Source organism: Melaminivora jejuensis, assembly GCF_017811175.1.
GTDB lineage: Bacteria > Pseudomonadota > Gammaproteobacteria > Burkholderiales > Burkholderiaceae_C > Melaminivora > Melaminivora jejuensis.
Genome location: NZ_JACWIJ010000002.1, coordinates 673033 through 903718, shown reverse-complemented (window position 1 = coordinate 903718; position 230686 = coordinate 673033). Strand labels below are relative to the sequence as shown.

180 protein-coding genes, 11 tRNA genes and 15 pseudogenes (1 of these 206 cut by a window edge) are annotated in these 230686 nt (G+C 67.8%); 99 read left to right on the top strand and 107 right to left on the bottom strand.

Annotated features, from left to right (window positions below; all coding sequences use genetic code 11):
- Positions 1-146: 146 nt before the first annotated feature.
- Together IDM45_RS04500 and sul1 are read right to left on the bottom strand one after the other, a co-directional pair.
- Positions 147-647: a GNAT family N-acetyltransferase gene (locus tag IDM45_RS04500; protein WP_000376623.1), complete on the bottom strand. Its 501-nt coding sequence runs from the start codon at positions 645-647 to the stop codon at positions 147-149.
- Between the two features lie 127 nt (positions 648-774).
- Positions 775-1626 (bottom strand): sulfonamide-resistant dihydropteroate synthase Sul1, encoded by an 852-nt coding sequence (gene sul1, locus IDM45_RS04495; protein ID WP_000946487.1) that lies wholly within the window; start codon positions 1624-1626, stop codon positions 775-777.
- 101 nt (positions 1627-1727) lie between these two features.
- Here sul1 and intI1 point away from each other — a divergent pair.
- The 3 genes and pseudogenes from intI1 to IDM45_RS04485 all read left to right on the top strand — a co-directional run.
- A pseudogene (gene intI1 / locus IDM45_RS17530) lies at positions 1728-2027 on the top strand (class 1 integron integrase IntI1); the annotation flags it as partial.
- A pseudogene (locus IDM45_RS04490) lies at positions 2028-2381 on the top strand (TCP-1/cpn60 chaperonin family protein); the annotation flags it as partial.
- Positions 2382-2607: 226 nt separating this feature from the next.
- The gene (locus IDM45_RS04485) at positions 2608-4140 is read left to right on the top strand and encodes an IS91-like element ISCR3 family transposase (protein ID WP_001747814.1); all 1533 of its coding nucleotides are present in this window, start codon (positions 2608-2610) and stop codon (positions 4138-4140) included.
- A gap of 91 nt (positions 4141-4231) precedes the next feature.
- On the opposite strand, the gene IDM45_RS04480 is transcribed toward IDM45_RS04485, so the two are convergent.
- Entirely contained in the window at positions 4232-4951 is a 720-nt protein-coding gene (locus IDM45_RS04480) for a LysR family transcriptional regulator (RefSeq protein WP_023139374.1), read from the bottom strand.
- Between the two features lie 92 nt (positions 4952-5043).
- A complete protein-coding gene (gene tet(G) / locus IDM45_RS04475; protein ID WP_001257840.1) occupies positions 5044-6219 on the bottom strand; it encodes a tetracycline efflux MFS transporter Tet(G) in 1176 nt (391 codons plus the stop codon).
- 103 nt (positions 6220-6322) lie between these two features.
- On the opposite strand from tet(G), the gene tetR(G) reads away from it, so the two are divergent.
- A complete protein-coding gene (gene tetR(G) / locus IDM45_RS04470; RefSeq protein WP_000163574.1) occupies positions 6323-6949 on the top strand; it encodes a tetracycline resistance transcriptional repressor TetR(G) in 627 nt (208 codons plus the stop codon).
- On the opposite strand, the pseudogene IDM45_RS04465 reads toward tetR(G), so the two are convergent.
- The 7 genes and pseudogenes from IDM45_RS04465 to IDM45_RS04435 all read right to left on the bottom strand — a co-directional run.
- A pseudogene (locus IDM45_RS04465) lies at positions 6946-7062 on the bottom strand (DUF3363 domain-containing protein); the annotation flags it as partial. The gene tetR(G) and the pseudogene IDM45_RS04465 sit on opposite strands and share 4 nt — an antisense overlap.
- Positions 7063-7155: 93 nt before the next feature.
- A pseudogene (gene floR, locus IDM45_RS04460) lies at positions 7156-8369 on the bottom strand (chloramphenicol/florfenicol efflux MFS transporter FloR).
- A 216-nt stretch (positions 8370-8585) separates the two neighbouring features.
- Entirely contained in the window at positions 8586-9557 is a 972-nt protein-coding gene (folP, locus tag IDM45_RS04455) for a dihydropteroate synthase (protein ID WP_000259026.1), read from the bottom strand.
- The gene (locus IDM45_RS04450) at positions 9551-9898 is read right to left on the bottom strand and encodes a quaternary ammonium compound efflux SMR transporter QacE delta 1 (protein ID WP_000679427.1); all 348 of its coding nucleotides are present in this window, start codon (positions 9896-9898) and stop codon (positions 9551-9553) included. The genes folP and IDM45_RS04450 overlap by 7 nt, the downstream gene beginning before the upstream one ends.
- 163 nt (positions 9899-10061) lie before the next feature.
- Positions 10062-10853 (bottom strand): ANT(3'')-Ia family aminoglycoside nucleotidyltransferase AadA1, encoded by a 792-nt coding sequence (aadA1, locus tag IDM45_RS04445; RefSeq protein ID WP_001206316.1) that lies wholly within the window; start codon positions 10851-10853, stop codon positions 10062-10064.
- Positions 10854-10945: 92 nt separating this feature from the next.
- Positions 10946-12205, bottom strand: a complete 1260-nt coding sequence (locus IDM45_RS04440; RefSeq protein ID WP_001256774.1) for a CmlA family chloramphenicol efflux MFS transporter — start codon at positions 12203-12205, stop codon at positions 10946-10948.
- Between the two features lie 254 nt (positions 12206-12459).
- Positions 12460-12942, bottom strand: a complete 483-nt coding sequence (locus IDM45_RS04435) for a hypothetical protein (protein ID WP_209421808.1) — start codon at positions 12940-12942, stop codon at positions 12460-12462.
- A 145-nt stretch (positions 12943-13087) separates the two neighbouring features.
- Here IDM45_RS04435 and IDM45_RS04430 point away from each other — a divergent pair.
- The 3 genes and pseudogenes from IDM45_RS04430 to IDM45_RS04420 all read left to right on the top strand — a co-directional run bounded on the left by IDM45_RS04430 (position 13088) and on the right by IDM45_RS04420 (position 17770).
- Positions 13088-13934 (top strand): annotated as a pseudogene (locus IDM45_RS04430) (integron integrase).
- A gap of 306 nt (positions 13935-14240) precedes the next feature.
- A complete protein-coding gene (locus tag IDM45_RS04425; RefSeq protein WP_003124096.1) occupies positions 14241-14801 on the top strand; it encodes a recombinase family protein in 561 nt (186 codons plus the stop codon).
- A gap of 2 nt (positions 14802-14803) precedes the next feature.
- The gene (locus tag IDM45_RS04420) at positions 14804-17770 is read left to right on the top strand and encodes a Tn3 family transposase (RefSeq protein ID WP_209421807.1); all 2967 of its coding nucleotides are present in this window, start codon (positions 14804-14806) and stop codon (positions 17768-17770) included.
- Positions 17771-17884: 114 nt separating this feature from the next.
- Here IDM45_RS04420 and IDM45_RS04415 read toward each other — a convergent pair whose 3' ends face one another.
- A complete protein-coding gene (locus IDM45_RS04415; protein WP_209421806.1) occupies positions 17885-20077 on the bottom strand; it encodes a PhoX family protein in 2193 nt (730 codons plus the stop codon).
- Between the two features lie 102 nt (positions 20078-20179).
- Positions 20180-21044 (bottom strand): IS5 family transposase gene (locus tag IDM45_RS04410; protein ID WP_209421805.1). Its coding sequence is split into 2 segments (ribosomal slippage): positions 20180-20627 and positions 20626-21044, totalling 867 coding nucleotides; the frame shifts between segments, so codons are not numbered across the junction.
- Between the two features lie 179 nt (positions 21045-21223).
- Between IDM45_RS04410 and IDM45_RS17525 the strand changes: the two genes are divergently transcribed.
- The 3 genes and pseudogenes from IDM45_RS17525 to IDM45_RS17515 all read left to right on the top strand — a co-directional run bounded on the left by IDM45_RS17525 (position 21224) and on the right by IDM45_RS17515 (position 22300).
- Positions 21224-21391: a hypothetical protein gene (locus IDM45_RS17525; protein WP_408631643.1), complete on the top strand. Its 168-nt coding sequence runs from the start codon at positions 21224-21226 to the stop codon at positions 21389-21391.
- A gap of 38 nt (positions 21392-21429) precedes the next feature.
- A pseudogene (locus IDM45_RS17520) lies at positions 21430-21570 on the top strand (DUF1513 domain-containing protein); the annotation flags it as partial.
- 199 nt (positions 21571-21769) lie between these two features.
- Positions 21770-22300 (top strand): hypothetical protein, encoded by a 531-nt coding sequence (locus IDM45_RS17515; protein WP_232654429.1) that lies wholly within the window; start codon positions 21770-21772, stop codon positions 22298-22300.
- 201 nt (positions 22301-22501) lie between these two features.
- On the opposite strand, the gene IDM45_RS04395 is transcribed toward IDM45_RS17515, so the two are convergent.
- The 14 genes from IDM45_RS04395 to folC all read right to left on the bottom strand — a co-directional run bounded on the left by IDM45_RS04395 (position 22502) and on the right by folC (position 31382).
- Positions 22502-22744 (bottom strand): hypothetical protein, encoded by a 243-nt coding sequence (locus tag IDM45_RS04395; RefSeq protein WP_209421803.1) that lies wholly within the window; start codon positions 22742-22744, stop codon positions 22502-22504.
- Complete coding sequence (locus IDM45_RS04390) at positions 22741-23223, bottom strand: transposase domain-containing protein (RefSeq protein ID WP_209421802.1); 483 nt, start codon at positions 23221-23223, stop codon at positions 22741-22743. Before IDM45_RS04390 ends, IDM45_RS04395 begins: the two co-directional genes overlap by 4 nt.
- A gap of 191 nt (positions 23224-23414) precedes the next feature.
- A tRNA-Asp gene (locus IDM45_RS04385) sits at positions 23415-23491 on the bottom strand.
- Positions 23492-23540: 49 nt separating this feature from the next.
- Positions 23541-23616: transfer RNA gene (locus tag IDM45_RS04380), tRNA-Glu, on the bottom strand.
- Between the two features lie 32 nt (positions 23617-23648).
- A tRNA-Ala gene (locus IDM45_RS04375) sits at positions 23649-23724 on the bottom strand.
- A 9-nt stretch (positions 23725-23733) separates the two neighbouring features.
- Positions 23734-23810 (bottom strand) — tRNA-Asp (locus tag IDM45_RS04370).
- 49 nt (positions 23811-23859) lie between these two features.
- Positions 23860-23935: transfer RNA gene (locus IDM45_RS04365), tRNA-Glu, on the bottom strand.
- A 32-nt stretch (positions 23936-23967) separates the two neighbouring features.
- Positions 23968-24043 (bottom strand) — tRNA-Ala (locus IDM45_RS04360).
- Positions 24044-24107: 64 nt separating this feature from the next.
- Positions 24108-25520, bottom strand: a complete 1413-nt coding sequence (gene gltX / locus IDM45_RS04355) for a glutamate--tRNA ligase (RefSeq protein ID WP_209421801.1) — start codon at positions 25518-25520, stop codon at positions 24108-24110.
- Between the two features lie 5 nt (positions 25521-25525).
- Positions 25526-26740 (bottom strand): O-succinylhomoserine sulfhydrylase, encoded by a 1215-nt coding sequence (locus IDM45_RS04350; protein ID WP_209421800.1) that lies wholly within the window; start codon positions 26738-26740, stop codon positions 25526-25528.
- Positions 26741-26882: 142 nt separating this feature from the next.
- Positions 26883-28391, bottom strand: a complete 1509-nt coding sequence (gene purF / locus IDM45_RS04345; protein ID WP_209421799.1) for an amidophosphoribosyltransferase — start codon at positions 28389-28391, stop codon at positions 26883-26885.
- Between the two features lie 90 nt (positions 28392-28481).
- Entirely contained in the window at positions 28482-28982 is a 501-nt protein-coding gene (locus tag IDM45_RS04340) for a CvpA family protein (RefSeq protein WP_209421798.1), read from the bottom strand.
- Between the two features lie 78 nt (positions 28983-29060).
- Positions 29061-30026, bottom strand: a complete 966-nt coding sequence (locus IDM45_RS04335; protein ID WP_209421797.1) for an SPOR domain-containing protein — start codon at positions 30024-30026, stop codon at positions 29061-29063.
- A gap of 18 nt (positions 30027-30044) precedes the next feature.
- Positions 30045-31382 (bottom strand): bifunctional tetrahydrofolate synthase/dihydrofolate synthase, encoded by a 1338-nt coding sequence (gene folC / locus IDM45_RS04330; RefSeq protein ID WP_209421796.1) that lies wholly within the window; start codon positions 31380-31382, stop codon positions 30045-30047.
- Positions 31383-31429: 47 nt separating this feature from the next.
- On the opposite strand from folC, the gene IDM45_RS04325 reads away from it, so the two are divergent.
- The 4 genes from IDM45_RS04325 (at position 31430) to argG (ending at position 34498) form a co-directional block, all read left to right on the top strand.
- Positions 31430-31813 (top strand): Spx/MgsR family RNA polymerase-binding regulatory protein, encoded by a 384-nt coding sequence (locus IDM45_RS04325; protein WP_209421795.1) that lies wholly within the window; start codon positions 31430-31432, stop codon positions 31811-31813.
- A gap of 150 nt (positions 31814-31963) precedes the next feature.
- The gene (locus tag IDM45_RS04320; protein WP_209421794.1) at positions 31964-32653 is read left to right on the top strand and encodes a glycine zipper 2TM domain-containing protein; all 690 of its coding nucleotides are present in this window, start codon (positions 31964-31966) and stop codon (positions 32651-32653) included.
- A 112-nt stretch (positions 32654-32765) separates the two neighbouring features.
- Positions 32766-33083: a pyrimidine/purine nucleoside phosphorylase gene (gene ppnP / locus IDM45_RS04315; RefSeq protein WP_209421793.1), complete on the top strand. Its 318-nt coding sequence runs from the start codon at positions 32766-32768 to the stop codon at positions 33081-33083.
- A 71-nt stretch (positions 33084-33154) separates the two neighbouring features.
- Positions 33155-34498, top strand: a complete 1344-nt coding sequence (argG, locus tag IDM45_RS04310; protein ID WP_209421792.1) for an argininosuccinate synthase — start codon at positions 33155-33157, stop codon at positions 34496-34498.
- Positions 34499-34596: 98 nt separating this feature from the next.
- Here argG and IDM45_RS04305 read toward each other — a convergent pair whose 3' ends face one another.
- The 3 genes and pseudogenes from IDM45_RS04305 to IDM45_RS04295 all read right to left on the bottom strand — a co-directional run bounded on the left by IDM45_RS04305 (position 34597) and on the right by IDM45_RS04295 (position 38708).
- Positions 34597-35274 (bottom strand): 7-cyano-7-deazaguanine/7-aminomethyl-7-deazaguanine transporter, encoded by a 678-nt coding sequence (locus IDM45_RS04305; protein ID WP_209421791.1) that lies wholly within the window; start codon positions 35272-35274, stop codon positions 34597-34599.
- Between the two features lie 80 nt (positions 35275-35354).
- Positions 35355-36169: pseudogene (locus tag IDM45_RS04300) on the bottom strand (HDOD domain-containing protein).
- Positions 36170-36305: 136 nt separating this feature from the next.
- Entirely contained in the window at positions 36306-38708 is a 2403-nt protein-coding gene (locus tag IDM45_RS04295; RefSeq protein WP_209421790.1) for a Tex family protein, read from the bottom strand.
- A gap of 113 nt (positions 38709-38821) precedes the next feature.
- On the opposite strand from IDM45_RS04295, the gene IDM45_RS04290 reads away from it, so the two are divergent.
- The 3 genes from IDM45_RS04290 to IDM45_RS04280 all read left to right on the top strand — a co-directional run bounded on the left by IDM45_RS04290 (position 38822) and on the right by IDM45_RS04280 (position 41176).
- Positions 38822-39256 (top strand): hypothetical protein, encoded by a 435-nt coding sequence (locus IDM45_RS04290; RefSeq protein ID WP_209421789.1) that lies wholly within the window; start codon positions 38822-38824, stop codon positions 39254-39256.
- A gap of 127 nt (positions 39257-39383) precedes the next feature.
- A complete protein-coding gene (locus IDM45_RS04285) occupies positions 39384-40451 on the top strand; it encodes a DUF72 domain-containing protein (protein ID WP_325168944.1) in 1068 nt (355 codons plus the stop codon).
- Positions 40448-41176: an Lcl C-terminal domain-containing protein gene (locus IDM45_RS04280; protein WP_232653439.1), complete on the top strand. Its 729-nt coding sequence runs from the start codon at positions 40448-40450 to the stop codon at positions 41174-41176. The genes IDM45_RS04285 and IDM45_RS04280 overlap by 4 nt, the downstream gene beginning before the upstream one ends.
- Before the next feature lie 5 nt (positions 41177-41181).
- Here the strand turns inward: IDM45_RS04280 and gshA are convergent, their stop codons facing one another.
- Both gshA and IDM45_RS04270 read right to left on the bottom strand, forming a co-directional pair.
- The gene (gshA, locus tag IDM45_RS04275; protein ID WP_209421788.1) at positions 41182-42768 is read right to left on the bottom strand and encodes a glutamate--cysteine ligase; all 1587 of its coding nucleotides are present in this window, start codon (positions 42766-42768) and stop codon (positions 41182-41184) included.
- Positions 42769-42871: 103 nt separating this feature from the next.
- The gene (locus IDM45_RS04270; RefSeq protein WP_209421787.1) at positions 42872-43780 is read right to left on the bottom strand and encodes an SDR family NAD(P)-dependent oxidoreductase; all 909 of its coding nucleotides are present in this window, start codon (positions 43778-43780) and stop codon (positions 42872-42874) included.
- Between the two features lie 461 nt (positions 43781-44241).
- Here IDM45_RS04270 and IDM45_RS04265 point away from each other — a divergent pair, with 461 nt between their 5' ends.
- From IDM45_RS04265 to tolA, 9 genes and pseudogenes are all read left to right on the top strand, one after another.
- A complete protein-coding gene (locus IDM45_RS04265; protein ID WP_209421786.1) occupies positions 44242-44535 on the top strand; it encodes a 2Fe-2S iron-sulfur cluster-binding protein in 294 nt (97 codons plus the stop codon).
- Positions 44536-44690: 155 nt separating this feature from the next.
- On the top strand, positions 44691-45842 hold the full coding sequence (ribBA, locus tag IDM45_RS04260; protein WP_209421785.1) for a bifunctional 3,4-dihydroxy-2-butanone-4-phosphate synthase/GTP cyclohydrolase II: 1152 nt from the start codon (positions 44691-44693) through the stop codon (positions 45840-45842).
- 53 nt (positions 45843-45895) lie between these two features.
- Complete coding sequence (ribH, locus tag IDM45_RS04255; RefSeq protein WP_209421784.1) at positions 45896-46378, top strand: 6,7-dimethyl-8-ribityllumazine synthase; 483 nt, start codon at positions 45896-45898, stop codon at positions 46376-46378.
- A complete protein-coding gene (gene nusB, locus IDM45_RS04250; protein ID WP_209421783.1) occupies positions 46375-46953 on the top strand; it encodes a transcription antitermination factor NusB in 579 nt (192 codons plus the stop codon). Before ribH ends, nusB begins: the two co-directional genes overlap by 4 nt.
- A gap of 67 nt (positions 46954-47020) precedes the next feature.
- Positions 47021-48205: a pyridoxal phosphate-dependent aminotransferase gene (locus IDM45_RS04245; protein ID WP_209421782.1), complete on the top strand. Its 1185-nt coding sequence runs from the start codon at positions 47021-47023 to the stop codon at positions 48203-48205.
- Between the two features lie 6 nt (positions 48206-48211).
- Positions 48212-48685 carry a YbgC/FadM family acyl-CoA thioesterase gene (locus IDM45_RS04240; protein ID WP_209421781.1) on the top strand — a complete coding sequence of 158 codons (474 nt, stop codon included), beginning with the start codon at positions 48212-48214 and terminating at the stop codon, positions 48683-48685.
- The gene (tolQ, locus tag IDM45_RS04235; RefSeq protein ID WP_209421780.1) at positions 48682-49416 is read left to right on the top strand and encodes a protein TolQ; all 735 of its coding nucleotides are present in this window, start codon (positions 48682-48684) and stop codon (positions 49414-49416) included. Before IDM45_RS04240 ends, tolQ begins: the two co-directional genes overlap by 4 nt.
- Positions 49417-49453: 37 nt before the next feature.
- A complete protein-coding gene (locus tag IDM45_RS04230; RefSeq protein WP_209421779.1) occupies positions 49454-49876 on the top strand; it encodes an ExbD/TolR family protein in 423 nt (140 codons plus the stop codon).
- 5 nt (positions 49877-49881) lie between these two features.
- Positions 49882-51040 (top strand): annotated as a pseudogene (gene tolA / locus IDM45_RS04225) (cell envelope integrity protein TolA).
- Positions 51041-51184: 144 nt separating this feature from the next.
- Here the strand turns inward: tolA and IDM45_RS04220 are convergent.
- Together IDM45_RS04220 and IDM45_RS04215 are read right to left on the bottom strand one after the other, a co-directional pair.
- Positions 51185-53035, bottom strand: coding sequence for a sensor histidine kinase (locus tag IDM45_RS04220; RefSeq protein WP_209421778.1), 1851 nt, complete (start codon positions 53033-53035; stop codon positions 51185-51187).
- A 50-nt stretch (positions 53036-53085) separates the two neighbouring features.
- Complete coding sequence (locus IDM45_RS04215; RefSeq protein ID WP_209421777.1) at positions 53086-54270, bottom strand: transposase; 1185 nt, start codon at positions 54268-54270, stop codon at positions 53086-53088.
- A gap of 254 nt (positions 54271-54524) precedes the next feature.
- On the opposite strand from IDM45_RS04215, the gene IDM45_RS04210 reads away from it, so the two are divergent.
- Positions 54525-55703: an RNA-guided endonuclease InsQ/TnpB family protein gene (locus IDM45_RS04210; protein WP_209421776.1), complete on the top strand. Its 1179-nt coding sequence runs from the start codon at positions 54525-54527 to the stop codon at positions 55701-55703.
- A gap of 47 nt (positions 55704-55750) precedes the next feature.
- Here the strand turns inward: IDM45_RS04210 and IDM45_RS04205 are convergent, their stop codons facing one another.
- Positions 55751-56449 carry a response regulator gene (locus tag IDM45_RS04205; protein WP_232653444.1) on the bottom strand — a complete coding sequence of 233 codons (699 nt, stop codon included), beginning with the start codon at positions 56447-56449 and terminating at the stop codon, positions 55751-55753.
- A 106-nt stretch (positions 56450-56555) separates the two neighbouring features.
- On the opposite strand from IDM45_RS04205, the gene IDM45_RS04200 reads away from it, so the two are divergent.
- The 3 genes from IDM45_RS04200 to IDM45_RS04190 are packed head-to-tail and all read left to right on the top strand — an operon-like array spanning position 56556 to position 62282.
- On the top strand, positions 56556-58919 hold the full coding sequence (locus IDM45_RS04200) for a sulfatase-like hydrolase/transferase (protein ID WP_209421775.1): 2364 nt from the start codon (positions 56556-56558) through the stop codon (positions 58917-58919).
- A 29-nt stretch (positions 58920-58948) separates the two neighbouring features.
- Complete coding sequence (locus IDM45_RS04195; RefSeq protein WP_209421774.1) at positions 58949-61159, top strand: sulfatase-like hydrolase/transferase; 2211 nt, start codon at positions 58949-58951, stop codon at positions 61157-61159.
- Positions 61146-62282 carry a formylglycine-generating enzyme family protein gene (locus IDM45_RS04190; RefSeq protein ID WP_209421773.1) on the top strand — a complete coding sequence of 379 codons (1137 nt, stop codon included), beginning with the start codon at positions 61146-61148 and terminating at the stop codon, positions 62280-62282. Before IDM45_RS04195 ends, IDM45_RS04190 begins: the two co-directional genes overlap by 14 nt.
- Before the next feature lie 82 nt (positions 62283-62364).
- On the opposite strand, the gene IDM45_RS04185 is transcribed toward IDM45_RS04190, so the two are convergent.
- A complete protein-coding gene (locus IDM45_RS04185) occupies positions 62365-63699 on the bottom strand; it encodes an MFS transporter (RefSeq protein ID WP_209421772.1) in 1335 nt (444 codons plus the stop codon).
- 306 nt (positions 63700-64005) lie between these two features.
- Here IDM45_RS04185 and cyoA point away from each other — a divergent pair, with 306 nt between their 5' ends.
- From cyoA to IDM45_RS04150, 7 genes are read left to right on the top strand one after another with little or no spacing between them, the layout of a single operon-like run.
- Positions 64006-65019 (top strand): ubiquinol oxidase subunit II, encoded by a 1014-nt coding sequence (cyoA, locus tag IDM45_RS04180; RefSeq protein WP_209421771.1) that lies wholly within the window; start codon positions 64006-64008, stop codon positions 65017-65019.
- A gap of 33 nt (positions 65020-65052) precedes the next feature.
- Positions 65053-67059 carry a cytochrome o ubiquinol oxidase subunit I gene (cyoB, locus tag IDM45_RS04175; RefSeq protein WP_209421770.1) on the top strand — a complete coding sequence of 669 codons (2007 nt, stop codon included), beginning with the start codon at positions 65053-65055 and terminating at the stop codon, positions 67057-67059.
- Positions 67052-67699 carry a cytochrome o ubiquinol oxidase subunit III gene (gene cyoC, locus IDM45_RS04170; RefSeq protein WP_209421769.1) on the top strand — a complete coding sequence of 216 codons (648 nt, stop codon included), beginning with the start codon at positions 67052-67054 and terminating at the stop codon, positions 67697-67699. Before cyoB ends, cyoC begins: the two co-directional genes overlap by 8 nt.
- Positions 67700-67702: 3 nt before the next feature.
- Positions 67703-68128: a cytochrome o ubiquinol oxidase subunit IV gene (cyoD, locus tag IDM45_RS04165; RefSeq protein WP_209421768.1), complete on the top strand. Its 426-nt coding sequence runs from the start codon at positions 67703-67705 to the stop codon at positions 68126-68128.
- A gap of 38 nt (positions 68129-68166) precedes the next feature.
- On the top strand, positions 68167-68949 hold the full coding sequence (locus IDM45_RS04160; protein ID WP_232653446.1) for an SURF1 family protein: 783 nt from the start codon (positions 68167-68169) through the stop codon (positions 68947-68949).
- The gene (locus tag IDM45_RS04155) at positions 68946-70268 is read left to right on the top strand and encodes an ATP-binding protein (protein WP_209421767.1); all 1323 of its coding nucleotides are present in this window, start codon (positions 68946-68948) and stop codon (positions 70266-70268) included. Before IDM45_RS04160 ends, IDM45_RS04155 begins: the two co-directional genes overlap by 4 nt.
- A 7-nt stretch (positions 70269-70275) precedes the next feature.
- The gene (locus IDM45_RS04150; RefSeq protein WP_209421766.1) at positions 70276-70827 is read left to right on the top strand and encodes a response regulator transcription factor; all 552 of its coding nucleotides are present in this window, start codon (positions 70276-70278) and stop codon (positions 70825-70827) included.
- Between the two features lie 37 nt (positions 70828-70864).
- Here the strand turns inward: IDM45_RS04150 and IDM45_RS04145 are convergent, their stop codons facing one another.
- Together IDM45_RS04145 and IDM45_RS04140 are read right to left on the bottom strand one after the other, a co-directional pair.
- Complete coding sequence (locus IDM45_RS04145; protein ID WP_209421765.1) at positions 70865-72034, bottom strand: CaiB/BaiF CoA transferase family protein; 1170 nt, start codon at positions 72032-72034, stop codon at positions 70865-70867.
- A gap of 101 nt (positions 72035-72135) precedes the next feature.
- Positions 72136-73845, bottom strand: a complete 1710-nt coding sequence (locus IDM45_RS04140; protein ID WP_209421764.1) for an acyl-CoA dehydrogenase family protein — start codon at positions 73843-73845, stop codon at positions 72136-72138.
- Between the two features lie 136 nt (positions 73846-73981).
- Here IDM45_RS04140 and IDM45_RS04135 point away from each other — a divergent pair.
- Positions 73982-74871, top strand: a pseudogene (locus IDM45_RS04135) (LysR family transcriptional regulator).
- A gap of 115 nt (positions 74872-74986) precedes the next feature.
- Here IDM45_RS04135 and aceA read toward each other — a convergent pair.
- Positions 74987-76318, bottom strand: coding sequence for an isocitrate lyase (aceA, locus tag IDM45_RS04130; RefSeq protein WP_209421763.1), 1332 nt, complete (start codon positions 76316-76318; stop codon positions 74987-74989).
- A 397-nt stretch (positions 76319-76715) separates the two neighbouring features.
- On the opposite strand from aceA, the gene IDM45_RS04125 reads away from it, so the two are divergent.
- Positions 76716-77627 carry a DMT family transporter gene (locus IDM45_RS04125; protein WP_232654363.1) on the top strand — a complete coding sequence of 304 codons (912 nt, stop codon included), beginning with the start codon at positions 76716-76718 and terminating at the stop codon, positions 77625-77627.
- A gap of 49 nt (positions 77628-77676) precedes the next feature.
- On the opposite strand, the gene rraA is transcribed toward IDM45_RS04125, so the two are convergent.
- Positions 77677-78210: a ribonuclease E activity regulator RraA gene (rraA, locus tag IDM45_RS04120; protein WP_209421762.1), complete on the bottom strand. Its 534-nt coding sequence runs from the start codon at positions 78208-78210 to the stop codon at positions 77677-77679.
- A gap of 250 nt (positions 78211-78460) precedes the next feature.
- Between rraA and IDM45_RS04115 the strand changes: the two genes are divergently transcribed.
- The 6 genes and pseudogenes from IDM45_RS04115 to hemP all read left to right on the top strand — a co-directional run bounded on the left by IDM45_RS04115 (position 78461) and on the right by hemP (position 81610).
- Positions 78461-78778, top strand: coding sequence for an SWIB/MDM2 domain-containing protein (locus tag IDM45_RS04115; RefSeq protein ID WP_209421761.1), 318 nt, complete (start codon positions 78461-78463; stop codon positions 78776-78778).
- A 173-nt stretch (positions 78779-78951) separates the two neighbouring features.
- Positions 78952-79227 (top strand): (2Fe-2S)-binding protein, encoded by a 276-nt coding sequence (locus tag IDM45_RS04110; protein WP_209421760.1) that lies wholly within the window; start codon positions 78952-78954, stop codon positions 79225-79227.
- Between the two features lie 117 nt (positions 79228-79344).
- Positions 79345-80093, top strand: a pseudogene (locus tag IDM45_RS04105) (energy transducer TonB).
- Positions 80094-80137: 44 nt separating this feature from the next.
- Positions 80138-80860 carry a MotA/TolQ/ExbB proton channel family protein gene (locus IDM45_RS04100; RefSeq protein ID WP_209421759.1) on the top strand — a complete coding sequence of 241 codons (723 nt, stop codon included), beginning with the start codon at positions 80138-80140 and terminating at the stop codon, positions 80858-80860.
- A 5-nt stretch (positions 80861-80865) separates the two neighbouring features.
- Entirely contained in the window at positions 80866-81276 is a 411-nt protein-coding gene (locus IDM45_RS04095) for an ExbD/TolR family protein (RefSeq protein WP_209421758.1), read from the top strand.
- Between the two features lie 133 nt (positions 81277-81409).
- Positions 81410-81610: a hemin uptake protein HemP gene (gene hemP, locus IDM45_RS04090; protein WP_209423990.1), complete on the top strand. Its 201-nt coding sequence runs from the start codon at positions 81410-81412 to the stop codon at positions 81608-81610.
- A gap of 160 nt (positions 81611-81770) precedes the next feature.
- Here hemP and IDM45_RS04085 read toward each other — a convergent pair whose 3' ends face one another.
- Positions 81771-82178, bottom strand: coding sequence for a GlcG/HbpS family heme-binding protein (locus tag IDM45_RS04085; protein ID WP_209421757.1), 408 nt, complete (start codon positions 82176-82178; stop codon positions 81771-81773).
- Between the two features lie 209 nt (positions 82179-82387).
- On the opposite strand from IDM45_RS04085, the gene IDM45_RS04080 reads away from it, so the two are divergent.
- Both IDM45_RS04080 and IDM45_RS04075 read left to right on the top strand, forming a co-directional pair.
- Positions 82388-83083 (top strand): Bax inhibitor-1 family protein, encoded by a 696-nt coding sequence (locus IDM45_RS04080; protein WP_209421756.1) that lies wholly within the window; start codon positions 82388-82390, stop codon positions 83081-83083.
- A 107-nt stretch (positions 83084-83190) separates the two neighbouring features.
- Positions 83191-83580: a hypothetical protein gene (locus IDM45_RS04075; RefSeq protein WP_408631644.1), complete on the top strand. Its 390-nt coding sequence runs from the start codon at positions 83191-83193 to the stop codon at positions 83578-83580.
- A 106-nt stretch (positions 83581-83686) separates the two neighbouring features.
- Here the strand turns inward: IDM45_RS04075 and rlmD are convergent, their stop codons facing one another.
- From rlmD to IDM45_RS04060, 3 genes are all read right to left on the bottom strand, one after another.
- The gene (gene rlmD / locus IDM45_RS04070; protein WP_233457564.1) at positions 83687-85135 is read right to left on the bottom strand and encodes a 23S rRNA (uracil(1939)-C(5))-methyltransferase RlmD; all 1449 of its coding nucleotides are present in this window, start codon (positions 85133-85135) and stop codon (positions 83687-83689) included.
- Positions 85136-85244: 109 nt separating this feature from the next.
- Positions 85245-85598: a hypothetical protein gene (locus IDM45_RS04065; protein ID WP_209421754.1), complete on the bottom strand. Its 354-nt coding sequence runs from the start codon at positions 85596-85598 to the stop codon at positions 85245-85247.
- 86 nt (positions 85599-85684) lie between these two features.
- The gene (locus tag IDM45_RS04060; protein WP_209421753.1) at positions 85685-86164 is read right to left on the bottom strand and encodes an Lrp/AsnC ligand binding domain-containing protein; all 480 of its coding nucleotides are present in this window, start codon (positions 86162-86164) and stop codon (positions 85685-85687) included.
- A 70-nt stretch (positions 86165-86234) separates the two neighbouring features.
- Between IDM45_RS04060 and putA the strand changes: the two genes are divergently transcribed.
- The 7 genes from putA (at position 86235) to IDM45_RS17505 (ending at position 98851) form a co-directional block, all read left to right on the top strand.
- A complete protein-coding gene (gene putA, locus IDM45_RS04055; protein ID WP_209421752.1) occupies positions 86235-90104 on the top strand; it encodes a trifunctional transcriptional regulator/proline dehydrogenase/L-glutamate gamma-semialdehyde dehydrogenase in 3870 nt (1289 codons plus the stop codon).
- Between the two features lie 383 nt (positions 90105-90487).
- Positions 90488-91321: a sulfate reduction electron transfer complex DsrMKJOP subunit DsrO gene (dsrO, locus tag IDM45_RS04050; protein WP_209421751.1), complete on the top strand. Its 834-nt coding sequence runs from the start codon at positions 90488-90490 to the stop codon at positions 91319-91321.
- Between the two features lie 21 nt (positions 91322-91342).
- The gene (gene nrfD, locus IDM45_RS04045) at positions 91343-92407 is read left to right on the top strand and encodes an NrfD/PsrC family molybdoenzyme membrane anchor subunit (protein ID WP_209421750.1); all 1065 of its coding nucleotides are present in this window, start codon (positions 91343-91345) and stop codon (positions 92405-92407) included.
- Between the two features lie 100 nt (positions 92408-92507).
- Positions 92508-95693, top strand: a complete 3186-nt coding sequence (locus IDM45_RS04040; protein ID WP_209421749.1) for a tetrathionate reductase subunit A — start codon at positions 92508-92510, stop codon at positions 95691-95693.
- 125 nt (positions 95694-95818) lie between these two features.
- Complete coding sequence (locus tag IDM45_RS04035) at positions 95819-96520, top strand: response regulator (RefSeq protein WP_209421748.1); 702 nt, start codon at positions 95819-95821, stop codon at positions 96518-96520.
- The gene (locus IDM45_RS04030) at positions 96517-97995 is read left to right on the top strand and encodes an ATP-binding protein (RefSeq protein ID WP_209421747.1); all 1479 of its coding nucleotides are present in this window, start codon (positions 96517-96519) and stop codon (positions 97993-97995) included. The genes IDM45_RS04035 and IDM45_RS04030 overlap by 4 nt, the downstream gene beginning before the upstream one ends.
- Positions 97996-98338: 343 nt before the next feature.
- The gene (locus IDM45_RS17505) at positions 98339-98851 is read left to right on the top strand and encodes a TlpA family protein disulfide reductase (RefSeq protein WP_325168943.1); all 513 of its coding nucleotides are present in this window, start codon (positions 98339-98341) and stop codon (positions 98849-98851) included.
- A gap of 136 nt (positions 98852-98987) precedes the next feature.
- On the opposite strand, the gene IDM45_RS04020 is transcribed toward IDM45_RS17505, so the two are convergent.
- The 8 genes from IDM45_RS04020 to mads1 form a co-directional block, all read right to left on the bottom strand.
- Positions 98988-99653, bottom strand: a complete 666-nt coding sequence (locus IDM45_RS04020; protein WP_209421746.1) for a hypothetical protein — start codon at positions 99651-99653, stop codon at positions 98988-98990.
- A 173-nt stretch (positions 99654-99826) separates the two neighbouring features.
- On the bottom strand, positions 99827-100027 hold the full coding sequence (locus tag IDM45_RS04015; RefSeq protein ID WP_209421745.1) for a hypothetical protein: 201 nt from the start codon (positions 100025-100027) through the stop codon (positions 99827-99829).
- Positions 100028-100076: 49 nt separating this feature from the next.
- The gene (locus IDM45_RS04010; RefSeq protein ID WP_209421744.1) at positions 100077-100745 is read right to left on the bottom strand and encodes a DUF2290 domain-containing protein; all 669 of its coding nucleotides are present in this window, start codon (positions 100743-100745) and stop codon (positions 100077-100079) included.
- Complete coding sequence (locus tag IDM45_RS04005; protein ID WP_209421743.1) at positions 100745-102904, bottom strand: DEAD/DEAH box helicase; 2160 nt, start codon at positions 102902-102904, stop codon at positions 100745-100747. Before IDM45_RS04005 ends, IDM45_RS04010 begins: the two co-directional genes overlap by 1 nt.
- Positions 102905-102963: 59 nt before the next feature.
- Positions 102964-104151: a GIY-YIG nuclease family protein gene (locus IDM45_RS04000; protein WP_209421742.1), complete on the bottom strand. Its 1188-nt coding sequence runs from the start codon at positions 104149-104151 to the stop codon at positions 102964-102966.
- Positions 104144-106198: a DEAD/DEAH box helicase gene (locus tag IDM45_RS03995; protein ID WP_209421741.1), complete on the bottom strand. Its 2055-nt coding sequence runs from the start codon at positions 106196-106198 to the stop codon at positions 104144-104146. The genes IDM45_RS04000 and IDM45_RS03995 overlap by 8 nt, the downstream gene beginning before the upstream one ends.
- Positions 106195-108957 carry a class I SAM-dependent DNA methyltransferase gene (locus IDM45_RS03990; protein WP_209421740.1) on the bottom strand — a complete coding sequence of 921 codons (2763 nt, stop codon included), beginning with the start codon at positions 108955-108957 and terminating at the stop codon, positions 106195-106197. The genes IDM45_RS03995 and IDM45_RS03990 overlap by 4 nt, the downstream gene beginning before the upstream one ends.
- 58 nt (positions 108958-109015) lie before the next feature.
- Positions 109016-109216, bottom strand: coding sequence for a methylation-associated defense system helix-turn-helix domain-containing protein MAD1 (gene mads1 / locus IDM45_RS03985; protein ID WP_010378957.1), 201 nt, complete (start codon positions 109214-109216; stop codon positions 109016-109018).
- Between the two features lie 235 nt (positions 109217-109451).
- On the opposite strand from mads1, the gene IDM45_RS03980 reads away from it, so the two are divergent.
- A protein-coding gene (locus tag IDM45_RS03980; RefSeq protein WP_209421554.1) for an IS5 family transposase occupies positions 109452-110316 on the top strand; the annotation gives its coding sequence in 2 pieces (ribosomal slippage) (positions 109452-109870 and positions 109869-110316; 867 coding nt in all).
- Between the two features lie 159 nt (positions 110317-110475).
- Here the strand turns inward: IDM45_RS03980 and guaA are convergent.
- The 3 genes from guaA to guaB form a co-directional block, all read right to left on the bottom strand.
- Positions 110476-112092, bottom strand: coding sequence for a glutamine-hydrolyzing GMP synthase (gene guaA / locus IDM45_RS03975; RefSeq protein ID WP_209421739.1), 1617 nt, complete (start codon positions 112090-112092; stop codon positions 110476-110478).
- A 342-nt stretch (positions 112093-112434) separates the two neighbouring features.
- Entirely contained in the window at positions 112435-112896 is a 462-nt protein-coding gene (locus tag IDM45_RS03970) for a DIP1984 family protein (protein ID WP_209421738.1), read from the bottom strand.
- 46 nt (positions 112897-112942) lie between these two features.
- Complete coding sequence (gene guaB, locus IDM45_RS03965; RefSeq protein ID WP_209421737.1) at positions 112943-114418, bottom strand: IMP dehydrogenase; 1476 nt, start codon at positions 114416-114418, stop codon at positions 112943-112945.
- An 83-nt stretch (positions 114419-114501) separates the two neighbouring features.
- Between guaB and IDM45_RS03960 the strand changes: the two genes are divergently transcribed.
- Positions 114502-115023 carry a DUF4124 domain-containing protein gene (locus tag IDM45_RS03960; RefSeq protein ID WP_209421736.1) on the top strand — a complete coding sequence of 174 codons (522 nt, stop codon included), beginning with the start codon at positions 114502-114504 and terminating at the stop codon, positions 115021-115023.
- 44 nt (positions 115024-115067) lie between these two features.
- Here IDM45_RS03960 and IDM45_RS03955 read toward each other — a convergent pair.
- Positions 115068-115388, bottom strand: a pseudogene (locus tag IDM45_RS03955) (RnfH family protein); the annotation flags it as partial.
- Positions 115381-115821 (bottom strand): type II toxin-antitoxin system RatA family toxin, encoded by a 441-nt coding sequence (locus tag IDM45_RS03950; RefSeq protein WP_209421735.1) that lies wholly within the window; start codon positions 115819-115821, stop codon positions 115381-115383. The gene IDM45_RS03950 and the pseudogene IDM45_RS03955, both read right to left, overlap by 8 nt.
- 107 nt (positions 115822-115928) lie before the next feature.
- On the opposite strand from IDM45_RS03950, the gene smpB reads away from it, so the two are divergent.
- Positions 115929-116402, top strand: coding sequence for an SsrA-binding protein SmpB (smpB, locus tag IDM45_RS03945; protein WP_209421734.1), 474 nt, complete (start codon positions 115929-115931; stop codon positions 116400-116402).
- A gap of 176 nt (positions 116403-116578) precedes the next feature.
- Here smpB and IDM45_RS03940 read toward each other — a convergent pair.
- The 11 genes from IDM45_RS03940 to uvrB all read right to left on the bottom strand — a co-directional run bounded on the left by IDM45_RS03940 (position 116579) and on the right by uvrB (position 125617).
- A tRNA-Val gene (locus IDM45_RS03940) sits at positions 116579-116653 on the bottom strand.
- Between the two features lie 38 nt (positions 116654-116691).
- Positions 116692-116766 (bottom strand) — tRNA-Val (locus tag IDM45_RS03935).
- Positions 116767-116836: 70 nt separating this feature from the next.
- Positions 116837-117553 (bottom strand): DNA polymerase III subunit epsilon, encoded by a 717-nt coding sequence (gene dnaQ / locus IDM45_RS03930; RefSeq protein WP_209421733.1) that lies wholly within the window; start codon positions 117551-117553, stop codon positions 116837-116839.
- 22 nt (positions 117554-117575) lie between these two features.
- Positions 117576-117914: an ISC system 2Fe-2S type ferredoxin gene (fdx, locus tag IDM45_RS03925; RefSeq protein WP_209421732.1), complete on the bottom strand. Its 339-nt coding sequence runs from the start codon at positions 117912-117914 to the stop codon at positions 117576-117578.
- A gap of 68 nt (positions 117915-117982) precedes the next feature.
- Positions 117983-119854 carry a Fe-S protein assembly chaperone HscA gene (hscA, locus tag IDM45_RS03920; RefSeq protein WP_209421731.1) on the bottom strand — a complete coding sequence of 624 codons (1872 nt, stop codon included), beginning with the start codon at positions 119852-119854 and terminating at the stop codon, positions 117983-117985.
- A 56-nt stretch (positions 119855-119910) separates the two neighbouring features.
- Complete coding sequence (hscB, locus tag IDM45_RS03915; protein ID WP_209423988.1) at positions 119911-120435, bottom strand: Fe-S protein assembly co-chaperone HscB; 525 nt, start codon at positions 120433-120435, stop codon at positions 119911-119913.
- A 183-nt stretch (positions 120436-120618) separates the two neighbouring features.
- Entirely contained in the window at positions 120619-120942 is a 324-nt protein-coding gene (gene iscA / locus IDM45_RS03910; RefSeq protein WP_209421730.1) for an iron-sulfur cluster assembly protein IscA, read from the bottom strand.
- A gap of 30 nt (positions 120943-120972) precedes the next feature.
- Entirely contained in the window at positions 120973-121377 is a 405-nt protein-coding gene (iscU, locus tag IDM45_RS03905; protein WP_209421729.1) for a Fe-S cluster assembly scaffold IscU, read from the bottom strand.
- A 36-nt stretch (positions 121378-121413) separates the two neighbouring features.
- The gene (locus IDM45_RS03900; protein WP_209421728.1) at positions 121414-122634 is read right to left on the bottom strand and encodes an IscS subfamily cysteine desulfurase; all 1221 of its coding nucleotides are present in this window, start codon (positions 122632-122634) and stop codon (positions 121414-121416) included.
- A gap of 119 nt (positions 122635-122753) precedes the next feature.
- The gene (gene iscR, locus IDM45_RS03895; protein WP_209421727.1) at positions 122754-123290 is read right to left on the bottom strand and encodes a Fe-S cluster assembly transcriptional regulator IscR; all 537 of its coding nucleotides are present in this window, start codon (positions 123288-123290) and stop codon (positions 122754-122756) included.
- A 239-nt stretch (positions 123291-123529) separates the two neighbouring features.
- The gene (gene uvrB, locus IDM45_RS03890; protein WP_209421726.1) at positions 123530-125617 is read right to left on the bottom strand and encodes an excinuclease ABC subunit UvrB; all 2088 of its coding nucleotides are present in this window, start codon (positions 125615-125617) and stop codon (positions 123530-123532) included.
- A 118-nt stretch (positions 125618-125735) separates the two neighbouring features.
- Between uvrB and IDM45_RS03885 the strand changes: the two genes are divergently transcribed.
- Together IDM45_RS03885 and IDM45_RS03880 are read left to right on the top strand one after the other, a co-directional pair.
- Positions 125736-126932, top strand: coding sequence for an amino acid aminotransferase (locus IDM45_RS03885; RefSeq protein WP_209421725.1), 1197 nt, complete (start codon positions 125736-125738; stop codon positions 126930-126932).
- 296 nt (positions 126933-127228) lie between these two features.
- On the top strand, positions 127229-127642 hold the full coding sequence (locus IDM45_RS03880) for a hypothetical protein (protein WP_209421724.1): 414 nt from the start codon (positions 127229-127231) through the stop codon (positions 127640-127642).
- 69 nt (positions 127643-127711) lie between these two features.
- Here the strand turns inward: IDM45_RS03880 and IDM45_RS03875 are convergent, their stop codons facing one another.
- On the bottom strand, positions 127712-130225 hold the full coding sequence (locus IDM45_RS03875; RefSeq protein WP_209421723.1) for a YgiQ family radical SAM protein: 2514 nt from the start codon (positions 130223-130225) through the stop codon (positions 127712-127714).
- Positions 130226-130428: 203 nt separating this feature from the next.
- On the opposite strand from IDM45_RS03875, the gene IDM45_RS03870 reads away from it, so the two are divergent.
- The 10 genes from IDM45_RS03870 (at position 130429) to IDM45_RS03825 (ending at position 146833) form a co-directional block, all read left to right on the top strand.
- Complete coding sequence (locus IDM45_RS03870; RefSeq protein ID WP_209421722.1) at positions 130429-131781, top strand: hypothetical protein; 1353 nt, start codon at positions 130429-130431, stop codon at positions 131779-131781.
- A gap of 24 nt (positions 131782-131805) precedes the next feature.
- Positions 131806-132396: an IMPACT family protein gene (locus IDM45_RS03865; protein WP_209421721.1), complete on the top strand. Its 591-nt coding sequence runs from the start codon at positions 131806-131808 to the stop codon at positions 132394-132396.
- A gap of 132 nt (positions 132397-132528) precedes the next feature.
- Positions 132529-133953, top strand: a complete 1425-nt coding sequence (locus tag IDM45_RS03860) for a dihydrolipoyl dehydrogenase (protein ID WP_209421720.1) — start codon at positions 132529-132531, stop codon at positions 133951-133953.
- Between the two features lie 161 nt (positions 133954-134114).
- Complete coding sequence (sufB, locus tag IDM45_RS03855) at positions 134115-135590, top strand: Fe-S cluster assembly protein SufB (protein WP_209421719.1); 1476 nt, start codon at positions 134115-134117, stop codon at positions 135588-135590.
- Between the two features lie 251 nt (positions 135591-135841).
- Positions 135842-136630 (top strand): Fe-S cluster assembly ATPase SufC, encoded by a 789-nt coding sequence (gene sufC / locus IDM45_RS03850; RefSeq protein ID WP_209421718.1) that lies wholly within the window; start codon positions 135842-135844, stop codon positions 136628-136630.
- A 4-nt stretch (positions 136631-136634) separates the two neighbouring features.
- A complete protein-coding gene (locus IDM45_RS03845; RefSeq protein ID WP_209421717.1) occupies positions 136635-137888 on the top strand; it encodes a SufD family Fe-S cluster assembly protein in 1254 nt (417 codons plus the stop codon).
- Positions 137889-138234: 346 nt separating this feature from the next.
- Positions 138235-139500: an aminotransferase class V-fold PLP-dependent enzyme gene (locus tag IDM45_RS03840; protein ID WP_209421716.1), complete on the top strand. Its 1266-nt coding sequence runs from the start codon at positions 138235-138237 to the stop codon at positions 139498-139500.
- Positions 139500-140009: a Fe-S cluster assembly sulfur transfer protein SufU gene (gene sufU, locus IDM45_RS03835; RefSeq protein ID WP_209423987.1), complete on the top strand. Its 510-nt coding sequence runs from the start codon at positions 139500-139502 to the stop codon at positions 140007-140009. Before IDM45_RS03840 ends, sufU begins: the two co-directional genes overlap by 1 nt.
- On the top strand, positions 140006-140560 hold the full coding sequence (gene sufT / locus IDM45_RS03830; RefSeq protein WP_209421715.1) for a putative Fe-S cluster assembly protein SufT: 555 nt from the start codon (positions 140006-140008) through the stop codon (positions 140558-140560). The genes sufU and sufT overlap by 4 nt, the downstream gene beginning before the upstream one ends.
- 66 nt (positions 140561-140626) lie before the next feature.
- A complete protein-coding gene (locus IDM45_RS03825; RefSeq protein WP_209421714.1) occupies positions 140627-146833 on the top strand; it encodes a DUF4011 domain-containing protein in 6207 nt (2068 codons plus the stop codon).
- A 17-nt stretch (positions 146834-146850) separates the two neighbouring features.
- On the opposite strand, the gene IDM45_RS03820 is transcribed toward IDM45_RS03825, so the two are convergent.
- From IDM45_RS03820 to rlmB, 6 genes are all read right to left on the bottom strand, one after another.
- Complete coding sequence (locus tag IDM45_RS03820; protein ID WP_233457562.1) at positions 146851-147054, bottom strand: DUF2249 domain-containing protein; 204 nt, start codon at positions 147052-147054, stop codon at positions 146851-146853.
- Between the two features lie 169 nt (positions 147055-147223).
- On the bottom strand, positions 147224-148435 hold the full coding sequence (locus IDM45_RS03815) for an NnrS family protein (protein WP_209421713.1): 1212 nt from the start codon (positions 148433-148435) through the stop codon (positions 147224-147226).
- A 104-nt stretch (positions 148436-148539) separates the two neighbouring features.
- Positions 148540-148872, bottom strand: a complete 333-nt coding sequence (locus tag IDM45_RS03810) for an SMR family transporter (RefSeq protein WP_209421712.1) — start codon at positions 148870-148872, stop codon at positions 148540-148542.
- 6 nt (positions 148873-148878) lie between these two features.
- A complete protein-coding gene (locus tag IDM45_RS03805; protein WP_209421711.1) occupies positions 148879-149724 on the bottom strand; it encodes a fumarylacetoacetate hydrolase family protein in 846 nt (281 codons plus the stop codon).
- On the bottom strand, positions 149721-150500 hold the full coding sequence (locus IDM45_RS03800; protein WP_209421710.1) for an SIR2 family NAD-dependent protein deacylase: 780 nt from the start codon (positions 150498-150500) through the stop codon (positions 149721-149723). The genes IDM45_RS03805 and IDM45_RS03800 overlap by 4 nt, the downstream gene beginning before the upstream one ends.
- Entirely contained in the window at positions 150497-151255 is a 759-nt protein-coding gene (gene rlmB, locus IDM45_RS03795) for a 23S rRNA (guanosine(2251)-2'-O)-methyltransferase RlmB (protein WP_209421709.1), read from the bottom strand. The genes IDM45_RS03800 and rlmB overlap by 4 nt, the downstream gene beginning before the upstream one ends.
- A gap of 162 nt (positions 151256-151417) precedes the next feature.
- Here rlmB and sstT point away from each other — a divergent pair, with 162 nt between their 5' ends.
- Positions 151418-152647 (top strand): serine/threonine transporter SstT, encoded by a 1230-nt coding sequence (gene sstT / locus IDM45_RS03790; RefSeq protein ID WP_209421708.1) that lies wholly within the window; start codon positions 151418-151420, stop codon positions 152645-152647.
- Between the two features lie 89 nt (positions 152648-152736).
- Here sstT and IDM45_RS03785 read toward each other — a convergent pair whose 3' ends face one another.
- Positions 152737-153441, bottom strand: a complete 705-nt coding sequence (locus IDM45_RS03785) for an ABC transporter ATP-binding protein (RefSeq protein ID WP_209421707.1) — start codon at positions 153439-153441, stop codon at positions 152737-152739.
- A 36-nt stretch (positions 153442-153477) separates the two neighbouring features.
- Between IDM45_RS03785 and IDM45_RS03780 the strand changes: the two genes are divergently transcribed.
- Positions 153478-154128: an arylesterase gene (locus tag IDM45_RS03780; RefSeq protein WP_209421706.1), complete on the top strand. Its 651-nt coding sequence runs from the start codon at positions 153478-153480 to the stop codon at positions 154126-154128.
- 52 nt (positions 154129-154180) lie between these two features.
- Here IDM45_RS03780 and IDM45_RS03775 read toward each other — a convergent pair whose 3' ends face one another.
- The 3 genes from IDM45_RS03775 to IDM45_RS03765 form a co-directional block, all read right to left on the bottom strand.
- Positions 154181-155002 (bottom strand): DUF2189 domain-containing protein, encoded by an 822-nt coding sequence (locus IDM45_RS03775; RefSeq protein WP_209421705.1) that lies wholly within the window; start codon positions 155000-155002, stop codon positions 154181-154183.
- 128 nt (positions 155003-155130) lie between these two features.
- Positions 155131-156369: a PLP-dependent transferase gene (locus IDM45_RS03770; protein WP_209421704.1), complete on the bottom strand. Its 1239-nt coding sequence runs from the start codon at positions 156367-156369 to the stop codon at positions 155131-155133.
- Positions 156370-156408: 39 nt separating this feature from the next.
- Positions 156409-156945 carry a BON domain-containing protein gene (locus IDM45_RS03765; protein ID WP_209421703.1) on the bottom strand — a complete coding sequence of 179 codons (537 nt, stop codon included), beginning with the start codon at positions 156943-156945 and terminating at the stop codon, positions 156409-156411.
- Positions 156946-157084: 139 nt separating this feature from the next.
- On the opposite strand from IDM45_RS03765, the gene IDM45_RS03760 reads away from it, so the two are divergent.
- From IDM45_RS03760 to IDM45_RS03750, 3 genes are all read left to right on the top strand, one after another.
- Positions 157085-158785: a SulP family inorganic anion transporter gene (locus IDM45_RS03760; RefSeq protein WP_209421702.1), complete on the top strand. Its 1701-nt coding sequence runs from the start codon at positions 157085-157087 to the stop codon at positions 158783-158785.
- Between the two features lie 38 nt (positions 158786-158823).
- A complete protein-coding gene (locus IDM45_RS03755; protein WP_209421701.1) occupies positions 158824-159597 on the top strand; it encodes a GGDEF domain-containing protein in 774 nt (257 codons plus the stop codon).
- A 99-nt stretch (positions 159598-159696) separates the two neighbouring features.
- Positions 159697-160515 carry a MinD/ParA family protein gene (locus IDM45_RS03750; protein ID WP_233457560.1) on the top strand — a complete coding sequence of 273 codons (819 nt, stop codon included), beginning with the start codon at positions 159697-159699 and terminating at the stop codon, positions 160513-160515.
- A 114-nt stretch (positions 160516-160629) separates the two neighbouring features.
- Here the strand turns inward: IDM45_RS03750 and IDM45_RS03745 are convergent, their stop codons facing one another.
- The 5 genes and pseudogenes from IDM45_RS03745 to gltS all read right to left on the bottom strand — a co-directional run bounded on the left by IDM45_RS03745 (position 160630) and on the right by gltS (position 165971).
- A complete protein-coding gene (locus IDM45_RS03745; protein WP_209421699.1) occupies positions 160630-160968 on the bottom strand; it encodes a hypothetical protein in 339 nt (112 codons plus the stop codon).
- Positions 160932-162437, bottom strand: coding sequence for a hypothetical protein (locus IDM45_RS03740; RefSeq protein WP_209421697.1), 1506 nt, complete (start codon positions 162435-162437; stop codon positions 160932-160934). Before IDM45_RS03740 ends, IDM45_RS03745 begins: the two co-directional genes overlap by 37 nt.
- A complete protein-coding gene (locus IDM45_RS03735; protein ID WP_209421696.1) occupies positions 162434-163444 on the bottom strand; it encodes an LD-carboxypeptidase in 1011 nt (336 codons plus the stop codon). Before IDM45_RS03735 ends, IDM45_RS03740 begins: the two co-directional genes overlap by 4 nt.
- Positions 163445-163452: 8 nt before the next feature.
- Positions 163453-164691 (bottom strand): tRNA adenosine(34) deaminase TadA, encoded by a 1239-nt coding sequence (gene tadA / locus IDM45_RS03730; protein WP_209421694.1) that lies wholly within the window; start codon positions 164689-164691, stop codon positions 163453-163455.
- A gap of 60 nt (positions 164692-164751) precedes the next feature.
- Positions 164752-165971, bottom strand: a pseudogene (gene gltS / locus IDM45_RS03725) (sodium/glutamate symporter).
- Positions 165972-166159: 188 nt separating this feature from the next.
- Here gltS and IDM45_RS03720 point away from each other — a divergent pair.
- The 3 genes from IDM45_RS03720 to IDM45_RS03710 all read left to right on the top strand — a co-directional run bounded on the left by IDM45_RS03720 (position 166160) and on the right by IDM45_RS03710 (position 170300).
- Positions 166160-168166 (top strand): peptidase U32 family protein, encoded by a 2007-nt coding sequence (locus tag IDM45_RS03720; RefSeq protein ID WP_209421692.1) that lies wholly within the window; start codon positions 166160-166162, stop codon positions 168164-168166.
- Between the two features lie 9 nt (positions 168167-168175).
- Complete coding sequence (locus tag IDM45_RS03715; protein WP_209421690.1) at positions 168176-168928, top strand: 3'-5' exonuclease; 753 nt, start codon at positions 168176-168178, stop codon at positions 168926-168928.
- An 85-nt stretch (positions 168929-169013) separates the two neighbouring features.
- Positions 169014-170300: an O-acetylhomoserine aminocarboxypropyltransferase/cysteine synthase family protein gene (locus tag IDM45_RS03710; protein WP_209421688.1), complete on the top strand. Its 1287-nt coding sequence runs from the start codon at positions 169014-169016 to the stop codon at positions 170298-170300.
- A gap of 129 nt (positions 170301-170429) precedes the next feature.
- Here IDM45_RS03710 and IDM45_RS03705 read toward each other — a convergent pair whose 3' ends face one another.
- The 9 genes and pseudogenes from IDM45_RS03705 to purL form a co-directional block, all read right to left on the bottom strand.
- Complete coding sequence (locus tag IDM45_RS03705; protein ID WP_209421686.1) at positions 170430-171905, bottom strand: efflux transporter outer membrane subunit; 1476 nt, start codon at positions 171903-171905, stop codon at positions 170430-170432.
- Between the two features lie 2 nt (positions 171906-171907).
- Complete coding sequence (locus IDM45_RS03700) at positions 171908-175243, bottom strand: efflux RND transporter permease subunit (protein ID WP_209421684.1); 3336 nt, start codon at positions 175241-175243, stop codon at positions 171908-171910.
- Positions 175240-178524 carry an efflux RND transporter permease subunit gene (locus IDM45_RS03695; RefSeq protein ID WP_209421683.1) on the bottom strand — a complete coding sequence of 1095 codons (3285 nt, stop codon included), beginning with the start codon at positions 178522-178524 and terminating at the stop codon, positions 175240-175242. Before IDM45_RS03695 ends, IDM45_RS03700 begins: the two co-directional genes overlap by 4 nt.
- An 18-nt stretch (positions 178525-178542) precedes the next feature.
- Positions 178543-179883 carry an efflux RND transporter periplasmic adaptor subunit gene (locus tag IDM45_RS03690; RefSeq protein WP_209421682.1) on the bottom strand — a complete coding sequence of 447 codons (1341 nt, stop codon included), beginning with the start codon at positions 179881-179883 and terminating at the stop codon, positions 178543-178545.
- Between the two features lie 207 nt (positions 179884-180090).
- Positions 180091-181485 (bottom strand): ergothioneine biosynthesis protein EgtB, encoded by a 1395-nt coding sequence (egtB, locus tag IDM45_RS03685; RefSeq protein WP_209421681.1) that lies wholly within the window; start codon positions 181483-181485, stop codon positions 180091-180093.
- 88 nt (positions 181486-181573) lie between these two features.
- Positions 181574-182515: an L-histidine N(alpha)-methyltransferase gene (egtD, locus tag IDM45_RS03680; RefSeq protein ID WP_233457558.1), complete on the bottom strand. Its 942-nt coding sequence runs from the start codon at positions 182513-182515 to the stop codon at positions 181574-181576.
- A 404-nt stretch (positions 182516-182919) separates the two neighbouring features.
- Positions 182920-183540 (bottom strand): OmpW/AlkL family protein, encoded by a 621-nt coding sequence (locus tag IDM45_RS03675; RefSeq protein WP_209421679.1) that lies wholly within the window; start codon positions 183538-183540, stop codon positions 182920-182922.
- A 129-nt stretch (positions 183541-183669) separates the two neighbouring features.
- On the bottom strand, positions 183670-184659 hold the full coding sequence (locus IDM45_RS03670; protein ID WP_209421678.1) for a DUF808 domain-containing protein: 990 nt from the start codon (positions 184657-184659) through the stop codon (positions 183670-183672).
- A 148-nt stretch (positions 184660-184807) separates the two neighbouring features.
- Positions 184808-188859 (bottom strand): annotated as a pseudogene (gene purL, locus IDM45_RS03665) (phosphoribosylformylglycinamidine synthase).
- Between the two features lie 147 nt (positions 188860-189006).
- Between purL and map the strand changes: the two are divergent.
- From map to IDM45_RS03640, 5 genes are all read left to right on the top strand, one after another.
- Positions 189007-189822, top strand: coding sequence for a type I methionyl aminopeptidase (gene map, locus IDM45_RS03660; protein ID WP_209421677.1), 816 nt, complete (start codon positions 189007-189009; stop codon positions 189820-189822).
- A gap of 56 nt (positions 189823-189878) precedes the next feature.
- Complete coding sequence (locus tag IDM45_RS03655; RefSeq protein WP_209421675.1) at positions 189879-192500, top strand: [protein-PII] uridylyltransferase; 2622 nt, start codon at positions 189879-189881, stop codon at positions 192498-192500.
- Between the two features lie 183 nt (positions 192501-192683).
- Positions 192684-193094, top strand: a complete 411-nt coding sequence (locus IDM45_RS03650; protein WP_233457470.1) for a YbaN family protein — start codon at positions 192684-192686, stop codon at positions 193092-193094.
- Positions 193095-193134: 40 nt separating this feature from the next.
- Positions 193135-193210: transfer RNA gene (locus tag IDM45_RS03645), tRNA-Asn, on the top strand.
- Between the two features lie 29 nt (positions 193211-193239).
- A tRNA-Asn gene (locus IDM45_RS03640) sits at positions 193240-193315 on the top strand.
- Between the two features lie 149 nt (positions 193316-193464).
- On the opposite strand, the gene icd is transcribed toward IDM45_RS03640, so the two are convergent.
- Positions 193465-194727 carry an NADP-dependent isocitrate dehydrogenase gene (icd, locus tag IDM45_RS03635; RefSeq protein WP_209421671.1) on the bottom strand — a complete coding sequence of 421 codons (1263 nt, stop codon included), beginning with the start codon at positions 194725-194727 and terminating at the stop codon, positions 193465-193467.
- Between the two features lie 288 nt (positions 194728-195015).
- Between icd and IDM45_RS03630 the strand changes: the two genes are divergently transcribed.
- A complete protein-coding gene (locus tag IDM45_RS03630) occupies positions 195016-195471 on the top strand; it encodes a DUF192 domain-containing protein (protein WP_232653477.1) in 456 nt (151 codons plus the stop codon).
- 189 nt (positions 195472-195660) lie between these two features.
- Here IDM45_RS03630 and IDM45_RS03625 read toward each other — a convergent pair whose 3' ends face one another.
- From IDM45_RS03625 to xseA, 3 genes are all read right to left on the bottom strand, one after another.
- Positions 195661-197901: an NADP-dependent isocitrate dehydrogenase gene (locus tag IDM45_RS03625; RefSeq protein WP_209421667.1), complete on the bottom strand. Its 2241-nt coding sequence runs from the start codon at positions 197899-197901 to the stop codon at positions 195661-195663.
- A gap of 263 nt (positions 197902-198164) precedes the next feature.
- Positions 198165-198746, bottom strand: coding sequence for a superoxide dismutase (locus IDM45_RS03620; RefSeq protein ID WP_209421666.1), 582 nt, complete (start codon positions 198744-198746; stop codon positions 198165-198167).
- Between the two features lie 148 nt (positions 198747-198894).
- A complete protein-coding gene (gene xseA, locus IDM45_RS03615) occupies positions 198895-200244 on the bottom strand; it encodes an exodeoxyribonuclease VII large subunit (RefSeq protein ID WP_209421664.1) in 1350 nt (449 codons plus the stop codon).
- 346 nt (positions 200245-200590) lie between these two features.
- On the opposite strand from xseA, the gene IDM45_RS03610 reads away from it, so the two are divergent.
- The 6 genes from IDM45_RS03610 (at position 200591) to adk (ending at position 204561) form a co-directional block, all read left to right on the top strand.
- Positions 200591-201226: a MotA/TolQ/ExbB proton channel family protein gene (locus IDM45_RS03610; RefSeq protein ID WP_209421663.1), complete on the top strand. Its 636-nt coding sequence runs from the start codon at positions 200591-200593 to the stop codon at positions 201224-201226.
- A 37-nt stretch (positions 201227-201263) separates the two neighbouring features.
- Positions 201264-201692, top strand: a complete 429-nt coding sequence (locus IDM45_RS03605; RefSeq protein ID WP_209421661.1) for an ExbD/TolR family protein — start codon at positions 201264-201266, stop codon at positions 201690-201692.
- Between the two features lie 9 nt (positions 201693-201701).
- Positions 201702-202706 carry a tetraacyldisaccharide 4'-kinase gene (lpxK, locus tag IDM45_RS03600; protein WP_209421659.1) on the top strand — a complete coding sequence of 335 codons (1005 nt, stop codon included), beginning with the start codon at positions 201702-201704 and terminating at the stop codon, positions 202704-202706.
- A gap of 63 nt (positions 202707-202769) precedes the next feature.
- Positions 202770-202952, top strand: coding sequence for a Trm112 family protein (locus IDM45_RS03595; RefSeq protein WP_209421658.1), 183 nt, complete (start codon positions 202770-202772; stop codon positions 202950-202952).
- Positions 202949-203740 (top strand): 3-deoxy-manno-octulosonate cytidylyltransferase, encoded by a 792-nt coding sequence (kdsB, locus tag IDM45_RS03590; RefSeq protein WP_209421657.1) that lies wholly within the window; start codon positions 202949-202951, stop codon positions 203738-203740. Before IDM45_RS03595 ends, kdsB begins: the two co-directional genes overlap by 4 nt.
- A gap of 164 nt (positions 203741-203904) precedes the next feature.
- Positions 203905-204561: an adenylate kinase gene (adk, locus tag IDM45_RS03585; RefSeq protein WP_209421655.1), complete on the top strand. Its 657-nt coding sequence runs from the start codon at positions 203905-203907 to the stop codon at positions 204559-204561.
- Between the two features lie 76 nt (positions 204562-204637).
- Here the strand turns inward: adk and IDM45_RS03580 are convergent, their stop codons facing one another.
- Positions 204638-205603 (bottom strand): asparaginase, encoded by a 966-nt coding sequence (locus tag IDM45_RS03580; protein WP_209421653.1) that lies wholly within the window; start codon positions 205601-205603, stop codon positions 204638-204640.
- A gap of 88 nt (positions 205604-205691) precedes the next feature.
- On the opposite strand from IDM45_RS03580, the gene lexA reads away from it, so the two are divergent.
- Both lexA and IDM45_RS03570 read left to right on the top strand, forming a co-directional pair.
- Positions 205692-206366: a transcriptional repressor LexA gene (gene lexA / locus IDM45_RS03575; RefSeq protein WP_209421651.1), complete on the top strand. Its 675-nt coding sequence runs from the start codon at positions 205692-205694 to the stop codon at positions 206364-206366.
- Positions 206367-206537: 171 nt separating this feature from the next.
- The gene (locus IDM45_RS03570; protein WP_209424194.1) at positions 206538-206969 is read left to right on the top strand and encodes a hypothetical protein; all 432 of its coding nucleotides are present in this window, start codon (positions 206538-206540) and stop codon (positions 206967-206969) included.
- Positions 206970-207004: 35 nt separating this feature from the next.
- On the opposite strand, the pseudogene hrpA reads toward IDM45_RS03570, so the two are convergent.
- A pseudogene (gene hrpA / locus IDM45_RS03565) lies at positions 207005-211116 on the bottom strand (ATP-dependent RNA helicase HrpA).
- Positions 211117-211195: 79 nt separating this feature from the next.
- Between hrpA and IDM45_RS03560 the strand changes: the two are divergent.
- Together IDM45_RS03560 and IDM45_RS03555 are read left to right on the top strand one after the other, a co-directional pair.
- The gene (locus IDM45_RS03560; RefSeq protein WP_209421649.1) at positions 211196-214888 is read left to right on the top strand and encodes a response regulator; all 3693 of its coding nucleotides are present in this window, start codon (positions 211196-211198) and stop codon (positions 214886-214888) included.
- Positions 214885-215880: a diguanylate cyclase domain-containing protein gene (locus IDM45_RS03555; protein WP_209421647.1), complete on the top strand. Its 996-nt coding sequence runs from the start codon at positions 214885-214887 to the stop codon at positions 215878-215880. Before IDM45_RS03560 ends, IDM45_RS03555 begins: the two co-directional genes overlap by 4 nt.
- Before the next feature lie 12 nt (positions 215881-215892).
- On the opposite strand, the gene IDM45_RS03550 is transcribed toward IDM45_RS03555, so the two are convergent.
- On the bottom strand, positions 215893-217629 hold the full coding sequence (locus IDM45_RS03550; RefSeq protein ID WP_209421644.1) for a long-chain fatty acid--CoA ligase: 1737 nt from the start codon (positions 217627-217629) through the stop codon (positions 215893-215895).
- A 333-nt stretch (positions 217630-217962) separates the two neighbouring features.
- Here IDM45_RS03550 and IDM45_RS03545 point away from each other — a divergent pair, with 333 nt between their 5' ends.
- The 3 genes from IDM45_RS03545 to IDM45_RS03535 all read left to right on the top strand — a co-directional run bounded on the left by IDM45_RS03545 (position 217963) and on the right by IDM45_RS03535 (position 221128).
- Complete coding sequence (locus tag IDM45_RS03545; RefSeq protein ID WP_209421642.1) at positions 217963-219141, top strand: metallophosphoesterase; 1179 nt, start codon at positions 217963-217965, stop codon at positions 219139-219141.
- A 21-nt stretch (positions 219142-219162) separates the two neighbouring features.
- Positions 219163-220377 (top strand): MFS transporter, encoded by a 1215-nt coding sequence (locus IDM45_RS03540; RefSeq protein ID WP_209421641.1) that lies wholly within the window; start codon positions 219163-219165, stop codon positions 220375-220377.
- Between the two features lie 145 nt (positions 220378-220522).
- The gene (locus tag IDM45_RS03535) at positions 220523-221128 is read left to right on the top strand and encodes a class I SAM-dependent methyltransferase (RefSeq protein WP_209421638.1); all 606 of its coding nucleotides are present in this window, start codon (positions 220523-220525) and stop codon (positions 221126-221128) included.
- Positions 221129-221155: 27 nt separating this feature from the next.
- On the opposite strand, the gene IDM45_RS03530 is transcribed toward IDM45_RS03535, so the two are convergent.
- Positions 221156-222163 (bottom strand): D-2-hydroxyacid dehydrogenase family protein, encoded by a 1008-nt coding sequence (locus tag IDM45_RS03530; RefSeq protein ID WP_209421636.1) that lies wholly within the window; start codon positions 222161-222163, stop codon positions 221156-221158.
- A gap of 260 nt (positions 222164-222423) precedes the next feature.
- On the opposite strand from IDM45_RS03530, the gene IDM45_RS03525 reads away from it, so the two are divergent.
- Positions 222424-223554: a YihY/virulence factor BrkB family protein gene (locus IDM45_RS03525; RefSeq protein WP_209421635.1), complete on the top strand. Its 1131-nt coding sequence runs from the start codon at positions 222424-222426 to the stop codon at positions 223552-223554.
- 71 nt (positions 223555-223625) lie between these two features.
- Here the strand turns inward: IDM45_RS03525 and IDM45_RS03520 are convergent.
- From IDM45_RS03520 to cysS, 6 genes and pseudogenes are all read right to left on the bottom strand, one after another.
- Positions 223626-223718 (bottom strand) — tRNA-Ser (locus IDM45_RS03520).
- A gap of 43 nt (positions 223719-223761) precedes the next feature.
- Positions 223762-225030 (bottom strand): aspartate kinase, encoded by a 1269-nt coding sequence (locus IDM45_RS03515; protein ID WP_209421633.1) that lies wholly within the window; start codon positions 225028-225030, stop codon positions 223762-223764.
- A 117-nt stretch (positions 225031-225147) separates the two neighbouring features.
- Entirely contained in the window at positions 225148-226104 is a 957-nt protein-coding gene (gene tilS, locus IDM45_RS03510) for a tRNA lysidine(34) synthetase TilS (protein ID WP_209421631.1), read from the bottom strand.
- A gap of 83 nt (positions 226105-226187) precedes the next feature.
- Complete coding sequence (locus tag IDM45_RS03505) at positions 226188-227162, bottom strand: acetyl-CoA carboxylase carboxyltransferase subunit alpha (RefSeq protein ID WP_209421630.1); 975 nt, start codon at positions 227160-227162, stop codon at positions 226188-226190.
- Positions 227163-227276: 114 nt separating this feature from the next.
- On the bottom strand, positions 227277-227933 hold the full coding sequence (locus tag IDM45_RS03500) for a DNA-3-methyladenine glycosylase family protein (protein WP_408631645.1): 657 nt from the start codon (positions 227931-227933) through the stop codon (positions 227277-227279).
- A gap of 56 nt (positions 227934-227989) precedes the next feature.
- Positions 227990-229365: pseudogene (gene cysS, locus IDM45_RS03495) on the bottom strand (cysteine--tRNA ligase).
- Positions 229366-229569: 204 nt separating this feature from the next.
- On the opposite strand from cysS, the gene IDM45_RS03490 reads away from it, so the two are divergent.
- Both IDM45_RS03490 and IDM45_RS03485 read left to right on the top strand, forming a co-directional pair.
- Positions 229570-230118, top strand: a complete 549-nt coding sequence (locus tag IDM45_RS03490) for a tetratricopeptide repeat protein (RefSeq protein ID WP_209421628.1) — start codon at positions 229570-229572, stop codon at positions 230116-230118.
- Positions 230119-230263: 145 nt separating this feature from the next.
- Positions 230264-230686, top strand: the 5' portion of a protein-coding gene (locus IDM45_RS03485; RefSeq protein ID WP_232653485.1) for a peptidylprolyl isomerase. 114 nt of this gene lie beyond the right edge of the window; only the first 423 of its 537 coding nucleotides appear in the window; its start codon is at positions 230264-230266; its stop codon lies off the right edge, out of view.

The following is a 230686-nucleotide window of genomic DNA, read 5'->3' as shown; positions in this document are numbered from 1 at the left end:
GGCGGCGGCATTATCCAGGGTTGATGATGGAAGTGGAGGATATCGACAACCTCTCGCGCAACCAAGACATCGCGGTCGGACTGCAAGTGATCTTGAAGCCACGGGCCCGTCCCACCCCGACATGGACCTCGATGCCCGAACGGACGTTAGATTTCGAGTTCTAGGCGTTCTGCGATGAAGGTTGGATCCCAGCCGGGATTGAAAGTGTCGACGTGGGTGAATCCGAGCCGCTCGTATAGGCCACGCAGGTTCGGGTGGCAGTCGAGCCGCAGCTTGGCGCACCCCTGCGTTCGCGCGGCATGGCGGCAAGCCTCGATCAGCGCGGAGCTGACACCCCGGCCCGCATGTGTCCGTCGCACCGCGAGCTTGTGCAGATATGCGGCCTCCCCCTTGAGGGCGTCGGGCCAGAACTCGGGATCCTCGGCCGACAAGGTGCAACAGCCGACGATGCCGTCGCTGCAACTCGCGACTAGGAGCTCGGATCTCAGGACGAAGGTCTCCGCGAATGTCCGGTCGATCCGCGCGACGTCCCAGGCGGGCGTTCCCTTGGCGGACATCCACGCCGCAGCGTCGTGCATCAGCCGCACAACCTCGTCGATATCACCCGAGCAGGCGACCCGAACGTTCGGAGGCTCCTCGCTGTCCATTCGCTCCCCTGGCGCGGTATGAACCGCCGCCTCATAGTGCAGTTTGATCCTGACGAGCCCAGCATGTCTGCGCCCACCTTCGCGGAACCTGACCAGGGTCCGCTAGCGGGCGGCCGGAAGGTGAATGCTAGGCATGATCTAACCCTCGGTCTCTGGCGTCGCGACTGCGAAATTTCGCGAGGGTTTCCGAGAAGGTGATTGCGCTTCGCAGATCTCCAGGCGCGTGGGTGCGGACGTAGTCAGCGCCATTGCCGATCGCGTGAAGTTCCGCCGCAAGGCTCGCTGGACCCAGATCCTTTACAGGAAGGCCAACGGTGGCGCCCAAGAAGGATTTCCGCGACACCGAGACCAATAGCGGAAGCCCCAACGCCGACTTCAGCTTTTGAAGGTTCGACAGCACGTGCAGCGATGTTTCCGGTGCGGGGCTCAAGAAAAATCCCATCCCCGGATCGAGGATGAGCCGGTCGGCAGCGACCCCGCTCCGTCGCAAGGCGGAAACCCGCGCCTCGAAGAACCGCACAATCTCGTCGAGCGCGTCTTCGGGTCGAAGGTGACCGGTGCGGGTGGCGATGCCATCCCGCTGCGCTGAGTGCATAACCACCAGCCTGCAGTCCGCCTCAGCAATATCGGGATAGAGCGCAGGGTCAGGAAATCCTTGGATATCGTTCAGGTAGCCCACGCCGCGCTTGAGCGCATAGCGCTGGGTTTCCGGTTGGAAGCTGTCGATTGAAACACGGTGCATCTGATCGGACAGGGCGTCTAAGAGCGGCGCAATACGTCTGATCTCATCGGCCGGCGATACAGGCCTCGCGTCCGGATGGCTGGCGGCCGGTCCGACATCCACGACGTCTGATCCGACTCGCAGCATTTCGATCGCCGCGGTGACAGCGCCGGCGGGGTCTAGCCGCCGGCTCTCATCGAAGAAGGAGTCCTCGGTGAGATTCAGAATGCCGAACACCGTCACCCTGCTGCGTAACATCGTTGCTGCTCCATAACATCAAACATCGACCCACGGCGTAACGCGCTTGCTGCTTGGATGCCCGAGGCATAGACTGTACAAAAAAACAGTCATAACAAGCCATGAAAACCGCCACTGCGCCGTTACCACCGCTGCGTTCGGTCAAGGTTCTGGACCAGTTGCGTGAGCGCATACGCTACTTGCATTACAGCTTACCAACCGAACAGGCTTATGTCCACTGGGTTCGTGCCTTCATCCGTTTCCACGGTGTGCGTCACCCGGCAACCTTGGGCAGCAGCGAAGTCGAGGCATTTCTGTCCTGGCTGGCGAACGAGCGCAAGGTTTCGGTCTCCACGCATCGTCAGGCATTGGCGGCCTTGCTGTTCTTCTACGGCAAGGTGCTGTGCACGGATCTGCCCTGGCAGGGCATCAACGAAGACCAGAACCTGGGCATCGCCATCACCCGCCGTGCGCTGGAAGCCCCGCTGCGCGCCATCGTGGCCAACGCCGGTGAAGAACCGAGCGTGATCGTGGCCAACGTCAAGGCCGGCGAAGGCAGCTACGGCTACAACGCCGCCACCGGCGAGTTCGGCGACATGATCGCCATGGGCATCCTGGACCCGACCAAGGTGACCCGCTCGGCCCTGCAGCACGCCGCTTCCGTCGCCGGCCTTGCGATCACGACCGAAGTGGTCGTGGCCGAAGTGCCGAAGAAGGAAGAGCCGGCCATGCCGGGTGCTGGCGGTATGGGCGGCATGGGCGGCATGGATTTCTGATCCGGTTGGCCCGGTCGTCAGGGAACCGGACCGCGCCAGCGCGGTCCGATCCCGGCAACGACCCGACATCAAGGCCCCAAGGACGGGGCCGGAGCCCGGCAGCGATGCCGGGCTTTTTGTTGTGCCCGCGCCGCGGCAATGTCTGACGCGAAGATCAGAACGCACCGATACGAACGTGCGAACACAGGCGCAACACTGAGCAGCCGTCCCCGCACCGGAGCGCTGCGTGCCGCGCCTCGCCACATCCCGGCGGCAAGCCGCGGGATGCGCGCCACTGCCGTCCGCCCACACCGGTTCGCGGTACGCGCGCCACGCGCCCGAGCGCACGCTGCTGTACGCGTTGGTAGAGGCGCACTACCCGGACTTCATTGCACGGATCGAAGCGGAGGGCCGCTCGCTGCCCGGGTATGTCCGCGAGGCGTTCGATGCCTACCTGCGTTGCGGCGTACTCGAGCACGGCTTCCTGCGGGTGGTGTGCGAGCACTGCCGTGCAGAGAGGCTGGTGGCCTTCTCCTGCAAGAAGCGCGGGTTCTGCCCGAGTTGCGGCGCGCGACGCATGGCCGAGAGTGCGCGGCACCTGGTCGAGGAGGTGTTCGGCCCGCGGCCTGTGCGGCAATGGGTGCTGAGCTTTCCGTACCCCTTGCGTTTCCTGTTCGCCAGCAAGCCAGAAGCCATTGGCCCGGTGCTGGGCATCGTGCAGCGCGTGATCGCCGGCTGGTTGGCCGATCAAGCCGGCATCGACCGCGCCAGCGCCCAGTGCGGCGCGGTGACGCTGATCCAGCGTTTCGGCAGCGCGCTGAACCTGAACATCCACTTCCACATGCTGTGGCTCGACGGCGTGTACGTGGAAGCCACCGAGCTGCCGCGGCGCGAACTGCGCCTGCACCGCGCCCGTGCGCCCACCACCGCGCAGTTGACCCAGCTGGCAGCTACCATCGCGCACCGGGTGTGTCGGCACCTGACGCGCAAAGGCTGGCTCGAAGGGGAGGGCGAATCGGCCTTCCTGGCAGACAGCGCTGCAGGCGACGACAGCATGGATGGGCTGCGGATGAGTTCGATCACCTACCGCATCGCCACCGGCCGCGACGCTGGCTGCAAGGTCGTCACGCTGCAAACGCTGCCCGGTGACGCCGGTTCGCTGGAGGGCGAAGCCGGCAAGGTCGGCGGCTTCTCACTGCATGCCGGCGTGGCGGCCGAAGCACACGAAAGCCACAAGCTGGAAAAGCTGTGCCGCTACATCACGCGCCCGGCGATCAGCGAGAAGCGGCTGTCGATAGCGCTCCAGGGCAGGGTGCGTTACCAGCTCAAGACCCCGTGGCGCAATGGCACCACGCATGTGGAATGGGATCCGGTGGATTTCATCGCCAAGCTGGCGGCGCTGGTCCCGCCACCTCGCGCGCATCTCACCCGCTTCCACGGCGTATTCGCCCCGAATGCAAACCTGCGTGCGCAGCTGACGCCCTCGGGGCGCGGCAAGCGGCCTGCGGGCGATGCGGCGCCAGTGGACGTCAGCGCCCACGACGCGCCGCGCAGCCCCGAGGAGAAGCGCCGTGCGATGAGCTGGGCGCAACGGCTCAAGCGGGTCTTTTCCATCGACGTCACCGCCTGCGTCCACTGCGGTGGCACCGTGCGGATCGTCGCCAGCATCGAGGAACCCACCGCCATCCGCGCCATCCTCGCCCACTTCGAGAAGCACGGCGCGCGGGAAGAAGCGCACTACAGGCCCGCAGCGCGCGCGCCGCCAGTGCAAGCCGCGTGACGATCTGCCGGCTGCACAGCCGACGGCGAAACCGGAATCCGAGCCGATGCGGCCACGATCCGCAGGGCGGCGCTCGGCCCGCTGTCGGGAATCAGCGAAGCATGGCTGCTGACAACGCCGCTGCGTGGCCCCGCGATGCCGAAATCCCACTCACAGACGTCCGATCCGTGCCCAAAACGGGGCTTGCGCGACCGCCGCCTACCCAGCAGACTGCCCGAAAAGGGCGTTTGAACTTCCTATACGCAAGGAACGTCTCGCCTGCCAAATCGGGCCATGTGACGGCTGACCGCTTGGCGAGCGGATGCCGTTCCGGTAGCACCGCCAAGAGCGGTTCGGTCCATGTGCGACGGGAATGGCAGTCGGGTGGTTGGGGCGTGCCCGCGACGAACGCCACGTCCAACCTGCCGGCGCGAAGCTGCACCACCGCTTCACGGGCCGGGCCTTCGGCGATCTCGACTTCAACATCGGGGTAATCCTTGCGGTATTGGCCGATCAGCTTTGCGAGGAAGCTATGCGGAATCAGGGCATGGATACCGATACGAAGCCGGCCGCTTTCTCCGGCTGCCGCCATGCCGGCGGTTTTCACCGCATGGTCGAGTTGGTCAATACCTACGGCTATCCGCTCGACGAAATGGCGTCCGGCCTCGGTCAGCCGAACGCCGCGCGCATGACGCTCGAACAAGAGGATGCCGAGGTCTTCTTCCAGTGCCTTCACGCGGGCGCTGACGCTGGACTGTGCAACGCCGAGCGCGTTGGCGGCGTGACGGAAGTTGAGATATTCGGCGACAGCGAGAGTGTGAACTAAGGTCATCATTGGCACTCGCCCCGAAAGGAGATGATTGCTCAACAGATTTAATCCGTCATTTCTCCTAAGTCTACGCATGCCAAATCGCCATGACTAAATCACAATGAAGTTGCGAATGGTCTGCGTAGTATTGGCAGACATATTAAATAGAGGATCGCGCCGACAATCCAAACCCAACCGTTCCATGCCCCGGCGGTGGCAGAATAGAGTGCTGTGAAGCCAAGCGGTCCTGCGATAGAGCTTAGATTGGTGAGGCTCGTTAGCGTTCCTTGCAAAGCCCCTTGCTTGTTACTGCTGACATTGTTTGAGAGCATTGCCTGCAAGGCCGGCATGCCAACACCCCCGGCGGCAAGCAGCAACAGAATCGGGAACACCATCCATCCCTGCGTGGCAAAAGCCAGAAGAACGAAGCCAGTCGCATCCGCAGCCATGCCAAACAGCAGCGTGCGCCGCTCTCCAAGCCGGCTTGAAAGCGGGCCGGTAACAAACGCTTGGAAGATCGCATGTGTTGCCCCAAACGCCGCGAGCGACAAACCAACGGTCGCGGTGTTCCACTGAAAACGGTCCTCGCCATATATGACCCATAGGGCTGCAGGCACTTGGCCGATCAGTTGAATAATGAAGAAAACTGCGAAAAGCGCACCTAGCCCGCGCAATGCATCATCCAGCCGTAACAGAACGAATGGTTTGATGCGAACCGGCTTTCCGGTCCCGCCATGGCTGTGATGAGTCTCCTTGAGGAAAATGCAGGCAAGCAGGAACGCGAACCCGTTGAGAAGGGCGGCGGCGATAAACGGGGCATGAGCAGAGATACCACCGAGCATGCCACCAAGTGCTGGCCCGGCAATCATGCCCGCCCCATAACAGGCCCCCATGTAGCCGAACCAGCGTGCGCGAGAACCTTCCCCCGTCGAATCGGCAATGGTTGAGGCTGCTACAGCTCCGGTTGCGCCCGTGACGCCGGACACGAGTCGGCCGATATAGAGCACCCATAAGACCGGCGCTGATGCCATAATCGTGTAATCGACTGCGGCTCCTGCAAGAGAAGCCAGAAGTACCGGACGCCGACCGTAAGAATCCGAAAGCTGTCCAAGCATGGGCGCGAAGACGACCTGCATCAATGCATAGAGCGACAGCAAGGCACCATAGTGTCCAGCGACCTGCTCTGCTGGCACAAGCTCACGCAGAAGCGTCGGAAGGACGGGCATGATGAGGCCGAGACCCATGGCGTCAAGACCCACGATCAGCAGGGCAATGATGGCAGAGCTGCGCACCTGAAACTCCAGCGCCGCTCAATGGAGCGACTTTATCAACGATAAGGAGATGGAAATATAACTTATCGGTGATAAATTGTCAAGCACTGGCGAAGGAACGTGAATGACCAAACTGGACAAGGGCACCGTGATCGCGGCGGCGCTAGAGCTGTTGAACGAGGTTGGCATGGACAGCCTGACGACGCGGAAGCTCGCTGAACGCCTCAAGGTTCAGCAGCCTGCGCTTTACTGGCATTTCCAGAACAAGCGAGCGCTGCTTGATGCGCTCGCCGAGGCGATGCTGGCGGAACGCCATACCCGCTCGCTACCCGAAGAGAATGAGGACTGGCGGGTGTTCCTGAAAGAGAATGCCCTGAGCTTCAGAACGGCGTTGCTCTCTTATCGGGACGGCGCGCGTATCCATGCCGGCACTCGACCGACAGAACCGAATTTTGGCACCGCCGAGACGCAAATACGCTTTCTCTGCGCGGAGGGCTTTTGTCCGAAGCGCGCCGTTTGGGCGCTCCGGGCGGTCAGTCACTATGTGGTCGGTTCCGTTCTCGAGCAGCAGGCATCTGATGCCGATGAGAGAGTTCCGGACAGGCCAGATGTGTCCGAGCAAGCACCGTCGTCCTTCCTGCACGATCTGTTTCACGAGTTGGAAACAGACGGCATGGATGCTGCGTTCAACTTCGGACTCGACAGCCTCATCGCTGGTTTCGAGCGGCTGCGTTCATCTACAACAGATTAGAGGCTTATGCCCCTTTGCCGCCCCAACTGCCACGACACCGATCCGCTTTGCACGATGCCCATGACCTCACGGCCGAGCTGGCGGTCGATGACCGGCCGCCACGGGACAAGGGAAATGAGCGGTATCTTGCCAGACAGGATACCGCCATTCACGAGGTTTCGAAGATTATTGCGCCGCATCGGAGCGGGCTTGCTTCCAGTCGTCGGCTAGACGACTGGCGACTTCTCGGTGGCAGCATCACGGGATCGAAGGAGCGCCAGCCCCAACGACACCAGCACTGCCATTGCCGTGGCGTAACAAATCACGGGCCACGCTGTATCGCCGTTTAACAGCGTCACCGCCAATGTCCCGACGATACTGACTATCAGGCTTTGGATGCAGAAGTAGAACGCAACCGCTGATCCAGCGATGTCGTCGAACTGCGCAAGTGCGCCGTTGGCGGTAACGGACACCGTGAAGACAATGCCGACCGCGACAACCCACATCGGCAGGATGAAGCTGAAAAATGACGGCGATCCGAAAAGTTGGCCGATCCCCAACAGGATCGCGCCGGAAACGAGCAACGCCATCCCGCGCGCTACGCATCCCGCGATACCCCATTTGGCAACGAAGGACTTTGCGAAGCGGGTTGTCGTGACCATGACCAGCGCGACAGTCGCGAAGGCCAAGCTAAATCCGATCTCGGAATAGCCGGCTTGGCCTATGAGAACACGGGGGCTGTCGAGAAGAAAACGAAGAATGTGCCCATGCCGGCACTAAATCCGACCGTGTAAACCCAAAAGGCCGGACTCGCGAAGATCGGCAAAACAGATCGTTGCGTTCTGGCCTGATCCAACGGTCGGGTTTCATGCCACCTGAAACTGGCGTTTAAGAGTGCGAGCGAAGCCAGTGCAGCCAGTGTGATGAAGATCGCCTGCCATCCCCAAAACTCGCCGATCAGCGCACCGGCTATAGGGCCGAGCGCAGGCACGAACGCCAGCATCGAACTGAAAAGGCCGTAGATGACGGCACCTTCGGGACGATTGGCATATACGTCGCGCACGGTCGCGAAGGTGGCCACCAGCATGGCCGATGCTCCAACAGCCTGAACCAGACGAAACGCAACAAAGGCTAATGCAGTTGAAGAACAAGCCGCTCCCAGAGACGCAGCAACGAAAGCCGTTGCGCCTACAAGCAGGATCGGCCGTCGCCCGACGCGATCGGAGAGTGGCCCAAAGATCACTTGGCCCACACCGAGCATCACCATGTAGAGGCTCAACGTGAGTTGGATTATGGATGGAGTCGTGTTCAGGACGCCCGGCATCGCCGGAACGACTGGAAGATAAATATCCATCGCCAGCGAGGCGAGGATGTCGAAGGGAGCCATAAGCAGCAAGGCTGCCGGCAGCGTATAGGCCCACGCGGGGCGTGTGGTGGTCATGACGAATCAACCGCTCGATTAAGGATACCGGGCAGCGTCTGCTCGTCAGCAATCAGATGGGATTGGTCTTACAGAGCGCCGCAACAACAATTCTGATGTTGCGGCTTACTTGTCTGCTGACTTGGAATTTCCCATGCTGATGGCTCCACGATTACGAAATTGAATAGCAGCTCTTATCGAATTAGTTGTTGCGTTGCAATGCGGTATCGTTGGCTCCTATAGCCCCAACCCCCGCTGCCGCCCTAACTGCCACGACACCGAACCGCCCTGCATGATACCCGCGACCTCGCGGCCGAGCTGGCGGTCGATGATCGGCCGCCACGGGACAAGGGTGAACTCGTGGCTCTTTTCCACGATGGCGAACTTGCCGCTCGTTAGCTGGACAGTCCCGGTGAACTTGCCGCTGACACTCTCACCATCCTTGGCGGCGCGGAACGGCAGCGCCTTGCCCTCGGCCATCTCCGCACCGGCGCGCGCAACTTCCCGCTCGCGCAGGGTGGCGAGAAGATTGCGCCGGTAGAAGATTCGGCCGTCCCTGTTGCGCGTGGCGTCGCGCTGTTCGATATGATGCTCGCGGCGCTGGTCCATGGCTTCGCGGACCTGTTGCCCGAAGCCGGTCGGCGCAAGGTCGGCCGTTTCGCCATGGACCAATCGCCGGTCCATCCCCGGATCGAGGATGAGCCGGTCGGCAGCGACCCCGCTCCGTCGCAAGGCGGAAACCCGCGCCTCGAAGAACCGCACAATCTCGTCGAGCGCGTCTTCGGGTCGAAGGTGACCGGTGCGGGTGGCGATGCCATCCCGCTGCGCTGAGTGCATAACCACCAGCCTGCAGTCCGCCTCAGCAATATCGGGATAGAGCGCAGGGTCAGGAAATCCTTGGATATCGTTCAGGTAGCCCACGCCGCGCTTGAGCGCATAGCGCTGGGTTTCCGGTTGGAAGCTGTCGATTGAAACACGGTGCATCTGATCGGACAGGGCGTCTAAGAGCGGCGCAATACGTCTGATCTCATCGGCCGGCGATACAGGCCTCGCGTCCGGATGGCTGGCGGCCGGTCCGACATCCACGACGTCTGATCCGACTCGCAGCATTTCGATCGCCGCGGTGACAGCGCCGGCGGGGTCTAGCCGCCGGCTCTCATCGAAGAAGGAGTCCTCGGTGAGATTCAGAATGCCGAACACCGTCACCATGGCGTCGGCCTCCGCAGCGACTTCCACGATGGGGATCGGGCGAGCAAAAAGGCAGCAATTATGAGCCCCATACCTACAAAGCCCCACGCATCAAGCTTTTGCCCATGAAGCAACCAGGCAATGGCTGTAATTATGACGACGCCGAGTCCCGACCAGACTGCATAAGCAACACCGACAGGGATGGATTTCAGAACCAGAGAAAGAAAATAAAATGCGATGCCATAACCGATTATGACAACGGCGGAAGGGGCAAGCTTAGTAAAGCCCTCGCTAGATTTTAATGCGGATGTTGCGATTACTTCGCCAACTATTGCGATAACAAGAAAAAGCCAGCCTTTCATGATATATCTCCCAATTTGTGTAGGGCTTATTATGCACGCTTAAAAATAATAAAAGCAGACTTGACCTGATAGTTTGGCTGTGAGCAATTATGTGCTTAGTGCATCTAACGCTTGAGTTAAGCCGCGCCGCGAAGCGGCGTCGGCTTGAACGAATTGTTAGACATTATTTGCCGACTACCTTGGTGATCTCGCCTTTCACGTAGTGAACAAATTCTTCCAACTGATCTGCGCGGGAGGCCAAGCGATCTTCTTCTTGTCCAAGATAAGCCTGTCTAGCTTCAAGTATGACGGGCTGATACTGGGCCGGCAGGCGCTCCATTGCCCAGTCGGCAGCGACATCCTTCGGCGCGATTTTGCCGGTTACTGCGCTGTACCAAATGCGGGACAACGTAAGCACTACATTTCGCTCATCGCCAGCCCAGTCGGGCGGCGAGTTCCATAGCGTTAAGGTTTCATTTAGCGCCTCAAATAGATCCTGTTCAGGAACCGGATCAAAGAGTTCCTCCGCCGCTGGACCTACCAAGGCAACGCTATGTTCTCTTGCTTTTGTCAGCAAGATAGCCAGATCAATGTCGATCGTGGCTGGCTCGAAGATACCTGCAAGAATGTCATTGCGCTGCCATTCTCCAAATTGCAGTTCGCGCTTAGCTGGATAACGCCACGGAATGATGTCGTCGTGCACAACAATGGTGACTTCTACAGCGCGGAGAATCTCGCTCTCTCCAGGGGAAGCCGAAGTTTCCAAAAGGTCGTTGATCAAAGCTCGCCGCGTTGTTTCATCAAGCCTTACGGTCACCGTAACCAGCAAATCAATATCACTGTGTGGCTTCAGGCCGCCATCCACTGCGGAGCCGTACAAATGTACGGCCAGCAACGTCGGTTCGAGATGGCGCTCGATGACGCCAACTACCTCTGATAGTTGAGTCGATACTTCGGCGATCACCGCTTCCCTCATGATGTTTAACGCCTGAGCTCAGCCGACCGAAACCGCGTAGCGGTTTTGGGTCGGCTGCAGCGATTTGTTGGGCGATAGCTTGCCACATTCTCTCAACGATTGGGATTTGATGTACTTTCCGCACTTTGTAGCGCGACCACATCATGCTCCCCCTGGCCGCGAGAGCCCTTCACTCGGGAAACACAAGACAGACCGAGCACGACTGTTGCAAGGGTCAAACAGTACACGACAACCGGCCAAGCCGTGTTGCGCGGCAACAGCGAAATGATCAACGTTCCGATGCTTCCTAGCAGTACACCGCCCAAGCAGAAGTAGACTGCCGTGACCGTTCCAGCAACATGGTCGAATCCTCGAAGAGCGCCATTGGGCGCCACAGATACCGCTGTGGCGACACCAATACCCACTAGCCACATTGGAGCAATAAAGCCTAACACGGACTGCAAAGCCCATATTTCGGTGATGGCAAGCAATACTGCTCCAGCTATCAGGCATCCCATTCCCATTCGCAAGACACTTGGGCTGCCCCACTTGGGTATCACACGCCCCATAAAACGAGCCGTAAACACCATGGCAATTGCCACTGTGGCGAACAGCAGGCTGAAGCCAAGCTGAGACACACCTTGCCTGCCCATCATTAGTCCGGGCGCAATGGAGAAAAAGACGAAGAAGCTACCCATTCCAGCGGCGTAACACAACGTGTACAACCAGAAGTTCAGGCACTTAACGGGGAGTAGCAGCTGCGACCATTGCAAGCCCGCAACTCGTTGCACCCGGGTTTCAGGCCAGAATCGCCACGCTGCTGCAGATGCAGCGATCATGCCCAAACCTAGAAACGCAAAGATAGCCCGCCACCCAAGCCACATGTCGACGAGCGCTCCGAGCAATGGGCCTACCGCCGGGACCATGGCCAGCATGGATCCGAGTATGCCGTAAATGACATTACTTTCCTCGCGACCTGCGTAAATGTCACGTACTGTTGCAAATGTGGAAACAAGGCACGCCGAGGCACCACAAGCCTGAAGAATCCGAAGCCCCAGAAAGACTTCAGCCGATGACGTAAGAGCGAGGCCCATTGACGCCACAACGTAGGCGAGGCCACCTCCCAGTAGAACGGGGCGGCGCCCCAGTCGGTCCGATAGCGGTCCAAACAAGAGCTGACCGGCACCAATCATGACCAAGTACGTTGTCAGCGTAAGCTGAATTGTGCTCGCTGTCGTACCAAGCGCGTTTGGCATAAACGGCACTGCTGGCAAGTACATGTCCATGCCGAGTGATGCCAATAAATCGAACGGTGATAACAACAACACCGTGGCGGCAAGGGAGTACCGCCAACTAAAGTTTTTTGAGCGCACGAAACCATCTCCTTGAACAAAGGATTTGGCGGCGCTCCCGTAGAGCAAAAGGATTCATGAGAACGCCGCAACAACCGAAAAATGAAGGTTGCTGCGGCTTACTTGTCTGCGTTCTTGGAAGTGCTCATCTGCTGACTATCTCATGATTGAATTTGAATCGTAACAACTTTCAAGCAACTCTGCAAGGAGCCTTATTGTGCGCCCAACGCCTGAGTTAAGCCGACCTGCGTAGCGTAGCCGACGACATGGCAAGCTTAACCTGCCATGTCGTTGGTGTAGCGAAGCAGGTTCGGCTTGAACGAATTGTTAGGCCTCATGCCGAGCCTGTTACACATTTTGTATTCACGATCCGGCTTGAACGCTGGATCATGTTTCTTCTCTTGGTCCATCAGGTAGCAATACGGCCACATATCGACGACTTTGCCAGACGCATCAAACACTACGCCAGCGTGCCCCATGTACACGGTAACGCACTGTTGGAGCGTTGCCGCATAGCGCGCCGCGCGAAGCTTGACGAGCGTGTTGCCGTTAGAAAGTTTCCGTACCCTGAACTCGCAGGCATCTGTTGCGCACAAGTGGTCAGAATGGATGCGTAGGGTGGCCTGAATCGCGTCTTGGTCCGCCGGAGATAGGCTCGCAAGTGGAGGATTGTCCACACATGCGGAGTTCTCGGTGGTTCCAGCGATGGCTGGAGCTGTGCCGATGAGAAGAAACAGGGCTGCGATAAAGTATTTCATGAGGCCTAACTTTGTTTTAGGGCGACTGCCCTGCTGCGTAACATCGTTGCTGCTCCATAACATCAAACATCGACCCACGGCGTAACGCGCTTGCTGCTTGGATGCCCGAGGCATAGACTGTACAAAAAAACAGTCATAACAAGCCATGAAAACCGCCACTGCGCCGTTACCACCGCTGCGTTCGGTCAAGGTTCTGGACCAGTTGCGTGAGCGCATACGCTACTTGCATTACAGCTTACGAACCGAACAGGCTTATGTCCACTGGGTTCGTGCCTTCATCCGTTTCCACGGTGTGCGTCACCCGGCAACCTTGGGCAGCAGCGAAGTCGAGGCATTTCTGTCCTGGCTGGCGAACGAGCGCAAGGTTTCGGTCTCCACGCATCGTCAGGCATTGGCGGCCTTGCTGTTCTTCTACGGCAAGGTGCTGTGCACGGATCTGCCCTGGCTTCAGGAGATCGGAAGACCTCGGCCGTCGCGGCGCTTGCCGGTGGTGCTGACCCCGGATGAAGTGGTTCGCATCCTCGGTTTTCTGGAAGGCGAGCATCGTTTGTTCGCCCAGCTTCTGTATGGAACGGGCATGCGGATCAGTGAGGGTTTGCAACTGCGGGTCAAGGATCTGGATTTCGATCACGGCACGATCATCGTGCGGGAGGGCAAGGGCTCCAAGGATCGGGCCTTGATGTTACCCGAGAGCTTGGCACCCAGCCTGCGCGAGCAGCTGTCGCGTGCACGGGCATGGTGGCTGAAGGACCAGGCCGAGGGCCGCAGCGGCGTTGCGCTTCCCGACGCCCTTGAGCGGAAGTATCCGCGCGCCGGGCATTCCTGGCCGTGGTTCTGGGTTTTTGCGCAGCACACGCATTCGAACCGTGCAGGATCTGCTCGGCCATTCCGACGTCTCTACGACGATGATTTACACGCATGTGCTGAAAGTTGGCGGTGCCGGAGTGCGCTCACCGCTTGATGCGCTGCCGCCCCTCACTAGTGAGAGGTAGGGCAGCGCAAGTCAATCCTGGCGGATTCACTACCCCTGCGCGAAGGCCATCGGTGCCGCATCGAACGGCCGGTTGCGGAAAGTCCTCCCTGCGTCCGCTGATGGCCGGCAGCAGCCCGTCGTTGCCTGATGGATCCAACCCCTCCGCTGCTATAGTGCAGTCGGCTTCTGACGTTCAGTGCAGCCGTCTTCTGAAAACGACAATCCGGCGCTAAATCGTCAGAATAGAGTTGCCTTCCGAATTGATTGACATACGCCGTCAAGGGTCATAGATTTCTTCCTGACACATTTCCCTCAGGAGGATACCTTGCACGGTCAGCGCATCGGTTACGTCCGCGTCAGCAGCTTCGACCAGAACCCAGAACGGCAGCTCGAACAGATCCAGGTGGATAAAGTGTTCACCGACAAGGCGTCGGGCAAGGACACACGGCGGCCCGAACTGGAACGGCTGCTCGCCTTCGTGCGCGAAGGCGACACGGTCGTGGTGCACAGCATGGATCGTCTGGCGCGCAACCTCGACGACCTGCGCCGCCTGGTGCAGGGCCTCACCCAGCGCGGCGTACGCATCGAGTTCCTTAAGGAGCATTTGACCTTCACCGGCGAGGACTCGCCGATGGCGAACCTGATGCTGTCGGTAATGGGCGCGTTCGCCGAGTTCGAACGCGCCTTGATCCGCGAGCGGCAGCGCGAGGGCATCGCGCTCGCCAAGCAGCGCGGGGCCTACCGTGGCAGGAAGAAATCCCTGTCGTCTGAGCGTATTGCCGAACTGCGCCAACGTGTCGAGGCTGGCGAGCAAAAGACCAAGCTGGCTCGTGAATTCGGAATCAGTCGCGAAACCCTGTATCAATACTTGAGAACGGATCAGTAAATATGCCACGTCGTTCAATCCTGTCCGCCGCCGAGCGCGAAAGCCTGCTGGCGTTGCCGGACACCAAGGATGAGTTGATCCGTCACTACACGTTCAGCGAAACCGACCTCTCCATCATCCGGCAGCGGCGCGGCCCGGCCAACCGGCTGGGCTTCGCCGTGCAGCTCTGTTACCTGCGCTTTCCTGGTGTCATCCTGGGCGTCGATGAGCCGCCGTTTCCGCCCTTGTTGAAACTGGTCGCCGACCAGCTCAAGGTCAGCGTCGAAAGCTGGGACGAATACGGGCAGCGGGAGCAGACCCGGCGCGAGCACCTGGTCGAACTGAAAACGGTGTTCGGCTTCCAGCCCTTTACCATGGGCCACTACCGGCAGGCCGTCCAGTTGCTGACCGAGATGGCCTTGCAGACCGACAAGGGCATCGTGCTGGCCAGCACCTTGATCGAGCACCTGCGGCAGCAGTCGGTCATTCTGCCTGCCCTCAACGCCGTCGAGCGGGCGAGCGCCGAAGCAATCACCCGCGCCAACCGGCGCATCTACGATGCCTTGGCCGAACCGCTGTCGGACGCGCATCGCCGCCGCCTCGACGATCTGCTCAAGCGTCGGGACAACGGCAAAACGACCTGGCTGGCCTGGCTGCGCCAATCGCCCGTCAAACCGAATTCGCGGCACATGCTGGAACACATCGAACGCCTCAAAGCGTGGCAGGCGCTCGACCTGCCTTCTGGCATCGAGCGGTCGGTGCACCAGAACCGCCTGCTCAAGATCGCCCGTGAGGGTGGCCAGATGACGCCCGCCGACCTGGCCAAGTTCGAGGCGCAGCGACGCTATGCCACCCTGGTGGCGCTTGCCATCGAGGGCATGGCCACCGTCACCGACGAAATCATCGACCTGCACGACCGCATCCTGGGCAAGCTGTTCAACGCCGCCAAGAACAAGCATCAGCAGCAATTCCAGGCGTCCGGCAAGGCGATCAACGCCAAGGTGCGGCTGTTCGGCCGCATCGGCCAGGCGCTGATCGAGGCCAAGCAGGCGGGCCGCGATCCGTTCGCCGCCATCGAGGCCGTCATGTCCTGGGATGCCTTCGCCGAGAGCGTCACCGAAGCGCAGAAGCTTGCGCAGCCCGAGGACTTCGATTTCCTGCACCGCATCGGCGAAAGCTACGCCACGCTGCGCCGCTACGCGCCGGAATTCCTTGCCGTGCTCAAGCTGCGGGCCGCTCCCGCCGCGAAGGACGTGCTCGACGCCATCGAGGTGCTGCGCGGCATGAACAGCGACAACGCCCGCAAGGTGCCCGCCGACGCGCCGACCGAGTTCATCAAGCCGCGCTGGCAGAAGCTGGTCATGACCGACACCGGCATCGACCGGCGCTACTACGAACTGTGCGCGCTGTCGGAGATGAAGAACGCGTTGCGTTCCGGCGACATCTGGGTGCAGGGGTCGCGCCAGTTCAAGGACTTCGAGGACTACCTGGTGCCGCCCGCGAAATTCGCCAGCCTCAAGCAGGCCAGCGAATTGCCGCTGGCCGTGGCCACCGACTGCAACCGGTACCTGAACGACCGGCTGACGCTGCTGGAAACACAGCTTGCCACCGTCAACCGTATGGCGACGGCCAACGAGCTGCCGGACGCCATCATCACCGAGTCAGGCTTGAAGATCACGCCGCTCGACGCGGCGGTACCCGACACCGCCCAAGCGCTGATCGACCAGACGGCAATGATCCTGCCGCACGTCAAGATCACCGAACTGCTGCTGGAGGTGGACGAATGGACGGGCTTCACTCGGCATTTCGCGCATCTGAAATCGGGCGACCCGGCCAAAGACAAGAACCTGTTGCTGACCACGATCCTCGCCGACGCGATCAACCTGGGCCTGACCAAGATGGCGGAGTCTTGCCCCGGCACGACCTACGCCAAGCTGGCTTGGCTGCAAGCCTGGCACATCCGCGACGAAACCTACGGGGCGGCGCTGGCCGATCTGGTCAACGCACAGTTCCGCCATCCCTTCGCCGAGCACTGGGGCGACGGCACCACCTCATCGTCGGACGGCCAGAACTTCCGCACCGGCAGCAAGGCCGAGAGCACCGGCCACATCAACCCGAAATACGGGAGCAGCCCAGGGCGGACGTTCTACACCCACATTTCTGACCAGTACGCGCCATTTCACACCAAGGTCGTGAACGTCGGCGTGCGCGATTCGACCTACGTGCTCGACGGCCTGCTGTACCACGAGTCCGACTTGCGGATCGAGGAGCATTACACCGACACGGCGGGCTTCACCGATCACGTCTTCGCCCTGATGCACCTCCTGGGCTTCCGCTTCGCGCCGCGCATCCGCGACCTGGGCGACACCAAGCTCTACATCCCGAAGGGCGACGCCGCCTATGACGCGCTGAAACCCATGATCGGCGGCACGCTCAACATCAAGCACGTCCGCGCCCATTGGGACGAAATCCTGCGGCTGGCCACCTCGATCAAGCAGGGCACGGTGACGGCCTCCCTGATGCTCCGAAAGCTCGGCAGCTACCCACGCCAGAACGGCCTGGCCGTGGCGCTCCGCGAGCTGGGCCGCATCGAGCGCACGCTGTTCATCCTGGACTGGCTGCAAAGCGTGGAACTGCGCCGCCGCGTGCATGCCGGCCTGAACAAGGGCGAGGCGCGCAATGCGCTGGCCAGGGCAGTGTTTTTCAACCGCCTGGGTGAAATCCGCGACCGCAGTTTCGAGCAGCAGCGCTACCGGGCTAGCGGCCTCAATCTGGTAACGGCTGCCGTCGTGTTGTGGAACACGGTCTATCTGGAACGGGCTGCGCACGCGCTGCGTGGCAACGGCCATGCCGTTGATGACGCGCTGTTGCAGTACCTGTCGCCGCTCGGTTGGGAGCACATCAACCTCACCGGCGATTACCTCTGGCGCAGCAGCGCCAAGATCGGCGCGGGCAAGTTCAGGCCGCTACGACCGCTGCAACCGGCTTAGCGTGCTTTATTTTCCGTTTTCTGAGGCGACCCCTTTCAGAAAAACGTGCACACGCTGAACGCGTGTGCGATGGGCACGGCCCGGCCCCTGCACGAATGCACGAGGCCGGCTGCGTCAGACGCCTACGACGCCGCCGTCGATGCGGGTAATGACAATGGTGGCCGAGCGCGGGCGGGCACTGCCGCCGTCCGGCCAGTGGCTCTGGAACTTCGACGGGTCGCCGATGTCCGCGTCCTTGGTGTCCTCGCCCGGGTGCTGAATGTTCACGAAGATCGCACGGCCATCGCCCGACTCGGCGATGCCTGTGATCTCGCAACCCTTGGGGCCCACCAGGAAGCGCTTGAGCTGTGTGTCCTTCTCGCCGGGCCTGGCACCGACGATGGTGTCCTGGGTGCGCGTGGTGTCGCCGCTCTTGTTGGTCAGAGTCTTCTTGCCGCCATCGCCCACCTTGCCCGGCACGGCAGCCAGCATCATGCAGTTGGTCACGTCGGTGTAGGCGCCATCGTCGGTCTGCAGCCAGGCCAGACCAGCCGAGGCCTGGCTGAACCACAGGCCGTCGGGGCTGGAGAAATCGTTGTCGGCCGTCAGGCCGGAGACGTTGACGTCGGCGCCAGCCGTGGAGCGCGCGCCGAACAGGTATACGTCCCAGGTGAATGTGGTGCCGGCGTTGCCCGCACTTTCGGCGAAGCGCACGATGTGGCCGTTGGGATTGCCGGTCTGCGCCGTCTGCGCCGCACCCTTGGGGTCGTTGTAGAAGCGCGGGTTGGCGGCGTCGGTCTTGTCGATTGGGCGCGACGAGGCATTGGTGTTGGTCAGCGTCACGTAGACGTCGCCCGTTTTGGGATGGACAGCAGTCCACTCGGGGCGATCCATCTTGGTAGCGCCCGCCGCATCGGCGGCCAGCCGCGCGTGCAGCACCACGTCGGCCTGGTCGGTGAAGCCGTAAGCGGCGTTGGACGAGGTGATGCCATGCTTGCCCAGCGCCAGCTCCAGCCACTCGCCCGTTCCGTCGGCCTTGAACCGGGCCACGTAGAGCCGGCCATCGTCCATGTACTTGTCGCCGGCAGCCAGGCCGCCGGTGGCATCCTGCGGATCCCAGTTCTTGTTGGAGACGTATTTGTAGATGTACTCGTTGCGCGCGTCGTCGCCCATGTACCACACCAGAGGCTTGCCGGCCTGCACTAGGCCCAGGCACGCGCCTTCGTGGCCGAAGCGGCCCAGCGCGGTGCGCTTGCGTGGCGTGCTGTCCGGCGTGAAGGGATCGATCTCCACCACCCAGCCATAGGTGTTGTGGGCATTGCGATAGTCGGCGGTGGCGGCCTCGCCCTTCACGTCAAGGTTCCAGCGATCGAAAGTATCCTGCTGCTCGGCATCGGCAGCGCCTTGCGTGGTTCCCCACAGTCCGTAGAACTCCTGCGGGCCCACGCCGTAGCGCTTGATGGCGGCCAGCTCGCGCGCGGAGCGATGGGCATTGTCGCTGGCCGGAGTGCGGTAGAAGTAGCCGTACCAGTTTTCCTCGCAGGCCAGGTAGGTGCCCCAGGGCGTGGTGCCGTTGGCGCAGTTGTTCACCGTGCCGCGCGTGCGCGTGCCGTTGGCCGAGTAGCGGGTCTTGACCGCATCCACGCCGCGCGCAGGGCCCGACAGCTCCATGGGCGTCAGCGTATGGACACGGCGGTTGAACGCCGAGTCTTGCTTGTAGCGCCACTTGCCATCAGACCCCTTGGCAGTCTCGATCACGCTCACGCCGTGCAGGTAGAACTCGCGCACTACTTCGCTGGGCACGGTGCGCTGGCCCTTGACGACCGTACGCCCGGCAGGGTGCAGGAAAACGGGGGTCAGCGACTCGTGGTTCATCACCAGCAGACCGCGGTCGCTGGCCTTGGCATCCCACCTGCCGTTGGCGCCCACGCCGAACCAGGTCATGCCGTCATGATGGTCGCCCGCGCGGCGGTCGTAGGTCGCCGGATCGTCCGTGCCGTCGTTCTTGTAGGGTGCCACGCCGGCAGCGATCGGATCGCCCAGGCGGTAGAGCACGCTGGCGGTATAGCCCGCAGGTACGGTGACCGCATCGGCCAGGCTCTTGGCCACGGGATTGAAGCCCAGCTTCAGGCCTGCCGCCGGGGGAGCCGGATCATCGTCGCCACCGCCACCGCCACATGCGACCAGCGCCATGCTGCCCAGCATGGCGCCGCCCGCCGTGGCGAAGCTGCCGCGCAACAGGTTGCGGCGGCTCAGGCGCGCATCGACCACCGTGGCAAACGACGGGTTGTCGGTGGTGTTGTAGCCGATGTCATCGGGATCGATCATGAAGTTCCTCGTGTGGGTTGTGCAAACCCGCCCAGCGTAGGAAAGCCCCATGACAGTAGTGTGACCCCCTGAAGTCGATTCGCTATAGCCAATATTAAGGATTTATCCGTAAATAATATTAACGGGCAGGTGGATTTTCCGCAGCGCGATGATGGCGGCGGCGAGATGGTTGAGTGCGAGGAACGTGTGCTCCAGCTTCTCGTAGCGCACCAGTAATTTCCTGAACCGGTTGAACCAGCCATGGCAAGCCTGCACAACCCAACGGCGCGCTTTTTTCTTCGGATCACGCTTTTTGTGCTCTGCCTCGCTTTTGCGGCCCACCACATGCGGGATATAGCCGTGGGCCACAATGATCTTCATGGCGTTCTTGCCCCGGTAGCCCGCATCAGCACATAGGTGCTTGCTGCGCCGCTGCTTGGGCGTGGGGCGTTTGACCATGCAGCAAGACAACACGGCCTCAAGTTGCGTCACGTCGTGCGCGTTCGCCCCGGTCACGACGAGCGACAACGGGACGCCACGCCCGTCCACCAACAGGTGACGCTTGCTGCCTTTTTTTTCCCCGATCCGTCGGGTTGCGCCCCACAGCTTCCTGCGCCAAGGGCGCCTTGAACATGGCGCCGTCGATGCTCTGCCAGCGCCAGGCGATGCCTTCACAGTCGTCGTATTCGGCCAGCCCTGCCTTCCACAGGTTCTCGAAGAACCCGGCCTTGGACCACAGCATGAACTTGTGATGGATCGCGCTGGCGCTGCCAAAGCGTTCAGCCGGCAGCGCCTTCCACTGGCAGCCTGTGCGCAGCACATACATGATGGCCTCGAACACCAGCCGTGGCGGTTTTGCGGGGCGGCCCGCCCCGGCTGCGCGTTCGTAGTGCTTGCCTGGATCGCGCACTGGCTGTGGCACCAGCGGCTCTACCAGTTTCCAGAACTCGTCCGTTACCTCCCACGAATTGGCATGCGCCTTGGCCATTTATCGCTCCTTCGTCGCATCACGGGCGACTCGGGAGAATTTTAATTTACGGACAAATCCTAATGATTGTTCTCACTCTCGCAATGCTGCTTCTTCACTGCATCGCCCTGGAGTCACCCATATCCCGCCCGTCGATCCGCACTGCCGCCCATGCACAGGCACCGGCTGCGGCACCCGCCATGGCAGGCCTAGCCATGAGCGTCCAGGCCGTGGTGGTGCAGTACGCCGCCCTGGTGCATGCCAACTACGCCGGCACGCTGGCGGCGGCCCGGGCGATGCAGACGGCCATCGAGGCATTCACCGCCAAGCCTTCGGAGCAGACACTGGCCCAGGCGCGCAAGAGCTGATCCGGGACGGCGCCACGCTCATCGTCGCCAACGGCGGCGTGCCCAGCGCGCCCGAGACCAGCCGCGTCAAGCGCGACCTGCACACCATGAACTCATCCCTGGTGCGCCTCGATGGCGATACCGGCGCGCTGCTCGGCCGATGGCGCCTGCACGACCCGCGCCTGAGACTGCGACATCTGGCTGGGCACCCAGGCCGCAAAGTCCTCGGCATCGCGCTGCAGGCTAAGCACGATGACACATCCGCCCAGCACGCCGAACGCGGGCGAAACCGGCATCCGCGGCTATGGCGGCAGCATCGCCGCCACGCCCGATGGCCGGGCGGTGAGCCGTCCATAGGCCAACGGCATCGCCACGTTCACGCCGAATGGCAAATGGCAAATGGCAAATGGCGCGCCCTGGTGCCGCTGCCCGAGGTCTGCGCGCTGGCCGTGGACGGGCGCCAGCCTGCACGATGCGCTGGGGGCCAGCCTTGCCTACGCCCCCACGCCGCCGGCCTGCAAGGCGCACGGCTGGACAATCATTGCTTGGTTTACCAATGAAAAACGGCTCCACCCCTTGTGCAGCAAGCGCTGGCAGCTATCTTTTTTGAAATCATCCATTGCGCCAGTGTTTGTGCTGCATCACGTCGCCCGCTATGCGCGCAGCGACTTGAGCATCAGCCTGGAGTTCGGGCATGCCGAATTTCCGCAGGAACGCCACGTCCCCGCTGCCCAGTTCATGCAGCGCGACCAACTGGCAGCCACGAAGCAGCGCATCCCGCACGATTGCGTCGATGGGAGCCGTTATCTGCAGTCCAGGGCGCTTGCCGGAATGGCAGAGCTAATGGCGAGCTTTCAAAGACTTGCCAGAGCGCAGCATGGTGACCGCCCTGCACAAGCACACCCGTGCCACGCCAGCCCTACCGGGTGAAATGGCCGCCAGTCTGCTGCGAGATGCGATAGGCGCTCTGCGGCGGGTACGAAGCAGCCCTTTCCGCTGAATAGCCCTTCAAGGTGCTGACCACACAGTCGTTCAAGGCGCTGCTTCGTGCCCAGGAATTACATCTGCAGCCGGCAGCGGCGGCGCAAGTCGGAAATGGAAAAAAACCGTCCGCAGGCCAATGGCACCCAGTCAATGGCTGGGCAGTTGTGCGTACAGTTTCCTGGCGCGTGGCGACACGGGTATGCGGATCAGCCAATCGCCTTCGCCCAAGGTCTGCACCACCTCATAACGCAGATTGTCCTTGGCACGCATGAGCCAGTGGCGCTGCTCGCCCGCTTGGCTCCACTGCAGCAGGAAAGCGGCGCTGAAGTAGGCACGCCCGAACAAGGTAATCGAATGATCCAGACCGCGCAGTTCGGCTGACAGCGTCAACTGGCCACAGCCATACTCCCCGAGCCGGACATCGAGCAGTTCATGGCTGTCGGTATCCGGCAGGCACACGGCGCGCGCACTGGGCCAGGGCTGGGGGCCGTATTGCGTCTGGCGGTTACCGCCACTGTCCGGGGCCGACCAGACCACACCATCGCGACCGCCAGTACACGCAAATCCTCTGCGCGCACCACAGGAGAGCGGCCGCAGGCCTGGGTCAGCACAGCGCACAAATGCTCCATGGGCTCGGTCTCCAGCCGCTGGCACGCCGGCACGCTGGTGCTAGGTACGGGCAGTTCCTTGCCATCGAGCGTCAGCGCCATCTCCTGCACCACTTGCCACAGCGGCCTATGGCGAAGCAGCGCCAGCTCGATCACCAGCCATACGGCATGTTCGGCGGGCAGCTTGCATCGGCGCACCGATGCGTTGCCCATGGCATCCAGCGCTTGCTCTATCCAGGCCGGATCCAGCAATGCGCTCAACTCGGCTATCTATCCCACTGGCAGGAAGGGCCTCCCGCATCTCGTTCAGGGTGGTCTGCAGCAGGCCCAAAGCAAAAAGGGAACATGGTTAACATGTTCCCTTTTTAGACCAAGTCAGCCTCGCCCGGCTTAACTGACTGGCATTGACCCAAATGCGGCTTTTTCAAACCAGTGGCTTGAAAGGGTATTGATGGCGGAGTGGACGGGACTCGAACCCGCGACCCCCGGCGTGACAGGCCGGTATTCTAACCGACTGAACTACCACTCCGCGTCGGTAGCTGCTTTGCGACTGTTGCCAGTCCAAGTGCAGCCAAACTTGGCGACCCTACGGGGATTCGAACCCCGGTACCCACCGTGAAAGGGTGGTGTCCTAGGCCTCTAGACGATAGGGTCAAAACCTAAGAACTTCACGTTCAATTGTTCAGTGGTGGAGGTAAACGGGATCGAACCGATGACCTCTTGCATGCCATGCAAGCGCTCTCCCAGCTGAGCTATACCCCCAAAAACCTATGGCGGAGTGGACGGGACTCGAACCCGCGACCCCCGGCGTGACAGGCCGGTATTCTAACCGACTGAACTACCACTCCGCGTCGGTAGCTGCTTTGCGACTGTTGCCAGTCCAAGTGCAGCCAAACTTGGCGACCCTACGGGGATTCGAACCCCGGTACCCACCGTGAAAGGGTGGTGTCCTAGGCCTCTAGACGATAGGGTCAAAACCTAAGAACTTCACGTTCAATTGTTCAGTGGTGGAGGTAAACGGGATCGAACCGATGACCTCTTGCATGCCATGCAAGCGCTCTCCCAGCTGAGCTATACCCCCACTCAGATGCCAAAGCAATTGCTTGTCTTCGTCATCTGCTGAGCCTCGAATTATAGACAGGTTTTCAGCTGTTTTTCAAACGTGTGAGAATTTTTTCGCGCCCAAGCAATTCCAGCACCGCATCCACCGATGGCGTGTGCGCCGTGCCCAGGGTCAGCACGCGCACCGGCATGGCCAGCTGCGGCATCTTGGCGCCCTGCTCCTTGAGGACTTGCTTGATGGCAGCGGCAATCGCCTCCCGGCTCCACTCGACGGCGGCAATGGCGACGGCAAACGCCTCCAGCAGCGCAGCCGGCGCATCGGCCAGGTGTTTGGCGACATCCTCGGCATTGCGCTCGACAGTCTCCACATAGAACAGCCGTGCCCAGCGCGCCAGATCGACCAGCGTCTCGCAGCGATCCTTGAACAGCGCGCAAATGCGCGGCAGGCGATCGTCGGCGTCCAGCTGCGCCTCGCTCACGCCGGCCTGCAGCAGGAAGGGCCGCACCAATCCGGCCAGGCGTGCGTCATCCAGTGCCTTCAGGTGCTGGGCATTGACCCAGCGCAGCTTGGCCTCGTCGAACTGGCCGGCGCTCCTGCCCAGGTGATCCAGGTCGAACCATTCGAGGAATTGCGCGCGCGAGAAGATCTCGTCGTCGCCGTGGCTCCAGCCCAGGCGCGCCAGGTAGTTGACCATGGCGTCGGGCAGATAGCCCTCGGCGCGGTACTGCGTCACCGCCTTGGCGCCGTTTCTCTTGCTCATCTTCTCGCCCTGCTCGTTGAGCACCGTGGGCAGGTGGGCAAAGGTCGGCACCGCCGCGCCCAGCGCCTCGAAGATGTGGATCTGGCGCGGCGTGTTGTTCACATGGTCGTCGCCCCGGATGACATGGGTGATGCCCATGTCCATGTCGTCCACGCAGACGCAGAAGTTGTAGGTCGGCGTGCCGTCAGGCCGGGCGATGACCAAGTCATCGAGCTCGCTGTTCTGGAATTCGATGCGGCCCTTGCACTTGTCGTCCCAGGCGACGATGCCGTCCCTGGGCGTCCTGAAGCGCAGCACTGGCTGCACGCCCTCGGGCACGGGCGGCAAGGTCTTGCCCGCTTCTGGCCGCCAGGTGCCGTCGTAGCGCGGCTTTTCCTTGGCCGCCGTCTGGCGCTCGCGCAGGGCATCCAGCTCGGCCACACTCATGTAGCAGGGATAGACATGGCCGCTGGCGACCAGCTGCGCCAGCACTTCGCGGTAGCGCTCCATGCGCTGCATCTGGAAGAACGGCCCCTCGTCGATATCGAGTTCGAGCCACTCCATGCCTTCCAGGATGACATCCACGGCAGCCTGGCTGGAGCGCTCGACATCCGTGTCCTCGATGCGCAGGATGAAATCGCCCCCCTGCGCACGCGCAAAGGCCCAGGGATAGAGCGCCGAGCGGATGTTGCCCAGGTGGATGAAGCCCGTCGGCGACGGGGCGAAGCGGGTGCGGATGCGTTGCGGAGTCGTCATTGTCGTCATGCCAGTGTGTCCAGGCCGCGCAGCAGGTCGGCCTTGAGGTCGTCGAGGTGTTCCAGGCCCACGGAGACGCGGATCAGGCCCTGGCCGATGCCGGCAGCGCGCCGCTGCTCCTCGCTCAGGCGCCCGTGCGAGGTGCTGGCCGGATGGGTGATGGTGGTCTTGACATCGCCCAGGTTGGCGGTAATGGAGCACACGCGGGTGCTGTCGATGACGTGGAAGGCGTTGGCGCGCAGCTGCTCGCTGCCCTGCCCCGCCACGTCGAAGGCCAGCACCGGCCCGCCCAGGCCGCCCTGCTGGCGCATGGCAAGCTGGTGCTGCGGGTGGCTGGCCAGGCCCGAGTAATGCACATGGGCCACCTGGGGATGCTGCGCCAGCCACTGCGCCAGCTCCAGGGCTGCGGCGCTTTGCGCGCGCACGCGCAGGCCCAGTGTCTCCAGGCCCTTGAGCACCACCCAGGCGTTGAAGGGCGACAGGTTCAGCCCGGCGCTGCGCATGAAGGGGCCCATGATCTTGTCCACCAGCGCGGCGCTGCCGCACACGGCGCCGGCCATGACGCGGCCCTGGCCCTCCAGGATCTTGGTGCCCGAATAGACCACCAGATCGGCGCCCAGCTCGGCCGGGCGCTGCAGCACCGGCGAGCAAAAGCTGTTGTCCACGGCCAGCAGCAGGCCGTGCGCGTGGGCAATGCCCGCCAGCGCGGCGATGTCGCACAGGTCGCCCAGCGGGTTGGTCGGCGTCTCGGCAAACAGCAGCCGGGTGTTGGGGCGGATGGCCGCCTCCCAGGCCTGCGTGTCGGTCTGCGAGACGAAACTCGTCTCGATGCCAAAGCGAGCCATCTCGCTGCCCAGCAGCTTGAGCGTCGAGCCGAACATGGACTGCGAGGCCACGACGTGGTCGCCGCTCTTGAGCACGGTGAGCGCCATGAGCAGGATGGCCGACATGCCGGTGCTGGTGGCCACGGCGCACTCCGTGCCCTCCATGGCAGCCAGGCGGCGCTCGAAGCTGGCCACCGTCGGGTTGGCCGTGCGGGTGTAGGTGTAGCCCAGCTCGGCATTGGCAAAGCGCTGCGCCGCCGTCTCGCAATCGCTTTGCACGAAGCTGCTGGTCAGGTACAGGGCCTCGCTGTGCTCGCCCCACTGGCTGCGCGCGGTGGCCTCGCGCACGGCCAGGGTCTCGGGATGCAGGCCTTCAGGCAGGCTGGAAGAAGTCACGGGACAATCCTTGCTTCAAAAACAATAGCTATCAGCGCTTGCCTGGCAAGGATTTCAGCATCAAAACCATCTGAAACCCTTGTCTGACAAGCGGTGGCAGCTCCTTTTTCAGGAGTGCCATGCAAGCACGGCAGTGCTGCCCTCAGGCCCCATCGGCATTGGGCAGCGACAGGCGCGAGGTGTCCTCGCCCTCGTCGTCGGCGCTGTGGTTGCGCCCGGCGTTGAGCGCCATCACAGCCTCGTCCGAGATATCGCCCGTGACGTAGCAGCCGTCGAAGCACGAGGCCTCGAAGCCTTGCACCTGCGCATTGATGCTGCCCACCGTGTGCTTCATGGCCTGCACGTCCTGGTAGATCAGCGCATCGGCGCCGATCCACTGGCGGATCTCCTCGACGCTGCGGCCATGCGCGATCAGCTCCTCGCGCGTGGGCATGTCGATGCCATAGACGTTGGGGTGGCGCACCGGCGGCGCGGCGGAGGCCAGATAGACCTTGGTGGCGCCGGCGTCGCGCGCCATCTGCACGATCTCGCGCGAGGTGGTGCCGCGCACGATGGAGTCGTCCACCAGCAGCACGCGCCGGCCCTTGAACTCGCTGCCTATGGTGTTGAGCTTTTGACGCACGGATTTCTTGCGCGTGGCCTGGCCCGGCATGATGAAGGTGCGGCCCACGTAGCGGTTCTTGACGAAGCCCTCGCGGTAGGGCAGGCCCAGCTTTTGCGCCAGCTGCATGGCGCTGGGGCGGCTCGATTCGGGCACCGGGATGATGGCGTCGATCTCGCTGGGCGGCACGGTGGAGACCACGCGCTTGGCCAGCGTCTCGCCCATGTTCAGGCGCGCCTGATAGACCGAGATGCCGTCCATGACCGAGTCGGGCCGGGCGAGGTACACGTACTCGAACATGCACGGATACAGCTGGCTGGAGGCCGCGCATTGCCGGGCCTCGATGCGGCCATCGGGATGCACGAAGACCGCCTCGCCCGGCGCCACGTCGCGCTCGAGCTGGTGCAGCGTGCCCTCCAGCGCCACCGACTCGCTGGCCAGCATCACGCTGGCGTCGCTGCTGCGCCCCAGGCACAGCGGGCGGATGCCGAAGGGGTCACGAAACGCCAGCAGGCCATAGCCGGCGATCAGCGCAATCACCGCATACGAACCCCGGACGCGCTGATGCACGGCGCGCACGGCGGCGAACACGTCGTCGCTGGTGAGCGGCGCGCCCCGGCTGGCGCGGGCGATCTCGTGCGCCAGCACGTTGAGCAACACCTCGGAGTCGCTCTCGGTGTTGGTGTGGCGGTGGTCGGTGTCGGCCAGTTCGCGGCGCAGCTGGCGGGCGTTGGTCAGGTTGCCGTTGTGCACCATGACGATGCCAAACGGTGCATTGACGTAAAACGGCTGGGCCTCCTCCTCGCTGGAGGCGCTGCCTGCCGTCGGGTAGCGCACTTGGCCCAGCCCGCTGCTGCCCGGCAGCGCCCGCATGTTGCGCGTGCGAAACACGTCGCGCACCATGCCGCGGGCCTTGTGCATGAAGAACTTGCGCCCTTCCTGGGTGACGATGCCGGCGGCATCCTGGCCACGGTGCTGCAGCAGCAGCAGCGCGTCATAGATGAGCTGGTTGACGGGATGGGCGCTGACCACGCCGACGATTCCACACATAGGGAGTTTCTCGTGCTGTTTGGGTTGCAGTTGCAGTTGCCGCAGGGCTGCGCGCAGCAGCCCCGCAAGGGATTCATGCCGGCGCTGCCATCAAGGCCCTGACCACGTGGGCAGATTGCGGCCCAGCGCTTCGGGCAAGGCCGGCTGCAGGCTTTGCAGCGCCAGCTGCAGCAGCGGCGCGCCCTGGGACTGGCGCCACCACAGGGCATCGGCCATCTGCAGCCAGCCGACCACCAGCGCCAGCGCCAGCAGCGCCAGCAGCCCGCGCACGATGCCGAATAGCGCCCCCAGCGCGCGGTCTGCCGGGCGCAGGCCGACGGCATCGACCAGCTTGCGCACCAGGGCCGTCAGCAGGCCGAAGGCAAACACCGCCGCCACGAACACCAGTGCGAAGCCGGCGGCGTGGCGCCAGGCAGCGTCCCAGCCCTGCAGCGGCAGCCAGGCCCCGGCATCCGCCGCCAGCCACTGCGCCGCGACAAAGGCCACGGCCCAGCCGAGCAGCGACAGCAGCTCGAACACCAGGCCGCGCCAGGCGCCGATCAGCAGCGAGGCGGCCAGCACGGCCAGGAAAAGCCAGTCCAGCGCCGTCATACGCATCCTTGCCGTTTGCGGTGTCCATGGCCTGCCGGTTCCATCTGCACGTCCTGCACATCCTGCGCGCAAGGCCGTTCACTGCGGCAGCACCGAGCCGGCCAGGCCGATGGCCCGAGCGCGCTCGGCGGCGCGGTCGGCCTCGGCGCGGCTGGAGTACGGGCCCAGGCGCACCCGGGTGCGGCTGCCGTCGCGGGTCTGGACGGTCTGGGTATGCGCCCGCAGGCCCGAGCGCTCCAGCTTGCCCTGCACCTCGCGCGCCTTGTCGGCATCGGCAAAGGCGCCGACCTGGACGACGAAGCGGCTGGCCTGCGCCACCTCGCTGCGCGCCGGCGCGGCGGCGGGCGGGCTGCGGCCTTCCAGCAGGGCGCGGGCGCGGCTGGCCTCGTCGCTGTTGACGGGCCGGGGTGCAGGCGCAGGCGCAGGCGCAGGCTCAGGCCGGGGTGCAGGCTTGGGTGCCGGAGCCGGTGCCGGCTCCGGTCTCGGGGCCGGCTTTGGCTCTGGCCTGGGTGCAGGCACGGGCTCGGGCTTTGCAACCGGCTTTGGCTCGGGCCTGGGTTCTGTCTTGGGCGCGGGGGGAGGCGGCAGTGGCGGCACCGGCGCCATGGCCGCTGGAGGGGGCACCGGGATGGCCGGAATCGCTGGGGTGGCCGGGGTGGGCGCTGCCGGCTGGCTGCTGCGCTCGGGCGCGGCGAGCAGTTCCTCGCCGGGCGCCAGGCCGGCAGCCGCGCCGGCGTGCGGCTGCCCATCCTGGGGCAGCACCAGCGGCGCGACCTTGTTGCGGTCGGGAATGTCGATGGCTACGTTGACCGGCACCGGGCGCGGCTGCGAGTCGAACAGCAGCGGAAAGCCGACCACGCCGGCCAGCACCAGCACGGCAGCGCCAATCAGGCGGTGGCGCGCACGCCGGCGCATATCCTCCACGCTGGGAGCCTGGGCAGTGCGCGAAGCGGTGGCGGAAGAAGACGCGCGCCTGGAAGGCCTGACACCGTCTGCCTGGGGCGGCGGCTGCCTGCCGGGCCAGCGGAACTTGAAAAATGCCATGGACAGGGGGAAAGTCGGCTATGCGCCCAGATGCTTGGCCTGCAGCCGGGGCACCCCCTGCTGGAGCACGCCGCCCACCGTGTAGAACGAGCCAAAGACGACGATTCTATCAGTCGGCTGCGCCGCCTCCAGGGCGGCGTCCAGCGCCTGCTGCGGGCTGGCATGGGTGCTCGTGGGCACCTCGCGCCGGGCGCCGGCGGCCATCTGCAGCGCGTGCCACTTGTGCTGCAGCTGCTGCGCCGAAAGCGCCCGCGGCGTGGGCAGGTCGGTGAAATACCAGCGGTCGATGATGGGCGCGACCTTGGCCAGCATGGGCGCCAAGTCCTTGTCGGCCATGGCGCCGAACACCGCGTGCGTGGCCGGGAAAAAGCCCATGGCATCCAGATTGGCCGCCAGCGCCGCTGCCGAATGCGGGTTGTGCGCGACATCGAGCACCAGCGCCGGCTGGCCCGGCACGATCTGGAAGCGCCCGGGCAGCTCGACATGGGCCAGACCCAGGCGCACCGCCTGCGCCGTGACCGGCAGGCGCTGGCGCAGCGCTTCGAGCGCCGCCAGCGCGCCCGAGGCGTTGATGAGCTGGTTGGCGCCGCGCAGCGCCGGATAGGCCAGGCCGGCGTAGCGCCGCCCGCGCCCGGCCCAGGCCCACTGCTGCTTGTCGCCCGAGAAGTTGAAGTCCTGCCCGAAGCGCCACAGGTCGGCGCCGATGTCCTGTGCGTGCGCCAGCACGCTTGCGGGCGGCATGGGGTCGCTGACCACCACGGGCCGGCCGGCGCGCATGATGCCGGCTTTTTCGCGGCCAATGCTCTCGCGGTCGGCGCCCAGGTACTCGACGTGATCGACATCCACGCTGGTGATGACGGCGCAGTCGGCATCGACGATGTTGGTGGCATCGAGCCGCCCACCCAGGCCGACCTCCAGGATGGCCACGTCCAGCCCGGCCTGGCTCATCAGCCGCAGGATGGCCAGCGTCGTGAACTCGAAATAGGTCAGCGAGATGGACTCCCCGCCCTGGGTGCGCGCATCCTCCACGGCCTGGAAGTGCGCCACCAGATCGGCGCCCGCCACTGGCGCGCCCTGAATGCGGCAGCGCTCCTCGAAATGCACCAGGTGCGGCGAGGAATAGACCCCGGTGCGCCAGCCGGCCTCGCGGCAGATGGCGTCCAGCATGGCGCAGGTCGAACCCTTGCCGTTGGTGCCGGCCACGGTGATGACCGGGCAATCGAAGGCCAGCCGCAGCCGGCGCGCAACCTCGCCCACGCGCGCCAGGCCCATGTCGATGTTGGCGGGATGGAGCTGCTCGCAGTGCTGCAGCCAGTCGGTCAGGGTGTGGAGGTGGGCGGTGTGGGCGGTTTCCATGGCGGGCGCGATTGTCGCGCAGCAGCGCCTGGCCCATGATGGCGGCCATGAGTACCCCCACCATCACCCTGTACGGCATTGCCAACTGCGACACCGTCAAGAAGGCCCGCGCCTGGCTGGCCGCACGCGAGCTGCCCCACACCTTTCACGACTACAAAAAGCACGGCGTGCCGGCTGCGCAGCTGCAGCGCTGGCTGGCTGCGCTGGGGCCGCAGCGCCTGCTCAACCGCCGCGGCACGACCTGGCGGCGCCTGGATGCTGCCGCCCAGGCCCGGGCCGATGATCCGGCCCAGCTGGCCGCGCTGCTGTGCGAGCAGCCCTCGCTGATCCGCCGGCCCGTGGCCGAATGGGAGGGCGCGCAGGGCGATGCCGTGACCGTGGGCTTTGACGAGGCCGAGTGGAACCAACGCCTGGCTGCCCGTTCCCAATAGAGACAGAGAGACAGCACAACACGTGCCGGCGCATTTACGCATCTTTACCTGCGCCAGCAGCCAGCTTCACGCCGGGCGGCGAAACTTTTGCCACCCCTCGTGCGTTAGCTGCCGACCCCATCTGTGCCGACCGAAAGGAGCTTTTCCGCCATGCAAAAAATCATCCTTGCCTCCCTGCTGGCCACGGCTGCCCTGGCCGTGCAGGCCCAGGAGATGGGGCGCGTGCTGTCCTCGACACCCATCATCCAGCAGATTGCCGTGCCGCAGCAGGTCTGCGGCAACGAGACCATCTACAGCAGTGGCCGCGCGCCCAGCGGCGCCGGCGCCGTGCTGGGCGCCATCGCCGGCGGCGCGGCCGGCAATGCCATCGGCGGGGGCAGCGGGCGCGCTGCTGCCACGGCCATCGGCCTGATCGGCGGCGCGGTGCTGGGCAACAGCATCGAGGCTGGCCGGCCCGGCTACGAGAACGTGCAGCGCTGCACCACCGAAACCTATTACGACAACCGCACCATCGGCTACGACGTGGTCTATGAGTACGCCGGGCGCCAGTACACCACGCGCACCCAGACCGACCCGGGCAACTGGATCCCGCTGAACGTGCAGCCCGCCGTGGGCGGCCTGCCGCCGCCCTCTGCCGGCTACTACCCGCCGGCCTACAGCAGCAGCCCGGCCCGCTACCCGAACCGGGGCGCAGTGGTGGTAGCCACGCCGCCCAGCCCACCGGTCTATGTCACTCCGCCGGTCACGGTGATCGAGTACCAGGGCGGCTACCCCTACGGGCCGCGCAACCACCGCGACTATCGCGACCGCTACGACCATCGCGACCGGCCCTGGCGCTGAGCGGTCGCACCTGCGGCGGCACAGCCTGCTGCACACCCTGTCCGGGAGCCCACGCGGCTCCCTTTTTCGTGGCACCTAAAATCGCCGGTTTTGTCCACTTGCAACCCTCTCCATGAACCCACAACAGCTCAGCGGCGCCAGCGTCAACCCGCAGGCCAATGTCTATTTCGATGGCAAGTGCATCAGCCACAGCCTGAGCTGGCCGGACGGCAGCAAGAAATCCGTGGGCGTCATCCTGCCGGCCACGCTGACCTTCAACACCGCTGCGGCTGAAATCATGGAATGCGTGGCCGGCGCCTGCGAGTGGCGCCCGAGCGGCAGCGAGGCCTGGCAGCCCTGCGGCCCGGGCCAGCAGTTCAGCATCGCCGCCAACGCCAGCTTCGAGATCCGCGTCAGCGACACCTTCCACTACATCTGCCATTTCGGCTGATTTCAGAGTCTTTTCTGGCTTAAAGCCTTGCCAGTCAAGCGCTGAAAGCTATCTTTTTTGAAAGATTTCCCATGGCAACCATTTTGCAGAACCTGCCCGTCGGCGAGAAAGTCGGCATCGCTTTTTCCGGCGGCCTGGACACCAGCGCCGCCCTGCGCTGGATGAAGAACAAGGGCGCCTTGCCCTATGCCTACACCGCCAACCTGGGCCAGCCCGACGAGGATGACTACGACGCCATCCCGCGCAAGGCCATGGAATACGGCGCCGAGAAAGCCCGCCTGATCGACTGCCGCACGCAGCTCGCCCACGAGGGCATTGCCGCCATCCAGGCCGGCGCCTTCCACGTGAGCACTGGCGGCATCGCCTACTTCAACACCACGCCGCTGGGCCGCGCCGTCACGGGCACCATGCTGGTGGCCGCCATGCAGGAGGACGACGTCCACATCTGGGGCGACGGCTCGACCTACAAGGGCAACGACATCGAGCGCTTTTACCGCTACGGCCTGCTCACCAACCCGCAACTGCGTATCTACAAGCCCTGGCTGGATCAGGCCTTCATCGACGAGCTGGGCGGGCGCGCCGAGATGTCGGCCTTCATGACGCAGGAAGGCTTTGGCTACAAGATGAGCGCCGAAAAGGCCTATTCGACCGACAGCAACATGCTGGGCGCCACGCACGAGGCCAAGGATCTGGAGTTCCTGAACTCGGGCATCCGCATCGTCAACCCCATCATGGGCGTGGCCTTCTGGAAGCCCGAGGTCGAAGTCGCAGCCGAGGAAGTCTCGGTGACCTTCGAGGAAGGCCGCCCGGTGGCGCTCAATGGCCGCGCCATCGACGATCCGGTGGAGCTGTTCCTGGAGGCCAACCGCATCGGCGGGCGCCACGGCCTGGGCATGAGCGACCAGATCGAAAACCGCATCATCGAGGCCAAGAGCCGCGGCATCTACGAAGCCCCCGGCATGGCCCTGCTGCACATCGCCTACGAGCGCCTGGTCACCGGCATCCATAACGAGGACACCATCGAGCAGTACCGCGTCAACGGCCTGAAGCTCGGGCGCCTGCTGTACCAGGGCCGCTGGTTCGACCCGCAGGCCATCATGCTGCGCGAGTCGGCCCAGCGCTGGGTAGCGCGCGCCGTCACGGGCACCGTGGTGCTGGAGCTGCGCCGGGGCAACGACTACTCGCTGCTGGACACGCAAAGCCCCAACCTGACCTACGCGCCCGAGCGCCTGTCCATGGAAAAAGTGGAGGATGCGCCGTTCTCGCCGCTGGATCGCATCGGCCAGCTCACCATGCGCAACCTGGATATTTCGGATACACGCGAAAAACTGGGCGTCTATGCCCGCTCCGGCCTGCTGTCGCTGGGCGGCAATGCGGCGCTGGCGCAGCTGGAGGGCGACGGCAGCCATCAATAAAGCATGAAAACCCGCGCAAACCCTTACCAGGCAAGCGCGGGCAGCTATTAAATTTGCATTTCCTGTTGTCTGACCGCCCGCCATCAACGGGCGGTTTTTTATGCCGCCGCCGGCTCCGGCACCCGTCCCAGGGCGCGCACGATGGCGGCCAGCGCCATGCCGTAGGCCGGCACGAACAGCAGCAGGCTGACCGACAGTTTCACGGCGTAATCCACCCAGGCGATCTCCACCCAGTGGGCCGCCATGAAGGGGTCGGAGCTGCGCCAGAAGGCGATCGAGAAAAAGGCTGCCGTATCGAGCGCCTGGCCGACGATGGACGCCGCCGCCGGTGCCAGCCACCAGGCGCGGCCCCTCTGGCGGATGCGGTCGAAAACCTGGATGTCCAGCAACTGCCCCAGCACATAGGCGGCAAAGCTGGCCAGCGCAATGCGAAAGACAAAGGCATTGAAGCCGCCCAGCGCCGCCAGGCCGTTGAACTGGCCATCGCGGAACAGCACGCCGACGACATAGGACGCCACCAGCGCCGGCAGCATGGCGCGGGTGATGACGCGACGCGCCGGCGCCTTGCCGATCAGCCGCACCGTGAGGTCGGTGGCCAGGAAGATGAAGGGGAAGCTCAGCGCCCCCCAGGTGCTGTGAAAGCCCAGCAAGGTCACCGGGATCTGCACCAGGTAGTTGCTGGCGATGACGATAGCGATGTGCAGGGCCACCAGCAGGGGCAGCAGCGAGGCGGCAAGGGGCAGGCGCGCCGGGGCAGGCGCCAGGGAGGTCGGCATGACAGTCCTTTTTGGTGGATGGGGGCGAGGGAACCCATGGGCGCTGGCGCCGGCCAGCAGCGCAGCAAAAACCGGCGATTTTAACTGCCGTCCGCCGGCGCGCTCCAGTCGATGGGTCTTGCTGCAGCACGGCATCGATGTCCAGCCCCAGGGCCACGCCGACCTCGCCGGGGAAGCTCACCATCGCCGCACGCTCGCCCAACTCCAGCACCTGTACGCGCGCGCGCCATACGGCCAGGTGCAGCACGCCGGCCAGCGGCTCATAGACCTCGTTGTCGAACGGCGTGATGTGGTGCCGCAGGGCGTCCACCACGTCCTGCGGCAGCCCCCACTGGCGGGCCAGGCCGGCGCTGACCTGGGCATAGCTGAAGCCCAGCAGGTGCTGCTCCAGCAGGCCACGGCGCAAGTCCAGCGGCGCAGCCAGCGTGGCAATGGACAACATGCGCGCCGGGTCGGCCAGGTGCAGGGCCAGCTCGCCCAGGGCGTGCAGCAGGCCGGCGCTGTAGGCCGCCAGCGGGTTGTGGCGCACCAGGCCGGCCAGCGAGCGCGCCATCTTGGCCGCGTGCAGGCTGTAGCGCCAGAACTGCTGCAGGTTCACGCCCGGCACCGAGCGCGAGGTGGTGCCCACGGCAGCACTCTGGATCAGCCCGCGCAACTGCCCCGGCCCGACGATGGCCAGCGCCTCGGCAATGCCGTGGATCTGCCCCGGCACGCCGTGCTCGGGCGCATTGGCGCACTGCAGCAGGCGCGCGGCCAGGCTCGGGTCGGTGGCAAACAACTGGCTCAGGCGGCGCTGGCTGGGTTCGGGCCGGGCCAGCTCGCTCATGAGCAGCGCCACCGCGCGCGGCAGGCTGGGCAGCCGGGGCGGCTGGGCGAGCAGGGCTTGCAGCTCCATGGTCGTGGCGTGTGGGGCGGGTGGATGCAGGGCGACGGAAAGCCGCGATTATCAGCCCCTGCGCGCCGTATCGTTTCAAACTGTTTCGCAAGGTGAGCGCAAGCCCGGCCTTGCCCAGCGCCCGTTCAGTGCCTGCTCAGCGCTTGAGCTTGGCAAAGGCCGAGGCCATGGCCGACTGCGGCGGCGCTGCAGCGTCGCGCTCGCGGCGTGCCGGCTGGGCGTAGCGGCCATCGCGCCCCGCGCCCTCGAAGCGGTTGCTGCGCGGCTGGCCGGCGTCGCGCCGCGCGCCGCCGCCGCTGCCCTCGGGCTTCATGCTCAGGCTGATGCGCTTGCGGGCCACATCCACCTCCAGCACGCGCACGCGCACGATGTCGCCGGTCTTGACCACCTCGCGCGCGTCCTGCACGAACCTGGCACTGAGCTGGCTGACGTGGATCAGTCCGTCCTGATGGACGCCCAGATCGACGAAAGCGCCGAACTGCGCCACGTTGCTCACCGTGCCTTCCAGCACCATGCCTTCCTTGAGGTCGGCAATGTCCTCGACGCCCTCGTTGAAGCGCGCCACCTGGAAGTCGGGCCGGGGATCGCGCCCGGGCTTTTCCAGCTCGGCCAGGATGCCCTGCACGGTAATGGCGCCGAACTGCCCGCTGGCGAACTGCTCGGGCCTGAGGCCCTTGAGCACCTCGGGCCGGCCCATCAGCTCGGATACGCCCCGGCCCGTGGCCCGCATGATCTGCTCGACCAGCGGATAGGTCTCGGGATGTACGCCCGTCATGTCCAGCGGGTTGTCGCCGCCGCGGATGCGCAGAAAGCCCGCCGCCTGCTCGAAGGTTTTCGGCCCCAGGCCGGTCACGTCGAGCAGTTGGCGGCGATTGCTGAAGGCGCCGTGCGCCTCGCGCCAGCGCACCACGGCACGCGCCTGGCTGCCCGACAGGCCGGACACGCGCGAGAGCAGCGGCACGCTGGCAGTATTCAGATCGACGCCCACGCCGTTGACGCAATCCTCGACCACGGCGTCCAGCGTGCGCGCCAGCGCGCTCTGGTTCACGTCGTGCTGGTACTGGCCCACGCCGATGGCCTTGGGCTCGATCTTGACCAGCTCGGCCAGCGGATCCTGCAGCCGCCGGGCGATGCTGGCCGCGCCGCGCAGGCTGACATCGACGTCGGGCAGTTCCTGGCTGGCGTATTCGCTGGCGCTGTAGACGGAGGCGCCAGCTTCACTGACGACTATCTTTTGTATAGCTGGCAGCGCTTGTCCAGCAACGGTTTGCGCCGTTTTTTGGCATATTTTGATGAGTTCTGCGGCCAGTTTGTCGGTCTCGCGGCTGGCGGTGCCGTTGCCGATGGCGATCAGCTGCACGCCATGTTTGTGTACCAGGCGCGCCAAGGTGTGCAGGCTGCCGTCCCAGTCGCGGCGCGGCTCGTGCGGATAGACAGTGGCGGTCTCGACCAGCCGGCCCGTGGCATCGACCACCGCCACCTTGACGCCAGTGCGGATGCCCGGATCCAGCCCCATGACGGCGCGCGGCCCGGCGGGCGCGGCCAACAGCAGGTCGCGCAGGTTGTCGGCAAAGACCTTGATGGCCACGGCCTCGGCCTCCTCGCGCAGGCGTGCGAACAGGTCGCGCTCGGTGGACAGCGACAGCTTGACGCGCCACGTCCAGGCCACGCACTTGCGGATCAGATCGTCGCTGGCGCGGCCCTGGTGGCTCCAGCCCAGATGCAGGGCGATGCGGCCTTCGGCCAGCGTGGCCTGGCCCGGCTGCGGCTCGCCGGGCTGCACCAGTTTTACGTCCAGAATCTCCAGCGCCCGGCCCCGGAACACCGCCAGCGCCCGGTGCGAGGGCACGCGGGCGATCGGCTCGTCGTAGTCGTGGTAATCGCGGAACTTGGCCACTTCCGGGTCGTCGGCGTTCTTGCCGGGGGCCAGCCTGGCCACCAGCAGGCCCTCCTCCCACAGCCACTGGCGCAGCAGCTGCACCAGGGCGGCGTCCTCGGCCCAGCGCTCGGCCAGGAGGTCGCGCACGCCGTCGAGCACCGCCTGCGTGGTGGAAAAATCCGGCCCCGGCTTGCCGTCGTCGAGCAGCGTGGCCGGCTGCACGAAGGCCAGAGCCTCGTGGTGCGGATCGAGCGTGGGTTCGGCCAGCAGCCGCTCGGCCAACGGCTCGATGCCGAATTCGCGGGCGATCTGGCCCTTGGTGCGGCGCTTTTGCTTGAAGGGCAGGTAGATGTCCTCCAGCTCCTGCTTGGTGGCGGCAGCAGCGATCTGGCCGCGCAGCACGTCGGTCAGCTTGCCCTGCTCGTCGATGGCCTTCAGGACGCTGGCGCGGCGCTCGTCGAGCTCGCGTAGATAGGCCAGGCGGGCCTCCAGTTCACGCAACTGCACGTCATCCAGGCCGCCCGTGGCCTCCTTGCGGTAGCGGGCGATGAAGGGGACGGTGGCACCGCCGTCGAGCAGCTCCACGGCAGCATGTACCTGGGCTTCGGTGATGCGGATTTCTGCGGCCAACTGCCGGACGATGTGCTGCGGGTGCTGCATATGCTGGAAATAACAACAGTGAAAAAGCAGCGCGCGAGTGTGCCACAGGCCCTGTCCGGCCACGCCCGTCCCGTGGCCCGGGCGCCGGACGCTGCCCATAATGGCCGCCAGCCATGCCGCCGCTGTTTGCCGCCGCCCCCATCCGCACCGAATGCCCGCCCGGCGCGTGCATCTGCGAGCGCGCCGCCCTGCTGGAGGGCAGCGCCGGCGCTGCTGACGCGCCCGGCGCGCCCGACGCGCGCATCCTGCAACTCACGCGCGAGGAGGAGGGCCGCCTGCTGGCGCGCCTGGCGCGCATCGACAGTCTGGCCGATCTGCGCCACATGCAGCGGCGCCTGCACGAGCAGCTCGGCGTGCGCCTGACGGTGGCGCCGGCGGCGCAGGAGGTGCGCAGCCTGCGCGGCATCGCCATCGCCCTGCACGCCCAGCCCGGGCTGTGCCGCAAGACGCGCCAGGCCGTGCCCGCCGCCATCCGCCAGGCGCTGGAGCGACGCCCCGAGATTGCCTGGGCGCTGCTGGACGAAGGCGGCCTGTTCGCGCAGAGTTGACGGCCATGCAAGACGATCTCTTTGGCCCACTCCAATCACCCCAGTCACCCCAAGCTTCGCAGCCCCACGAGCCGCCTGCCGCACCCCCCCGGCCACAGGCCACAGGGCCGCCCGGGCCGGCAGCGCCGTGCAGCCGGCACACTTCGACGACACGCTGCGCGCCCTGGCGGCACAGTTGCCGGCCACGCTGCGCCTGGGCACTTCGTCGTGGAGCTACCCCGGCTGGGCCGATCTGGTCTGGGACGGCGTCTATAGCGCGCAGGTGCTGGCGCGCAACGGCCTGGGCGCCTACGCCCAGCACCCGCTGCTGCGCACCGTGGGCATAGACCGGGGCTTTTACCGGCCCCTGAGCGCCAGCCATTTCGCCCGCTATGCCGGGCAGGTGCCGCCGGACTTCCGCTTCGTCGTCAAGGCGCCCAGCATGGTGACCGACGCCTTGGTGCGCAGCCAGGACGGGCGCGGGCGCGAGGCCAATCCCACTTTTTTGAACGGCGAGCTGGCCGCGCGGCACTTCACGCTGCCGGCGCTGGAGGGTCTGGGTGCGCGCACCGGGGCATTGGTATTCCAGCTCAGCCCCCTGCCCTGGCAGCAGATCGAGCGCCTGCCGGACGTGCTGGAGCGCCTGCGCGCCATGCTGGCCGCGCAGCCGGCGCTGGGTGCTGCGCCCGACGCCGTGCTGGCCGTCGAAGTGCGCGACGGCGCCTGGCTGGCGCCCGAGCACCTCGAGCACTTCGCCGACGTGCTGGCCAGCACCCGGGCCACCTACTGCCTGGGCCTGCACGCGCGGATGCCGCCGCTGTCCGAGCAATTGCCGCTGCTGCGCCGCCTGTGGCCCGGGCCGCTGGTGGCACGCTGGAACCTGAACCCGGTGCATGGCCCGCACGGCTATGAGCAGGCCGAGCGCCTGTACGCCCCCTATGACCGGCTGCACGACCCGGCGCCCGAGGACATTGCCCTGCTGGCGCGCACCCTGGCCGGCGTGTGCGGGCGCGGCGTGCACAACGCCTTCGTCACCATCAGCAACCACGCCGAGGGCAGCGCTCCCCTGACCGCGCGCCGGCTGGCCGAGGCGGTGGCGGCGCAGGCAACGGCCCAGGTGGCGGCACAATCTGCACAGCATCCCCCCGGCGCCACGGTGCCGCCCGGATGCGCTGGCGCCCCTCACCCCCACTCTTCGCTGCAGGCCCCGCCATGACGACTGTTGCTGCCACCACCCTCCGCCCGTGCGCCGTCCATCCGCACGCTGCGTCGATGCCGCTGCCGGCCAGCCATCCCGCAGGCCGCGCACGCCGCCTCGCCACCGCCCTGGCCCTGCTGCTGGGCACGCTGGCCCTGCCCGCTCTTGCCGCCGACGAGCCTGACGCCGAGGCCCAGAAGACCGACCAGCCAGCGACCAGCCAATCCGTACCAACGACATCGGCAGCATCCGCAGCATCGACAGCGCTGACCATCTCCGAGGACGGCACCCTGGTGATCGACCCCCGCGCCCGTCTGGCCTGGCCGCGCTGCGTCGAGGGGATGCACTGGAGCGGGCACAGCTGCACCGGCGCGCCGCAGCTGTTCACCTACGGCGAAGCCCAGGCCCTGGCGCGCCGGCGCTGGCAGGACAGCGAAGTGCGCTGGCGCCTGCCGCGCGTCAACGAGCTGCGCCGCCTGATCAACCGCAACGCCCAGCCGCGCGTAGTCGATGCCGCGCTGTTTCCGAACGCGCCGCCCGAGTGGCACTGGACGGGCACGGCCAGCATCAACACCGCCGCCGTCAACCCCTATGCCTACGGCAACGTCATGCGTGGCGGCGAGGGCGAGAGCCAGCTCACCGTGCAGCAAGCCTGGGCCGTGGACATGGCCAGCGGCGAGGCACGCGGCGACATGGGCCGCAGCTCCAGGCTGGTGCTGCGGCTGGTGCGGCCAGCGCCCTGAGACTTTCAGGCGACCAGCTCCTGCACCGCCATGTAGCGCTCGCGCCACTGCTCGAAGGGCAGATCGTCGGCCCGCTCGATGGCCTGCTGGGCTGCCAGCGACTGCTCGGCCAGCTGCAGGTAGCGCTGCTGCTGCGCCTCCGTCCAGGGCAGGCCCAGCAGCACGTCGCGCGCCGACTGCGAGCGCGCACGGGCAAAGGCCGTGAAGTCGCCGTCGAACTGCTGCGTCAGCTCGGCCAGGACGTGGGCCGAGGGCGTGGTGTGCGGCGCGGCCAGGCTGGCCTGGGCATCCAGCACGGCCTGGGCGTAATCGGCCCCGCCAAGAGCCGCATCCAGCGCAGCAGCGATCGGCTGGCACTCGGCCAGGATCTCGGCGCCCCACTCGGTCAGCAAAACCTGCTCGCTGCCGCGCGCCAGGCGCAGGCCGGAATCGCGGCCGCGCTCGGCGGTCAGTTGCTGGTTGTGCTTGAGCGCGGCGATCTCCTCGGGCGTGTCCGGCGGGCTGTCCGACAGCAGGCAGTGCAGCAGGAATACGTCCAGCAGCCGCATGGTCTGTGCCGTGATGCCGGCGGGCACGAAGGGGTCGATATCCATCAGCCGCACCTCGACGTATTCGACGCCGCGCTCGCGCAGCGCGTGCAGCGGGCGCTCGCCGCTCCTGACCGTGCGCTTGGGCCGGATGGTGCCGTAGAACTCGTTTTCAATCTGCAGCAAGCTGGTGCCCAGCTGGTTGTAGTCGCCGCCCAGGCTGCGCAGGCCAATGGCCTCGTAGGCCGGGTAGGGCCGGGTCAGCGCCTCGTGCAGCGAGTCGGCATAGCCTTGCAGGCCGTTGTAGCTCACGCGCAGGCTGGCCTGGGCCTCGCTCTGGTAGCCCAGCCGGCCCATGCGTAGCGAGGTGGCGTGCGGCAGGTACAGCGCACGCCCGGCGTCGCCCAGCGGCTGCAGGCCGTGCTCGCGCCCCTGCACGAAGCACGGGCACAGCGCCGGCGAGGCGCCGAACAGATACAGCAGCACAAAGGCCTGGCGGCGGAAGTTGCGGATCAGCCCGAAATACTCGTCGCTGCCCACGCCCGGCAGCGACCAGTTGTAGTGAATGCCCGAGATGGTCTGCATCCGCCGGCCATAGCGGTGGCCCAGGCCCATGCGGTAGATGCTCTTGGCACGCCCGACGTTGGAGCTGCCGTAGCGCCCCAGCGGGATGGTCTCGTCGGGCGGCAGCTGGCCGGGCATGCTGGACGCCCACAGCAACTCGCCCGCAGGCTGCTGCTGCTGCAGCACGCGATGCACGAACTGGTGCAGTTCGGTCAGCTCGTCGAGGCACTGGCGCACCGAGGGGTGGGCGCCGGTGATCAGCTCCAGCTGCGACTCGCTGTAGTCGGTGGTGATGCTGGCGTGCGTGAGCGCCGAGCCCAGCACCTGCGGATGCGGGGTGAGCGCGAGCTGGCCGTTGGGCAGCACGCGCAGGCCCTCTTTTTCGATGCCGCGCCGGATGCCGGCAAGACGCTCGGCGGACACGGCGGCAAGGCGCTGGCTCAGACCGCCGCCCCGCAAGGCAAGCGGCTCGGAACCAGCGCGGTTCTTGGTTGGACTCATGGTGATGGGGCGCTCTTCTTGTGCTCCTGGCGATGGGGCCGGAACTTAGCACGGCCCGCAGGTGCCCGTCGGCGGCCTGGGGTCAGCGCCTCGCCGACAGCCCTCAGCCGAGCGCCGCCCGGGCCTTGGTCAATTCCAGCGTGCCCTGGGCCGAGCCGCTTTGCGGCACCTGCTCACCGTCCCGGGCCGTGACTTCGGCCAGGCGCGCCGCCAGCTGCTCGGGCGTGTCCGGCCCCGAGGGCAGGTGGATGCCCTGCGTCAGCGTGATGTGCGCGGCCTCGAAGCCGCCCGCGCCGGCGCACAGAATGGTGCGCGTGGGCGCGCTCTCGTGGGCCAGCACCAGCATGGCCGGCACCACCGACTCGGGCGTGAGCTGGGCCAGAACCTCCTCGGGCATCAGCCCTTCGGTCATGCGCGTGGCCGCCGTGGGCGCCAGGGCGTTGACGTGGATGCCGTGCTTGGCGCCCTCGATGGACAGGGTCTGCATCAGGCCGACCTGGGCCAGCTTGGCCGCGCCGTAGTTGGCCTGGCCGAAATTGCCGTACAGGCCGGTGGAGGAGGTAGTCATGACGATGCGCCCATAGTTCTGCGCCTGCATGTGCGGCCAGACGGCCTTGGCACAGTAGGCCGCGCCCATCAGGTGTACGTCCACCACCAGGCGGAAATCCTGCATGTCCATCTTGGCAAACGACTTGTCGCGCAGGATGCCGGCGTTGTTGACCAGGATGTCCACCCGGCCCCAGGCATCCACGGCCTGCTGCACCATGGCCAGCACGGCGTCGAAATCGGTCACCGAGGCAGCATTGGCCAGCGCCTGGCCGCCGGCGGCGCGGATCTCATCGACCACGGCCTGCGCAGCACCTGCTGCGGCGCCGCTGCCGTCCACGGCGCCGCCCAGATCGTTGACGAGCACCCGGGCGCCGCGCGCCGCCAGGGCCAGCGCATGTTGGCGGCCCAGGCCGCCGCCGGCGCCGGTCACGATGGCCACGCGGCCTGCAAAGTCGAGGGTCATGATGGACAAGTCTCCTGTAAATGCACGAAAAGGGCCGCAGCCAGAGCGCGGGCATTGTGCGGCAGTGCAGCGGCGCAACCCTGGCGCGAACGGGACAGGAACGCGCTGGCATCCGGGTTATCCCTGGGTATGCTGGACAATCGTGTGGATAACCCTGAACAAGTGTTGTATGGCAGATGCAAGTGCTTGATTTACAAGGGCGGCACCTTTTCTGCCTGTTTTTTAGGCAGGATCTGACCGCCAGCACCCGGTTATCCCGCGCAGCACTGGACAATCATGGGGATAACTCTGGACAAGCGCTGAACGGCTGGCTCAAGTGCCTGATTTGCAAGGAAATCCCCTGCATTGCTCAAAATTTGGGCAACCAGTGCAAGTGCTGGAATCTTTCGGATTTACTATCATTTAAGTAGCTATCAGCGCTTGCCAGTAAAGGCTTTCAAGGCTTTTTCACCCATATTCTCATGCAATCTTCCACTCCTCCCTTCTTCACCGCCCATGTGGGCGACGATGGCACGCAATGCGACGCCTGGCCCGAGCAGCCGCTGCTGCTGTCGCTGGAGCAAGGCGGCATAGACTGGCCCAGCTCGTGCCGCAACGGCACCTGCCGCACCTGCATCGGCATCCTGGAAAAGGGCCAGGTGCGCTACGCCATCGACTGGCCCGGCCTGACGCCCGAGGAGCGCGAGCAGGGCTGCGTCCTGCCCTGCGTGGCCTATCCCATGAGCGATGTGACCCTGGCGACGTCCGCCATCTGATGCGCCGCTTAAAATCCGCCGCTTCGGGATAACCCCGCCCCTGCCGTGCCCCCTGGCCGCGCCAGTGCGTCGTTCTTTGGAAAAACCTGCCGCCGTGCGCCCCAGGAGCCCAAGACGCCCCGCCGCCGGCCCCCTTTTTCCGAGAGCTTCGCCGCATGAACACTCCTCCCCCGCCCGCCCCAGCACCGACCCCTGTGCCGATCTCGCCCGTGCAGGACATCGTGGCCGAGCTGGCCGCTGGCCGCATGGTCATCCTGGTCGATGAGGAAGACCGCGAAAACGAGGGCGATCTGGTGCTGGCTGCCGATCACGTCACGCCCGAGGCCATCAACTTCATGGCACGCTTTGGCCGTGGCCTAATCTGCCTGACGCTCACGCGCGAGCGCTGCGAGCGCCTACAGCTGCCGCCCATGGTGGCCAGGAACGGCACCAAGATGGGCACGGCCTTCACCGTCTCCATCGAAGCCGCCGAGGGCGTGACCACCGGGATCTCCGCCGCCGACCGGGCGCGCACCGTGGCCGCTGCCGTGGCGCCGGGCGCCCAGGCCGCCGACCTGGTGCAGCCCGGCCACATCTTTCCGCTGCAGGCCGTCGATGGCGGCGTGCTGATGCGCGCCGGGCATACCGAGGCCGGCTGCGACCTGGCGGCCATGGCCGGCTGCAGCCCGGCCGCCGTGATCTGCGAGGTCATGAAGGACGACGGCACCATGGCGCGCTTGCCCGACCTGCAACAGTTCGCCGCCGAGCACGGCCTGAAGGTGGGCACCATCGCCGACCTGATCGAGTACAGGAGCCGCAACGAATCGCTGGTCACGAGGGTCAGCACGCGTGCCTTCAGGACAGCCTGTGGCGAATTCACTGCCCACGCCTTCCGCGACGAGCCCAGCCAGGCCGTGCATCTGGCGCTGGTCATGGGCCAGTGGGACGCGGGCGAGAGCGTGCCAGTGCGCGTACACGAGCCGCTGTCGGTGCTGGACGCGCTGGAGGTGGGCCGCAGCATGCACTCCTGGAGCCTGGACGCCAGCCTGCGCCACATCGCAGAGCATGGCCGGGGCGTGGCCGTGCTGCTCAACTGCAACGAAAGCGCCGAGCAGCTGCTGGCGCAGTTCGAGGGCAGCGCCCGCTCGGCCCAGGCGCCCGAGCGCGGTCGCATGGACTTGCGCACCTACGGCGTGGGCGCGCAAATCCTGCGCGAAGTGGGCGTGGCGCGGATGCAGCTCATGGCCCGGCCCCGGCGTATGCCCAGCATGGCCGGCCACGGGCTGGAGATCACCGGCTTCATCGCCCCCGAGCAAGGCCCGGCCTGATCGGCCCCGAAGCCCACTTCATCCACAGAAACCCACAGAAAGATCGTTTCGCCATGTTTGACGCAGAAAAAGGCACGGCCCCGCAGCTCGACGGCAGCGGCCTGCGCATCGCCATCGTGCAGGCGCGCTTCAACGAAAGCATCACCAACACCCTGGCCGGCGCCTGCCGCGCCGAGCTGGCGCGCCTGGGCGTGTCGGAGGCCGACATCGTGCAGGTGCAGGTGCCCGGCGCGCTGGAGGTGCCGCTGGCGCTGCAGCAACTCGCCCAGCGCGGCGAGGACGATGACCAGGAGCCCTTCGACGCACTGATCGCCCTGGGCTGCATCATCCGCGGCGAGACCTACCACTTCGAGCTGGTGGCCAACGAGTCCGGCGCCGGCGTGACGCGCGTCGGCCTGGACTACCACGTGCCGATCGCCAACGCCATCCTGACCACGGAAAACATGGAGCAGGCCATCGCCCGCCAAAGCGACAAGGGCGTGGACGCAGCGCGCGTGGCCGTGGAGATGGCGCAGCTGCTGCGGGGCCTGGCATGAGCGACCTGGGCGATACCGAGGGCGGCGCCTTCGCGCCGAAAAAGCGCCCACCGCGCCAGGCGCGCACCGGCACCACCAGCACGGGCGCGCGTAAGGCCGGCTCCAAGTCCAACCGCAGCCGGGCGCGCGAATTCGCCCTGCAGGCGCTGTACCAGCATCTGGTCGGTGGCAACGACGCCGCCGCCATCGACGCCTTCACGCGCGACCTGTCGGGATTCCACAAGGCCGACTCGGCACACTACGACGCGCTGGTGCATGGCTGCATCGAGGGCGCGGCGCAGCTGGACGCGCTGATCGAGCCGCACCTGGATCGCAAGCTGGCCGAGGTCTCGCCCATCGAGCACGCCGTGATGTGGATCGGCGCCTACGAATTCCAGCACTGCCTGGACGTGCCCTGGCGCGTGGTCATCAACGAGTGCATCGAACTGGCCAAGGAATTCGGCGGCACCGACGGGCACAAGTGGGTCAACGGCGCCCTGGGCAACCTGGCGCCGCAACTGCGTGCGGCCGAGGTGGCAGCCGATCGGGGGGCAGCGCCCGCACCGCCGCAGGGCTCCCAGCATCCGCAGGACTGAGCCGGTTTTTTCTCTTTCGCGTGCCCTGCCCGACCCCGGGCGAGGCGCGCAGACACGCAGCAGGCCCATGAAATTTTCCACCCGCGCCGAGCGCATCGAACCGTTCTATGTCATGGAAGTGGCCAAGGAGGCGCAACAGCTGGCGCGCGCGGTGGCCGGTTCGCGCGAGCCGATGATCTTCCTGAACATCGGCGAGCCGGACTTCACCGCGCCGCCCGCCGTGGCCGAGGCCGCCGAGCGCGCCATGCGTGCCGGCCAGACGCAATACACCAACGCCCTGGGCCTGGACGCCCTGCGCGAGCGCATCAGCGGCTGGTATGCCGAGCGCTTCGGCCTGGATGTGCCGGCGCGGCGCATCGTGGTCACTGCCGGCGCGTCGGCAGCGCTGCAGCTGGCCTGCCTGGCGCTGATCGAGGCGGGCGACGAAGTCCTGATGCCCGACCCCAGCTATCCGTGCAACCGGCACTTCGTCAGCGCCGCCGAGGGCCGCGCCGTGCTGATCCCGACCACGGCCAAGGAGCGCTTTCAGCTCAGTGCCGCCAAGGTCGAGGCCGCCTGGGGGCCAAAGACGCGCGGCGTCTTGCTCGCCTCGCCCTCCAATCCCACCGGCACCTCGATCGCGCCCGATGAGTTGCGCTCCATCCACGAGGTGGTGCGCGCGCGCGGCGGCATCACGCTGATCGACGAGATCTACCTGGGCCTGTCCTATGACGAGGCGTTCGGGCAGTCCGCGCTGGCCATCGGGGACGACATCATCAGCATCAACAGCTTCAGCAAGTACTTCAACATGACCGGCTGGCGCTTGGGCTGGATGGTGGTGCCGGACGCCATGGTGGCGGTGGTCGAGCGCCTGGCGCAGAACCTGTTCATCTGCGCCTCGACCATCTCGCAGCACGCCGCGCTGGCCTGCTTCGAGCCGGGCAGCATCGCCGAGTACGAGCGCCGCCGCGCCGAGTTCCGCGCCCGGCGCGACTACTTCATCCCGGCGCTGCAGGAGCTGGGCCTGGCAGTGCCCGTCATGCCCGACGGCGCCTTCTATGCCTGGGCCGACTGCACGCAGGCGGCGCACAAGCTCGGCGTTGCCGGCAGCTGGGACTTCGCCTTCGAGCTGATGCGCCGCGCCCACCTGGCCATCACGCCGGGGCGCGACTTCGGCACGGCGGACACCGGGCGCTTCGTGCGCTTTTCCACTGCCAACTCGATGGCGCAGCTGCAGGAATCGGTCGCCCGGCTGCGCGCGCTCATCGGCTGACGCACGATGCAGGCAGACATCTTCCACTGGCCGGTGCGCGTCTATTGGGAGGACACGGATGCCGGCGGCATCGTGTTCTACGCCAACTACCTGAAATTCTTCGAGCGCGCGCGCACCGAATGGCTGCGCGCCCTGGGCCTGGCGCAGCGGGAGCTGCGGGAACTCGAAGGCGGCATGTTCGTCGTAAGCGAGGCGCGCGTGCGCTACGCCGCCCCGGCCCGGCTGGACGATGAACTGGTTGTTACGGCGCAGCTCCTGGAAGCTGGCCGGGCGTCCCTGACAATCGCCCAACAGGCCTTTGCCAAGGGCGCACGGCCCGCACCGGACACTGCTTCACCCGCCTGCAATCACGGGCCGCTGCTGTGCGAGGGCGCCATCCGCATCGGCTGGGTGGACGCCGCCACACTGCGCCCGGCACGCATCCCGCCTGCCGTACTGCAACGCCTGCCCCGACCGCCCCAGACTACCAACGCACCATGAATTCCCAAGACATGTCCATCCTCAGCCTGGTGCTGGGCGCCAGCTGGGTCGTGCAGCTCGTGATGCTGCTGCTGCTGGCGGTATCGGTGGCCAGCTGGGCGGCGATCTTCCGCAAGCTGTTTGCGCTCAAGCGCGTGCGCACGCTCAACGAGGAGTTCGAGCGCGAGTTCTGGTCGGGCACCAGCCTGAACGACCTGTATGCCGCCGCCGCCCAGGCGCCGCAGCGCGCCGGGCCGATGGAGCGCATCTTCGCCAGCGGAATGCGCGAGTTCCAGAAACTGCGCGAACGCCGCATCCAGGACGCCGGCACGCTGATGGACGGCGCGCGCCGCGCCATGCGTGCGAGCTTCCAGCGCGAGATGGACGTGATCGAGTCCAGCCTGTCCTTCCTCGGCTCGGTGGCCTCGGTCAGCCCCTATGTCGGCCTGTTCGGCACGGTGTGGGGCATCATGCACGCCTTCACCGGCTTTGCCGGCATGGAGCAGGTCACGCTGGCCACCGTGGCGCCGGGCATCGCCGAGGCCCTGGTGGCCACCGCCATCGGCCTGTTCGCCGCCATCCCAGCCGTGATCGCCTACAACCGCTTTGCGCGCGACATCGACCGCGTGGCCACGCACCAGGAGACTTTCATCGAGGAGTTCTCCAACATCCTGCAGCGCAACCTGGCCGTGCAGCCAGCCTTCCAGCACGCGCAGATGGCACAGCACGCGGCACCTGCCGCCGGCCACTGACAACCCGCACCGCCAGAGACATACAGGAACAGCGCCCATGCCCGCCACCGCATCGCGCGGCAGCCGCCGCCGCTCCATGAACGAGATCAACATGGTGCCCTTCATCGACGTGATGCTGGTGCTGCTCATCATCTTCATGGTCACGGCGCCCATGCTCACGCCCAGCTCGGTCAACGTGCCCTCGGTGGGCAAGGGCGCCAAGGTGCCCAGGACGCGCGCCGACGTGTTCGTGGACAGGGATGGCGGCATCCGCTTCAAGACCGACGGCAACGAGCGCCCGGTCGCCCTGCAAAACCTGGGCAGCACGGCGCGCGAGTGGCTCAAGGATCAGCCCGAGGACACGCCGGTGCTGATCAGCGCCGACAAGGCCGTGCCCTATGACGCCGTGATGCAGGCCATGGCCGCGCTGCAGCGCGCCGGCGTGGCGCGCGTGGCCCTGGCCGTCAAGAGTGGTGGCTGACGAGCGTGCGCGGCCCCGAGGATAGACAGCCCCAGCAGCCGGCCCTGGCCGACCGCGACCAGTTCGCGCCGCCGCGCCCGCCCGGGCGCACGCGCGCCGTCTCGCTGGCCGTGCTGGCGCACCTGGCGCTGATCGGCGCGCTGACCTGGGGCGTGCGCTGGAAGGCCAGCGACGATGCGCCCGCCGTACAGGCCGAGCTGTGGTCGGCCCAGCCGCAGCAGGCCGCGCCCCGGGCCGTGCCACCGCCGCCCCTGCCGGCGCCGCCACCGCCACCCGCTCCCCCACCACCGCCCGCCCCGGCCCCCGGCCAGCGCCCGCGCCACCGCCGCCCCCTCCCCCCCGGCCAAGGCCGCCGTGGCCGACACGCGCGAGGCCGACATTGCCCTGGAGCGCGAGAAAAAGCGCCTGGAAGAAGAAAAAAAGCGTCAGCAGCAGCTGGAGCGTGAAAAGCGCGAACGCGAGCGCAGGGAAGAGGAGCGCCGCGAACGCCTGGAGCAGGAGAAGAAGGAACGCCTGGCCGAGCAAAAGGCCGAGCGCGAGAAGGCCCAGCGGGAAAAGGCCGAGAAGGACAAGGCAGAAAAGGCGGAGAGGGAAAAGGCCCAGCGCGAGAAGGCGGAAAAAGACAAAGCCGAGCGCCAGAAGGCCGAACGCGAAAAGGCCGAACGCGAAAAGGCCGAGCGTGAAAAACAGGCCCGTGCCGAGGAGCAGAAGAAAAAAGCCGCCGAGGACAAGCGCCGCGCCGAAGCCGAGGAAAAGCGCGCCGAGGAGCTGCGCCGCGAACAACTGCGCCGCATCGCCGGCCTGGCGGGCGCGACCGGGGGCGAGTCCGCCAGCGGCAGCGCCCAGCGCAGCAGCGGCCCGGGCAGTGCCACGGCCGGTGCCGGCGGCAGCGGCATTTCTGCCGGCTATGGCGGCAAGGTGGCGGCCAAGGTGCGGCCCAACATCGTCTATCCCGACACCGTGGCCGGCAACCCGCGCGCCGAGGTCGAGGTGCGCGCCGCGCCCGACGGCACCATCACCAGCGTGCGCGTCATGAAGTCCAGCGGCAACCCGGCCTGGGACGAGGCCGTGGTGCGCGCCCTGCACAAGACGGAAACCCTGCCGCGCGACACCGACGGGCGCGTGCCGCCCTCGCTGGTCATCGGCTTCCGGCCCAAGGACTGAGCCGGCAAGCGCCCGCCCGGGAGCGTGCTGACCGGCAGCCGGACTATTAAAAATATAGCTGACACCGCTTGCTGGAAAAAGGTTTCAGATAGTTTTCTACCTGAAACCTTTGACTGACAAGCGCTGCCAGCTATCTTTTTTGTATCATCCACGGGGAGTCGGCTCATCGCCCGGCAGTTGCAGCGGCAGCAGCAGCACCAGGCGCGCGCCGCCCCCCGGCAGCGCCTGCAGGCAGACCGTGGCGCCCAGTGTCTGCGCGCGCCGGCGCATGTTCTCCAGCCCCGCGCCGCCGCCAGGCATGGCAGGCGCTGCGGCTGCCGGGGCAGCGCCGTCGTTTTCCACCACGATGGCCGCCTGTGCAGCGCCGTGCGCCTGGCCGCGCACCGCGATGCGCGTGGCCGGGCCGTGGCGCACGGCGTTGGTCAGCGCCTCCTGGACGATGCGCAGCACATTGAGCGCGTGCGTGGGCGTGACGCCCGAGATCTCCGGCAACTGCGCCATGGCCCAGTCCAGCTGCACGCCCAGACGCTTGAGCTGGCGCGCGCTGCGCTCGCGCAGGCCGGCCAGCGCCACGGCCAGCTCGCGGTCGCCGATGTCCAGCGAGTGGATCACGGCGCGCAGGTCGTCCAGCGCCTCGCGGGCGCTGCGCTCGATGGCCGGCACGCCGGCGCGCTCGGCCAGCGCCAGGATGGAGGCCAGCTGGCCGCTTACGCCGTCGTGCAGATCCACCGTCAGGCGCTGGCGCTCCTGGCTGCGCACGCGCTCGGCGGCCTCGCGCCGCTCCTCCGCGTGCAGGAGCGCCAACTGCGCCTCGCGCTGCGCCAGCGTCTGGCGCAGGCGGGCATTGGCGCCGTCCAGGCGCATCAGGCTCAGGCCCAGGCGGCGCATCAGGATGGCCGCGATGGCGATCAGCAGCACCATGCGGCAGTAGGCGCCCAGCAAGATGGCGCCATCCACCCAGCCGGCCACCAGCGCCACGTCGTGCAGCAGGGCCAGCGCGAACAGCAGCATGGGCACAAGCAGCAGCCGCGCTTCCTGCGCGCCGCGCAGCGCCCCCCGCGCGGCGATCAGCACCGCCGCCCAGATCGCCAGCAGCGCCGCCGGCACGTTCAGCCCCAGCATGACCTGGCGCGCCGCCAGCGGCGTCAGCAGCGCCAGCGCCAGGCCCAGGGCCGGCACCAGCGGCACGCAGGCCTGCAGAGCGCGCGGCACCGGCAGGCCGCTCACCAGCAGGGCGATGATGGGCAGGATGAAGGCCGACGCGGAGCTGGCCATCAGCACGTAGGGCAGCGCCTGCTGCACGCCCGGCAGGTCGGCGCGCAGGCCCACGTACAGCGGCAGGCTGAGCACCTGCATGAGCAGCAGCCAGCCAAACAGCGGCTCGGCGCTGCGCTGCCGCCACAGCACCAGCAGCGCCACCACCAGCAGCAGCTGGCCGGCCAGCACCATCAGGCGCAGGTGCTCCAGCAGGAACAGGTTCAGCCGGTAGTGCGGCGCCAGCACCTCGGCGCTGCCCACCAGCGGCGCGGCCAGATGGCCCCGGATCACGCCGGCTGCGGCCACCTGCAGCTCCAGCGTGTTGCGCCCCGGCACCAGCCGATCCGCCGGCAGGCGCACCAGCGCCGTCACGCCCGAGATGATGCCCGTGGGCAGGGTGCGGTTGCCGGTGTCGGCCAGCTCGGCGCCGTTGAGCGCCACGACCGCGCTCTGGCTGAGCAGCGGCAGGAACAGGTACAGCGGCTCGCGCGGCGCCTGCGCCAGCTCCAGGTGCAGGCGGTAGCGGTATTGGGCAGCCCCCAGCCGGGCCGGCCAGGTGTGCGGCAGCGCCACCGGCTGCCAATCGGGCGTGGCCATCCCGCCAGCGTCGGCCCGCGCGGCCAAGGCGCTGTCCAGGCGCTGCCCGCCATCGAACAGCGCCAGCTGCGGCCACAGCGGCGCCCCTGCCAGCAGCAGCAGGCCCAGGCAGGCCAGCACCAGGGCGACACCCCGCTTCACCTGAATTCCCGCGAAGCCTCCCCCTTTTGGGCATTGGTATCTACACATCTTCAGTTCGCTATCGCGCCCCCCATGCCGCGAGCCTGGCGAGCGAACTGCGCAATCTCCTCGGGTGAGTAATGCTCCAGGGCCTCATTGATCGCAAACAGTATGTACATGCCCGCCAGCAGTGCGCTGGCGGTCGCCGGCCTGGCGCGCTTCATCTGGCGTGCCGCCAGGCGCGTGAGAAAGGCGCGCGTGCATTGGGCCGACTCGCCCTGTGCGCGCATCAGGCGCCATGCCAGCGCGCAGGCCTGCGAGGCAATGAGCAGACGTTTGAAGATCGCCTGGCCGCTTTCTTGCTCCCAGTGCTCCACTTGCTGGCCTGCTTGCTTGAGCAGCTTGAAGTACGACTCGATGCGCCAGCGCCAGTAGTACCACAGCGCCAGCGTTGCAGCGCTCACGGTCTCTGGCACGTTGCTCAGCAGGTACCACTGGGCCAGCACGTTGCCCGCGTCATCGCGCACCTGGCTGAGCACCAGCCGCGCGTGCAGCGGCACGCCTTTGACGCCAGCCACACGCTTGCCTTGCGCGTTAAGCGCCGCAGGCTTGGCCGGGCGCGTGAGCACCACCGCCGTGCTGGCGTTCCACTGCATCGCCATGCCGCCCTGGTGTTGCACCGCGCGCGCCTGCTCAAAGGGCAACTGCGCGGCCACGACACTGAGCTTGAACGCCTTGTTTTGCCTCTTCACCCGGCCACCGGCCTTGACCCGGATCAGCCACAGGTGGCCCGGCTCGCTCCACTGGCGCAAATGCCCGATCGAATCAGCCTCGCGATCGACCACGTGCACCAGCGGGCGGCCCAGCGCTTGCTGCTCCAGCCAGGCGAGGCGATCGCTCAACTCATCAAGGTGCGGCTTCATCGGCAGCAGGCCATCGCTGCGGCTGCTGAGCAGCCCCTGGGCCGTGCGCAGGTTCTGCACTGGAGCGCAGATCGGCGAGCCGTCGCGGTCGCTTACCAGCACCGTGCTTTGCAGCTCATAGCCCACATCGAGCTGGTGCGTCATGCGCACGCGGTCTTGCTTGCTGTCGTGGGTGCGAAAGTTCAGCCGCGACCAGTCGTGCACCGCCAGCGCATAGTCCTTGCAGTCCCGCGCGAGGCCTTCGCGGGCCATGGCCAGCAAAGGGCCCGACAAGTCCACGGGCTTGACGCGCGGGTTGTTCAGAAAGCGCCACAGGGCCTGCGTGTCAGCCATGCTCGAGGAGCAGCCGGGCAGCGACTTCATCCCTGCGGCCAGGCTGGGGGCACAGTTGGCGTGTTGCATCACCAAGCGCTCGGCTCGGCGGCGCAAGCGAGGCTCCAGAGTAGTGAAATTAGAAACATACGCTCGACTATCGGCGCGTTACGGGAGATGTGTAGATACCAATGCTTCAGGGGAGGAGGTAGAGGGCGAGCGCAACGCGCTCGTAAAGTTGTATGTTTCGCACGTTATTTCCCATAATGTGAAGCATGAAATCCCGCTGGACGTTCCGCTGCTACCCGACGCCCGAACAAGCCGCGCACCTGAATCGCACTTTCGGTTGCGTGCGCTTCGTCTGGAATTGGGCGCTGCGGCTGCGCTCGGACGGATGGCGCAATGGCGAGCGCATCGGCTACCCCGCTACCGACAAGGCGCTGACGGCGCTGAAAGCCACACCCGAACACGCATGGCTCAACGAAGTCAGCAGCGTCTGCTTGCAGCAGGCCTTGCGTGATCTGCAAGTCGCCTACTCGAACTTTTTCGACAAGCGCGCGGCTTACCCGTCGTTCAAGCGCAAGGAAGCGCGGCAGTCGGCCAACTACACCGAACGCGGCTTTTCGTTCAACATCGACACCCGCACATTGAAGCTCGCCAAGATCGGCGCGATCAAAGTCAAATGGTCGCGCGACATCATTGCGCACCCGTCGTCGATCCGGCTGATCCGCACCGCAAGCGGCAAATACTTCATCTCGCTCGTGGTCGAGACGCAGGCAGCTCCGCTGCCCGAAACCGGTCAGTCGGTCGGCATTGACTTCGGCATCAATCGGCTGGCGACGCTCTCCACCGGCGAGACGGTCTCCAATGCGAAGCACGGTGCGAAGTGGCAAAAGCGCCTCGCGCACTACCAGCGCCGCATGGCTCGCGGGCACAAAGGCAGCAAGCGGCGCGCGCGGCTCAAGCGCCACGTCGCGCGCATCCACGAGAAGATTGCCAACAGCCGCACCGACGCACTGCACAAGTTCTCTACGGGCATGGTGCGGCGGTTCGACGCGATCTACATCGAAGACCTCAACGTGCGCGGCATGGTCAAGAACCACAGCCTTGCGCGCGCGTTGAGCGATGCCAGCCTCGGACAAGCCGCCCGAATGCTGGAAGAAAAGGCCGAGCGCTACGGCAAGCGGGTCGAGCGCATCGACCGCTGGTTTCCGTCGAGCAAAACCTGCTCGGGCTGCGGCCATATTCAGGAGCGAATGCCGCTTGACGTGAGAAACTGGACGTGTCCGAGCTGCGGCGCGCGCCACGACCGCGACGTGAATGCGGCGAGGAACATATTGGCGGTCGGGCAGACCGTGACTGCGCATGGAGGGACTGTCAGACGGGCGCGGGCCAAGGCCGGTGAACGCAAGCCCCGGCGAAGTGCGAACCGACAGGAAATCAGTTGTGCCTAGCATGATTGGTTTTGCTGAAATCCCCGTCCTTTAGGGCGGGGAGGATGTCAAAGGCGGATCAACCCATTGCGCGAGGCGTTGAACACGGCCTCGGAGCGGTTCGTCGCCTCCAGCTTGCGATAGACGTTCTTGATGTGTACCGGCACGGTCTGGCGCGAGATGCCCAGCTGCTGCGCGAGTTCGGCATAGGTCAGCCCCCGGGCGATGCCCCACAGGATTTCAGTTTCGCGCGGGGTCAGCATTTCGGCTGGCGGCGCGGCGGGAGCGGTCGCCGCGGCAGCGGCGCCCAGCCGGCGCACGATGACGCGCGCGATCGACGAGGAGATCGGCGAGCGCCCGGCACGCAGCTCCTCGATGGCCTCCAGCAGCTCGATGGAGTCGGCATCCTTGAGCAGATAGCCCGCCGCGCCGGCCTCGATCGCCTCGATCACCGTGGCATCGTCAGCCAGCACCGAGATCACCATGGCCTCGGCCTGCGGGTGCAGGCTGCGCAGCAGCCGGATGGCCTGGGTGCCGTGGCCGTCGGGCAGGCGCAGGTCGGCGATCAACAGGTCAAGGCGCTCGCCGCCCTGCAACACCTGCAGCGCCTGGCCCAGCGTGGCGCAGGCCGCCACCAGCTGCCCGCCCGGCCAGGCAGCCAGGATGCGCGCGAAGCGCTCGCGCAGCGGTTCGTCGTCTTCGAGCAGCAGCACACGGCACGGTGCGCCGGGCGCCGGCACTGCCTGCTCCTGCAATGGCTTGTTCATGCCCCGCACTCTGGCACAGCCGGCATGTCTGCCTGAATACCGCTTTCATGGTATTTGCAGCGCCCGCCGCAGCACGGACACTGCCGGCACTGGAGAGTCCACCGCCATGCCCACCCCCTGCCCCCGCTCCCCGCACCAGGCGCTTGCCGCCGCGCTGGCCCTGCTGCTGGCCGCCTGCAGCGGCGGCAGTGGCAGCAGCAGCAGCAGCAGCGGCCCGGCCCCTGCGGCCCAGCCGCCCAACATCCTGTTCATCGTGCTCGACGACCTGGGCGTGGATCAGCTCACCTCCTACGGCTACGGCGGCGCCGTACCGCCGCGCCTGCCCAACCTGACGGCCATTGCCCGCGCCGGGGTGCAGTTCCGCAACGCCTGGGCCATGCCGACCTGCACGCCCACGCGCGCCAGCTTTTTCACGGGCCGCTATCCATCGAGCACCAATGTGCTCAACGCTGTGGTGTCCACCGACCTGGCCAACTCGACCATCTCGCCCTACGAACTCACCCTGCCCAAGCTGCTGAAGACGCGCGGCTACCGCAGCGCGCTGATCGGCAAGATGCACCTGACGGGCACTGACCTGGGCGGCGCGCCCAACCTGCCCTATGGCCACCAGACCCTGTGGAAGCTGGGCTGGGATCACTTCGACGGCTATCTGGACGGCGCGCCCTACCCCATCGACACCCGCGCTGGCCGCACCGGCACGCCCGAGGGCACTTATCCCTGCGGCTTCGTGCCCAACGCCAGCATCGACCCGGCGCACGGCGCCGACGCCGGCGCCTGCTACCTGGCCACGGGCGACTGCACGCAGATCGTGCGCGGCGGCGCCATCACCACGCCGGGGCGCACCTGCATGGAGCGCGGCGGCCTGTTCGAGCCGCGCCAGGCTTGCCAGTCCAGCGTGCCCGCTCACCTGGATTTCAGCGCGCAAAACGGCTACTACACCGCCGAATGGATACAGAGCGACGCCCAGGGCAACACGCGCAAGATCGGTGCCGCCGACCCCACCGCGCGCGGCTACCGCAGCACGCTGGAGACCGACCGCGCCATCGCCTGGGCGCGCCAGCAGCCCGCCGGCCAGCCGTGGATGCTGTCGCTGGGCTACTCGGCCCTGCACGCGCCGCTGCAACTGCCGCCGCTGGCGCTGCTGTCCGAGGACACGCCGGGGCGCAACGACAACCTGGTGTGCTATCCACGCAGCGACGGCGAGAACGAGGGCGTGCGGGCCACGCTGAACGGCGCCGCCGACCTGGTCGATGCCCACCTGGTCACCAACCTGATGGCCGAGGCCATGGACAGCGAGATCGGCCGTCTGCTGGTCGAACTGGGCCTGGCTGCGCGCCGCGCCGACGGCTCGCTCGACTATCAGCCCGACAAGACCAACACCGTGGTGGTCGTGATGGGCGACAACGGCACCTACGTCAACAGCGTCAAGTTCACCGCGCCCGGCCGGTTCGATCCGACCCGGGCCAAGGGCTTTGCCTACCAGACAGGCGTGGCCGTGCCGCTACTGGTGGCCGGGCCGCTGGTGCGCCAGCCGGGGCGCGAGGTGGCACACCTGGCCAACGCCGCCGACCTGTACCGGCTGTTTGCCGAGATCGCCGGCGCCGACATCGAGGCCGCCATCGACCCGGCCCGCCCGCTGGACGGCCAGCCGATGCGCGCCTACCTGGAAGACCCGGGCCAGGCCGGCATCCGCGCCATCAACTTCACCGAGATGGGCACCAACCTGCGCAACCCGGCCGTGGCCGCCACGCCACAGCCCTGCGTGATCGAGGCGGCCAGCACCTGCTTCAGCATCTTCCCGTACAAGGCGCTGTGCGACGACCAGGGTGGCGTCTGGTACGGCGAGGGCTCGACCCAGCCGGGCGTGCCCGCCGGTGGCTACGGCAACTGCTGCCAGGTGCAGCAGTACCGCGCCGCGCGCGGCCAAGGCATGGTGGACATCCTGCCGCACGCGCAGAAAGCCGCCAGCGACGGGCAATACAAGCTGGTGCGCCTGAGCCGCAACCAGTGCGCCAGCAGCGGCCCTGACCCGATCCATGATTGGGTCTATGGCCGGGATGTCGAGGGCGAGCCGGTGTTCGCCGTCACCGACGAGCTGTACCGCGTGGACATGGCCACGCCCCATCCAGCGCTGGATCGCCAGGGCACGGCGCTGGCGGCGGGACGCAGCCCGCTGGATGCCGCTGGCCTGGACGCCCAGGCGCGCCAGGCGCACGCCGCGCTGCAGGCCGAGCTGGATCGGCGCGACGTGGTGGCGAGCTACAACCAGCGCTACGACAGCACCCACTGCCCGGGCGATGGCAACCGCGATGGCGTGGTCGATCAGCAGGATCTGGACAACTGGCGCGAGTTGAGCCAGCTCAATGGCGGCCAGTCGAGCTGGTACGACCTGAACCACGATGGCCGCACCGACGCCGCCGACCGGGCCATCATCGAGCGCCACCTGGGCCGCCGCTGCGCGGCGCCGTGAGCGCAAGCAAGCACACAAGGAGCATTGCCATGCACCGCAGCCACATTTGCCGCAGATTGTCCGGCCTGTCCGGCGCACTGGCGCTTGCCGCAGTGCTGGCCTCGTGCGGCGGCAGCTCGGGCGGCAGCGGCCCGGCGCCCACGCCCCCGCCGGCGCAGCAGCGGCCCAACATCCTGTTCGTCGTCATGGACGACGTGGGCATCGACCAGATGGCCAGCTTCGGCTATGGCGGCGCCGACGCTCCGCCCACGCCGCACATGGACGCGGTGGCCAGCGCCGGCGTCAGGTTCCGCAACACCTGGTCGATGCCCGAGTGCTCACCGGGCCGCGCCGCCTTCTTCACCGGGCGCTACCCGCTGCGCACCCACATGTACCAGGCGCTGGGGCCGAACGACCTGGCCAACTCGCAGCTCTCGCCCTTCGACGCCACCGTGCCCAAGCTGCTCAAGCAGGCGGGCTACGAGAGCGCCATGTTCGGCAAGTTCCACCTGGCCGGGCCGGAGCACAACGAGGCCGGCAACGCCACACCGCTGCAACTGGGCTGGGATCATTTCTACGGCTGGATCGGCGGCCTGCCCGGCTCCATCGACAGCACGGCGGGCGGCGCCTACGCTGCGGGCGCGCAGGCCTGCGGCTTTTATCCGCACCACTTCGCCGGCTCGTGCCACTTTGCCGATGGCGCCTGCGAGAACCTGCCGCTGGCACCGCTATCCGAGGACGGCAACGGCCTGCAGTGCCTGGCGCGCGGCGGCATCTTCGTCGATCGCCACCAGTGCGGCACGCCCCTGCCGGCCAGCGCGCGGCTGGATTTCGATCGCGAGAACGCCTACTACGTCTCGCCGCTGGTGGTCATCGATGGCGGCCGCACCGAGGCCGTGCCACTGTCCGACCCGCGCGCACGCGGCTACCGCACGACCATTGAAACCGACGCCGCCATCCGCTGGATCAAGTCGCGCCCTGCCGGCACACCCTGGATGGCCACGGTGAGCTACTCGGCCGCCCACACGCCCTGGCAGCACGCACCCAGGCAGCTGTCGCCGCAGACCAGCCCGCGCCTGTCGGGCAACGTGCTGGACTGCGCCAGCCCGGTGGCCGGACGGCTGATCCAGAACCAGATGACCGAGGCACTGGATACCGAGTTCGGCCGCCTGCTGGTCGAGACCGGCCTGGCCACGCGCGCTGCGGACGGCAGCCTGGCCTACGACCCGCAGGCGGGCAACACCGTCATCGTCATCGTCGGCGACAACGGCTCGCTGGGCTTTGCCGTCAAGCCGCCGTTCAGCCTGTCGCTGGCCAAGGGCACGTCCTACCAGACGGGCGTGTGGGTGCCCCTGATCGTCGCCGGGCCGCAGGTGGCGGCGCCGGGCCGCGCCGTGGAGCACATGGTCAACAGCGTCGATCTGTTCCAGTTCTTCGGCGAGCTGGCCGGCCTTGACGTACCTGCCCAGGTGCCGCGCACGCTCGACTCGGTGGGCCTGCTGCCCTACCTGGTCACGCCCGGCCAGGCTGGCCTGCGCAGCATCAACTTCACCCAGTCGGGCGTCAACATCCAGGCGGGCGGCGCGCGCAACGGCCCCTGCGTCATGAGCCGCACGGCCAGCCAGGGTGGCAGCTGCACGCAGATCCCCACCTCCAAGAGTGTCTGCGAGGACAACGCCGGCGTGTGGTGGGGGCCGGGCCACACCGACCCGTCCGTCATCGATCCGGGCGGCGCCGGCCACGCGCAATGCTGGGAGGTCAACCGCGCCATCACCGCTGCCGGCGCCGCGCCCGGCCCGGTGCTGGTGCTGCCCGAACGCACGCTGGCCATCCGCGACGAACGCTACAAGCTGGTACGCAACACCACGCTGAACCACGACCCGGCCACCGGCGGCAGCCGCGAGGACGTGGCCGTCGAGCTCTACGAGATCGACCAGGCGCCGGGCACCCCCCGCCTGGAAGACCCGGACAGCAACAACCTGCTGCGCAGCCCCCTCAGCGCCGGGCAGCAGGCGGCCTATGCCACGCTCACCGCCCGGCTGGACGAGTTGCTGGCCTCCGAGCCAGACTGCCCGGGCGACGGCAACCGCGATGGCGTGGTGGACGCCCAGGATCTGGCGCACTGGCAGCGCATCTCCCGCGACTGGGGCCTGTCCAGCGTTTATGACTTTTTCTTCGATGGCCGCACCGACGCTGCGGATCGGCAGGTCATTGAGCAGCACATGGGCACGGTCTGCCCCAGGCGCCATGGCGTCCATTGAGCAGCCGCAGCCGCAACAGCCGCGCCGGCGCTGGCTGCTGGGCGGCGGTGCCGCCATCGCCGCACTCGCCAGCCTGGGCGGCTGGCAGGCCCTGGCACGGCGCGCCCCGCCGCGCCCGACGCCCCCCACCATCGTGCTGGGCGACGGCGTGCGCGGCCCGGCGGGCATGGCCTGGGTGCCGGGCGGCACCTTTTTGATGGGCAGCGACCACCCCTTGGCCCAGGCCAACGAGCGTCCGGCGCACCCAGTGCGCGTCAAGGGCTTCTGGATGGACACGACGCACGTCACCAACGACCAGTTCGCCGAGTTCGTGCGCCACAGCGGCTACGTCACCACCGCCGAGCGCCAGCCCGACTGGGACACCATCCGCGTGCAACTGCCGCCCGGCACGCCGCGCCCGCCCGACGAGGTGCTGGTGCCTGGGGCCATGGTCTTCGCCGGCACCAGCGCGCCGGTGCGGCTGGACGACCCCGGGCAGTGGTGGCGCTACGTGCCGGGCGCCGACTGGCGCCATCCGCAGGGGCCGGGCAGCTCCATCGAGGGCCGGGGCGACCATCCGGTGGTGCAGGTCAGCCATGAGGATGCGCTGGCCTACGCCCGCTGGGCCGGCAAGCGCCTGCCGACCGAGGCCGAATGGGAGTTCGCCGCACGCGGCGGCCTGGAGCAGGCCACCTACGCCTGGGGCGACGAGGCCCGGCCCGGCGGCGCCATGCTGGCCAACTATTGGGATGCCCGCACGCGGCCCTTTCCGGTGGTCAGCGCGCAGGCGGGTGGCGCGGCGGGCACCCTGCCCGTCGGGAGCTTCCCGGCCAATGGCTACGGCCTGCACGACATGACCGGCAACGCCTGGCAGTGGGTGGCCGATTGGTATCGCGCCGACGAGTTCGCGCGCCAGGCAAGACGCACCCACGGCCCGCTGGACAACCCGCCCGGCCCGGAGCAATCGTTCGACCCGCATGAGCCGGGCGTGCCGGCCGGCGCGCCCCGGCGGGTCATCCGTGGCGGCTCCTTTCTGTGCAACGAGGACTACTGCCTGTCCTACCGCCCCAGCGCCCGGCGCGGCAGCGACCCGCACAGCCCGATGTCGCACGTGGGCTTCCGGCTGGTGCGGGACGCTGACTGAAAATATGGTCAAATCCGGCTCAAACCCTTGCTGGACAAGCGGTGGAAGCTATATTTAAAATAGCAAATCATATGCTGGCAACTCAGCCACGTTGCTGCTCAATCAAGCGGTTGATGCGCAGCGCCGCCAGCGTGCAGACCACGCCCGAGAGCAGATACAGCGACACGGCGCCCAGGCCGAAGCGCACCGACAGGCCCAGCGCCACCAGCGGCGCAAAGGCCGCGCCCAGCAGCCAGGCCAGGTCGGATGACAGCGCCGCGCCGGTATAGCGATGGAGCGCGGAAAAATTCGCCGTCACCGTGCCCGCCGACTGCCCGTAGGACAGCCCCAGCAGCACGAAACCCAGCAGCAAAAAGATGTTGCCACCGGCCACGCCGCCACCGAGCAGCCAGGGCACAGCCAGGCTGAACAGGCCGATCAGCACAGCCATGCCGCCCAGCAGGTTGCGCCGCCCGATGCGGTCGGCCAAGTAGCCCGACAGCACGATGGCCAGCGCCGCCAGAAAGGCACCGGCGATCTGCATACCCAGCACCTCGGTCATGCTGCGCTCGAAGCGCAGCGCCAGCCAGGACAGCGGAAAAATGGTCACCAGATGGAACAGCGCAAAGCTGGCCAGCGCGGCAAAGGCGCCCAGGAAGACGTGGCCGCCCTCGTCGCGCAGCAGCTGCGTGGCAGGCATGGGCTGCAGCTCCTTTTCCTCCAGCAGCTCGGCGTATGACTGCCCGACCACCAGGCGCAGGCGCGCGAACAGCGCCACCACGTTGATGGCAAAAGCCACACAAAACGGATAGCGCCAGCCCCAGGCCAGGAATTCCTCGGGCGTGAGCTGGCCATGCAGATAGGCAAACAGCGCCGCCGCCAGCGCAAAGCCCGCCGGCGCGCCCAGCTGCCCGACCATGGCGTACCAGCCCCGGCGCTCGCGCGGCGCCGCCATGGCCAGGAGCGACGGCAGGCCGTCCCAGGAGCCACCCAGCGCCACGCCCTGCCCGATACGCAAGGCGATCAGGGCAGCGATGGCCGCCGCGCCCACGCTGTCGTAGCCCGGCAGCAGCGCCATGCTGACCGTGCTGCTGCCCAGCAGGAACAGTGCCAGCGTCAGCTTGGTGCCGCGTCCCCAGCGCCGCTGCACGGCCATGAACAAGGCTGTGCCAAAGGGCCGGGCAACAAAAGCCAGGGCAAAGATGGCAAAGGCTGCCAGCGTGCCCGCCAGCGGCGACAGGAACGGGAACAGCAACTGCGGAAAGACCAGCACGCAGGCGATGCCGAAGACGAAGAAGTCGAAGTACTCGGACGAGCGCCCAATGATCACGCCGACCGCGATCTCGGCAGGCGTCGCGTCTTCATCGGTGTGCGCGTGCGCCAGCGAGGCATCGCCCCCGTAGCCGTGTGCGGACAAGGCCATCGAACTGCTGCTCATGGTGCAAAACTCCTGGTTGCGGTGTGGCAGGTCTTGATGCACCTCAAGGGATGCACCCAGGTCGAACCGTTCTACACGCAAGCCACCCAGGCTACAAGTGCTCTTTCACGCAAGCTTTCGGGAAAAATTTCCTTGCTTTGGATCAGCCATTGGCGTTTTCTCGCTTGCCGTCAGCCGCGAGTGTTGATACAGGACAAAATGTCTCACCTTGGGGCAAGCCAGCCACATTACATTTTTGGGCGTTGTGCCATCCGCGTTTACCCCAGGCGCGGCGGCTTTCCCTTGCCTGCTTTCCTCCTTTCACGCATGTTGAACACCTCACGCTTTCGCGGGCCTGCCTGGCTGGCGGCATCTGCTGCGGCTGCCCTGCTGGCCGGCTGCAGCCAGGCCGTCGTGCTCAATCCGGCTGGCGACGTGGCTGCCCAGCAGGGCAAGCTCGTCATCACCGCCACGCTGTTGATGCTCATCATCATCGTGCCGGTCATCATCGCCACGCTGGTCTTCGCCTGGAAGTACCGCCAGGGCAACCAGGACGCGCCCTACGCACCCGACTGGCATCACTCCACCGTCCTGGAGCTGGTCATCTGGACGGTGCCCCTGATGATCATCATCGCCCTGGGCACGCTGACCTGGATCGCCACGCACAAGCTCGACCCCTATCGCCCGCTGGATCGCATCGACGCCCAGCGCCCTGTGGCAGCAGGCGTGCGGCCTCTGGAGGTGCAGGTCGTGGCCCTGGACTGGAAATGGCTGTTCCTGTATCCCGAGCAGGGCATCGCCACCGTCAACGAACTGGCTGCGCCGGTAGATCGGCCCATCCACTTCAAGCTGACGGCCAGCTCGACCATGAATGCCTTCTACGTACCCGATCTGGCCGGGATGATTTACTCCATGCCCGGGATGCAGACCGAGCTCAACGCCGTCATCAACCGCGCCGGCGTGTTCAAGGGCCTGGCTTCGCACTACAGCGGCCCGGGCTTTTCGGGCATGACGTTCAAGTTCCACGGTCTGCCCGAGGCCGACTTCGAGCAGTGGGTACGCAAGGCCAGAGTCGAAGGCCAGGCGCTGGATCAGGCCAGCTACCTGCAACTGGCCAAGCCCAGTGAGCGCGACCCAGTGCAGCGCTTTGCCAGCGTGCAGCCGGGCCTGTACGAGCGCATCCTGAACCGCTGCGTCGAAGACGGTCAGACCTGCCTGCACGAGCAGATGGCCATGGATGCGCGCGCCGCCGCTGGCCTGCCGCGCGACATCTGCACCCCGGCCGATGCGCCGCAGTTCGTGGCGGCACTGCGCCAGCGTGCTGCCCCCGCCGCCCCGTGACCCGAGAAGAAGTATCCGAGCCCGAGATTCGACATGCCTGAACAAATGACACCCAACCACTGGCTGCTGGGCCGCGTCACGTGGGATGCCATCCCCATGGCGCACGAACCCATCGTGCTGTGGACTTTCATCGCGGTGGCGCTGGGCGGCCTGGTGGTGCTGGCCGGCATCACGCGCTATCGCCTGTGGGGCCCGCTGTGGCGCGACTGGATCTGCTCCATCGACCACAAGAAAATCGGCATCATGTACATGATCCTGGGCCTGGTCATGCTGCTGCGCGGCTTTTCCGACGCCATCATGATGCGGCTGCAGCAGGCCATGGCCGTGGGCGAGAACCTGGGCTACCTGCCGCCGCACCACTACGACCAGATCTTCACGGCGCATGGCGTGATCATGATCTTCTTCGTGGCCATGCCCTTCGTCACCGGGCTGATGAACTATCTGGTGCCGCTGCAGATCGGCGCGCGCGACGTGTCGTTTCCGTTCCTGAACAACTTCAGCTTCTGGATGACCACGGGCGGGGCCATCCTGGTCATGCTGTCGCTGTTCCTGGGCGAGTTCTCCACCTCGGGCTGGCTGGCGCTGTCCAACCTGGGCGCGCAGGATCCGGGCGTGGGGCTGGACTACTACATCTGGGGCCTGCAGGTGGCCGGGGTGGGCACGACGCTGTCGGGCATCAACCTGATCGTGACCATCATCAAGATGCGCGCGCCGGGCATGAAGCTCATGAAGATGCCCATCTTCACCTGGACGGCGCTGTGTACCAATGCGCTCATCGTGGCCACCTTCCCCATCCTCACGGCCACGCTGGTGCTGATGAGCCTGGATCGGTATCTCGGCACGCACTTCTTCACGAACGACCTGGGCGGCAACGCCATGCTGTACGTGAACCTGATCTGGATCTGGGGCCACCCCGAGGTGTACATCCTGGTGCTGCCGGCCTTCGGCGTGTATTCCGAGATCGTGCCCACCTTCACCAAAAAGCGCCTGTTCGGCTACACCTCCATGGTCTATGCCACGGTGGTCATCACCATCCTGTCGTACCTAGTGTGGCTGCACCACTTCTTCACCATGGGCTCGGGCGCGACGGTGAACACTTTCTTCGGCATCACGACCATGATCATCTCGATCCCCACGGGCGCCAAGATCTTCAACTGGCTGTTCACCATGTACCGGGGCCGCATCCGCTTCACCGTGCCCATGCTGTGGACGGTGGGCTTCATGTGTACCTTCGCCATCGGCGGCATGACGGGCGTGCTGCTGGCCGTGCCGCCGGCGGACTTCGTGCTGCACAACTCGCTGTTCCTGGTGGCGCACTTCCACAACGTGATCATCGGCGGCGTGGTGTTTGCGGTATTCGCCGGCATCCACTACTGGTTCCCCAAGGCCTTCGGCTACCGCCTGGTCGAATCCTGGGGCAAGGCCACCTTCTGGTTCTGGCTGACGGGCTTCTGGGTGGCCTTCACGCCGCTCTATATCCTGGGCCTGATGGGCGTGACGCGCCGCGTGAGCCACTTTGAAGACCCCAGCGTCCAGCCCTTCTTCGTCGTGGCCGCCTTCGGCGCCGTGCTGATCGCCGCCGGCATTGCCTGCTTCCTCATGCAGCTGTATGTGAGTTTTCGGCGCCGCGATGAGCTGCGTGACGCGACCGGCGACCCCTGGGATGGCCGCACGCTGGAGTGGGCCACCTCGTCGCCCCCGCCGCAGTACAACTTCGCCTTCACCCCGGTGGCATACGAGATCGATGCCTGGTGGGACATGAAAAAGCACGGCTACCAGCGCCCGCTGACAGGCTTTGCACCCATCCACATGCCGGCTAACACCGGCGCGGGCTTCGTGATCGCCATGCTGTCCACGCTGCTGGGCTTTGCCCTGATCTGGCACATGTGGCCGCTGGCCATAGGCGCGCTGGCCGCCATCATCGTGGCGACCATCGTGCACACCTTCAACTACCAGCGCGACTACTGGATCCCGGCCGCCGACGTGGCCGCCGTGGAAGAGGCGCGCACCCGGCAACTGGCCGCTGCATCGCATGTCTGACATCACCCTGAACCCCATCGGCGCCGCCCCTGTGCAGCATCAGCAGCGCCCGCAGCGCCAATACCACCTGGCGCACGAGCCGCACCCGGACAACGGCACGGCGCTGGGCTTTTGGCTCTATCTGATGAGCGACGTGCTCATCTTCGCCGTGCTGTTTGCCACCTATGGCGTGCTGGGCCGTGCCTACGCCGGCGGCCCTGCCGGAGCAGAGCTGTTCGACCTCAAGCTGGTGGCCATCAACACGGCCTTCCTGCTGCTGTCGTCCATCACCTTCGGCTTTGCCATGCTGCAAAAGCAGGCAAAAAATGTGCCCGGCACGCTTTTGTGGCTGGGCATCACGGGCCTCTTGGGCCTGGCCTTCCTGGGGGTGGAGCTGTACGAGTTCGCACACCTGATCCACCAGGGCGCGACGCCGCGCACCAGCGCCTTCCTGTCGTCGTTCTTCACCCTGGTGGGCACGCATGGCCTGCACGTCACCTTCGGCATCATCTGGCTGCTCACCCTGATGGTGCAGGTCAGGCAGCACGGCCTGACGACCGCCAACGTGCGCCGCATCAACTGTCTGTCCATGTTCTGGCACTTCCTGGACGTGGTCTGGGTCGGTGTGTTCACCTTCGTCTATCTGATGGGAGTGCTGTAAACCATGGGCACGCAACAACTCCACGCGGCGCACGAGCACGGCCCCGAGCACGACCACGATGATCTGCACGTCAGCCTGTCGGACTACATACGCGGCTTCGTGCTGGCGGCCGTCCTCACCATCATTGCGTTCTGGCTGGTCATGGCCGGCGTCATCCAGGATCGCACCACGCTGGTGGTGCTGCTGGGCGCGCTGGCAGCGGCGCAGATCGTCGTACACATGGTCTATTTCCTGCACATGAACGGCAAGGTGCAGGGCGGCTGGACGCTGCTGTCCACCATCTTCGCATTGGTCTTTGTGGGCGTGACGCTGGCCGGCACGCTGTGGGTCATGTTCCACATGAACGCGCACATGATGCCGGATCACGCCAACCCCATGTCCGGCGCACCGACGCAACCAGCGCAGCACTCGCAGCACGGGACGCCTTGACGCAGCCAGTCGCCGGCGCAGCACGCCCGCCCCGCCCCTTGCGCTCGCCTGCCGCGCTGGCCCTGCTGGCGCTGGCGGGCGTCTTGCTGTTCAGCCTGTTTGCCGCCCTGGGCTGGTGGCAGCTGGAGCGGCGCGCCTGGAAGCTGCAACTGATGGAGCGCGTCGAGCAGCGCCTGCACACCACCCCCACGCCGCTGCCGCCCCCGGCCCAGTGGCCAGGCATGGACGCCGCGCGCAGCGAATACCAGCCGGTGCAGTTGCAGGGCCGCTGGCTGGCGGACAAGACCGTGCTGACCCAGGCCAGCACCGAGCTGGGCGCGGGTTTCTGGGTGCTGACGCCGCTGCAGCTGGACGGCGGCAGCCAGGTGCTGGTCAACCGGGGCTTCATTCCGCAGCAACTGCGCGCCGGCTGGCCGCAGCGCGATCCCATCGCCCAGGCGCGCGGAGCCGCTGGCGCGCCCGCGCAACTCACCGGGCTGATCCGCATGAGCGAGCCGGGCGGCGGCTTTCTGCGCCGCAACGCGCCCGCCGAGGGCCGCTGGCACTCGCGCGACGTGGCCGCCATCGCCCAGGCCCAGGGCCTGTCGGAGGCAGCGCCCTTTTTCGTCGATGCCGGCATTCCTGCCGCCGCGCCCGCCGGCGCACCGCAAGGCCTACGCGGCAGCGAGGCCGGCCCCTGGCCACGCCCCGGCCTGACCGTGGTGCGCTTCCACAACAGCCACCTGGTCTATGTCCTGACCTGGTGGGGTCTGGCCCTGTTGGTGCTGGGCGCGGCCGCCGTGGTGACGCGCCACGAGCAGTGCCTGCGGCAAGGCGCATGAGCGCCCCGACCGGGACGCCACCGCGCGCCGCGCTGCCCGGGCGCAGCGCGCGCTCTGCCGACGCCGCTGCCGGCCTGAAGAACCTGCTGCAACTCATCGAGCTGCGCTGGCTGGCCGTGGTCGGGCAGGTGCTCACCATGGTGATTGCCCACTACCGCCTGCGCCTGCCCTTGCCGCTGGCCGAGATGCTGCTGGCCGTCGGCTGCCTGGCCGTGTTCAACGCGCTGAGCTGGCTGCGCTGGCGCAGTGGCCTGCAGGTGCGCCCGGTGGAGCTGCTGCTGGCGCTGCTGGTCGATGTGGCGGTGCTCACTGTGCAGCTGTACCTGAGCGGCGGCGTGGGCAACCCCTTCGTTTTCCTGTACCTGCTGCAGGTCACGCTGGGCGCGGCGCTGCTGCGCAGCCGCCACGTCTGGGCGCTGGTGGCGGTCACGGGGCTGTGCATGGCGTTGCTGACGCGCTTTCACCTGCCGCTGCCGCTGTCCATCGACTTCGCACACGGCCTGGCCAGCCCCTATGTGCTGGGCCTGCTGGTGTGCTTCGTGCTCAACGCGGCGCTGGTGGCCCTGTTCATGCAGCGCATCGGGCGCAACCTGCGCCAGCGCGATGCGCGGCTGGCGGCTATCCGCCAGCGCGCTGCCGAGGAGGAACATGTGCTGCGCATGGGCCTGCTGGCCTCGGGCGCGGCGCATGAGCTGGGCACGCCGCTGGCCACGCTGGCCGTCATCCTGGGCGACTGGCGGCGCGACCTGCGGCTGGCGCAGGACGCGCAGCTGCACCAGGAGATCGCCGACATGCAGGCGCAGGTACAGCGCTGCAAGGCCATCGTCAGCGGCATTTTGCTGTCCGCTGGCGAGGCGCGCGGCGAGGCTTCGGCGCAGACCAGCGTCTGCCGTTTTCTCGACGCACTGGTGCAGCAGTGGCGCGCCACACGCAGCGTGGCCGCCTTCGACTATGACAACCGCTTCGGCACGGATCAGCCGATGGTCGCCGACACCACGCTGCAGCAGATGGTCTTCAACGTGCTGGACAATGCCCGGGATGCCTCGCCCGACTGGGTAGGCCTGCGCGCCGAGCGCTCGCGCGATGGCCAGGCGCTGTGCATCAGCGTCATCGACCGCGGCCCCGGCTTCACGCCGGACATGCTGCGCCAGCTCGGCAAGCCCTACCAGTCCAGCAAGGGCCGCCCCGGCGGCGGGCTGGGCCTGTTCCTGAGCACGAACGTGGCGCGCACCCTGGGCGGCAGCATCCGGGCCGAAAACCTGCCCGAAGCCGGCGCGCGCGTCACCATCACCCTGCCCCTGCCGGCCATTGCCCTGTAGAGCCACCATGGACGCCCCTGCCCCTGCCCCTGACGACCGCCAGCTGTTGCTGGTGGAGGACGATGTGGACTTCGCGCGCACGCTGGCGCGCTCGCTCACCCGGCGCGGCTGGCGCGTGCTGCACGCCGACAGCCTGGGCGCCGTGCAGGCGCTGCTGGCCAGCCAGCAGCCAACGCACGCCGTGGTCGATCTCAAGCTGCGCGGCGAGGCCAGCGGCCTGGCCTGCGTGCGTGCGCTGCACGCCGCCAGTGCCGACATGCTGATCGTCGTGCTCACGGGCTACGCCAGCATCGCCACTGCCGTGCAGGCCATCAAGCTGGGCGCCTGCCAATACCTGGCCAAGCCGTCCAACACCGACGACATCGAGGCGGCCTTCGCCCGCACCGAGGGCGACGACGAGGTCGGGCTGACCCAGCGCGCCAGCTCCATCAAGACGCTGGAGTGGGAGCACATCCACCAGGTGCTGGCCGAGACCGGCTTCAATATCTCCGAGGCCGCCCGGCGCCTGGGGATGCACCGGCGCACGCTCACGCGCAAGCTGGACAAGCGCCGGGTGTGAAGCTGGCGCTGCGCCTTCGCTGATCGTGGGCCTGCGCTCAGAGCGCGCCGTCCAGGAAATGCCTGCCTTCGGTCAGGGGTGCGTGGCGGTAGCTGGCCGGCGTGCGCCCGAGCTTGACCGGCGCGCCCAGGCCGCGATAGCCGCCCGCCATCTGCACCACCATCTCGCGGTGCTGCGTATGCGGATGGCTGAGCGCCTGCTGCACGTCCAGCACCGCAGCCGCCGGCACGCCGATGGCCATCAGCGCATCGGCCAGCGGCTGGCCGTCATGGCCGGCAAAGGCCTGCTCCAGCAGCGGCTTGAGCGCGTGGCGATGCACCGAGCGCTGGCCGGCGCTGGCAAAGCGCGCATCCTGCGCCAGCTGCGGCTGGCCGATGTGGCTGCACAGCAGCGCGAACTGCCGGTCGTTGCCCACGGCCAGGAAGATGGGCGCGCCGCCGGTGCGCAGCACATCGTAGGGGTAGATGTTGGGATGGGCGTTGCCGGTGCGCTGGGGCGCCTCGCCACTGGTGAACCAGTTGGCCGCGTGCGGGTGCAAAAGCGACAGGCCGGAGTCGTACAGCGCCGCATCGACCAGTTGCCCCAGCCCGCTTCGGGCGCGCTCGTGCAGCGCCAGCAGCACGCCGATCACGGCGTTCATGCCGGTCACCATGTCCACCACCGGCAGGCCGACGCGCAGCGGCTCGCCGCTGGCCTCGCCGTTGATGCTCATCAGGCCGGCCATGGCCTGGATGGCGGCGTCGTAGCCGGGCAGCGCACCCAGCGGGCCGTCGCTGCCGAAGCCGGACACGCGGCACCAGATCAGGTGCGGCAGTTCGGGGCGCATCTGCTCCCAGCCTATGCCCCATTTCTCCATGGTGCCGGCCTTGAAGTTCTCGATGACCACGTCGGCGCGCGCCATCAGCGCGCGCACGCGCTGCTGGCCCTCGGGCGCCGACAAGTCCAGGTGCTGGATGCGCTTGTTGCGGTTCAGCCCGAAGTAGTAGGAAGCCACGCCGTCCTTGAATGGCGGCCCCCAGGCGCGCGTGTCGTCGCCCTGCGGCGGCTCGACTTTCAGCACATCGGCGCCGTGGTCGCCCAGGATCTGCCCGGCCAGCGGCCCGCCCAGGATGCGCGACAAGTCCAGCACCCGGATGCCGGCCAGCGCCCCCGCAGCCGCGCCCTGGGCGCCCGCAATCGGCGTATCTGCCTGCGTGTTTGCTTGCATTTGAATACTTCAAAAAAATAGCTTTCAGCGCTTGTCCCATAAGGGAAAAACGGGGTTTTCGTTGATATTTCAAAGCCTGCTCGCAGGCTGTGCGGACAGCTTCACGCCAGCCAGCTGGCCGGCACCGCAGCGCCGCCGCCCAGCGGATCGCGCGGCAGCACGCGGTGCGCCAGTGCCAGCTGCGCCAGGCGCAGGCGCTCGGCGGAGCCGGTGCGGCCTGCCTCCCAGGTCATGGCGATGGCGGTAGTGCAGTTGTACAGGGCCGTGGCGGCCTGGCGCACCAGGGCTTCGCCGTCCTCGGCCACGGCCCGCTCGGCCAGGCGTGCCGCGCCGGCCAGCGCATCGGCCAACGCCTGGCGGTAGGCTGCAGTGATGCCGCCGGTGTCGGCCAGCAGGCCCAGCAGGTGCTGCTGCAGCACCGGCAGCGAGCCCTCGCGGCGGATGGCGCGCCTGACATCCAGCGCCACGATGTTGCTGGTGCCCTCCCAGATCGAGCCCAGGTGCGCGTCGCGCACCAGGCGCGGGTCGGCCCATTCCTCGATGTAGCCGCAGCCGCCGCGCACCTCCATGGCATCGCCCGTGACCTTGCGCGCATCGCGGCAGGCGCGGAACTTGATCAGCGGCGTGAGGATGCGCAGCAGCGCATAGGCGCCCGGCTCGCCCGCGTCCGAGCGGGTCAGCGCGGCGGCCGTCTGCAAGACCATGGTGCGCGCCTGCTCGGCGGGCACGCGCAGCTTGTCCAGCTGCACCTGCATCAGCGGCAAGTCCTGCAGTTGCTTGCCGAAGGCCCAGCGCTCGCGGGCGATGAACTCGGCCTCGGCCACGGCGCGGCGCATCATGCCCGCCGAGCGCATACCGTTGGACAGGCGCGAGTTGTTGACCATGTCGGCAATCTGCACGAAGCCCCGGCCCTGCTCGCCCACCAGATAGGCCACGGCGCCCTCCATACGGATCTCGCCGCTGGCCATGGAGCGCGTGCCCAGCTTGTCCTTGAGGCGCACGATGCGGTAATGGTTGGCGCTGCCGTCATCGAGCGTGCGCGGCAACAGGAACAGCGAGATGCCCTTCATGCCGGGCGGCCCGCCCTGCACGCGCGCCAGCACCATGCCGAAGCCAGCGTCGGGGTTGGAGCAGAACCACTTCTCGCCATACAGGCGCCAGGAGCCGTCTTCCTGCGCAGCCGCCACGGTCAGCGTGTTGGCGATATCGGAGCCGGCCGCCTGCTCGGTCATGAACATCGAACCCTGCACGGCGGAGTCGAAGTCCATGGCCAGCAGCGTGGGCAGGTATTTGCGCACCAGCGCCTCGTCGCCGTATTTCTTCAGCGTGCGCGTGAGCGAGTCGGTCATGGACAGCGGGCAGCACAGGCCGAACTCGGACTGCACGAACAAATAGGTCAGCGCGTACTTGACGATGGCCGGCAGCCTGCCCGGCCAGCCCAGCATGTCCTCGCGGTGCGAGATGGCGGCCAGGCCGAATTCCTGGAAGGCGATCTTCTCCATCTCGACATAGGCCGGGTGCTTGTGGATGCGCTGCTCGTCCCTGCCACTGCGGCTGCGCACCTGCAGCGTGGGCGGGTTGCGGTCGGCCTGCAGCGCCCAGTCATCGACCACGCCTCCGGCCAGCTCGCCCATGCGCTCGAAGTACGGCTGCAGGTGCGCGTACAGGTCGGCCGGCAGGTACAGCCGCAGCAGCTGTTGCAGCTCGGGGTCGCTGGTGTAGTTGTTGACGTGGCCACGGTCGGGCACGGGATGGGCGGCGGCGCTGGCCTGGGCCAGGGCGCTCATCTGGGTCTGGTCGGCGGCGGACATGGGGATTCTCCTGGGACTGGACGACTGGACGTATGCCCTGATTGCAGCAGACCGATCGATTCAAGTCCAATATCAATAAGCACTTCGACCATTGGCTATCCGAATGCCACCCTCTCCCTCACCCAGCACATCGACCATGGAAACCCGCCTGCTGCACTACTTCGTCACCCTGGCCGAGGAGCTGCACTTTGGCCGCGCCGCGCAGCGGCTGTGCATCTCGCAGCCGCCCCTGAGCGTGGCCATCCGGCAGTTGGAGGAGCAGCTGGGCGCGCAACTATTCGAGCGCAGCAGCCGAGGCGTGCGCCTGACCGCCGCCGGCGCGCATCTGCACGCGCGCGCAAGCCAGCTGCTGGCGCTGGGGCGCCAGGCCGCGCAGGAGACGCGCGACATCGCCCAGGGCACGCGCGGGCATCTGCGGCTGGGCTTCGTCGGCTCCAGCCTGTACCGGGGCCTGCCGCAGGCACTGGCGCAGATGCAGCGCACCCATCCCGATGTGCGCGTGGACATGCTGGAGGCCAACAGCGCCGAGCAGCTGCTGGGCCTGCAGCAGCTGCGCCTGGATGTCGCGCTGGTGCATTCCATCCAGCCGCCCGAAGGCATTGCCAGCCGGCTGATCGCCGCCGAGCCCTTCGTCGCCTGCCTGCCCGCCGGCCATGCGCTGGAGGCGGCGCCGGCCATCGATCTGGCACGGCTCGGGGGCGAGCGGCTGATCCTGTTTTCCAGCCTGGTGTCGCCGGCCTATCACCAGCGCATCCATGAGATGTGCCAGGCGCACGGCTTCGTACCCGAGGTGCGGCACGAGGTGCGCCACTGGCTGTCGGTGCTGGCGCTGGTGTCGCTGGGCCAGGGCGTGGCGCTGGTGCCTGCGGCCCTGCAGCGCGTGGGCCTGCCGCGCCTGGTGTTCCGGCCCTGCTGGGCGAGCATCCAGCCTCGGAGATGCTGGCCATGTGGCGCAGCGGGCCGGCCAATGCGCTGGTGCAGGCGCTGCTGGGGCATCTGCAGGAGGCGGCGCAGGCGCTGCCATGAGGGCCTGGACGCGAGTGCCACGAACAGCAAGGCCACCCGCTGGGGTGGCCTTGCGCCGGTCGGTGCCGGTCGGTGGCGCCAGTCAATGGCGCCGGCAGTGCCTGGCTGCGTCAGATCAGTGGAACTGCTCTTCTTCGGTCGAACCCGTGAGTGCCTTGACCGAGGACGAGCCGCCCTGGATCACGGTGGTCACGTCGTCGAAGTAGCCGGCGCCGACTTCCTGCTGGTGCGACACGAAGGTGTAGCCCTGCTCGCGAGCGGCGAACTCGGGTTCCTGGATCATTTCCACGTAGTGCTTCATGCCCTGGCCGCGCGCGTAGGCGTGGGCGAACTTGAAGGTGTTGTACCAGTTACTGTGGATACCGGCCAGCGTGATGAACTGGTACTTGTAGCCCAGCGCGGACAGCTCGTCCTGGAACTTGGCAATCGTCGCGTCATCCAGGTTCTTCTTCCAGTTGAAGGACGGCGAGCAGTTGTAGGAGAGCAGCTTGCCGGGGCAGGCGGCGTGGACGGCCTGGGCGAACTCGCGGGCAAAGCCCAGATCGGGCGTGCCGGTCTCGCACCACACCAGATCGGCGTAGGGCGCGTAGGCCACGCCGCGGCTGATGGCCTGCTCCAGGCCGTTCTTGACGCGGTAGAAGCCTTCCTGCGTGCGCTCGCCGGTCAGGAAGGGCTTGTCGTTGGCGTCGTGGTCGCTGGTGATCAGGTTGGCGGCCTCGGCGTCGGTGCGGGCCAGCACGATGGTGGGCACGCCCATGACGTCGGCGGCAAAGCGCGCGGCGATCAGCTTCTCGCAGGCTTCCTGCGTCGGCACCAGCACCTTGCCACCCATGTGGCCGCACTTCTTCACGGCAGCCAGCTGGTCTTCGAAGTGAACGCCGGCAGCGCCTGCGGCGATCATGTTCTTCATCAGCTCGAAGGCGTTGAGCACGCCGCCGAAGCCGGCCTCGGCGTCAGCCACGATGGGCAGGAAGTAGTCGATGAACTCGGCGTCGCCGGGGTTGATGCCACGGCCCCACTGGATTTCGTCGGCGCGCTTGAAGGTGTTGTTGATGCGGCGCACCATGGTCGGCACCGAGTCGTAGGCGTACAGCGACTGGTCGGGGTACATGGTCTCGCTGGTGTTGCCGTCGGCGGCGACCTGCCAGCCCGACAGGTACACGGCCTCCAGGCCGGCCTTAGCCTGCTGCATGGCCTGGCCGGCGGTGATGGCGCCAAACGCATTCACGTAGCCCTTCTTGGCGCCGCCGTTGACCTTTTCCCAGAGCTTTTCCGCGCCGCGCTTGGCCAGCGTGTACTCGGGCTGCAGGCTGCCGCGCAGGCGCACCACGTCGGCGGCGCTGTAGCCGCGCTTGATGCCCTTCCAGCGGGGGTTTTGCGCCCAGTCCTTTTCCAGGGCGGCGATCTGCTGCTCACGGCTCAGTTGAGCGTTCAGGGTATTGGTCATGTGACTCTCCAAAACGGGGGTTGAATGATCGGCTTGGGCGCTGGCACATCTGCAGCGCCGTTGGATGAACTTTAAGTCTTGTATAAGACTTGTGCAACATCTTATGTCTTATATAAGACACAATTTTTCTGATTAAAAAACAACATCTTGCCGCGCGCATTTCTTGTTGCGGAAAATTTCTTCCTGCAATGAGAAAAAATGTGGCGCCGCAGCAAGTCATCTTTTCACCAAACGAAAAGATGATTGCACCATGCGGGAATCCCTCCGTCTGCAGCCACCTGCCGCGTGCCACTGCCGGCTCGGCTCGGCTCGGGCATGATGCGCGGCCTGCCACTGCCGCTTCCTGACCGTGCCACCACCGAGCCGCCCCGTCGCCTACTTCTGCCTGGCCCTGAGCATGTCCCTGGTGGGCAGCTACGTTGCCCTGTCCAAGCCGCTGGCTGCGGCCTTTCCGGTCTTGCTGCTGGCCTGGCTGCGCTTTGGCATCGGCGGCTTGGCCATGCTGGGCTGGCTGCGCCGCCCACCTGACGAGCCACCCATGAGCGGCCAGACGCGCGCCCTGTTGCTGCTGCAGGCGCTGCTGGGCAACTTCCTGTTCACCATTTGCATGATCTATGGCGTCAGCCTGACCAGCGCCACCTCGGCCGGCGTCATCATGGCCTCCATTCCGGCCTGCGTGGCGGTCATGAGCTGGCTGTTCCTGCGCGAGCGCGTGGCGCCGCGCACCTGGCTGGCGGTAGCCTGCGCGGTGCTCGGCATCGCACTTTTTGCGCTATCGAAACCGGAGCTGCCAGCGAAGACCATGCAAGGGCTGGAGGCCGAAAACACCTCAAAGACACTGTGGTTGGGCTACGCCCTGCTGGTGGCGGCGTCGGTCTGCGAGGGCGCCTATTCGGTCATCGGCAAGAAGCTGACCGGCGCCCTCGGCCCCAAGCGCATCACGGCGCTGATCAACCTGTGGGGCTTTGCCCTGGCCACGCCGCTGGGCCTGTGGTGGGCCCTGCGCTTCGACTTCGGCGCCGTGCCCGCCAGCCTGTGGCTGCTGCTGCTGTTCTACGCGCTGGCGGCGTGCATGTGGACGGTCTGGCTATGGATGACCGGCCTGCAGGTCGTGCCCGCTGCCCAGGGCGGCGTGTTCACGGTGCTGCTGCCCGTCAGCGCCGCGCTGGTGGGCGTGCTGGTGCTGGGCGAGCGCTTCGGCGCTATGCAACTGCTGGCCTTTGCCATTGCGCTTGCCAGCGTCGTGCTGGCCACCCTGCCCTCGCGCCTGGCCTGGCGCGTGGGGCGCCAGCGCCCGCCTGCGGCCTGACGCCGGCTGGCAGCCCTGCCCGGCCCCCACACGCCCCCTTTCACAAAGGTCATGGCAAGGCGCGGTCGCTGACCACAATGCCATCGGCATCGGCATACAGCCAGTCGCCCGGGCGCACCCACACACCCTGCACCTGCACGGCAACGCCGCTTTGCCCCGTGCCGCGCTTTTGCGTGGGCAGCGGCACCAGGCCCAGGGCGCGGATGCCGACCTGCGCCGCGTTCAGTTCGGCCACGTCGCGCACGCAGCCGTTGACGACGATGCCGGCCCAGCCGTTGCGCGCCGCGCTGGCCGCCAGGTTGCCGCCGACCAGCGCCCGGCGCAGCGAGGCGCCGCCATCGACCACCAGCACCCGGCCCGCGCCGGGCGAGTCCACTGCGGCCTTGACCAGCGAGTTGTCCTCGAAGCAGTACACGGTCTGCACCGGGCCGCAAAAGGCGGCCACGCCGCCATAGCTGTGAAAGCCCGGCGGCAGGACGCGAAAGGCGCCGCTGTCGTCGGCCTTGTGGGCGTCGCACAGGTCGCAGGTGGCAAAGCTGGCAGGGCTGGAGGAGGAGGAGGAGGAGGCGGACGCGGCAATCATGGGCACACAGGCAAGGTTGTTGAATGGGGCAGGAGGAAGGCGTGCCGGCAGGGCCGGCGCCGGCCTGGACGGCAAAGACAGCCCGCCCGGGCGGGCCGCATTGTCGCCTGCGCCACAACCAGGCCGCCCGAGGGGCGAAAAAAGCGCTGCCTCCTTGGAAAGCGGTTTTTTTCCCATTAGCATCCCGCCTACCAGTGGAGCAGCCCGGCATTCGCTGGTCTCCTGTCCACCCACCACAAGGATCCCTGACATGGCAACTGCAAAAAAGGCCGCTCCCGCCGCCGCTCCCGCCGCCCCTGCGGCTGACGCCCCCAAGAAGCGCGCGCCCAACGCCGCCTTCATGAAACCCCTGACACCCAGCGCCGCCCTGGCCGCCGTGGTCGGCAAGGAGCCCCTGCCGCGCACCGAGATCATCAGCAAGCTGTGGGTCTATATCAAGGAGCACAACCTGCAGGATCCGGCCAACAAGCGCATGATCAACGCCGATGCCAAGCTCAAGAAAGTCTTCGACAAGCCCCAGGTATCGATGTTCGAGATGGCCGGCCTGATCGGCAAGCACGTGAAGTAAGCCCGCCAGGGTGCTGCACGGCAACCGACGCCCCGGCGTCGGTTTTTTTTTGCCCGCCGCCCGGTCGCCGCGACGCCGGCAGGGGAATGGAAAAAAGTGAATGCGATGGATTCTCATTTATACTCGCGGCACTTTTTCTTACCAAGCCAGCCAGGTCTGCCTGCACCCCAGCCATGATCGTTTGCGTCTGCCACCGTGTTTCCGACCGCGAGATTGCCCGCCATGCGCGCGCCGGGATGAGTTTTGACGAGATCCAGTTCGAACTCGGCGTCGCTACCCAGTGCGGCTGCTGCGAGGCCACGGCACGCGGCGTCGTCGCCCAATGCAGCGCCAGCCAGCCGGTGGCGGCACTGCACAATGAGGCTGCACGCGACGCCAGCCAGCTTGCCCCTCACTGCCCTGGAGGTCAGGCATGTTGCAAATCCTTGTCCCACTCGCTGGCAGCCTGATCCTGGTGCTGGGCTCGGTCTGGTGGATTCTGCGCAAATAGCATCGCCCACCGGACGAATACAAGGCTTTTTGGCCTCCAGCCCTTGCCTGGCAAGCGCGAGCAGCTATCATTTTTCATGCCCTTGACTGACCGATACGGCGCAATGCCGGGCCTGACGGGCCGCAACCTGGCCGTGGCCACTGCAGTGCTGGCCCTGCACGCAGGCGGCCTTTGGGCGTTGCAGTCGGGCCTGGCGCGGGTCGAGCCGCCCCGGGTGGTGGTGCCTGTGCAGCTCATCAGCGAAATGCTGGTGGCGCAGCCGCCAGCGCCGCCACCACCGGCGCCGGCCCCCCCGCCCCGCCACCGCCCAAGCCTGCCCCACCCAAGCCCGCGCCACCCAAACCGGCTCCGGCGCCGCCCAAACCCACGCCGCCGCGCCCGCAGCCAGCCCCCATGCCGCTGGCCATCCCGGATCCGGCACCGGCGCCCGATGCCCCCACCGGCGCCAGCGAGCCGCAGCCGCCAGCGCCGCCCGCTCCCCCGGTACCGCCGGCACCGCCGGCCCCTCCAGCGCCGCCTGCGCCACCAGCCCCGCCCGCCGTGGTGCAGCCCTCCAGCAACGCCAGCCACCTGAACAACCCGGCCCCGGCCTATCCTGCCGTCAGCCGCCGCCTGGGCGAGCAGGGCGTGGTGCTGCTCAACGTGCTGATCGGCACCGACGGCCTGCCGCAAAAAGTCGAGCTCAAGAAATCCAGCGGCTTCGAGCGGCTGGATCGCCAGGCGCTGGAGACCGTGCAGCGCTGGCGCTTCGTGCCTGGCACGCGCAATGGCGTGCCCGAGGCCATGTGGTTCGTGCAGCCCATCAATTTCGTGCTCAAGCAGTGAGCCAACAACACAACGGCCCCCGCCAACCCCAGGAGTTCTCTTTCATGGAATCGCAATTCGGCATCGCCAACGTCTGGATCCAGGGCGACTTCGTCACCCGCGCCACTGCCGTGCTGCTGCTGGGCATGTCCCTGGCGTCGTGGATCGTCATCGCCATCAAGGCGCTGGACATCGTGAAATTCAAGCGCCTGGCGCGCGAGACGCACGCTTTCTGGCACAGCGAGGACTTCGCCGCCGGCCTGGGCAAGCTCGACGCCAGCGCTGCCAACCCGTTTCGCCACCTGGCCATCGAGGGCCGCGAGGCCACGGCCCACCACCGCAACAGCCAGGCCCAGCTGCACGACCACCTGGATGTAAGCGACTGGGTCACGCGCAGCCTGCGCAACAGCATCGACGAGTTCACCGCCCGGCTGCAGTCGGGCCTGGCCATCCTGGCCTCGGTCGGCTCCACTGCCCCCTTCATCGGCCTGTTCGGCACCGTCTGGGGGATTTACCACGCGCTGCTGGCCATCGGCGCCTCGGGCCAGTCCACCATCGACAAGGTAGCCGGGCCGATCGGCGAGGCGCTGATCATGACCGCCCTGGGCCTGGCCGTGGCCATCCCGGCGGTGCTGGGCTACAACGCCCTGGTGCGCGGCAACAAGCACATCCTGAGCAGCCTCAACAGCTTCGCCCACGACCTGCACGCCTTCTTCGTGACCGGCGCCCGGGTGCGCGCCTCGGGCGGCGCCGGCAGCGCCAGCGTCATCCCCATGAAGAAAGGCTGAGCGTCATGGCCTTCGGAACCCAGGACAGTGCCGACGACGTGATGAACGAAATCAACATGACGCCGCTGGTGGATGTCATGCTGGTGCTGCTCATCATCTTCATCATCACCGTGCCGGTCATGAAGCACGCTGTGCCGGTGGATCTGCCGCGTGCGGCCAACCAGGAGGAGGTCATCAAGCCCGAGACCATCCGCCTGTCGGTCACGGCGGACGGCAGCTACCACTGGAACGAGACCGCCATAGCCGACGAGGAACTGGAGCCGCGCCTGCGCGCGGAGGCCGGCAAGGAGCCGCAACCCGACCTGCACATCCGCGGCGACAAGGACGTGCGCTACGAGCGCGTCGCCCAGGCCATGGCAGCGGCGCAGCGGGCTGGCGTGCGCAAGATCGGCTTCGTCACCGATCCGGGGCAGTGAGCGGCAGCGCCGGGCAGGCAGGCAGAAAAATCGGAAAAGGCTTGACGATCAAATGAGAATGATTATCATTTGATGACTTTGACTCCAGCCCGACCTGCCCTGAACTCCAGCCATGCCAGCCCTGATGACCCGCATGACCGCGACGCCCGATCAACCCAGCACTCCAGCCTCCCCGGCCGAGCCCGCTTCGCAGGCAGCAGCCGCATCGGCCCAGGCGGGAGCACTGGACAGCGCCCGGCTGCTGCAAGGCCACAAGGCGGTCACCATCGCACACAACGGCACTCTGTACCGCCTGCAGGCCACGCGCCTGGGCAAGCTCATCCTGACCAAGTAAGCCGCCAGACAGACAAACCCAGTTTCATCGTGGGGCGACTCGCGGGCTGCTCCAGCCCGACCAGTCGTTTTGGCCAGCCAGCGGGAAATGCCCTTTCCCTCGTAGCCACGCCTTTTTTGCTGCGTTGTGCGTGACGTTCACGCCCAACAACGCCCAACGATCAGAGACCAATGGCAGCAATGCCGGCGCGGGCGATCTGCGCGTCCTCGGTGGACTTGACGCCGCTCACGCCCACGGCACCCAGGCACTGGCCGTCCTTCATGATGGGCACGCCGCCCTCCAGCATTCCGGCAATGGCCGGCGCCGACAGAAAGGACGTGCGCCCGCCGTTGATCATGTCCTCGTAGCCCTTGCTCTCGCGCCGGCCCAGGGCGGCGCTGTGTGCCTTGGCCGGGGCGATGTGCGCCGACAGGGGCGCTGCGCCATCCAGGCGCGCCAGGTGCAGCAGGTGGCCGCCGGCGTCCACGATGGCAATCGTCACGGCCCATTGATTCTTCAGCGCCTCGGCCTCGGCGGCGGCGGCGATCTGCTTGATATCGGAGTGCTCCAGGACGTGGGTGGTTTTCATGGCTGTGCGAATCAAAATTTCAAAGACCGCCGCAGCATAGCCAGGCACGCCGCACGCAGTGCGCCCGTACAGGGTGAAACAATGCCGACTTTAAAGTAGGGGATGATGCGCGGATATTGCAAAATGACCGCAACCCCCCATCTGAAACCCGCTGGCCGGATCGCCATCCACGGCACCGGCCTGGATCGCACAAGCAGGAGAGACACACCATGAACCAACAGATGACCCGATTCGGCAGCGCCGCCAGCTACGGCCTGTCGCAGGAGCAGCGCCACCGCGTGCTGCGCAACACCTACTGGCTGCTGGCGCTGAGCATGCTGCCCACCGTGGCCGGCGCCTGGCTGGGCGTGGCCACCGGCATCACCGCCGCGCTCACCGGCGGCCTGGGGCTGATCGTCTTCCTGGGCGGCGCTTTTGCCTTCATGTTCGCCATCGAAAAGACCAAGCACTCTGCCGCCGGCGTGCCGGTGCTGCTGGCCTTCACCTTCTTCATGGGCCTGATGCTGTCGCGCCTGATCGGCGCCATCCTGGGCTTTTCCAACGGCGCCGAGCTCATCATGACGGCCTTTGCCGGCACGGCAGGCGTGTTCTTCGTGATGGCAAGTCTTGCCACCGTGATCAAGCGCGACCTCTCGGGCCTGGGCAAGTGGCTGTTCGTCGGCGCGCTGGTGCTGATCGTGGGCTCGGTCATCAACGTCTTTGTCGGCTCCACCGCCGGCATGATGGCAATCTCGATGGGCGCCATCGCCATCTTCAGCGCCTACATGCTGTATGACATCAAGCAGATCCTGGACGGCGGCGAGACCAACTACATCAGTGCCACGCTGGCCCTGTACCTGGACTTGTTCAACGTCTTCCAGGGCCTGCTGGCCCTGCTGGGTATCATGGGCGGCGAGCGCGACTGACGCGCACTGCCGGCTTGCCGACCCAGCATCCCCTGCCCCGCCCGTTGCCGCGCGGGGCTTTTTTGCGCCCACGCTCAACTTGGGCGCACAACAGCCGATAAGAACCCATGCTGCAGCCTCGCCACCCCTCCCTGCCGCGCAAGGCCACCCTGGCCCTGCCCTTCACGCTGCTGGCCGCCACGCTGGTGCTGGCCGGCTGCGACATCCCGGGCATCGGCCCCGATCCGCGCATCGCCCAGCGCGAGGCCGAGGCCAAGGCCATAGGCGGCGCCTGCCGCCACGCCCTGCGCGGCCTGGAGGACTGCTTCACGCTCAACCCCAAGGCGCCCAAGGCCCTGGTGTTCGCCGGCTGGAAAGACATGGATTCGTACATGCGCGAGCACAAGCTGGAGGGCGCGCCCTCGGTGCTCACGCAGCTGCAGCCGCCGGCCAAGGCCAAGCCGGCACGCAGCGATGACGACAGCCGCAGCGAGCGCGGTAGCGGCAGCAGCAGCTGATGCCCGTGTGCAGCTGGCGCACCCGCGCTCTGACGCTGCTTGTCAACACTACTTTTTTGATAGCTGCCAGCGCTTGCCAGGCAAGCGCTGGAGCCATTTTCAGCCCTCAGACAGGCCTCGATCCACCCGCTTCCACCCGCTCGAACACGGCCATGCTCTCGACGTGCGCCGTGTGCGGAAACATGTTGACCACGCCCGCCGCCGTGCAGCGGTAGCCCGCCTGATGCACCAGCAGGCCGGCGTCGCGCGCCAGGGTGGCCGGGTTGCAACTGACATAGACGATGCGCGCCGGCGGCTGCCAGCCCGCGCTGCCCGCCGGCAGGGCCGCAGCGCCCTCGGCGCCGATGCGCGCCTGGTGGATGTCAGCCAGCGCCTTGGCCAGAGCAAAAGCGCCCTCGCGCGGCGGATCGACCAGCCACTTGTCGGCGCTGCCATCGGCCATGAGCAGCTCGGGCGTCATCTCGAACAGGTTGCGCGCTACGAAAATGGTAGCTGCCAGCGCTTGTCCAGCGGGCCTTTGCGCCTGATTTTTCGCATGATTTTCGCGTGAGCGGGCGACCAGCGCCTCACTGCCCTCTATGCCCAGCACCTCGCGCGCCTGCGTGGCCAGCGGCAGCGTGAAATTGCCCAGGCCACAGAACCAGTCGATCACCCGCTCATGCGGCTGCACCTGCAGCAGGCGCAGCGCGCGCGTGACCAGCACGCGGTTGATGTGCGGATTGACCTGGGTGAAGTCCGTGGGCCGAAACGGCATGGTGATGCCGAAATCGGGCAGCTCGTAGGCCAGCGCCTCGCCGCCCGCGTCCAGCAGCTGCACCGTGTCCGGCCCCTTGGGCTGCAGCCACCACTGCACGCCGTGCTGCGCGGCGAAGTCGCGCAGGCGCTGGCGGTCGGCGCCCGACAACGGCTCCAGGTGGCGCAGCACCAGGGCGGTGACGCGGTCGCCGCAGGCCAGCTCGATCTGCGGGCAGGTGTCGCGCGCGTCCATGCCGGCGATCAGCGCGCGCAGCGGCATCAGCAGGGCATCGACGTGCGGCGGCAGGATCTTGCAGGTCTGCATGTCGGCGATGTAGCGGCTCTTTCTCTCGTGAAAGCCGACCAGCACCGTGCCCTTTTTCAGCACATGGCGCACCGACAGCCGGGCGCGGAAGCGATAGCCCCAGGCCGGGCCGTGGATGGGGCGCAGCACGGTCTCGGGCCGCACCTTGCCCAAATGCCACAGGTTGTCCTCCAGCACGCGCTGCTTGACGGCCACCTGGGCGCCGGCGTCCAGGTGCTGCATCTTGCAGCCGCCGCAGGCGCCGGCGTGCAGGCCGAAGTGCGGGCACAGCGGGCGCACGCGCTGGCTGGACTCGCGATGGATCTCGGTCAGCTGGGCCTGCTCCCAGTTGTTCTTCTTGCGGCCCGTGCTGGCGCTGACCAGCTCGCCCGGCAGTGCGCCGTCGATGAACACGACCTTGCCGTCGGGCCGATGCGCGACGCCCTGGGCGTCCAGATCCATGGATTCGATGGCCAGCCAGCCTGGCGGCAACGCGCTCGCAGCGCTGGCTTGCAGGCTGGCATCAAGGCTGGCAGGGGAAGAGGGGAGAGGTTTTCTGCGGGGTCGCTCATGCCCCGATTGTCTCAGCCCGCCATCGCCTGCAGGCGCGCCGCGTGCTCCTTGGTCAACCCCTGTCGCCCCGCGGTGCCGGCAATGGCGCGCGCTCAGGCGGCACTTGCGGGGCGATGCCCGCCGAGGGTTCGCGCACCACGCCCTGGGTGCTGGCGGGCAGGCGATAGACCTCTTGGTCGCAGGCGCCGCTGTACAGCGAAAACACCAGGCTGGCGCCCGGCGCGATGCGCGGCAGCGTCTCGTGCAAGGGCAGCGACATGTCCACCGGCGGCGTCTGCGCGCGGTACAGCACCTGCTGGTCGGCGCCCAGCACGGTGTAGCAGGCAGCGTGCGCCAGCGGGGCGGACAGCAGCAGGGCCAGCGCCCAGGCGGCACGGCGGACGGGAAAAATAGGGCTTGGGGACATGAAAGCTCCAGGCGACAGGGTTGGGGCGGCAGGCGCGATGGCGCCGATTATGGACAGGCGCACGGAGGCCGCGCACCTTCACGCCCTCAGGGCAGGTGCAGATGGCTGCAGTGCTTGACCTCCTCCATCACCGCATAGGTGCGCGTCTCGCGCACCCCGGGCAGCTGCCACAGCACGTCGCCGGCAAAGCGCCGGTAGGCCGCCATGTCCGCCGAGCGCGTCTTGAGCAGGTAGTCGAAGCCGCCGGCCACCATGTGGCACTCCATGATCTGCGGGTGTACCTGCACGGCGGCCTTGAACTGCTCGAAGACATTGGGCGTGGTGCGGTCGAGCAGCACTTCGACGAAGACCAGCATCCCGGCACCCAGCTTGAGCGGGTTGAGCCGCGCCTCGTAGCCCAGGATGAAGCCGCCCTGCGTCAGCCGCTGCACGCGGGCCAGCACGGCCGTGGGCGACAGCGACACGGCCTCGGCCAGCTTCAGGTTGGACAGCCGCCCGTCGGTTTGCAGGATCTTCAGGATGCGCAGGTCTATGCGATCCAGACTGAAGGTTTCAGGCGCTTTCATGGCGTGATTATTCGGCTAGCAAGCCTGATTTTGGTGATTCATTCAGCCGGCCAGACCCCATGATCCGCGCATGGACACCGCCGCCTTCTTCCCCCGCCCGCAGGACGCCGCGCCCCTGCGCCAGGCCATCACCGCCGCCACCCGTATGCCCGAGCCGCAGGCGTTGGCGCCGCTGCTGGCCGCCGCGCGACTGCCGCCGGCGCAGCAGCAGGCCGTGCAGGCGCGTGCGCTGGCGCTGGCACAGGCCTTGCGCGGGCGCAGGAGCGAGGGCGGGCGCGCCGGGCTGGTGCAGGCGCTGTTGCAGCAGTTCGCCCTGTCGTCGCAGGAGGGCGTGGCGCTGATGTGCCTGGCCGAAGCGCTCTTGCGCATCCCCGACGCGGCCACGCGCGATGCACTGATCCGCGACAAGGTGGGCACGGGCGACTGGGCGCGGCACTTGGGGCAAAGCCCCTCGCTGTTCGTCAACGCCGCCACCTGGGGCCTGCTGCTGACCGGTCGGCTGGTGGCCACGCACAGCGAATCGGGCCTGAAGGACGCGCTGCGCCGCCTCACCGTGCGCGGCGGCGAGCCTTTGATCCGCAGGGGCGTGGATGTCGCCATGCGCATGATGGGCGAGCAATTCGTGACCGGCGAGACCATTGAGCAGGCCCTGGGCAACGCCCGCCGGCTGGAGGCGCGCGGCTTTCGCTACTCCTACGACATGCTGGGCGAGGCAGCCCTGACCGCAGGCGACGCGCAGCGCTACCAGCAAGCCTACATCGACGCCATCCACGCCATCGGCCAGGCCAGCGCCGGGCGCGGCGTGTATGCCGGACCGGGCATTTCCATCAAACTCAGCGCCCTGCACCCGCGCTACCAGATGGCGCAGTGGCAGCGCGTGATGGACGAGCTGTACCCGCGCGTGCTGGAGCTGGCGCGCCTGGCGCAGCACTACGACATCGGCCTGAACATCGACGCCGAGGAAGCCGACCGGCTGGAGCTGTCGCTGGACTTGCTGGAGCGCCTGTGCCACGAACCCTCGCTGGCCGGCTTTGCCGGCATCGGCTTCGTCATCCAGGCCTACCAAAAGCGCTGCCCGGCGGTCATCGACTGGTGCATCGACCTGGCGCGCAGGAGCGGCCACCGGCTGATGATCCGCCTGGTCAAGGGCGCCTACTGGGACAGCGAGATCAAGCGCGCCCAGGTCGAGGGCCTGGCGGACTACCCCGTCCATACGCGCAAGGCACATACCGACGTGTCCTACATCGCCTGCGCGCGCAAGCTCCTGGCTGCGCCGGATGCGGTCTATCCGCAGTTCGCCACGCACAACGTGCAGACCCTGGCCAGCATCTGGGAGCTGGCCGGGCCGCAGCGCTACGACGGCGGGCAGTACGAATTCCAGTGCCTGCACGGCATGGGCGAGCCGCTGTACGAGCAGATCATCGGCCAGCGCCCCTGCCGCATCTACGCCCCAGTGGGCACGCACGAGACCCTGCTGGCCTACCTGGTGCGCCGGCTGCTGGAAAACGGCGCCAACACCTCGTTCGTCAACCGCGTGGCCGATACGGCGCTGCCGCTGGAATCCCTGATCGAAGACCCCGTGGCCACGGTGGATGCGCTGGCGGCCAGCGAAGGCGCAGCCGGCCTGCCGCACCCGCGTATCCCGCTGCCGGGCGGCCTCTACGGCGCGGCACGCGCCAATTCGAGCGGGCTGGACTTGGCCGCCGCGCCGATGCTGGCCGCCCTGGCACAGGCGCTGGACGCCAGCCGGGCCAGCGCCTGCCTGGCGGCGCCGCTGGTCGGCGCAGCGGCAGCACCGGCGCAGGTTGTAGATTTGGCATCAAATACGGCGAAAAACCTTGCTGGGCAAGTGCTCACAGCTATCGAAAGCGTAGCTTTTGACAACATGGCGCAGGCAGACACCGCCCCTATCCTGCTGGACATCCGCAATCCCGCCGACCACGGCGATCTGGTCGGCCAGGTGCGCGAGGCCAGCGCCGGCGACATCGACGCTGCCCTGGCCGCCGCCACGGCCTGCCAGCCCGCCTGGGCAGCCACCGCCCCTGCCGCGCGCACGCAACTGCTGCGCCGCAGCGCCGAGCTGCTCCAGGCCGAGGCGCCGCGCCTGCTGCCGCTCATCATGCGCGAGGCCGGCAAGACCGCCGCCAACGCCGTGGCCGAGCTGCGCGAGGCGGTGGACTTCCTGCGCTACTACGCCGCGCAGGTCGAATCGGGCGGCTGGGACAACGCCACGCACGTGCCGCTGGGGCCGGTGGCGTGCATCAGCCCGTGGAATTTTCCGCTGGCCATCTTCCTGGGCCAGGTTGCCGCCGCCCTGGCCGCCGGCAACGTGGTGCTGGCCAAGCCCGCCGAGCAAACGCCGCTCATCGCCCATGAGGCCGTGCGCCTGCTGCACGCCGCCGGCGTGCCGCACACGGCGCTGCAGCTGCTACCCGGCAGCGGCGAGGCCGTGGGCGCGGCGCTGGTGCGGGATGCGCGCGTGCAGGGCGTCATGTTCACCGGCTCGACCGAGGTCGCGCGCATCCTGCAACAGAGTCTGGCGCAGCGCCTGGGCGCGCACGGCCAGCCAGTGCCGCTGATCGCCGAAACCGGCGGGCAGAACGCCATGGTCGTGGACTCCTCGGCGCTGGCCGAGCAGGTCGTGGCCGACGTGCTGGCCTCGGCCTTCGACAGCGCCGGCCAGCGCTGCTCGGCGCTGCGCGTGCTGTGCCTGCAGGATGAGTGCGCCGAGCGCATCCTGGCCATGCTGCGCGGCGCCCTGGCCGAGCAGCGCGTGGGCGACCCCGGCGCGCTGGCCACCGACATCGGCCCGGTCATAGACGCCGAAGCGCAGCGCGGCATCGAGGACTACATCGCCAGCCGGCGCAAGCAGGGCCATGCCGTGCATCAGGGCGCGCTGGACGCCGCCGTGGCAGCGCGCGGCACCTTTGTCGCGCCCACGCTGATCGAGCTGCAGGACGCCACCGAGCTGGGCCGCGAGGTCTTCGGCCCGGTGCTGCACGTGCTGCGCCATGCGCGCGCCGAGTTGCCGGCGCTGCTGGCACAGATCAACGCTACCGGCTACGGCCTGACGCAAGGCGTACACACGCGCATCGATGAGACCGTGGCGCGCGTGGCCGCGCAGGCGCAGGCCGGCAACCTGTACGTGAACCGCAACATGGTCGGCGCCGTGGTCGGCGTACAGCCCTTCGGCGGCGAAGGCCTGTCGGGCACCGGGCCGAAGGCGGGCGGGCCGCTGTATCTGCTGCGGCTGCTGGCACACCACCCCCTGGACGCAGCACGCCAGGCCATCGCTGCCACAGCCGCCACAGCCATCGGCACTGCCGGCGGTGCCTTGCCGGCAGTGGACGCCTCGCTGCAGCCGGCCCTGCTGGCGCCGCTGCAGGCGCTGCAGACCTGGGCGCAGGAGCAGGAGCACGAAGGCTGGGCCGCGCCGCTGGCCGGCATCTGCGCCGCCCTGGCCCAGGCCAGCTGCGCCGGCCTGCAGGCCCGCCTGCCCGGCCCGACCGGCGAGAAAAACGACTACCGCATCCTGCCGCGCGAGCGCGTGCTGTGCCTGGCCGAGGGCGACGCGCCCGCCGCCCTGCTGGTGCAGCTGGCCACCGTGCTGGCCGCCGGCAGCCAGGCGCTGTGGCCGGCCAGCGCAGCCGCCCTGCGCGCCCGCCTGCCCCATGCGGTGCAAGAGCGCGTGATCTTGCTGGCCAACTGGCAGCAGGCGGATTTTGCTGCCGTATTGCACGGCGGCAGCGCGGCGGCCCTGCTGAATCTCCAGCGCATATTGACCCAGCGCCCGGGTGCATTGACAGGCCTGGCAGCCCTGAATGCGGATGCATCCCGGCAAAATGCCTGCACGGCCTTGCTGCGCCTGGTGCTGGAGCGCAGCACCAGCATCAACACCACGGCAGCCGGCGGCAATGCCAGCCTGATGGCCCTGGCCTGAGGAGCTCGGCCAGACAGCGCGGCGGATATCGATTCGAATTTTTATCCAAATCGGCCTCAAAACCAATGTAGGCAAGCGCTGATAGCTATCATTTTTCATGAAAAAACCCTGAATCCACCCTGATTTCACAATCCTGGAGACCAGCAAGGCAAGGCGCGGCAATCCTGTCGCGCCTTGCCTTTTTCATTTCCATGAAATCCTTAATGCACTGTTAATACAGGAAAAATATAATATTATTTTTGCCTTTATTTTTGCAATGACATATCTCTTTTGAATACTCATCAAATATCCCATCATTTGACCCGGATCAATACGCAGGATAAATAAAAGAATAATCTGAGAATATCCCGAATGATCGAATAAATAGATGAAGAAGATTGCCCATGCCTGACATCACCTCCTCCCCCGGCCCCCAGCCAGTGGCGCCAGCCGCCTCGGTCTCTGCGCCCACCCCAGCTGCCGCCCAGGTGCAGACCAGCAAGCGCAGTTTTCTTCAGGAGCTCATCGGCTTGGCCAGCGCCTTCGGTGCCGTCGCCGCCACCGGCCCGGCCACTGCCGCCGCCCTGCCCGGCAGCCAGCCGCCGCGCCGCCCCGGCATGGCCGGCAAGCGCTTCGGCATGTTGGTGGACATCCGCAAGTGCATCGGCTGCCAGGCCTGCACGGTGAGCTGCTCGGTGGAAAACCAGCCGCCCATCGGCCAGTTCCGCACCACCGTGCTGCAGTACGAGATCGACAAGCCAGACGGCTCCATGCCCGCCATGGTCAGCCTGCCGCGCCTGTGCAACCACTGCGAGGAGCCGCCCTGCGTGCCGGTCTGCCCGGTGCAGGCCACCTTCCAGCGCGAGGACGGCATCGTGCTGGTGGACAACGAGCGCTGCGTGGGCTGCGGCTACTGCGTGCAGGCCTGCCCCTATGACGCGCGCTTCATCAACCACGAGACGCAGACCGCCGACAAATGCACCTTCTGCGAGCACCGCCTGGAGGTCGGCCTGCTGCCGGCCTGCGTGGAGAGCTGCGTCGGCGGCGCGCGCGTGATCGGCGACCTGAACGACCCGCAAAGCGAGATCAACCGCCGCATGGCCGCGCACGAGGAGGGCGTCAAGGTGCTCAAGCCCGGCATGAAGACCGAGCCGCGCGTGTTCTACATCGGCCTGCCCGATGAATTCGTCGATGGCGTCGATGGCCAGGCCAGCGTGCGCCTGGTGTCCGAGCACTGACCGCCCCGGGAGGACTTTCACATGCAGATCATCGAATTGCTCACCCCGGCCTACGAGGCCGCCTGGCTGCCCTGGGCCGTGCAGTATTTCTTCCTGGCCGGCATCGCCACCGGCGCGGCGCTGCTGGTGGCGGCGTGCGGCCTGGCCCTGGCACGCCCAGCCAGCGCGCCCGATGCGCCGCTGTCGCCCCTGGCACGCCTGACGCCGGTGGCCGTGCTGACGCTGGCCGTGGTGGCCATTGCCGCGCCAGTGTCGCTGCTGGCCGACCTGCACCAGCCGGCGCGCTTTTGGCACTTCTACGCGCACTTCACGCCCTGGTCGTGGATGTCGCTGGGCGCGCTGCTGCTGCCGGCCTTCGTGGCACTGGCGCTGGCCATGTGCGCCAGCTGGTGGCTGGGCCGCCTGCGCTGGATGCGCCTGCTGGCGCCGCTGCTGGTGCTGTCGGCGCTGAGCATCGTGCTCTACACCGGCGCCGAGGTCATGGTGGTGCGCGCCCGTCCGCTGTGGCACACCGCCTGGCTGCCGGTCAACCTGGCGCTGACCGGCTGGCTGGCGGCCATCGGCGTGATGCTCCTGATCGAGCGCTTCCTGCCCGCCGCGCTGCGCCCGCACGATGCAGCGCTGCAGCTGCTGCGCCGCATCGCCCTGGCCCTGGGCGCGCTGCTGGCGCTGGCCACCCTGAGCTGGTTCACCCTGGGCCTGGTGGCGCGCTCGCCCTCGCTGCTGGCGGCGCTGCGGCTGTGGAATGACTTCCCGGTCTGGCGCGCCGGCATGGTGCTCTCGGCGCTGGGCGGCGTGGCCGTGCTGGCCGTGCTGCTGGCCGGGCGCACCCGCATGGCCTGCCCCTGGTACCGCGCCATGCTGGGCCTGCTGCTGGCCGGCAGTGCCTGGGCGTTTCGCTGGGCGCTGTTCATGAGCGTACAGGGCGTGCCCAAATTCGGCGCCGGCCTGTACCTCTACACCATGCCGCTGGGCAGCGACGGACTACTGGGGATGCTGGGCGTATTCGGCCTGTGCATCGCCCTGGTGGCGGCGGCCACCTGGGCGCTGGAGACCTGGCCGGCACTCAAGCCCGCCCGCGCGTAGGAAAAAAAGCCTCGAACCGTTGCCTGACAAGCGTGAGCAGCTATCAAAAAAACAAGCAACCCGCCGCCCACGCCCAACCCGACGACCCCAAGGAACAGACATGACCAACAAGCCTCCCCGCCCCGCCCCCACCCATGAAACCCAAGCGCCCGACGTGCGCCGTCGCCGCCTGCTGCTGCGCGGCGGTGCCGTGGCCGGCGGCCTGACGGCCTTTGCCGCCGGCTATGGCGACGTCGTCGCCAAGGGCGCCAAGGGCCTGATCAGCGGCTCCTCCGGCGTCGGCACGAAAAGCGCCACGCGCGGCAACTCGCTCACGCCCGAGTTCCGCATCGACCCGGCCACCGGCCAGCTGGCCACCCAGCCCGGCCAGGTGGTCAGCCCATCGAGCTGCCTGGGCTGCTGGACGCAGTGCGGCGTGCGCGTGCGCGTGGACACCGAGCGCGGCCAGATCATCCGCATCGCCGGCAACCCCTACCACCCGCTGTCCACGACCAATGCCGTGCCCATGGCCCTGCCGGTGCGCCAGGCCTACGCCATGCTGGGCGGCGACAGCGGCATCGAGGGCCGCGCCACGTCGTGCGCGCGCGGCTCGGCCATGCTGGAGCACCAAAGCGCCCCGCATCGCGTGCTCACACCGCTCAAGCGCGTGGGGCCGCGCGGCTCGGGCCAGTGGCAGAGCATCTCGCTGGAGCAACTGGTCAAGGAAGTGTGCGAAGGCGGCGACCTGTTCGGCGAGGGCCATGTGGATGGCCTGCGCGCCATCCGCGACGTGGACACCCTGATCGACCCGGACAACCCCGAGTACGGCCCCAAGTCCAACCAGCTGGTCATCACCGACGCCTCCAACGAAGGCCGCACGCCGCTGATCCGCCGCTTTGCCGGCCCGTCGTTCGGCACGGTGAACTTCTCCAACCACGGCGCCTACTGCGGCCAGACCTACCGCGTCGGCACGGCGGCGGCGCTGGGCAACATCCCCGGGATGCCGCACGGCAAGCCGGACTGGAAGAACTCGCGCTTCGGCCTGTTTCTGGGCACGGCGCCGGCGCAGGCCGGCAACCCCTTCCAGCGCATGGGCCGGGAGCTGGCCGAGGCGCGCTCGCGCGAGGACAACAGCTACCAGTACGTGGTGGTCTCGCCCGTGCTACCGACCTCATCCAGCCACGCCGCCGGCGACAACAACCGCTGGCTGCCCGTCAAGCCCGCCACCGACCTGGCGCTGGCCATGGCGCTGATCCGCTGGATCATCGACAACGAGCGCTACGACGCCCAATACCTGGCCCAACCCGGCCCGCAGGCCATGGCCGCCGCCGGCGAGGCGTCGTGGAGCAACGCCACGCATTTGCTCATCAACGACCCCCAGCACCCGCGCTTCGGCCAGTTCCTGCGCGGCGCGGACATCGGCCTGCCCCTGCCCGAGCCGGTGGACGAGAAAACCCCGGCCGAGGATGTCTATGTGGTGCAGCTGGCCGACGGCACACTCAGCGCCCACACGGTGGCCCAGCCCGCGCAGCTGATGGTCGAGCGCGAATTCACCCTGCCGCGCGCTGAAGGCGCTGCCGAAGAGCCAGCGCCGGTGCCCGTATGCACGTCGTTTGCCAAGCTGCGCGAGCACGCCCAGCGCATGACGCTGCAGGAGTATTCGGACATCTGCGGCGTGCCGGTGGCCGAGATCGAAGCCCTGGCGCGCGAGTTCACCAGCCACGGCAAGCGGGCAGTGGCCAACTCGCACGGCGGCACCATGAGCGGCGCAGGCTTCTACACTGCCTATGCCATCGCCATGCTGAACAACCTGGTCGGCAACCTGAACGTCAAGGGCGGCTGGGTGCTGGACGCCGGGCCGTTCGGCCCCTTCGGCCCGGGGCCGCGCTACAACTTCGCCACCTTCGAGGGCCAGGTCAAGCCCAGCGGCGTGTCGCTGTCGCGCACGCGCTTCCCCTACGAAAAGACCAGCGAGTTCAAGCGCAAGAAGGCAGCCGGCGAGAACCCCTACCCGGCGCGCGCGCCCTGGTACCCCGCGCCCGGCAACATGAGCAGCGAGATGGTGGCGGCGGGCCTGCTGGGCTACCCCTACGCCATCAAGGCGTGGATTAACCACATGTCGAACCCGGTGTATGCCATTGCCGGCTTCGAGCACGCCGTGGTGCCGGCCATCAAGGATCCCAAGAAGCTGCCGCTGTTCATCTCGGTCGATCCCTTCATCAACGAGACCTCGGCGCTGGCCGACTACATCGTGCCCGACACGGTGACCTACGAGAGCTGGGGCATAGGCGCGCCCTGGGCCGACGTGATCGCCAAGACCTCGACCGTGCGCTGGCCAGTGGTCGAGCCGGCCACGGCGCGCACGGCGGACGGCCGGCCGGTCAACTTCGAGGCCTTCCTGTTCGCCGTGGCCCGGGAGCTGCAGCTGCCAGGCTTTGGCAAGAACGCCATGGCTACCCGCGACGGCGAGCCCCTCGACCTGGAAAGCGCCGAGGATTTCTACGTGCGCGGCATCTGCAACATCGCCTGGCAGGCCGGCAAGCCCGTGCCCGAGGCCAGCGACGACGACATCGAGATCACCGGCCTCAAGCGCTGGATGCCCGAGGTGCAAAAGCGCCTCAAGCCCGAGGAGGTGCGCCGCGTGGCCATGGTCATGAGCCGCGGCGGGCGCTTCGACACCATCGAGGACGCCTGGGTGGGCGAGCACATCAAGGCGGCGCACAAGTTCCCGGTGCAGCTGTGGCACGAGGGGCTGGCGAAGATGCGCCACTCCATGACCGGCGAGGCCTACGTGGGCTGCCCGACCTGGTTTCCGACGCGCTTTGCCGACGGCTCGGCCATGCGCGAGCACTATCCCGAGTCGGACTGGCCGCTGACGCTGAGCTCCTACAAGTCCAACCTGATGAGCAGCATGTCGATCGGCGTCAAGCGCCTGCGCCAGGTACACCCGCACAACCCCATCAGCCTGCACAGGGACGACGCGGCGCGCTTCGGGATTGCCAACGGCGACCGGATCGAAGTCAGCACGCCCGGCGCCAGCGTGCAGGGCGTGGCCCTGGTCAGGAGCGGCATCGCCCCGGGCACGGTGGCCATCGAATACGGCTACGGCCACCGGCAGCTGGGCGCAGTGGCGCACACCATCGACGGCAAGGCCACGGCGCACGACCCGCACAACGCCAGTGGCGTGAACCTCAACGACCTGGGCTTTGCCGACCCGACGCGCCCGGCCCGGGACAACGTCTGGATCGAGTGGGTCTCGGGCGCGGTGGTGCGCCAAGGCCTGCCGGTGCGCGTGCGCAAGGTGTGAAGCAGCTATGCTTTCAATAGCTACCATCGCTTGATACACAAGGGTTTAAGGCGTTTTTCATGCTCAGAGCAGCTTGCTTGCATGGCTTGGGCCAGCGGCCAGCCAGCGCAGGGCATGATGCGCCCATGCACATCCTGATCGTCGAAGACAACGCCCTGGTGGCCAGCGGCATCCGCACCGGGCTGCAATTGCACGGGATGCAGGCCGACGTGGCCGGCACGGCGGCGGCGGCGCAGGCGCATGTGGACGCGCGCAGCTACGACGCCTGCGTGCTCGACCTTGGCCTGCCCGATGGCGACGGCCTGGCGCTGCTGCGCCGCTGGCGCGCGGCCGGCACGGCGCTGCCGGTGCTGATCCTGAGCGCCCGCAGCGCCCTGGACGACCGCATCGCCGGCTTCGAGCAGGGCACGGACGACTATCTGGCCAAGCCTTTCGACCTGCACGAGCTGGCGCTGCGCCTGCAGGCGCTGGTGCGCCGTGCCGGCGGGCGCGCCAGCGACCGGGTCACCCTGGGCGAGTGCGAGATCGACCTGGCCAGCGGCGCCGTCTGGCGCGCCGGCGTGCCGCTTGAGCTGCCCCGGCGCGAATGGCTGCTGCTGGCCGCGCTGGTGCAGGCCGGCGGGCGCGTGCTGAGTACGGCGCAATTGCACGACAGCCTGTACGGCCTGGGCGAGGAGGTCGGCAGCAACACCGTCAACGTCCATGTCCACCACCTGCGCCGCAAGCTCGGCGCCGACCTGATCGACACCGTGCGCGGCCTGGGCTTTCGCCTGGGGGCGCGCTACCAGCAGCAGCTGGTGCCAGCCGCGTCATCGACATCGGCATGAACGCCGAGCTGCCCGCGCGCCTGAAAAGCCTGCGCCTGCGCCTGGTGCTGGGCCTGGCGCTGGCCAGCAGCCTGCTGTGGGGCAGCGTGGCGGCCTGGCGCATCAACAGCCTGGACGAGGAGATCAACGCCATGCTGGACGAGCGGCTGATGGCCTCGGCGCGCATGGTGGCCAGCATCGTGCAGCAACTGCAGCCGGCCATGCCGCCGGAGCCGGCAGCAGCGGACTCTGCCCAGGCGCAGCAGCAGGACGTGCAAGAGCAGGTGCATTCGGTGATTGGCCGTGACGGCGTGGCCTGCGAGGTCAGCCTGGCGCGCAGCGAAGTCGAGGTGCTGGCGCTGGCGCGCACCGGCGGCGCACCGCCCCAGTCCACCCTGGGCGCGCCCGGCTTCAAGCAGATCACCAAGGGCGGCAAGGCCTGGCGCACCTATGTGCTGGCCGAGGGCGAGTTGCGCGTGGCCACGTCCGACCCGCTGGCGCAGCGCGAGCAACTGGTGCGCGCCGCCGTGCTGGCCCTGGCCCTGCCTTTTGCTTTGGCGCTGGCCGTGGTCTGGCTGCTGGTGTGGTGGGTGGCGACGCTGGGCCTGCGCCCGCTGGAGCGCCTGCGCCGCGAGCTGGCAACGCGCGCGCCCACGGCGCTGGAGCCCATCCACAGCGGCCAGGACACGCATGAACTCAGCCCGCTGGTGACCAGCCTCAACGCCCTGCTGGCGCGCACCGGCGCGGCGCTGGCGCACGAGCGGCGCTGGACGGCGGACGCGGCCCACGAGCTGCGCACGCCGCTCACGGCCATCAAGACGCAGGTGCAGGTGGCGCAGATGGCGCTGGCCACGCCGGGGCGCAGCGCCGTCGCCGGCCAGGCACTGGATGCCGCGCTGCAGGGCATCGCCCACATGCACGGCACGCTGGAGCAATTGCTGCAGTTGGCACGGCTCGAAGGCCAGGACGGCGCCAGCCCCAGCAGCACCTGCGGCAGCGCCATCGTGCAGGCCTTCGAGCTGGCCGTGCAGCAGTCGCGCCAGCGCGCCCAGCACGAGGGGGGCAGCGCCACCGCCCTGCAGGTGCATTGCCAGCCCGCCGACACCCCGGCCTGGTCAGGCGTGTGCCTGCCGGTGCCCGACGCCCTGCTGACCAGCGCCATCGGCAACCTGCTGGACAACGCCCTGCGCCACCACCAGGGCGATGCGCCCATCGAATGCCGCCTGGAGCTGCACCCGCCAGCGGCGCCCTGGACGCCGGCCACGGTGCAGGTATGCATCCGCGACCACGGCCCCGGCATGAGCGCGCAGGATTGCGAAAGCGCCAGCCAGCGCTTTTGGCGCAAGGGCGCCAGCAGCAGCGCCGGCAGCGGCCTGGGCCTGACCATCGCCCGGCGCATTGCCGAAAGCGGCGGCGGCACGCTGCACCTGGCGCCCGCCCAGCCCGGCCTGCGCGCCTGCCTGCGCTGGCCGCTGCCGGCGACAGCGGCAGACTGATCGCCCCGAAAACCCTCAACCACCGCCTCCACGCCCCTGCCATGCTGCCCGCCCAGACCCTGAACCTCGGCCCCCTGGTGCTGTCCTGGACGGTGCTGCTGGCCGGCGCCGCCTGGCTGGCCGCCAGCACGCTGCATGACCGCAGCGCACGGCGCACCGGCCTGCCGCCGGGGCCGCACGCCTGGGCGCTGGCGCTGGTGGCGCTGGCCGGCTCGCGCCTGGCCTTCGTCGCCAGCTACTGGCGCGAATACGCCAGCGCGCCCTGGGCGGCGCTGGACATCCGCGACGGCGGCTGGTCGGCCAGCTGGGGGCTGCTGGCCGCTGGCGGGTATCTGCTGGTTCTGTGGCTGCGCCGCAATCCCTGGCGGCGTCCGGCAACCCTGGGGCGGCTGCCGGTGCCGGGCTGTGGCTGGCCGGCACGCTGGCGCTGCAACTGGCCCAGCCCTCGCAGCCGGTGGCCCTGCCCGCCTGGCAGGGCGTGGCGCTGGATGCGCGCAGCGTCCACCTGCCCGCGCTGCAGGGCCAGCCGGTGGTCATCAATCTGTGGGCCAGCTGGTGCCCGCCCTGCCGGCGCGAAATGCCGGTGCTGCGGCAGGCACGCACGGCCCATGCGCAGGTGCGCTTTCTGTGGATCAACCAGGGCGAGGCGCCCGAGACCGTGCTGCGCTACGCCGCCGCGCAGCAATTGCCGGCTGCCGATGTGCTGCTCGACCAGGATGGGCAGCTGGGCCGCCTGCTGGGCCAGCGGGCGCTGCCGACCACGCTGTTCTTCAACGCGGCGGGTGAGCTGGTGGCGCTGCGCAGCGGCGAGCTGTCGGCGGCCACGCTGGCGCAGCACCTGGAGCTGCTGCAGTGATGGGCGTGTCTGGCATGTCTGATGTGGCCCCAGACCCTGGAAGCACTTCAACAATCATAGCTATCACCGCTTGCTGGGCAAGGCTTTGAGGCCGAAAAGGCTCAAAATCCTGACCTGCTGCGCCAGGTCTGCCGGACTATCTGGCCGCGCCCGACTCACGCACGCCCAGGCGGTCGAACAGCCCGCCGCGCGGCCCGTCCAACCCGGCGCCCTGCCCGCCTGCGGCCTGCACGGCGGCCAGGAAATGCGCCATCGCCTCGGAGGCGCGGCTGCGCTGCTCGCCGCTGTGGATGTGCTCGTCCACGCTGGAGCCATCGGCCAGATGCACACGCATCCACGAGCGCGTGGCATGGGCCAGCTGATCGATCAGGCGCAGCGGCACATCGAAGCGGCTGGCAGGCCCCAGGGCGGTATCTGCCGGGGCCGGGGCCACAGCTGCTGGCACGGCACCGGATGCCACCGGCGCGGCTGGCGGCACGGGCAGGCGCAGGCGCAGCACCTGCGAGCCGCCGATGTGGATGTCTGCCCCGCTCACCGCCGCGCGGGCGCCCGGCAGGGCGACGGTCAGCGCCGCCTGCCCCGGATGGGCGCTGGCCCAGGAGGCGCTCAGTAGCGGGCAGCGCGGGCCAACCTGGCAGACCAGCGGCTCGGGGGCCACCGCCACCACGGTGCTGCCATCGCTGGCGGCTGCGCTGCGTACCTGCGGCACCAGGGGCTGGCGACCAGCGCAGCCCGCCGCAAGCACTGCGGCCAGCAACAGACCCCACCGGGGCAGGTGAGGCAGGAGGGACAGCAATTGCATGGCATTCACCTCTCAATCAATGTGTCGGCGGCGTGCCAGATCACTCCCACTCGATTATCTTTGATGGAAAAATACCATTTCATAGCAACATGTTACATACACTTCACCGCATGATGCCATGAAAAGTACCATGCAACGCCAAGAGAAGTTGAACTAGCACCGTCGGATGGCGTTCAACCTCCAGCCTTGCGCCGTTTCTCCCGCTCGGCGTCGGCTAGGTCACCGGGCCACCTCGCCAACGCTTCATCGTTGAGGCTCGCCAAGATTTGCGGCAGGTTCATGGTCCGGTGCGGAGGGATCGGCAGGTCATTGGACGGCGGGCCATCGGTGATGAAACATGGATCGGCCTGGTCGTGCTGGTGCAGCTTCTTCATGCTCTTTCCTCTTAGCGTTCATCCTGGCAAGCGGCCATCACACTCTTTTTTAGTATGGAATTACCATATGCATGAGACCCACCTCATTTCTCGTGATGGACATAGGGAATTTTATTTTGTGTTGGGGTAACCCACCGATGAAATCATGCGTGTCCGTTTGGTAGAAATTTCGCAAGACAAACTCAACGAACCACCGAGGCGTCAGCGGTGCCGACAAAGGAATACGGCAGCCCTTTACATCACCCAATGTAAGATGGCTCTTAGGATGAGCAACATCGATGTAAACACCCTCCCGCGCATCAAAATCAAAACGCATGGGGAATGGAACGATCCTGCGCTGAACGATCTCGATAAACAGCTCGTCTCGCATATAGGCGTCCGGATCATCTTGAAATTGCAACAGGCTTGGCGAAGGGTAGAAGGCAAGCCTGTGCTGTAGCAGCTGATCACCCTCGACGCGGTACATCATCTGGAGCAATGCGCCGTCGACAAGCCTCATGTTATATGAGCGCTTGTCAGCCAGTTCGCGATAAATCTCGTCGTATTCGATATCGCCCAGCGCAATGGAAACATGTTCGGAGCCGCTGAAGGTGACGTCCGCCTTGCTGCCAAATGTTCGAATCGCAGAGAAATTTGAGTCGTCACAAACTCCTTTACCGATCAATTCAGAAATCAGTCCATCGATATCTTCTTTGATACTTATTGGAGTCACGTCCATCACTCATTTCCCCCAAGGAACTTTTTGATTTTCTCGCGGGTCGCCTCATCGAGGTCTTCCGGATGTAGTTCACCGCTCTCCAGATCACCCAAAAGATCGGCGAGTTGGCTCTTCCTTCGCTCAAGACGCTGCCGCTCTTGTGGAGACAAATCACGATGAACAATGCGCAGCTTGCCAAGCAAAGCATCGTCGGGATAACGAAAATCCAAGACGAAACCACGCTGCTTTAAGGCGGAAAATTCGTCGATTAGCCCCTGCATCTGAGGGCCATAACCTATGATGCGAACCCAAGCCTTACTTCGAGTGATGGCCGTGAAAAGGCGGTTACGCAAACTGGCAAGGCCTGTACCATTACCATTACAGTTCTGAGCGTTGATGACGTAGACCATGCCCGCTTCATTGCCCTTGGCACGGTAGATTCCCGTGAATGTCACAGAGGGGGTATCGGTGCGGAAAAACACATCTGCATCAGTATCAACACCAGCCAAATGTGTCTGAACTCCCACCTCAAAAAGCTGCCTTCTAATAGGGCCAGTAACGCCACGAGCAGTCCGTGGATCGGAGTGGATCACGATGATGTCATCATGACGAAGCTCATCTTCGCTCAAGTTTGATTGAATTTGTTGAACAAGCCATGCGTTTTGCTGCGTTTCATTATCGAATTTGATGAATTGGACAAGATCATCAAGACTCGAATGTTCTTCTAGAAACCTGGGGCTGGTTTCCGTCGTGCGCTCCAGAACGAGCTGCTGGCCCTTCATCAATTGCCCGCTCTGAACCTTGTAGCCAATCTCCTCCCACAGCGCGGGATAATCGAACATCTGAACTAATCCGGTCTCTGCGCCCTGTGGAGCATCACGATAAATACCGAATCCCAATCCGTGGGCGGACACTAAGACCGGACGCGAGTTTCGATAGCATTTCTGCAAAATCACATCTCGCCTACGGTCGTTACCGAACGACACTAATGGGTTCCCATGCTCATCATTGCCGAATATTTCCTCCGGCGGCGGAAGCGAAATTCCCGAGAGATTCTGAAGTTCGTCGTAAGCATAAACCAGCCGCTTGGGTGGCTTCAGCATGGAATAGCAGAGCTTCAGGAAGCTCGGCGCAAAATCCTGCGCTTCATCTGCAAGAATGACGTCGTAGAGGTGAGCTGTTTCCGAAGAATTCACCAATGCAGCTTGGCAAGCTCCATCAAAAGCCTTCTCACTTCCTCCGAATTTGTATGATGCGCTCTTGAAATCAAAAAACTCAGTTCCAGTTGCTCGGCAATACTCGTAATAGATGCCATCTCTAGCATCGCCTCCCGGCGCCCCCCAAGCATTGATAACTCGAATTTTCGTCCAATCTGGCTCTTCACCGCTCTGCTCAATACAAAAATTGTTGATCAAGCGGCGGAACTGACCTTTGAGTGAACGAGTATGGAAAGTTACGGCAATACGCCAGTCTGGGTGCTGTGTATGTAAATAGGCGGCCTTGAGTGCCAACACGATGGTCTTGCCTGAGCCAGCGAGCCCCCGGATACGTTGAACACCATCCACTGTCTCAATAACAGCCTTGTTTTGACGATGATCGAGCGTCGCAATTGAGTCTTCAAGGCGCTTGAGCTTGGCACCACGCGAGTCTTCGCGATGAACTTCTCGTTTCGAGCGGCTCTTCCGAATGCTGCTTAGGCTCTCGATCGCCGATAGCGTCATCCGGTAAAGCTCATCACTACCATCTGGCCAATTAATCTCATCTAGCGCAGCAGCAAGACCCTGCTCATTGACGATGGGATAGCCATCTACCGCCACAGCCTCGACATTGGCAACACCTGGGGCAAATGACAGAACCGAAAGCGGCACTTGCAACAAACGCCCTTTGACCAATTCACGGTGCAATTTCAGTCGTGCTTCGATCTTATTTGCCAAATCGTCCTGACGTTCCGCATATACCCCAACGTCCGCCCCTTCGATCAGGTCAAATAATACAATTCCCTTGGAAGGGCTCACCAAGGTGGCATCTATCGAATACTTGCCATCAGGGGTGGCGATCAATGGATAGCCCGTAAAAACCTCACCCTGCATTTCATGCAAGGTGTCGAAACTTTGCTCTAAAGCGTCTGTCGCGACAGGCTTTTTGTTTACACCGCGCGTAATATTCAATCGATCTGCCATTATTCGAATCCTCGTTGACTCAGCGTCACAATACTGATCAATACGCCTATTTTCCTGGACTACCTCACCGTCACAAGCTTTGCAGCTTTGGGATCGTAGACATACCCGGTGATGCTGCCATCCTTGATGCGTGCAACGGCCTCGTCGATCGCGAACAGCGGAACGAGAAACCATTCCTCGGGCTGCACAGGGTGACCGAAGCGGTCGTTGATGGTGATGTCCAATCGCGCGGGTGCAAACAGCCTGTGGAATAGCCTTTCCATCCGAGTGCGGTTGATGCCCGCGAGCTTATAGGTCGCCACCACTTCGACCTTCGCCAACAAGTAGGTGGACTGGTGCTCAGCATTGGCGATGCGCGTCTCCACCCGCCCGCCGGTCACGCCTACTTTGTGAATGATGTCGCGGTGCTGCGCGACGTAGGGATGATCGGAGAGGGAGCGCAGGACGTAGATCGTGCCGCTTTCGACATCGTCGGCCTCAAGCTCGCCGCCGAAGGAGAGTTGCCCACTCTCGGGCGAGGCCAGCCGCCGCGCGGCGGGGTCGTTGTAGAACGCTCGCTGGAGCGAGCGTAGCAGCAGATTGCTTTCGGTACCGTTGGAAAAGATGAGGCGTAGGCGGCGGTCTACCTCCCCGGCGGTAGTTTTCAGCGGCTCGCCGACCTCGGCAACGTAGAGCGTGATGCCATCGAGAACGAAAAAGTCCCCGGCTTCAATCGCGCGGCGGCCTGCTTCGATGGGCTGGGACTGGCGCATGCCGGTTTTGACCTCCGCTTGCACGCGCTCGAACAAGGGTCGAAAGGTCTCGAAGTCCTCGCAGGGCTTGCGATCCGCGATCTCCTCAGCGGCACGCTTGTCGGCGCTGGTGCGGACATGACGTAGGACCGTGATGTCGTCCGCGTCGGCTACGCCCGCCAGCTCGGCGGCCAGGTCGTCGATGTCGATGGCTTCATCTGCCGAAGCGGCAACGGTAGGCGCCCCGGCAAGCAAGCTCTGATGGTCCAGCGGCTCTAGCAGGGCACGGCAGTCCGGGATCCCGCGCAAACGGTCCAGACGCACGGCGTAAAGGCGCTCGAATATGTCGCGGTCTTCACCGTGCTGCGGCGCACGGCCGTGCTTTTCGGTGAAGCGCTGGATTTCCTCGAAGCCCGCGATGACGCGCTCCTCACTGGCCGGCCGTCCGGCATTCTTCTCAGGCGGTGCGAACTCGGCAAGCTCCGCAGCGAGTTCGTCAAGATCGGAGTTACTCATAGCGTCCCTCCGCCTTGAAGCGCATAAAGGCGGCCGCGCCTTCGGCCATGCGTCGCTCCCAGGCATCCTGGGAATCGAGCGCCGGAATGCGGCCGCGTTCCTTCTTGAACTGAACAGCCCGAACGGCCATCTCCTTCGCCTCGTCCGGCGTCAGGCTCGTGCGCTTGGCTGAGATCGCCGCCGCGACCTGCTTCAAGCTGTCCTCGCTCATGGTCTTGGCAAGGATGGCGTAGGCTTCTCCGAAGGGGTTGATGCGGTCGATCAGGTCGATGTCCAGCTCACGCACGTCCATCGCGAAGCGGCGCACGCCGTCGATCAGGGCGGTGTTGGGTGACCCGTCGCTCTCACCTTCGGTGACTAGGCGCTTGGCCTGCTGCGTGAGGTTGAGGGCAGCAATGGCGTGCTGACGCACGGCTTCCTGATCTTCGGCGTCAAGCTCAGGATACTTGTCCTTGATGATCTTGCCCATGCGAACCTGCGTCAGCTCCTCGGGCACCAGTTCCTCATCGAACAGGCCGCGCTCGATGGTGGGCTTGTCCTGCACGAAGGCCGCGATGACTTCGTTCAGGTCTTCCTGACAGATTCGCGCCGCCTCCCTGCTCTTGGGCTCGGCGAGGCCTTTGATCTCGATTTGGTACGCCCCCGTCTGCTCATTGACACCGACATTGCAACGGTCCGAGTCGTAGCCACCCTCGCCGTAGTTAAAACCCGGCGTCGGGCCGCTGTCCGGGTTCTTGGGCTTGAACTCGAAGCGCGGAGCAAGAACCTGCTCCATCAGCAGGCTGGCCGCGATGGCCTTCAACGTATCGTTGACGGCCTCGGTGACAGCTTCCTCGGCTGCATCCGGCTCGGCGATCAGGTTGGTGAACCTCGCGCGGGTCTTGCCGGGCGCGTCGCGGGTAGCTCGGCCGATGATCTGCACGATCTCGGTCAGGCTGGCGCGGTAGCCCACGGTCAGAGCATGTTCGCACCAAATCCAATCGAAGCCTTCCTTCGCCATGCCCAGCGCGATGATGATGTCCACATGGTCGCGGTTGTTCTTCTGCGCCGGGTCTTTGAGCGCGGCGGACACGCGGTCGCGCTTGGCGGCATCGTCATCGACGAGATCGGCGATGCGCAGCACGCGGCCATCGGGGCGCTTGACACGTTGGAAGCCGGTCGCAGGATCGATGCCCTGCCACTCCCCCAGCGCCTCGATGATGTGCTCCACTTCCCGCATCTTGTCCTTCGTGCTCTCGCGCGAATTGACGTTGGGGATGTGGATGATGGTTTTCTCGGCGGGATCGAGGACATTGAGGATGTCATCGACGTAAGGCCCGCTGTAGAAGAAGTAGCCGATGTCGAGTTGCTTGAGGTAATCGTAGCCGTTGAGCTGCTCGTAGTAGGTGTAGGTGACGGTATCGAACTTCGATTCATCCTGCGGCGCGAGCACGGCCTCGGCGTCGCCACGGAAGTAGGAGCCGGTCATGGCAACGATGTGCGTCTTGCCCCGAGCAAAGAACTGCCCGAGGTGCAAGCCGAGCTTGTTGTCCGGGTTGGCCGAAACGTGGTGGAACTCATCGACCGCGATCAGTCGGTCGTCGAACGCCTCCACGCCGTAGGCATCGACCGCGAAGCGGAAGGTCGCATGGGTGCAGACCAGCACCTTGTCCTCGCCTTCGAGGAATGCGCCCAGCGACTTGACCTTGCCGCCGTTGTCGTTGCCTGGCGCATTGCACAGGTTCCACTTGGGTTCGACCTGCCAGTCCGCCCAGAAGCCGTACTTCGACAGCGGCTCGTCGTTGAAGCTGGCACCGATGGACTTCTCCGGCACAACGATGATGGCCTGCTTCAAGCCCTGGTTCTTGAGCTTGTCGAGTGCCACGAACATCAACGCGCGGCTCTTGCCCGATGCGGGTGGCGACTTGATGAGCAGGTACTGCTCCCCCCGTTTCTCGTAGGCCCGCTCCTGCATGGGCCGCATCCCAAGCGCATTGGCCTTGGTCGATGCGCCGTTTCGGGCGTAGGTGACGGAAACGGACGGTACGGACTTGATCTTGTCGCTCATGCGTTGGCTCCCGCTTTGCGCTTCTTACCCTTGGCCGGTGCAGCCGAAGCGGTCATCTTGGTATAAAGGTCAAACAGCTTTTCCAGCCGCTCGGTGTCGTTCTTGAAGCGCCGACCGATGTAAATGCGCTCCAGCACTTCGTCATTGCGCTCATGCGCGGCGCGCAGGTCGGTAGGCATTGCGTCGGGGTCGTAGAGGTCGGCGATAGTGGCCGGAAAGTGATGCTCCCGCGCCAGCAGAATATCCTCGGCACAGCGCGTCAGGTCGGTCCTGTTTTTGTCTGTCAGCGTTGGAACCGGGAAGGTGTTCCAACCAAGGGTATTGGAGTACCTGGGGTCACTCTTCATCCTGCCGCACACCGTCTTGGCCCAGACTGTATGAAGGCGGGACACCACAATTGCCAAATTCCAAAGCGGCGCATTGAAGAGCCCAAACGCCTCAGTAACGATACCACCTTGCTCCAGCAACGATGCGGGAATGTAATCGCGGTTATCGGAAGCTGTTTTTGAAACAATGATGACCGACTCTTCACCGGTCTGGCGAACCTCTCCAAAGCGATACGGAAATCGACTTAGCGAGTTTGTTGCTGGTCTCTTGCTCTGCTCCCGTGCTGTTCTGACACGGTTGAAGCGAGATGCGAGCGCAGGGATCTCATTTGCCTCCTCGTACTGGCCGTCATTCACCCAGACGCAGTATCTCGGAACACCATTGATGAATTCTCGCGTGCCCGCTGCGGATCGAACGAACGGTAGTGTCCTGCGGTCAGTGATCAGCTCCTTGTATTCGCTGTAGTTCATCAGCAGAGCCCCGCCGTCATTGGGCATGCTACCGAACGACATAGGTGACACATCGGACAAAGCTATGCGTCGCTCGTCGACGAAGACCGTTGGGCCAGGAACCATGTAAGGTCCAATTTGATCCACGTCTCTGGCTAGCCCGTCTGAGATTACTCGGCACTTCTCGGGTATAGAAGAAATTCCAATAATGGATACAGTAACTACGGCCTTCTTCGAGGCCAGGTTCGACCACTTGAACGAAGGCTCTGCGAAAACAATTCTCAAGTCGTTACCAAGTAGCGCAGGCCAAATTCTGGCAACTTGCCTACCCTGGTGAATGCTGTTGGTCGCTACAAAAGCAAACTTTGCGCGATACCTGCGAATAAAATCTGCCGCCTTAGCAAACCACCCCAAAACGTAGTCAGCGACTCCAGAGTTGATGTTCTCCTTTGCAAAAACATGGGCTAAGTCTGACTTCTGCTGGTCGGTCTGATCTTGGCTCCCTTTGTAGGGCGGGTTACCACAGATGTATATCTCGCCGCCTTCGTTCTCGAAATCGATTTCGGCCTGATCGAGCGGTGTCTCGAAGAAGTCGTTCGCTTGCAACTTCACGCCGATCCCAATTGACGGGCACACGTTTAACCAATCGAGCCATAGCGCATTGCCGCAAGTGATCCAGTTCTCGTTCCGCAAGGGCAGGAACTCAGCAAGGGCCAGCTTCTGGCCGCGATACAGCACGTCGCACTGATATTCGGCGATGACCAGCGAGAGCCGCGCGATCTCCGCCGGGAAGTCTCGCAACTCGATCCCGCGGAAGTTCGTCAGCGGGATATCGGATGCGCGATCCAGCTCACCGCGCCGCCGATTGATCTCGGCCTCGATGGCACGCATTTCCTTGTAAGCGATGACCAGAAAATTGCCCGAACCGCAGGCCGGGTCGAAGACCCTGATCTTGGCGATGCGCTTGCGCAGGTTGAGCAACATTCGGGCGTTATCACCCGCTTCCTCCAGCTTCGCCCGCAGGTCGTCGAGGAACAGCGGGTTCAGAACCTTCAGGATGTTGGGAACGCTGGTGTAGTGCATCCCCAGCTCGCCGCGCTCCTCGTCCTCGGCAACGGCCTGGATCATCGAGCCGAAGATGTCAGGGTTGATCTTGGTCCAGTCTAATCCGCCGACATGCAGCAGATAGGACCGGGCAATCTTGCTGAATCGCGGCACCTCGTCGCCACCAGAGAACAACTGCCCGTTGACGTATGGGAAGTCTTCGGCCCATCGGGGAACCTTGGCTGCGGCCCGGTCCTCGCGCTTGGTGTTCATCGTGCGGAACAGCGTGGCGATGACGTCGTGCGTGTTGGACGAGTCTTTGGCGCTCATCTGAGCGATGGTTTCGGTGAAACGGCCCCTGCCGACGAAGATGTCGGTGTCCTCGGCGAAGAAGCAGAAGATCAGCCGCGCCATGAGCTTGTTCATGTCGTGCCGACGCTCCGCCGAGCCCCATTCTGGGTTGTCCTTCAGCAGTTCGACATACAGACGGTTTAGGCGGCTGGTGGCCCGGATGTCGAAGGCGTTCTCACTGATCTGTCGGACAGTGCTGATGCCCGCCAGCGGCAGGAAGAAGCCGAAGTGGTCTGGAAAGTCCTTGAAGGCACAGGCGACGGTCTCGCCGTTGGTCAGGTCTTCGGCCTCGAAGTCCGCGCCGTCCGTGGCGAGGATGAACTTCGCCTTGGCCTTGACCGTCGCCGGGCTGGCCTTGAGGGCGGCCAGCGTCTGCGTCACCTGCCCTGCGTCACAGGTCAGGATGTGGATGTTGCTGGTTTGGAGAACACCACCGAGGTCGGACTTGTTCGACGCCCCCGCGCGCAGGCGCTTGATGGTCGTCGCCTTGTTGCCGAACGCCTCAAGGAAGGCATAGGGGAACTCTGCGCTGTCGAACGGCTGCTCCGCCAGGTCTGTGATGGCTTGTTCGATTTCTACGGCGTTCATGGGCGTGTAGCCCTCCCTCTGAGCGAGGCCGCTTGGCTGTTGCTGTTCTGCGGGGTGCTCATGTCTTGTCCTGCGTTTTCTCGGCTATCTGTGCGGCAATCCAGCGATCCAACTCGCTGCGACGAAACCGCCAGGTGCCGCCCAGCTTGAACCCCGGTATCTCCCCCTGCTGGGCCAACCGGTACACGGTCTTCTTCCCTGCCTTGAGATAGACCGCCACTTCGTCCAGCGTGAGAATTTCGCTATCGGGTTGGTTCATGTCAGGTGGCTCGCTTGGTGTCGCACGGCGAAGTTTTCCAAAGTTTGGCCAAATTTACCATCCAAGCCACCCAAATGAACCTCGAATCTCATGTGCGCAAAGCCATAGATTCGGCAGGCGCCATGCGTTGCGGCACGCTCGTGGCACCAGTTCGATGGCAAGGTCATGTGCTTTAGGATTTGTCCGTAAATTAAAATTCTCCCGAGTCGCCCGTGATGCGACGAAGGAGCGATAAATGGCCAAGGCGCATGCCAATTCGTGGGAGGTAACGGACGAGTTCTGGAAACTGGTAGAGCCGCTGGTGCCACAGCCAGTGCGCGATCCAGGCAAGCACTACGAACGCGCAGCCGGGGCGGGCCGCCCCGCAAAACCGCCACGGCTGGTGTTCGAGGCCATCATGTATGTGCTGCGCACAGGCTGCCAGTGGAAGGCGCTGCCGGCTGAACGCTTTGGCAGCGCCAGCGCGATCCATCACAAGTTCATGCTGTGGTCCAAGGCCGGGTTCTTCGAGAACCTGTGGAAGGCAGGGCTGGCCGAATACGACGACTGTGAAGGCATCGCCTGGCGCTGGCAGAGCATCGACGGCGCCATGTTCAAGGCGCCCTTGGCGCAGCAAGCTGTAGGGCGCAACCCGACGGATCGGGGAAAAAAAAGGCAGCAAGCGTCACCTGCTGGTGGACGGGCGTGGCGTCCCGTTGTCGCTCGTCGTGACCGGGGCGAACGCGCACGACGTGACGCAACTTGAGGCCGTGTTGTCTTGCTGCATGGTCAAACGCCCCACGCCCAAGCAGCGGCGCAGCAAGCACCTATGTGCTGATGCGGGCTACCGGGGCAAGAACGCCATGAAGATCATTGTGGCCCACGGCTATATCCCGCATGTGGTGGGCCGCAAAAGCGAGGCAGAGCACAAAAAGCGTGATCCGAAGAAAAAAGCGCGCCGTTGGGTTGTGCAGGCTTGCCATGGCTGGTTCAACCGGTTCAGGAAATTACTGGTGCGCTACGAGAAGCTGGAGCACACGTTCCTCGCACTCAACCATCTCGCCGCCGCCATCATCGCGCTGCGGAAAATCCACCTGCCCGTTAATATTATTTACGGATAAATCCTTAATCCGGTCCCCGATTCGTACCGTCAGTTCTACCGCCAACCTGTTCTGCTGGCCGGCGATAGCCACCGATAGCTGCCGTGACGTATTTCTTTCTAAATCAACACGTTATGTCATTTTTTCGATTGCTGGCGATAGTCCTCGAAGGACGTAAATTCACTCCCACTCGATAGTCGCCGGCGGCTTGCTGCTCACGTCATAGGTCACGCGGTTGATGCCGCGCACCTCGTTGATGATGCGGCTGGACACGCGCTTGAGCAGGGCGTAGGGCAGCTCGGCCCAGTCGGCGCTCATGAAATCTGTGGTCTGCACGGCGCGCAGCGCCACCACGTAGTCATAAGTGCGGCCATCGCCCATGACGCCCACGCTCTTGACCGGCAGGAACACGGTGAAGGCCTGGCTGGTCAGTTCGTACCAGCTCTTGCCGGTGGCCGGGTCGATGGTGGCGCGCAGCTCCTCGATGAAGATGGCGTCGGCGCGGCGCAGCAAGTCGGCGTATTCGCGCTTGACCTCGCCCAGGATGCGCACGCCCAGGCCCGGGCCGGGGAAGGGGTGGCGATAAACCATCTCGCGCGGCAGGCCCAGGGCCAGGCCGAGTTCGCGCACCTCGTCCTTGAACAGGTCGCGCAGCGGCTCCAGCAGCTTCAGGCCCAGCTGCTCGGGCAAGCCGCCGACGTTGTGGTGGCTCTTGATGGTCTGGGCCTTCTTGCCCTTGCCGCCGCCGGACTCGATCACGTCCGGGTAGATGGTGCCCTGCGCCAAGAAGGTGACGCCGCGGTGGCCGTTGCCCGCCTCCTTGAGCTTGGCCGCCTCGGCCTTGAAGACATCGACGAACAGGTTGCCGATGGTCTTGCGCTTTTGCTCAGGCTCGCTCACGCCCGCCAGTCGGCCCAGGAACAGCTCGCTGGCATCGACGCGGATGACGCGCGCGTGCAGCTTGCCGGCGATCATGTCCATGACCATGTCGCCCTCGTGCAGGCGCAGCAGGCCGTGATCGACGAAGACGCAGGTCAGCCGGTCGCCGATGGCGCGGTGGATCAGCGCGGCGGCGACGCTGGAATCCACGCCGCCGGACAGGCCCAGCAGCACCTCCTCGTCACCGACCTGCTCGCGGATGCGCGCCACCGCCTCATCGACGTAGTGGCCCATGACCCAATCGGCCCGCGCGCCGCAGATCTGCAGCACGAAGCGCGCCAGCAGCGCCGCGCCCTGCGGCGTGTGCGTAACCTCGGGATGGAACTGCACGGCGTAGTAGCGGCGCGCTTCATCCGCCATGCCGGCGATGGGGCAGGACGCAGTTGAGGCCATCAGCTTGAAGCCCGGCGGCAGCTCGGTGACCTTGTCGCCGTGGCTCATCCAGACTTTCAGCATTCCGTGGCCTTCGGGCGTGGCGAAGTCCTGGATGCCATCGAGCAGCGGCGTGTGGCCGTGCGCGCGCACCTCGGCGTAGCCGAACTCGCGGCTTGCGCTGCCTTCGACCTTGCCGCCCAGCTGCATGGCCATGGTCTGCATGCCGTAGCAGATGCCCAGCACCGGCAGGCCGAGCTCGAACACGGCGTCCGGCGCGCGGTCATCGACCTCATAGACGCTGGCGTGGCTGCCCGACAGGATGATGCCCTTGAGGCGCCCGTCGGCGGCAAACTCGCGCACCCAGTCGCTGCTGACATCGCAGGGGTGGACTTCGCAATAAACCTGCGCCTCGCGCACGCGCCGGGCGATGAGCTGGGTGAGCTGGGAGCCGAAGTCGAGGATGAGGATCTTGTCGTGCTGCATGGGAGGCGGAAAAAATGCGCCCCGCAGGGCGATTCGGTTCAATAGGGGTGGAGCACACCGTCAGCACATGGTAGTGAGGGGTGACGGATCAGGGGTACCGGGTCAGGGGTATGGGGCTGATGGGTAACGGGGTGGCGCTGCCCTTTGCGCCTGCCAGGCCGCCAGCATTGTTCGACCCCCTGGCGGCCAGCCGGGGTCTTTGTGCTCGCCCGGTGTGCTCCAGAAAACAGAAAATGACTGATTTTTATATGAAATCGGCCTGAAATCCTTACAGGTCAAGCGCTGATAGCTATTGAAAACATAGCAAATCGCCGTGTCCCAGGCCTGTCTGCTGGCGCCGTTTCAGACCTCCGGCAGGGTAACCTGCCAGTTAGCCTCCTGCAGGCGGATGTTGAGTTCGCGCAACTGCCGCGCCAGGTCTTCAATCTGGCGCTGCGTGGCGGGCACGTCCAGCTGGGGCACCCATTTGATTTCACGCATGGAGTAGCGGTCGGTGTCCTGGCGCGTGGCCTCCACGGCCTGGGTCAGCACGGCGTGACGCTGGGCCAGGGCCTCGCGCTCGCCCAGCACCTGGGCCAGCGGTCGGCCATCGGGCAGGCGGGCGCTGGCGTTGGCGGCGTTGATGCGCTGCACCAGCAGGCGCTGCTGCTCAATCACGGCAAAGCACTCGGCCAGCAGCGCGGCCACGTCCTCCTGCGGCGCATCGCCCTCCTGGGCCAGCGCGTTGTGTGCGATGCGCGCACGCAGCGACAGGATCTTCTTGTTCTGATCGGCGCGGATCAGCAGGGCTTCGGCAAGTTGCATGGATGGAAGGCTCCTTGGAGACGTGGCTGGCGCGGCGCGCGCCAGGTCAGTCGGCGCGGTAGTTGGGCGCTTCCTTGACGATCTGCACATCGTGGACGTGCGACTCGCGGATGCCGGCGGCGGTGATTTCGACGAACTCGGCGCGCTCGTTCATCTCGGCAATCGTCGCGCAGCCGCAATAGCCCATGGCGGCGCGCACACCGCCGGCCATCTGGAACACGATGCTGACCATGCTGCCCTTGTAGGGCACGCGGCCCTCGATGCCTTCGGGCACCAGCTTGTCGGCATTGGGGTTGCCGGTGGTGGCCTCCTGGAAATAGCGGTCGGCGCTGCCCTGCTGCATGGCGCCAATCGAGCCCATGCCGCGGTAGCTCTTGTAGCTGCGGCCCTGATACAGGATGACCTCGCCGGGCGCTTCCTCGGTGCCGGCAAACATGCCGCCCATCATGATGGTCGAGGCGCCGGCAGCAATCGCCTTGGCGATGTCGCCCGAGAAGCGGATGCCGCCGTCGGCAATCAGGGGCACGCCCGTGCCCTTGAGCGCCGTGGCCACGCTGTCGATGGCCATGATCTGCGGCACGCCCACGCCGGCGACGATGCGCGTGGTGCAGATCGAGCCGGGGCCGATGCCGACCTTGACCGCATCCGCGCCGGCCTCGACCAGCGCCAGCGCGGCGGCGCCGGTGGCGATGTTGCCGCCGATGACCTCGACCTGCGGATAGTGCTGCTTGACCCAGCGCACGCGCTCGATCACGCCCTTGGAGTGGCCGTGCGCGGTGTCCACCACCAGCGCATCCACGCCGGCCTTGACCAGCAGCTCCACGCGCTCCTCGGTGCCCGGGCCGACGCCCACGGCTGCGGCCACGCGCAGGCTGCCGGCGCTGTCGCGCGCGGCGTTGGGAAAGCTGGTCTGCTTGTTGATGTCCTTGACGGTGATCAGGCCCTTCAACTCAAAGGCGTCGTTGACCACCAGCAGGCGTTCGAGCTTGTGGCGGTTGAGCAGCGCCTTGGCTTCGGCGGGCGTGGTGCCGTCCTTTTCGTTGACGGTGATCAGTCGCTCGCGCGGCGTCATGATCTCGCGCACCTTGACGTCGTAGCGCGTCTCGAAGCGCACGTCGCGGCTGGTCACGATGCCCACCACCTTGCCGCCGTCGCACACCGGAAAGCCCGAGATGCCCAGGTTTTCCGACAGCTCCAGCACCTGCAGCACGGTGTGCTCGGGGGTGATGACCACCGGGTCGTGTACCACGCCGGACTCGTGGCGCTTGACCTTGGCGACTTCCGCCGCCTGCTGCTCGGCGGTCATGTTCTTGTGGATGACGCCGATGCCGCCCTCTTGCGCGATGGCAATGGCCAGACGCGCTTCGGTCACCGTGTCCATGGCAGCGGACACCAGCGGCAGATTGAGCTGGATGTTGCGCGTGAAGCGCGTGGCAAGAGAGGTGTCCTTCGGGAGGACTTGGGAGTACGCCGGCACCAGCAACACATCGTCGAAGGTGAGCGCTTTTCCGAGTAGGCGCATGTGAAAAGCTCCAAAAAATCGATTGTACCCGCCGTGCGACACGGCGCCGGAGCCAGCGCCGGGGGCACTACACTGCCCGGCCTATGCAACGCAAATCGCTTTTCCTGCTGGCCCTGGCCTGCCTGTGGTCTCTCGGCGCTGCCGCGCAGTGGCAGTGGATCGATCAAAGCGGACGCAAGGTGTTCAGCGACCGTCCACCGCCACAGGAGGTGCCCGAGCACAACATCCTCAAGCAGCCGCCGCAGCCGCGCCCCGCCGCATCGGCGCCGGCAGCCGCTGAAGCGGGCACGGATGGAGCGCCACCAGCAGCCGCCGCGCCGCAGCCGCCCGCGCCCTCTGGCCGCGACCCTGCGCTGGAAAAGGAAAAGGCCAGGCTGGAAGCCGCCGAGGCCGCCCGCCGCCAGGCCGAGGAAGCTGCGCAGGCCCATGCCCAAGCGCAGCTGCGCGCCGACAACTGTGCGCGCGCCCGGCAGTTGCTCGCCACCCTGAACTCGGGCGCCACCCTGGCGCACGTCAATGCCAGCGGCGAGCGCGTGCTGATGGACGATGCCACCCGCGCCACCGAGCTGCGCCGGGCGCAGGACGCCATCCGGCAGAACTGCTGAACACCGCCTGCCCCCGCCCGCAACGCCTCAATAGCCTGGCTTGGCCCGGGCCGACGCCGGGCAAACAGGCCGGCAGAGCGCGCGCCCTGGCTGGCAAAGCGCTGGCGCCGCGCCTCCTTGGGGTCAACGGTCAAGGCGCGGCAGCCCTCCACCCGGTCACCGTCGTGCAGGGTCTGGCCCAGGGTAGCGCTGCGGCCCCAGATGCCGAATGCCAATTGCGGCCACGCTGCCGCATCCAGGCCGGCAGCGTGCAGGGCATCGGCCACGGTGGCACCGGGCGGCAACTGCAATTGCCACTCGCGCACCTGCCCAGGCGCCGGGGATATGCACACTGTCACCTGCAACCCGGCAGGCTGCTCAGCCATAGACCTGCTCGGCACGCTTGATGAAGGCATCGACCAGGGAGGCGGCGATGCGGTCGAACACCGGGCCGACCAGTGCCGCCAGGGCGCGGCTGGCAAAGCCATAGCGCAGCGTCAGCTCGACCTTGCAGGCGCGCTGCGTGCCATCGCCCACTGGATGAAATTGCCAGTCGCCCTCGAGCTGCGAGAACGGCCCCTCGACCAGCTCCAGCTGCACGCGCCGGCCAGCCTCATGCGTGTTGCGCGTGACAAAGGATTTCTTGATGCCACCCAGCGCTATGCCGACCTCGGCAGTCATGCCGCTGGCGTCTTCCTGCAGCACGCGGGCATGGTCGCACCAGGGCAGGAACTGCGGATAGCGCGCGACGTCGGTGACCAGGGCAAACATCTCCTCGGGGCTGTACCAGATGAGGACGGACTTGTTGACGGTTTTCATGAGCAGGCAGTGTGCATGGACACGCCCCCTAGAATCGACGGCGCGAAACGACAGGCATTGTAGGGAAGAGGTTTGATTCTTCCGGCCTGCGCCTCAACTACGACAGCATGGCCAAGAAACCCGACCCCAATCCCCGCATCGCCGAAAACAAGAAGGCAGCCTTCAACTACTTCTTCGAGGAGCGCCACGAGGCCGGCATGGTGCTGCATGGCTGGGAGGTCAAGGCGCTGCGCGGCGGCAAGGCGCAATTGACCGATGGCTATGTGATCATCAAGGACGGCGAGCTGTTTCTGATCGGCTGCCAGATCAACCCGCTCAAGACCGCATCGACCCACGTCAGCCCGGATGCTGCGCGCATCAAGAAGCTGCTGCTGCACAAGGACGAGATTCGCCGCCTGATCGGCAAGGTCGAGCAAAAGGGCTACACGCTGGTGCCGCTCAAGCTGTACTGGAAGGAAGGCCGCGCCAAGTGCGAGATCGCCCTGGCCAAGGGCAAGGCCGAGCACGACAAGCGCGACACCATCAAGGAGCGCGAGGGCAAGCGCGAGGTCGAGCGGGCCATGAAGAGCCGGCACCGCTGAACATCGAGGGTGCTGCCGGCCCGCTGCCTTTCATGGGGCGGGCTGGCGGAACCCGGGCACCTGTGTGCGCACGGACGGGCCAGCACTTGCGCCAAGGCGGCAGCAGGAAAGCAAGACGATTGGCTGAGGTTTTTGTGGGATTTCCAGGATGCCGCGCACTGCGGGGATGGGGCATCTGGTGGGTCGTAGTGGGATCGAACCACTGGCTTCCACCGTGTGAAGGTGGCACTCTACCGCTGAGTTAACGACCCGGACGGAAAACGCCTGAGCGGGTTTTCCGTGCTGTGCCTGGTGGGTGATGCAGGGTTTGAACCTGCGACCCCTGCCGTGTGAAGGCAGTGCTCTACCACTGAGCTAATCACCCGCGTCGTGTAGTGCGACAAGCCCGCGATTATGGCACAGATTCAAGGCGGAAATTTACCTCACCCGACATTTCATGCCGCCAGCTGTGCCGTGCGCCAGACGGTCTTGCCGCCGCTGGATTTGTCCAGCTGCGCCAGCACGTCCTCATGCGCGGCCAGCTCCTCGGCTGTGGGCGCCAGCACCGGCAGCACCAGCCGGCACAGATCCACGGCGGCGGCGCTCAGGCCGTCGCTGCCAGTGGACACATCGTCCGCCACCAGCAGCGCGTCCTGCCCGCGCGTCATGTTGATATAGACGTCGGCCAGCAGTTCGGCGTCCAGCAGCGCGCCGTGCAGGGTGCGCCCCGTGTTGTCCACACCCAGGCGGTCACACAGGCCGTCGAGCGAGTTGCGCTTGCCCGGGTACAGCTCCTTGGCCATGGCCAGGGTGTCGGTGATGGCGCCGACGTGCGTGGCCAGCGGCGCCAGGCCGGCCAGCTCCAGCTCCTTGTCCAGGAAACCGACGTCGAAACTGGCGTTGTGGATGATCAGCTCGGCGCCGCGCAAATACTCCAGCACCTGCTGCGCGCACTCGTGAAAGCGCGGCTTGTCGCGCAGGAATTCACTGGTGATGCCGTGTACGCGCAGCGCATCCGGGTGGCTGTCGCGATCCGGATTGAAGTACAGATGCAGGTTGTTGCGCGTGAGCTTGCGGTTCACCAGCTCAACGCAGCCCAGCTCGATCACGCGGTCGCCGGCGGCAGCCGACAGGCCGGTGGTTTCCGTGTCCAGAACGATCTGGCGGCTCATGCCCGGTGCCTCCTGTTGCTCATCAATGGTTCTCGCGTGCGTGGTTGATGGTGTATTTGGGAATTTCCACCGTCACATCCTGCTGCGCCAGGATGGCCTGGCACGACAGGCGCGACTGCGGCTCCAGGCCCCAGGCACGGTCGAGCAGGTCTTCCTCCTCCTCCTCGGCCTCATTGAGCGAGTCGTAGCCGCACCGCACGATGACATGGCAGGTCGTGCAGGCGCAGCTCATGTCGCAGGCGTGCTCGATGTTGATGCCGTTTTCCAGCAGCGCCTCGCAGATCGAGGTGCCGACGGGGGCGTTGATTTCGGCGCCCTGCGGCGCGTATTGCGGGTGGGGCAGGATTTTGATGACGGGCATGTGGGGGCGTGTTCTTTCTTGATCTTGGCGGGTCTGGGGCAACCTGGCGGATAGCTTGGCGGGCGGCTTCAGAGCGCGTCCACGCTGCGCCCGGCCAGCGCCTGGCGGATGCCGCGATTCATGCGCTGGGCGGCAAAACTCTCCGTGCCGTGGGCCAGCGCGCTGGTGGCGGCCTCCACCTCGGCTGCTGCGGCATTGGCGCGCGCCAGCGTGTCCTGCAGTTGCTGCATCAGCGTGTCGATGGTGGCGCGCTCGCTCGTCGCCAGCACATCGCCATCGGCCTGCAGCGCGCTGCGCGTGGCGATCAGGAGGCGCTCGGCATCGACGCGCGCCTCGGCAAGCGCGCGCGCCTGCATGTCCTGCTGGGCGGTGGCAAAGCCGTCCTGCAACATGCGCGCGATCTCCTCATCCGACAGGCCATAGGAGGGCTTGACGTCGATGCTGGCCACCACGCCGCTGCCCTGCTCGCGCGCGCTGACACTGAGCAGGCCATCGGCATCGACGGTGAAGGTGACGCGGATGCGCGCCGCGCCCGCCGCCATGGGCGGAATGCCGCGCAGCTCGAAGCGCGCCAGGCTGCGGCAATCCTGCACCAGGTCGCGCTCACCCTGCACGACGTGGATGGCCAGCGCCGTCTGGCCGTCCTGGTAGGTCGTGAAGTCCTGCGCGCGAGCGGTGGGGATGGTTTCGTTGCGCGCCACGATGCGCTCGACCAGGCCACCCATGGTCTCCAGGCCCAGCGACAGCGGGATGACGTCCAGCAGCAGCAGGTCGCCCGCAGCGTTGTTGCCGGCCAGCTGGTTGGCCTGGATGGCCGCGCCCAGGGCGACGACCTCGTCGGGGTTCAGGTTGGTGAGCGGCTCGCGACCAAAGAAATCGCCCACCGCCTGGCGGATCTGCGGCATCCGCGTCGAGCCGCCGACCAGCACCACGCCCTGCACCTCGTCGCGGCTGATCTGCGCGTCGCGCAGCGCCTGGCGTACGGCGGCCAGCGAGCGTCGGGTCAGCGCCTCGGTGGCACCGGCAAACTGCGCGCGCGTCACGTCCAATCGGGCTTCAACACCCGCCAGGACTGCGCTGAATGCTGCAGTCTCGCTGGCAGTCAGCGCCTCCTTGCAGGCACGCGCGGCCAGGCGCACGGCGGCCTTGTCCTGCGCGCTGTCGGCTGCCAAGCCCAGTTGCGCCAGCGCCCAGGCGGCCAGCGCGGCGTCGTAGTCGTCGCCGCCCAGGGCCGAGTCGCCGCCGGTGGCGATGACCTCGAACACACCCCGCGTCAGGCGCAGGATGGAGATGTCGAAGGTGCCGCCGCCCAGGTCATAGACGGCATAGACGCCCTCGGCTGCGTTGTCCAGGCCATAAGCGATGGCGGCTGCCGTGGGCTCGTTGATCAGGCGCAGCAAGTGCAGGCCGGCGAGCTGCGCCGCGTCCTTGGTGGCCTGGCGCTGGGCGTCGTCGAAATAGGCCGGCACGGTGATGACGGCGCCGTGGATGTCGGCATCGAAGCTGTCCTCGGCACGCTGGCGCAGCGTGGCCAGGATTTCCGCGCTGACTTCGACGGGCGACTTCACGCCACCAGCGGTCTGCAGGCGCAACATGCCGCCGCCCAGCGCGCCCGGCGCGAAGCTGTAGGGCAGCTGCTCATGCCCGGCGATGTCGGCCAGCGCGCGGCCCATGAAGCGCTTGGCCGAGGCGATGGTGTTGGCCGCATCGCTGCGCTGAGCCTGCTGCGCCGCATGGCCGATCTGGCGCCCGCCGCCGGCCAGGTAGCGCACCACCGAGGGCAGCAGCACCCGGCCCTGCTCGTCGGGCAGGCATTCGGCAGTGCCGCTGCGCACGGCGGCGACCAGCGAATGCGTGGTGCCCAGGTCGATGCCGATGGCGATGCGCCGCTGGTGCGGGTCGGGGGACTGGCCGGGTTCGGATATCTGCAAAAGCGCCATGGGTGTGTCGGGTGGTGGATGTCTTGTGGTTCAGGGGTCGGGGCAGCCAGCAATTGTCACAGCAGGCCTTGGCGCTGCTCGATGTCGCGCGCGAATCGCGCAATGAACATCAGGGCTCTGACTTCGGCCACCGCCGCCGGCCAGTCCTGCTGCTGGTCGATCAGTTGCTCCAGCCGCCCGATGGCCTCGCGGCGCGCGCGCTGCACCTCGTCGTGCAGCTCGTCCAGGGCGGCGGTGCCGTCGGCAGCGTCCAGCGCCTCATCCAGCGCCTCGCGCCACTGCATCTGCTGCAGCAGAAACTGCGCCGGCATGGCGGTGTTGTCCTCGGCGCGGACGGGCGTGCCGTGCAGCTCGCACAGATAGGCGGCGCGCCTGAGAGGGTCTTTCAGCCGCTGCCAGGCCTCGTTGATGCGCACCGACCACTGCATGGCCACGCGCTGCGCGGCTGCGCCCTGGCTGGCGAAGCGATCCGGGTGTGCCTGGCGCTGCAAGTCCTGCCAGCGCTCGTGCAGTTGCGCCGCATCCTGGGCAAAGCGGCGCGGCAGGCCAAAGAGTTCGAAGTCGTCGGATTGCAGATTCAGGTTCATGTCAAAAAAGTGAGCTGTCAGCGCTTGCCTGTATTAGGTTTCAAGGTGTTTTGACAGTCAAAGTCTTGCCAGACAAGCGCTGCCAGCTATCATTTTCATCAGACTGTGCCGCATGAAAAAACCGCCAGCGCGCGGCGCGGTGGCGGTTTGCACGGGCGGGCGGGCGGCTGTAGGCGATCAGACGCGGAAGCTCTCGCCGCAGCCGCAGCGGTCGCGCTCGTTGGGGTTGTTGAACCTGAAGCCTTCGTTCAGGCCCTCGCGCACGAAGTCCAGTTCAGTGCCGTCGATGTAGGCCAGGCTCTTGGGGTCGATCATGAGCCGAACGCCGTGCTCCTCGAATACGACGTCTGCCGGATCCTGCTCGTCCACGTATTCCAGCTGGTAGGCCAGGCCCGAGCAGCCAGTGGTCTTGATGCCCAGGCGCACGCCCACGCCCTTGCCCCTGCGGGCCAGGTAGCGGTTGACGTGCCGGGCGGCGGCTTCGGTCAGCGTGATGGCCATGGGCGGCGCTCCTGTCGTCGGGGTTGCCGCTCAGGCCAGCGCTTCGGCAGCGGCGCCGTGCTTGGCCTTGTAGTCCTTGACCGCCGCCTTGATGGCGTCCTCGGCCAGGATGGAGCAGTGGATCTTCACGGGCGGCAGGGCCAGCTCCTCGGCGATGGCGCTGTTCTTGAGCTGCGCGGCCTCGTCCAGCGTCTTGCCCTTGACCCACTCGGTGACCAGCGACGACGAGGCGATGGCCGAGCCGCAGCCATAGGTCTTGAAGCGCGCGTCCTCGATCACGCCGGTATCGGGATTGACCTTGATCTGCAGGCGCATCACGTCGCCGCAGGCCGGCGCGCCGACCATGCCGGTGCCCACCGTGTCGTCGCCCTTGTCGAAGGAGCCGACGTTGCGCGGGTTTTCGTAGTGGTCAACGACCTTGTCAGAGTAAGCCATGGTTGAGTTCTCCTTTTCGGTGGTGCTGTGCGGCAGTCAGTGGGCGGCCCACTGGATGGTGCTCAGGTCGATGCCGTCCTGATACATCTCCCACAGCGGCGAGAGTTCGCGCAGCCGCGCCACGTTGTCGCGGATGGTCTGCACGGCGTAGTCGATTTCTTCCTCGGTCGTGAAGCGGCCGATGGTCATGCGCAGCGACGAGTGCGCCAGCTCGTCGCTGCGGCCCAGGGCGCGCAGCACATAGCTGGGTTCAAGACTTGCCGAAGTGCAGGCCGAGCCGCTGGACACCGCCAAGCCCTTGATGCCCATGATCAGCGACTCGCCCTCGACGTAGTTGAAGCTCATGTTCAGGTTGTGCGGCACGCGGCGTTCCAGGTCGCCGTTGATGAAGACCTGCTCGATGTCCTTGAGACCGTCCAGCAGGCGCTGCTGCAGGGCGCGCACGCGCGCGCCGTCCTGGGCCATTTCCTCGCGGGCGATGCGAAAGGCCTCGCCCATGCCGACGATCTGGTGCGTGGGCAAGGTACCCGAGCGCATCCCGCGCTCGTGGCCGCCGCCGTGCATCTGCGCCTCCAGGCGCACGCGGGGCTTTCTGCGCACGTACAGCGCGCCTATGCCCTTGGGGCCATAGGTCTTGTGCGAGGCCAGGCTCATCAGATCGACGGGAAGATGTTTCATGTCGATCGCTATCTTGCCGGTGGCCTGCGCGGCATCGACGTGCAGCAGCACGCCCCTTTCCCGGCAGATGGCGCCAATCGCCGGGATGTCCTGGATCACGCCGATCTCGTTGTTCACGTACATGACGCTGGCCAGGATGGTGTCCGGGCGGATGGCGGCCCTGAAGGCGTCCAAGTCCAGCAGGCCGTTGTCCTGCACGTCCAGGTAGGTGACCTCGAAGCCCTGGCGCTCCAACTCGCGCATCACGTCCAGCACCGCCTTGTGCTCGGTCTTGACTGTGATCAGGTGCTTGCCCTTGCCCTTGTAGAACTGCGCCGCGCCCTTAATGGCGAGGTTGTTGGACTCGGTGGCGCCGCTGGTCCAGACGATCTCGCGCGGGTCGGCGCCGATCAGCTCGGCCACCTGGGCGCGGGCTTTCTCGACGGCCTCCTCAGCCTCCCAGCCCCAGGCATGGCTGCGCGAGGCCGGGTTGCCGAAGTGCTCGCGCAACCAGGGGATCATCGCGTCCACGACGCGCGGATCGACCGGGGTCGTCGCGCCGTAGTCGAGGTAGATGGGAAAGTGCGGGGTCATGTCCATGGCTGGCTGGGTAGTGCTGCTGCGCTGGCTGGCGTGGGGTTGCGGGGAGCGGATCGGTGGCGCCCGGACAGGCTGGCGGGCGGCCTTGGCGGGGTGGCTGGCGAACGGCGAACGGCGGATCAGGACTTGGCGAAGGCGTTGCCCAGTGCGAAGACCGAATTGGGTGCGTTCACGCGGATGGGCTTGACCACCGGCGTGGTCGAGATGGCGCGGCGCGTGGCCGGCTTGTCCTCGATCTGGATGCCCTTGGCGAGTTGCTCGTCCACCAGCTTTTGCAGCGTTACCGAGTCCAGGAATTCGACCATGCGCTGGTTCAGCGCGGCCCACAGGTCGTGCGTCATGCAGCGGCCCGCTTCGCCCAGGCAGTTTTCCTTGCCGCCGCATTGCGTGGCGTCAATAGGCTCATCCACCGATACGATGATGTCGGCCACTGTGATATCGGCGGCCTTGCGCGCCAGGGTGTAGCCGCCGCCGGGGCCGCGCGTGGATTCGACCAGCTCGTGGCGGCGCAGCTTGCCAAAAAGCTGCTCCAGGTAAGATAGCGAGATCTGCTGGCGCTGGCTGATCGCTGCCAGCGTGACAGGGCCATTGTGCTGGCGCAGGGCCAGATCGATCATGGCGGTGACCGCAAAGCGGCCTTTGGTGGTGAGACGCATGGCAAGCTCCTTCCAATGCAGGCTGGATCGTTGTGGAACGCCGGCAAGGCCCTGTTGCCTGCCTGCCGGCACCGTCCCCGCCCGGAGCGCGGCGCTGCTGGCGCCGAGTCCCTGTTGCTTTCGTGGGGTTTTGTCTTGGGTTTGTGGTGCGATTATAGCACAAAGTCCGAGTAATTTTGTCGGACACTCGGGTTATTTTCAAGCACGTTCCGTGCCCGGATTCCTGCCGATCGGGTTGCTCACGCCACCGCGTGATCCGGGCCGTGGGCGCCGAAGACCCTGTCCTTGAGCCGCGCCAGCTGGTCGCGCACCCGCGCCGCCTGCTCGAACTCCAAATTGCGCGCGTGCTCCAGCATGAGCTTTTCCAGCCGCTTGATCTCGCGCGCGGCGTCCTTTTCGCTCATCTCGTCGAGCTCCGCCTGGCGCGCCGCGGCCTGCTCCAGCCGGTGCGCCTCCTGTCCGGCCTTTTCGCTGTACACGCCATCGATCAGGTCGCGCACCTGCTTGACGATGCTGCGCGGCGTGATGCCCATCTCCAGGTTGTGCGCAATCTGCCTGGCGCGACGGCGCTCGGTTTCGTCGATGGCCTTCTTCATGGATTCGGTAATGCGGTCGGCATACAAAATGGCCTTGCCATTCATGTTGCGCGCCGCCCGGCCTATGGTCTGGATCAGGCTGCGCTCGGCGCGCAGAAAACCTTCCTTGTCGGCATCCAGGATAGCCACCAGCGACACCTCTGGAATGTCCAGGCCCTCGCGCAGCAAGTTGATGCCCACCAGCACGTCAAACGCCCCCAGGCGCAGGTCGCGGATGATCTCCACGCGCTCTACGGTGTCGATGTCCGAGTGCAGATAGCGCACCTTGACGCCGTTGTCGGCAAGGTAATCGGTCAGCTGCTCGGCCATGCGCTTGGTCAGCGTGGTGATGAGCACGCGCTCGCTCTTCTCCACGCGCAGGCGGATTTCATCGAGCACATCATCCACCTGGTGCGCTGCCGGGCGCACCTCGACTTCGGGATCGACCAGGCCGGTCGGGCGCACCACCTGATCGACGATCTGGCCGGAATGCTGCTTTTCATATTCCGCCGGCGTGGCCGAGACGAAGATGGCCTGACGCATCCGGCGCTCGAACTCCTCGAACTTCAGTGGCCGGTTGTCCAGCGCCGACGGCAGGCGAAAGCCGAACTCGACCAGCGTGGTCTTGCGCGAGCGGTCGCCGTTGTACATGGCCGAGAGCTGGCCGATCATCTGGTGACTCTCGTCCAGGAACATGATGGCGTCCTTGGGCAGATAGTCGGTGAGCGTGCTGGGCGGCGCGCCGACCGGCGCGCCCGACAGGTGGCGCGTGTAGTTCTCGATGCCCTTGCAGTGACCCACTTCGCTGAGCATCTCCAGGTCGAAGCGTGTGCGCTGCTCCAGGCGTTGGGCTTCGACCAGCTTGCCCTCGCGCTCGAACCACGCCAGGCGCTCGGCCAGCTCGGCCTTGATGGTCTCGACAGCCGACAGCACCTTGTCGCGCGGCGTGACGTAGTGGCTGCTCGGATAGACCGTGAAGCGCGGGATCTTCTGCTGCACCCGCCCGGTGAGCGGGTCGAACAGCTGCAGGCTGTCCACTTCGTCGTCGAACAGCTCGATGCGGATCGCAAGCTCCGAGTGCTCGGCCGGGAAGACATCGATGGTGTCGCCGCGCACGCGGAACTTGCCCCGGCTGAAGTCCTGGTCGTTCCTCTGGTACTGCATCCGGATCAGCTGGGCAATCACGTCGCGCTGGCCCAGGCGGTCGCCGGTGCGCAGCGTCATGATCATGCGGTGGTAGCTCTCGGGCTCGCCGATGCCGTAGATCGCCGACACGGTGGCGACGATGACCACGTCGCGCCGCTCCAGGATGCTCTTGGTGCAGCTCAATCGCATCTGCTCGATGTGCTCGTTGATAGCGCTGTCCTTTTCGATGAACAGGTCGCGCTGCGGCACATAGGCCTCGGGCTGGTAGTAGTCGTAGTAGCTGACGAAATACTCCACGGCGTTCTTCGGGAAGAACTCGCGGAATTCGCTGTACAGCTGCGCGGCCAGCGTCTTGTTGGGCGCAAACACGATGGCCGGGCGGCCCAGGCGGGCAATCACGTTGGCCATGGTGAAGGTCTTGCCCGAGCCGGTCACGCCCAGCAGGGTCTGGAAGGATTCGCCGTCGCGCACGCCCTCGACCAGGCGCGCTATGGCCTGTGGCTGGTCGCCGGCGGGCGCGTAGGGCTGGAAGAGCTGGAATGGCGAGCCGGGGAACTCGACGAACTGGCCGCCTGCGCTGGCTGGCTCGGTCTTGACTTCGTGCATGGTGGCAGTGGTGGCGGGCTGCGCCGCAGATGCAGCGCCCCTAAAATCGTGGGTTGGCTTGAAGCCCAGGATAGCTGGGGCTACAGGCCGTGATTTCCACCCCATCCTAGGACTTTTCATGTCTCTGTTTTCCGCCGTCGAAATGGCCCCGCGCGACCCCATCCTGGGCCTGAACGAACAATTCAACGCCGATCCGAACCCGAAGAAAGTCAACCTGGGCGTGGGCGTCTATTTCGACGACAACGGCAAGCTGCCGCTGCTGGCCTGCGTGCAGGCTGCCGAAAAAGCCATGATGGACAAGCCCGCCGCACGCGGCTACCTGCCCATCGACGGCATCGCGGCGTATGACAACGCCGTCAAGGCCCTGGTGTTCGGCGCCAACTCCGACGTGATCCAGTCTGGCCGCGTAGCCACGGTGCAGGCCATCGGCGGCACGGGCGGGCTGAAGCTGGGCGCGGACTTCCTGAAGAAGATCAACCCCCATGCCCGCGTGCTGATCTCCGACCCCAGCTGGGAGAACCACCGCGCCATCTTCACCAACGCCGGCTTCGAGGTCGGCACCTACCGCTACTACGACGCGGCCACGCGCTCGGTCAACTTCGACGGCCTGCTGGCCGACCTGCGCGCCGCCGCGCCCGGCACCATTGCCGTGCTGCACGCCTGCTGCCACAACCCCACCGGCTACGACCTGACGCCCGCGCAGTGGGATCAGGTCATCGCCGTGGTCAAGGAATCCGGCCTGGTGGCCTTCCTGGACATGGCCTACCAGGGCTTTGGCCACGGCATCCGCGAAGACGGCGCCGTGATCGGCAAGTTCGTCGCCGCCGGGCTGAACATCTTCGTGTCCACGTCTTTCTCCAAGAGCTTTTCGCTGTACGGCGAGCGCGTGGGCGCGCTGTCGGTGGTGGCCAGCAGCCAGGACGAGGCGGCGCGCGTGCTGTCGCAGCTCAAGATCGTGATCCGCACCAACTACTCCAACCCGCCTACGCACGGCGGCGCAGTGGTGGCCGCCGTGCTCAACGACCCCGAGCTGCGCGCGCTGTGGGAAAAGGAGCTGGGCGAGATGCGCGTGCGCATCAAGGACATGCGCCACAAGCTGGTCGATGGCCTGAAAGCCGCCGGCGTGCAACAGGACATGTCCTTCATCACCGAGCAGATCGGCATGTTCAGCTACTCGGGCCTGAGCAAGGATCAGATGGTGCGCCTGAGGAATGAGTTCGGCGTCTATGGCACGGACACGGGGCGCATGTGCGTGGCGGCGCTCAACAGCAGGAACATCGACTACGTGTGCGCCTCGATCGCCCAGGTCATGTGATGGCGCTGGCCGGCACAGCCTGCCGCCGCCTGCCCAGCAACCGCCTCCGGGCGGTTTTTTCTTGCCCGGTCTGCAGCGCGGAGGCGTTGTACGGCAAGTCGTGGACTACTTTTTCTGTAGCTGTCAGCGCTTGACTGGCAATGGTTTGAGGCGGTTTTCATCCAATTTTTCATTCAGGAAACAGGCTTTGACGGCCCCATCCGACAAGCCGCCGCCCTCGGCCCTGACAACGCCTGCGGGGGCTATCGAAGTCCAATAGCCATAGCCGCCACAACGCACCTTCGGAGAAACCCGCCATGACGCCTTTCGCCCTCACGCCCGAGATGACCTCCGCCTCGGGGACGTTCTATCCCACCGGCTACGTATTCGCCCTGTTCGCCAGCGAGGACGCAGCGCGCGCCGCCGCCCAGGCGCTGCAGGCCCAGGGGCACGACGATGTGGCCTTCGCCCCGCCCGAAGCCATCATGCAGCACGTGGTGCGCACGCTGGGCAATGCCGACGACCCGCTGCCCTCGGTGGGTGCCGAGGGCGTTATCGTGCGCCGCATTGCCGAGCTGGCCAGCGGCGGCGCCCATGCGCTGATGTTTGCCGCCCGCAGCGAGGATTCGCCCGAAAGCCTGCGTGCAGTGCTGCAGCGGCTGGCCGCCCTGGCAGCGTTCTATTACCGGCGGCTGATCATCGAAGACCTGATACCGCAGCAGCAGGGCTGAGCGTGCGGCCACACGGGCGCTGAACGTTGTGCGCTGAACGCTTTGTGCGCGTGCGTTCGGCGCACAGCCTCAGCCGCGTCGCGCTGCAGCCCGCGCAGACTGGCCAGAAGCGCCCGGACTGCCTGCGCCACCCGGGCTGCCGGCCCGCCCCCTGGACTTGCTGCCTGCGCCCGAGCGCGGCGGCAGCCCGGTGTGCTGCGTCAACAGCTGGCCCTGCCGGGGCTGCACAGGCTGGCCGCGCGCCGTGCCTCCCCTGGCCCCCACCGCACCGCGCCCTCCCATGCCCGCACCCTTGCCTACTGGAGCTGCCGGGGCAGCGGGCGCGCTTGCCGTGCTGACCGTGCTGTTCTTGCGCCGCGCCGACTGGTAGCTGCCGTCGGTGGCCGGCTGGAAGGTCGGGATCAGGTGATGCTTGCCATTGCCGATCAGGTCGGCGCGGCCCATGTTCCTGAGCGCCTCGCGCAGCAGCGGCCAGTTGTTCGGGTCGTGCCAGCGCAGGAACGCCTTGTGCAGCCGCCGCCGGCGCTCGCCGCGCACGATGTCCACGCTCTCCTCGGCCTCGTCACGCATCTGCCGGCGCACGCGCGTGAGCGTGTTGCGCCCGGAGTGGTACATGGCCGTGGCCGTGGCCATGGGGCTGGGGTAGAAGGCCTGCACCTGGTCGGCGCGAAAGCCGTTCTTCTTCAACCAGATGGCCAGTTGCAGCATGTCCTCGTCGGTCGTGCCCGGGTGTGCGGCAATGAAGTACGGAATCAAAAATTGCTTCTTGCCCGCTTCCTCGCTGAATTTCTCGAACAGCTGCTTGAAGCGGTCGTAGTTGCCGATGCCCGGCTTCATCATCTTGGACAGCGGCCCGGCCTCGGTGTGCTCGGGGGCGATCTTCAAATACCCGCCCACGTGGTGCTGCACCAGCTCGCGCACGTACTCGGGCGACTGCACGGCCAGGTCGTAGCGCAGGCCCGAGCCGATCAATATTTTCTTGATGCCCGGCAGGCTGCGCGCGCGGCGGTAGATGTTGATCAGCGGGCCGTGGTCGGTGTGCAGGTTCTGGCAGATGCCGGGGAAGACGCAGCTGGGCTTTCTGCACGCGGCCTCGACCTCGGGGCTTTTGCAGCCCAGGCGGTACATGTTGGCCGTAGGGCCGCCCAGGTCGGAAATCGTCCCGGTGAAACCTTTGACCTTGTCGCGGATGTCCTCGACCTCGGCAATGATGGAGTCTTCCGAGCGGCTCTGGATGATGCGGCCCTCGTGCTCGGTGATGGAGCAGAAGGTGCAGCCGCCAAAGCAGCCACGCATGATGTTGATGGAGGCGCGGATCATCTCCCAGGCCGGGATCTTGGTCGCGCCCTCGAAGCCGCCGTGCTCGTCCGCATAGCTCGGGTGCGGGTTGCGCGCATAGGGCAGGCCGAAGACCCAGTCCATCTCCGCCGTGGTGAGCGGAATGGGCGGCGGGTTCAGCCAGACGTCGCGCGCCGTGCCGCCCTCGCCATGCGCCTGCACCAGGGCGCGGGCATTGCCGGGGTTGGTCTCCAGGTGCAGCACGCGGTTGGCGTGGGCGTACAGCACCGGGTCGCTCCTGACCTGCTCGAAGCTGGGCAGGCGGATCACGGTGCGCTCGCGCGGCGGCTGGGCGCCCTTTCTGCGCTGGCTGGGCAGGTTCGGGTTGGGCACGAACTGCAGCACGGATTCGGAAGGTTTTTGGCCTTCAGCCCTTGACTGGCCAGCGCCTACAGCTATGTTTCCAGTAGCATTCTCATCCTTCGAGCAAGCCTGCCCGCGCGCTGCCGCCTGCTCGGCGGTGGTCATGTAGGGGTTGACCGGCGGCTCCACAGTGCCTGGCTCATCGACGCTGGTCGAGTCGATCTCGAACCAGCCCTCGGGGGCGCTGCGGCGCACGAAGGCCGTGCCGCGCACGTCGGTGATGCTCTCGATGACCTCGCGCCGTGCCAGGCGGTGCGCGACTTCGACCAGGGCGCGCTCGGCGTTGCCGTACAAGAGCAGGTCGCACTTGGCGTCCACCACCATGGAGCGGCGCACCTTGTCGCTCCAGTAGTCGTAGTGGGCGATGCGGCGCAAGGATCCTTCGATGCCGCCCAGCACGATGGGCACATCCTTGAACGCCTCGCGGCAGCGCTGGCTGTAGACGATGGCGGCGCGATCGGGCCGGCGGCCACCCACGTCGCCGGGCGTGTAGGCATCGTCGCTGCGGATTTTTCGATCCGCCGTGTAGCGGTTGATCATGGAATCCATGTTGCCCGCCGTCACGCCCCAGAACAGATTGGGCTTACCCAGCGCCTTGAAGGGTTCGGCGCTTTGCCAGTCGGGCTGGGCAATGATGCCGACGCGAAAACCTTGCGCCTCCAGCACCCGGCCGATTACTGCCATGCCAAAACTCGGGTGATCGACGTAGGCATCGCCCGTGACCAGCACTACGTCGCAGCTGTCCCAGCCGAGCTGCTCCATCTCGGCGCGGCTCATGGGCAGGTAGGGGGCAGTGCCAAAGCGCCTGGCCCAATAGGGCCGCCAGCTGGTCAGCGGCTTGGCTGCACGCGGGAAGAACGAGACGTCGGCCAGGGCACTCATGGCAAGGGCAGCGGCGTGCGCAAGGCACGGCCGCATAACAGCAACAGGGGGCGGCAAGTTTATCGGCCATGCCCGAGCTCCGCTCCTGCAGGGACAAGGCGGGCCGGGCTGCAGGCCGCCAGCGGCCTGGCACTGGCCCTGCATCGATACAAGCGCTGGTGTCTGCTCCAATAGCCGGTTTTCAGCCCGACCCCCCTGCGGCCATGACGCTCAAGCATTTTCTTTCCCTCGCGGCACTGGCGCTGTGCAGCCTGCACCTGCCGGCCCAGGCCTGGAGCAACCACGCCCTGAGCAGCTACCGGGCGCTGGAGGTGCTGCCCGAAGTGCGGGACGCCGCGCCCGTGCGGGCCGAGCCACTGGAGGCCTTCCTGGCAGCACAAGGCCCGGCCATTGCCCGATTGCTGCAGGCGCAGGAAGCCTGGGCGCGCGAGCACATCGCCCACTACCCGCCGCTGCCGCCGGCGCTGCGCCTGGACGCCGACCACCTGCCCAGCGCCCCCAAGGCGCTGCGCCAGGCCTTTTTGAAGGCGCTGCGCGTCTCGCCCGACAGCCGCCTGGCGCTGTACGTGCAGCCCGACCCGCACGGCACGCCACCACCCGGCGAGGCCATGCCGCACGAGCAGGTCAGCGCCCTGCCCCACCGCGACAAGGACGGCGAGGCGCACCGCTTCGTGCGCGTGCAGCCGGGCCAGCTGCTGGCGGCGCTGGCCGTGCTGGCCTCGGCCAGCGACGAGCCCGACTACGGCATGGATGTCAACCTATGGGAGGACAGCCCAGGCCCCTGGGGCCAGCAGTTCGGCCTGGGCAAGCTGCCCTTTGGCAATCCGAAACTGGATTTCTCGACGCAGGCGCCGTTCCACATGGGTTTTTACGACGAGTCGCCCATCCTCTACGCAGCCGCCGGCTTTCTGCGGCGCACCTATCCGCTGCTGCGCCTGCACCAGTACCAGGGCCTGTCCGAGCTGGCTTTCCAAAGCGGCCACCCCTACTGGGGCTGGCGCTTTGCCGGCCTGGCCATGCACTACGTGCAGGACATGACCCAGCCCTACCACGCCCGCCTGGCGCCGGGCTTTGGCACGGCGCGGATGATCGGCATCCAGCTGCGCGCCCTGCTGGGTATGCCGCAGGCGCGCGACGACATGGTGGTGCTGCTGTCCAACCGGCATTTCGTGCTGGAGCGCTACGCCAGCCAGCTGAATCCGGTAGATGCCAGCGCCCCACGCGGCAATGCGCTCGAACGCGCCCTGGCCGACACCGGCACCGACACCGCCCAGGGCGCTTGGACGGCAACGGCGCTGCGCGACACCGTGGCGCGCCAGTCCTATGGCCTGGGCGAGGCGGTGACGGCGCAGCTGCTGGCCTCGGTGCCATCGGCTTATGTCGATGATCCGGGCTTCGACTTCGGCGCCGAGGGCGGCGACATCGACGTCATGGCCGAGGTGGAGCGGCAAAAGCCCCAGACCCAAGCGGCGCTGGACGCCAGCATCGCCCGCCTGATGCGCCACTTCGGCGCGCACAGCCGCAACCTGGTGCGTGCCATCTTGGCGGCGCGCTGACAGTCCGGAAAGTCCTGCAAGCCCATGCTCTTCACTCTGGCCGGCCCGGCCCACAGCGAACTCATCATCAGGAAAAGCCGCTTCATCGGCTGCGTCGAGCCCATGCCCGACCGCGCCGCCGCCCAGGCGCGGGTGGAGCAGCTGCGCCAGCAGCATCCCACGGCGCGCCATGTCTGCTGGGCCTTGCTGGCCGGCGGGCAGTCGGCGGCGGTCGATGACGGCGAACCCGGAGGCACGGCGGGCCGGCCCATGCTGGACGTGCTGCGCCACCAGCAGCTCGACGGCGTGCTGGCCACCGTGGTGCGCTATTTCGGCGGCATCAAGCTGGGCGCTGGCGGCCTGGTGCGCGCCTATACCGACAGCGTGGCCCAAGCCCTGCTCACGGCGCACAAGCTGCCGCGCCAGCGCCTGGTACAGCTGCGCGCCTGCGTGCCCTATGCCCTGGAAGGACTGCTGCGCCGCGAACTCGCGGCTGCTGACGCCCAACTGCTGGACGTGCAGCACGCCGCCCAAGTCATCTTCACCCTGAGCCTGCCCGAGGCCCAGGCCAGCACGTTCCAGAGCCGGCTCGATGAGCTGGCGCATGGCCGGCTGGGCTGGCTGGATGCCGATTGACCGATTGAGCGGCTCAAACGCCCATCCGCCGCATGGCAGTGCGCTTTCATGCCGGCAGCCTACAGTCGCGCTGCGCCCCAGCCCCGACACTGCCGGCTGGACAACCGACCACTGCCCGAACAGGAAACCGCCATGCCACAGACCCTCGACACCCTGATCATCGGCGCCGGCACCGCCGGCCTGGCCGCGCTGCGCGAAGTGCGCAAGCGCACCGACAACTATCTGCTGGTCAATGACGGCCCCTGGGGCACGACCTGCGCACGCGTGGGCTGTATGCCCTCCAAGATGCTGGTCGAGGCGGCCAACGCCCTGCACGCGCGCACGCGCTTCGAGACCTTCGGCCTGCGCGGCGGCGAGCACCTGCACGCCGACCTGCACGCCGTGCTGGCACGGGTGCGCGCCCTGCGCGACGAGTTCGTCGCCGGCACGCTGCGCGCCAGCGATGCGGGCGACAAGGCGATCTCGGGCCGCGCCCGGCTGCTGGACGCGCAGCGCGTCGAAGTCAATGGCCAGACCTGGAAGGCGCGCAGCGTCATCGTCGCCACCGGCACGCGACCGGTGCTGCCCGACCCCTGGCTGGCCTTTGGCGAGCGCATCCTGACCTCCGATACGCTGTTCGAGCAGCCCACGCTCGGCCCGCGCATGGCCGTCATCGGCCTGGGCGCCATTGGTGCCGAACTGGCGCAGGCGCTGGCCCGCCTGGGCATCGAGGTCGTGGCCTTCGTGACCAGCCAGCGCGTGGCCGGCCTGCAGGACGAGGCCGTGGGCGAGCGCATGTACCAGCAGCTCCAGGGCGAATTTGCCATCAGCGTGGGCGAGCACGCGCAGCTGCGCGAGGTCGAGGGCGGCATCGAGGTCAGCAACGGCCAGACCACGGTGATAGTCGATCAGGTGCTGGCCGCCATGGGCCGCACGCCCAACATCGAATACCTGGGCCTGGACACGCTGGGGCCGGTGCTGGACAAGCACGGCCTGCCGCCCATCGACCCCTGCACGCTGCAGGTGCAAGGCACCAGCGTCTTTGTCGCCGGCGACGTGGATCGTCACCGCGCCCTGCTACACGAGGCCGCCGACGAGGGCCATATCGCCGGCATCAACGCCGTGCGCCTGGCGCAAGGCCAGCCGCTGCGGCACTTTCGCCGGCGCGTGCCGCTGGCCATTACCTTCTGCGAACCCAACGCCGCCAGCGTCGGCCTGGGCGGCAAGGAGGTGCAGGAGCAGCCGCACCTGGTCGGCGAGATCGACTTCGCCCGCCAGGGCCGCGCCCGCGTGGCCGTGCGCAACGCCGGCCTGCTGCGCATCTACGCTGCACCCGACAGTGGCCGGCTGCTGGGCGCGCAGCTGTGCGCCCCGGCGGGCGAGCACCTGGCGCAACTGCTGGCCCTGGCCATCGACCGGGGCCTGACGGTGCAGGACATGCTGCGTATGCCCGTCTATCACCCGACGCTGGAAGAAGGCCTGCGCACCGCCCTGCGCCAGATCGCGCGCCAACTGCCCGTGCAAAGCGAGACCGACCTGTCGGACTGCGAAAATCTGGGCGCCGCCGCACTGGATTGAGCAGCCGCCGGAGCGCACGCGCGGGCTGCTGCGCGTTGCCGCAAAGCCACGGGGCGCCTGTGCCATGTCCGCGCCACAGGTACGGACAAGCGCTGCGCTGTGTGCAAAAGATCGAAAGATTCATACTATATGCACATTAAAAAAGGAAAGCCCACCCCGCCATGAACGCCGACACCGACACCCTCTCCCCCCCTGCCGTTGCCGACCCGCTGGCGCAGGCGCTGGCCCAGCCCTACCAGCACGGCTTCGTCACCGACATCGAATCCGACGCCCTGCCGCCCGGCCTGGACGAGGACGTGATCCGGGCCATTTCACGCAAGAAGCGCGAGCCGCAATTCCTGCTGGACTGGCGCCTGGCAGCCTTTCGGCGCTGGCAGGGCATGGAGCTGCCCGACTGGGCGCATCTGAAGATCCAGCCCATCGACTTCCAGGCGATTTCGTACTACTCGGCGCCCAAGTCCATGAAGGACGCGCCCAAGAGCCTCGACGAGGTCGATCCCAAGCTGCTGGAGACCTATGAAAAGCTCGGCGTGCCGCTGCACGAGCGCGCGCGCCTGGCGGGCGTGGCAGTGGATGCGGTATTCGATTCGGTGTCCGTGGGCACGACGTTTCGCGAGCAGCTGGCCCGCGTCGGAGTGATCTTTTGCTCGTTCTCGCACGCCGTACACCACCACCCCGAGCTGATCGAAAAATACCTGGGCACGGTGGTGCCGCAGGGCGACAACTTCTATGCGGCGCTCAACTCCGCCGTGTTCTCTGACGGCTCCTTCGTCTATATCCCCAAGGGCGTGAAGTGCCCCATGGAGCTGTCGTCGTACTTCCGCATCAACGCCCAGGGCACGGGCCAGTTCGAGCGCACCCTCATCATTGCCGAGGAAGGCAGTTCGGTCAGCTACCTGGAAGGCTGCACCGCACCGCAGCGCGACGAAAACCAGCTGCACGCGGCGGTGGTCGAGCTGATCGCCCATGACGACGCCTTCATCAAATATTCCACGGTGCAGAACTGGTACCCCGGCGACGAGCGCGGCGTGGGCGGCATCTACAACTTCGTGACCAAGCGCGGCCTGGCCGCCGGCAAACGCTCGCGCATCGCCTGGACGCAGATCGAGACCGGCTCGGCGATTACCTGGAAGTACCCCAGCGTGGTGCTGCGCGGCGATGAGTCGAACGGCGAATTCCACTCCATTGCCGTGTCCAACCATATGCAGCAGGCGGACACCGGCACCAAGATGATCCACCTGGGCAAGAACACCACCAGCCGCATCGTCAGCAAGGGCATCAGCGCCGGTCGCGCGCAAAACAGCTATCGCGGCCTGGTGCGCATCAACCCCGGCGCCGAGGGGGCGCGCAACCACACGCAGTGCGACTCGCTGCTGATCGGGCCGGACTGCGGCGCGCACACCTTCCCCTACGTCGATACCTCGCGCGCCGACGCCGTGGTCGAGCACGAGGCCACGACCACGCGCATCAGCGAGGAGCGGCTGTTTTACTGCGAGCAGCGCGGCATCGACGCCCAGGAGGCCACGGCGCTGATCGTCGGCGGCTTTTGCCAGGCGGTACTGGAAGAGCTGCCCATGGAGTTCGCCCTGGAGGCCAAGGCACTGCTGGCGGTGTCGCTGGAAGGCGCCGTCGGCTGATCAAATGTCCATGAAATCCGCTGCAAACCATTGCTGGACAAGCGCTATCCGCTATCAATTTTGAAGTATCAAAACCGTCCTGGTCTTGCCCCCTCCCCGGCTGAGGGAGGTCTGGGGTGGGGGCCAGCGGCGGTGGCCTCACGACGCGGTCTGCCAGAACCAGCCGGCCCCCATCCCCACCTTCCCCCAGAGGGGAAGGAGCCAGACAGCCATCCGCCCCTATCCAACAAACGACAACGCAAGGAACCACCATGACCGACACCACCCCCGCCCTGCTCGATGTGCGCGACCTGCGCGTGCAGGTGGGCGAGCGCACCGTCTTGCACTGCGCCTCGCTCACGGCTGCGCCCGGCTCGCTGTCGGTGCTGATGGGCGCCAACGGCAGCGGCAAGAGCACGCTGGGCATGGCGCTGGCCGGCCATCCGCACTACCGCGTGCTGGGCGGGCAGGCGCTGCTGGACGGGCAGGATCTGCTGGCCATGGCTGCGCACGAGCGCGCCCGCGCCGGTCTGTTCGTGTCCTTCCAGTCGCCGCCCGACATCCCCGGCGTGAAGAACAACTTGTTCATCCGCACCGCGCTCAACGCCGTGCAAGAGTCGCGCGGGCAGCAGCCGCTGGACGCCTTCGACTTCCTGAGCCGCGCCAAAAAGTCGGCCCGCGAACTGGGCCTGCCCGAGGCCATGCTGGCGCGGCCCGTCAACGAGGGCTTTTCCGGCGGGGAGAGAAAGCGCAACGAACTGCTGCAACTGTCGCTGCTGCAGCCGCGCGTGGCCCTGCTCGACGAGATCGACTCTGGGCTGGACGTGGACGGCGTGCGCGCCGTAGTGGCGCTGGTGGCCCGGCTGCGCGCCCAGGGCACGGCCTTCATCATCATTTCGCACTACCTGCAGATGATCGAGCAGCTGGCGCCCGACGCCGTGCTGCGCCTGGATCAGGGCTGCATTGCCGAGACCGGCGACCTGGCGCTGGCGCGCGAGATCGCCCGCACCGGCTTTGCCCGCACGGGCGCCGCCGCGCTGCGGCAAGCGGTGGAGGCCTGAGGCCATGAACACCGCACAAGCCGACCGCCTCGCCGCCCGCGAGCACCTGCGCCAGTACGGCTGGATCGCCCGGCGCAGCGAAGCCTTTCACCACCTGCCGCCGCCGGCGCTCACCCACTGGCTGGGCGAGCAGGCCGAGGGCACGCGCGGCGATGACTGCGCCGCGCCACCGCTGTCCGGTGCCGGCTGGACGCTGCTGCCGCTGCAAGGCCAGGGCCTGGGCGCGGGCACTGCCGGCGGCGTCGATGCCCGCTGGCTGGACGCCGCCGACCCCGAGCAGCGCGCCCAGCTTTTTGCCGGCCTGCCCGGCCCCGGCGAGGGCGAGGCCGCGCCGTTTGCCTGGGCGCACCGGACGCTGTGCCGGCAGGGGCTGCGCGTACACGTCGCCGCCCGGCCCGGCCACGAGGGCGAGCTGGTCTGCCTGGCCCTGCGCCACCAGCCCCACGGCCCGGTCGAAGCGCCGCTGCTGGTGCTGCAGCTCGACCCAGGCGTGCGCGTGCTGCTGCTGGAGACGCACGAGCGCAGCAGTGTCGGCTGCCGGCACGCCATCACGCAGAACCTGCACGCACACATCGAGCTGGCGCCCGGTGCGCGGCTGGAGCATCTGCGCGTGATACAGCCCGGGGCCGAGGATCAACTCGCGCACCACATCCACGCCCGGCTGGCCAGCGGCGCGCACTACGCCCAGGCGCTGGTCGGCCAGGCATCGGCCTACCACCTGCAGCGCAACAGCATTGAGCAGGCGGGCGCGGACAGCCAGGCCCGGCACGCCGCGCTGCTGCTGGCGGCGGACGGCGCCCAGCTCGACCATCAGGTCTATAGCCGCATGGAGCAGGGCCACACGCGCAGCGAGGTCGAATCGCTGGTGCTGGCGCGTGGCCGCGCGCGCGTGGTCAGCAACGCCCATACCCGCATCGCCCCGGGCGCCGACGAAGCCAGCCTGCGCCAGCGCCTGTCGGGCGTGCCCCTGGCCGGCCAGCCCCGGCTGATCCTGCGCCCGCACCTGGAAATCCTGCACGACAACGTCCAGGCCGCCCACGGCGCCACCTGGGGCGCGCTGCCCGAGGACGCGCTGTTCTACGCCAGCCAGCGCGGCCTGAGCGAGGCGCACGCGCGCGCACTGGTCATCGACGGCATGGCCCGAGCGCTGCTGGAGCGCGGCCTGCCGGACTCGCCGCTGCTGGCGCAGTGGCTGGACAGCGGCGCGCTGGCGACGGCCATCGGGCAGGTGCAGCAAGTGGATGAAAGGGCAGCATGAATAAATCAAATTTGATAGCTGTCAGCGCTTGCTGGACAAGGGCTGAGGGCCGATTTCATTCGGATTTCTCCCACTCCTTCCCCCTCTGGGGGAAGGCCGGGATGGGGGCCGGCTGGTTCTGGCGCACCATGTCGAGCAGGCAACCGTCGCTGGCCCCCACCCCAGCCCTCCCCCAGGGGGGAGGGAGCGGGGAGCCGCAGGCACGATGCCCGACGCACCTGACTCCCTCTCCCGCTGGCGGGAGAGGGTTGGGGTGAGGGTGGCTGCCAGCAGACAGCGCAGCGCCTGTTCCACCCCCTCACCCCAACCCTCTCCCCCAGGGGGCGAGGGAGCCGGAGGGCGCGCCATGGGTAAACCGCATCCACTCCTGCCCAGCACCCTGCCCGTGCAGGCCCTGCGCGCCGAATTCCCCATCTTGGCCGAGTCCATCCACGGCCAGCCGCTGGCCTACCTGGACAACGCCGCCACGACCCACATGCCGCGCGCCGTCCTCGCCGCCATGCAGGATTTCGAGCAGCATCAGCGTGCCAACATCCACCGCGCCGTCCACACCCTGAGCCAGCGCGCCACCGACGCCTTCGAGGGCGCCCGCGCCACGCTGAAAGCCTTCATCGGCGCCACCGCCGGGCACGAGCTGGTCTTTACCAGCGGCACAACCGAGGCGCTCAACACCATCGCCCAGGGCCTGTGGGGCGCCGGGCCAACCCAGGCCTGGCTGCGCCCGGGCGACCGTATCGTCGTGAGCGGCCTGGAGCACCACGCCAACCTGGTGCCCTGGCAGCACGCTGCGCACATGACGGGCGCACAACTGCACATCCTCCAGCCCGACGCCGAAGGCCGGCTGCACGAGGCCGATCTGGCCGCGCTGCTGCAAGGCGGCGGCGCCCGGGTCTTTGCCATCACCGCCTGCGCCAACGCCACGGGCGAGCGCCCGCCGTATGAGGCCATGCTGGCGATGGCCAAGGCCGCCGGCGCCCTCACGGTGCTGGATGCGGCCCAGGTCGCCGCGCACGGCGTGCCCGACATGGCGGCGCTGGAGTGCGACTTCCTGGTCTTTTCCGGCCACAAGATGCACGGCCCCATGGGCACGGGCGCGCTGGTGGGCCGGCGCGCAGCGCTGGAGTTGCTGTACCCGCTGCGCCTGGGTGGTGACATGGTCGAGGACGTGAGCTACGAGCGCGCCCGCTACGCCGCCCTGCCCATGCGCCTGGAGGGCGGCACGCCCAACGTCGCCGGGGCCGTAGGGCTGGCGGCCGCCGCGCGCTTCATCGACGAGACAGGCCGCGCCGCCATCGATGCCCACATCCACGCCCTGCGCGAGCAGGCCGCCGCCGGCCTGGCCGCCCTGCCCGGCGTGCGCGTGCTCAGCCGGGACAGCGCCGCAGCAGCGCTGGTGTCCTTCGTCTGCGAAGGTGTACATCCGCACGACATCGGCACGCTGCTCGACCAGTCGGGCATTGCCGTGCGCACCGGCCACCACTGCGCGCAGCCGCTGCTCGACCAGCTGGTGGCCGGGCCGACCACGCGCGCCTCCTTTGCCCTGTACAACACTACGCACGAGGTGGAGCGCCTGATCGCCGCCACCGCCCGCGCCCTGGAGCTGCTGCGATGATGGACAACGCCATGAACGACCTCTACCAGGAGGTGGTGCTTGAGCACAAGCGCGCGCCGCGCAACTTCGGCCACCTGGCCGCGCCCACGCACCAGGCGCAGGGCACCAACCCCTCGTGCGGCGACCGCATCGCCGTGGAGCTGCAATTGCAGGGCGAGCAAGTGCAGGACATCCGCTTTTCCGGCCAGGGCTGCGCCATCTGCATGGCCTCGACCTCGATGATGACCGAGGCCGTCAAGGGCGGCGACGTGGCCGCCGCGCAGGCGCTGCAGCAGCACTTTCGCGCCGTGCTGACGGGCGAGGAAGAACCAGACGATGCGCCCCTGGGCAAGCTGATCAGCCTGGCCGGCGTGCGCCAGTACCCCAGCCGCATCAAGTGCGCCCTGCTGGGCTGGCACGCGCTGATGCACGCCATCGCCCAGCACGGCGGCAAGGACGACGCCGCCACCGTCCAGGCCGCCGAGAGCGACGGCGCCACCCTGCAGGCCAGCACCACGGAGGCCCCATGACCTATCGCCGCCAACGCGAGGACGTGCTGGTGCGCCGCACAGTGGGCGTGGAGACCATCCCCAGCGGCCACCCGGTCGAGCTAGAAGCCGGGCAGCTCGCGCAGATCACCCAGGCGCTGGGCGGCTCGTTCACGCTGCTGGTCGAGGGCCAGCTCATGCGCCTCAAGGGCCAGGACGCCGACGCCATCGGCAAGCAGCCGCCGCAGGCCATCGCCGCGCCGCAGGACTTGCACATCGACGACCTGGAGCCGCTGATCTGGCAGACGCTACGCACCTGCTACGACCCGGAGATCCCGGTCAACATCGTCGATCTGGGCCTGGTCTATGCGCTCAGGTTCGAGCCGCTGCAGGAGCAGGACAAGGTGCGCGTGGTCATCGACATGACGCTCACCGCGCCCGGCTGCGGCATGGGCGAGGCCATTGCCGACGAGGTCTGCGACAAGGTGCTGGCCCTGCCGCGCGTGGGCGAGATCACCGTGAATCTGGTGTTCGACCCGCCCTGGGATCGCTCGCGCATGTCCGAGGAGGCGCAGCTGGCGCTGGGGCTGTAGCCGCAGGGCATCCGCACGGGCACTGTTTCCTGCGCGCCACAATACCGGCTGCAAAGGAGAACGTGCATGACAGGGCAGTCCAGTCAGCCGGCCAGTGTGGGCGAGGCGGCAATCGAGCGGGGCAACAGGCAGGAAATCACGCAGGAAATCACGCAGGGAATCGGGCCGAAGAACGAGCCGGGAATCGAGCTGGCACAGGAGCCGCAAGTCTCTGCTGCACCCGAGCCGCCGCCCGTCGTCCGGCTGCAGGTCAACGCTGCGGACAGGCTCAACCTGGCAGCCTTCCAGAACGCCGTGCCGGCGCTGCACGAGCTGCTCATCGTCAACGAGACCGATCAGCCCATCGGCGGCCTGACGCTGCAGCTTACCTCCGAGCCGCCCTTCATCCAGCCGCGCCACTGGCGTGTGGAGGCGGTGGCCGCCGGCGAGAGCTACGCCGTGCGCGACCTGGATGTGCAGCTCGACGGCGCGCTGCTGTCGCGCCTGACCGAGGCCGAGCTGGCCACGCTGCGCTTCGAGCTGCGCAGCCGGCGCCAGCCCGCCGATGCGACTGTTTCGACTGTTTCGACTGTTTCTGCCGAATCCGCTGAAGCCTCCGGCACCGTTGTGGCCCGGCACGACACCCCGGTAGAGCTGCTGGCGCGCAACCAGTGGGGCGGCATCGGGCACCTGCCCGAGCTGCTGGCGGCCTTCGTGCAGCCCAACGATCCGGCCATCGACCGCCTGCTCAAGGGCGCGGCCCTGGCGCTGCAGGCAGCGGGCAAGTCCGGCTCCATCGACGGCTATGCCCAAGGCCCCAGGCGGGCCTGGGAGCTGGCCTCCGGCCTGTGGACGGCCGTGCTGCAGTGCCGGCTGAACTACGCTCTGCCGCCAGCCAGCTTCGAGCACGCCGGGCAAAAGGTGCGCAGCCCCTCGCAGGTGCTCGATGGCGGCCTGGCCACCTGCCTGGACTTGACGCTGCTGTTTGCCGCCTGTCTGGAGCAAGCCGGCCTCAACCCCTTGCTGCTGGTCACGCGCGGCCACGCCTTCGTCGGCCTGTGGCTGCACGACGAGGAGTTTTCCACGGCAGTGGTCGATGACGTGACCGCCGTGCGCAAGCGCCTGAAGCTGCAGGAAATCCTGTTCTTCGAGACCACGCTGGCCGCCCAGGGCCGGGCCGTGGGCTTCAGCCAGGCCATCGCCCAGGCCAGCCGGCAACTGTCGCTGGAGGAGGAAGACCGCTTCGAGCTGGCCATCGACATCCGGCGCGCGCGCAGGTCGCGCATCAGGCCGCTGGCACAGACCCAGGCCCAGGTCGACGCCGATGTTGCACCGGCGCTGGACGGACAGCAAGGACAGGACGGACAGACCGATCCGGCAGAGCTGCTGAGGGTGGAAGACCCACCCGAGCTGCCCGAGCGCCAGGCCGACGCGATCCCGACCGCCGAGCTTGACCCGAAGGATCGGCTGGCACGCTGGCAGCGCAGGCTGCTCGATCTGTCGCTGCGCAACTCGCTGCTAAACTTCAAGCCGGGCAAGAAGTCCTTGCTGCTGGACGCACAGGCCCCGGCGCTGGAGGACGCGCTGGCGCAGGGCCAGAGCCTGCGCCTACTGCCCAACCCGGCGCCGATGCAGGGCCAGGATCCGCGCAGCCAGCAACTGCACGAGGCGCGCAGCCTGGAAGACCTGCACCAGGCCCAGGCGCTGGAGGCGCTCGCGCGCCGCGAGGTCTTTGTCTCGCTGCCCGAGCCGGAGCTGGAGGGCCGCCTGGTCGAGCTGTACCGGGGCGCACGCAATACCTTGCAGGAGGGCGGCGCGAACACGCTGTTCATCGCCCTGGGCTTTCTGGTCTGGACGCGGCCCGACAAGCCGCAGGTACGCGTCAGGGCGCCGCTGATCCTGCTGCCCGTGACCCTGGGCCGCAAGAGCGCGCGCTCGGGCTTCACGCTGCAGGAGCACGAGGACGAGGCGCTGTTCAACCCGACGCTGATCGAGATGCTGCGCCAGGACTTCCAACTGGAGCTGAGCATCGCCGCTGCAGAGCTGCCGCGCGACGATGACGGCCTGGACATCCAGGGCATCTGGCAGCGCGTGCGTACCGCCATCCGCGACATCCGTGGCTGGGAGGTCAGCGAGGACGTGGTGCTGTCCATGTTCTCCTTTGCCAAGTACCTGATGTGGAAGGACTTGGTCGATCGCACCGAAGACCTGCGCCGCTCGCCCGTGGTGGCCCACCTGATCGACACGCCGCGTGAGCCTTACCCGAGCACCACGCCCTTTCCCGACGTACGCCGACTCGATGCCGACTACAGCCCGCAGGAGGTCTTCAGCCCGCTGCCGGCGGACTCCTCTCAGCTGTCGGCCATCATGGCCGCCGCCCGGGGCAAGGATTTCGTGCTGATCGGCCCGCCCGGCACCGGCAAGAGCCAGACCATCGCCAACCTGATCGCCCAGTGCCTGGCCGAGAACAAGCGCGTGCTGTTCGTGGCAGAGAAGATCGCCGCGCTGGATGTGGTCTATCGGCGTCTGCGCGAGGTCGGCCTGGGCGAGTTCTGCCTGGAGCTGCACTCCAACAAGAGCCGCAAGCTGGAAGTGCTCAGCCAGCTCAGCCAGGCCTGGGAGGCACGCGGCGAGGTGGACGCCGCTGTCTGGGAAGCCAAGGCGCGGCAACTGGCGCAGGTGCGCCAGCAGCTGTCCACCTATGTCGAGCGGCTGCACCGGCGCCACGGCAACGGCTGGAGCATCTACCAGGCCATTGGCCGGATGGCCGCAGGCGAGGCGCAGCCGGTGCTGGGCTTTCGCTGGGCCAGCGCCCGCGCCCATGACGAGGCTGCCTACGCGGCACTGCGCGACCTGGCCGGGCGGCTGCAAGCCAATGCCGCCGCCGTCGGCCCGGCCCAGCTGCAGGACGGGCCACTGGCACCCGTGCATGTGAGCGACTGGTCGGCCCGCTGGCAACAGGACATGGTCGGCGCCGCTCAGACTCTGCAGCGCAGCAGCGGCGCTTTTCTGGCCGCCGTACAGACGCTGGGGCAGTTGCTGGGGGTGCAGTGGCCCGAGCTGCACCGCCAGCAGCGCTCGGCCATCGGCGTGCTGGCCCGGGCCTTGCCACAGGCCGCAGGCCAGGACTGGAGCTTTTGCGCCCTGCCCGGCAGCGACACCCTGTGCGCTGCCCTCAAGGCGGGTGGCGAGCTGCTCGACCAACACCGCGCCCTGTCGGCCAGCATGGCCGCGCCGTGGCCGCTGCCCCTGCAGGAGCGGCTGGCGCAGGCGCTCGAACTGCTGGGCCGCCGCCGTACCCTGCACGCGCAGCTGCACGCGCCCTGGCCGCCGCTGGTCAGCGACGAAGTCGAGCGCGGCCTGCAGCTGATCGCGCAGTGGCAGCAGCTGCGCGCCGGCCTGTCCGTGCCCTACGGCACTGCGCTGGAGCAGCTCAACGTGGCGCAATTGCAGCGTGACTGGGCCCGCGCCGACAAGGCGCTGTGGCCGCTGTCGTGGCTGGGCCGGCGCAAGGTGCGTGCGGCGCTGGAGAGCGCCATCGAAGGCACGGGCGAGCCGCGCATCGCCGACGACCTGGCCGCCCTGGTGCGCATGAAGGGCCTGCGCGAGGAGATCGAGCAGCTAAACCCCGGCGCTGCAGCCGATGGCCTGTGGGCCGGCATGAGGACACGGCTCGACCACGCGCGCAGCGCCCTGCAGGCCAATGCCGCCCTGCAGGCCGCCCGCCTGAACCAGAGCTTCAGCCTGGACAGCCTGGACGCGGCAGCGCAGGGCTATTGCGGCGAACGCTGGGCCGCCGAGGTGCAGCGCCTGACAGCCCTGCAGGAGCTGGATGCACGCCTGGCCGAATGCACGGCGCTGGGCGCAGACAGCCACGGCCTGTGGCAGGGCCTGGACACCGATGCCAGCGCCCTGCGCGCCGCCCTGGCCTTCGAGCGCGAGCGCCTGGACGTGCGCCAGCGCGGCGCATTGCGCGAAACCCACCCGGCAGTTGCCCAGGGTTCATGCGGGCCGCTGCTGCAACAGCAGCACGAGCTGCTGCACCAGCGCGCCCAACTGGAGCAGCGCCTGCTGGGCATGACGGAGCTGGCCGGCGAATGCCCGGATGTCTGGCAGGCGCTGGACACCGATCCGGCCATCATTGAGCAGGTGCTGAAATTCCACGCCTCGCTCAAGGCCGCCGTGTCCGGCCTGGCCCTGGAGCCGGCCGGCGCGGCAGCGGTGCGGCGCCAGTTGCATCAGGTGCTGCAGGCGCGGCACGATGAACTGGACGCAAGCAGCGCCATCGGCCAGTCCTGCCAGGCCGTGATGGCTGCCTTGTCCACCCTGCACACGGCCACCGAGCAGTTCGGCAGCAGCGCTGCCCAGCCCGAGGCCGAGCGCCGCACTTTTGCCGACCAGCCGCCGCAAGCACTGGCCCAGGCAGCAGCGCAACTGGAGAGCCAGCACCAGAGCCTGCGCGCCTGGTGCGCCTGGCGCCTTGCCCAGGCCGATGCCCATGCTGCCGGGTTGGCGAGCCTGGCAGCGGCACTGCAGACCCAGGACATCACCCCGGCCCAGGTGGCCACGGCCTTCGAGGTCAACTACGCACGCTGGTGGCTGGCCGAGGCGGTGGAGGAAGACGAGGTGCTGCGGCGCTTCGTCAGTGCCGAGCACGAATTGCGCATCCGGGAGTTCCGTGCGCTCGACGACGAGTTCACGCGCATCTCGCGCGCCTGGATCCGCGCCCGGCTGTGCGCCAGCCTGCCCGCGCTGGACAGCATCCAGCGCAACAGCGAATGGGGCGTGCTGCGCCGCGAAATCACCAAGAAAAGGCAGCACAAGCCGCTGCGCCAGCTGCTGCAGGAGATCCCGCAGGTGGTGCTGCAGCTCACGCCCTGCCTGTTGATGAGCCCGCTGTCGATTGCGCAATATCTGTCGGCGGATGCCAGCAACTTCGATCTGGTCATCTTCGACGAGGCCTCGCAGATTCCGGTCTGGGATGCCATCGGCGCCATGGCGCGCGCTCGGCAGGTGGTCATGGTGGGCGACCCAAAGCAACTGCCGCCGACCAACTTCTTTGGCCGCAGCGACAGCACGGACGAGACCGACGACGGCGCGGAAAGCGACATGGAGAGCATTCTTGACGAGTGTCTGGGTGCCAGCCTGCCCACGCGCAACCTGTCGTGGCACTACCGCTCGCGCCACGAGAGCCTGATCGCCTTCAGCAACCACCGCTATTACGGCGGCGGCCTGGTCACCTTCCCCTCGCCGGTCACGGATGACCAGGCCGTGAGCTTTCACTTCGTGCCGGGGCGCTACGAAAAAGGCGGCGCGCGCATCAACCAGCCCGAGGCCAAAGCCTTGGTGGCCGACCTGGTGGGCCGGCTGCGGCAGCCGGGCTTTCGGGACTCGGGCCTGACCATCGGCGTGGTGACCTTCAATGCCGAGCAGCAAAATCTGATCGAGGACTTGCTCGACGAGGAGCGCCGCCAGGATCCCGGCCTGGAGCCGTATTTCTCCGATGCCGAGCTGGAGCCGGTGTTCGTCAAGAACCTGGAGAGCGTGCAGGGCGACGAGCGCGACATCATGTATTTCTCCATCACCTACGGCCCGGATCTGGCCGGCGTGGTGTCGATGAACTTCGGCCCGCTGAACCGCGACGGTGGCGAGCGCCGCCTGAACGTGGCGGTCACGCGCGCGCGGCATGAGCTGCGCGTGTTCTCCAGCCTGCGCGGCGACCAGATCGACCTGTCACGCACCAACGCAGCGGGCGTGCGCGACCTCAAGCACTTCCTGGAGTTTGCCGAGCGCGGCGCCCGCGCGCTGGCCGAGGCGCATCGCGGCAGCCAGGGCGACTTCGACAGCCCCTTCGAGGCCAGCGTGGCGCAGGCGCTGGCGCGCAAGGGCTGGCAGGTACACACACAGATCGGCGTGTCGTCCTTCCGCGTGGATCTGGGCGTGGTGCATCCGGATTTTGCCGGCCGCTATCTGGCCGGGGTGGAGTGCGATGGCGCCACCTACCACCGCTCGGCCACGGCGCGCGACCGCGACAAGCTGCGCGAGCAGGTTCTGCGCGGCCTGGGCTGGGACATCCTGCGCGTCTGGTCTACCGACTGGTGGGTCAACCCGGGCGGCACGCTGGAGCGCATCCACGACGCGCTGGCCGGGCTGCTGGAGCGCGACCGCCAGCGCCGCGCCAGCGTCACCGAAGCTGCGCCGCAGGCATCCGAAACAGGCGACGGTGACGCAGCAAACGAAAACGCCAGCCCGCTGCAGGTCAGCGAGGCTGGCGCCGTCAGTGAAATGTCTTGAAGCGGCCTGCTGCCTCCTCAGCCGCCGCAGGCACCGCCCGAGCAGCACGAGCCGCCCTCGTCTGCCGTGTTGGCGGTCTTGTCGATCTGCACGCGCCACAGGGCGGGGCCGGCCTCCAGGTAAGTCCAGTCGAACTGGCCCGGCGTGCGAGCGGCGAACTGGCGACGCAGCGGCACCGGGTCGTGATCGTTGACGATGACCAGGGCCTGGCCGGCCTCCAGCGCGTCGAACTGGCCAAAAATCTGCGCGTGGCGCTCGTAGGGGGAATGGTGCGGACGTCGATTTCGGTGGCGATGGTGCTCATGTGCTCAGCCTATGGGATGAAAAAGGGTTGGGGAAAAGTGCCCTTGGGCGATGAAAACAGAGAAAGACAAGTCCGGGTCGTGCAGCTCAGCCGTCCTTGCCATCGAGCCGGGTGCGCAGCAGCCAGGGCGTGTACATGACCATGTAGATGCCGAAGGCCAGCGCCCACAGGCAGGCCGCGCCGTGCAGCGCGCCCACATACCACTGCGGCTGCACGGCAGGCACCAGCACGCGCAGCACGGTGGCCAGCATGACCATGGCGTAGGCGGCGGTTTCGGCGCGCGAAGGCTGCAGCGGCCTGCCGGTGTGGCCGCGTGCAGTGCGCGTCAACATGCCGATGATCAGGCCGCCGACCACCCCCACGGCCAGGGCGTGGATGGCCAGCGTGGCCGCCAACCAGCCCAGTTGGGCAGCCGCCAGCAGGGCAAAGCCGATGGGCATCCAGGCATAGGACAGGTGCAGGATCCACAGGATGGGCCGGCGCAGCGTGACCCAAGGCTTCCACAGCGCCAGGCGCACGGCGTGCAGCACGGCGGCGGCGGCGCTGGCCAGGGCCGCCAGCGGTGCGGGCGCGGCGCAGACCCACAGCAGCAGGGCCAGGGCAGTGACGGCCAGCAGGGTCAGCTCGAACTTGCGCGGGATGTTCATGGTCAGGCCCGGCGTCACATTCTTGGTGAACAGTGGCACCACGCGGCCCGTGATGACGCTGACCACCATCAGCACCAGCGCCAGCTCGGCATACAGGGCGGACAGGGCCGGCACCTCGATGACCTGCATGACCGACAGGTGGAACACGCCGTTGGCCAGCGCCATCAGCAGGAGCAGCGAGATCAGCGGGACGTTGCGCTTGTTGCGCGCCTGCACCAGCACGATCAGCAGGCTGACCGCCACGGCGGGCAGCAGCAGCATGTCCAGTGCCGCATAGACCGGGTATGGCGCGACGAAGGCCGCCAGGCGCGCCGCCAGCCACAGCAGGGCCAACGCGCCCAGCGCGCTGCCGCGCGGCGTGGGCAGGCCCGTCCAGGCCTTCACGGCAGTGAGCAGGAAGCCCACGATGACGCCCACGGCAAAGCCGAACAGCATCTCGTGCGCGTGCCACAGCAGCGGCGGCACCGACACGCCCAGTGGGATATGGCCCAGGAAGGCCAGCACCCACACCGGCACTGCCAGGCAGGCCAGCAGCGCAGAGCCCAGGTAGAAGGGACGAAAGCCCAGGCGCAGCAGCGGGATGCCCTGCAGCAGGGGTGCGACCGGCGCGGCCCGGCCGGGACGTTGGGGAAAAGGCAGGGGCTGGTTCACGGCAGAGAGGGGAAGTTCGAGCTTCCCGGGTTGGCGAACAATAAATTCATTTTAAATGAATCTTAAAGACTGCGGCAGCTCCCGATGTGCGCCGGGCCGGGTGGTCAATGCCCGGCGGACTTGGAAAACAGCTGGATGACGGCCACGCCGGCGATGATGAGCGCCATGCCGGTCAGGGCCGGGCCGTCGAGCTTCTGGCCGTACAGCCACCAGCCGACCAGCGAGATCAGCACGATGCCCAGGCCCGACCAGATGGCATAGACCACGCCGGTGGACAGGTGGTTGAGCACCTGCGAGAGGCAATAGAACGCCAGGCCATAGCCCAGCACGGTCAGCACACTGGGCCACAGCCGCGTGAAGCCGGCGGAGGACTTGAGCGCCGAGGTGGCGACGACTTCGGCGGCAATCGAGATGCCGAGCAGGGCGTAGGGGTGCATGGGGGATCAGCCCGCCACGCAGACCAGGCGCTGCTCGCCCAGGCCGGTGGCGCCCAGGCGCATCTCGTCGCCGACCTGCAAAAAGCGCGGCTCGGGCTTTTGCCCCAGGCCGACGCCGGCTGGCGTGCCGGTCAGCACCAGGTCGCCCGGGGCCAGCGTCATGAACTGGCTGATGTAGGCCAGCACCTGCGGCAGCCGGAAGATGAAGTCGCGCGTGTGGCCGTGCTGCATACGCTGGCCGTTGACCTCCAGCCACAACTGCAGGGCGTGCGGGTCGGGCAGCTCGTCGGGCGTGACCAGCCACGGCCCGACGGGCGCGAAGGTGTCGCCGCTCTTGCCCTTGTCCCACTGGCCGCCGCGCTCGGTCTGCCAGGCGCGCTCCGACACGTCGTTGGCCAGCACATAGCCGGCCACGTGCGCCAGCGCATCGGCCTCGGCCACGCCGCGCATGGCCGTGCCGATGACCACGCCCAGCTCGACCTCCCAGTCGAGCTTGCGCGCGCCGGGCGGCACGCGCACGGCGTCGTGCGGGCCGCACAGGCTGGTCGCGGCCTTCATGAACAGCACTGGCTCGGACGGCAGCGCCATGCCGGCCTCGCGTGCGTGGTCGGCATAGTTCAGGCCGACGCAGACGATCTTGCCCACGCCGCCTACCGGGCAGCCCAGGCGCGTGCCCTCGGGCAGGGCCGGCAGCCGCGCGGCGTCGATGGCGGCCAGCGCGGCCAGCACGGCAGGAGCCAGCTGCGCCGGGCCGATGTCGGGCACCAGCATGGACACGTCGCGCAACGTGCCGGTGGCGTCCACCAGGCCGGCGCGCTCGGCGCCGCTGGCGCCATGGCGGATGAGTTTCATGCGGACTCCTTGACGCTCGGGGCCACAAGTGGGCCAGTGCTTTGCAACAACTCAGGCAGCAGCTGCGCCGCCGTGCCGCGCAGCACGACGTGGGCGGCGCTGTCGAGTTCGCTGGCCGCTGGGTTGATGACGACCACGCGCGCGCCCGCCTGGCGCGCCAGATGCGCCAGCCCGGCCGCCGGATAGACGGCGCCGGCCGTGCCGACGACCAGCATCAGCTCGGCGGCCTGCGCCGCCTGCTGGGCGGCTTCGAGCACGTCCACCGGCAGGTTCTCGCCGAACCAGACCACGCCCGGGCGCACCAGATTGCCGCAGGCGCGGCAGCGCGGCGGGCTGCCGGGCGCGGCCTCTTGCAGCCGGCAGCAGGCGCGTGGTGCATCCAGCCAGCGGTCGGCCAGCAGGTCGCCGTGCAGGCACAGCACGCCCGGGCTGCCGGCGCGCTGGTGCAGGCCATCGACGTTCTGCGTGATCACGGCGAGCCGGCCCGGGTGCGCCTGGGCAAAGCGCGCCAGCGCCAGATGGCCGGCGTTGGGTTGCACCTGGGCGATGCCGGCGCGCCGGTGCGCATACCAGTCCCACACGCGCTGCGGCGCGGCGCGAAAGCCGCGCTCGCTGGCCATGTCCTGCGGGTTGAACTGCGCCCAGTAGCCACTCGTGGCATCGCGGAAGGTGGGCACGCCCGATTCGGCACTCATGCCGGCGCCGGTCAGCACGGCGATGCGCCGGGCCTCGGCTATCCAGTCGCGCACCGCCTGCAGCTCGTGCTGCGCCTTCATGACGGCTGGCCCTGGCGCTGGCGCAGGGCTTCATACAGGCACACGGCGCTGGCCACCGAGACATTCAGGCTCTCCACCGCGCCCAGCATGGGAATGCTCACCAGGCTGTCGCAGGTCTTTCTGGTCAGCTGGCGCATCCCCGGGCCTTCGGCGCCCAGCACCAGCGCCACCGGGCCTTGCAGGTCGGCCTGGTAGAGGGTCTTGTCGGCGTCGTCGCTGGTGCCGATGACCCAGATGCCGCGCTCCTTCAACTCGCCCAGGGTGCGCGCCAGGTTGGTCACCATGAAGTACGGCACGGTCTCCGCCGCGCCGCTGGCCACCTTGGCCACGGTGGCGTTGATGCCCACGGCATGATCCTTGGGCGCGATCACGGCGTGCGCGCCGGCGCCATCGGCCACGCGCAGGCAGGCGCCCAGGTTGTGCGGATCGGTCACGCCGTCGAGCACCAGCAGCAGCGGGCTCCTGACGCCCTGCTCCTCCAGCGCGTCCAGCAGATCGTCGAGCGACTGCACCTGCTGCACGGCCTGCACGCGCGCGGCCACGCCCTGATGGCCGTGGCTGCCCGAGAGCTTGGCCAGGCGCAGGCCGTCGGCCTCGATCAGGCGTGCACCGGCCTCGCGGGCGCGCTCCAGGAACTGGCGCATCCGCGCATCGCGCCGGGTGGGTTCGTAGTAGATCTCGATGATGGATTGCGGCGCGGTTTTCAGGCGCACGCCCACGGCATGGAAGCCGAACAGGACTTTGGCAGACGACATGCGCCTGATTATCGGGGGCGTTGTGCGTTGTGCGGGCTGCCACGCCAAACGCCCAACCTTCCCACTTCCCAAAGACCCGGGCCGTAAAATCGCGCGTTTTCCCCATTGACGGGCAGCGGCGCAGCACCCATGCCGCGCTGGCCTGCGCCCTCACACCCTCCCATGCTCCTGTCACCCCTGCTGCGCCTGGTGCAACGCACCAGCCTGGTGGCGCAGATTGCCGTTGCCCTGCTGGCCGGTCTCGCCCTGGCCTTTCTCGCCCCTGGCGCCACGCCCTATGTGGCCTTTCTGGGCACGCTGTTCATCTCCGCGCTCAAGGCAGTGGCGCCGGTGCTGGTGCTGGTGCTGGTCATGGCCGCCATCAGCAACCACGTGCCGGGCGAGGCCACGGGCATCCGCCCGGTGCTGCTGCTGTACGTCGCCGGCACGCTGTCGGCTGCCGTGGTGGGCGTCGTGGCCAGCACCTGGTGGCCCAGCACGCTGACCCTGCAGGCGCCGCCGCAGGCCGAGCTGGCGCCGCCCGGCGCCGTCAGCGAGGTGTTGGTGAACGTGGCCAAAAGCCTGGTGGACAACCCCGTCAACGCCCTGCTGCAGGCCAACTACATCGGCATCCTGGCCTGGGCCGTGGGCCTGGGCCTGGCGCTGCGCCACGCCTCGGCGGGCACGCGCGCCGTGCTGCACGATGGCGCGCAGGCCGTCACCGCCATCATCCAGGGCGTGATCCGCTGCGCGCCGCTGGGCATCTTCGGCCTGGTGGCGGCCACCGTGGCCGAGGCCGGCGAGCAGGCACTGCGCGGCTACGGCCACCTGCTGGCGGTACTGGTGGGCTGCATGGTGTTCGTGGCGCTGGTGGTCAATCCACTGATCGTGTGGTGGTGCATCCGGCGCAACCCCTATCCGCTGGTGCTGACCTGCCTGCGCGAGAGCGGGGTGACGGCCTTCTTCACGCGCAGCTCGGCGGCCAACATCCCCATCAACCTGGCGCTGGCCAGGCGCCTGGGCCTGCCGCAGGAGACCTACAGCATCGCCATCCCGCTGGGCGCGACCATCAACATGGCCGGCGCCGCCATCACCATCAGCGTGCTGACGCTGGCCGCCGCGCACACCCTGGGCATCCAGGCGGACATGCCCACGGCGCTGCTGCTGTGCGTGGTGGCCTCGGTGTGCGCCACCGGCGCCTCAGGCGTGGCCGGCGGCTCGCTGCTGCTGATCCCGCTGGCGTGCAGCCTGTTCGGCATCGGCAACGACCTGGCCATGCAGGTGGTGGCCGTGGGCTTCATCATCGGCATCGTGCAGGACTCGGCGGAGACGGCGCTTAACTCCTCCACCGACGTGCTGTTCACCGCCGCCGCCAGCATGATGCAGGAGCGCAGGGGCGGCAGCGCTACCTGATTGATAGCTGGAAGCGCTTGCCCAGCAAAGGTTTCAGGTAGAAAACCATCCGAAATCGTTACCAGACAAGCGCTGCCAGCTATCATTTTTCATGACTCTGCGACGCGTCCGGCCTCGATGGTGATGCGCCGGTCGCAGCGCGCGGCGATGCCCCGATCGTGCGTGACCAGCAGCAGCGTCGTGCCCTGCTCGCGGTTGAGCGCCAGCATCAGCTCCATCACGGCAGCGCCGGTGGCGAAGTCCAGGCTGCCGGTGGGCTCGTCGGCCAGCAGCACGGCGGGCTGTACCACGAAGGCGCGCGCCAGCGCCACGCGCTGCTGCTCGCCGCCCGAGAGCACGCGCGGCTGGTGCGCCAGGCGATCTTGCAGGCCCACGCGCGCCAGCATGTCGGCGGCCAGCCGGCGTGCCTGGGGCTGGCCGGCCAGCTCCAGCGGCAGCATGACGTTTTCCAGCGCCGACAGGTTGGCCAGCAGCTGGAAACTCTGGAACACGAAACCCATGCTGCGCGCGCGCAGCGCGGCGCGCGCGTCCTCATCGAGCGCGAACAAATCCTGCCCGGCCAGCCGCACCGTGCCGCGCGTGGGCGTGTCCAGGCCGGCAATCAGCGACAGCAGCGTGCTCTTGCCCGAGCCGGAGGCGCCGACGATGGCCACGGTCTGGCGCGCCGCCACGGTGAAATCGATGTCCCGCAGAATGTCGAGCGTGCCGCTGGAGTCGGTGACCGACTTGTGCAGGTGCTCCACGGCGATGATGGGCGTGCTGGTCGCAGGCTGGGCGGCGCTGATGCTGGACATGAAGGAGTGATGGTGGACAGACGGATGAATGGGCAAATGGGTCGGCGCGACTGTATCGCGGCGGGGCTTGCCGGGCTGGCAGCGTTGGCGGCGCTGGGCGTCAGCCGCCCGGCACTGGCAGCCGGGCGGGAGCCGGTCATCCTGATACTGGGCGACTCACTGAGCGCCGAGTACGGCCTGGCGCGCGGCAGTGGCTGGGTGGCGCTGCTGGAGCAGCAGCTGGCGCGCGAGCGCATCGCCGCTGCGGTGGTCAACGCCAGCGTCAGCGGCGACACGACCTCCGGCGGGCGCGCCCGGCTGGCGGCGCTGCTCAGGACGCACCGGCCCACCCATGTGGTCATCGAGCTGGGCGGCAACGACGCGCTGCGCGGCCTGCCGCTGAAGAACACCGAGGACAACCTGGCCGCCATGGCGCAGCAGGCCAGGGCCGCCGGTGCGCGCGTGCTGCTGCTGGGTATGCAGGTGCCGCCCAACTATGGCGGCGACTATGGCCGGCGCTTCGCCCAGGCCTTCGAGAACGTGGCGCGGCAGGAAAAGACGGCGCTGGTGCCGTTCTTCCTCAAAGGCGTGGCGGATGTGCCCGAGGCCGCGCGGCTGTTCCAGGCCGACCGCATCCATCCCAATGCCCAGGCCCAGCCGCAGATGCTGGCCAATGTCTGGCCGCAGCTGCAGCAGTTGCTGCGCTGATGCTTGCCAGCGGCGCCGGCGAACTGCCTCTCGACCGCCGGCAGACGCGCGCTCAGATGGCCGCATCCGCTGCTGCCTCCGCCGCTGCCTCCGCCGGCGCCACTGCGCTGCGGTAGGCGTGCCAGGTGGCGTGGCCCAGCAGCGGCCCGACCACCAGCAGCCCCGCGCCCCAGGCCAGCAGCGACAAGGCCACCAGCAGCGTGATCAGCGCGCCCCACAGCAGCATGGCGGCGGGGTTGTCCAGCACCACGCGCATACTGGTCAGCACGGCGGTGAAGGCGTCGGTGTCGCGATCCAGGATCATCGGGATGGCCACCACGGTGAAGCAAAACACCAACGCGGCAAAGACGCCGCCCACCGCCGCGTAGGCCAGCACGAACTGCCAGTTCTGCGGATTGAACACCGCCTGCACCACGCCCGTGGTGGACGGCATTCCGGTATGGAAGAACACCGCGAACACCACCAGCGAGGCGCGGCCCCACAGCAGCTCCAGCACGATCAGCGCCAGCACCAGCATGGCCATGCTGGCCACGTGCCGATCCCAGCAGGTCAGCGATTCGGCCAGGCTGGGCGACAGGCCGGCCTCGCGCCGGCGGCTGGTCTCATACAGGCCCATGGCCAGGAATGGCCCGACCAGCAGGCAGCCGCTGGCCAGCGACATGGTGTATTCGGGCCGCGCGCGAAAGATCCAGGCCAGCAGCAGCGCCATGCCCCAGAAGCACAGGCCGTAGAACAGGCCGATCCAGGGGGCGGCCAGCAGGTCGCGCGCGCCAGCGGCCAGCCACCGCAAAGGCTGGGCCGGCGACAAGGCCTGCAGTCGTATCGGCGCCGGCACCAGGGCGGCAGCAACATGGGTGGTGGTGGTCTCCAGCATGGCGGGCACTCCTGACAAGAAACGCAGACCAGTCCACCTTACGCGCTACCGGGCCTTGCCCGCCATCAAGGAAAGTCCCTACTTCTCCTGCGGACAAAGCCGCCGGCAAGACCGGCCAGCGCGCCCGCTCAGTTGCCGAAAGCCCGGCCCAGCGCCTGCTCCAGATCGGCGCGCAAGTCCTGCACGTCCTCCAGGCCGACGCAAAAGCGCACCAGATGGCCATCGGCCAAGTGCGGCGTGGCGCACTCGCGCATGGCCGGCAGGTCGTAGGGCACGACCAGGCTGATCGGCCCGCCCCAGCTATAGCCCAGGCGAAACAGCCGCAGGGCGTCGCAGAAGGCATCGACGCGCTCTTGCCCGTGGCGCGCATCGAAGACCACGCTGAACAGGCCGGCTGCCGCGCCCGCGCCGCCGTTGGCGCTGCCGCACAGCGCCTGCCAGTGCGGGTGGCCGGGCGAGCCGGGCAGCGCCGGGTGCAGCACCTGCGCCACCGGCGCCTGGCGGCCCATCCAGCGCGCCAGCTCGCGCGTGGCCACGTCGTGGGCGCGGTAGCGCAGGGCCATGCTGGGCAGGGCGCGCAGCACGGCCTCGGCGTCGTTGGCGCCCACGCCCAGGCCCAGGCGCATGTGCGCCAGTTTGAGCTTCAGGTGCAGTCGCTCATCGCGCGTGGTGATACTGCCCATCAGCACGTCGCCGCCGCCGCTGGGGTATTTAGTCAGGGCGTGGACGGAAATATCGACGCCCAGGCTGCCGTCGCCCTTCAGGTCGAAGGGCGCAAAGGCCAGGCCTGCGCCCCAGGTGTTGTCCAGCGCCGAGGTCACGCCCCGCTCGCGGCAGATGCGCGCCTGGGCGAGCAGGTCGGGAAACTCCAGCGTGACCGAGCCGGCGGCCTCCAGCCAGACCAGGCGGGTGCGGGGACTGATCCTGGCGGCCAGGTCGAGCGGGTCGAGCGGATCGAACATCTGGTGCGTGATACCCCAGTGGGCGAGTTCGGCCTCGGCCAGCGCCTTGTTGGGGCCGTAGGCGTTGTCGGGCAGCAGCACCTCGTCGCCGCTCTTGAGCAGCGCCAGCGCCACCGTGGAGATCGCCGCCAGCCCACTGGGCGCCAGCAGGCACTGCTGGCCGCCCTCCAGCGTGGCGATGCGCTCCTCCAGCCGGTAGGTGGTGGGCGTGCCGTGCAGGCCATAGGTGTAGCTGGTCTTGTCCTTCCACTCGCGCGCGCGCAAAGCGGCGACGTCGGGAAACAGCACGGTCGAGGCCTTGTGGATGGCCGGCTGCGGCGCCGCGAAGCCGGCGGGCGGCTCGTAGGCGTGGTGGATCAGGCGGGTGGTGATGTCTTGCGAGGGGGCGTTGTTTTGCTGGCTCATGCGCGCATGGTAGCGGTGGCGCTCCCGAAAGCATCGCCCTCAGCTGCCCGGCGTGATGTTCAGGTTGTTGACCACCTGGCGTACGCCCTCTACGCCCTGGGCGATCTGCGTGGCGCGCTCGCGCGCCTGGGCGCTCTTGACCGGGCCGTTCAGGGTGACTACGCCGCCGCCGGTGTCCACGTCGATGCGGATGGCGCTCAGGTCTGGATCCTTGGCCAGGCCGGCATTGACGCGGGCTGTGATGCCAGCGTCCTGCACGGCGGCCTGGGCGTTGGCCTTGACCTCGCGCGTATCGGCGCGGGCGCTTTCGCCCGCCACGTGCGCCTCCTGGCGCGCATCTCGGGCAGCCTCCTGCACGGCCACCTTGGCGTCGTGCGCCGCCTCCTGGGTGCGCAGCTTGGCGTCCTGGGCGGCCTGCTCGGTCTTGGCGATGGCCGCATCGAGCTTCTGGCCAGCGGTGCGGTCGTCGCTCCTGTCGCACGCGGCCAGGCCCAGGCTCAAGGCGATGGCAGCGGCGATGCCGGCACCGCGCAGCAGCGCGCTGCAGTCGTCATGGCGTTGGTTGGGGCTTGGCATGATTCCTCTCCTGTGGGTTGACATGCAGGCAATGTAGGAATAGCCCTGGCCGGCCAGCGTTGGCGCAGCGCCGAAACGCCGGTAGGACAAGGGCGGCAGCGCCGGCAGGCCGACCCTGGCAGCGCGACAATCGAGCGCCATGACGCCTGCTGCCCTGTCCCGCTGGTTGCCTTTTCTCGCCTGGCCGCGCCCCACAGCCGAGCTGCTGCGCGGCGAGTTCTGGGCCGGCATGACCGTGGGCCTGATGCTGGTGCCGCAGGGCGTGGCCTATGCGCACCTGGCCGGAATGCCGCTGGTGACCGGCATCTATGCCTCGCTGGTGCCGGCCCTCGTGGCCGTGCTGTGGGCCTCGTCCACGCGCCTGGGCGTGGGGCCGACGGCGCTGACCAGCCTGCTGATCGGCGCCTCGCTCACCGGCCTGGCCGAGCCGGGCAGCGCACAGTGGGTGCAGCTGGCCGCCTGGATGGCGCTGCTGTCGGGCGCGCTGCAGCTGCTGCTGGGCGTGCTGCGCTTTGGCTGGCTGCTGAATCTGGTGACCTCGCCGGTGCTGGGCAGCTTCACGCAGGCGGCGGCGCTGCTCATCCTGGCCTCGCAGCTACCGGCACTGCTGGGCCTGCGCACCACCTGGCACGCCCTGGCCGCCGACCCCTCGCTGCACCACTTCGACCTGCGCGCCACGGCCTTTGGCCTGGGCAGCCTGGCCCTGCTGATGCTGGGGCGGCGCTGGCGGCCGAGCTTTCCGACGGCCATGGTGGTCATCGCGCTGGCCGCGCTGGTGAGCTGGCAGGCAGGCTTTGCCGACGCCGATGGCGCCGTGGTCGGGCATGTGCCCTCGGGCCTGCCGTCGCTGTACCTGCCCGGCTGGCTGTCCTGGGACGAGTTCGGCGCGCTGACCCTGCCGGTGCTGGTGGTCACGCTGGTGAGCTTTCTGGAGACGGCATCGAGCGCCAAGGTCGAGCACTCGCGCGGCGGCACGCGCTGGAACGAGAACCAGGACTTGATCGCCCACGGCATGGCCAAGATGAGCTCGGGCCTGTGCGGCAGCTTTGCCACCAGCGCCTCGTTCTCGCGCTCGGCCATCAACCTGTACGCCGGCGCGCAGACCGGCTGGGCCACGCTGTTTGCCCTAGTGCTGGTGCTGGCCACGCTGCTGTGGCTGACGCCGGCGCTCTACCACGTGCCGCAGGCGGTGCTGGCCGCCGTCGTGGTCACCGCCGTGACCAGCCTGATCAAGCCACTGGGGATGCTGCGCCTGTGGCCCATTTCGCGCGTGGAGACTCTCATCGGCCTGAGCACCTTCGCGCTGACCCTGATCAGCGCGCCGCGCCTGTACTGGGGCGTGCTGGCCGGGCTGGTCATGAACCTGTCGCACTTCCTGTACCAGCGCCTGCACCCGCGCATCATCGAGGTCGGCATCCACCCCGATGGCAGCCTGCGCGACCGCCACCTGTGGCAGCTGGCGCCGCTGGCGCCGCACGTGCTGGCGCTGCGCATGGATGCCGAGCTGGACTTCGCCTCGGCCACCGCGCTGGAGCGGCGTGTGGCCGACGAGCTGGCCGCGCGGCCCGGGCTGCGCGCGCTGTGCCTGTTCGCCCTGCCCATCAACCGCATCGACGTGACCGGGGTCGAGGCTTTCATGCGGCTGCGCGCGCTGATGCAAAGCCGCGGCGGCGCACTGCACGTGGCCGGCCTGAAGCTGCCGGTGCAGCGCGTGCTCGAACGCGCCCAGGTGCTGCACGCCGGGCCTGATCTGCACACCTACCGCACCGACGCCGAAGCCCTGGCATCCCTCGAACAGCCCCCGGAAGACAGCGCTTGCCGCCCCTTGGCCGGCAGGTAGCGCTGATACACTGGGGCACTGCTTTTTTGTTGCGCTTTGTGACTCTTTCTGCGTCTGCCGCGTCCATCCAACTGCGAGATCTCAAGCTCACCACGGCCCATGCCCTGGTGAGCCAGTCTGCGGCAGGCCATCAGGCCCTGCAGGGCTGCACGCCCCTGGAGTACCTGCAGACGCTGATCGACGGCCTGTGCGACCTGTCCCTCAAGGATTCGCTGACCGGCCTGCCCAACCGGCGCTTCATCAATGCGGTGATCGAGAGCGAGATTGACCGTGTGGCCCGTTCGGGCGAGGCTGCGTTGCTGCTGATGCTGGACATCGACCATTTCAAACAAGTCAACGACCGCTATGGCCACGGGGCCGGCGATCTGGTGCTGCAGTCCGTGGCGCGCACGCTGGAGCGCTGCTTGCGCCCCATGGACACGGTGGCGCGCTACGGCGGCGAGGAATTCGCCATCGTGCTGCCGGCCTGCCTGTTCGGCTTCGGGCGCACGGTGGCCGAGCGCATCCGGCGCGCCGTCGAGGAAACCCCGGTCGCCATCAGCCCGACGCAGACCCTGCACGTCACGGCCAGCATCGGCGGCGCCTTTGCGCTGCAGTGGATACGCAGCACGGCCCAACTATGGATCGAGCGCGCCGACGCGCAGCTCTACCGCGCCAAGGCCGAGGGGCGCAACCGGGTAAGCATCGAAGACCAGCCCGACAGCACCGTGAGCGCCGAAGAAAAGAACCTGCTGTTTGGCTCCCTCTACACTCCTTCCGGCTGGGGCGACCTGCCAGGGCCCCATGATCCGCCTGTCTGCAGCGCCCCCTGAAAGAGCGATGATGAACGACGCGCTGCCTTCCGCTGACGCCTTCCCAGCCACCACTTCCGCCCCGGCGCCGCTTCGCCTGCCGGGCAGGCCAGGCGCGACCTGGCCGACACCATTGCCCAGGCTCCCCAGGGTGCGCCCCAGGGCGCGCGCATCATGGCCGTGACCAGCGGCAAGGGCGGGGTCGGCAAGACTTTCATCTCGGCCAACCTGGCGGCGGCGCTGACGCGGCGCGGCCACCGCGTCCTGGTGCTGGACGCCGACCTGGGCCTGGCCAACCTGGACGTGGTGCTGAACCTGCACCCCAAAGTCACGCTGCACGACGTGTTCACCGGCAAGGCGCGGCTCGACGACGCCGTGATCGAGGCGCCAGGGGGCTTTTCCGTGGTGCTGGCCGGCTCGGGGATGATCGAGTATTCGCGCCTGACACCCACGGTGCGCAACGAGTTCCTCAACGTTATCCACACCCTGGCGCCGCGCTACGACATCGTGCTGCTGGACACCGGCGCGGGCATCTCCGACGTGGTGCTGTTTTCCGTCTCGCTGGCCTCCGAGGTGCTGATCGTGGCCACGCCCGAGCCGACCTCGCTGACCGACGCCTACGCCGCCATCAAGGTGCTGGCCACGCAGCAAAAGCGCCAGCAATTGCGCCTGGTGGTCAACCAGACGCGCCGCCCCGGCGACGGGCGCGCCATCACCGGGCAGCTGCAGCAGGTGCTCGACCGCTTCGTCATCACCGATTCAGGCCGGCCCGTGCGGCTGATCCACATGGGCGACATCCCCACCGACCCCATCGTGCGCGACGCCATCATGCGCCGCCAGCTGCTGGTGCAGCAGATGCCCGGCTGCCCGGCGGCGCTGGCCATCGCCCAACTCGCAAGCAAGGTCGATGCCGCCCTGCTGGAGCGGCGCGAAGCCTGACGGCTGCGGCTGCCGAGCAGCCAACCAGTGCTTCCAAACCACTAAAACCATAGCTTCCAGCGCTTGTCCAGCAAGGGTTTGCGGTCGATTTGACTGGTATTTTGCCGGTTGCACTCAAGGCCTGGGCGGGCAAGCCAGCGCTGCCGCCACGGCATCGAGCTGCTCGTCCAGCACGGCGCGCAACTGCTCGCGCAGCTCCTGGCGCGTGAGCAATTCCTCGGCGCGCAGCAGCGTCCAGTCGATCGCCACGCCGGTGGCCAGCCCGACCGCCGCGCCGACCGCTGCCCCCACCGCCGTGCCGGCCCCGGGCAGCGCCGAGCCGACTGCCGCCCCGGCCAGCGCCCCGGCCCCGGCGCCGCCCAGCTTGCCGGCGGCCTGTTTGGCCGCAGCCTTGGCCAGTACCTTGGCCGCCGCCTTCATGGACGCCTTGCCCGCCGCTTTGGCGGCCACCACGGCGGCAAAGCCGCCCGCCCCGGCCCCGGCAACGGCGCTTGCCGCCAAGCGCTGGTGGGTGCTGCCCAGCAGTGCCAGCTCGGGCAGCTCGGCCAACGCCGGGGCCTGCCGCTGCACCAGGCAACCGCCCTCCCCAGCGCCAGATGGTGGCGCGCCAGCACCTCGCCCAGCCGCCGCTGGCCAGCGTCCAGCGCCGCCCGGCTGCCGGCGGCATGGCGCTGCACCTGGCCCAGCCAGTCCTGCAGGCCGGGCGTGGCCGCCAGCGTCTGCTCCAGGCGCTGCTGCAAGAACACCTCCGGGCGACCCTGCAGCAAGTGGTAGATGCGGCCCCACTCGGCGCCCAGGCTGAAATACCAGTCCAGATAACGCTCCAGCGCCGCATCGCTGGCCGCGCGCACGGGCGCCAGGCCACTGCACAGCTGCGCCGGCGCGCGGGCCTGGCCCAGCAGCTCCAGCGCCAGAGCCTGCACCTGCGCCAGCGTGCCCAGGCGGTAGAACTGCTGGCCGATGCGCTCGCACTGCGGCAGGCGCTGCAGCGCCAGCGGGCTGGCGTGCTGGCGCGCCAGGCCATCGAGCAGCGCCACGGACTGCAGCGTGATCAGACCCAGCAGCACGCCCACCAGGGCCAGCACGGCGGCGCGCAGGCCGGGCGCGCGGCGCCCAGATGGCTGCGGGTCGTCCCCGCGCCAGCCGGCCAGCAGTGCAGCGCTGCCCGAGGCGCCCTGCAGCGCCCAGCCCAGGCACCACAGCAATCCAACCGGCCCCGTCAGGGCCAGCAGCAGCAGGCGCCAGGCCGGCGACTCGGGCAGCGCCAGCGCCGCACCGGTGCCGATCTGCAGCGCCAGCAGCGCATCCAGGCCCCAGCGCACCAGGCCCGAGGGCGCCGCCGCGATGCGCGCCAGGGCGGCATCGAGCACCTGCGGCGGCGTGGCCGGGATCAGGTCGCGGCTGTCCAGCCCGCCCTGCGCCCACCAGGCCAGCCAGATGGCCCCCAGCAGCAGCGCCAGCAGGACGCGCGCCAGCCGCTGGCTCCAGCGCCAGGCATAGGCCGGCAGGGCGAACTGCGGCGCCAGGCGCTGCTGCAGCCAGCCCGCCGCGAGTGCGTGCAGCGGCGGTGCGCCGGCCAGCAAGGCCCACTCCCAATCGGCCAGCAGCCAGCCCTGCCACAGCGCCGCAGCACACAGCAGGGCCGCCAGCGCCACCGCCTTGGCTCCCTGCCACAGACCGCCCGAGAACCAGCGCACCACCCAGCCCTGCGCGGCAAACTGCGCGTGCTGCAGGCGCTTGCGCAGCATGAAGCCCAGCCACAGGCCCCGGGCCGGCAGCGCCGTCAGCAGCGCCAGCGCCACCAGCCATTGCCAGGGCGCCAATTGCTCCAAGCGGGTGCTGGCCGCCCACAGCAGCGCCAGCCAGGCCCAGCCCAGCGCGCAGCGGCGCAGGGCGCTGGGCAGGGCGGCGCGCAGCGTCAATGCACGTGGCCCCAGTAGAGCAAGGCGTCGCGCCCTTCCACCGACAGCGATACCTGCGCGCCCACCGGCAGCAGCACCTTGGTCGGCACATGGCCGAAAGGCAGGCCGGTCAGCACCGGCACGCCGACCTGGGCGCGCAGCCAGTCCACGACGCTTTGCAGCCGGTAGCCCCGGTCGTGCGAGGTCAGCCGGAACTCGGTGAACTGCCCCAGCACGATGGCCTGCTGGCGCGCCAGGATGCCGGCGTGCAGCAGCTGCGTCAGCAGCCGCTCGATGCGATAGGGGTGCTCGGCCACGTCTTCCAGGAACAGGATGCCGCCGTCGATGGCCGGCAGATACGGCGTGCCGACCAGCGCGCACAGCACGGCCAGGTTGCCGCCCCACAGGCGCGCCTGCGGGATGTAGAGCTCATCGGACAGCGCCGGCGCTGCGCTGGCGGCCTGGCCGCGCGGCTTGGGCAGGCGCCAGCCGCTGCCCTCGCCCTGGCCGCTGAGCAAGTCCTCGAAGCAGGCCAGCATGATCTCGTCGGGCTCGCCCGGCGCGCCCAGATCGCCTACCAGCGCCGGCCCGGCCCAGCTCACGGCACCGGTGTGCGCCAGCAGCGCCAGTTGCAGCGCGGTGAAGTCGCTCACGCCGACCCAGCGCATCCCCTGCTCCACCGAACGCGCCAGCGCCGCATAGTCGATGCGCGGCAGCAGCCGCGTCAGGCCGTAGCCGCCCCGGCTGATCAAGGCCACATCGGCACCGCTGGCTGCTGCCCGGTGAATGGCCGCCAGCCGCGTGTCGTCGTCGCCGGCAAAGCGCGTGTGGCTGGCCAGGGCGTCGGCGTCCACCTCGACCTGGTGGCCCAGCGCCTGCAGGCGCTTGACGCCCCGGCGAAAGGCTGCCTTGTCGCGCACCGCGCCCGAGGGCGAATAGACGTAGATGTGCTGCGCGCCGTGGTTGTGCCGGCAGGCGGCGTGGCCGCGGGGCTGGTCGTGCTCGTGGGCGTCGTGGTCGTGCGGCAAGGCGATGCTCAGGCGCGCGGCGCCTGCTCCGTGGGCGGGGATGGTTGGAAGAAGGGATGCGAAGAAAAGTATGCCAGCGCGGCACGTGCCAGGGCGGCAGCGGCCTGGGGCGTATCCAGCCCGTTGTGCGCCAGGCCCAGCGCCTGCGGGCTGGTCTGCGCCAGGCCGGCAGGCAGGGCCGGCAGCGGCCCGGCGACCTGCGCCCAGCGCGCCAGGGCGCGCGGGCCGGCGCGATGCCCGGCGTCGGGATATGGCGCGGGCGAGCATTGCCTGGGGGTGGCGTCGATGCGCAGCACGCCGGCCACCTGCCCGGGCAGCAGCGCCGCCAGCGCCAGCGCCCAGGGGGCATCCTGCGCCACTAGGAGGATGCGCCGCAGCCGCAGCCGCTGCACCAGCTCGGCCAGCACCTGCAGATGCTGCTGCGGCGTGTGCCAGGCCTCTTTCTTGGGCTTGTCGCTGCGGCCAAAGCCGATCAGGTCGGGCGCCAGCACGCGCTGGCCCAGGGCGTCCAGGGCGGCCATCAGGTGGCGCAGGTCATGGCTCCAGCAGTGCGCGCCGTGCAGCAGCAGCCAGGCTGGGGCGGCATTGCTGGCGTCCACCGCATCCGCCCCACCCGCAGCCTCCGCTGCCGCCGTATCGAGCACCTGCAGGCACAGGCCACCCAGCGCCGGCAGATCGCTGATGCGCCGCACCGTCCAGGGCAGCGCCGGCAGATCGGCAAACCGCGCTTCGGGGGTGCGCAGCGCGTCCTGGCGCAGCGGGTGCTGGGGGCGCTGCGCCTGCCGGCGCTGGCGAAAGAAGTCGGCCAGCAGCGCGGCGCACTCCTGGGCCAGCACGCCGGCGCTGACCTGGGTCTGGTGGTTCAGGCGCGGCTGGGCAAACAGATCCAGCACCGAGCCGGCGACGCCGGTCTTAGGGTCTGCCGCGCCATAGACCACCCGGGCCACGCGCGCGTGCAGCAGGGCGCCAGCGCACATGGCGCACGGCTCCAGCGTGACGTACAGCGTGCAGCCGTCGAGCCGGTAATTGCCCAGCCGCTGCCCCGCCGCGCGCAGCGCCTGCACCTCGGCGTGCGCCGTCGGGTCGCAGCTGGCCAGCGGGGCGTTGCGACCGGTGGCGATCAGCGCGCCGCCGCGCACCAGCACCGCGCCCACCGGCACCTCGCCCGCAGCGCGCGCCGCAGCGGCCTGCGCCAGCGCCTGGCGCATCCAGTGAGCATCACACTCCTGCTGGCAGGTTTCACTCATTTATTAATAGCTGTCACCGCTTGACTGGCAAGGGTTTCAGGCGTTTTTCATCAAAAAAATTCAGCCGAACAGCTTGATGAACACCTGGATGGCCACGGCGTTGACCAGGTCGATGAAGAAGGCCCCACCATGGGCACGATCAGAAAGGCCTTGTGCGAGGCGCCGTACTGGTTGGTGATGGCCTGCATGTTGGCCACCGCCGTGGGCGTGGCGCCCATGCCGAAGCCGCAGTGGCCGGCGCACAGCACGGCGGCGTCGTAGTTGCGTCCCATGACGCGGAAGGTGATGAGGCCCGCATAGGCCGCCATCACGATGGTCTGCGCGCCCAGGATGACGACCAACGGCCCGGCCAGGCCGGCCAGCTCCCAGAGTTTCAGCGACAGCAGCGCAATCGCCAGGTAAATCGACAGGCCGGCGTTGCCGAACACGTCGATGGCGCGGTCGAAGACCTGGAAGTTGAACACGTAGTCCAGCGCATTGCGGATCAGCACGCCGCCGCCCAGCGCCCAGACGAAAGTGGGCAACTGCACTGCCGTGCCGGCCATGGCGTGGGTCATGAACTCGGCAAAGGCCAGGCAGCCGGCAAACAGCGCCATGGTCTCGATGGCGGCGTCGGCGGTGATGATGCGCGTCTTGTGCGGGAACTCGAAGTTGGGCGCGCCGGCCTCCAGCGCGCTGCCGTTGCCCTCGGCGCTGCCCTGCGGGCCTTGCAGACTGTTGCGCTGGATCAGCCACTTGGCCAGCGGCCCGCCGATCAGCCCGCCAATGACCAGGCCGAAGGTGGCGCAGGCAATGCCCAGCGTGATGGCGCCGCGGATGCCGTGCTGACTCTCCAGCACCTGGCCCCAGGCGCCCGCCGTGCCGTGCCCGCCGGTGAGCGTGATGGAGCCGGCGATCAGGCCGATCAACGGATCCAGCCCCAGCAGCGTGGCCAGCGCGATGCCGACACCGTTTTGCACCAGGATGAAGACCACCACCACGACCAGAAAGACGATCAGCCCCATGCCGCCCTCGCGCAGCTTGGCGAAGTTGGCGCTCAGGCCGATGGAGGAGAAGAACACCAGCATGAAGGCCGTCTGCAGGCTGGAGTCGAAGGACGGTTGCAGGCCCAGCGTGGCGTTGAGCGCCCAGGACACCAGCGCCGCCACCAGGCCGCCGGCCACAGGCTCGGGGATGTTGAATTCACGCAGCCAGCGGATGTGCTGCACGAGGAATTTGCCCGCCAGCAGCACGATGGCCGCCAGAATGAGGGTGTAGTAGGTGCCGAACTTGATGGCCATGGTGGCGTGTGCTGTGCGTGCGGACGGGCCTCCATGCTATGCCAGCGCAGCTGCCCGGCCATGTAGGCAGGCAGCGCCAGCGCGGCAGCACAGGGTTTTCCGGGTAAACCCGCAATTGTGCATGAGCTGCCACCCCGCTCTGCCCTGCCCCGGCACGGCCAAAAGCCCCCGGGGATAATCCGCGCCCTATGTCCCTCCTGCCCCACCAGCTCGAACTGCTGTCGCCCGCACGCGATGCCGACATCGGCATCGAAGCCATCAACCACGGCGCCGACGCCGTCTATATCGGCGGCCCGGCCTTCGGCGCCCGCGCCAGCGCCGGCAACGACATCCGCGCGCTGGAGCGCCTGATCCGGCACGCGCACCGATTTGGCAGCCGCATCTTCATCACGCTCAACACCATCTTGCGCGACGACGAGCTCGACGATGCGCGCAAGATGGCCTGGCAGGTCTATGAGGCCGGAGCGGATGCGCTGATCATCCAGGACATGGGCCTGCTGGAGCTCGACCTGCCGCCCATCCAGCTGCACGCCAGCACCCAGACCGACATCCGCACACCCGAGAAGGCACGCTTTCTGCAGGACGTGGGCCTGTCGCAGATCGTGCTGGCGCGCGAGCTGGATCTGGCGCAGATCGCCGCCATCCGTGCCGCCACCGACCCGGCGCGCACCAGCATCGAGTTCTTCATCCACGGCGCGCTGTGCGTGGCCTATTCGGGCCAGTGCTTCATCAGCCACGCGCACACCGGGCGCAGCGCCAACCGGGGCGACTGCAACCAGGCCTGCCGCCTGCCGTACGAGGTGCTGGACGGCCAGGGCCGCGTCCTGGCGCACGAAAAGCATGTGCTGTCCATGAAGGACAACAACCAGTCCGATAACCTGCGCGCGCTGATCGACGCCGGCGTCAGAAGCTTCAAGATCGAAGGCCGCTACAAAGACATGGCCTACGTCAAGAACATCACGGCGCACTACCGCCGGCTGCTCGACGAGATCATCGGAGAGCGCGAAGCCGGCAGCGCCCCGCTGGCGCGCGCCTCGTCCGGGCGCACCAGCTTCAGCTTCACGCCCGACCCGGATCAGAACTTCAACCGCGAGTTCACCGACTACTTCGTTAATGGCCGCCAGCAGGACATCGGCGCCTTCGACACGCCCAAGACGCCGGGCCGCGCCATCGGCTGGGTCACGCGCGTGGGCAGTGCCAAGGCAGGCGAGCAGTGGTTCGAGCTGGAGGTGAACGACCCCGCCACCGTGCTGCACAACGGCGACGGCCTGTGCTATTGGGATCTGCAAAGGGAGTTGATCGGCGTACACATCAACCGCGCCGAGTGCCAGGACGCCAGCGCTGGCCGCTGGCGCGTGTTCCCGAAAGATCCGATCGCCAGCCTCAAGGACTTGCGCCGCGGCCTGGAGATCAACCGCAACCGCGACATGGACTGGGTGCGCCAGCTGGCGAAGACATCCAGCGACCGGCGCATCGGCCTTTGGGCGCAGCTGGCCGAGACGCCGGACGGCTTTGCCCTGACGCTGACCGACGAGGATGGCTTCGTCGGCAGCGCCCATATCGGGCAGCCGCATGAACTGGCCAGCGACCCGACCCGCGCCCAGGCTGCGCTGCGCGAGCAGATCGGGCGCTTCGGCGCGACGATTTTTGCCGCACACGACATCGCGCTGGAGCTGTCGCAGCCGTGGTTCGTGCCGGCCTCGGCGCTCAACCAGCTGCGCCGCGACGCCGTGGCCCGGCTGGAGGCTGCGCGCGCCGCAGGCTTCGTGCGCCTGCCGCGCGCGCAGCCGGTCGAGCCGCCCGTGCCCTTCCCCGAGGACACGCTGACCTATCTGGCCAACGTCTTCAACCACAAGGCGCACGACTTCTACATGAAGCACGGCGTCAAGGTCATAGCCGCCGCCTACGAATCCAAGGAGGAGGCGGGCGAGGTCAGCCTGATGATCACCAAGCACTGCGTGCGCTACAGCCTGAGCCTGTGTCCCAAGCAGGCCAAGGGGGTGATCGGCGTCAAGGGCACCATCCGCGCCGAGCCGCTGCAGCTCATCAATGGCAAGGAGCGGCTGACCCTGCGCTTCGACTGCAAGCCCTGCGAGATGCACGTCGTGGGCCGGATCAAGAAATCGGTGCTCCACCAGCACGAGCGGCAGATGGCCGAGCAGCCGATGCAGTTCTATCGGACGCGGCCTGCCTAAACCGCCCCCATGCCCCGCCGTCTGCCCCCCACCAAGGAAGAATCCGCCCGCCTGCCGCGCTTTGCCACGCTGGCGCCGGCGTGCATCGGCATCCCGGCCACGCCGGCGCAGTTCGAGACGGCGCGCGCCGCGCTGCTGGCCGCGCCGGTGCTGGGCTTCGATACCGAAAGCCGCCCGCTGTTTACCGCCGGCGTCCAGGACAGCGGGCCAGACCTGGTGCAGCTGGCCACGCCGCAGCGCGCCTGGCTGCTGCAGCTGCACCACCCGCAGGCCCTGGCGCTGGCGCGCGAGGTACTGGGCGACGCACGCATCCTGAAAGTGGGTTTCGGCCTGGCCAATGACCGGCGCATCCTGCCCCGGCGCCTGGGCAGCGAGCCGGCCAATCTGCACGACCTCGACCAGGTCTTTGCCCGCCACGGCTTTGGCCGCAACATCGGCCTGCGCGCCGCCGTGGCGCTGGTGCTGGGCCAGGGCCTGAGCAAGAGCAAGAAAATGTCCACCTCCAACTGGGCGACGCGCCAGCTCAGCCCCGGGCAGATCCTCTACGCTGCCACCGACGCCCACGCCCCCGCCGTGCTGCACCCGCTGCTGCCCGCCTGGGAGGCGGCGCAGCCCGTGCAACCCACGCGGCACGGCTCCCAGCGCAGCCAGCCAAGCCAGCAGCAGGGCGATCGACATCAGGGCGATCGACACCAGGCCGGCCAGCAAGAGGCCAGTCCACGCATCCAGGGCGCAGGCCCCCGGCAACACATAAGCACATAGCCAGTACGTCGTTCGCCTGCCCGACAATCGCCGCTTTCTCGCTTTCTCCCTACCCCGCAACCCCGACGCAAGACAAGGATTCACGATGCGCATCGAAACCCTGGCCGTCCATGCCGGCTACTCGCCCGACCCGACCACCAAGTCCGCTGCCGTGCCCATCTACCAGACGGTGGCCTACGCCTTCGACAGCGCGCAGCACGGCGCCGACCTGTTCGACCTCAAGGTGCCGGGCAACATCTACACGCGCATCATGAACCCCACCAACGACGTGCTGGAGCAGCGCGTCGCGGCGCTGGAGGGCGGCATCGGCGCGGTGGCCGTGGCCTCGGGCATGGCGGCCATCACCTACGCCATCCAGGCCATTGCCGAGGCCGGCGACAACATCGTCAGCGCCAGCACGCTGTATGGCGGCACCTACAACCTGTTTGCCCACACCTTCCCGCAGCAGGGCATAACAGTGCGCTTTGCCGACCCGCGCGACCCGCAAGGCTTTGCCAGGCTGATCGACGAGCGCACCAAGGCGGTGTTTTGCGAGTCCATCGGCAACCCGCTGGGCAACGTGACCGACATCCGCGCGCTGGCCGACGTGGCGCACGCCGCCGGCGTGCCCCTGATCGTGGACAACACCGTGGCCAGCCCCTATCTGCTGCGCCCCTTCGAGCACGGCGCCGACATCGTGGTACACGCGCTGACCAAGTACCTGAACGGCCACGGCAACAGCATCGGCGGCATCGTGGTCGACAGCGGCAAATTCCCCTGGGCTGAACACAAGGCGCGCTTCAAGCGCCTGAACGAGCCGGACGTGAGCTACCACGGCGTGGTCTATACCGAAGCATTGGGCGCAGCCGCCTACATCGGCCGCGTGCGCGTGGTGCCGCTGCGCAACATGGGCGCGGCCCTGGCGCCGCACAGCGCCTTCCTGACGCTGATGGGCATCGAGACGCTGGCGCTGCGCATGGATCGCATCTGCGACAACTCCCTGGCCATTGCCAAGGCGCTGCAGGCGCACCCCAAGGTGGAGTGGGTGCGCTACGCCGGCCTGGAGGGCCACCCCGATCACGCCCTGGTGCAGCGCCAGCTCGGCGGGCGCGCCTCGGGCATTTTGTCCTTCAGCCTCAAGACCGCCGAGGGCGAGGACGCCCGCGCCGCCGGGGCGCGCTTCCTGGACGCACTCAAGCTGTTCCTGCGCCTGGTCAACATCGGCGACGCCAAGTCCCTGGCCACGCACCCGGCCTCGACCACGCACCGCCAGCTCGACGCGGACGAACTGGCCAAGGCCGGGGTCACCGAGGGCATGGTGCGCCTGTCCATCGGCATCGAGCACATCGACGACCTGCTGGCCGACCTGCACCAGGCGCTGGACGCGGTCTGAGGCATCCCCTGCACCTCTTGCTCCTCCCCTCTGGAGAGGGCCTTTCTCGCTCCCTTCCTCTGCAGGGGGAAGGAGCGGAAACCCGCATCCATCAAGCGCGAACAGCTATCACTGCGATAGCAAACAAGTTCAACGCCGCGCCCCCGTCGACGTGGCAGCGCCCCCCTCCACCCACGGCGCCACCCACCCCCCGCCCAGCGCCTGGATCAGCGCAATCACCGCCTGCTGGCGCTGCAGCTGCAGCTGCATCAGCGAGCGGCGCGCGTTCAAGGCAGCCGTCTGCGCCGTGACCACGGCGGTGTAGGCGGAAATACCGGCGCGGTAGCTGTTGAGCGTGCGCTCCTCGGCGCCGGCAGCGGCCTCGGCCGCCAGGGCCGCGTGGCCGATCTGCTCATCGAGCGCCAGCAGCGCCGTCAGCTGATCCTCGACCTGGCTGATGGCCTGCAGCACGCTTTGCCGATAGGTCGCCGCCGCCACCTGCTGCGCCGCCAGCGCCTGCCCGGTGGCCGCACTGCGCGCGCCGCCATCGAACAGGGCCTGCGCCAGCGTCGCGCCCAGCGACCAGGCCAGCGTCGGCGCACTGACCAGCTGCGCCAGGCTGCTGGCCGCCCCGCCCGCGCCGGCGCTCAGGCTCAGCGCCGGAAACCACGCCGCCTGCACCGCGCCGATGGCGGCATTGGCAGCGGCCACGGCGCGCTCGGCGGCCACCACGTCCGGGCGGCGCAAGAGCAGCTCGGAGGGCAGCGCCGGCGGCACCTCGGGCGCCGTGCGCACCCAGCGCGCCGTGTGCAGCGCGAAGCTGGACGGCACCTCGCCCACCAGCAGGGCAATGGCGTGCTCGTAGGTGTCGCGGCTGCGCTGCAGGCCGGCGCGTGTGGACAGCGCGGATTCGAGCGTGCTTTGCGCCTGCAGCACGTCGGTGCGCGCCACCATGCCGGCGTCGTAGTTGTTCTGCGTGATGGCCAGCGCGCGGCGGTAACCGTCGATGATGTCCTCCAGCAGCGCTCCCTCGGCCTCGGCCTCGCGCAGGGCGAACCAGGCCTGCGCCAGACTGGCCTGCGCCGACAGCCGCGCCGCCGCCAGATTGGCCTGGCTGGCCTGGACGTTGGCCCCCTGCTGCGCCACGCCCGCCTGCAGCCGGCCCCACAGATCGGGCGCCCAGCTGGCATTCAGGCCCAGCGTGGCCGAGCCGCGCGCCGGCTCGCCACTGCGCTGCGCGCCCAGTTGCACGCCCAGCGTCGGTGCCAGTTGCGCCTGCGCCTGACGCAGCAGCGCCTGCGCCTGCGCCACGCGGGCCACGGCGGCGGCCAGGTTCTGGTTGCCGATCTCTACGCGCGGCATCAGCGCATCCAGCCCCTCGTCGCCGAACAGCTCCCACCAACGGCCCTCCTGCCAGGCGCGGTAGTGCTCGGTGCCGACCCAGCCCTCGGGCGCCACGCCGAGCCAGTCCTGTCCCACGGCCACGAGTGGCGCCTCGTGCGGTGGCGCTGCCGTGCAGCCGGCCAGTGCCAGCCAGGCCGCCAGACACAGGGGTTTCCAGCATGAAAAACGCCTCAAACCCTTGCTGGACAAGCGCAAGCAGCTATTAAATTTAGAATTCTTCATATTCATCCTGCCAGCCCGGCAGCCGTCTGTGCGCCGGCTTGCGCGTCCCCGGAGCGCGCCGCTCCACCACTGCCCGCAGCCGGCTGGCGCGGCCTGCGGCGCAGGCGATCGAGCAGCACATAGACCGCCGGCGTGGTCAAGAGCGTCAGCAACTGGCTGGCGATCAGGCCGCCGACGATGGTCACGCCCAGCGGCTGGCGCAGCTCCGCGCCCTGGCCGAAACCGATGGCCAGCGGCAGCGCGCCCAGGCCGGCGGCCAGCGTGGTCATCAAAATGGGGCGAAAGCGCAGCAGGCTGGCCTCGCGCACGGCAGCTGTGGCGTCCAGGCCGCGTGTGCGCTCGGCCTCCAAGGCAAAGTCGATGATCAGGATGGCGTTCTTCTTGACGATGCCGATCAGGAGGAACACGCCGATCAGCGCCATGATGGAAAACTCCATCTTCAGGGCTAGCAGCGCCAGCACCGCGCCAAAGCCGGCGCTGGGCAGCGTGGTCAGCACCGTGACGGGGTGGATCAGGCTCTCGTACAGGATGCCCAGCACGATGTAGATGACCACGATGGCGGCCACGATCAGCAGGCCCTGCTGCGATTGCGTCTGCTGGGCGGCAGCCGCCGCGCCGGCAAAGCTGCCGCGCACGTTGTTGGGCAGGCCGATGGCCTCCAGCGCCTCGCGCACGGCGGCGCGCGCCTCATCGAGCGACACGCCCTCGCCCAGGTTGAAGGACAGCGTGCTCGACAGCTCCCCGCCGTCGTGATAGACGCCCGCCGGCACGGCGCGCTCGCCCACGCTGGCCAGCGCCGCCAGCGGCACCATGGGCGCGGCGCTGACCGACAGCGGCTGCCCGGTCGAGGCATTGCGCAGCGCCGGGTTGGCCGAGCTGCCGCCAGTGCTGGCCGTGCCAGCCGTACCGGATGCGCCCGATGTTGCCGCCGTCCCAGCCGCCCCCGCCGTCGTCCCGCGCACCGTGGCCGCCACCCAGACATCGTCCAGCGCCTGGGGCGACTGGGTGTAGCGCGGCGCCCACTCCATGACCACGCTGTACTGGTTCAGGTCGCTGTACATGGTGGCCACCTGGCGCTGGCCGAAGGCGTTGTACAGCGCCGCGTCTATGGCCTGCGCCGTCACGCCCAGGCTGGCGGCGCGGGCGCGGTCGATCTGCACGAAGGTTTCCACGCCGTTGTCGCTCTGGTCGTCGTCGATGTCGGTCAAGCGCTCGTCGCTCCTGAGCTGCTCGGCCAGGCGCTGCGTCCAGTCCTTCAGGTCGGCGGCGTTGTCGGCTTTCAGCACGTATTGGTAGGTGGCATTGCTGCTGCGCCCGCCCATGCGCAGCTCCTGCGCCGGGTTCAGGAACACGCGCAGGCCGGTGATGCCCGCCAACTGCGGGCGCAGCCGGTTGATGACGGCGCGCGTGCCCTCGCCCTTGGGCCGTTCGGCGGCACTCTTGAGCGTGGCCGACAGAAAGCCGCCGCTGCCGCCGCTGGCAAAGGCCACCACCGTGCCCACGGACGGATCGGCGCGGATGATGTCCACGGCCTGCTGCAGCTTGTCGGCAAAGGCGCCGGAGGAAATGCTCTGGTCGGCGCGCAGGCCGCCCATCATCTGGCCGTTGTCCTGCTCGGGGAAGAAGCCCTTGGGGATAGCGGCAAACAGATAGCCGTTCAGGCCGACGATCACGATCAGCACCGCCACCGACAGCCAGGGCGCGGCCAGCGTGCCATCGAGCGCCCAGGCGTAGGCGGCCAGCACCCGGCGCTCGCCGCCGCCGGCCCAGCGCCCCAGCGCGGCGCGCAGCCGTCCGGCCAGGCTGGTGCGCGCTGGCCGGGCGCTGGCCCCGGGCGCAGCCGCCGCCCGGCGCGGCAGCAGCAGGGCGCACAGCATGGGCGTGGTGGTCAGCGAAATCAGCAGCGAGATCATGACCGCCACCGACAGCGTGACCGCGAACTCGCGAAACATCCGCCCCGGCTGCCCGCCCATGAACAGCAGCGGGATGAACACCGCCACCAGCGAGATGCTGATGGTCAGCACCGTGAAGCCCACCTCGCGCGCGCCATCGAGCGCGGCGCGCGTGCGCTCCATGCCGGCCTCCAGATGCCGGGTGATGTTCTCAATCACCACGATGGCATCGTCCACCACGAAGCCCGTGGCCACCGTGAGCGCCATCAGCGTCAGGTTGTTGAGCGAGTAGCCCAGCGCATACATCACGGCGAAAGTGCCCAAGAGCGACACCACGGTTGCCACCGCCGGGATGACGGCTGCGCGCAGCGTGCGCAAAAACAGTCCGACCACCGCCACCACCAGCAGCACGGCCACGACCAGGGTGATCTCGACCTCGCGCACCGAGGCGCGCACCGAGCCGGTGCGGTCGATGGCCACGTGCAGCTCGATGTCCGAGGGCAGTTGCGCGCGCAGTTGCGGCAGCAGCGCATCAATGGCATCCGCCGTGGCGATCAGGTTGGCGTCGGGCTGCTGGGTGATGTTGACGATGATGGCCGGCTGGCCGTTGAACATGCCGCGCGTGCGCGTGTCCTGCACGCTGTCGCTGACGCGCGCCACCTGCGACAGGCGCACCTCCTGGCCGCCGCGCATGGCCACGATCAGGCTCTGCCAGTCGGCGGCGCGCAGGCCCGGCGCCGGGGTCAGCACCTGCAGGGCGCGGCCATCGGCGGCCCCCCCGACCTCGATCACGCCCTTGGGCCGGTTGGCATTGCCGGCCTGCAGCGCGGCGCGCACGTCGTCGCCGCTGATGCCCAATTGCGCCAGGGCAAAGGGGTTGAGCTCGACGCGCACCGCCGGCTGCGAGCCGCCGCCCAGCGTCACATCGCCCACGCCCGGCACTTGCAGCAGGCGCTGGCTGACGATGTTGCTCACGGCGTCGTAGATCTGCCCCGTGGAGCGCGTGGCCGAGGTCAGCGCCAGGATCAAAAACGGCTGCGCCGCCGGGTTGGCCTTGCGGTAAGTCGGGTTGGCGCGCAGGTTGGCCGGCAGGTCGGCGCGGGCGGCGTTGATGGCCGCTTGCACGTCGCGGGCGGCGCTGTCGATGTCGCGGTTCAAGTCGAACTGCAGCACCACGCGCGTGCTGCCGTTGCCGCTGAAGCTGGTCATCTCGTTGACGCCGGCAATCGGGCCCAGCGTGCGCTCCAGCGGCGTGGCCACGGTGCGCGCCATGTCGGCGGGGCTGGCGCCGGGCAGGTTGGCGGTGACGAAGATGACCGGGAAATCCACCGCCGGCAGCCGCGCCACGGGCAGCAAAAAATACGCCGCCACCCCGGCCAGGGCCAGGCCGATGGTCAGCAGCACGGTGGCGATGGGCCGGGCGATGAAGGGGCGCGAGAGGTTCATGCGCCGCCCTCTTGTTCTTCACTCCCTCCCCCTCTGGGTGGGGGCAACGCTGCGCCCTGGGCACGCCGGCCCCCACCCTGCTCCTCCCCCAGAGGGGGAGGGAAAAGGGAAGACCCCAGCCGGTCGAACCACAGATAAATGACCGGCGTGGTGTACAGCGTCAGGAGCTGCGACAGCACCAGCCCGCCGAAGATGGCGATGCCCAGCGGGCGGCGCAGCTCCGCCCCGTCGCCCCAGCTCAGCATCAGCGGCACGGCGGCGGCCAGCGCGGCCAGCGTGGTCATCAGGATGGGCCGAAAGCGCAACAGCGCTGCCTGGTGGATGGCCTCGCGCGCACTTTTGCCGCCCGTGCGCTCGGCGTCGATGGCGAAGTCGATCATCATGATGGCGTTCTTCTTGACGATGCCGATCAGCAGCACCAGGCCGATGATGCCCACCACGTCCAGGCTGTAGCCCATCAGATCCAGCGCCAGCAGCGCGCCCACGCCAGCCGAGGGCAGCGTGGACAGAATGGTCAGCGGATGGACGTAGCTCTCGTAGAGCACGCCCAGCACGATATAGACGCAGACCACAGCGGCCAGGATCAGCCACAGCTGGTTGGCCAGCGACGATTGGTACGCCCCGGCAGCGCCGGTGAAGCGCAGCGTGATGGCCGGCGGCAGGCCGGCATCCTGCGCCGCCGCGCGCACCGCCTGCACGGCAGCGCCCAGGCTGACGCCCGGCGCGGTGTCAAAGCCCACCGTGGCCGCCGGGTACTGGCCGACGCGGCGCACCACCAGCGGCGTGCTTTCCTCCACCACCTCGGCAAACGAGTCCAGCGGCGTGGTCTGGCCGCTGGCGGTGCGGATCGGCAACTCGCGCAGCGCGCGCAGGCTGGCGGCGTCGCCCTGCGCCGCCTCCAGGATCACGCGGTACTGGTTGGTCTCGGTGAAGATGGTCGAGACGATGCGCTGGCCAAAGGCGCTGTACAGCAGGCTGTCCAGGCTGCTGGCGGTGACGCCCAGGCGGGCGGCGCTGTCGCGATCGACGCGGATCATGGCCGCCGGGCCGCTGGCGCCGGCCTCGGTCGTGGCATGGCGCACCTCGGGCACTTCGCCCTGCAGGCGCTGCACCAGGCGCTGCGCCCACTGGTTGACCTGCTGCGTGTCCACGCCCTCCAGGTCGAAGCGGTACTGCGTCGGGCCGGCGTCCGAGTCGATGGTCAAGTCCTGCGTCGGCTGCAGGAACAGGGTCGCCCCGGCCACCTGCTCGGCCACCGCGCGGCGCAGGCGCTGCATGATGGCTGCCTCCGAGGCGTCGAAGATGCCGCGCGGGCGCAGGTTGATGACCAGCCGGCCACTGGACAGGGCGCTGTTGTTGGCCGCATCGACCCCGACCACCGAGCTGACCGACTGCACCGCCGCATCGCGCGCCACGATCTGCGCCACCTGGCCCTGCAGCGCCGACATGCGGACAAACGACACATCGGCGGCGGCCTGCACCTGGCCCTGCAGCTGGCCGGTGCTCTGCGTCGGGAACAAGTCCTTGGGGATGACCACGTACAGCAGCACGGTGAGTGCCAGCGTCAGCAGGGCCAGCAGCAGGGTCAGCGGCTGATGCCCCAGCACCCACTGCAGGCTGCGGTCGTAGTGCCCGATCGTCCAGTCCAGTCCCTGCTGGATACTGCGGGCGATACGGCCCTGCACGGCATCGAGCGGCCCCAGCATCCGCGCCGACATCATGGGCACCAGGGTCAGCGAGACCACAGCGGAAAACAAGATGGTGATGGCCAGCGTCACCGCGAACTCGCGAAACAGCCGGCCAATGACCTCCTGCATGAACAGCAGCGGAATCAAGACGGCGATCAGCGAGACGGTGAGCGAGATGATGGTGAAGCCGATCTCGCCCGCGCCGTCCAGGGCGGCCTGCATGGGGGTTTTTTGCTCCCCCTCGCCGGCATTCATCTCGCGATGCCGGGCGATGTTCTCGATCATCACGATGGCGTCATCGACGACGAAGCCGGTGGCAATAGTCAGCGCCATCAGCGTCAGGTTGTTGAGCGAGTAGCCCAGCAGGTACATGAAGGCCAGCGTGCCGATCAGCGATACCGGCACGGCGATGCTGGCGATCACCGTGGCGCGCAGGCTGTGCAGGAAGGCAAAGATGACCAGCACCACCATGACCACGGCCAGCACCAGCTCCAGCTGCACGTGCTGCACCGAGGCGCGGATGCCCAGCGTGCGATCGGTGAGCACGGCCAGTTGCACGCTGTGCGGCAGGCTCTCCTGCAGCGCCGGCAGCTGGCGCTTGATGGCGTCCACCGTGGCGATCACGTTGGCGCCGGGCTGGCGCTGCACGTTCAGGATGATGGCCGGAGTCAGGCCAGCGGGCTGCTGCGCTGCGTTTGAGGGTGAAATCCGGCCCAAACCCTTGTCTGGCAAGCGCTGGTAGCTATCGTTTTCATCATCATGGATGGACACCCAGGCGCCCAGGCGGCGGTTTTCCGCGCCGTCCACCACCTCGGCCACGTCCTGCAGGCGCACCGGTGCGCCGCCCACGTAGGCCACTATCAGTTCGCGGTAGTCCTGCACCGACAGCAGCTGGTCGTTGGCGTTGATGCTGTACTGGCGCGTCGGTCCGTCGAAGCTGCCCTTGGCGCTGCTGGAGTTGCCCGCCGCGATGGCGCTGCTGATGGCGTCCAGCGACAGGCCCATGCTGGCCAGCGCCTGCACGTTGCCCTGCACGCGCACGGCGGGGCGCTGGCCGCCGGCCAGGGTCACCAGGCCGACGCCGTCGATCTGGCTGATCTTGAGCGCCAGCCGGGTGTTGACCAGGTTCTGCACCTCGGTCAGGGGCAGGCTGCTGGAGGTGACGGCCAGCTGCAGCACCGGCGCGTCCGCCGGGTTGATCTTGGCGTACACCGGCGGCGCGGGCAGGTCGGCGGGCAGCAGCGAGCCGGCCGCGTTCATGGCCGCCTGCACCTGCTGCTCGGCGGTGTCCATGTCCAGGCTCAGGCCGAACTGCAGGGTGATCAGCGACACCCCGGCGCTGCTGGTGCTGCCCATGCGCGAGAGGCCCGGCATCTGGCCGAGCTGGCGCTCCAGCGGCGCGGTGACGGTGCGGCTCATGACATCCGGGCTGGCGCCCGGGTAGAGCGTCTGCACCTGGATGGTCGGGTAGTCCACCTGCGGCAGCGCCGCCACCGGCAGAAAGCGCAGCCCCACCAGGCCGGCCAGCACGATGGCCAGCATGACCAGGGCCGTGGCCACGGGGCGCTGAATGAACAGGCGCGAGACGTTCATGCGTGCCAGGCCCAGGGGTCAGCGGCTGGCGCTGGCGCTGGCGGCAGGGGCCGCTGGCGCGGGAGCGGGAGCGCCGGCGCCAGGCGTGCGCGCGCCGCCACGTCCGCCCGGCGCACCGCCCTCGCCGGCCAACTGCACCTTGCCGCCATCCTTGACGCGGTCGCCGCCCTCGGTGACCACGCGCTCGCCGGCGGCCAGGCCCTGAGTGATCAGCACCTCGCGCACGCTGGCCATGCCGCGCACGACCGGGCGCAGGCGGGCCGTGCGCTCGTCGTCGATGACATAGACGTAGTCGCCCTGCGGCCCGCTGCGCAGCGCCGTGACTGGCACCAGCACGCCGCGCTCCACGCCCAATTGCAGCCGGGCGTTGACGAATTGATTCGGAAACAGCGCCCCGTCCCCATTGGCAAAGCGCGCCTTGGCGCGCACCGTGCCGGTGCTGGCCGTGACCTGGTTGTCCAGCGTCAGAAAACGCCCTTCGGCCAGGGTCTGCGTGCGCGCGCGATCCAGCGCCACCACGGACAGGCCGCCAGCGGCGGCTTGCTGCGCTGCCAGCACCGCCGGCACCCGATCCTGCGGCACGGCAAACAGCACGTCGATGGGCTGCACCTGGGTGATGGTGGCGATGCCGCCGCTCAACCCCGAGCTGACCAGGTTGCCGACATCGACCGCGCGCAGGCCAATGGTGCCCGACACCGGCGCACGCAGTGTGGTGTGCTCCAGGTTCAGCCGGGCCGTACCCTCGCTGGCGCGGTCGGCCTGCAGCGCCGCTTCGAGCTGCTGCACCAGCGCGGTCTGGGTATCCAGCGTCTGGCGGGCAATGGAGTCCTGGCGCCACAGCTCCTCGTAGCGCGCCAGCGTCACGCGCGCCGCGCTCAGCTGCGCCTGGTCGCGCGCGCTCTGGCTTTTGGCCTGCGCCAGCGCCTGCTCGAAGGGGCGCGGGTCGATGCGCGCCAGCACCTGGCCTTTCCTGACGCTCTGGCCCTCCTCGAACAGCACTTCGGTCAGCACGCCCGAGACCTGCGGCACCAGCGCGGCGGTGACCGAGGGCGTCACCGTGCCCAGCGCATCGATCACGATGGGCAGCTCGCCCTGCACCGCACGCGCCGCGCCGACGGTGCTGGCCGGCATGGCGCCGCCAAAGACCATGCCCACGCCCGGCACCCCGCTGCCCGGCGCGCCGCCCGGCCCGGCAGGCGCGCGCGCGCGCTGCACCAGGTACCACGACAGGGCGGCCAGCAGGGCGATCAGCGCCAGCGCCACCAGCACGGCGCGCCAGCGTCGAGGCCGGCGCGCTGCCGGGAAGGCAGCAGGGGCGGGATGCTCGGGAGAATCAGCGGAGTCAGCGGAAACGGCCATGCGAAACAGCTCGGCAGGGAGCTAGACAGTGACGGGGCAGTGTTCATCCTAGCAGCCCCGGCGCCGGCTGGCGGGCGCTCACGCCGCACTGATTTTCAGCATGAAAATTGGCTCTAGTCCAATGCTGGCAAGCGCTGGCAGCTATCTTTTTTGCAAACTTGCAAGAGGCGGGAGAGCGCCCGGCTTTACCCGGTTTTTACCTCGCCTTCACGGCTGCGCCACCCCGGCGCTGCTGCGCGCCAGGCGCAGGCCGGCAAATTGCCAGCGCGCTGTGGCCGGGAAGAAGTTGCGGTAGCTGGCGCGCACATGGCCCGCTGGCGTGGCGCATGAGCCGCCGCGCAGCACGTACTGGTTGACCATGAACTTGCCGTTGTACTCGCCCACCGCGCCGGGCGCCGGGGCAAAGCCCGGATAGGGCGCGTAGCTGGAGCTGGTCCACTCCCAGACATCGCCCAGCAGCTGCTGCAGCGCATCGGCCTGCGCTGGCGGCTGCGGTGCCGGCAGCGGGTGCAGCACGCCGGAGTCGGCAAAGTGGCCGGCCTGCGCGTGGCCGGCCCCGGCACCTGGCAGGCTGCGCTGCGCAGCCACCTCCCACTCGGCCTCGGTGGGCAGGCGCGCGCCGGCCCAGCGGGCGTAGGCGTCGGCCTCGAAGTACGACAGATGCACCACCGGCTGCGCCGGCGCCAGGGGCTGGCCGCCGGCCAGGGTGAATTCCTCCCAGCCCTGGTCTGTCGCCTCTGCGGTGCGGCCCGGATGAGCGGCGCGGCGCCAGTACAGCGGGTGCTCGATCTGCTGGCTGCGCAGCCAGTCCCAGCCCTCGGCCAGCCACCAGCCCGGCTCGTGGTAGCCGCCGGCCTCGACGAAGGCCAGGTATTCGGCATTGCTGACGGGCCGGCTGGCCAGCTCCCAGGCGTCCAGCCAGACCTGGTGGCGCGGCAGCTCGTTGTCGAAGGCAAAGCCGGCACCGGCGTGGCCGATGCGTGCCAGGCCGGCCTCGAAGCGCTGCCAGCGCAGCGGCGGCACCTCCTGCGGCACCGTCTGCTGTTGCGCCGCCGCCTGCCGATACGCCGGCCAGGTCGGGTTGCACCACAGCAGGTGCTTGATGTCGGTGGCGATCAGTTCCTGGTGCTGCTGCTCGTGCTGCAGGCCCAGCTCCAGCAGCGTGGCCAGCCCGGCGCTGTCGGCAGCGTCGGCGCAGCTGCCCTGCTGCAGCACCTGCTCCATGCGCTGCTCGACGTTGGCGCGCCAGGCGCGCACCGTGGCCAGGTCGGGGCGCGTCAGCAAGCCGCGCTGGGCGCGCGGGTGCTGGCGGCCCACGCCCTGGTAGTAGGAGTTGAACAGCACCCGGAAGGCCGGATCGAAGGGCGCGAACTGCGGCTCGAAGCGCTCCAGGATGAAGGTCTCGAAGAACCAGGTGGTGTGCGCCAGGTGCCACTTGACCGGGCTGGCCTCCAGCATGGACTGAGCGGCGCAGTCCTCGGGCGACAGCGGCGCGGCCAGGCGCTCGGTGGCGGCGCGCACGGCGGCAAAGCGCTCGCCGGCGCTGCCGCCTGCGGGCGTGGACGCTGAGGACACGGGCAGATCGCCGGACGACAGTCGCATGGTGTTTCCCTCGCTTGCTGGATGCTCGTTCGTGGATGGGCGCGGTCATGGCCGGGCCGTGCGCCCGGAGGCTCAGGCTCAGGCTCAGTCAGGCCCGGGCGTGGATCAGGGCGTACCAGCCGCGCTCGTCCGTCCAGGCCTGGGGCTGATGGAAGCCGGCGCGCTGCAGCATGTCCAGAAAGACCGGCAGCGGGTATTTGTAGCTGTTTTCCGTGTGGATGCGTTCGCCCCCGGCGAAGTCGCGCCCGCCGCCGGGCCAGCGCACACTCTGCGGCCCGCAGGCGGCCAGGTGCATCTCGATGCGCGAGTCGGCCTCGTTGAACAGCGCCACGTGGCGCCACTGCTGCGGCGCAAAATCGCTGCCGATCAGGCGGTTCACGTGCGCCAGGGCATTGCGGTTGAAGGCTGCGGTCACGCCGGCGGCGTCGTCGTAGGCGGCGCGCAGCACGGCCCTGTCCTTGGGCAGGTCGATGCCGATCAGGAGGCCGCCCCCGGCAGCACCGCCCGCCGCGTCGCCCCGGGCCAGCGCGTGCATGTGGCGCAGCAGCGCCAGCGCCGCCGGCGGGTCGAAGTTGCCGATGGACGAGCCGGGATAGAAGACCAGCCGCTGGCGCTCCGCGATGCCCGGCGGCAGCTGGATGCCTGCCGTGATGTCGCCGCCCACGGCGCGCGCGTCCAGGGCGGGCAGCGCCGTGCGCAGCCGCGCCACGGCATCCTGCAGGTAGCCGGCGCTGACATCCACGCCCACATACTGGCGCGCGCGCAGCAGCCGGCACAGCACCAGCGCCTTGGCGCAACTGCCAGCCCCCGGCTCGATGACCACGCCCGGCGTGCCCACAGTGTCGGCAATGGCGCGGGCATGGCGCAGCAGCACGGCGCGCTCGGTGCGCGTGGGGTAGTACTCGGGCAGGCGCGTGATGGCCTCGAACAGCTCGGAGCCGCGCTGGTCATAGAAATACCGGGGCGAAATGGCGGCCTGCGGGCGCAGCAACTGCGCGCTGATCTGCGCACGTTCGGCCACCGGCGCCAGCGGCCCGGCGCGACTGCCGCCCTCCCCGCGCGGGAGATCAGCGCCTGTGCGGCAGGGTGGGACAGCGGGGCGGCAGGGGCAAGGGCAGCGACAGACATGGCCGGCAAGACTGCGCCCCAATGGACTGCCCGTGCGCCGGCCAATGCACCCGGGCGCGGTAGGACAGGGGCGCAAGCTGCCCTGCAGACCCGTCCAGGGCCACAAAATCATGGTCAAAACCGGCCCAAACCCTTGCCAGGCAAGCGCTGACAGCTATGTTTTACAGAGCAAAAAAAAAGGCTGATGCCCAAAAGCATCAGCCCACAATTGCACCATGAAGAGCCGCCACGAAAGCGGCGTTTACCTTGTTGTTGTCCCTCTCTGACTTCTTGTTCTCATGCGTGGCCCTCAGGCCAACGCAGGCCTCAGAAGCGCCAGCCCAGGCCGACGCCGGCCAGCACCGGATCGACCTTGAACTTGCCGATCTTGGCGCCGGCAGACTTCACGTCGGTGCTGATATAGACCTTCTTGACATCGAAGTTCAGGTACATGTTCTTGGACAGCGGGATGTCCACGCCCAGTTGCAGCGCGCCGCCCCAGCTGTTGCGGCCCACGTCGGCCTGCAGGTGCGCCACGGCAGGGCTGAACTTCACGCTGGAAAAGCGCGTGTAGTTGATGCCTGCGCCGACATAGGGCTTGAAGCCGCCGAAGTTGGTGAAGTGGTACTGCGCCAGCAGCGTCGGCGGCAGATGCTTGAGGCTGCCGATGTCGGCGCCGGCGGAGCGGATGTCCTGCTTTTGCGGATAGGTCAGGATCAGCTCGGCGGCGATGTTGGGCGTGAAGAAATAGCTCACGTCCAGCTCGGGGATGAACTTGTTGTTGATCGACAGATCCAGGTTCGGGTTGGTGCTGCCGCCATTGGCGCTGTTCAGGTGGACGGCGCGCACGCGCACCATCAGCGGGCCTTCGGCGGAGGACTGCTGCGCAAACGCAGCGCCCGAGGTCATGGCACACACGGCGGCCAGGGCGAGCAGGGTCTTTTTCATCATGTTCGGGGGCTTGTTGGAGAACACGGGGACGACCCCCGTGCAAACCATTAGGCCCACGAGCAAATTGCTCAGGTTTGCCTCAGATCAAGCTTTGCTGCACTGCATACACTTGCCATCCGGCGGTGTTCACCTGGCGCCACGCAGGCGCTGCACCAGCGTCCAGCCGGCCAGCGCCAGCGCACCGGCCACCACCCCCACCAGCGCCCCGAGCAGGTGCGTGGCCAGGAATTCCCACAGGCCGCCCAGCGGCCAGCCGGCGAGCTGCGCGCCGGCGTGCTCGATGGCGCGCGCCAGCGGCGGCACGCCATGCACGATGATGCCCCCGCCCACCAGGAACATGGCCGCCGTGCCGGCCACCGTCAGGCCCTTCATCAGCCTGGGCGCGGCGCTCACCAGCACCTGGCCCACGCGGCGCGCCAGCGCACTGCCCTTGCCCATCAGCCACAGGCCCACGTCGTCCATTTTCACGATGCCGGCCACCAGCCCGTACACGCCCAGCGTCATGAACAGGGCAATGGCCGACAGCACTGCCAGCTGCTGCATGAAGGGGGCCTGCGCCACCGTGCCCAGGGCGATGACGATGATCTCCGCCGACAGGATGAAGTCGGTGCGGATGGCGCCGCGCACCTTGGATTTTTCCAGCTGCGCGATATCGGCCGCCGTGGCCGCCTTGCCGCCCAGCCGGGCCAGGGCGGCCTGCGCGGCCTGCTGCGGGTCGGCGTGGGAGGCCTGCTTCCAGTGCGCCAGCTTTTCCACGCCCTCCAAGCTCAGGTAGGTGCCGCCCAGCATCAGCAGCGGCGTGATGGCCCAGGGCGCCAGGGCGCTGATGGCCAGCGCTGCCGGCACCAGGATGGCCTTGTTGACCAGCGAGCCGCGCGCCACGGCCCAGACCACCGGCAACTCGCGCTCGGCGCGCACGCCGCTGACCTGCTCGGCGTTCAGCGCCAGGTCGTCGCCCAGCACGCCGGCAGCCTTTTGCGCCGCCATTTTGGTCATGACAGACACGTCGTCGGCCATGGCGGCGCTCTTGCGCGCGGCCAGCTTGGACATCAGGGCTACGTCGTCGAGCAGCGTGGCAATGTCGTCGAGCAAGGTCAAAAGGCTGGCACCGGCCATTGGGCGCACTCCGCAAATGAAAAAAGGTGGGCGATTTTGAACAAAAAAAGCCTCCAGCGCCCGTCGGACGAGCGCTGGAAGCTATGTTTTTTGCAGAACCCGGCCAGGCGTCAGAAATCGGCGCCGTAGCCCGCAGCCAAAGGCCGCATCATCCCACCCAGCGCCGCGCGTTGCGCCAGATGCGCATCCAGGGGCTGTACGCATCCAGCCCGCCCGTGGCGGCCAGGTCGGTCCAGCTCATCTGCACGTTGCGAAACACCCGCTCCGGGTGCGGCATGAGGGCGGTGAAGCGCCCGTCCGCCGTGGTCACCCCGGTCAGGCCGCCGGCGCTGCCGTTGGGGTTGAAGGGGTAGCGCTCGGTCGGCTGGCCCTGGTGATCGACGTAGCGCAGCGCCGGCAGCACGCGCTCGGCGTGGCCGCGCCAGCGGAAGTTGGCATAGCCCTCGCCGTGCGAGACCACGATGGGCAGGCGCGTGCCGGCCATGCCCTGCAGGAAGATGCTGGGGGACTGCAACACCTCGACCTGCGACAGCCGCGCCTCGAAGCGGTGGCTCTGGTTGGTCGTGAAGCGCGGCCAGTCCTGCGCGCCGGGGATGATGTCGGCCAGCTCGGCAAACATCTGGCAGCCGTTGCACACGCCCAGGCCGAAGGTGTCCTGGCGGGCGAAGAACTGCTGGAACTGCTCGGACAGGCGCTCGTTGAAGGTGATCGAGCGCGCCCAGCCTATGCCCGCGCCCAGCGTGTCGCCGTAGCTGAAGCCGCCGCAGGCGACGATGCCGGCGAACTGCGCCAGATCGGTGCGCCCGGCCTGCAGGTCGCTCATGTGGACGTCGTGCGCCTCGAAGCCGGCCTCGGTGAAGGCGTAGGCCATCTCGACGTGCGAGTTCACGCCCTGCTCGCGCAGCACGGCCACGCGCGGGCGGGCGCCGCCGGTGCTGACGAAGGGCGCGGCCACGTCCTCGGCCGGATCGAACGTCAGGTGGACGTGCAGGCCGGGATCCTGCGGGTCGCCGGCGCTGGCGTGCTCTTGTTCAGCGCACTCGGGGTTGTCGCGCTGCTGGCAGATCTTCCAGCTCACGGCGTCCCAGACCTGGTGCAGGTCGGACAAAGTGGCGGCGAAGATCTTCCTGGCATCGCGCCAGACCTGCAGCTCGCCCTTGCCCTCGCCCACGGGGCAGCTGGCCGGGCGCGTCTTGCCGACGAAGTGGCTGCACACGGCCAGGCCGTGGGCGCGCAGCACCTGCATGACCTGGTTGCGCTCAGCCGTGCGCACCTGCAGCAGCACGCCCAGCTCCTCGTTGAACAGCGCGCGCAGGGTGAGCTCCTCGCGCCGGCCACTGACTTGCTGCGCCCAGTTCTTGGCGTCGCCCGTCTCCATGCGGCTGTCGGTGATGCCGTCGCCCTCGGTGACCAGCATGTCCACGTTCAGCGCCACGCCGACATGGCCAGCAAAGGCCATCTCGGCGGCAGCGGCCAGCAGGCCGCCGTCGCTGCGGTCGTGGTAGGCCAGGAGCAGGCCGCCCTTGCGCAGCGCGTTCACGGCATCGACCAGGGCGATGAGGTCTTTGGCCTCGTCCAGATCGGGCACGGCGCCGCCGTCCTGGCCCAGCACCTGCGCCAGGATGGAGCCGCCCATGCGCATCCGGCCACGCGACAGATCGACCAGCACCAGCGTGGTGTCGGCCTCCTGCGCGTCGAGCTGCGGCGTCAGCGTGCCGCGCACATCGGCCAGGGTGGCAAACGCCGTGACGATCAGACTGACCGGCGAGGTGACCTGGTGCTGCGCGCCGGCTGCGTCGCGCCACTGCGTGCGCATGGACAGGCTGTCCTTGCCCACGGGGATGGAAATGCCCAGCTGCGGGCACAGCTCCATGCCGACGGCTTTGACCGTCTCGTACAGCGCGGCATCCTCGCCCGGCTCGCCGCAGGCGGCCATCCAGTTGGCCGATAGCTTGACGCGCGGCAGCTCAATGGGCGCGGCCAGCAAATTGGTGATGGCTTCGGCCACCGCCATGCGCCCGGAGGCCGGCGCGTCCAGCGCCGCCAGCGGCGTGCGCTCGCCCATGGCGAAGGCCTCGCCGGCAAAGCCGGCGTAGTCGGCCAGGGTCACGGCCACGTCGGCCACGGGCACTTGCCAGGGGCCGACCATCTGGTCGCGGTGCGTCAGGCCGCCGACGCTGCGGTCGCCAATGGTCACCAGGAAGCGCTTGGCTGCAACGGTGGGGTGGGCCAGCACGTCGATCACCGCCTGCTGCAGCGTCACGCCATCGACATCCAGAGGCCTGGCCTGCCGCTGCACGCTTTGCACATTGCGGTGCATCCGCGGGGGCTTGCCCAGCAGCACGTCCAGGGGCATGTCCACGGCCAGGGGTTGGCCCCCATCCCCACCTTCCTCCAGTGCAGGAAGGGGCAAGTCCACGTCGCCCACGACCAATTGCCGCTCCTCGGTGGCCACGCCCACCACGGCAAACGGGCAGCGCTCGCGCTCGCACAGCGCCGTGAACTGCGCCAGCGACTCGGGCGCAATGGCCAGCACGTAGCGCTCCTGGCTTTCGTTGCTCCAGATTTCCTTGGGCGCCAGGCCCGACTCCTCCAGCGGCACGGCGCGCAGGTCAAAGCGTGCGCCGCGCCCGGCGTCATTCACCAGCTCGGGGAAGGCGTTGGACAGGCCGCCCGCGCCCACGTCGTGGATGGCCAGGATGGGGTTGGCGTCGCCTTGCGCCCAGCAGTGGTTGATGACCTCCTGGGCGCGCCGCTCGATCTCGGGGTTGCCGCGCTGCACCGAGTCGAAGTCCAGCTCCGCCGCATTGGTGCCGCTGGCCATGGAGCTGGCCGCGCCGCCGCCCATGCCGATGCGCATCCCCGGCCCGCCCAGCTGGATCAAGAGCGTGCCGGCGGGGAATTCGATCTTGTGCGTCTGGCGCGCGTCGATGGCGCCCAGGCCGCCGGCGATCATGATGGGCTTGTGGTAGCCGCGCAGCACGCCGCAGACGTCTTGCTCGTACTCGCGGAAGTAGCCGGCCAGATTGGGCCGGCCAAACTCGTTGTTGAAGGCCGCGCCGCCCAGCGGCCCCTCGGTCATGATCTGCAGCGGGCTGGCGATGTGCGCCGGGCGGCCCACCTCGCTGCCCCAGAGCTTGGACACCGTGAAGCCGGTCAGGCCGGCCTTGGGCCGCGAGCCTCGGCCCGTAGCGCCCTCGTCGCGGATCTCGCCGCCCGCGCCGGTCGAGGCGCCGGGGAAGGGCGAGATGGCCGTGGGGTGGTTGTGCGTCTCCACCTTCATCAGCACATGCTGCAAGGCCCTCTCTTTTTGATAGCTGGCAGCGCTTGCCCCGCTTGGGTTTGCGGCGTATTTGGCCAGAAATTGCTCGACTTCCTGCCCTTCCATGATGGAGGCGTTGTCGGCATAGGCGACGATGGTGTGCTGCGGGCTGGTGGCCTCGGTGTGGCGGATCATGCCGAACAGGGATTTGTCCTGCGGCGTGCCGTCGATGGTGAACTGGGCGTTGAAGATCTTGTGCCGGCAATGCTCGCTGTTGGCCTGGGCGAACATCATCAGCTCCACGTCCGTGGGGTTGCGTTCCAGCTTGCCGAAGGCCTCGACCAAGTAGTCGATCTCGTCGCCGGCCAGCGCCAGGCCCCAGGCGCTGTTGGCCTGCTCCAGCGCCGCGCGGCCACCGGCCAGCACATCGACCACGGCCATGGGCGCAGCCGGCAGTTCGGTGAACAGGCTTTGCGCTTCCTGCACGCTGGCCACGACCGATTCGGTCATGCGGTCGTGCAGCAAGGCGGCGATCTGCTGGCGCTGTTCGGGCGAAATGTCCGGCACGCCGCCCAGCAGGCCGTGCTTGAGGCTCAGGCGGTATTCGGTGATGCGCTCGACGCGGCGCAGGGCCAGGCCGCAGTTGCGTGCGATGTCCGTGGCCTTGGAGGCCCAGGGCGAGACCGTGCCCAGGCGCGGCGTGACGTACAGCGCCGGCCCGTCCGTCGGGCCGGCGTAGGGGTCGCCGTAGGTCAGCAGCGCCGCCAGGCGGGTGCGGCTGGCGGCATCGGGCGCGGCGTCCTGCGCCACCAGATGCACATGGCGCGCGGCAATGCCGGTGATCCTGGGGTGTATGGCCGCCAGCAGGGGCAGCAATTGCCGGGCGCGAAAGGGGTCAGGGCATTGCCGCCCTCAAGCGAAGTGATGTGCAAGGTCACGGTGGGTACGCGCAAAGCGTCAGGGCAAAGCCTGCCGGCGCCGGGCCGCTGACTGGGGCCGCAGCGCCGGACGAGGCCGGGTTGGCTGGGAACCGGGCATTTTAAGCTGCCCCACCCCGGCTGGAGCCGGATGGGATAATTTGCGCCATGAGCATCATTCCCAAAGACGCCCAGGCCATCGCCGGTATGCGCCAGGCTGGCCGGCTGGCCTCCGAAGTGCTGGACGCCATCACCCCCCACATCAAGCCCGGCATGACGACCAACGAGGTCGATCGCCTGGCCGCCGAATGCATGGCGCGCCAGGGCACGCGCTCGGCCACGCTGGGCTACCAGCCGCCGGGCTACCCGCCCTACCCCAAGTCGCTGTGTACGTCGGTCAACAACGTGGTCTGCCACGGCATCCCCAACGACAAGCCGCTGAAGAAGGGCGACATCATGAACGTCGATGTCACCGTCATCACCGAGGACGGCTGGTACGGCGACACCAGCCGCATGTTCCTGATCGGCGAGGTCTCGATCGCCGCGCGGCGCCTGTCCCAGCTGACCTACGAGGCCATGTGGCTGGGCATCAGCCAAGTCAGGCCCGGCGCGCGCCTGGGCGACATCGGCCACGCCATCCAGAAGTTTGCCGAAGGCCACGGCCTGTCGGTGGTGCGCGAATTCTGCGGCCACGGCATCGGCGACAAGTTCCACGAAGACCCGCAGGTGCTGCACTATGGCCGCCCAGGCACCGGCGAGGTGCTGGCGCCGGGCATGACCTTCACCATCGAGCCCATGCTCAACGTGGGCCGACGCGAAGTGAAGGAGCACGGCAACGACGGCTGGACTATCGTGACCAAGGATCACAGCCTGTCGGCACAGTGGGAGCACACGGTGCTGGTCACCGAGACTGGCTTCGAGGTGCTGACCATCTCGGACGGCTACCCGGCCCTGCCGGACTTCATCGGCGCCACCACGACCTGAGGGCCGGCAGGCCGCTGCCCTCCCGAGCCGCCGACCCGCCGCCGCCCCGCCGCGCCATGCGCCCCGAGTCCGCCGCCATCGCGCCCGAAGTCGCCGCGCTGCGCGCCGCCTACCAGCGCGACAAGGCAGCGCTGGAGGCCGTGCTGCTGGTGCCCGGCGCCTCGACGCGCGGCATCCGCAGCCTGCTGCGGCGCCTGACGCGGCTGGCCGACCGGCTGCTGTGCCGGCTGTGGCGGCGCAGCCGGCTGCCGCGCACGGCGGCCCTGGTGGCAGTGGGCGGCTACGGGCGCGAGCAGCTGTTTCCGCATTCCGATGTCGATGTGCTGGTGCTGCTGCCCGAAGGCGCGGCGGACGCTGCCCAGGTGCAGGCCAGCGTCGAGGCCTTCATCGGCAGTTGCTGGGATGCCGGCCTGGAGATCGGCGCCAGCGTGCGCAGCGTGGCCGAGTGCCTGCGCGAGTCGGCTGCCAACGTCACCGTGCAGACGGCACTGCTGGAGTCGCGCCGGGTGTGCGGCAGCGCCGCGCTGCTGGCCGAGCTGTGCCGGCGCCACGCCGCGCAGCTGGACGTGCGCGCCTTCATGGTCACCAAGACGCTGGAGATGCGCCAGCGCCACACGCGCCACGACAACACGCCCTACGCGCTGGAGCCCAACTGCAAGGAGTCGCCCGGCGGCCTGCGCGACCTGCACCTGATCCTGTGGCTGGCGCGCGCCGCCGGCCTGGGCCACACCTGGCGCGCACTGGCCGCCAGCGGCCTGGCCACGCCCTTCGAGGTGCGCCAGATCGAGCGCAACGAGGCGCTGCTGTTCCTGATCCGCGCGCGGCTGCACGTCCTGGCCGGGCGGCGCGAGGATCGCCTGCTGTTCGACCTGCAGACCGCCGTGGCCGCCACCTTCGGCCATATCGACAGCCCTGCGCGCGCCGGCGCCGACCCGCGCAGCGCCGCGCGCGCCAGCGAGGCGCTGATGCGCCGCTACTACTGGGCGGCCAAGGCGGTGTCGCAACTCATGCAAATCCTGCTGCTGGGCATCGAGGAGCGCCTGGCGCCGCAGCAGCTGCAGTGCGCGGCGCTGAACGCGCGCTTTGCCGATCGCGGCGGCCTGCTGGAGGTGGCCAGCGACAGCCTGTACCTGCAGCAGCCCGGCGCCATCTTGGAGACTTTCCTGCTCTACCAGACCACGCCGGGCCTGCAGGGCCTGTCGGCGCGCACGCTGCGCGCGCTGTACAACGCGCGCCCGGCCATGGACGCACGCTTTCGGCGCGACCCGGCCAATCGAGCGCTGTTCATGGCCATCCTGCGCCAGCCCTCGGGCATCACCCATGCGCTGCGCCTGATGAACCAGACCTCGGTGCTGGGGCGCTATCTGTGGCCCTTCCGGCGCATCGTCGGGCAGATGCAGCACGACCTGTTCCACGTCTATACGGTGGATCAGCACACGCTGATGGTGCTGCGCAACGTGCGCCGCTTCTTCCTGCCCGAGCACACGCACGAATACCCGCTGTGCTCGCGCCTGGCCGGCGGCTGGCACAAGCCCTGGGTGCTGTACGTGGCGGCGCTGTTCCACGACATCGGCAAGGGCCGGGGCGGCGACCATTCGCGCATCGGCGCGCTGGAGGCGCGGCACTTTTGCCGCCAGCACGGCATCGGGGCCGAGGATGCGCGGCTGATCGAATTCCTGGTGGCCGAGCACCTCACCTTGAGCCAGGTAGCGCAAAAGCAGGATCTGTCCGACCCGGCGGTGGTGCAGGCCTTTGCCGCGCGCATGGGCAGCGAGCGCCATCTGACCGGGCTGTACCTGCTCACCGTGGCCGACATCCGGGGCACCTCGCCCAAGGTCTGGAGCGCCTGGAAGGGCAAGTTGCTGGAAGACCTGTACCACGCCGCGCTGCGCGTGCTGGGCGGCAGCGTCCCCGACCCGGCCGCCGAGGTCGAGGCCAGAAAGCGCGAGGCGCTGATCCTGCTGGCCCTGCACGCGCTGCCACCCGAGGCCTACCAGCGGTTGTGGGCCACGCTGGACGTGGGCTACTTCATGCGCCACCACGCGCCCGACATCGCCTGGCACGCGCGGCACCTGTCGCGCCACGTCGGCACCGGTCAGAGCGTGGTGCGCGCGCGCCGCTCGCTGGCCGGCGAGGGCCTGGAGGTGCTGATCTACGCGCCCGACGAGGCCGAGCTGTTCCTGCGCATCTGCGGCTACTTCGACAACGCCGGCTTTTCTATCCTGGACGCGCGCGTACACACGACCAGCGATGCCCAGGCGCTGGACACCTTCCAGGTGGTTGCCACCGACCCCGTCGGCAGCCGGCGCGAGCTGATCCAGCGGATCGAGAGCGAGCTGCCGCACGCCCTGGCGCAGCGCGGCGCGCCGCCCGAGCCCAAGCCCCGGCGCGCCTCGCGGCGGGCGCGCAGCTTTCCCATCGCGCCGCGCGTCAGCCTGCACCCCGACGAGAGTGGGCAGCGCTGGCTGCTGTCCCTCTCGGCCGCCGACCGGGCCGGCCTGCTGTACCGGGTGGCGCGCGTGCTCTCGCGCCACGGCCTGAGCATCCAGCTGGCCAAGGTCAGCACCCTGGGCGAGCGCGTCGAGGACAGCTTCCTGCTGCACGGGCCGGAACTGCAAAGCAGCAGCCGCCAGATCGAGATCGAGACCGAGCTGCTGGCCACCCTGGCCGGGGGCTGAGCCATGCCCCGTCGTGCGCTGACATGTGCGACACATCCATACTTTTTCTGTTGCTATTGATTGAATAGCTGTCAGCGCTTGCTGGACAAGGCTTAGAGGCTGATTTGGCTTGAAATTTCGGCAATGCACCGGGCCGGGGCGACAATGCCTGTCCATGTCCGAGCAGCACGACACCCTGCCCCCATGCCCGAGCATCCGCCGCTGCCCGCGCCGCTGCGCTGGCTGCTGCTGGCCTTTGCCGTGCTGTGCCTGATCATGGGCGCCATCGGCGTGGTGGTGCCGGGCCTGCCGACCACGGTGTTCATCCTGATGGCGGCCTGGGCGGCGGCGCGCAGCTCGCCGCGCCTGCACGCCTGGCTGTGGCGCCACCGGCTGTTCGGCCCGCTGCTGCGCAACTGGGCCGACGGCGGGCGCGTCAGCCGCCGCGCCAAGTGGAGCGCCACCATCTTGATGGCCCTGTGCGCCGTCATCCTGTTTGGGACCAGCGCGCCGCGCTGGGCCGCCATCCTGGCCTGCACCTGCATGGCCTGCGTGCTGACCTGGCTGTGGTTTCGGCCCGAGCCGCAAGCCCCGCAACATCAGCCCGGCAGTTGACCTGGCGGGCCGTTTTTTCTGTATATAATCGCGGTCTTGTTCCTCGATAGCTCAGTCGGTAGAGCGCCGGACTGTTAATCCGTAGGTCCCTGGTTCGAGCCCAGGTCGAGGAGCCAAAATTTTTATTCAACAATAACGCCGACATTCCTCGATAGCTCAGTCGGTAGAGCGCCGGACTGTTAATCCGTAGGTCCCTGGTTCGAGCCCAGGTCGAGGAGCCAGCTCCAAGGCCGCCCTGATCCGTTCAGGGCGGCCTTTTTATTGGCGTTGCCGGTCGCCCGCGCTGCAGCGTATGCGAACCTCTGCAGGCAAAAAAACCCGTCCGCATCGGGACGGGCCTGCCTTCAGGGGTCGCCGGCCACGCCGGCCATCACTGCATCTGGTCGATCATGACCTGGCCAAAGCCCGAGGTGCTGACCTGCGTCGCGCCCTCCATCAGCCGGGCGAAGTCATACGTCACTCTCTTGCTCTGGATGGCCTTTTCCATGGCGCTGATGATCAGGTCGGCAGCTTCCTTCCAGCCCATGTGGCGCAGCATCATCTCCGCCGACAGGATTTCCGAACCCGGGTTGACGTAGTCCTTGCCGGCGTACTTGGGCGCCGTGCCGTGCGTGGCCTCGAACATGGCCACGGTGTCGGAGATGTTGGCCCCGGGTGCGATGCCGATGCCGCCCACCTGCGCGGCCAGCGCGTCCGAGATGTAGTCGCCATTGAGGTTCAGCGTGGCAATCACGCTGTACTCAGCCGGGCGCAGCAGGATCTGCTGCAGGAAGGCGTCGGCAATGCTGTCCTTGATGGTGATTTCGCGGCCTGTGCGCGGGTTCTTCAGGCGCATCCACGGGCCGCCGTCGATCAGCTCGGCGCCGAACTCCTGCGCCGCCAGGGCGTAGCCCCAGTCGCGGAAAGCCCCTTCGGTGAACTTCATGATGTTGCCCTTGTGAACCAGGGTCACGCTGGGCTTGTCGTGGTCGATGGCGTACTGGATGGCCTTGCGCACCAGGCGCTGCGTGCCCTCGCGCGAGACCGGCTTGACGCCTATGCCCGACGTCTCGGGGAAGCGGATCTTGGTCACGCCGAACTCGTCGTGCAGGAACTGGATGAGCTTTTTCGCCTTTTCCGACTCGGCCTCGAACTCGATGCCGGCGTAGATGTCCTCGGAGTTCTCGCGGAAGATGACCATGTGGGTCTTGTGCGGCTCCTTGACCGGCGAGGGCACGCCCTTGAAGTACTGGATGGGCCGCAGGCACACGTACAGATCGAGCTGCTGGCGCAGCGCCACGTTGAGCGAGCGGATGCCGCCGCCCACCGGCGTGGTGAGCGGCCCTTTGATGGACACCACGTAGTCGCGCACGGCGGCCAGCGTCTCGTCGGGCAGCCAGACATCGGGGCCATAGACGCGCGTGGCCTTCTCGCCGGCATAGACCTCCATCCAGCGGATCTGGCGCTGGCCGCCATAGGCCTTGGCCACGGCGGCATCAACCACGCGGATCATGACCGGGGTGATGTCCACGCCCGTGCCGTCACCCTCGATGAAGGGGATGATGGGCCGGTCGGGCACGTTCAGGGTCATGTCGGCGTTGACCGTGATCTTTTCGCCATCGGCGGGCACCTGGATGTGCTGGAAGTTGCTCATGTGCATGGGTCTCCGTGGAATGCAATGCTCGGGTCGAGATCGCGCAGGGGCTCGGTGCTGCGGCGCGGAGTCCCCCTGCGTCTGCGGGGAATTCTAGGACGCGTCACCTGCCTCATGCCCCAGCAGCCGAAAGCCACGGCGCAGCGGCGGCCCAGCGTGCTCCGCAAACGCGCCAGAACCCAGGTCACGGTCGATGCGCTGGACAAGACCTTTCCCCGTGCAAAAGTCCGCACAATGGCAGTCTCTGCCCCTGCGGTTTTTTTTCATTGGCCTTCCGGCGCGCGTCCCATGATCCGTTCCCTGCTCTCCTCCCTCGCCCTGTGCCTGACCCTGGCCAGCGGCCCTGCCGCCGCCCAAGGCGGCCCGCAACTGAACCTGCCGCGCGTGGAGCTGGCCGCCGGTATGCACCGCATCGACGCCCAGGTAGCAAGCGCGCCGGTCGAGCGGCAGATCGGTCTCATGCTGCGCCGCAACATGCCGGCGCACGAGGGCATGTTGTTCGTCTTCGAGGAAGCAGCCGTGCAGTGCTTCTGGATGAAGAACACGCTGCTGGCGCTCACCGCCGCCTTCGTGGCCGACGACGGCAGCATCGTCAATCTGGCCGACATGCAGCCCCAGACCGAGGATTCGCACTGCTCGGCCAAGCCGGTGCGCTATGTGCTGGAGATGAACCAGGGCTGGTTCGCCCAGCGCGGCCTGAAAGCGGGCAGCCGGCTGACGGGCGCGCCTTTCAGCAGGCACTGAGCGTTGGGCGTTGGGCGTTGGGGGTCGGGCGCCGCTGGCAGCGCCTGCAGGAGCGCGTGAGAAGGCGCAAGAACATAAAAGCCGGCTGTCCTGATGGACAATCGGCTTTCATATTAATAGCGCTCAGCGCTTGCTGGACAAGGGCTGGAGCCCTTTTTTACCAGCAAGTGCGCTGCGTGCCGGGCTTTTTCAGGCCACCGCTGCCGCCTGCAAGGCCTCGTTGAAGGTCTGGCTGGGGCGCATGACGGCGTCCAGCTTGGCGCTGTCAGGCAGGTAGTAGCCGCCGATATCGGCCTCCTGGCCCTGCACGGCGTTGAGCTCATCGACGATCTTGTGCTCGTTCTCGGCCAGGGCCTTGGCCAGCGGCGCGAAGTGCGCAGCCAGTTCGGCGTCCTCGGTCTGCGCGGCCAGCGCCTCGGCCCAGTACAGCGCCAGGTAGAAATGGCTGCCCCGGTTATCCAACTGGCCGGTCTTGGGAGACGGGCCCTTGTTGTTGTCCAGCAGGCGACCGGTGGCGGCGTCCAGCGTCCGGGCTAGCAGCTTGGCGCGCGGGTTGTTGTTCTTGATCCCCAGGTCTTCCAGCGACACGGCCAGCGCCAGGAATTCGCCCAGCGAATCCCAGCGCAGGTGGTTTTCCTCGGTGAGCTGCTGCACGTGCTTGGGCGCCGAGCCGCCGGCGCCGGTCTCGTACATGCCGCCGCCGGCCATCAAGGGCACGATGGACAGCATCTTGGCGCTGGTGCCCAGCTCCATGATGGGGAACAGATCGGTCAGGTAGTCGCGCAGGATATTGCCGGTGGCGCTGATGGTGTCCAGGCCGCGGATCACGCGCTCCAGCGTGTAGCGCATGGCGCGCACCTGGCTCATGATCTGGATGTCCAGGCCGGTGGTGTCGTGCTCGTGCAGGTACATGCGGACTTTGGTGATCAGCTCACGCTCGTGCGGGCGGTACTGGTCGAGCCAGAACACCACCGGCATCCCCGAATTGCGTGCGCGCGTCACGGCCAGCTTGACCCAGTCGCGAATCGCTGCGTCCTTGGTCTGGCACATGCGCCAGATGTCGCCGGCCTCGACGTTCTGGCTCATCAGCACTTCCCCGGTGGCCAAGTCGGTGATGTTGGCGACACCGTCCTCGGGGATCTCGAAGGTCTTGTCGTGGCTGCCGTATTCCTCGGCCTGCTGGGCCATCAGGCCGACGTTGGGCACGGTGCCCATGGTGCGCGGATCGAACGCGCCGTGCCACTTGCAGAAGTTGATCATCTCCTGGTAGATGCGGGCGAAGGTGGACTCGGGCATCACCGCCTTGACTTCCTTCAGGCGCCCGTCGGCGCCCCACATCTTGCCGCCATTCCTGATCATGGCCGGCATGGAAGCGTCCACGATCACGTCGTTGGGCGAGTGGAAGTTGGTGATGCCCTTGCTTGAATCGACCATGGCCAGCTCAGGCCGGTTCTCGTGGCAAGCGTGCAGGTCGCGCAGCACCTCCTCGCGCTGGGCGCTGGGCAGCTCTTCGAGCTTGTCGTACAGGTTGACCATGCCGTTGTTGACGTTCACGCCCAGCTCGTCAAACAGCTGCGCGTGCTTCTCGAACGCCTCGCGGTAGAAAATCCGCACGCAGTGCCCGAACACGATGGGGTGCGAAACCTTCATCATGGTCGCCTTGACGTGCAGCGAGAACATCACGCCGGTCTTGCGCGCGTCCTCGATCTGCTTTTCATAGAACTCCAGCAGCGCCTTCTTGCTCATGAACATGGAGTCGATGACCTCGCGATCCTTGAGCGCCACCTGGGGCTTGAGCACGATGGTCTTGCCGCTCTTGGTGAGCAATTCCATCTTGACGTCGCGCGCGCGATCGAGCGTCATGGACTTCTCGCCGTGATAGAAGTCGCCGTGGTGCATGTGCGAGACGTGCGAGCGCGAGGCCTGGCTCCACTCGGCCATGTGGTGCGGGTTCTTGCGCGCGAACTCCTTGACCGCCTTGGGCGCGCGGCGATCCGAGTTGCCCTCGCGCAGCACCGGGTTCACGGCGGAGCCGATGCACTTGTTGTAGCGCGCGCGGATGGCCTTTTCTTCCTCGCTCTTGGGGTCTTCCGGAAAGTCGGGGATGGCGTAGCCCTTGTCCTGCAGCTCCTTGATGGCCGACATGAGCTGCGCCACCGAGGCGCTGATGTTGGGCAGCTTGATGATGTTGGCGTCGGGCTGCAGGGTCTTTTTGCCCAGCTCGGCCAGGTTGTTGGGCACCTTCTGCTCATCGCTCAGATAGTCGGGAAATTCGCCCAGGATGCGTGCGGCCACCGAGATGTCGCTCTCGGCCACGTTGATGCCGGCAGGCGCCGTGAAGGCGCGCACGATGGGCAGGAGCGACGCCGTGGCCAGGCGCGGCGCCTCGTCGGTCAGGGTGTAGATGATGGTGGGTTGCTGGGTGCTCATCCGTGTCTCTCAGGTGGAAATGACGCAATGGGTGGTGGGTCGGCCCGGGCGGCTTGCTGGCCGCTGCGGCGACAGCCAGCGATTGTGCTCGACAGCACCCGGCAAAGTTCCGGTTTTCGCAATGGAATGCCGCAATGCAAAAATATAAGGGTTAACCCGCACTCCAGAAGCACAACCCGGAAATGAAAAAGCCCCTGGCTTGCGGCAGGGGCTGGCATTCGAGGGCGCCCCGTGCAGGCGCCCCGGCAGGAGATTCAGGCCAGTCAGGCGAAGTTGCTCTCGGCAAACTTCCAGTTGACCAGCTTGTCAAAGAAAGTCTCGACGAAGCGCGGGCGCTCGTTGCGGTAGTCGATGTAGTAGGCGTGCTCCCACACGTCCACCGTGAGCAGCGCCTTGTCCTCGGTGGTCAGCGGCGTGCCGGCGGCGCCCATGTTGACGATGTCCACGCTGCCGTCAGCCTTCTTGACCAGCCACGTCCAGCCCGAGCCGAAGTTGCCGGCAGCGCTCTTGACGAAGGCTTCCTTGAAGGCGCCGTAGCTGCCCCACTTGGCGCGGATGGCGTCGGCCAGGGCTCCGGAAGGCTCGCCGCCGCCACCGGGCGTCATGCAGTTCCAGAAGAAGGTGTGGTTCCAGATCTGCGCGGAGTTGTTGTAGATGCCGCCGCTGGACTTCTTGACGATCTCCTCCAGGGGCATGTTCTCGAACTCGGTGCCCTTTTGCAGATTGTTCAGGTTGGTGACGTAGGCCTTGTGGTGCTTGCCGTGGTGGTACTCCAGCGTCTCCTGGCTGTAGTGCGGGGCCAGGGCGTCGATGGCGTAGGGCAGCGGCGGCAGGGTGTGTTCCATGGTGGGTTCCTTTGTCAGTTGCGATGAGGTCGGCCGCCCGGACAGGCGCCGGGCGGGGTGGACGGGGCATTGTAGGAAAGGAAGGACGGCGCTGCTGTAGGCACTTTCTGCGTTCTGCGATCTGCGTTCTGCGATCTGCGTCGGGCGTTCAGTTCTGCGGCAGGCGGCGCCGCTGCACAGTGACGTCCACCTGTCCCTGCGCCAGCGTGGCCAGCAGGGCATCGCCCGCTTGCACCTGCGCGGCATCGGACACGACGCGGCCCTGCGTGTCGGTCAGCAGGGCGTAGCCGCGCTGCAGCACCAGCTGCGGGTTGAGCAATTGCAGCCGCAGGGCCAGCCGCTGCAGGCCCTCATCATGACGCTGCAGGGCATGGGCTATTTTTCCAGGCAAATCGGCCTGAAACCCTTGCTGGGCAAGTGCTAGGCGCTGCATTTTCAATAGCGAGCCGTGTTTCATGCGCTGGGCCAGGCGGGCCAGTTGCAGTTGCTGGCGCGCTGCCAGCCCCGAGGGCCGGCCCAGGCGCTGCGCCGCCATGTCCAGGCGCTGCAGCCGCATGTCGAGCTGGCGCTGCACGCCATCGGCCAGCCGATCGGCCAGCAGTTGCAGCGCGCCCAGCCAGACCTCGCGCGGCTGCGCCACCAGCTCGGCGGCGGCGGTGGGCGTGGGCGCGCGCAGGTCGGCGCAGAAATCGGCGATGGTGAAATCGGTCTCGTGGCCGATGCCGCTGATGAGCGGCACCGGGCTTTGCACCACCATGCGCGCCACGCGCTCGTCGTTGAAGGCCCACAGGTCTTCGATGGAGCCGCCGCCGCGCACCAGCAGGATGGCATCGATGATGGGCGCCCGGTTGGGAGCCGAATCGCCCTCCAGCCCCTGTCCCTGCTGCGCCAGCAGATACATTTTCGATAGCGCCTCGCACAGCGACGCCGGCGCCTGCGCGCCCTGCACCAGCGCCGGCGCCAGCACCACCGGGATATGCGGCACGCGCCGACGCAGCGCGGTAAGCACATCGTGCAGCGCCGCCGCGCCCGGCGAGGTCACGATGCCGATGCCGCGCGGCAGGGCCGGTAGCGCGCGCTTGCGCGCCGCATCGAACAGGCCCTCGGCCTCCAGGCTGGCCTTGAGGCGCAAAAACTCCTCGAACAGCGCGCCCTGGCCGGCGCGGCGCATGTCCTCGACGATCAGCTGCAGATCGCCGCGCGCCTCGTACACGCCCAGCTTGCCGCTGACCTCGACCAGCTCGCCATCGCGCGGCGCAAAGGGCAGAGCGCTGGCGGCGCGGCGGAACATGGCGCAGCGGATCTGCCCATCGCGATCCTTGAGCGAGAAGTAGCAATGCCCGCTGGCGGCGCGTGAAAAGCCGGTGATCTCGCCGCGCACCGCCACCGGATTGAAGCGCGCAGCCAGGGCGTCGGCCACGGCGCGGCACAGTGCGCCCACGCCCCAGATGGGTGGCGCGGCGCCCCTGCGCGCCGGCTCGGAGGCCAGCTCAAACATGGCCCTGGCCCGGCTGCACACAGCCTTGGCGTGCCCCAGTCATCCACAGCAGGGCACCGGCAGGACGCTCCACGCGGCAGCCCGCCCAGGCCCGGCATGGCACAGAAAAATGTACGCAAGTCATTGATCGATGGAAATTTTTCCGCGCTGCCTGCCATGCGCTGCGGCACAAACGGCGCCAACACATGAAAGGCGGGCAAGAAACCACAGGGTTGCCCACAAAGTTATCCACAAGCGGAGCAGGTCTGCGGAGCAAGATGGCCCGGCAGGCCAGTGCGGATGGCGTTGCTGCACTGCGCCATAATCGCCCGCTGCCTTCATTGCACCGTAGAGCGGGGGAGATAAATTGCTGTCGATCATACAAGCCGCAGGCTGGCCCATCTGGCCGCTGCTCGCGTGTTCCATCCTGGCGCTGGCGTTGATTTTCGAGCGCTTCGTGGCCCTGCAGACCAAGCGCGTGGCGCCGCCCAGGCTGCTGGAAGAAGCCCTGTCCGTGTCCAGCCGGGGCGCGCCCGCGCCCGATGTGGTCAATCAGCTGGCGCAGAACTCGGCCCTGGGCGAGGTGCTGGCCACCGGCCTGCGCACCCTGGCCGCCGACCCCCAGGTCAGTGAAGGCGAGTTGCGCGCCGCCATGGAGGGCGCGGGCCGCAGCGCAGCGCTGCGCCTGGAGAAATACCTCAACGCCCTGGCCACCATCGCCTCGGCAGCGCCGCTGCTGGGACTGTTCGGCACGGTGATCGGCATGATCGAGATCTTCGGCTCGCAAGGCGGCGCCGTCACCGGCGGCGGCAACCCGGCGCAGCTGGCGCACGGCATTTCGGTGGCGCTGTACAACACCGCCTTTGGCCTGATCATCGCCATTCCGGCGCTGATCTTCTGGCGCTACTTCCGCAGCCGGGTCGATGCCTATTTGCTGACCCTGGAGCTGGCCGCCGAGCAGTTCGTGCGCCACCTGGCCCGCCTGGCCGGTGCGCCGCGCTGATGAGACCCATCGGATTGCCGCACCCGAGAGCATGGCCATGAACTTTCGCCCCCGCGCCAAGGAAGAGCCGGAGATCAACCTGATCCCCTTCATCGACGTGCTGCTGGTGATCCTGATCTTCCTGATGCTGACCACCACCTACAGCAAGTTCACCGAGCTGCAGGTGACGCTGCCGGTGGCGCAGGCCGAGCAGCTGCGCGAGCGCGCGCGCGAGATCGTCGTCGCCGTCTCGCCCGAGGGGCGCTACGCCGTCAACCAGGGCGTGCTGGAAGGCCGGGGCGTGGAGCCGCTGGCGCGCGCCCTGGCCGACGCCGCGCGCACTGGCGGGCAGGACAGCACCGTCATCATCAGCGCCGACGCCACCGCCCCGCACCAGGCCGTCATCACCGTGATGGAGGCGGCGCGCCGCGCCGGCCTGGCGCAGATCACCTTCGCCACCCAGACCCCGGGCGCAGCCCCCCGCTGAACTGCCAGCATGAGCGCACGACTGCGCCGTGCCTGGCAGCGCCGCGGCCCGCTGGCGCGGGCGTTGCTGCCGCTGTCGTGGCTGTACGGCGCGCTGGTGCGCCTGCGCCGCTGGCTGCACGCCCGGGGCAGGCTGCAGTCCGAACGCCTGCCGGTGCCGGTCATCGTGGTCGGCAACGTCACCGCAGGCGGCGCCGGCAAGACCCCCGTGACCCTGGCCGTGGTGCGCCACCTGCGCTCCAGCGGCTGGCGGCCCGGCATCATCTCGCGCGGCCACGGTCGCAGCAGCCTGGGCGACGCCGACGATGTGCGCCCGGTGCTGCCGGACAGCACTGCCGCCGAGGTCGGCGACGAGCCGCTGCTGCTGGCGCGCGCCGCTGCCGGCGTGCCGGTCTTCGTGGGCCGCCGCCGCGCCCAGGCCGGACGGGCGCTGCTGGCCGCCCACCCCGCCACCGACATCCTGGTCTGCGACGACGGCCTGCAGCATCTGGCGCTGCAGCGCGACCTGGAGATCTGCGTCTTCAACGACGAGGGCGTGGGCAATGGCTGGCTGCTGCCTGCCGGCCCGCTGCGCGAACCCTGGCCACGCCCGGTGGATATCGTGCTGCACGCCGGCCCGGCACCCGCCCCGGCACCGGGCGGGGCGCTGCAATTCGCCCTGCGGCGCTCGCTGGCGCCCCAGGCCATCGACGGCCACGGCCAGCACACGCCGCTGGCGGCGCTGCGCGGCAGGCCGCTGCACGCCGTCGCCGGCATCGCCCGACCGGAGGATTTCTTTGCCATGCTGCGCGCCTGCGGACTGCAATTGCAACACTCCGAGGCGCTGCCGGATCATTATGATTTTGATAGCTGGCAACGCTTGTCCAGCAAGGGTTTAAGCCTGATTTGTACCGAAAAAGACGCCGTGAAGCTGTGGCCGCGCCACCCCGACGCCCTGGCCGTGCCGCTGCAACTCGAGCTGCCGCCGGCCTTTTTCGCGGCACTCGATGCGCGGCTGGCGCGGCTGACGGCCTGACTATCATCGCCAGCGGCCCGCACCACCCGCCAGCCCCCTACGAACGACTGAAAGACGCCATCCATGGATCCGAAACTGCTTGAACTGCTGGTCTGCCCCGTGACCAAGGGGCCGCTGAGCTACGACCGCGAGCGACAGGAGCTGGTCTCGCGCAGCGCCCGCCTGGCCTATCCGGTGCGCGACGGCATTCCGGTGCTGCTGGAAAACGAGGCGCGCACCCTGAGCGACGAGGAGCTGCAGGCGTGACAGCGCCAGCGCCACCGCCCTTCACGGTGCTGATCCCGGCGCGGCTGGCCTCCACCCGGCTGCCCGGCAAGCCGCTGGCCGACATCGCCGGCCTGCCCATGGTGGTGCGCGTGGCGCAGCAGGCCGCGCGCAGCAGCGCCGCGCGCTGCGTGGTGGCAGCCGACGATGCGCGCATCATCCAGGCCTGCGCCGCGCACGGCGTGCAGGCCCTGCTCACGCGCAGCGATCACGCCAGCGGCAGCGACCGGCTGGCCGAGGCCTGCGAGAAGCTCGCCCTGCCGGACGATGCCATCGTGGTCAACGTGCAGGGCGACGAGCCGCTGATTGAGCCGGGGCTGATCGACGCCGTGGCCGCCCTGCTGGCCGCGCATCCCGGGGCCGCCATGGGTACGGCCGCACACGCGCTGGACAGCGCCGAGGAGCTGGCCAATCCCAACGTGGTCAAGGTCGTGCTCAACGCTGCCGGCCTGGCGCAGTATTTCAGCCGCGCGCCCATCCCGTTTGCCCGCGACCACGCCGCCGGCGACGCCTGGTGGCGCAGCAGCGCCGCGCCGGGCCTTGCGCCGCTGCGCCACGTCGGCATCTACAGCTACCGGGCCGGCTTTGTGCGCCGCTTTCCGCAGCTGCCGCCAGCGCCCACCGAGCAATGCGAGCAACTGGAGCAATTGCGCGCCCTCTGGCATGGCCACGCCATCGCTGTGCATGTGACCGCGCAGGCGCCCGGCGCCGGCGTGGACACGCCGCAGGATCTGCAGCGCGTGCGCGCCCTGCTGGGCGCTGGCGCCTGAACAGGGCGCGGCGCAGCTCCCGCACCGGCCCACCCGGGCGTCAGCCTGAAACAAAACGTGCGTGTTATTCTCGCCGCCCATCGCACGCCTGGAGCCACCGCGCCCGGGCCTGCGGGCGCCCCTGGCGGCGCAGCCGATTTGCAAAAAACCGAGAGGACCCACCCATGAGACTGATCCTGCTGGGCGCCCCTGGCGCCGGAAAAGGCACGCAGGCCGCGTTCATCTGCCAGAAGTTCGGCATCCCGCAAATCTCCACCGGCGACATGCTGCGCGCCGCCGTCAAGGCCGGCACACCGCTGGGCCTGCAGGCCAAGGCGGTGATGGATGCCGGCCAGCTGGTCAGCGACGAGCTGATCATCAACCTGGTCAAGGAGCGCATCGCCCAGCCCGACTGCGCAGGCGGCTTTCTGTTCGACGGCTTCCCGCGTACCATCCCGCAGGCCGACGCCATGAAGGACGCCGGCGTCAAGCTGGACTACGTGCTGGAGATTGATGTGCCCTTCGACGCCATCATCGAGCGCATGAGCGGGCGGCGCTCGCACCCGGCCTCGGGGCGCACCTACCACGTCAAGTTCAACCCGCCCAAGGCCGAGGGCCTGGACGACGAGACCGGCGAGCCGTTGGTGCAGCGTGAGGACGACAAGGAAGAGACGGTGAAGAAGCGCCTGGAGGTCTATAGCCAGCAGACGCGCCCGCTGGTGGACTACTACTCCGACTGGGCCAAGGCCGACCCAGCCAATGCGCCCAAGTACCGCGCCATCAGCGGCACCGGCACGGTCGAGCAAATCACCGAGCGCGCCCTGGCCGCCCTGTCGAGCTGAGCGCCCAGCGCCACCCGTGAACGCCCCGCCGCCTGCGGGGCGTTTTCGTTGGCGGCTTCCGTCGCGCCTGATGTGTTCAGGCCCGCGCCATCAGCTCCAGCATCAGGCTGATGCGTGCCTTGACCGGAGGCAGCCCCAGCGGATCGGCCCAGCGCTCATCGGCCTGCGCCAGCATCCGGCCCTGCGGGCAGCGCGAGGCCAGCCGGATGGCGACCCCGGCCTGCTCGGCGCGCAGCAGGGCGGGATACAGCGCCTCGTGCAGCGTGCCGTTGCCAGTCGCGGCCACGACCAGGCCGGCAAAGCCCGCGCCCACCAGCGCATCCACCACACTGCCGTCGGCGCCGGCATGGCTCATGACGATGGCCACGCGCGGCCATTGCATATGCCATTGCCCGCCCTCCCCCAGCCGCCCGGCGAGGCCGGCATGGGCCGGCGGCAACGCCTGCGGCGCGCAGCCATGCGCCCAGCGCACCCGTCCGCCCTCCACCCAGCCCAGCGGGCCGCCATCGCCCGAGGCGAAGGCATCCAGGCGCAGCGGATGCACCTTGCTGACCTCGCGCGCCCCATGTATCACCCCGGCGCCCACGGCCAGCACGCCGCGCGCCGCAGGCTGCGCCGCCAGCGTCACGGCATCGAGCAGATTCTGCGGCCCATCGGGCGCCAGCGCCGTGGCCGGGCGCATGGCGCTGGTCAGCACCACCGGCTTGTGCGCGGGCAACAGGTTGTGCAGCAGCCAGGCGGTCTCTTCCAGCGTGTCCGTGCCGTGCGTGATGGCCAGGCCAGCCACGGCCTCATCAGCCAAATGCACCAGGCAGCGCTGCACCAGGCGCGCCCAGACGGCGTGGCCCATGTCCTTGCTGTCGATCTGCGCCACCTGCTCGGCGCGCAGCGGGCCACGGGCCGCCTGCGCCAGTTGCGGCACGGCGGCCAGCAACTGCTGCACGCCCAGCTGCGCCGCCGTGTAGCCGACGTTGGCGCCTGCCACGTCCGAAGTCCCGGCGATGGTGCCGCCGGTGCCCAGCACCACGATGCCTGCTGCCATGCTCTTGCGTCCTTTGCAAAACTGTTCAAAAATACAGTTACTGGATCAAAAACCAGTGCTTTTTTGACCCACCTCGATTGAAGCGACCATGCTCGACCACCCCAAGCTCACCGCCCGCCAGCAGGAGATTCTGGACTTGATCCAGACCGCCATCGCCCGCACCGGCGCCCCGCCCACGCGCGCCGAGATCGCCGCCGAACTGGGCTTTCGCTCGGTCAACGCCGCCGAGGAACACTTGCAGGCGCTGGCGCGCAAGGGCGTCATCGAGCTGGTCAGCGGCACCTCGCGCGGCATCCGCCTGTGCAGCCACACGGTGCGCAACATCAACGCCGCGCGCGGCGCGCAGTTCGCCTCGGCCATTCCCGGCCTGAGCCAGCTCACCCTGCCCCTGGTGGGCCGCGTGGCCGCCGGCTCGCCCATCCTGGCGCAGGAGCACGTGGAGCACAGCTATGTGCTCGAGAGTACGCTGTTCCAGCACAAGCCCGACTACCTGCTCAAGGTGCGCGGCATGTCCATGCGCGACGCCGGCATCATGGATGGCGACCTGCTAGCCGTGCAGGCCACGCGCGAGGCGCGCAGCGGCCAGATCATCGTGGCGCGCCTGGGCGACGATGTGACCGTCAAGCGCCTGCGCCGTACAGGCCGGGCCATCGAGCTGCTGCCGGAAAACCCCGACTACCCGGTCATCCGCATCCAGCCCGGCGAGCCCTTCGAGATCGAAGGCCTGGCCGTGGGCCTGATCCGCAACACCCTGCTGGTGTAGCGCCTTGCGCGCCGGGCAGCTCCCCAGGTGGCGGGCGTCTGGCATGGGGGCAAGCCACAGCCCTACGTGCCAACCCTGGGGATACGCGCCCCGCCCTCGGGCCATTCAGTAATCCTGCCTGTGTTCTTGCTTTGGCCGCCCCTTTGTCAAGGGGTGTGGAGGAGTTTTCACATGGCGTTTACCCTGAGCAACTGGTTGTCCCCGCTGTCCATCCTGTCGAGCCTGCTCAAGCCAGCGCGCCGGGACAGGCCTGGCCCCGCCCCGGCTGCCACGCGGCAGCCAGCCCCGCCAGCCCCGGACTTCGCTGCCACTGCCGCTGTGGCGGCACAGCTGCCGCAGGCCTGCTGCGCCTGGACTTTGCCTGCCCCGCACCTGCGGGCGGTGCATTACGCCATGCCAACTGCCGCGCTGCTTGCCGGCGCCGCCTCAGCCGCCCCGGCCACGCCGGACTGCCGGCCAGCCGCTGGCGAAGGCCGGGCGCAGCGGCGCAGGCCGCCGCTGCGCGTCATCCGGCGCGATACGGCAGGCGATGCCTGCCGCCTGGTGATCTCCGGGCGCATGGCCGATGTCTGCGCGGAGCTCGACCGCCTGGCGCTGCACTGAGGGAGCGTCGGGTGCTGAGCTGAACGGACGCCCCGTCAGGCCACCAGCTGCGCCCAGACCTTGTCCAGCCGCTTGCTGCTGACCGGGTACGGCGTGCGCAGCTCCTGCGCGAACAGGCTCACGCGCAGTTCTTCGAGCATCCAGCGGTACTCCTGCATCCGGCTGTCGTGCTGGCCCCGGCGCTCGGCCAGCAGGCGCCAGTAGCGCTGCTCCAGCGGCTGCAGCTCCTTCATGCGCTGGGCGTCGCGTGCGGCGTCGGCGCGCTGCTTGTCCAGGCGCACGACCATGGCCTTGAGGTAGCGCGGCAGGTGCTGCAGCTGCACCCACGGCGTGGCCGCCAGGAAGTTGCGCGGCATCAGGCGCTGCAGCTGCTGGCCGATGTCGGCAGCCGCCTCGCGGGCATTCCTGGCGTCCTTGAGCTTGCGCTGGGCGGCGGCGTATTCCTGCAAGATGGTGGCGGCCAGGCGCGCCACCTCGTTGGCGATCAGCGTCAGCCGGGTGCGGCCCTCGTGTACGCGCTGCTGGAACTGCGCCTCATTGATGGGCAGCGGCTCGGCCATGAAGGCGCGCTCCAGCGCCACGTCGATGATCTGCGCGCGCAATTGCTCCTGCGTGCCCAGCGGCATGTAGGCCACGGCCATGGCCGTCAGATCGGGGATGTTCTTTTCCAGGTATTTCAGCGCGTCGCGGATCTGCAGGGCGAACAGCCGGCGCAGGCCCGCGCGGTGGCGCGCGGCAGCCAGTTCCGGCTCATCGAAGACCTCGATGGTCACGGCATCGCCCTGGTCGATCAGCGCCGCAAAGCCGATCAGCGTCTGGCTGCCGCGCGTGATTTCCATCAGCTCGGGCAACTCGCCAAAGCTCCAGGCAGTGTGGCGGGCTTCGGCGCTCAGCACCGGAGCCGCAGCCGCAGCTTCGTTTTTGATAGCTGCCAGCGCTTGTCTGGTGGTCTTTTGCGAATCCTTTTGTACTGAAACTGGCTCTGGATCAGCGCTGCCAGCTATCTTTAATGAAGCAAGCGCCTGGAATGCACCGCGTGCGCGCGCGCCCAGCTCGGCCTTGAGCGCGGCCAGATTGCGCCCCTGCCCGAGCTGGCGGCCATGCTCGTCGATGACGCGGAAATTCATGAACAGGTGGGGCTTGAGCATGTCCAGCTTGAAGTCGGCGCGCTTGACATCCAGCGAGGTCTCGTCGCGCACCACCTTGAGCAGCGCCTCCAGCAGACTGCCGCGCGCCCAGTGCTCGTCGTGCGTGAAGCGCTCGGCCAGCCGCGCCGCGCTCTCGGGCAGCGGCACAAAGCGGCTTCTGGGGCGCTGCGGCAGGCTCTTGAGCAGGGCCTGGAGTTTTTCCTTGAGCATCCCCGGCACCAGCCATTCGGCGCGCTCCTCGCTGACCTGGTTGAGCACGAACAGCGGCACCGTCACCGTGATGCCATCGCGCGCATCGCCCGGCTCGTGCAGATAGCTGGCGCTGCAGTCCACGCCGCCCAGCTTGACGGTGCGCGGGAAGTTGTCGGTGGTGATGCCGGCGGCCTCGTGGCGCATCAGCTCGTCGCGCGTCAGGCGCAGCAACTCGGGCTGCTGGCGGCTGGCCGCGCGAAACCAGCGCTCGAAGGTCGCGCCGCTGAAGACCTCCTGCGGCAGCTGCTGGTCGTAGTAGGCGTAGATCAGCTCATCATCGACCAGCACGTCCTGGCGCCGGCTCTTGTGCTCCAGCTCCTCGACGCGGGCGACCAGCTTGCGGTTGGCCGACAGGAACTGCCAGGGCGCGTCCCACTCGCCCTCGACCAGGGCGCGGCGGATGAAGATCTGGCGCGCCTCGTGCGGGTCGATGCGGCCGTAGCTGATGCGCCGACCGCTATAGACCACCAGGCCGTACAGCGTGGCGCGCTCCAGTGCCACCACGTCGGCCTGCTTCTTGCTCCAGTGCGGCTCCAGCAATTGTTTTTTCAGCAGGTGGCTGCCGACCTCCTCCAGCCATTGCGGCTCGATGGCGGCGATGCCCCGGCCATACAGGCGCGTGGTCTCGACCTGCTCGGCGGCGACGATCCAGCGCCCGGGCTTTCTGGACAGGTGCGCGCCCGGGTGCGGGTGGAATTTGATGCCGTGCGCGCCCAGGTAGGTATCCGCCTCCTCGGGCTTGAAGCCGATATTGCCCAGCAGACCCGACAGCATGGACAGGTGCAGCGCGTCGTAGCCCGCCGGCTCGGCGTTGAGCGGCCACTGGTGCTCGCGCACCACGGTGAGCAGTTGCGAGTGGATGTCGCGCCACTCGCGCACGCGGCGGATGTTGATGAAGTTGCTGCGCAGCAGCTGCTCCCACTGGCGGTTGCTGAGTTTGTGGGTGTCGCCCGCCTGATCCTGCGGCGGGAGGCTGGAGTGGGATGCCTGCGCCCGCTGCTGGCCCCCTCCCCGGCCCTCCCCCAGCGGGGGAGGGAGGCTCTGGCTCCTTCCCCCTTGGGGGAAGGCTGGGATGGGGGCTGCCCGCCCACCCCCCGTTTGGCCACCGGCAGCGCCGCCATGTTGCGCGGCGCCGCCGCTGGCGTGGCCGATTGCGCTGCCATCTCGCGCCGGCTCATGGCCACGGCCTTGCCGCCACGCGCGTCGTGCAGCCACTGCCACAGGCGCAGGTAGCCGCTGAACTCGCTCTTGTCGTCGTCGAACTTGGCGTGCTGCTGGTCGGCCTGCTGCTGGGCGTCCAGGGGCCGGTCGCGCACGTCCTGCACCGACAGGGCCGAGGCGACGATCAGCACCTCGGCCAGCGCGCCGCGCGTGCGCGCCTCCAGGATCATCCGGCCCACGCGCGGATCCAGCGGCAGGCGCGACAACTCGCGCCCCATGGGCAGCAACTGGCCGCGCTCATCGACCGCGCCCAGCTCCTGCAGCAGCTGGTAGCCGTCGGCAATCGCCCGGCCCGACGGCGCCTGCAGGAAGGGGAAGTTCACCACGTCGCCCAGGCCCAGCGACTTCATGCGCAGGATGACGCCGGCCAGCGAGGAGCGCAGGATTTCCGGGTCGGTGAAGGCCTCGCGCTGCAGGAAATCGTCCTCGGCGTATAGCCGGATGCAGATGCCGTTGGCCACGCGCCCGCAGCGCCCGGCGCGCTGGTTGGCCGCCGCCTGGCTGATGGGCTCGACCAGCAGCTGCTCCACTTTGCTCCTGAAAGAGTAGCGTTTGACGCGCGCCGTGCCTGCGTCGATGACGTATCTGATGCCTGGAACAGTGAGCGAAGTCTCGGCCACGTTGGTGGCCAGCACGATGCGCCGACCGCCGTGCGGCTCGAAGATGCGCTCCTGCTCGGCCTGCGACAGGCGCGAAAACAGCGGCAGCACCTCGGCATTGCGCAGGAGGGGCGAGCGCTGCAGGTGCTTGCGCAGGTGGTCGGCAGCTTCGCGGATCTCGCGCTCGCCGGGCAGGAAGATCAGGATGTCGCCGCCCGCAGCAGCGCCGGCGCCGGCCCACAGCTCGTCCACGGCGTCGGCGATGGCATCCTGCAGGTCGTACTCGCGGCTTTCCTCCCAGGGCCGCCAGCGCACCTCCACCGGATAGGTGCGCCCCGAGACCATGATGACCGGCGCCGGCTGGCCGTCGGCAGACGCAAAGTGCCGGGCAAAGCGCTCGGCGTCGATGGTGGCCGAGGTCACGATGACCTTCAGGTCGGGCCGCCGGGGCAGAATCTGCCGGAGGTAGCCCAGCAGGAAGTCGATGTTCAGGCTGCGCTCGTGCGCCTCGTCGATGATCAGCGTGTCGTACTGCTGCAGCAGCGGGTCGCCCTGCGTCTCGGCCAGCAAGATGCCGTCGGTCATCAGCTTGATGGACGCGCCCTTGTGCAGCGTGTCGGCAAAGCGCACCTTGTAGCCGACCACCTCGCCCGGGGCGGTGCCCAGCTCTTCGGCGATACGCTTGGCCACGGATGAGGCAGCGATGCGCCGTGGCTGGGTGTGGCCGATCAGCCGGCCACGCTGGCCGGGTGCGGCGTTGGCGCGGCCCCGGCCCAGGGCCAGCGCCATCTTGGGCAGCTGCGTGGTCTTGCCCGAGCCGGTCTCGCCGCAGACGATGATGACCTGGTGCTCGCTCATGGCCTGCATGATTTCCTGCCGGCGCGCGGAGACAGGCAGGGCTTCGGGAAAACGGATCTGCAAGGACATAGGGGGCGAAATTATCCCGATCCCGGCTTACTGGCGTGGCGGTAAGGCTGTTGGCAGGGATGTAACGATAATTGACACCATGTTTCGCCTCGCATCAACAGGACAGCCTCGGCATGACGGGCGGTCCGTCCAGTGGCTGCTGCTGGGCGGCAGTCTGCTATTGATGGCCATCATGCTGGCCTGGCTGCAATACGACGAATACCGTGCAGTGCAGGGGCGCGAGCGCGAGCGCCTGGCCGTGCAGGCCCGGGTCATCCACGACAACCTCAGCCGCCAGCTGCAGGGCATCAACCAGGCGCTGCTGGGCCTGAGCCAGGATCTGCCGCTGTGGCAGGCCGAGGACAACGACCTGGCCGGCGCCAACCGCCGGCTGCGCGCCCTGGTGGGCACCATGCCGGGCCTGCGGGTGATGAACATCCTGGATGCCAGCGGCATCGTCCAGGCTTCCAACCGGGTGGAGCTTCTGGGCGCGGACTTCAGCGAGCGCGTCTACTTCCGCTCCGCACACGCGGCAGGTGATCCGGACACGCTCATCGTCGGCCCGCCTTTCATGAGCGCCCTGGGTGCCTGGACTATGACCATGGCGCGCGTGCTGCACGATGAGCAGGGGCAGTTTGCCGGCGTGGTCACGGCCAGCGTCGATCCGCAGGAGTTCCAGACGCTGCTCGACTCGGTGCGCTATGCGCCCGACATGTGGACTGCCGTGGTGCATGGCAGCGGCAGGATGTTCCTGATGATGCCGCCGCGCCCGGATGTCGTCGGCAAGGAGCTGCGCCTGCCCGGCACCCTGTTCAGCCAGCATCTGGACAGCCGCCAGCCAGCCAGCGTGCGCTCCGGCATGGTTCATGCCACGGCAGAGCAGCGCCTGCTGGCACAGCACACCGTGGCGCCGGCCCAGCTGCGCATGGATCAGCCGCTGGTGGTCTGGGCCTCGCGCGATCTGCACGTCATCCATACCGCCTGGCGCCGCCGCACCTGGCAGCTGGCGCTGCTGTTTCTGGCCCTGGGCGGCGCTTCGGCCGGCGGCCTGTGGGCGCTGCAGCGGCGCCAGCGCCAGGCCATGCAGCAGGCGGCCCAGGCCGAGCAGGCGTTGCAGGCGCAGCGCGAGCGGCTGGAGCGCATCGCCGAGAACGTGCCCGGCATGTTGTACCAATACCTGCTGCGCCCAGATGGCAGCAGCGCCATGGTCTATGCCTCCAGCGGCATCGAGGAAATCTACGGCGTGCAGCCGCAGCAGGTGCAGCACGACGCCGCAGCCGTTTTCGCAGTCCTGCATCCGGATGACCTGCAGCAGGTGCAGGCAAGCATCGAGCAGTCTGCACGGCAGCTGAGCCTGTGGCGTGCCGAGTACCGCGTGCTGCACCCACAGCGGGGCCTGCGCTGGCTGTCGGGCCTGGCGCAGCCCCAGCGCCTGGACGCGGGCGGCGTGCTGTGGCACGGCTACATCCACGACGTCACCGACGCCAAGCAGCAGGAGCTGGCGCTGCGCCAGGCCAAGGCGGCGGCGGATGCGGCCAACGCCGCCAAGAGCAGCTTCGTGGCCAACATGAGCCACGAGATCCGCACGCCCATGAACGCCATCCTGGGCATGTTGCAGCTGCTGGAGCACACCGCCTTGCAGCCACACCAGCAGGACTATGTGCTCAAGGCGCACGGCGCCGCGCGCTCGCTGCTGGCCATCGTCAACGACATCCTGGACTTCTCGCGCATCGAGGCCGGGCGGCTGCACCTGGAGCAGCGCCCGTTTGCCCTGGACGAGCTGCTGCGCAATCTGGCGGTCATGCTGGCGGCAGCGCTGGGCGACAAGCCAGTGGAGGTGCTGTTCGAGATCGCGCCGGACACGCCGCGCACCCTGGTAGGCGATGCGCTGCGGCTGCAGCAGGTGCTGCTCAACCTGGCCAGCAATGCGCTCAAGTTCACCCCGGCCGGCGAAGTTGCGGTCTGCCTGCGCCCGCTGCGCTGGAGCGCCGATGCGGTGTGCATCGAATTCGCCGTGCGCGACACCGGCATCGGCATCGCCGCCGACCGGCTGGAGGCGATCTTCGACAGCTTCACCCAGGCCGAGAGCAGCACCACCCGGCAATACGGCGGCTCGGGCCTGGGCCTGGCCATCAGCCAGTCACTGGTGCAGCTCATGGGCGGGCAGCTGGAGGTGGACAGCACGCCCGGGCGCGGCAGCCGCTTTGCCTTCGCGCTGGACTTTGTCCTCGATGCGCGTCACGGCGTGCGCGCTGCGGGCGAGATCGCACCCGAGGGCGAGGCCGTCCGCCTGGGTGATGTGCGCCTGCTGATCGTGGATGACAACGCCAGCACGCGCCAGGCGCTGGCGCACATGGCGCAGTCCTTTGGCTGGGCCAGCGAATGCGCTGCCGACTGCGCCGAGGCCCTGGCGCTGCTGCAGCGTGCGCTGCAGCAGGCCCGGCCCTTCAGCGCGGCCTGCATCGATTGCGGCCTGCCCGGGGTCGATGGCTGGCAGACAAGCCTGCACCTGCAGGCCCACCTGGACGCGGCCCCTCCGGCGATCTTCCTGACCACCATCCATGGCCAAAAGCGCCTGCTTGAGCACCAGGCCAGCCTGGAGGACGGGCAGCCCCAGCAGCACCTGATCAAGCCCATCACCCCCTCGGCGCTGTTCGATGCCGTGGCCCAGGCCACTGGCGGCGCCTCGGTGCTGCACGGCAGCGCCCTGCCAGCCGACCCGGGCCAGCCCCTGGCCGGCCTGCAGCTGCTGCTGGTGGAGGACAACCCGCTGAACCAGCAGGTGGCCTGCGAACTGCTGAGGCAGGCCGGTGCCCGCGTCAGCGTGGCGGTCAATGGCCTGGAGGGCGTGGAGCACATCCGCACAGCGCTGCGCCAGGGCAGCCTGCCGGACGCCGTGCTGATGGACATCCAGATGCCGGTCATGGACGGCTACGAGGCCACGCGCCGCATCCGCGCCGAGTTGAGCGGCACGCTGCCCATCATCGCCATGACCGCCAATGCCCAGCCGGCCGACCGGGCGGCCTGCCTGGCCGTGGGCATGGACGACCACATCGCCAAGCCCGTGGATCGGGCCGACCTGGTGGCCGCCGTGCTGCGCCAGTGCGGGCGCCCCGACGAGGCAGACAGCCCGCAGCACACCGCCGCAGCCCTGCCCGCCCCAACTGCGCCGGAGCATGACGCTGCCGCCCTGCTCCGTGCGGATGAACTCGACCTGCCTGCCGCCTGGCAGCGCCTGGGTGGCGACCGCAGCCTGCACGCCCGGCTGGTGCAGGACTTCGCCCGGCAGCAGCAAGGCAGTGCCAGGCAGGCCCACCAGGCGCTGCTGCAGGGCGACCGCAGCGCCGCCCACCGCATCCTGCACACCCTCAAGGGCCTGGCGGCCACGCTCGGCGCCAGCGCCCTGGCCCGGCAGTGCGCAGCAGCGCAGGCGCTGATCGACCAGGGCGCCGAAGCGCCGGCCCTGCAGCAGACCCTGGAGCTTTTGCAGCAGACCCTTGACCGCAGCATTGCCCGTCTGCAGCAGACCTGCCAGATACATGTGCAGGAGCACGAGCAGGCCGCTCAAGCCGGCGCCGCCGCCCCGGACGCGGCGGCAACGGACGATCTGCGCCAACGCCTGCAGACCCTCGACCGCCTGCTGGCAGAAAACAACATGCGCGCGCTGGAGCTGGCCCAGGCGCTCGTCAGCAGCGACTCGCAGCGCCTCGCCGCAGTGCAGGACAGCGTGCGCCAGCTCGACTTCCCCCAGGCGCGCACCCTGATCACTTCCTGGCTGAACCAGCTTCCATGAGCTTCGATCCCCAACACACGGCGCCCCCGCTGCCCGACACCCCGACCGCGATCCCGAAGGCACGCCTGCTCATCGTGGACGACCAGCCCATCAACATCCAGACGCTGCACCGCATCTTCCAGGGCGACCATGAGGTCTTCATGGCCACCAGCGGCGAGCAGGCCCTCCAGTTCTGCCGCAGCCAACGCCTGCCGGACATGATCCTGCTGGACATCGTCATGCCCGGCATGGACGGCCTGGAGGTGTGCCGCCGCCTGAAGGCCGAGCCGCTGACGGCGGACATCCCGGTCATCTTCATCACCAGCCTGAGCAGTCCGCAGGAGGAGACGACCGCGCTGGAGGCCGGCGGCGTGGACTTCATCAGCAAGCCCGTCAACCCGGCCGTGGTGCGGGCGCGCGTGCGCACCCACCTGACGCTCAAGGCCCAGAGTGACCGCCTGCGCGCCCTGGCCTTCATCGACGGCCTGACGGGCATTGCCAACCGGCGCCGCTTCGACGAGGCGCTGGACGTGGAGTGGCGCAGCGCCATCCGCTGCAGCGAACCGCTGGCGCTGCTGCTGATCGATATCGACCAATTCAAGCGCTACAACGACCACTATGGCCATCCGGCAGGCGATGCCTGCCTGCAGGCGGTGGCAGCCACCATCGCGCGCCACGCCGCACGCCCGCACGACCTGGCGGCGCGCTACGGCGGCGAGGAGTTCGCCTGCCTGCTGGGCGGCAGCACCCTGGCCGGCGCCCAGGCCAAGGCCGAAGCCATCCGGCACGCCGTGGAGGAATTGCAGCTGGAGCACGCCACCTCGGCGGTGGCTCCGCATGTCACGGTGAGCCTGGGCGTGGCCGTATGCCTGCCGGCCCAGGGCGACGAGGCGCAGCAACTGCTGGCCGGTGCCGACGCCGCGCTCTACCAGGCCAAGGCCGACGGGCGCAACCGCCAGGCCAGCGCACCAGCCGGGATGCGCTATCTGGCCTGGCTGGAGCAGCGCGGCTAGGGGGCGGGGCGCTCAGGCCGCGCTGGCGGCGTCCTCGTTTTCCTGCAGCAGCCGCCACATGACCTTGCCGCTGCCGCTCTTGGGCAGCTGCGCCACGAAGCTGACCGCGCGCGGCGCCTTGTACACCGCCATGTTCTCGCGGCACCAGTCGATGATGTCCTGCTCGGTGGTCTGCTCGTGCCCGGCGCGCAGCACCACCACCGCCTTGACCGATTCGCCCCGGTAGGCGTCCGTCGTGCCGATCACGCAGGCTTCCTGCACCGCCGGGTGGCGGAACATCAATGCCTCGACCTCCGCCGGCCAGACCTTGAAGCCGCTGGCGTTGATCATGCGCTTCAGGCGGTCGGTAATGAAGAAATAGCCATCCTCGTCCATGCGGCCCAGGTCGCCGGTGCGGAAGAACCGCTTGCCGTCCAGCTCGAAGAAAGCCTGCTCGGTAGCGTCCGGGCGCTTCCAGTAGCCCTCGAAGACCTCGGGGCCATGCACCACGATCTCGCCTTGCTCGCCCTGGGGCAGCTCCTGCAGGGTGCCGGGATCGACGATGCGCGCATCGGTGCTCATGAAGGGAATGCCCAGGCATTGCTGCTTGGGGCGGTCAGGCGGGTTGCTGTGCGAGGGCGCGGCCGTTTCCGTCAGGCCGTAGCCCTCGGAAAAGCGCAGGCCGTACTGCTCCAGCAGGCGCTGCGCCACGGCCTGCGGCATGGCAGCGCCACCGCCGCCGATGTATTTCAGGCTGGACAGGTCGAACGAGGCGAAGTTCGGGCTGGCCAGCAAGTCGATGACCATGGTCGGGATGTTGGTCCAGTTGGTCACCTGGTAGTGCGAGATCAGTCGCCCGGCCAACTCCCGATCCCAGCGCGGCATCAGGATCAGCGTGGCGCCGCTGTAGATGCTGCTGTGCAGCACGGCCACCATGCCGGTGATGTGGAACATGGGCACCACGGCCAAGACCACGCTCTCGCTGCTGGCCGTACCCCACAGGGCGCTGGCCACGGCGTTGTGGTTGATGCTGCGGTGCAGGTGGACACAGCCCTTGGGCAGGCCGGTGGTGCCGCTGGTGTAGGGCAGCACGGCCATGTCGCCCCGCCCCACGGTGTGCGCGGGCGGCGCGTCCTGGCATTGCCGGGCATCCGTCCAGGCATGAACCTGGCCGCCGTCGAGCTGCACCGGCGGATGTTCGCCCAGCAGCCAGCCCCGCCAGGCCTCGGGCGGCGCCGCCGGGCCTTGCACATCGGCATCGAACTCGTCGGCCAGGCGGCTGACCAGCAGGTGCTGCAGGCGCTCGCCTTCGGGCAGCTCGTTGCTGGCACGCGCCAACTGCCCGGCCAGATCGGCAGTGGTGATGGCCACCCGGGCGCCCGAGTCCTGGATGTAGTGCTTGAGCTCCTCGGCCACGTTCATGGGGTTGATCGGCACCACCACGGCGTTGGCGCGCAGGATGGCGTAGTGCGCCAGCACCAGTTGTGGCGTGTTCTGCGCCAGCAGGAGGACGCGGTCGCCGCGTTGCACGCCGATGCCATGCAGCCAGGCCGCCAGGCGCTCGGTGGCGGCGCACAGCTCACCGTAGCTGGTGGAGCGGCCCAGGAAGACCATGGCCGGCTTGTCCGGATAGCGGCGGGCGTTGACGGCCAGGTTGTCCCAGACGCTGGTGGCCGGGACGGTGATGGCGTGCGGCAGGCGCGCTGGCCAGAAGGCGTAGTGGGCGGGGGTAGATGCGGGGACGGTAGCGCAAGGGGCGGTCTGGGTCACGGGAGTGTGCTCGTTGATGGCGCCGGAGCCGGCGAAACTGCGGGGTGCAAAGCTGCGGGGAAAGGCGCCAAGCCTAAGCCGCCGGGGCGCTTCCTGTCACCGGGTTGGCCCGCACAAGGCGTCACCCAGGCGACGCAGGCCGGCCAGCAGTGCGCGGGTATGCTCAGCCCCTTGCGCCGTCCGGCTGCTGCATCTTCTGCGCTGCATCTGGCCATTTTGCTCATCAGCCGCCGCCCTGCCTGCGCGCACCCTCGCACGGCCGCGCCAGCACTGCGCGCCCCTGCGGCTGGCGCTGCCCCGTCTGCACCGTCTGCCCCACTACCTGCTTTTCCCATGGTTTTGCTTGCCACTCCGATCATCGTGCTGCTCAGTCTGTGGCTGTGGTGGCCGGTGGGCGCTCTGGCGCGCCGCTGGCGGGTGCTGGCCACTCTCGTCACCGCCCTGGCCGGCGCTGCGCAGGCGCTGCTGCTGCAACTGCTGCAGACCGCCAGCCTGGACTACGCCACCATCGCCCGGCTGCAGGTGCCTGCCGGCTGGGCGCTGGCCACGCTGGGCCTGCTGCTGCCCTTTGCCCTGTTGCGCGACGCTGCCTGGCTGGCCGCCCGGCTGGCTGGCGCCCGAATCTGGATGGCGCGGCTGCACGGCGCCACCCTGACGCTGCTGGCCGTGCTGCTGACCGGCGCGGCCAGCGGCTTCGGCGTCTGGCAGGCGCTGCAGCCGCCCACGGTGCGCGAGCAGGCGCTGGAGCTGCCGCTGCTACCCGCCGCCCTGGACGGCCTGCGCGTGGCCGTGCTGGCCGACATCCACGCCAGCCCGGTCAACGGCGGCGCTTATGTGCAGGCCGTGGTCGAGCGCACCCTGGCAGCGCAGCCCGACCTAATCGTGCTGCCTGGCGACATGGTCGATGGCGATGTGGCCACCACCGGCCCACACATCGCCGCCCTGGCCCGATTGCGCGCGCCGCACGGCGTCTGGCTGGCACCGGGCAACCACGAGTACTACAGCGGCTACGACGCCTGGATGGCCGAGCTGCGCCGCCTGGGCCTGGCCGTGCTGCAGAACCAGACGCAGGTGCTGGACATCGGCGGCGCCCGGCTGGCGCTGTCGGGCATTGGCGACCCGGTGTATGGCCGCACGTCCGTCCACAACGCCGACCCCGCCGTGCCCGAGGGCGTGGCGCCGGACGTGGCCGCCGTCGCTGCCCAGGCTCGGGCGGCAGGGGCTGACTTCCACCTGCTGCTGGCGCACCAGCCGCGCTTTGCGCGGGACAATGCCGCGCACGGCGTAGGCCTGCAGATCTCCGGCCACACGCACGGCGGCCACATCCGCGGCATGGATCGCTGGGTGGTGGCGCCGTTCAACAACGGCTTCGTGCGCGGCAGCTACGCTGTGGGCGACATGCGACTGTTCGTGACCAATGGCGCCGGTCTGTGGGCCGGCTTTGCCGTGCGCCTGGGCGTGCCGCCGCATATCGACGTGCTGACGCTGCGCCGTGCTGCCCCAGCGCGCTGAGCATTGACTTTTTTGCAGCCCATGACCACTCCATCCGACCTGCACAGCCCCGCCAGCGAACGGCGCAACCTGGCCCTGCTGGTGGCCGCCCAGTCGCTGGGCGGCGCCTCGCCGCCCATCATCATCTCGCTGGGCGGGCTGGTCGGGCAGATGCTGTCGTCCACGCCCACGGCCTCGACCCTGCCGGTCAGCCTGTACCAGCTCGGCCTGGCACTGTCCACGCTGCCGGCGGCCTGGCTGATGCACCGCGCCGGGCGACGCCCGGCCTATGTGCTGGGAGCGATTTTGGGTGTGCTGTCCGGGCTGGTGGCGGCCTGGGGCATCGCGCGGGCGGACTTCGTACTGTTTTGCCTGGGCACGACGCTGGCTGGTTTCTACGGCGCCTGCGTGCAGAGCTACCGCTTCGCCGCTACCGACGCCGTGGGCGAGCCGGCGCGCCACGCCAACGCCATCTCGCGCGTCATGGTCGGCGGCCTGATTGCCGCCGTCATCGGCCCGCAGGTAGTCATCTGGACGCGCGACGCGCTGCCGGCCACGCCATTTGCCGGCAGTTTCTACAGCCAGGCAGCCCTGGCCTTGCTGGCGCTGCCGCTGCTGGCGCTGCTGCGTCTGCCGCCGGCCCCGCCGGTGGCGCACGGCGGCGGCGCGCGGCCCCTGGGCGAGATCGCCCGCACGCCGCAGTTCGTGGTGGCCGCGCTGGCCGGCGTGGTCAGCTATGGGCTGATGTCGTTCCTGATGACCGCCGCCCCGATGGCGATGGTGCGGCACGGGCATGGCGTGGGCGAGGCCGCCCTGGGTATCCAGTGGCATGTGCTGGCCATGTTCGCGCCCAGCTTCTTCACGGGCCGGCTGATCGCGCGCTTTGGCAAGCGCAGCATCACCGCGCTGGGCCTGGCGCTGATTGCCGCCTCGGGTGTGCTGGCGCTGGCCGGCCTGGGTCTGGTGGAGTTCTGGGGCGCGCTGATCCTGCTGGGGGTGGGCTGGAATTTCGGCTTCATCGGCGCCACCGCCCTGCTGACCGAGTGCTACCGCCCGTCCGAGCGCGCCAAGGTGCAGGCGCTCAATGATTTCCTGGTCTTCGGCACCGTGGCCGTGGCCTCGTTCGGCTCGGGCCAGTTGCTGCACACGGTGGGCTGGAATGGCATCAACGCCGGCATGTTGCCGCTGGTGGCGCTGGTGCTGGCGCTGCTGGCCTGGGGCGCGCTGCAACAGCGCCGGGCCAGCGTTCAATCATGACTGGTGATTATCTTTTTGATAGCTGCCATCGCTTGCCAGGCAAGGCTTTGAGGCCAAAAACACTCATATTTTGAGCTGTATTCGACCCTGAATTACCATCATCCCCACGCAGCCAGATACTGGCTGGCACAGGAGTTTTACGCCCATGCAATCTGCCGGCGCGCACTGGTTCGACGAGGCCTACTACCAACGCTACTACCTGGACAGGAAGACCAGCGTGGCCGACCCGCAGCACCTGGCACGGCTGGCGGCCTTCGTGTTCGGCTACCTGCACTATCTGCGCCTGCCGCTGGCGCGCGTGCTGGACATGGGCTGCGGCATCGGCCTGTGGCAGCCGCTGGTGGCGCAGCACCTGCCGGCAGCGCATTACCAGGGCGTGGAATTCAGCCAGTACCTGTGCGAGCGCCACGGCTGGCAGCAAGGCTCGGTGGTGGACTATGTGGCCGATGCGCCATTCGATTTCGTCATCTGCCAGGGCGTGCTGCCCTACCTGGCGCCGCGCGAACTGAAGGCCGCCATCGCCAATCTGGGCCGCCTGTGCGCCGGGGCGCTGTACCTGGAGGCTGTGGCGCGCGAGGACTACGAGGCCGGCACCATCGACGAGGAGCTCACCGATCCGCGCCTGCACCGCCACCGCGCCAGCCTGTACCGCCGGGCGCTGCAGCCGCACTTCATCAACCTGGGCGGCGGCCTGTGGCTGAGCCGGGGCGCCCAGGTGCCGCTGTTTGCGCTGGAGACGCTGGACGACTGAAGCTCCCTGCGCCTCGCCGCCCCCTGTTCAGCGGCGCACCTGCAGCGCGCCAGGGTTGACGATGTTGGTCGGCGTGCCCTTGATGAAATTGACCACGTTATCGAAGGCTGCGCCGAAGTACAGCTCGTAGCTGTCTTGCTCAACGTAGCCGATGTGCGGCGTACACACGCAGTTTTCCAGCCGCAGCAGGGCGTGGCCCTGCAAGATGGGCTCGACCTCGAAGACATCCACCGCCGCCATGCCGGGCCGGCCGCGGTTGAGCGCGGCGATCAGCGCATCGGGCGCCAGCAGCTCGGCGCGCGAGGTGTTCACGAACAGCGCCGAGGGCTTCATGGTGGACAAGTCCTCCAGCGTGATCAGCCCGCGTGTGTCCTCGCTCAGGCGCAGGTGTACCGACAGCACATCGCACTCGGCAAAGAACTCGCTGCGCGTGCGCGCCACCTGCAGGCCGTCGGCCAGCGCCTGGGCGCGCGAGGCCTCGCTGCCCCACACGCGCACGTTCATGCCAAACGCCCGGCCATAGCCGGCGACGATCTGGCCGACCCGGCCATAGCCCCAGATGCCCAGCGCCCGGCCACGCAGCACCGTGCCGATGCCGAAGTTGGCCGGCATGGAGGCCGCACGCAGGCCCGACTGCTGCCAGGCGCCGTGCTTGAGGTTGGCGATGTACTGCGGCAGCCGACGCATGGCGGCCATGATCAGCGCCCAGGTCAGCTCGGCTGGCGCCACGGGGGAGCTGACGCCCTCGGCCACGGCAACGCCGCGCTCGGTGCAGGCGGGGATGTCGATGTGGCTGCCCACGCGCCCGGTCTGGGCAATGAGCTTGAGGCGCGGCAGCTTGTCCACCAGCTGGCGCGTGATCTGGGTGCGGTCGCGGATCAGCACAATGATGTCGGCATCGCGCAGGCGCACCGACAGCTGGCCCAGGCCCTTGACGTTGTTGGTATAGACCTTGGCCGAGTAGCCATCGAGCCGCGCGGCGCAGTGCAGCTTGCGCACCGCGTCCTGGTAGTCGTCGAGGATGACGATGTTCATCGTTGTCAAAAATCCTTCTTGCGGCAGCCGGGCGGCGCGCCTGCACACCGCCAGTGCCTTGCTGGCAAAGGGTTATTGTCAGGGATGAGGGCTGAGTACCGCCCCGCACAGGGCTGGTGTCACGCTTGGTTGCCTTTGCCGGGCAGCGTGCAGCGCTTTGGTTTCCTACGCCGCCTCAGCCAACGGCCCTACGGCGGCGCGCCACAGCCGGTGCCATCGTCAAAGCCGATCGCGCCGACTGGCCACCGCCTGCAAATGCCATGGATTTCAAACACATCTTCGAGTTGGGAAAAAAGGCCGTCAGTGCCTGGTCGGACGACTTCGCGCCCAGCATGGGCGCGGCCATCTCGTACTACACCGTGTTCTCGCTGGCGCCGCTGCTGGTGATCGTGATCGCCATTGCCGGCGCGCTGTTCGGGCGCGATGCGGTGATGGGGCAGATCACCGGCCAGCTCACGGGCCTGATCGGGCGTGACGGCGCCAGCCTGGTGCAGGGCCTGGTCGCCAGTGCCAGCGACACCGAACGCGGCCTGGTCGCCGGCACCATCAGCGTGGCCGTGCTGCTGGCAGGCGCCACCACGGTCTTTGCCGAGCTGCAAAGCGCACTCGATCGCATCTGGCATGTGCCCGAGCGCGAAAAACCCCAGGGCCTGTGGGGGGTGCTGCGGGCGCGGCTGCTGTCGTTCGGCCTGATCCTGGGCCTGGCCTTCATGTTGATGGTATCGCTGGTGGCCAGCGCTGCGACATCAGCCCTGGGTGGCTGGGTCGGCGCCCTGCTGCCGGCTTCGGAGTTGTTGCTGCACGCTGTCAACGTGGCGATCTCGCTGCTGCTGAGCACGGTTTTGTTTGCCATGATCTTCAAGCTCATGCCCAGCACGCCGGTGGCCTGGCGCGACGTGCGCGTTGGCGCAGTGGCTACGGCCGTGCTGTTCGAGGTCGGCAAGGTGCTGATCGGCCTGTACATCGGCAAGAGTGGCATCACCGAATCCTTCCAGGCCGCAGGTTCGCTGGTGGTGCTGCTGGCCTGGGTCTATTACGCGGCGCAGATCTTTTTGCTGGGCGCGGAGTTCACCAAGGTCTATGCCGACGAGCATGGCTCGACCTCGGCAGCGCGGGCTGCAGAGGCCACGCGCGCGACGGCGGACGCCGGCAGGCCGCTGGAGGCCAGCGCGCACACCGCCCAGCCCACCAGCCCGGCCCCGGCCCCGGCCCCGGCCACGCCGCTGGCAGGACTGCAGGCCACGCAAAACATGACGGGCCAGCAGGCCCGCACGGCGGCGGCGCGAGTGCTCTACGAACTGGTTGCGATTGCCGGCCTGCACTTGGCGGCCAACTTGCTGGCACGGCGGCGCAAGGCCGAATTCAAAAAGGTGCAGCACCTCTCGCGCTAGCCGGCCCTGGGCCACAGCGCAAAGACCGAACAAAAAAGCCCGAGGGCATTGCTGCACTCGGGCTTTTGTCTTGGCGGAGACGAAGGGATTCGAACCCTTGATGAGGCTCTACACCCCATACTCCCTTAGCAGGGGAGCACCTTCGGCCACTCGGTCACGTCTCCAAAACCGCGATTATGCCCCATTTTCGGGGCTCGACAAGAAAACTCAGGCGACTGCCTGATCCAGCCCGAAAGCCTTGTGCAGCGCGCGCACGGCCAGCTCCACGTACTTGTCGTCGATGACCACCGAGGTCTTGATCTCGGAGGTGGAGATCATCTTGATGTTGATGTTCTCCTCGGCCAGCGCGCGGAACATGGTGCTGGCCACGCCGGCGTGGCTGCGCATCCCGATACCGACGATGCTCACCTTGGCGATCTTGTCGTCGCCCAGCACTTCTTCAGCGCCCAGCTGCGGGATCACCTTTTCCTTGAGCAGATCCAGCGTGCGCTGGTAGTCGCCACGATTGACGGTGAAGCTGAAGTCGGTGCGGCCTTCCTTGCCGACGTTCTGGATGATCACGTCCACATCGATGTTGGCCTGCGCCACCGCGCCCAGGATCTGGTGCGCGATGCCGGGCGTGTCGGGCACGCCGAGCACGGAGATCTTGGCCTCGTCGCGTGCGAACGCGATGCCGGATACGACGGCTTTTTCCATTTGTTCGTCTTCCTCGAAAGTGATCAATGTGCCGGACTTGGCTTCTTCGTTCAGGTCGATGTCCCAGGGCGTGAAGCTCGACAGCACGCGCATGGGCACCTTGTACTTGCCGGCGAACTCCACCGAGCGGATCTGCAGCACCTTGCTGCCCAGGCTGGCCATCTCCAGCATTTCCTCGAAGCTCAGCGAATTGAGACGCCGCGCCTCGGGCACCACGCGCGGATCAGTCGTGTAGACACCGTCCACGTCGGTGTAGATCAGCACTTCGGCGGCCTTCATGGCAGCGGCGATGGCCACGGCCGAGGTGTCCGAGCCGCCACGGCCCAGCGTGGTGATGTGGCCTTCGCCGTCGATGCCCTGGAAGCCCGTCACGATGACCACGCGGCCAGCGTCCAGGTCGGCGCGCACGCGCTGGTCGTCGATGGACTCGATGCGCGCCTTGGTGTAGCTGGAATCGGTGCGCACCGGCACCTGCCAGCCGGTGTAGCTGATGGCCGGCATACCCTCGGCCTGCAGAGCCAGCGCCAGCAGTGCAGACGAAGCCTGCTCGCCGGTGGCAGCCAGCATGTCCAGCTCGCGGTGGTAGGCGGTATTTTTGTTGGACGGGGCCAGTTCCTTGGCCAGGCCGAGCAGGCGGTTGGTTTCGCCGCTCATGGCGCTGGGCACCACCACCATCTGGTGGCCGGCCCGCGCCCACTTGGCCACGCGCTTGGCGACGTTGCGGATGCGCTCGGGCGAGCCCATCGACGTGCCGCCGTATTTATGAACGATCAGAGCCATGTTGGTGTGCTGTGACACGAAGCGCCTGCCCGATTGACTCGCGGCGCTGAAGGGGTGCTCGAAGGCTGTTTTGGCGCGCCGGCGCTCCGTGTGAGGGGTGGAGAAGACCAAAACCGGTCAATTGTAGCAATCGAGGCACGCCAGATTGGCGCCCGCGCGCACGACCCGGGCGGCGCCGACTTTGAGGTCGATGCCGTGCCCGCGTGTGCGGCAGGCAGCGATCAGCCTCTGCAGTTCGGCCAGTTGCGCGGCACTGGGCGTGGTGGCGTGGCAGCTTTTCAGCCAGTGGCGCAGCACGTTGGCCTGGCGCGCATGGCTGAGCGCGCGCAGCGCGGCGATGCGCGGCGGCGTGCCGATCTGCGCCAGATCGGCCTGGGCCAGCTCCAGCAGCAGTTCGCTGGCCTGCGCGGCGTGGGCGGCGCTGCGCGCCAGGGTGTCGCGAAAGTGCGGGAAGGTCTGCGCCAGCGCCGGCAGCAGGCGGGCGCGGATGCGGTTGCGCGTGTAGCGCTCGTCGCTGTTGGTCGGGTCTTCGATCCAGGTCTCGCCGCGCGTACGCAGCCACTGGCGCAGCTCGGCGCCGGCCACGCGCAGCAGGGGCCGGTGCCAGTGCAGGCTGCCGCGCTGCCAGTGCTGCGGCATGGCGGCCAGCCCGGCCACGCCGGCGCCGCGCGACAGGGCCAGCAAGATAGTCTCGACTTGGTCGTCCGCGTGTTGCGCTATCGCTATGCTTTGTATAGCTAGTCGCGCTTGACTGGCTTGGGCCAGGGCCGAAAAAGCTGCATATCTGGCCTGCCGCGCCGCATCTTCCGGGCTTTGGCCAGCAGCGGGCCGGGCATCGACATGGCGCACGGCCAGCGGCACGCCCAGGCGCGCGCACAGCGCCCGGCACTGGCGCTCAAAGTCATCTGCCGCCGCCTGCAGGCCGTGGTGTACGTGCAGCGCGCTGACCTGGCCCGGCCAACGCTCGGCGCAGGCGATCAGCAGTGCGCTGGAATCGGCCCCGCCGCTGAGCGCCACGCCCAGGGGCAGGCGCGGGGCGAAGGCGGCGATGGCAGCGGCAAAGCTCTGGGTCATGGGTTTGTTGGCGCGTATGCCGACACCAAGCACGACGGCCCCGCAGGGCCGTCACATGGTCGCTCAGCGGGGCAGACCGCCCGTCAGCGCTCAGCCTTGGTGTCGTTGAAGCGCCCGTAGCTTTGCAGCCGCTCGTAGCGCCGCTCCAGCAATTCCTTGGCCTTCAGATCGGTCACCTGGCGCCAGGCGTCGCCCAGGGCGCGCTTGAGCAGCGAGGCCATCTGCTTGTGGTCGCGGTGCGCGCCGCCGACTGGCTCGCTCACGATCTTGTCCACCAGGCCCAGGGCTTTGAGGCGATGCGCGGTGATGCCCATGGCCTCGGCGGCGTCCTGGGCGCGGTCGCTGGTCTTCCACAGGATGGAGGCGCAGCCCTCAGGACTGATGACCGAATAGACCGAGTACTGCAGCATGATGACCTGGTCGGCCACCGAAATGGCCAGCGCCCCGCCCGAGCCGCCCTCGCCGATCACCGTGGTGATGATGGGCACTTCGAGCTGCGCCATCTCATAGATGTTGCGGCCAATCGCCTCGGACTGGCCGCGCTCCTCGGCGTCGATGCCGGGGAAGGCGCCGGGCGTATCGACAAAGGTGAAGACCGGCAGCTTGAACTTTTCTGCCGTCTTCATCAGGCGCAGCGCCTTGCGGTAGCCCTCGGGACGGGTCATGCCGAAGTTGCGCGCGGCGCGCTCCTTGGTGCCGCGCCCCTTCTGGTGGCCCAGCACCATGCAGGCGTGGCCATTGAAGCGCGCCAGGCCGCCGACGATGGACTGGTCGTCGGCAAAGTGCCGGTCGCCGTGCAGCTCGATGAAGTCGGTGAAGATCTCGCGCACGTAGTCCAGCGTGTACGGGCGCTCGGGGTGGCGGGCGATTTTGGTGATCTGCCAGGGCGACAGATCGCTGTAAATGTCCTTGGTGAGCTGGTGGCTCTTCTTGCTGAGCTGCTCGATCTCCTCGGAGATGTCCACGGCGCTCTCGCTTTGCACGTAGCGCAGCTCGTCGATTTTTCCTTCGAGTTCCGCAATCGGTTGCTCGAAGTCCAGGAAGGTTTTCTTTGCCAAGATGCTTGCTCCTCGTCTGGCCCGTGGCTTGCCGGCTGTGCCAGCCGTGCCCGTTGCCGGGGGCACGTGGGGTCAGGAGTTCGTTGGGATCAGTCGCCGAGATCGGTTGCTGGATCAGTAGTTGACCGGCAGGGGATCCAGCGAGCGCCAAATATACCAAGTGGCCACGCTGCACCAAGGCCGCCAGGCCTGGGCCACTTCGCGCGCGTCGCTGCGGCTCACCGGCTCGCCGGAAAAATAATTCTGGCTGATGCCACGGATCAGGCCAACGTCGTCCAGCGGCAGCACATTGGGCCGCAGCAGGTGGAACATCAGGAACATCTCCGCCGTCCAGCGCCCGATGCCGCGAATCGCCACCAGCTCGCGGATGATGGCCTCGTCGTCCATGTCCTGCCAGCGCGCGGGTTCGAGCTTGCCGGCGTCGAAGTGCAGCGCCAGATCGACCAGGTACTCGACCTTGCGCGCCGACAGGCCGGCAGCGCGCATGTCGTCCACGCGCAGGCGCAGCACGTGGGCCGGCGTCATGGCCGGCGGCAGTGCAGCAAAACGATCCCATACGCTTTGCGCCGCCTTGACCGAGATCTGCTGGCCAACCACGCTGCGCGCCAACGTGGCGAAGGCGTCGCCGCGCGAGCTGAGCATGGCGTCGCCGTACTGCGGGATCAGGCGCTTCATGACGCGATCCTTGCGCGCCAGGTGCTTGCAGGCCTCCAGCCAATAGCCGGGCTGCCCCGGCAGGGTTGGCGGGACTTCTTTTTTGATAGCTGCCACCGCTTACTCCATAAGGGCTGGCAGCCGATTTGGCTGCAAAAACATGGCTGCACCCATCACTGCACCGCCTCCCAGGTGGTGCCGCCAGCGCTGTCCTTGAGCACGATGCCGCGCGCCAGCAATTCGGCGCGGATGCGGTCGGCTTCGGCAAAATTCTTCGCTGCCTTGGCGGCGGCGCGCTCGGCGATCTGCTGCTCGATGGCAGCGGCGTCCAGCCCCGCGCCGGCCTGCAAGAAGGCCTGCGGATCGCCCTGCAGCAGGCCCAGCTGGCCGCCCAGGGCCTTGAGCAGGCCGGCGACCTCGGGCGACTTGCTGCGGTTGACTTCGCTGGCTAGCTCGAACAGCACGGCCACGGCCTCGGGCGTGCCGAAGTCCTCGTCCATGGCAGCCTTGAAGCGCGCGGCGTGCGGCGTGCGCCAGTCGATCGCCACCGGCGCCGGCGCCACCAGGCTGAGCGCCGTGTACAGCCGCCTGAGGGCGGCGCGCGCATCGTCCAGGTGTACGTCGCTGTAGTTCAGCGGGCTGCGGTAGTGGCTGCGCACCACGAAAAAGCGCACCACTTCCGCCTCGTACTGCTGCAGCACGTCGCGGATGGTGAAGAAGTTGCCCAGGGACTTGGACATCTTCTCGTTGTCCACATTGATGAAGCCGTTGTGCATCCAGACCTGGGCAAAGGGCTGGCCCGTGGCGCCCTCGCTCTGGGCGATCTCGTTTTCGTGGTGCGGGAAGGCCAGATCGGCGCCGCCGCCGTGGATGTCGAAGCTCTCACCCAGCAGTGCGCAGCCCATGGCCGAGCATTCGATGTGCCAACCCGGGCGGCCTGCACCCCAGGGACTGGGCCATTTGACCTCGTCCGGTTCGCCCTCCTTGGCGCTCTTCCACAGCACGAAGTCCAGCGGGTCGTGCTTGCCCTCGCCCACGGCCACGCGCTCGCCGGCGTTGAGCTCGTCCAGCGTCTTGCCCGACAGCCGGCCATAGCCGGGAAAGCGGCGCACGGCGAAGTTCACGTCGCCGCCCTCTGCCTGGTAGGCCAGGCCCTTGCCTTGCAGCAGGCCGATCATGTCCAGCATCTGCGGCACGTAGTCGGTGGCACGCGGCTCGTGCGTGGGCCGCTCTATGCCCAGCGCGTCGGCGTCCTGGTGCAGGGCGTCGATCATGCGGTCGGTGAGGCTGCGCACGCTCTCGCCGCCCTCCAGCGCGCGGCGGATGATCTTGTCGTCGATGTCGGTGATGTTGCGCACGTAGGTCACGGCATAGCCCGAGGCGCGCAGCCAGCGCTGCACCACGTCGAAGGCGATCATGGAGCGCGCATGTCCCAGGTGGCACAGGTCATAGACGGTCATGCCGCAGACATACATGCGGACATGGCCGGGGTCAGGGGGGAAAAATCCACGAGCGCACGCGACAGCGTGTTGTAGATACGCAAGCTCATGCAGCAAAGAGTGAGAGAGGAGTGCGGGATCGGATGGCCCGGGAGGCGGGCGGCCGGCGAGGGGTGCAAGCGAGAGGCCCTGGGGCAGGCCGGACATACCCATCGCTACAATCGCCGGCAGTATAAGCCTGCCCCCCGCAACCTGCGGCGCGCCCTGTCTTCTCCCACCTCCCCCGTGCCCGCCCCCTCCTCGGCCCCCTCCGCATGACGCCTGCCTGCCGCCCTGCCTCCCCATTTCTGCGCCGGCTGGCCCTGGCAGCCCTGCTGCTGGCCGGCGGCGCCCAGGCCCAGCAGCCTGCGCCGACGACCTACAGCGACGTGCAGCAGCTGCTCAAGGCTGGCAAAAGTGAGCAGGCGCTGGAGCAGCTTGAGCAGCGCCTGGCCGCCAACGGACGCGATCCGCAACTGCACTTCCTGCGCGCCTTGGCCCTGACCGAGCTGGAGCGCCCGGACGAGGCCATTGCCGCCCTGGTCGATCTGACCGAAACCTACCCCGAGCTGCCCGAGCCCTACAACAACCTGGCCGTGCTGTATGCCGCACGCGGCGAACTGGACAAGGCGCGCGATGCGCTGGAGCAGGCCGTACGCGCCCGCCCCGACTACGCTGTGGCCCAGGAAAATCTGGGCGACATCTATGTGCGCCTGGCTGCCCGGGCCTACCAGCGCGCCAGCGAGCTGCCGGGCGCCGCCCGCACCACCGCGCCCAAGCTCCAGGCTGTGCGCCAGGTGCTGGCCCCCGCAGCCGGGCAGTGACCCTCAGCCGGCACCCAGGCAGCCGGCGCTGCGGCCCTGTCCGCACCCTTGCTCGCCCGACTTTCCACAGAAGCCTTTGCCCATGATTGCCATGAATTTCAGAAGAAAAACGCTGTTTTCCCTTACTGGGCTTGCGTTGACAGCTATGTTCTCAGTAGCAACAGCAAACGCCCAGAGCGCCGAACCCAAGGTCAGGCTGACTACCTCCCTGGGCGCCATCGTGCTGCAGCTCGATGCAGCACGCGCGCCGCAGACGGTGGCCAACTTCCTGCAATACGCCAAGGACGGCCACTACGACGGCACCATCTTCCACCGCGTGATCGACGGCTTCATGATCCAGGGCGGCGGCTTCACGCCCGAGATGCAGCAAAAACCCACCCGCGCGCCCATCAAGCTCGAAGCCGCCAATGGTCTGAAGAACGACAGGTACACCGTGGCCATGGCGCGCACCGGCAACCCTGATTCGGCCACCGCGCAGTTCTTCATCAACGTGGCCGACAACGCCATGCTCAACGCCCCCAACCCGGATGGCCACGGCTACGCTGTATTTGGCCGCGTGGTCGAGGGC

Coding starts and splice junctions, on each gene's coding strand:
- IDM45_RS04500 (WP_000376623.1), bottom strand. CDS start 647: ATGGACAGCGAGGAGCCTCCGAACGTTCGGGTCGCCTGCTCGGGTGAT.
- sul1 (WP_000946487.1), bottom strand. CDS start 1,626: ATGTTACGCAGCAGGGTGACGGTGTTCGGCATTCTGAATCTCACCGAG.
- IDM45_RS04480 (WP_023139374.1), bottom strand. CDS start 4,951: ATGACCTTAGTTCACACTCTCGCTGTCGCCGAATATCTCAACTTCCGT.
- folP (WP_000259026.1), bottom strand. CDS start 9,557: ATGGTGACGGTGTTCGGCATTCTGAATCTCACCGAGGACTCCTTCTTC.
- IDM45_RS04450 (WP_000679427.1), bottom strand. CDS start 9,898: ATGAAAGGCTGGCTTTTTCTTGTTATCGCAATAGTTGGCGAAGTAATC.
- aadA1 (WP_001206316.1), bottom strand. CDS start 10,853: ATGAGGGAAGCGGTGATCGCCGAAGTATCGACTCAACTATCAGAGGTA.
- IDM45_RS04435 (WP_209421808.1), bottom strand. CDS start 12,942: ATGAAATACTTTATCGCAGCCCTGTTTCTTCTCATCGGCACAGCTCCA.
- IDM45_RS04420 (WP_209421807.1), top strand. CDS start 14,804: ATGCCACGTCGTTCAATCCTGTCCGCCGCCGAGCGCGAAAGCCTGCTG.
- IDM45_RS04415 (WP_209421806.1), bottom strand. CDS start 20,077: ATGATCGATCCCGATGACATCGGCTACAACACCACCGACAACCCGTCG.
- IDM45_RS17525 (WP_408631643.1), top strand. CDS start 21,224: ATGGCAGGCCTAGCCATGAGCGTCCAGGCCGTGGTGGTGCAGTACGCC.
- IDM45_RS17515 (WP_232654429.1), top strand. CDS start 21,770: ATGGCAAATGGCGCGCCCTGGTGCCGCTGCCCGAGGTCTGCGCGCTGG.
- gltX (WP_209421801.1), bottom strand. CDS start 25,520: ATGACGACTCCGCAACGCATCCGCACCCGCTTCGCCCCGTCGCCGACG.
- purF (WP_209421799.1), bottom strand. CDS start 28,391: ATGTGTGGAATCGTCGGCGTGGTCAGCGCCCATCCCGTCAACCAGCTC.
- IDM45_RS04340 (WP_209421798.1), bottom strand. CDS start 28,982: ATGACGGCGCTGGACTGGCTTTTCCTGGCCGTGCTGGCCGCCTCGCTG.
- IDM45_RS04335 (WP_209421797.1), bottom strand. CDS start 30,026: ATGGCATTTTTCAAGTTCCGCTGGCCCGGCAGGCAGCCGCCGCCCCAG.
- folC (WP_209421796.1), bottom strand. CDS start 31,382: ATGGAAACCGCCCACACCGCCCACCTCCACACCCTGACCGACTGGCTG.
- IDM45_RS04325 (WP_209421795.1), top strand. CDS start 31,430: ATGAGTACCCCCACCATCACCCTGTACGGCATTGCCAACTGCGACACC.
- IDM45_RS04320 (WP_209421794.1), top strand. CDS start 31,964: ATGCAAAAAATCATCCTTGCCTCCCTGCTGGCCACGGCTGCCCTGGCC.
- ppnP (WP_209421793.1), top strand. CDS start 32,766: ATGAACCCACAACAGCTCAGCGGCGCCAGCGTCAACCCGCAGGCCAAT.
- argG (WP_209421792.1), top strand. CDS start 33,155: ATGGCAACCATTTTGCAGAACCTGCCCGTCGGCGAGAAAGTCGGCATC.
- IDM45_RS04305 (WP_209421791.1), bottom strand. CDS start 35,274: ATGCCGACCTCCCTGGCGCCTGCCCCGGCGCGCCTGCCCCTTGCCGCC.
- IDM45_RS04295 (WP_209421790.1), bottom strand. CDS start 38,708: ATGCAGCACCCGCAGCACATCGTCCGGCAGTTGGCCGCAGAAATCCGC.
- IDM45_RS04290 (WP_209421789.1), top strand. CDS start 38,822: ATGCCGCCGCTGTTTGCCGCCGCCCCCATCCGCACCGAATGCCCGCCC.
- IDM45_RS04280 (WP_232653439.1), top strand. CDS start 40,448: ATGACGACTGTTGCTGCCACCACCCTCCGCCCGTGCGCCGTCCATCCG.
- gshA (WP_209421788.1), bottom strand. CDS start 42,768: ATGAGTCCAACCAAGAACCGCGCTGGTTCCGAGCCGCTTGCCTTGCGG.
- IDM45_RS04270 (WP_209421787.1), bottom strand. CDS start 43,780: ATGACCCTCGACTTTGCAGGCCGCGTGGCCATCGTGACCGGCGCCGGC.
- IDM45_RS04265 (WP_209421786.1), top strand. CDS start 44,242: ATGCAATCTTCCACTCCTCCCTTCTTCACCGCCCATGTGGGCGACGAT.
- ribBA (WP_209421785.1), top strand. CDS start 44,691: ATGAACACTCCTCCCCCGCCCGCCCCAGCACCGACCCCTGTGCCGATC.
- ribH (WP_209421784.1), top strand. CDS start 45,896: ATGTTTGACGCAGAAAAAGGCACGGCCCCGCAGCTCGACGGCAGCGGC.
- nusB (WP_209421783.1), top strand. CDS start 46,375: ATGAGCGACCTGGGCGATACCGAGGGCGGCGCCTTCGCGCCGAAAAAG.
- IDM45_RS04245 (WP_209421782.1), top strand. CDS start 47,021: ATGAAATTTTCCACCCGCGCCGAGCGCATCGAACCGTTCTATGTCATG.
- IDM45_RS04240 (WP_209421781.1), top strand. CDS start 48,212: ATGCAGGCAGACATCTTCCACTGGCCGGTGCGCGTCTATTGGGAGGAC.
- tolQ (WP_209421780.1), top strand. CDS start 48,682: ATGAATTCCCAAGACATGTCCATCCTCAGCCTGGTGCTGGGCGCCAGC.
- IDM45_RS04230 (WP_209421779.1), top strand. CDS start 49,454: ATGCCCGCCACCGCATCGCGCGGCAGCCGCCGCCGCTCCATGAACGAG.
- IDM45_RS04215 (WP_209421777.1), bottom strand. CDS start 54,270: ATGGCTGACACGCAGGCCCTGTGGCGCTTTCTGAACAACCCGCGCGTC.
- IDM45_RS04210 (WP_209421776.1), top strand. CDS start 54,525: ATGAAATCCCGCTGGACGTTCCGCTGCTACCCGACGCCCGAACAAGCC.
- IDM45_RS04205 (WP_232653444.1), bottom strand. CDS start 56,449: ATGAACAAGCCATTGCAGGAGCAGGCAGTGCCGGCGCCCGGCGCACCG.
- IDM45_RS04200 (WP_209421775.1), top strand. CDS start 56,556: ATGCCCACCCCCTGCCCCCGCTCCCCGCACCAGGCGCTTGCCGCCGCG.
- IDM45_RS04195 (WP_209421774.1), top strand. CDS start 58,949: ATGCACCGCAGCCACATTTGCCGCAGATTGTCCGGCCTGTCCGGCGCA.
- IDM45_RS04190 (WP_209421773.1), top strand. CDS start 61,146: ATGGCGTCCATTGAGCAGCCGCAGCCGCAACAGCCGCGCCGGCGCTGG.
- IDM45_RS04185 (WP_209421772.1), bottom strand. CDS start 63,699: ATGAGCAGCAGTTCGATGGCCTTGTCCGCACACGGCTACGGGGGCGAT.
- cyoA (WP_209421771.1), top strand. CDS start 64,006: ATGTTGAACACCTCACGCTTTCGCGGGCCTGCCTGGCTGGCGGCATCT.
- cyoB (WP_209421770.1), top strand. CDS start 65,053: ATGCCTGAACAAATGACACCCAACCACTGGCTGCTGGGCCGCGTCACG.
- cyoC (WP_209421769.1), top strand. CDS start 67,052: ATGTCTGACATCACCCTGAACCCCATCGGCGCCGCCCCTGTGCAGCAT.
- cyoD (WP_209421768.1), top strand. CDS start 67,703: ATGGGCACGCAACAACTCCACGCGGCGCACGAGCACGGCCCCGAGCAC.
- IDM45_RS04155 (WP_209421767.1), top strand. CDS start 68,946: ATGAGCGCCCCGACCGGGACGCCACCGCGCGCCGCGCTGCCCGGGCGC.
- IDM45_RS04150 (WP_209421766.1), top strand. CDS start 70,276: ATGGACGCCCCTGCCCCTGCCCCTGACGACCGCCAGCTGTTGCTGGTG.
- IDM45_RS04145 (WP_209421765.1), bottom strand. CDS start 72,034: ATGCAAGCAAACACGCAGGCAGATACGCCGATTGCGGGCGCCCAGGGC.
- IDM45_RS04140 (WP_209421764.1), bottom strand. CDS start 73,845: ATGTCCGCCGCCGACCAGACCCAGATGAGCGCCCTGGCCCAGGCCAGC.
- aceA (WP_209421763.1), bottom strand. CDS start 76,318: ATGACCAATACCCTGAACGCTCAACTGAGCCGTGAGCAGCAGATCGCC.
- IDM45_RS04125 (WP_232654363.1), top strand. CDS start 76,716: ATGTCCCTGGTGGGCAGCTACGTTGCCCTGTCCAAGCCGCTGGCTGCG.
- rraA (WP_209421762.1), bottom strand. CDS start 78,210: ATGATTGCCGCGTCCGCCTCCTCCTCCTCCTCCTCCAGCCCTGCCAGC.
- IDM45_RS04115 (WP_209421761.1), top strand. CDS start 78,461: ATGGCAACTGCAAAAAAGGCCGCTCCCGCCGCCGCTCCCGCCGCCCCT.
- IDM45_RS04110 (WP_209421760.1), top strand. CDS start 78,952: ATGATCGTTTGCGTCTGCCACCGTGTTTCCGACCGCGAGATTGCCCGC.
- IDM45_RS04100 (WP_209421759.1), top strand. CDS start 80,138: ATGGAATCGCAATTCGGCATCGCCAACGTCTGGATCCAGGGCGACTTC.
- IDM45_RS04095 (WP_209421758.1), top strand. CDS start 80,866: ATGGCCTTCGGAACCCAGGACAGTGCCGACGACGTGATGAACGAAATC.
- hemP (WP_209423990.1), top strand. CDS start 81,410: ATGACCGCGACGCCCGATCAACCCAGCACTCCAGCCTCCCCGGCCGAG.
- IDM45_RS04085 (WP_209421757.1), bottom strand. CDS start 82,178: ATGAAAACCACCCACGTCCTGGAGCACTCCGATATCAAGCAGATCGCC.
- IDM45_RS04080 (WP_209421756.1), top strand. CDS start 82,388: ATGAACCAACAGATGACCCGATTCGGCAGCGCCGCCAGCTACGGCCTG.
- IDM45_RS04075 (WP_408631644.1), top strand. CDS start 83,191: ATGCTGCAGCCTCGCCACCCCTCCCTGCCGCGCAAGGCCACCCTGGCC.
- IDM45_RS04065 (WP_209421754.1), bottom strand. CDS start 85,598: ATGTCCCCAAGCCCTATTTTTCCCGTCCGCCGTGCCGCCTGGGCGCTG.
- IDM45_RS04060 (WP_209421753.1), bottom strand. CDS start 86,164: ATGAAAGCGCCTGAAACCTTCAGTCTGGATCGCATAGACCTGCGCATC.
- putA (WP_209421752.1), top strand. CDS start 86,235: ATGGACACCGCCGCCTTCTTCCCCCGCCCGCAGGACGCCGCGCCCCTG.
- dsrO (WP_209421751.1), top strand. CDS start 90,488: ATGCCTGACATCACCTCCTCCCCCGGCCCCCAGCCAGTGGCGCCAGCC.
- nrfD (WP_209421750.1), top strand. CDS start 91,343: ATGCAGATCATCGAATTGCTCACCCCGGCCTACGAGGCCGCCTGGCTG.
- IDM45_RS04040 (WP_209421749.1), top strand. CDS start 92,508: ATGACCAACAAGCCTCCCCGCCCCGCCCCCACCCATGAAACCCAAGCG.
- IDM45_RS04035 (WP_209421748.1), top strand. CDS start 95,819: ATGCACATCCTGATCGTCGAAGACAACGCCCTGGTGGCCAGCGGCATC.
- IDM45_RS04030 (WP_209421747.1), top strand. CDS start 96,517: ATGAACGCCGAGCTGCCCGCGCGCCTGAAAAGCCTGCGCCTGCGCCTG.
- IDM45_RS04020 (WP_209421746.1), bottom strand. CDS start 99,653: ATGCAATTGCTGTCCCTCCTGCCTCACCTGCCCCGGTGGGGTCTGTTG.
- IDM45_RS04015 (WP_209421745.1), bottom strand. CDS start 100,027: ATGAAGAAGCTGCACCAGCACGACCAGGCCGATCCATGTTTCATCACC.
- IDM45_RS04010 (WP_209421744.1), bottom strand. CDS start 100,745: ATGGACGTGACTCCAATAAGTATCAAAGAAGATATCGATGGACTGATT.
- IDM45_RS04005 (WP_209421743.1), bottom strand. CDS start 102,904: ATGGCAGATCGATTGAATATTACGCGCGGTGTAAACAAAAAGCCTGTC.
- IDM45_RS04000 (WP_209421742.1), bottom strand. CDS start 104,151: ATGAGTAACTCCGATCTTGACGAACTCGCTGCGGAGCTTGCCGAGTTC.
- IDM45_RS03995 (WP_209421741.1), bottom strand. CDS start 106,198: ATGAGCGACAAGATCAAGTCCGTACCGTCCGTTTCCGTCACCTACGCC.
- IDM45_RS03990 (WP_209421740.1), bottom strand. CDS start 108,957: ATGAACGCCGTAGAAATCGAACAAGCCATCACAGACCTGGCGGAGCAG.
- mads1 (WP_010378957.1), bottom strand. CDS start 109,216: ATGAACCAACCCGATAGCGAAATTCTCACGCTGGACGAAGTGGCGGTC.
- guaA (WP_209421739.1), bottom strand. CDS start 112,092: ATGCAGCACGACAAGATCCTCATCCTCGACTTCGGCTCCCAGCTCACC.
- IDM45_RS03970 (WP_209421738.1), bottom strand. CDS start 112,896: ATGCAACTTGCCGAAGCCCTGCTGATCCGCGCCGATCAGAACAAGAAG.
- guaB (WP_209421737.1), bottom strand. CDS start 114,418: ATGCGCCTACTCGGAAAAGCGCTCACCTTCGACGATGTGTTGCTGGTG.
- IDM45_RS03960 (WP_209421736.1), top strand. CDS start 114,502: ATGCAACGCAAATCGCTTTTCCTGCTGGCCCTGGCCTGCCTGTGGTCT.
- IDM45_RS03950 (WP_209421735.1), bottom strand. CDS start 115,821: ATGAAAACCGTCAACAAGTCCGTCCTCATCTGGTACAGCCCCGAGGAG.
- smpB (WP_209421734.1), top strand. CDS start 115,929: ATGGCCAAGAAACCCGACCCCAATCCCCGCATCGCCGAAAACAAGAAG.
- dnaQ (WP_209421733.1), bottom strand. CDS start 117,553: ATGAGCCGCCAGATCGTTCTGGACACGGAAACCACCGGCCTGTCGGCT.
- fdx (WP_209421732.1), bottom strand. CDS start 117,914: ATGCCCGTCATCAAAATCCTGCCCCACCCGCAATACGCGCCGCAGGGC.
- hscA (WP_209421731.1), bottom strand. CDS start 119,854: ATGGCGCTTTTGCAGATATCCGAACCCGGCCAGTCCCCCGACCCGCAC.
- iscA (WP_209421730.1), bottom strand. CDS start 120,942: ATGGCCATCACGCTGACCGAAGCCGCCGCCCGGCACGTCAACCGCTAC.
- iscU (WP_209421729.1), bottom strand. CDS start 121,377: ATGGCTTACTCTGACAAGGTCGTTGACCACTACGAAAACCCGCGCAAC.
- IDM45_RS03900 (WP_209421728.1), bottom strand. CDS start 122,634: ATGGACATGACCCCGCACTTTCCCATCTACCTCGACTACGGCGCGACG.
- iscR (WP_209421727.1), bottom strand. CDS start 123,290: ATGCGTCTCACCACCAAAGGCCGCTTTGCGGTCACCGCCATGATCGAT.
- uvrB (WP_209421726.1), bottom strand. CDS start 125,617: ATGCACGAAGTCAAGACCGAGCCAGCCAGCGCAGGCGGCCAGTTCGTC.
- IDM45_RS03885 (WP_209421725.1), top strand. CDS start 125,736: ATGTCTCTGTTTTCCGCCGTCGAAATGGCCCCGCGCGACCCCATCCTG.
- IDM45_RS03880 (WP_209421724.1), top strand. CDS start 127,229: ATGACGCCTTTCGCCCTCACGCCCGAGATGACCTCCGCCTCGGGGACG.
- IDM45_RS03875 (WP_209421723.1), bottom strand. CDS start 130,225: ATGAGTGCCCTGGCCGACGTCTCGTTCTTCCCGCGTGCAGCCAAGCCG.
- IDM45_RS03870 (WP_209421722.1), top strand. CDS start 130,429: ATGACGCTCAAGCATTTTCTTTCCCTCGCGGCACTGGCGCTGTGCAGC.
- IDM45_RS03865 (WP_209421721.1), top strand. CDS start 131,806: ATGCTCTTCACTCTGGCCGGCCCGGCCCACAGCGAACTCATCATCAGG.
- IDM45_RS03860 (WP_209421720.1), top strand. CDS start 132,529: ATGCCACAGACCCTCGACACCCTGATCATCGGCGCCGGCACCGCCGGC.
- sufB (WP_209421719.1), top strand. CDS start 134,115: ATGAACGCCGACACCGACACCCTCTCCCCCCCTGCCGTTGCCGACCCG.
- sufC (WP_209421718.1), top strand. CDS start 135,842: ATGACCGACACCACCCCCGCCCTGCTCGATGTGCGCGACCTGCGCGTG.
- IDM45_RS03845 (WP_209421717.1), top strand. CDS start 136,635: ATGAACACCGCACAAGCCGACCGCCTCGCCGCCCGCGAGCACCTGCGC.
- IDM45_RS03840 (WP_209421716.1), top strand. CDS start 138,235: ATGGGTAAACCGCATCCACTCCTGCCCAGCACCCTGCCCGTGCAGGCC.
- sufU (WP_209423987.1), top strand. CDS start 139,500: ATGGACAACGCCATGAACGACCTCTACCAGGAGGTGGTGCTTGAGCAC.
- sufT (WP_209421715.1), top strand. CDS start 140,006: ATGACCTATCGCCGCCAACGCGAGGACGTGCTGGTGCGCCGCACAGTG.
- IDM45_RS03825 (WP_209421714.1), top strand. CDS start 140,627: ATGACAGGGCAGTCCAGTCAGCCGGCCAGTGTGGGCGAGGCGGCAATC.
- IDM45_RS03810 (WP_209421712.1), bottom strand. CDS start 148,872: ATGCACCCCTACGCCCTGCTCGGCATCTCGATTGCCGCCGAAGTCGTC.
- IDM45_RS03805 (WP_209421711.1), bottom strand. CDS start 149,724: ATGAAACTCATCCGCCATGGCGCCAGCGGCGCCGAGCGCGCCGGCCTG.
- IDM45_RS03800 (WP_209421710.1), bottom strand. CDS start 150,500: ATGAAGGCGCAGCACGAGCTGCAGGCGGTGCGCGACTGGATAGCCGAG.
- rlmB (WP_209421709.1), bottom strand. CDS start 151,255: ATGTCGTCTGCCAAAGTCCTGTTCGGCTTCCATGCCGTGGGCGTGCGC.
- sstT (WP_209421708.1), top strand. CDS start 151,418: ATGCTCCTGTCACCCCTGCTGCGCCTGGTGCAACGCACCAGCCTGGTG.
- IDM45_RS03785 (WP_209421707.1), bottom strand. CDS start 153,441: ATGTCCAGCATCAGCGCCGCCCAGCCTGCGACCAGCACGCCCATCATC.
- IDM45_RS03780 (WP_209421706.1), top strand. CDS start 153,478: ATGGGTCGGCGCGACTGTATCGCGGCGGGGCTTGCCGGGCTGGCAGCG.
- IDM45_RS03775 (WP_209421705.1), bottom strand. CDS start 155,002: ATGCTGGAGACCACCACCACCCATGTTGCTGCCGCCCTGGTGCCGGCG.
- IDM45_RS03770 (WP_209421704.1), bottom strand. CDS start 156,369: ATGAGCCAGCAAAACAACGCCCCCTCGCAAGACATCACCACCCGCCTG.
- IDM45_RS03765 (WP_209421703.1), bottom strand. CDS start 156,945: ATGCCAAGCCCCAACCAACGCCATGACGACTGCAGCGCGCTGCTGCGC.
- IDM45_RS03760 (WP_209421702.1), top strand. CDS start 157,085: ATGACGCCTGCTGCCCTGTCCCGCTGGTTGCCTTTTCTCGCCTGGCCG.
- tadA (WP_209421694.1), bottom strand. CDS start 164,691: ATGAGTGAAACCTGCCAGCAGGAGTGTGATGCTCACTGGATGCGCCAG.
- IDM45_RS03720 (WP_209421692.1), top strand. CDS start 166,160: ATGTCCCTCCTGCCCCACCAGCTCGAACTGCTGTCGCCCGCACGCGAT.
- IDM45_RS03715 (WP_209421690.1), top strand. CDS start 168,176: ATGCCCCGCCGTCTGCCCCCCACCAAGGAAGAATCCGCCCGCCTGCCG.
- IDM45_RS03710 (WP_209421688.1), top strand. CDS start 169,014: ATGCGCATCGAAACCCTGGCCGTCCATGCCGGCTACTCGCCCGACCCG.
- IDM45_RS03705 (WP_209421686.1), bottom strand. CDS start 171,905: ATGAAGAATTCTAAATTTAATAGCTGCTTGCGCTTGTCCAGCAAGGGT.
- IDM45_RS03700 (WP_209421684.1), bottom strand. CDS start 175,243: ATGAACCTCTCGCGCCCCTTCATCGCCCGGCCCATCGCCACCGTGCTG.
- IDM45_RS03695 (WP_209421683.1), bottom strand. CDS start 178,524: ATGAACGTCTCGCGCCTGTTCATTCAGCGCCCCGTGGCCACGGCCCTG.
- IDM45_RS03690 (WP_209421682.1), bottom strand. CDS start 179,883: ATGGCCGTTTCCGCTGACTCCGCTGATTCTCCCGAGCATCCCGCCCCT.
- egtB (WP_209421681.1), bottom strand. CDS start 181,485: ATGCGACTGTCGTCCGGCGATCTGCCCGTGTCCTCAGCGTCCACGCCC.
- IDM45_RS03675 (WP_209421679.1), bottom strand. CDS start 183,540: ATGAAAAAGACCCTGCTCGCCCTGGCCGCCGTGTGTGCCATGACCTCG.
- IDM45_RS03670 (WP_209421678.1), bottom strand. CDS start 184,659: ATGGCCGGTGCCAGCCTTTTGACCTTGCTCGACGACATTGCCACGCTG.
- map (WP_209421677.1), top strand. CDS start 189,007: ATGAGCATCATTCCCAAAGACGCCCAGGCCATCGCCGGTATGCGCCAG.
- IDM45_RS03655 (WP_209421675.1), top strand. CDS start 189,879: ATGCGCCCCGAGTCCGCCGCCATCGCGCCCGAAGTCGCCGCGCTGCGC.
- IDM45_RS03650 (WP_233457470.1), top strand. CDS start 192,684: ATGCCCGAGCATCCGCCGCTGCCCGCGCCGCTGCGCTGGCTGCTGCTG.
- icd (WP_209421671.1), bottom strand. CDS start 194,727: ATGAGCAACTTCCAGCACATCCAGGTGCCCGCCGATGGCGAAAAGATC.
- IDM45_RS03630 (WP_232653477.1), top strand. CDS start 195,016: ATGATCCGTTCCCTGCTCTCCTCCCTCGCCCTGTGCCTGACCCTGGCC.
- IDM45_RS03625 (WP_209421667.1), bottom strand. CDS start 197,901: ATGAGCACCCAGCAACCCACCATCATCTACACCCTGACCGACGAGGCG.
- IDM45_RS03620 (WP_209421666.1), bottom strand. CDS start 198,746: ATGGAACACACCCTGCCGCCGCTGCCCTACGCCATCGACGCCCTGGCC.
- xseA (WP_209421664.1), bottom strand. CDS start 200,244: ATGTTTGAGCTGGCCTCCGAGCCGGCGCGCAGGGGCGCCGCGCCACCC.
- IDM45_RS03605 (WP_209421661.1), top strand. CDS start 201,264: ATGAACTTTCGCCCCCGCGCCAAGGAAGAGCCGGAGATCAACCTGATC.
- lpxK (WP_209421659.1), top strand. CDS start 201,702: ATGAGCGCACGACTGCGCCGTGCCTGGCAGCGCCGCGGCCCGCTGGCG.
- IDM45_RS03595 (WP_209421658.1), top strand. CDS start 202,770: ATGGATCCGAAACTGCTTGAACTGCTGGTCTGCCCCGTGACCAAGGGG.
- adk (WP_209421655.1), top strand. CDS start 203,905: ATGAGACTGATCCTGCTGGGCGCCCCTGGCGCCGGAAAAGGCACGCAG.
- IDM45_RS03580 (WP_209421653.1), bottom strand. CDS start 205,603: ATGGCAGCAGGCATCGTGGTGCTGGGCACCGGCGGCACCATCGCCGGG.
- lexA (WP_209421651.1), top strand. CDS start 205,692: ATGCTCGACCACCCCAAGCTCACCGCCCGCCAGCAGGAGATTCTGGAC.
- IDM45_RS03570 (WP_209424194.1), top strand. CDS start 206,538: ATGGCGTTTACCCTGAGCAACTGGTTGTCCCCGCTGTCCATCCTGTCG.
- IDM45_RS03560 (WP_209421649.1), top strand. CDS start 211,196: ATGTTTCGCCTCGCATCAACAGGACAGCCTCGGCATGACGGGCGGTCC.
- IDM45_RS03555 (WP_209421647.1), top strand. CDS start 214,885: ATGAGCTTCGATCCCCAACACACGGCGCCCCCGCTGCCCGACACCCCG.
- IDM45_RS03545 (WP_209421642.1), top strand. CDS start 217,963: ATGGTTTTGCTTGCCACTCCGATCATCGTGCTGCTCAGTCTGTGGCTG.
- IDM45_RS03540 (WP_209421641.1), top strand. CDS start 219,163: ATGACCACTCCATCCGACCTGCACAGCCCCGCCAGCGAACGGCGCAAC.
- IDM45_RS03535 (WP_209421638.1), top strand. CDS start 220,523: ATGCAATCTGCCGGCGCGCACTGGTTCGACGAGGCCTACTACCAACGC.
- IDM45_RS03530 (WP_209421636.1), bottom strand. CDS start 222,163: ATGAACATCGTCATCCTCGACGACTACCAGGACGCGGTGCGCAAGCTG.
- IDM45_RS03525 (WP_209421635.1), top strand. CDS start 222,424: ATGGATTTCAAACACATCTTCGAGTTGGGAAAAAAGGCCGTCAGTGCC.
- IDM45_RS03515 (WP_209421633.1), bottom strand. CDS start 225,030: ATGGCTCTGATCGTTCATAAATACGGCGGCACGTCGATGGGCTCGCCC.
- tilS (WP_209421631.1), bottom strand. CDS start 226,104: ATGACCCAGAGCTTTGCCGCTGCCATCGCCGCCTTCGCCCCGCGCCTG.
- IDM45_RS03490 (WP_209421628.1), top strand. CDS start 229,570: ATGACGCCTGCCTGCCGCCCTGCCTCCCCATTTCTGCGCCGGCTGGCC.